The sequence below is a fragment of the Actinomadura sp. WMMA1423 genome (assembly GCF_006547145.1).
In the GTDB taxonomy this organism is placed as follows: Bacteria; Actinomycetota; Actinomycetes; order Streptosporangiales; family Streptosporangiaceae; genus Spirillospora.
This window is the reverse complement of record NZ_CP041244.1, coordinates 8,179,616-8,410,301: the sequence shown is the minus strand read 5'-3', so window position 1 is coordinate 8,410,301 and position 230,686 is coordinate 8,179,616. Positions and strand designations below refer to the sequence as shown.

Below are 230,686 nucleotides of genomic sequence, written 5' to 3'. Positions count from 1 at the left end.
GAGAGCGCGGCCAATCCCACGGCCCGGTACGCCGTGCGGCTCACCCAGGAGCCGCACCAGGCCGCGGAGACCCTCGGCACGCTTCAGAAGGAGCGGCGCGAGAGCGCCGAAGAACTCCTCGAGCACGTGACCAGGCTCGCCGAGGCGCTGCAGTCGGCCGACATCCTCGGGCTCGTGGTCAACAGCGAGACCGTCCTGCGCAAGACCCTCGCGCTGATGGGCGTGCGGATGGCGCCGATCGACGACGACTCGCCGCTCGTACCGGCCGACGAGACCGTCTAGCGCGAAACCACATCTTGCCATTGACAAGTTCGCAGTCCCGACGCCGCAGGCTCGGCCGAGTTGTTCAAGCGGACCTTTTGGACACTTTCGGCCTGGAGTGACCACAGGTCCCTGTACGCCTACTCCGCGGCCGAGCCCCACGTTTCCACGATGCGCCGCAAGCGTGCCGTGATGCGCGACTCGACGTTCGTCTTCTGGGAGACAAAGGCCGCCGACGTGCCCATCGGCTGGCCCGAGGCCCAGCGGCGGATAGCCGAGGACGACGAGGCGAAGGCGGGGTCCGGTCAGGAGTGACGCCTCGCCAGTCCCATCATCGAGCGGTCCCTCGGCGGACGTGATCGCCAGGAGACCACTCGGCGCCCACCGAGCATCCTCTTCCGAGCCTCCGCAAAAATGTGATATCACTTTGCTATGTCGGTGATAACCAAGGAGAGGGAGGACGGGATGGTGGACGCGGGGGCGGTGGTGGACATGCCACGGCCGAAGATCAGTGAGCGGGCGGCGGCGGACCGCAGTGGGTGGGGGATGCTCGGGGCGGCGCTCGTCCTGGTCCTCGCGGGGGCGGCCGCGGTCGTCGGCGGGGTGGCGGCGGGCGGGACCGGCGCCATCGCGGTGGGCGTCGTCGCCGGGTCGCTGCTGGGGGTGGCCGGGCTGATCGTCTCGGTGGGGCTGACGGCGGTGGCGCCCGGGGAGGCGCGGGTGCTGCAGCTGCTCGGGCGGTACAAGGGGACCGTCCGCAACGACGGGCTGCGCTGGGTGAACCCGCTGACGGAGCGGCGGAAGGTGTCGACGCGGATCCGCAACCACGAGACCGGGCTCGCCAAGGTCAACGACCTGGACGGGAACCCGATCGAGATCTCGGCCGTGGTGGTGTGGCAGGTGGCCGACACCGCGCGGGCCGTGTTCGAGGTGGACGACTTCGTGGAGTTCGTGGCGTTCCAGACCGAGGCGGCCGTCCGGCACATCGCGGGCAGCTTCCCCTATGACGCCCACGACCGGACGTCGCTGCGCGACAATGCCGACGAGATCACCGGGCAGCTGTCGGACGAGCTGGCGCAGCGGGTCGCGTCCGCCGGCGTGAAGATCATCGAGTCGCGGATCACCGGGCTGGCCTACGCGCCGGAGATCGCGCAGGCGATGCTGCGCCGGCAGCAGGCGGGCGCGGTGGTGGCGGCGCGGCAGCGGATCGTGGAGGGCGCGGTCGGCATGGTGCAGCTCGCGCTCGACCGGCTGGACGAGGAGAACGTGGTCGACCTGGACGAGGAGCGCAAGGCGGCGATGGTCAGCAACCTGCTCGTGGTGCTGTGCGCCGACCGGGACGCCCAGCCGGTGGTCAACGCCGGCTCCCTCTACCAGTGACCGCCGCGACCGGTGGCGGAGCGCAAGAAGATCCTGCTGCGGCTCGACCCTGCCGTGCACGACGCACTGGCCCGGTGGGCGGCCGACGAGCTGCGCAGCACCAACGCGCAGATCGAGTTCCTGCTGCGCAAGGCGCTCGCGGACGCGGGGCGGATGCCGGGATCGGCGGGACGGATGCGAGGGCCCGGGCGGCCGCGCAAGGCCCGGGACGAGGACCAGGACGGCCCGCCGGAGGGCGGGAACGAGGGGAACCCGCCGGAGGGCGGGGGCGAGGATTAGCCATGGTCGATGTTCCGGACTCGCTGCCGGCGCGGATGTACCTGCTGGCCTACGACCTGCGCAAGCAGCGGATGACCAGGGGCGGGACGCGGCTCGGCTACGTGCTGCGGGCCGCCGCCCTCACCGAGCTGTACCTGGACGGGCGGCTCGGCGAGGAGCGGCGCAGGCCCGTCCCGGGGACGCCGGGCGACGACCCGTACGGGGTGCTCGCGCAGATCGCGGCGTCGCGGCCCCGGTCGTGGCAGCACTGGGTGCGCAAGGACGCACGGTCCATCGTGCCTACGGTCCGCGAGGAGCTGGCGCGGGGCGGCTGGATCAGGGTCCGCTCGCGGCGGGTGCTCGGGCTGTTCCCGCACCAGGACGTCACCGTGAAGGACCCGCGGGTGGTGAAAGCGCTGTGGGGCGGCGCGTCGTCGGCGCTGCGGGGGCGGCCGGTGGCGCACGTGAACAGCTACGACGCCGCGGCGGTGGCGCTGGCGGCGGCGGGCGAGCTGAAGACCGTCCTGCCGGGGGCCGACCGGCGGCGGCACCGGCGGCGGATCGAGGAGCTGACGGCCCGGACGGGGCCGGCGGCGGTCGCGGTCCGCAAGGTGATCCGGCAGATGAACGCGGCCGCGGCCGGGGGTTGAGCCGCGGCCGCACCGGCCGGCGCGAGGCGGGCAAGTGCGGGTTCCTACAAGGTCCCGGACGCCGAACTTGTATCGGGCCCCAGCGGCGGCCGGGCGGCGCGCACCATAGCCTGCTCGGACATGGATCCCGAACGCCTGATTTATCCCCTCATGAAGCACGTGGTCATGGGCCCCGCGATGCGTCTGGCCTTCCTGCCGAGCGTGAGCGGCCTGCGGCACGTCCCGCGGCTCGGACCGGTGATCCTCGCGGCGAACCACCTGGCGTTCCTCGACTCGTTCGTGCTGCCGCTGATGGTGCCGCGGCGGGTCCACTTCCTCGGCAAGCACGAGTACTTCACCGGGGCGGGCGTGCGGGGCCGCGCCACGGCGACGTTCTTCCGCAGCGTCGGGGCGATCGCGGTCGACCGGTCGGGCGGCCGGGCCGCGCTCGACGCTCTCGACACCTCGGCGGCGGTGCTGGAGGGCGGCGGCGCGTTCGCGATCCACCCCGAGGGCACGCGGTCGCCGGACGGGCGGCTCTACCGCGGCCGGACGGGCGTGGCGCGCCTGGCGATGCGGACCGGGGCGCCCGTCGTCCCGGTGGCGATCGAGGGGACCGACAAGGTGCAGCCCCGGGGGCAGGCCGTCCCCCGTCCGGGCCGGATCGGGCTGCGCATCGGCGCGCCGATGGACTTCCGCGGCCGGGACGCGGGCGTGCCGCGCGGCCGGGCCGCGCGGGAGGTCACCGACGAGATCATGGAGGCGATCCAGCGGCTGTCGGGCCAGGAGTACGTGGACGACTACGCGCCGAGGCCCGCCGAGCAGCGCTGACCGCCCGTCCCCATGTTTCAGTTTTGCCCGTGGGGCACAGTCATGGGGACGGATGGAGATGATGTGGAAATCACCATGGACCTCGTGCTTCCGCGGGACGTCGCCAGCGTTCCGGCGACGCGAAAGCTCCTGGACGCGGCCCTCGCCGCGCTCGGTGTCGAGGGCCACATCCGCGACGACATCGAGATGATGCTGACCGAGGCGTGCACCAACGTGATCAAGCACGCCGAGCACGGCGCGGACTACACCGTGCGGGCGATGATCCAGGACCGGCGCTGCGTGATCAAGGTGATCGACTCGGGCACGGGGTTCGACGCCGCCCACATCCCGCAGCCCGACCCGTCCGCGGAGAACGGGCGCGGTCTGATGATCATGGAGGCGCTGGCCGACGACGTCCGGTTCTCCTCGTTCCCCGAGGACGGAGCGCTGGTCGCGCTGGAGAAGCGCCTCGCCTACGGCGAGGACAGCCTGGGCGGGCTCCTCACCGCCGACAGCGAGGTCCAGAGCGGGAACGGCTCGCGGCCCGGCACGGACGAGCGGCTCGCGGCCCGGCTGTTCGAGATGGCGCGGGCGGGCGACACGCGCGGGATCCTGTCGCACGTGGACGCCGGGGTGCCGGTGAACCTGTCCGACCACCGCGGCGAGACCCTGCTGATGCACGCGGCCTGCCACGGGCATCCGGAGACGGTCCGGGCGCTTGCGCTGCACGGAGCCGACCCGGACCGGGCCAACGACCTCGGCCACCGCCCGCTGGCGGGGGCCGTCTTCAAGCGGGAGACCGAGGTCGTGCGGGCCCTGCTGGAGGCGGGGGCCGACCCGCGGGCGGGATCGCCGTCGGCCCACGACACCGCGCGCCTGGTGGGCGACACCGAACTGCTCGCGTGGTTCGAGGAGGCCGCTCCCCCGCCCGCGTGAGCCCCGCCCGCGCGGGCGCTCAGCGCCGGACGCGCAGCACCAGCAGCGCCACCAGCAGCGCGGCCGCGGCGAAGCAGGCGCCGGTCGCGAACGCCGCGTCCATCCCGTCGGCGACGTCAGCGAGGCCGCGGCCGGACGCGGCGGATCCGTAGACCGTCACCATGACCGCCGAGCCCAGCGATCCGCCCGACCACAGCATGGTCTGCGCCACCCCGGCCGCCGCGCCGGACTGCTCCGGCTCGACGCTGCCCAGGATCGTCGCGTTCAGCGGCAGGATCGACAGGCCGCCGCCCGCGCCCATCAGGACGAACGGCGCCAGCAGCGCGCCGGCGTAGCCGTCCCCCGGGGACAGGCGCGACAGCCACAGCAGCCCGGCGCCGACGAGGAGCGCCCCGGCGACGACGAGCGGGCGGGCGCCGAGGCGGGCCAGCAGCCGCGGCGCGGTCCGCACGACGACGAACTGCGTCCCCACCATCGGCACGAACGCCGCCCCCGCGCGCAGCGGCCCGTACCCGAGCACCTGCTGGAGGTACTGGGTGAGGAAGAAGAACGAGCCGAACATGGCGGCCGCCAGGCACAGCTGGGTCAGGTAGGAGGCGGCCCGGTCGCGGCCCGTCAGCAGCCACAGCGGCATGAGCGGGCGGCGGGCGCGGGCCTCCACGGCGACGAAGGCGGCGAGCAGGGCGGCCGCCGTCCCGAACGCCGCGACCGCCCGGCCGTCGTCCCAGCCGCTCGCCCCCACCCGGATCAGCGCGTAGACGAGGGCGGTCATGCCGGCGGTCGAGACGACGGCGCCGAGGACGTCGAAGCGGCCGGGGCGGCGCGGCGTCTCGGCGAGGACGCGCGGCGCGGCCAGCGCCAGCACCACGCCGACCGGGACGTTGACGAAGAACACCCAGCGCCAGGACCCGGCCTCCGTCAGCACCCCGCCGACGATCATGCCGACGGCGGCGCCCGCGCCGGTCACGGCCGAGAAGACGCTGAGCGCGCGGACGCGGGCGGCGCCCTCGAAGTTCGTGGCGATCAGCGCCATCGCGCTCGGCGCCGCGACGGCGGCGGCGACGCCCTGCGCGGCGCGGGCGGCCAGCAGCCACCAGCCCGCCTCCGCGAACCCGCCGGCCAGGGAGGCGGCGGTGAACAGCGCGATCCCGGCGGTGAAGGTGCGGCGGCGCCCGAACACGTCCCCCGCACGCCCGCCGAGCAGGAGCAGGCCGCCGAATGCGAGCATGTAGGAGTTCTGTATCCAGGCGAGGCCCCCGGTGCCGAGGCCGAGGCCCGCCCGGACGTCGGGGAGCGCAATGGTGACGACGGAGGTGTCCAGCCCGATCATGAGCTGGCAGCCGACGATGACGGCGAGGACGGTTCCTGCACGATGATGGAGGGGCGGCGCGGCCTTGCCGGGAGGTGTCGACTCCCGGGGCACGGCCGTCCGCCCGCTGGCTGCGGTCAAGGCGAACCTTTCCGGAGATAAGGAACGGCGAAGTACACTATGTGGGGAACGTACCACCGATGCGCACGAAAGAGAACGATAGCGTTCACTATTTTCGGGATCGTGCCGTGAGTCCTGCGAACCCCGGGCCCGCCGCGGCCGGAGAGGCCCCCGCGACCCGCCGCCGCGGCGGCGACCTGGAGGCGGCGATCTACGACGCCGTGTTCGCCCAGTTGGAGGCCGTCGGCTACCGCAGGCTGACCATGGAGGGCGTCGCCACCGGCGCCCGCACCGGCAAGGCCGCCCTCTACCGGCGCTGGCGGTCCAAGGACGAACTGATCACCGACGCGCTCAAGCACGTCCTGCCCGAGCCGCCGACCGCCCCGGAGACCGGCTCGCTGCGCGAGGACATGATCCAGATCCTGGGCTGCCTGCGCGACACGCTGCTCGCCTGCCGCGGCGCCGCGTTCCGGGTGCTCAAGACCGAGGCCGAGGAGGGCATGGGCCTCGTCCACGACGTGGTGCGCGACCGGCTGTCCCGGCCCGTCCGCGACCTGCTCTTCCAGGCGCTCCGCGAGGCCGCCGAGCGCGGGGAGATCCGGCCGGAGGCGGCGACCCGGCGGGTCGCGAACGTGGGCCCGGCCGTGATGGTCTACCAGAACCTCACCGAGGGCGGCCCGATCACCGACGAGTACCTGGCCTCGCTCGTCGACGAGGTGCTGCTCCCCATCACCCGCCCCTGACGAAGGACAGGGTGCGCGGCGGCCGTTCGTCCATGATCGGAAGGGGGCCGCGACCGCGAGGCTGAGGGGATGCGATCACCTGTGTCCCGCCGCGTGCTCCCGGCCGCGGCCGTCGCCCTCGCGCTGTCCGCGTGCGGCACCTCCGTCCACGCCGCGAAGACGTCCGCCGACGCGCCCGCGACCTTCGATCTGCCGCGCCCGACCGGTCCGCACCAGGCCATCGGGACGACGGAGCTGCACCTCGTGGACGCCGGGCGTCCCGACCCGTGGGTGCCCGGCCGGACCCGCGAGCTGATGGTCGGCGTCTGGTACCCGGCCGCGACGGGCTCGGGAACGACGGCACCGTACCTGCGGCCCGGGGTCGCGCGGGTACTGTCCGAGGTCGACGCGCTGGGGGTGTTCAAGGCGGGGACGGTCGACTGGGCGGGCGCCCGCACCCACGCGGCCGAGGGCGTCCCCGCCGACGCCCGCCGCATGCTGCCCGTCGTGCTGTACTCCCCCGGCTTCGGCGTCCCGCGCGCGCTCGGCACCACGCTCGCCGAAGAGCTGGCCGGCCGCGGTTACGTGGTGGTCACCGTGGACCACACCTACGAGACGGCCCCGGTCGAGTTCCCCGGCGGGCGCGTCGAGCCGCAGCGCCTGCCGCCGCAGGGCCCCGAACGGCTGAAGACCGCGCTGGACGCGCGCGTGAAGGACACGCGGCTCGTCCTGGACCGGCTCGCCGCCCTGCGGGACGGCCGCAACCCCGACGCCGAGGGACGGCCCCTCCCCCGCGGTCTGGGACGGACGCTCGACCTGTCCCGCGTCGGCATGGTCGGGCACTCCGCGGGCGGCATCGAGGCGGCCGAGGCCATGCGCACCGACCGGCGGGTGGACGCGGGCATCGACATGGACGGCACCATGCAGTACGCGGACGACGACTTCGTGGAGGTGGCCAGGACCGGGCTCGACCGGCCGTTCATGCTGATGGGGGCCGCCACGGGCGGCTCCCCGCAGACGCACCGGACCAGCCCGTCCTGGGGGTCGTTCTGGAGCCGCTCGACCGGCTGGAAGCGCGATCTGAACGTGCCCGCCGCGAGCCACTACTCCTACACCGACGTCCAGGCCTTCCTGCCCGAGCTGGACGAGGCGCTCGACATCCCGGCCGAGGACCGGGCCGCCCTCGTCGGGACGGTCGACCCGGGACGCATGACGGCGGCGGTGCGGGCCTACGTCACGGCGTTCTTCGACCGGGCGCTGCGCGGGCGGCACCGTCCGATCCTGGACCGCCCGTCGGCCCGCCACCCCGACGTCCGGTTCGTCAGCTGACCAGGCCGTGCGCGCCCTCGCCGTCGGGGAGGATGAGCTGGCGGCGGGGGTAGGGCATCTCGATGCCCTCCTTGGCGAAGCGGCGGTGCAGCCGCTTGACGAACTCGTGCTTCAGGCGGAACTGGTCGCCGAACTCGTCGGTCCGCAGGATCACGGTGAAGCCGATCGACGAGTCGCCGAAGGTGTGGAAGCGCACCAGCGTCTCGGCGTCCTTCACGCCGCCCTGGACCTCGTTCATGACCTCCTGGCCGACCTCCACGACCACGCTCTCGACGCGCTCCAGGTCGCTCTCGTAGGCCACGCGGGCCTGGATCAGCAGCGACATGTCCTCGGCGGGGCGGTGGTAGTTGGTGAGGATCGTGTCGGAGAACCGCTGGTTCGGGATGACCTCGATGTTGTCCGACAGGGTCCGGATGGAGGTGTTGCGCCAGTTGATGTCGACGACGTACCCCTCCTGGCCGCTGCTCAGCTTGATGTAGTCGCCGGGCTCGATCGTCTTGGACGCAAGGACGTGCACGCCCGCGAAGAGGTTGGCCAGGGTGTCCTGGAGGGCGAGCGCGACCGCGAGGCCGCCCACGCCCAGGGCGCCGAGCAGCGGCGAGATCGAGATCCCGAGGCTCTGGAGCATCACCAGGATGCCGACGCACAGCACCACGACCCGGGTGATGTTGGCGAAGATCGTCACATTGGCCGCGACGCCCTGGCGGGCCAGCGCGATCGAGGTGACCGAGCCCGCGATCAGGCGCGCCATCGCCAGCGAGACGATGAAGATGGCGGCGGCCGTGAGCACCTTCGCGATCACGTCCAGCGTGCCCCGAGGCAGTTCCAGGACTCTGGCCGCGCCCCACAGGCCGAGCAGCACCGAGACGGGCACCGCCAGGTCCTTGACCAGGCGGGCGGCCAGGTCGTCCCACGCCCAGCGGGTGTCGCCCGCGCGCCGGAACAGCCGGCCGGTCAGCAGCCGCAGGATCACCGCGATCCCGACCGCCGCCACCAGCACGGCGGCGGCGCCCACGCCCCGCTGCCAGCTCAGATCGCCCAGGTGAAGAGCCATGACGCGGAAGATTCCTCCTCTGTCCGGCGGCGGAGCCGCATGCAAAAGATCCCGATTTGCGGAGTTAGCGTCCACGATCGTAGTGAAGACCGGGCGCCCTGCGAGGCACATCACGGGACATGTGGCCGCCGAGCCCGCCGACCTGCCGGTTACGATCGATCAAGTGGTGACTGTGGGAGTGATGCGCCGGCTCGGGGTCACGGCGCTGGGACTGCGGAACGGCCCCCACCGGGTGACGGTCGAGCGCGACCTGGAGGTGCCCGCCGCCGACGGCGTGACGCTGCTGGCCGACCGGTACTCGCCCGCCGGCGTCGAGAGGGCGCCGACGGTGCTGGTCCGCTCGCCCTACGGTCGGCGCGGGCCGTTCGGCCTCATGTGCGGGCAGGGGTTCGCCTCGCACGGGTTCCAGGCCGTGGTGCAGAGCGTGCGCGGCGGCTTCGGGTCCGGCGGCGTCTTCGAGGCCCTGGACGAGCGCGAGGACGGCCTCGCCACCATCGACTGGCTGACGTCGCAGCCGTGGTTCGGCGGGACGTTCGCGATGCACGGGCCGAGCTACCTCGGCTACGTCCAGTGGGCCGTCGCCGCCGAGGCCGGACCCGAACTGAAGGCCCTGTCGATGCAGGTCACGGCGTCCACCTTCCGGGACGCCGTGAACGTGGGCGGCACCTTCGCGCTGGAGTCGGCGCTCATCTGGGTCGACCTGACCGCCCGGATGAAGCACTCCCTGTCGGGCATCACGACCGGCATCATGTCGCCGCGCCGGGCCCGCCGCGCCACCCTGTCGGGGCGCCCGCTGGCCGAGCTGGACCGGCTCGCGACCGGCGGGCAGCAGCGCTTCTTCCAGGACCTGCTGGTCAACGGCCCCGACACCCCGTTCTGGGACAAGCGCGACTTCAGCACCACCGTCTCGCAGGTGACCGCACCGGTGAACATGACGGGCGGCTGGTACGACATCTTCCTGCCCTGGCAGATGAAGGACTACGCGGCCCTGCGCGCCGCGGGCCGGCGCCCCTACCTGACGATCGGCCCCTGGTTCCACGCCGACCAGCGCATGATGCGCGGCTCGATCAGCGACGCCATCGCCTGGTTCCGCGCCCACCTGCTGGACGACCCGTCCGGCCTGCGCGACCAGCCCGTCCGAATCTTCGTCACCGGCGCCGACGAGTGGCGCGAGTTCCCCGACTGGCCCGTCCCCGGCATGCGGGAGGAGCGCTGGCACCTCCAGCCGGCGGGAGCCCTGTCGCCCGGCTCGCCGCGGGAGTCCGAGGCCGACCGCTACCGCTACGACCCGAACCACCCGACACCGTTCCTCGGCGGCCCCACCCTGCTGGGCGAGACGCACCCGTCCACCGACCAGCGGCGCCTGGAACGCCGCCGCGACGTGCTGACCTACACCTCGGCCGTCCTGGACGACGACCTGGAGGTCATCGGCCCGGTCACCGCCGACCTGCACATCCGCTCGAACCGGGAGCACACCGACTTCGTCGTGCGGCTCTGCGACGTCACGCCCGAGGGCGAGTCGCTCAACCTCTGCGAGGGCATGCGCCGGCTCGTCCCCGGCTCCCCGGAGCCCTCCGAGGACGGGGTCCGCCACGTCGCCATGGAGCTCTGGCCGGTCGGCCACCGCTTCAAGCGGGGCCACCGCGTCCGCGTGCAGGTGGCCAGCGGGGCCTACCCCCGGGTGGCCCGCAACCCCGGCACCGGCGCGCCCATCGGCACGGCCACCGAGATGCTCACCGCCGACCAGGAGATCTTCCACGACCCCGGGCGGCCGTCCTCGATCACACTGCCGATCGTGTCCGGCGAGGTCAGCCCCGGCGGGACCTGAGCGCCTCCAGGGCCTTGTCGGCGTGGGCGTTCATGCGGATCTCGCTCCTGACGACCGCGAGGACGCGGCGGTCGGTGTCGATCACGAACGTCTGGCGCTTGGTCGGCATGAGCGCCAGGGAGCGCTTGACGCCGAACCGCGCGCGGACCTCGCCCGACGGGTCCGACAGCAGCGGGTAGCCGAGGGAGTGCCGGTCGGCGAACTCCTTCTGCTTGGCGACCGGATCGGCGCTGATGCCCACCGGGTGGGCGCCCGCCTCCGCAAGCTCGGCGACCACGTCGCGAAAGCGGCACGCTTCGGCGGTGCAGCCGGGGGTCATGGCCGCCGGGTAGAAGAACAGGACGACCGGGCCCTCCGCCAGCAGGCCGGACAGGGTGCGCACCTCGCCCGTCTCGTCGGGGAGCTCGAAGTCGTCGACGACGTCACCGGGGTTCATGGCTCGAACCTAGCCGAGGAGGGCGGTGATCTCCCCGGCGGCCCAGTGCCCGCGGGCGCCGGGACGTTCCGCGAGGTAGGCGCCCGCGCGGGCGGCGGACCAGCCGTGCGCCTCGCGCAGGCCGCGGCCGAGCATCGCCAGGTAGGGCGCGGTGGGCGCGTTCGGGGGATGCGGCTCGGACGAGGTGAAGGTGAGCATGGGGCGGCCCGCGTGCTCCCCCACCTTCAGGACGGTCTCGTAGCGGCCGGGGCCGAGGCGCTGGCGGCCGCGCTCGACGGCCTCGCCGAGATCATGGTCGGCGCCGACCTCCCGGCGCATCTCCTGGGAGAGGACGTCGCAGAACTGGCGGCGGGTGAGCAGGTAGGCGCGGGCGGCGGCGCGCCCGGGGAGCTCCGGGTCGTAGAAGGCCATGCCGCCGCCCCAGGTCAGGGACGTCAGCGCGAAGTAGATGCCGCCGGGGACCGTGACCGGGCGCTCGGCCCGGGCGGGACGGGGGTCGCGGCAGCCCGTGTAGTGGCGGGCCCCGCCGCTCGGCCGCCCCCCGGCCAGGTAGCAGCGGAACCTGTCCCGGAACAGGTTCGAGCCGTAGGCCACGTACCAGATCGGTTCGTCGTCCATCTTCCCGAGTATCGCCGCAGTGAGCGCGGTGCCGGCGAACTCGGAGGTAGGTATTCCGTTTCGTCGGGTTTGACGAACGGGGGGGAGGGATAGGAAACTGTCCGAGCAGGTGTCTACGACGCAGATACCTCCGAGCTTCCCATGTGTAGTCCCGGAGGATCCGTCATGCAGCACCCGCTTCACATCGCCCTGGTGTCCGCCTCCGACCTTGACGGCGAGCACCTGCAGTCAGTCCACGTCCGGGATCTCGCCCGAACGCTGACCCGGCCGCTCGTCACCGACGGCGAGCCGAACCAGGTCACGGTCTACACGCGCCGTCAGGACGGCTCCGCCCGCGGCCGCGTGAAGCTCGCGCCGGGCGCCGCCCTCGTGCACCTCGACGCCGGGCCGGCCCGCCCGCTGTCCGACGACGAGCTCCTCCAGCACCTCCGCGACTTCGCCGACGGGCTGCGCCGCCGCTGGTCCGGCTCCGCGCGCCCCGACATCGTGCACGCGCACGGCTGGATCGGCGGCCTGGCCGCCTGCGCCGTCGCCCGCGAGCTCGGCATCCCGTTCGTCCAGAGCTACCACGGCGTCGCCACCGCCGAGCGGCAGGCCGGACGCCAGGTCCACCCCCACCGCGACCGCCTGGAGAAGGCCATCGGCCGCGACGCCGACCTGGTGCTGGCCGGGCACGCCGAAGAGGCCACCGCCGTCGTGCGGATGGGCGTCGCGCGGCCGTCGGTCGCGGTCGTCCCCTACGGCGTGGACTCCGAGCTGTTCTCCCCGACCGGCCCCGCGATGCCGCGCGGCGACCGGGCCCGCCTCGTGATGGTCTGCGACGACCTCGGCGCCGACGTCGAGACCGCGATGCGCGCCCTGGTGCACGTCCCCGACGCCGAGCTGGCCGTCGCGGGCGGCCCGGAGCGCGAGGACCTGGAGCACGACGCGGGCGTCCACCGGCTGCGGATGCTCGCCAAGGAGCTGCACGTCGCCGACCGGGTCATCCTTCTCGGGCGGCTGCCCCGCAAGTCGCTGCCGAAGCTGCTGCGGACCGCCTCCCTCGCGCTGTCGCTGGCCCAGTACCAGCCGTCCCCGACCGCGCCGCTGGAGGCCATGGCCTGCGGCGTCCCCGTCGCGGCGACCCCGGCCGGCGGCAACGCCGACGAGGTCCTCGACCACATCACCGGCATCCACGTCCCGCCGGCGCGGCCGGTCGTGATCGGCCGGGCGATCCGGCAGCTGCTGTCGGAGGAGACCACCCTGCACGGCTACTCCATCGCCGCCGGCGACCGCGCCCGCTCCCGCTACTCGCTGGAGCGGATCGCCGCCGAGACGCTCCGGGCGTACCTGAAGGTGCTTCCCGTCCCGGAGCCCGTCGTGGAGGAGGACGAGGCGGAGCTCGAGACCGACAAGTCCCCCGCGCTTGCCGGCTGACGCGCACCGTCCCCGACGGGCCCCGGATCCCCCCGGATCCGGGGCCCGTCCACGTATCCCACGGTGGGATACTCGACCGGGATGACCAGAAGGGGCAGTACGTGCTGATCGGCAGGGCGGCGGAGCTCGCGGAGCTGACCGCGGCGCTGGACCGCGCCGCGGCGGGCAGCGCCGGGGTCGTGCTCGTCAGCGGCGACGCGGGGGTCGGCAAGACGCACCTGGTGTCCGCGCTCACCGCCACCGCCCTCGACCGCGGCTGCACGGTCCTCGTCGGGCAGTGCGCCGAGCTGGGCGAGAGCATGCCCTACCTGCCGCTCATCGACGCCCTGTGGGCCGCCGCGCACGCCGGGGCGGCCGAGTCGGACGGGCTCCGCGCCGCGCTCGACGCCCGGCCCGCGCTCGCGCGCCTGCTGCCGGACGGCGAGGGCGGCCCCGGCGAGGGCTCCGAGCTGGGCCAGCAGCAGCTGTTCGGCGCGGTGCTCGGCCTGCTCGGGGAACTGGGCGACGACCGGCCCGTCCTGCTCGTCCTGGAGGACCTGCACTGGGCCGACCGGTCGACCCGGCACCTGCTGACGTTCCTCAGCCGCGTCCTGCAGCGCGAGCGGGTCTGCCTCGTCGGCACCTACCGGTCCGACGACCTGCACCGGCGGCATCCGCTGCGGCCCGTGGTCGCCGAGCTGCTGCGGCTGCCGAACGTGACCGGGGTCGAGGTCCGCCCGTTCGGGCCGGGCGAGACCGCCGAGTACCTCGCCGAGCTGGCGCGCGGGTCCGCCCCCGTCGCGGCGCGGACCGTCGAGCGGGTGCACCGCCGGTCGGAGGGCAACCCCTTCTACGCGGCCGAGCTGTACTCCTCCGGCCTGGACGTCGAGGACGACGGGGCCGCCGGGCTGCCGTCCGCGCTCGCCGACCTGCTGCTGTCGCGGATCGAGCGGCTCTCGGAGGGCGGCCAGCGGGTGGTGCGGGTCGCGGCCGTGGCGGGCCGCCGCGTCGACGACGAGCTGGTGCGCCGCGTGTCGGGGCTGGAGGAGGCCACCGTCGGCGAGGCGCTGCGCGAGGTGGTGTCGCACCAGCTGCTCGTCCCGTCCGGCGCCGGGTACACGTTCCGGCACGCGCTGCTGCGGGAGGCCGTCTACGGCGACCTGCTGCCCGGCGAGCGGACCCGGCTGCACGCCGACTTCGCCCGGCTCCTCGCGGGCCTGCCCGACGGCACGCGCGGGTCGGCGGCCGAGCTGGCGCACCACAGCCTCGCGGCGCACGACCTGCCCGCCGCGTTCGCCGCCTCCGTCCGGGCGGGCCGCGAGGCCGACCGCCTCGCCGCGCCCGCCGAGGCCTACGAGCACTACGACCGGGCGCTGGAGCTGTGGGACGCCGTCCCGGACCCGGAGGCCGCCGCGGGCACCGACCGGTTGCGCCTGTCGATGTCGGCCGTCCAGGCGTCCGCGCGGGCGGGCGACCTGCGGCGGGCGGTGCACCGGCTGCGCCGGATGCTGGCGGCGGCCGACCCCGCCGACGCGCGGCTCGGCTGCCTGATGCGCGAGCACCTGGCCGCCTACCTCGGCGACCTCGACGAGGACTCCGAGGCGCAGGCGGTGGCGCGCGAGGCGGTCGCGATGCTGCCGGCCGACCCGCCGACCGTCGAGCGCGCCGGCGCGCTCGCCACCTACGCCCGGACGCTGATGTACCGGGACCCGGACGGGGAGATGCCCGGGTTCGCCGAGCGCGCCATCGAGACCGCGCGCCGGGCGGGCGCCCCCGGCGCCGAGGCCAGCCTGCTGGTCACGCTCGGCGTGTACCGCGAGTCGCGGGAGGCCGACACCGGCGTCTCGGAGCTGTTCGCCCGCGCCCACGAGCTCGCCGCGGCGGCCGGCGACAGCTCCATGATCGCGATGCGGGCGCTCTTCCACCGCGCCCGGTCCAAGTTCGACCGCGGCGACCTCGCGGGCGCGGTCCGCGCCGCTGACGAGGGCGTGAAGTACGCGGTGGACAACGGGATCCTGTGGAGCACGTTCGGCATCGTGCTGCGGTCCCTGCGCTACCTCGTCCACTACACCTCGGGGAACTGGGCGGAGGCGGGGCGGCTCACCGACGAGTTCGCGGTCCAGGTCGTGCGGACGCCCGAGGCGCAGGTGTCGGCGTACGCCCTGTTCCTGGAGGTCGCGCAGGGCGCGCCGACGGTCGAGGAGCGGCTGCGCTGGATCGCTCCACTCTGGGGCCAGGACGGGTTCGTCAACTACCTCGCCCGGGGGCTGGCCGCCGAGCACGCGCTGTGGCGCGGCGACCCTGACACGGCGGCCGAGCACGTCCGAGACGTCTTCGACACCATCTACGTCGACACGGTCGGGGCCATCCGCGTGGCGGCGACCGGGCTGTGGGCGGAGGCCGATCGGGCGGCCCGCGCCCGCGCCGCCGGCGACGAGGAGTCGCTGCGGGCCGCGAGGGAGGCCGGCGACGATTTCCTGCGGGTCGCGCGCAGCGTCGTGGCGGTCAACGTCGACGGGCGGCCCCGCACCTGGCTCGGCTGGGAGGGGCAGGGCTGGCTGGCCCGCGCCGAGGCCGAGCGACGCCGCCTCGACGGCGTCCACGACGTCGGCCTGTGGCGCAGGACGGCCGAGCTGTTCACCTACGGCGACGCGGACGGCGGGTTCGTCTACGAGGTGGCCCGGTCGCGGTGGCGGCTCGCGGAGGCCCTCGCCGAGAACGGCGACCGGGAGGAGGCCGCCGAGCAGTGGCGGGCGGCCGTGCAGGCCGCCGAGCGGCTCGGCGCGAAGCCGCTGCTGGCCGCGCTGCGCGACCTCGGCGCCCGCGCCCGGCTCGGCATCGGCCGCGCGGGCGCGGCGTCCCGGCCCGGCCCGTCCGGACCGCTCGCCTCCCTCACCGGCCGGGAGCGGGAGGTGCTCAAGCTCGTCGCCGAGGGCCGCAACAACCGGGAGATCGCGGCGGCGCTGTTCATCTCCCCGAAGACGGCGAGCGTCCACGTGTCGAACATCCTCGGCAAGCTGAACGTCTCCAGCCGCACCCAGGCCGCCGCGGTCGCCCATCGCGAAGGCATCTGATCTTGCATTTCCGGACGGGGCGCCGGTAATCTGCTTTTTGTGACTGCCGGGTCGGCCATGGGCCACGAGCGAGTGAGGTTCCCGGCCTCCGAGTGAGGCCGGCGCGGGCCCGAGGCCCGCCTTTCCACTCCCCCTCCTTCTTTCTTTCCGCGCGAGCGGCGCTCCGCGCTCTCCGCGCGTGTCAGCGCTTCGCCTCCTGTGTGCGCAGCGCCACGTCAACAAGCATGCCCGCACCTTCGGCATGCCCTTATCCCACCTTTCCCAAGCCACGGAAGCATGCCCTTTCCGTGGCTTACTCACCATGCCCGGAAACGGCTGCGAAACAGCCGTGCCCGGAAACAGGCATGCCCGAAAACAGGCGTGCCGTGAACAGCCATGCCCGCAGAAACGGTTCAGGAGACAGATGGATTTCAACAGGCAGATCATCGAGGAGTTCCGCGCGAACGGCGGGCGGGTCGGCGGCCCGTTCGAGGGCGGGCGGCTGCTCCTGCTGACCACGACCGGGGCGCGCACCGGCGCCCCGCACACGACGCCGCTCGGCTACCTGCCCGACGGCGTCGGGCGCGTCCTCGTCATCGCCTCGGCCGGGGGCGCTCCGCGGAACCCGGCCTGGTTCCACAACCTGGTCGCGAACCCGCGCGTCAGGGTCGAGAGCGGCGTGTTCACCTACGAGGCCGACGCCGTCGTCCTGGAGGGCGGCGAGCGCGACCGCGCCTTCGCGCGGGCGGTCGAGGCCGATCCCGGGTGGGCCGAGTACGAGGCCAAGTCCGGGCGGACGCTGCCCGTCGTCGCCCTCGTCCAGGCCGCCCCGGGGCCGCCCGGGGGGCCGGAGTCGCCCACTGCCATGCTCCTCGCGGTGCACGGCGCGTTCCGCTCGGAGCTGGAGCTGATCCGCAAGGAGGTCGCCGCGTCGGGGGCCGCCGTGGGCGCCCAGCTGCGGGTCAACTGCCTCACGCTGTGCCAGGGTCTCGGCCACCACCACATGGGCGAGGACCAGCAGATGTTCCCGCTGCTGGAGCGGCGGCATCCCGAACTCGCGAAGGCGCTGGCGGAGCTGCGCGACGAGCACGAGGTGATCAGCGGGCTCCTGGACGAGTTGCGCCGCGTCCTCGACGGCGGCGACCCCGCGTCCCTGCTCACCGAGGTGGAACGGCTCACCACGGCGCTGGAGGCGCACCTCGACCACGAGGAGGAGCGGCTCCTCCCGCTCCTCGACGCCCTGGAGTTCCAGGGGCGAGGGGCTAGAGGAGGCCGCGGCCCGGGATCAGCGGCAGGTCCAGGGCGGTGAGCAGGCCGGGCGGCGCCTCGACGACGGCGGGGACGGCGTTGACGAGGCGCATCGCGGTGGCCTTCAGGCCCGCGGTGTTGTGGTCGCCGTCGGTGCCGAGGAGCCGCAGGTCCACCGTGTAGTTCGGCTCGCCGCGGACCTCGACGCGGTAGCAGCCCGCGCCGGCGGGCTGCGGCCAGTCGGGAGCGAGGTCGTCGCGGAGCCGGGTGACGTGCTCCAGGACGACGACGGCCTCGCCGCCGCGCATGCCCCGCACCTCGAACCGCAGGGCGGCGGCGGTCCCCTTCTCGATGCTCCCGGCGGAGACGGCGAAGGTCTCGGGCGCGGGGAGGCGGGTGTGCCACTCGGTGATCTCGTCCAGCTCCGCGCCGAGCCCGGCGGCGATCTGCCGGACGACGCTCCCCCACGCCATGGTGAGGACGCCGGGCTGAAGGAGCATCGGCGTATCGTCCAGCGGGCGGCCGAAGCCCATGATGTCGAACAGGACCGTGGCCTGGTCGTAGGTGTTGTAGTTGAGGATCTCCATGCAGCGCACCTGCTCGATGCGCTCGCTGATGCCGGTGACGGCGAGCGGGAGCACGTCGTTGGCGAAGCCGGGGTCGATGCCGTTGACGAAGATCGACGCGCCGCCCGCCGCGGCCGCCTCCCGCACCGGGTCGGACATCTCGGGCGGGACGACGCCGTCCGGGAACTGCAGGAACACCGGGCTGCTGGAGACGACGTTCACCCCGGCGCGCAGGATGCGGCACAGGTCGTCGATCGCCTCCATCAGCCTGACGTCCGCCATCGAGGTGTAGACGACGCAGTCGGGCCGCAGGGCGAGCAGCGCGTCGGCGTCGCCCGTGGCGATGACGCCGAGGTCGCGGCCGAGACCCGCAAGGTCGCCGGCGTCGCGGCCCGCCTTCGCCGGGTTGGAGACCCACACTCCGGCGAGTTCGAGGTCGGGGCGCGCGTCGATGCCCGCGATCGCGTGCCGCCCGACGTTGCCGGTGCTCCACTGGACGACGCGGTAGGTCACAGGTCCTCCAGACCGAGGTCGAGGTTCGGGGCGTCGATGCCGCCGTCCACCCGCAGCAGGCTTCCGGTGACGTAGGCGGCGGCGGGCGAGGCGAGGTAGAGGACGGCCGCGGCGACGTCCTCGGGCTCGCCGACGCGGCGCAGCGGCGTCCTGCGCTCCATCTCGGTGCGCAGGCCCTCGTCGGTCATCACGATGTCGAGCGCGGACGTCGCGACGGAGCCGACGGCGATGGCGTTGACCCGCACGCGCGGCGCCAGGTCGGACGCGGCGAGCCGGGTGTAGTGGGCGAGGGCCGCCTTGGCGCTGCCGTAGGCGAGGTAGCCGCGGCCCGCGAGCCGGCCCATGGCCGAGGAGATGTTGACGACGCTGCCGCCGTCCGCCTTCAGCAGGTGCGGGACGGCCGCCCGGGTCAGCGCGTGCGCGGTGGCGACGTTGAACCGGAACGCCTTCTCCATGTGCCGGGGCGAGGTGTCCAGGAAGGCGGCGGGCATGGCGCCGCCCATGTTGTTCACCACGATGTCGAGGCGGCCGAACTCCCCGGCGGCCAGGCCCGCCAGCTCGGCGGCGGCGTCGGGGTCGGAGAGGTCGGATGGGACGACCAGCGCCCGCCGCCCGGCCGCCTCCACCCGCGCGGCGACCTCGTCGAGCTGCTCGCGCGTCCGGGAGGCGATGAGCACGTCCGCGCCCGCCTCGGCGAGGGCGACCGCCGTGGCCGCGCCGATGCCCCGGCCCGCTCCCGTCACCACCGCCGCCCTGCCGTCGATTCGGAACCGGTCCGAGATCACCGGCGTCACCTCCGGTCCGTCGCGTCGCCTTCGCCACAGCCTACGCAGAAACTAGAACCTGTTTCAATATTCAGGCGAGGAAGTCGAACTCCACACCGGCTCCCGCGGCGCGGGCGTCGGTGTAGGCCGTCCAGCTCAGCGCGAGGTCCTGCCACGGCAGCCCGACGGGCGCGTAGACCGTGATCTCGTCGTCCCTCAGCCGTCCGGAGGCCTGCCCGCGCAGCAGGTCGCCCAGCGTCCCGGCCTCCCGGCCGGCCCCGGCGTCCGCGAGCACGCCCATCTCGGCCGCGAGCGGAACGTCGTCGACGACGACGCGGGCGCCCTCCAGAAGGCCGGCGCCCAGCTCCGCCTTGCCGGGCTCGTCCGCGCCGAGCGAGGTGAGGTGCGTTCCGGGGGCCACGTCGGCCTCGTCCAGGAGGGGGCTGCGCGCCCAGGTCGCCATCACGACGATCTCGGCGTCCCGGGCGGCGGCCCGCGGGTCCGGCGCGACGGCGGCGGGCACGTCCAGCCGGGCGCCGTGCCGCGCGGCGAAGTCCGCGGCGCGGGCGGCGTCGAGGTCGCACACGGTGAGGCCGCGCACCTCCCGCAGCTCGCTCAGCCCCCGCAGGACCAGTTCGGCCTGCGCGCCCGCGCCGATCACCGCCACGGCGCTCGCGCCCGGACGCGCCAGGGCGTGGGTGCCGAGGGCGGCGGCCAGGCCGGTGCGCCAGGCGGTCACGGTCGCCGAGTCCAGCTGCGCGAGCAGCTCGCCGGTCCCGAGGCCGTGCAGGCAGACCACGCCGCGCAGTGCCGGGCGGCTGCCGGGGAACTTGGCGTTCACCTTCACCGTGTAGGCGGGGACGCCCTCGACCACGCCCGGCAGCAGCGCCGTCGCCGTGCCCTCCCCCGGAGGCTTCGTGACCACCCGGCGGGCCGCGGTGCCGCCGGGCCCCGCCGTGAAGCCGCGGCGCAGGGCGTCCAGGCACCGGGCGGGGTCGAGCAGCGATTCGAGGACGGAGCGGGCCAGCAGGAGTGTCACCGGATCATCCTCCCGCGCCCCGGGGGCCCAATGGACCTGCCTACCGACCAGTCCCAAAACGGTTAAACGGGCCATCCTCCCCGGGCTTCGACCACGGAACCCGCACCCATTGTGACAATCCGTAGATGCCCGGTTGGTCACTTTCTCGCCTTACGTGGGCGTTCAGGAATCTTCCAGCATGGCCCGTGACCTCCGGCGCACCACTCGGGTGCGCCCAATCCCCCCTGGAGGCAGAGTGAAGTTCCGTTCCAACCGCGTCCGCGGCACCGCCGCCGCCGTCACCGTGGCGGCGTCCGGGCTCGCGGCGACCACCCTCGTCGCCGCTCCCGCCGCGAACGCCTCCCTCGACGCGTCGAGCGGGCGCGTCGCCGCCACCCGGTCCGACACGGGCGGCGCGGCGGCGAAGCTGGCGAAGCGGCTCGGTGACCGCAGCGCCGGCGCCTACCTGGACCAGGCGTCGAAGAAGCTGGTCGTCACGGTCACCGACGCCAAGGCCGCGCAGGCGGTCCGGGCCGCCGGGGCCGTGCCGAAGAGCGTCACGCGCAGCGGCTCGGACCTGAAGAAGGTCATGGCCGCGCTCAAGCGCGACGCGACCGTCCCCGGCACCGCCTGGGCCGTCGACCCGGCCGCCAACCAGGTCGTCCTCACCATGGACAGCACGGTCAAGGGCGCCCGGCTCAAGAAGGTGCGGACCGCGGCGGGCAAGCAGGGCGCCGCCGTCCGCACCGAGACGGTCGCCGGGAAGTTCCGCATGTTCACGGCGGGCGGCGACCCGATCTACACGGGCAGCGCTCGCTGCTCGCTCGGATTCAACGTCAAGAAGGGAAGCGAGTACTACTTCCTGACCGCGGGGCACTGCACCGAGGCGGGCTCCACGTGGACCGACGGGTCGGGCGGCACGCTCGGCAGCAACGCCGGGAGCAGCTTCCCCGGCAACGACTACGGCCTCGTCAAGTACGCCTCCACCCCGGAGGACACGCAGGGCGGCGTCACGGTCAACGGCCAGTTCCAGGACATCACCGGCGCCGCCGACGCCACGGTCGGCCAGACCGTGACCCGCAGCGGCAGCACCACCGGCGTCCACGACGGGCAGGTCACCGCGCTCAACCAGACGGTGAACTACCAGGAGGGAAGCGTCAGCGGCCTCATCGAGACGACGGTGTGCGCCGAGCCGGGCGACAGCGGCGGACCGCTGTTCGCCGGGTCCAGTGCGGTCGGGCTGACCTCCGGAGGCAGCGGTGACTGCTCCTCCGGCGGCACCACGTTCTTCCAGCCCGTGGCCGAGCCGCTGTCGGCGTTCGGCGTCGAGATCTACTAGCGCTCCCGGCGGCCCGCCGGAGCTCCCAGGCGGCGGGAGGCCATGCGAGTTTCGGCCCTGGTCCTTCGGCCTTTCCGGCGGAGGGACCGGGGCCGAACACCGTTCGCGCTCCCGGCCCCCGGCGATCGGTATTGCCGGACTGACCACGGACGCCGCGCCGAGAGTGCCAACGCGAACGTGTCGAATTGGTCACCTTCTGCGTCTTACGTCCGCCTTGACGGTTCTTACACCATGTCGGTGACCTCCGGCGCACCACTCGGGTGCGCCCTATCCCCCGTGGAGGCATAAGTGAAGATCCGTCACAGGCGCGTCAGCGCCGCCGCCGTCACCACGGCGGCGGCCGGACTGGTGGCAGCCACCCTCGCCGCCGCTCCAGCCGCGTCCGCGTCCCCCGCCGCCCCCGCCGCCCCCGCCGCTCCCGGCGACGTCGCGACCGCCCTGGCGCACCAGCTGGGCACCCGCAGCGCGGGCTCCTACCTCAAGGGCGGCAAGCTCGTCGTCACCGTCACCGACGCGCAGGCCGCCAGCACGGTCCGCGCGGCGGGCGCGGTCCCGCAGACCGTCGCGCGCAGCGGCGCCGACCTGAAGAAGGTCGAGGCCGCGCTCAAGCGCGACGCGACCGTCCCCGGCACCGCCTGGGCCGTCGACGCGGCCAGCAACCAGGTCGTCCTGAGCGTCGACAGCACGGTCAAGGGCGCCAAGCTCAAGAAGGTCCGCGCCGCCGCGAGCAAGCAGGGCGCCGCGGTCCGCACCGAGACCGTCGCCGGGAAGTTCCAGACCCTCACCCGCGGCGGCGAGGCGATCTACACCGGCGGCGCCCGCTGCTCGCTCGGATTCAACGTCAGGAGCGGCAGCACGTACTACTTCCTCACGGCCGGGCACTGCACCAACATCGGTTCGAGCTGGAACGACGGCTCCCGGACGCTGGGCACCAGGGCCGGGACCAGCTTCCCCGGCAACGACTACGGCATCGTCCGGTACAGCTCGACGCCCACCGACACGCAGGGCTCGGTCAACCTCTACAGCGGCACGCGCGACATCACCAGCGCCGGCAACGCCACGGTGAACCAGACCGTGTACCGCAGCGGCAGCACCACCGGCCTGCACAGCGGCCGGGTCACCGCGCTCAACCAGACGGTGAACTACGCGGAGGGCAGCGTCAGCGGCCTCATCCGCACCACCGTGTGCGCCGAGCCCGGCGACAGCGGCGGCTCCCTGTTCGCCGGGAACACCGCGCTCGGGCTGACCTCGGGCGGCAGCGGCAACTGCTCCTCGGGCGGGACGACGTTCTTCCAGCCCGTCACCGAGCCGCTGTCGCGGTACGGGGTGTCGGTCTACTAGATCCTGAAGGAGGCTCCCCCTCAGCGACGGGCCGCCCCCGCCACGGACTCCCGTGGGGGCGGCCCGTCCGCCGCTCATCTCGCGGCGGGGACCTCCAGCGTGCGCAGGACCTCGGCGAGGACGGCGGGCTGCTGGTCGGCCAGGTAGAAGTGCCCGCCGGGCAGCACGCGCAGCGCGAACCGGCCCCGGGTGGCGCGCTCCCACCCGCGGGCCTGATCCCGCGTCACGTGCGGGTCGGCGTCCCCGATGATCGCGGTGAGCGGGACGGCCGGCGGCGGCCCCGGCCGCGGGGCGTACTCCTCGATCAGCGTGAAGTCGTTGCGGACGTAGGGCAGGACGAGCTCGCGCATCTCGGGGTCGGACAGCAGCTCGGCGTCGGTCCCGCCGAGCTTGGCCAGCTCGGCGACCAGGCCGTCGTCGTCCCTGTCCCGGACGCGCTCGTCGCCGCGGTCGTCCGGCGGGCGGGCGCCGGAGGCGAACACGTGCACCGGGGGCGTGCCCCGCTCCTCCAGCAGCCGCGCCACCTCGTAGGCGAGGACGGCGCCCATGCTGTGCCCGAACAGCGCGGCGGGGCGGTCCATCAGCGGCGCCATCGCCCCCGCGACGAGGCGGGCGAGCTGGTGGGCGTCGGTGACGAACGCGTCCGCCATCCGGTCGGCGCGGCCCGGGTACTGGACGGCCTGCACCTCGACGGCCGGGCCCGCGGCCTTGGCCCAGGGCCGGTAGAACACCGCCGACCCGCCCGCGTGCGGCAGGCAGAACAGCCGCATCGACGCCCAGGGGCGCGTCTCGGGGCAGCGGAACCAGGTCACGTGATCAACTCCTCCTCCTCGTCCCGGCGGGACGCCACGCGGGGGTCGCTCGGCAGCGGCCACGGCGCGACCCGCGGGTCCGGGACGAGCTTGGTCGCGGTGCTCTCCGCGGCCACCTTGAAGCCGCGCCGCCGGTAGTTGGCGATCGCGTTCGGGTGGTCGAGGCTACTGGTGCGCAGCCACACCCGCGCGGCGGGGCCGCAGTCCAGGGCCCACAGCTCGCCGCGCTGCCAGGCGCGGCGGGTGCACTGCTCGACGAGGTAGCCGCCGTAGCCGCGCCCGACGAACGCGGGAGTGAGGCCGACCAGGTGGATCTCGGTGTCCCCGCCGGGCTGCGCCTCGATCTCGAAGAACCCGGCGATGGTGCCCTCGGCCATGGCGATCCACGTCGACAGCTCCGGGCGCTCCACCCAGGCCTGCCACTGCTCGTAGGTCCACGGGAAGCGGTCCGTCCAGCACACGCGGGAGCCGACGGTCGCGTACAGCGCGCGGTTGACGTCCGGGGACGGCAGCCCGGCGAGGGTGAACGTCATCTCGACGCCCGGCAGCGGAGCGGGACGCAGGTCGGCGGCGTCCAGCATCTCCATCTCCCACTCGGTGACCGAGGGGATCCGCAGATGCCCGCCCTCCGGGGACGGGGCCCGGCCGGCCTCACTCACCCATGGCCTCGACGAGGCTCTTCGGCCGCATGTCCGTCCAGTTCTCGTTGACGTAGTCGAGGCACGCCTGCCGGGTGTCCTCGTCCTTGGCGACCGTCCAGCCGGCGGGGACCTCGGCGAACGACGGCCACAGCGAGTGCTGGCCCTCGTCGTTGACGAGGACGAGGTAGGTGCCGTCGGGGTCCTCGAAGGGGTTGGTCATGATGTCTCCCTTTCAGTGGCTCGGTCGTTCAGTGGCTGCTGCGTAGCTTGTCGAGCTTGGCGGCCAGCACGGCGCCCATCTCGGCGGCCGGGCCCGGCTCCATGAGCAGGTGGTGGTCGACGTCGAGCGGGTAGTCCTCGATCTCGCCGTCCACGAGCGGGCCCCAGTTGGAGCGGCCGGTGGGCGAGTCCTCGGTGCGGCCGCGCAGCGCGGTGAAGAAGACGACGTCCCCCCGGTACCGTCCGGGCTCGTACTCCTCGGCCTGGCGGAGCCCGTTCTCGTAGTTGCGGTAGACGTTGACGAGGTCCTCCTCGCCGAGGGTGGCGAGCGCGTCGTCGCGCTCGGCGAGCACCGCCATGATCTGCGCCATGTCGGGGTTGCCGTCCTCGGCGACCATGCGGGCGTCGACGCCGATCGCCTCCAGCAGCTCGGGGAGGATCTCGCGGCGCTCCGACTCCAGGTCCTGCCCGTGGTAGGCGTCGATGAGGGCGAGCAGGGCGACCCGCTGCCCCTCCGCCTGGAGCCGCAGCGCCATCTCGTAGGCGACGAGCCCGCCGAGCGACCAGCCCGCGAGGTGGTAGGGACCGGACGGCTGGACGGCCCGGATCTGGGCCAGGTAGTCGGCCGCCATCTCCGCGATCGACTCCGGCAGCTCGGGCCGGGTGAACGCGCGGGCCTGGAGGCCGTAGATCGGCTGGTCCGGGCCGAGGTGCCGCTGGAACTGGAGGTAGCCCCAGGCCAGCCCGCCGGCGGGGTGGACGAAGAACACCGGCGGCCGGGTCCCCGACGTCCGGATGGGCAGCAGCACCTCGAAGCCGAGCCGGTCCGCGGGGTCGCCGACCCTGGTCATCGCCTCGACGGTCTGGTGGGTGAACACGTCGCGGGGGGTGAGCTCCACGCCCGCCTGCCGGGCCCGGGTGGCGAGCTTCAGCGCGGCGATGCTGTCGCCGCCGAGGTCGAAGAAGCTGACGTCGGCGCCGACGCGGTCGAGGCCGAGGACGTCCGCGACGATCCCGCAGAGGCGCTCCTCCTCGGGGGTGCGGGGGTCGCGCCCGGCGGCGGCCTCGCCGTAGTCGGGGGCGGGGAGCGCGCGCCGGTCGAGCTTGCCGTTCGGCCCGACGGGGAACGTGTCGAGCAGGACGAACGCGGCGGGCACCATGTACTCGGGCAGCCGCTCCCTGACGAACTCGCGCAGCCCCCGCCCCGCGCCGGACAGGCCCGCGCCGGTCAGGTCGGGGGCGGTCAGGTCGGGGGCGGTCAGGTCGGGGGCGATGACGTAGGCGACGAGCGTCCTGGTGCCGGGGGTGTCCTCGCGGGCGACGACGGCGACGTTCGCGACGGCCGGGTGCGCGGCGACGGCGGCCTCGATCTCGCCGAGCTCGATCCGGAACCCGCGGACCTTGACCTGGAAGTCGGTGCGGTCGAGGTACTCCAGGGTGCCGTCCGGCCGCCACCGGACGAGGTCGCCCGTCCGGTACATGCGGTCGCCGGGCGCGCCGAACGGGTCGGCGACGTACCGCTCGGCGGTGAGCGCGGGCCGCCGCAGGTAGCCGCGGCCGAGCCCGGCGCCGGCGATGTAGGCCTCGCCCGCGACGCCGGGCGGGACGGGCCGCAGCCCCTGGTCCAGCACGTACACGCGCATGTCGTCGATGGGGCGGCCCAGCACGGCGGAGGTCTCGCCGGGGTGGGCGAGCGGCGCCCGCTGCCCCGCGATGGTGGTGTAGGTGGTGGCCTCGGTGGGCCCGTACACGTTGCCGACCTCGGTGTCCGGGCACGCGGCGAGCACCTTGCGGATCGCGGCGGGGGCGCCCGCCTCCCCGCCGGTGAGGACCTCGCGGAGCCGCGCGAACGCCCGCGGCCGCTCGTCGGCGACGAGGTTGAACAGGGTCGTGGTGAGGAACAGGCCGGTCAGGTCCTCGGCGGCGATGATCTCTTCGAGGGCCTCGCCGTTCAGGTGGCCGGGCGGCGCGACGACGGCCGTCCCGCCGTGCAGCAGCGGCGTCCACAGCTCGTAGATCGACGCGTCGAACGCGTGCGGCGAGTGGACGAGGACCCGGTCGTGCGCCCCGCCCCTGAGCCGTCCGTCGGTGGCGAGGTCCGCGGCGTCGCGGTGCCGCAGCATGACGCCCTTCGGCAGGCCGGTGGAGCCGGATGTGAACAGCACGCAGGCGAGCTGCTCGGGATGGCAGGGGACGGCCGGGTCGGTCGCGGGCAGCTCGCCGAGGCCGGGGTCGTCGTCCACGACGAGGATCCGCGCCGAGGTGTCGAGGCCGGCGACGCGGTCGCGCATCGGCGCGTTGACGACGAGCACGGGCGCGGCGACCTCCGCGACCGCCCACGCCATCCGCTCCGGCGGGTAGCTGTGGTGGATCGGCGCGTACGCCCCGCCCGCCTTGAGCACCGCCAGCGACACCACGGGGATGTCGGCGGACCTCTCCAGGAGCACCGCGACGGGGGTGTCGCGGCGGACCCCGAGGCCGAGGAGCCGGTGCGCCAGCCGGTTCGCGCGGGCGTCGAGCTCGGCGTAGGTGAGCGACTCGCCCGCGGCCCGGACGGCGACGGCGTGCGGGGTCCTGTCCCGCTGCTCGGCGAACCGGGCGGTGAGGGTCTGCGGGCGCCGGGCGGTCACCGGGCCCTGCCAGGTCTCCAGGACCTGGGCGCGCTCCTCCTCGTCCAGGACGGCGATGCGGGCGAGCGGCAGGTCGGGCCGGTAGGCGACGGCCTCCAGGATGCGGACGAGGCGGCGCATCAGGCGGGCCGCGTCCTGCCCGGTGAACAGGTCGGTGCGGTGGTCGATCCGCAGGGACAGCCCGCGGCCCGGGACGGCGGCGAAGGTGAGCGGGTAGTGGGAGGCGTCGTAGCCGTCGACGTCGTGGAGGGTGAGTCCGCCGAGGTCGGTGCCGGCGGCGTCCGGGTCGAACGGGTAGTTCTCCAGGACGGTCATGGTGTCGAACAGCGTCCCGCCGCCGGTGAGGCGCTGGATGTCGGAAAGGCCGAGGTGGTGGTGCGGCATCAGCGCGGCCTGCTCGTCCTGGAGCCGCGTCAGGGCCTCGGCGACCGTGTCGGCGGGCCGGACGCGGACGCGGATCGGCAGCGTGTTGATGAACAGGCCGATCATCTGCTCGACGCCGGGCAGCTCCGGGGGGCGGCCGGAGACGGCGGCGCCGAACACCACGTCGGCCGAGCCGGTGAGGCCGCCGAGCAGCGCGCCCCACGCCAGTTGCAGGACGGTGTTGAGGGTGACGCCCTGGGCGCGGGCGCGCGCGCCGAGCGCGGAGGTGAGCTCCTCGGTGAGGCGGGTCCGGACGCGTCCGGGGGTCTCGGCGCCCGGTTCGGGCGCGCCCGGGGCCACGAGGGTGGGTTCGTGGACGCCGTCGAGGGAGCGGCGCCAGGCGTCCTCGGCGGCGGGGCGGTCCTGCGCCGCGAGCCAGGCCAGGTAGTTCTTGTACGGGGCGACGCGCGGCATGCCGGTGTCGTCGCCCTTGGCGAGGTAGAGCGCGAACAGCTCGGTCTGCAGGACGGGCGTCGACCAGCCGTCGAGCAGGATGTGGTGGTTGGTGAACACCATGCGGTGCAGGCCGTCCGCCAGCCTGATGAGCAGGAAGCGCAGCAGCGGCGGCCTCGCCATGTCGAACGGCCGGGCGCGTTCGGCGTCGGCCAGCTCGCGCGCCCTCGCCTCGCGTGCGGCCTCGGGCAGGGCGGACAGGTCCTCGTCCCGCCACGGGAGCCGGACCTCGCGGTGGACGACCTGGACGGGCGAGCCCTCCTTGCGCTGCCGGAACCCGGCGCGCAGGTTGGCGTGGCGGCGCAGCAGGGTCGCCGCGGCGGCGCGGAGCGCCCCGGCGTCGAGCGGGCCGCGCAGGTCGAACACGATCTGGGCGGTGTAGACGTCGCGGCCCGAGTCGTAGAGGGCGTGGAAGAACAGGCCCTGCTGTAGCGGGGACAGCGGGAGGATGTCCTCAAGCTGCGACTTGCTCAATCCAGCTCCCATTCGCCGTCGAGCTCGGCGGCGAGCTCGTCGATCTCCTCCTGGCTGACGTCCACCAGGGACAGGTCGGACGGGGTGAACCCGCCGACCGGCCCGTCCGCGGCGCCGTCCACGACGTGCGCGACGAGGCCGCGCAGGGCGGCGAACCAGCGCTCGGCGAGGTCCTCGATCGCGGCGGCGCCGAACAGGCCGCCCGCCCACGTCCAGGTCGCCGACAGCTCGGGGCCGCCCGGCAGGTCGCGGGTGTGCGCGTTGACCTCGATGGCGTGGACGAGGCCGAGCGCGCCGTCCTGCCCGGCGCCGAGCGCGTCGCTCTCGGCCTGGTCGGCGGGCCCCCAGTCGGTGGCCTCGGGCGCGGCGGAGCGGCCGAGGTAGTTGAACGCGATCTGGGGGTGGCTCGCGCCGCGGACGACGGGGTTGAGGTAGCGGAGCAGGCCGTATCCGATGCCGTTGTCAGGGATCTCGCGCAGCTGCTCCTTGACCCGCTTGAGGGCGGTGCCGACGGCCTGGCCGCCCTCGCGGACGTCGGCGGGCGACAGCCGCCCCGGGTCGAGCCGCACCGGGTGGATCGAGGTGAACCATCCGGCGGTGCGGGACAGGTCGACGCCGGGGACGACCTCCTCGCGCCCGTGCCCTTCGAGGTCGACCAGGACGGCCGTCTCGTCGCAGGCGCCGCGCTCGGCCCGCCATTCGGCGACGGCGAGGGCGAGGCCGGTGAGCAGCACGTCGTTGACCCGTCCGTGGAACGCGGCCGGGACCTCGGTGAGCAGCGGCTCGGTCACGTCGGCGGGCAGGTCGAGCGTGAGGTGCCCGGCCGTCGCGAACGTGTCGGTCTCCGGGTCCAGGGGGCGGGAGCCGAGCGCCGGGTCGGGGGTGGCGAGGACGTCGTCCCAGAGCGGCAGCTCGGCGGTCCGGGCGGGGTCGGACGCCTCGGCGGCGAGGCGCTGCGCCCAGCGGCGGAACGAGGTCGGGACGGGTTCGAGGTCTCCCCCGGCCCAGGCCGTGACCAGGTCCGGCAGGAGGATCCGCCAGGAGACGCCGTCCACGACCAGGTGGTGGAGGGTGAGCAGGAGGCGCCCGGACGCGGCGGGGCCCGCGTCGAACCAGACGAGCCGCGCCATCGTCCCGGCGGCGGGGTCGAGGCCGCGGCGGGCGGCCTCGGCCTCGGCGGCGAGGACGGCGCGCAGCTCGCCGGCGCCGAGGCCCGCGACGTCCACGCGGCGGACGAGGGGCGCGGCGTCGACGGTGCCGGGCTCGGTCACCTCGAACTCCGCGCCGCTCACGCGCAGGCGGAGCATGTCGTGGTGGTCCAGGACGGTCTGGAGCGCGGCGGTCAGCCGCTCCGCGCCGAGATCCGGCGGCACCTGGAGCAGCATCCGCTGGCTGTAGCCGTCGACGGGGCCGTGCAGCTCCTGGAACCAGCGCATGATGGGGGTGGGCGGGACGCGGCCGATGCCCGCGCCCGGCGCCTCGGTCTCGACCTGCTCGCCTTCGCCGACCGGCTTGGCGGTGGCGGCGAGCTCCTCGACGGTCTGGTGCTGGAACACCTCGCGGGGTGTGATGACCAGGCCGGACTGGCGGGCGCGGGAGACGAGCTGGATGGCGATGATGGAGTCGCCGCCCAGGTCGAAGAACCCGTCGTCGATCCCGACCCGCTCCAGCCCGAGGACTTCGGCGAACAGCCGGGCGAGGGTCTCCTCCTGCGGCGTGCGCGGCGCCCGCGAGGACACCTTCGCCGAGAAGTCCGGCGCGGGCAGCGCCCTGCGATCCAGCTTCCCGTTGGACGTCAGGGGCAGGGCGTCCAGCTCCACGACGGCCGCCGGGACCATGTGGTCGGGCAGTGCCTTCGCGGCGAAGCGCCGGAGCTCGGCGGAGTCGGCGCCGGACGCGACGACGTAGGCGATGAGCCGGTCGTCCCGGACGACCACGGCGGCGTCGCGGACGTCCTCGTGCCTGGTCAGGACGGCCTGGATCTCGCCGGGCTCGATCCGGAAGCCGCGCAGCTGGACCTGCTGGTCGCCGCGGCCGAGGTATTCGAGGGTCCCGTCGGGGCGCCAGCGGCCGAGGTCGCCCGTGCGGTACATGCGGGTGCCGGGCTCGCCGTGCGGGTCGGCGACGAAGCGCTCCGCCGACAGGCCGGGCCGGTTCAGGTAGCCGCGCGCCAGCCCCGGGCCCGCGACGTACAGCTCGCCCGGCACGCCGGGCGGGACGGGCTGGAGGCGGCCGTCCAGGACGTAGACACGCAGGTCGGGGATACCGGCGCCGATGGTGCTGCCCGCCGCCGTGGCCGCCAGGACCCGGTCGAGGGCGAGGTACGAGACGTGGACGGTGGTCTCGGTGATCCCGTACATGTTGACGAGCACCGGGGCGTTCTCGTCATGGCGGGAGTACCAGTCCTCCAGACGGCCCAGGTCAAGCGCCTCACCACCGAAGACGACATACCGCAAGGCCAGGTCGGTGCCCGGGTTCTGCCGGTCGGCCGCCATCAACTGGTAGAAGGCCGACGGCGTCTGGTTGAGGACCGTCACCCGCTCCCTCTCCAGGAGCGCGAGGAAGTCCTCGGGCGAGCGGGACGTCAGGTAGGGGACGACGACGAGCCTGCCCCCGTACAGCAGCGACCCCCACAGCTCCCACACCGAGAAGTCGAAGGCGTAGGAGTGGAACAGCGTCCACACGTCCTCCGGACCGAAGTCGAACCACCCCTCGGTCGAACGCAGCAACCGCACAACGTTCTGATGCGGAATCACCACACCCTTCGGGCGACCCGTCGAACCCGAGGTGTAGATGACGTAGGCGGGGTGGTCCGGCGAGATCGCAACGCCGAGGTCGGCGCCGGGCAGGTCGGGATCGTCCAGTCCTTGGAGATCTTCCGGGCGCAGGGTCAGGACGGGGCGGGCATCCTCGACCATGTACGCGATCCGGTCCTCCGGATAATCCGGATCGATCGGAACGTAGGCCGCGCCCGCCTTCAAAACCCCGAGGACCGCCACGACAAGATCCGCCGAACGCGGCAACGCCAAAGCCACGAACTGCTCAGGACCCACACCCCGCTCGACCAGACGACGCGCCAGACGATTCGCCCGCGCGTTCACCTCCCCATACGTCCACGACACACCCTCGAACGACACCGCCACCGCACCCGGACGAGCCGCCGCCCGCGCCTCGAACAGCGCCGGGATCGTCGTGCGCGGGACGTCGCCGCCCTTGCCGCCCGCCCAGCGGCGCAGGAGCGTGCGCCGCTCGCCGCGGTCGAGGATCTCGGCGGTGGTGATGGGCGCGTCGGGATCGGCGACGAGCTCGCGGACGAGGCGCTCGAACCGTCCGGCGATCGCCTGGGCGGTGGCCGGGTCGAAGAGGTCGAGGGCGTATTCGAGCCCGGCCTCGATACCGCCGGGCGCGCCGTCGTCGCCGTGCCGCTCCTCCAGGTAGAGGGACAGGTCGTACTTGGCGGCGCCCGCCGCGAGGGGTTCGGCGCCGCCGGTCAGGCCGTCCAGTTCGAGCCGCGCCTCGGGGTTGTTCTGGAACGACAGGACGACCTGGAACAGCGGGTGCCGCGCCATCGACCGCGCCGGGTTGAGGACCTCGACGAGCCGCTCGAACGGCAGGTCCTGGTGGGCGTAGGCGGCGAGGTCGGTCTCCTTGACCCGGTCGACCAGCTCGCGGAACGACGGGTCGCCCGAGGTGTCGGTGCGCAGGACGAGCATGTTGACGAACATGCCGACCAGATCGTCCAGCGCCTCGTCGGTCCGGCCCGCGATCGGCGAACCGATCGGCACGTCGGTCCCCGCGCCCAGCCGCGTCAGCAGCGCCGCGAACGCCGCCTGCATGACCATGAAGAGGCTCGCGCCGCTCTGCCGGGCGAGGGCCAGCAGTTCGGCGTGGAGTCCGGCGTCCAGTTCGAACGCCCGCGTCCCGCCCCGGTAGGACGCCTGGGCCGGGCGCGGCCGGTCCGCCGGAAGCGGCAGCTCCTCCGGCAGCCCCGCCAGAGCCTCGCGCCAGTACGCGATCTGCCGCGAGATCAGGCTCTCCGGATCGTCCTCGGAACCGAAGAGCTCGCGCTGCCACAGCGTGTAGTCGGCGTACTGGACCGGCAGCGGCGCCCACTGCGGCTCGCCGCCCTCCGCGCGCGCCGCGTAGGCGAGGATCACGTCGCGGGCCAGCGGCGCCATCGACCAGCCGTCCGCCGCGATGTGGTGCAGGACGAGCATGAGGACGTGCGCGCCGTCTCCGAGCGCGAACAGGCGGGCCCGCAGCGGCGGCTCCACCGACAGGTCGAAGCCCTGCCCGACCGTCGCCGCCAGCGCCATCGGGAGCGCGCTCTCGTCCACCTCCGCGACGTCGAGGCGGGGGCGCGCGTCGGCGGGGTCGAGGACGAGCTGCCGGGCGGTCCCGGACCGGTCCGGGAAGATCGTGCGGAGCGGTTCGTGGCGCGCCGCGACATCGGCCAGCGCGGCGCGCAGCGCGGCCAGGTCGAGGGCGCCCTCCAGCCGCAGCGCGATCGGCATGTTGAACGTCGCGGGCGCGCCCTCGAACCGGTTGAGGAACCAGAGCCGCTGCTGCGCGTACGAGAGGGGCACGACGTCCGGGCGCTCGGCCCGCACCAGCGGCGGGCGGACGTCCCCGCCGGCCTCGGCCAGCCGTTCGGCGAGGCCCGCGACGGTCGGCGCCTCGAACAGCGCCCGGACGGGCAGCTCGGCGCCGAGCGCGGACCGGATCCTGCTGACCAGGCGGGTCGCGGTCAGCGAGTCGCCGCCGAGGTCGAAGAACCCGTCGTCCACGCCGACCCTCGGCACGCCGAGGATCTCGGCGAACAGCCCGCAGAGGATCTCCTCCTGCGGCGAGCGCGGGGCCCGCCCGGCGGCCGCGCCGGTGTCGGGCGCGGGCAGCGCGGCCCGGTCGAGCTTGCCGTTCACGGTGAGCGGCAGGGCGTCGAGGACGGTGAAGGAGGGGACCATGTAGTCGGGCAGCCGCTCGGCGGCGTACCGGCGGACGGCGGCGGCGTCGACGTCCGGCCCGACGAGGTAGGCGGCGAGGCGGCGGTCGCCGGGCCGGTCCTCGCGGACGACGACGGCGGCCCGCGCGACGCCCGGGCATCCGCCGAGGACGTTCTCGATCTCGCCGGGCTCCACCCGGAAGCCGCGGATCTTGACCTGGTCGTCGGCGCGGCCGAGGTACTCGACCGTCCCGTCCGGCCGCCACCGGGCGAGGTCGCCGGTGCGGTACATGCGCTCGCCGGGTGCGCCGAAGGGGTCGGCGACGAACCGCTCGGCGGTCAGGCCGGGACGGTCGTGGTACCCGCGCGCCAGCTGCACGCCCGCGAGGTACAGCTCACCGGGGACGCCGGCCGGGACGGGCTGGAGCGCCCGGTCCAGGACGTAGGCGCGTGTGCCCCGGTAGGGGGAGCCGACGTTCGGGTGCTCGCTGAGCGCGAGCACCGCGTTCATGGTGTCGATGGTGGACTCGGTGGGCCCGTAGAAGTTCCGCGTCGTGAGGCCGGGGACCGCGCGCAGCTCCGCCCACAGGCTCTCGCTGACCGCCTCGCCGCCGAGGAGGAGCTGCGAGGGCACGTGCCCGCCGCCGTCCAGCAGGCCCGCCTCGCGGAGCGAGGCGAAGTGCGACGGGGTCGTGTTCACCAGGTCGATCTGCGCGCGCGCCACGTAGGCGGTGTAGGCCTCGACGTCGCGTCGCGTCGCGTCGTCGATGAGGTGCAGCTCGTGGCCGTACATCATCCACAGCAGGCCCATCCACGACGTGTCGAACGAGAACGACGCCAGGTGGGCGAACCGCATCCGGCGGCCGCCGGCGGCCTCGACCGCCGGGTCGAAGAACGCCTCCCGGTGCGCCTCGAAGTAGTTGAGCACGCCCGCGTGCGGGACGGTCACGCCCTTGGGTCGGCCGGTCGATCCCGAGGTGTAGATGACGTAGGCGGCGTTGCCCGCCCGCAGGCTCCGCACCCGTTCCGCGTCGGTGGGGTCGTGGGAGGGCCGTCCGGCGGCGTCCGGGAAGTCGGCGGCGGTGACGGTGAGCGCCGGGCGGCAGTCCTCCAGCGTGGAGGCGATGCGGTCGGCCGGGTACTCGGGGTCGATCGGGACGTAGGCGGCGCCTGCCTTCAGCACGCCGAGGACCGCCACGACGATCTCGGGGGTGCGCGGCAGGACGAGCGCGACGCGGTCCTCGGGCCCTATGCCCCGCGCGATCAGCTCGTGGGCGAGGCGGTTGGCGCGGGCGTTCAGCTCGGCGTAGGTCAGCCGGGTGTCGCCGCAGACGAGGGCGGTGTCGTCCGGGGTGCGGGCGGCCTGGGCCTCGAACAGCGCCGGGAGGGTCCCGGACGGGGCGTCCGCGGCCGCGCCGTTCCAACTGCTCAGGGCCGCTCGCTCGGCGTCGCCCGCCAGGTCGACCGCGCCGATCGCCCGGTCCGCGTCCTCGGCGAACGCCTCCAGGAAGCGGCGGACGCGGGCGAGCAGCGCCTCCACGGCGGGCGCCTCGAACACGTCGGGCCGGTAGTGGAGGCGGAGCGAGAGGGTGTCGCCGGGGACGGCGACGAACGACAGGGGGAAGTGGGTGGCGTCGTAGGAGTCGACCCCGGCGATGCGGACGCCGTTGAGGGAACCGTCCATGGAGGACGGGTCGAACGGGTAGTTCTCCAGCACCGTCATCGTGTCGAACAGCGCGCCGCCGTGGCCCGCCGCCCGCTGGATGTCGGTGAGGCCGAGGTGGTGGTGGGCGAGGAGCTCGGTCTGCTCGTCCTGGAGCCGCTCCATCAGCGCGCCGAGCGGCTCGTCCAGCCGGTACCGGACGCGGACCGGCAGCGTGTTGATGAACAGCCCGATCATCTGCTCGATGCCCGGCAGCTCGGGGGGACGGCCCGACACGGTCGCGCCGAACACCACGTCGTCCCTGCCGAGGAACCGTCCGAGGACGAGCCCCCACGCGCCCTGGAGGACGGTGCTCAGGGTGGCGCCGTGCCGGCGGGCGGCGCGGGTGAGGCGGCGGGTGGTGCGCTCGTCCAGCTCGGTGATCGTGCGCTCGGGGGGTTCGGGGGCGCGGGCCGCGGCGGCGGGGGCGACGAGGCTCGGCTCGCCGGCGCCGTCCAGGGCGCGGCGCCAGGCGTCCTCGGCGGCGGCGCGGTCCTGCTGGGAGAGCCAGGCCAGGTAGTTCTTGTACGGGGTGACGCGGGGCATCTCGGCGTCGTGGCCGCCCTGCACGTACAGCAGGAACAGCTCGGTCGCCAGGATCGGCGTGGACCAGCCGTCCAGCAGGATGTGGTGGTTGGTGAAGACGAGGCGGTGCCGCTCCGGGCCCGTCCTGGCGAGGACGAACCGCAGCAGCGGCGGCGCGGTCATGTCGAAGCCGCGCGCCCGCTCGCGCAGCACGACGGCGTCGGCCTCCGCGGCGGTGGCGGCGGTAACCTCCTCCCACGGCAGCTCGACGGTGCGCGGCACGACCTGCACGGGGCGCGACAGGTCCTCGTGCCAGAACGCGGCGCGCAGGTTGGGATGGCGGCGCAGCAGCGTCCCGGCGGCGGTCCGCAGCGCCGCGACGTCGAGGGGCCCCTCCAGGTCCAGCACGAACTGGGCCGTGTAGACGTCGCCGTCGCCGGCGTCGAAGAGGGCGTGGAAGAAGAAGCCCTGCTGCAGCGGCGACAGCGGCAGGATGTCCTCGAGGTCGCCCCGGTTCACTTCTTCTGCCTCCACGCGGTCTGCAACTTGTCGATCTCGCCCTGGTCCAGCTCCACCAGCAGGTCGGACGGGGTGAACCCGCCGGCCGCGCCGCCGGCGACGTCCGCGACCAGGTCGCGCAGCGCCGCGAACCAGCCCTCGGCCAGCTCCCGGACGTCGGCGGGGTCGAGCAGCCCGCCCGGCCACGTCCAGGTCGCCGACAGCACCGGGCCCGCGGGCAGGTCCAGGGTGAGGGCGTTGACCTCCAGGGCGTGCGCCATCGGCATGCGGGGGTCCTCCCCCGCGGGCAGTTCCTCCGGCGCGAGCGTCCAGTCGCCGCCCTCGTCGCCGCCCGCGACCCGGCCGAGGTAGTTGAACGCGATCTGGGCGGGCGGGACCTCGGCCAGCTCCTCGTCGCCGTCCACGTGGCGCAGCAGCCCGTAGCCGAGGACGTCCGGGACGGCGCGCAGCTGCTCCTTCACCTTCTTGACGGCCGCGCCGCCGGACGCGCCGCCCGCGTCCAGCCGGACGGGGTGGATCGAGGTGAACCAGCCGGCGGTGCGCGAGACGTCCACGCCGGGGACCGAGTCCTCGCGGCCGTGGCCCTCCAGGTCGACCAGCACGCCGGTGCCGCGCCCGCCGCGGCGCCTGCGCCACTGGGCCACGGCCACGGCGAGGCCCGCGAGCAGCACGTCGTTGGCGCGCCCGTGGAACGCGGCGGGCACGTCGGTGAGCAGCGGCCCGGTGACGTCGGCGGGCAGGTCGAGGGTGAGCGAGCGGGCGCGGGCCGCGATGTCGGCGCGCGGGTCGAGCGGGCGGTCCGCGAGCTTCTGCGGCGGGCCGTCCACGATGTCCAGCCAGTCCTCCAGGTCCTGGCCGCCGCGCTCGGCGGACGTGAGCTTCTGCGCCCAGCGGCGGAAGGACGTCCCGACCGGCTGGAGCTCTCCCCCGGCCCAGGCGGTGACGAGGTCGGGGAGCAGGATCCGCCAGGTCACGCCGTCCACGACCAGGTGGTGGAGGACGACGAGGAGGCGCCCCTGCTCGCGGCCCGCGTCGAACCAGACGAGCTGCGCGACCGTCCCGGCGGCCGGGTCGAGGCGGTCGCGGGCGGCGGCGGCCTGCTCGGCGATGACGGCCTGGACTTTGTCGCCGTCCAGACCCGCGACGTCGATGCGGGTGACGAGGTCGGCGGTGTCGACCGCCCCCCGCGGGCGGACGACCGGCTGCCAGCGACCGCCGTCCGCGTCCAGGCGCAGGCGCAGCACGTCGTGGTGGTCGACCAGGGTCCGGAGCGCGGCGGCGAGCCGCTCCGTGCCGAGCTCGGGCGGGGTGCGCAGCAGCATCGCCTGGTGGAAGCCGCTGATCAGGGACGCGTCGCCGTCCACCCGGTCCCGCAGCCACGCGATGATCGGGGTGATGGGGACGGGCCCGACCCCGGCGCCCGGCGCCTCGGTCTCGACCTGCTCGCCTTCGCCGACCGGTTTGGCGGTGGCGGCGAGCTCCTCGACGGTCTGGTGCTGGAACACCTCGCGGGGCGTGATGACCAGGCCGGACTGGCGGGCGCGGGAGACGAGCTGGATGGCGATGATGGAGTCGCCGCCCAGGTCGAAGAACCCGTCGTCGATCCCGACCCGCTCCAGCCCGAGGACTTCGGCGAACAGCCGGGCGAGGGTCTCCTCCTGCGGCGTGCGCGGCGCCCGCGAGGACACCTTCGCCGAGAAGTCCGGCGCGGGCAGCGCCCTGCGATCCAGCTTCCCGTTGGACGTCAGCGGGAGAGCGTCCAGCTCCACGACCACGGCCGGGACCATGTAGTCCGGCAGCTCCCGGCCGACGAACCGGCGCAGGTCGGCGGAGTCGGCGCCGGACGCGACGACGTAGGCGACGAGGCGGTCGTCCCGGACGACCACGGCGGCGCCGGAGACCGCCTCATGCCGGACCAGGGCCGACTCGATCTCTCCGAGCTCGATCCGGAAGCCGCGCAGCTGGACCTGCTGGTCGCTGCGGCCGAGGTACTCCAACTGGCCCCCGGCCAGCCACCGGCCCACGTCGCCCGTGCGGTACATGCGGGTGCCGGGCTCGCCGTGCGGGTCGGCGACGAACCGCTCCGCCGACAGGCCGGGCCGGTTCAGGTAGCCGCGCGCCAGCCCCGGGCCCGCGACGTACAGCTCGCCGACGACGCCCGGCGCAGCCGGTTGAAGGCGGCCGTCCAGGACGTAGACGCGCAGGTCGGGGATACCGGCGCCGATGACGCTGCCAGGCGCGGTCGCGGCGTAGGCCCGGTCCAAAGCCACGTACGAGACGTGGACGGTGGTCTCGGTGATCCCGTACATGTTGACGAGCACCGGGGCGTTCTCGTCATGGCGGGAGTACCAGTCCTCCAGACGGCCCAGGTCAAGCGCCTCACCACCGAAGACGACATACCGCAAGGCCAGGTCGGTGCCCGGGTTCTGCCGGTCGGCCGCCATCAACTGGTAGAAGGCCGACGGCGTCTGGTTGAGGACCGTCACCCGCTCCCTCTCCAGGAGCGCGAGGAAGTCCTCGGGCGAGCGGGACGTCAGGTAGGGGACGACGACGAGCCTGCCCCCGTACAGCAGCGACCCCCACAGCTCCCACACCGAGAAGTCGAAGGCGTAGGAGTGGAACAACGTCCACACGTCCTCCGGACCGAAGTCGAACCACCCCTCGGTCGAACGCAGCAACCGCACAACGTTCTGATGCGGAATCACCACACCCTTCGGGCGACCCGTCGAACCCGAGGTGTAGATGACGTACGCCGGGTGGTCGGGATCGATGACGATGCCGAGGTCGGTGTCGTCGTATCCGGCCGCGTCCAGATCGGCCAGGTCTTCCGGGCGCAAGGTCAGGACGGGGCGGGCGTCCTCGACCATGTACGCGATCCGGTCCTCCGGATAATCCGGATCGATCGGAACGTAGGCCGCGCCCGCCTTCAAAACCCCGAGGACCGCCACGACAAGATCCGCCGAACGCGGCAACGCCAAAGCCACGAACTGCTCAGGACCCACACCCCGCTCGACCAGACGACGCGCCAGACGATTCGCCCTCGCGTTCACCTCCCCATACGTCCACGACACCCCCTCGAACGACACCGCCACCGCACCCGGACGAGCCGCCGCCCGCGCCTCGAACAGCGCCGGGATCGTGGTCCGCTCAGCGGAGGGCGCGGATCCGCCCGCCCAGTCGCCGAGCAGGAGCGAGCGCTCCTGCTCGGAGAGGACGCCGGCGGTCCCGATGGCGGCGTCGGGGTCGGCGAGCAGCGCTTCGAGGTACCGCTCGAAGCGCTCGACCAGGCCGCGCGCGGTGGCCGGGTCGTAGAGGTCGAGCGCGTACTCCAGCTCGCCGTCGAGACCGTCCTCCCGCTCGGTGAGGATCATCAGCAGGTCGAACCGGGCGACCGCGGCGGTGAGCGGTTCCAGCTCGGCGCTGAACCCGGGCATCTCGAGCCGGGCCTCCGGGTTGTTCTGGAACGTCAGACCGACCTGGAACAGCGGGTGGCGGGCCAGGTGGCGGGGCGGGTTCAGCACCTCGACCAGCCGCTCGAACGGGACGTCCTGGTGGGCGTAGGCGGCCAGGTCGGTGTCCTTCACCCGCCCGACCAGCTCGCGGAACGACGGGTCGCCCGAGGTGTCGGTGCGGAAGACGAGCATGTTCACGAACATGCCGACCAGATCGTCCAGCGCCTCGTCGGTCCGGCCCGCGATCGGCGAACCGATCGGCACGTCCGTCCCCGCGCCCAGCCGCGTCAGCAGCGCCGCGAACGCCGCCTGGGCGACCATGAACGGGCTGGCGCCCGTCTCCTGGGCGATCTTCTGGAGGCCTGCGCGGACCTCGGCGCCGAGCCGGAACCGGGTGGTCCCGCCCCGGTAGGACGCCTGGGCCGGGCGCGGCCGGTCCGCCGGAAGCGGCAGCTCCTCCGGCAGCCCCGCCAGAGCCTCGCGCCAGTACGCGATCTGCCGCGAGATCAGGCTCTCCGGATCGTCCTCGGAACCGAAGAGCTCCTGCTGCCACAGCGTGTAGTCGGCGTACTGGACCGGCAGCGGCGCCCACCGCGGCTCGCCGCCCCCCGCGCGCGCCGCGTAGGCGGTGATGAAGTCGCGGGCCAGCGGCGCCATCGACCAGCCGTCGCCGCCGATGTGGTGCATGAGCAGCAGCGCGACGTGCTCCTGCGGCCCGACCCGGAACAGGTGGGTGCGCAGCGGCGGCTCGGCGGAGATGTCGAAGGCGTACCCGGCGGCCATGGCGAGCCGCGTCGGCAGCTCCGCCTCGGTCGTTTCGGTGACCTCCAGCTCGGGCCGCGCCGCGGCGGCGGGGAGGACGAGCTGGCGCGGCACTCCCCCGCTGTCCGGCAGGATCGTGCGGAGCGACTCGTGCCGCTCGACGAGGTCGCCGACGGCGGCGCGGAGCGCGTCCACGTCCAGCGGGCCGCGGATGCGCAGCGCGGTCGGCATGTTGTAGGTGGCGGACGGGCCCTCGAACCGGCTGAGGAACCAGAGCCGCTGCTGCGCGTAGGACGGCGGGAGCACCGCCGGGCGCTCGCGCGGTTCCAGCGCGGGCCGGACGGGCGCCGCGCCGATCGCGAGCAGCGCGGCGAGGCGCGCGACGGTCGGCGCCTCGAACAGCGCCCGGACGGGCAGCTCGAGGTCGAGGGCGCGGCGGACCCGGCTCACGACCCGCATCGCGACGAGCGAGTTGCCGCCGAGCGCGAAGAAGTCGTCGTCGGCGCCGACCCGGTCCACCCCGAGCAGGTCGGCGAAGACGGCGGCGACGGCCTCCTCGGCCTCCCCGGACGGGGCCCGGTACGCGGTCGCCGGAACGATCGCCAGCTGCGGCTTCGGCAGCGCCTTCGTGTCGACCTTGCCGTTCGGGGTGAGCGGCATCTCCTCCAGGACGACGACGGCGGCGGGCACCATCGACTCCGGCAGGCTCTCGCGGATGTGGGCGCGCAGCTCCTCGGGGTCGAGGGTCTCGCCGGGCGCGGCGACGACGTAGGCGACGAGGCGCTTCTCCGTCGGCCCTTCCGCGGCTTGCGGCTCCCGAGGGAGTTCGCTGGGGGCTCCCGGGAGGTCGAGGGCTCCGACGGTGACGGCGCCGCCGGAGGCGACGGCCGCCTCCAGGACCCGCCGGTACCAGCCGGCGAGCCTCTCGGCGGTCTCCCGGTCGAACAGGTCGAGGGCGTACTCCAGGGTCCCGGCGTACCCGCCCGCGCCGTCGCGGGCGTCCTCCAGCAGGAACTCCAGGTCGAACTTGGCGACCCCGGCGTCCACCGGCTCGACGGCGACGGTCAGGCCGGGCAGCTCGACCGACGCCTCCGGGTTGTTCTGCAGGGTCAGCATGACCTGGAAGAGCGGGTGCCGCGCCAGCGACCGCGCCGGGTTGAGGACCTCGACGAGCCGCTCGAACGGGACGTCCTGGTGCGCGAACGCGGCGAGGTCGGTCTCCCGGACGCGGGCGAGCAGCTCCGCGAGCGACGGGTCGCCGGAGGTGTCGGTCCGCAGGACGAGGGTGTTGACGAAGACGCCGACGAGGTCGTCCAGGGCCTGGTCGGTGCGGCCCGCGACGGGCGAGCCGATCGGCACGTCCGTCCCGCCGCCGAGCCGCGTGAGCAGCGCGGCGAGCGCCGCCTGCAGCACCATGAACACGCTGACCTGGTGGTCGCGGGCGAGGGCGCGCAGCCCGCCGGCCAGCTCCGCCGGGACCTCGAAGGCGACCTGCCCGCCCCGGTAGGACGCGCGGTCCGGGCGGGGGCGGTCGTGCGGCAGCCGGATCTGGTCGGGCAGCCCGGCCAGGGCGTCCTCCCAGTAGGCGATCTGGCGGGCGGCGAGGCTCGCCGGGTCGCGCTCGTCGCCCAGCAGCCGGCGCTGCCAGAGCGCGTAGTCGGCGTACTGGACGGGCAGCGGCTCCCATTCGGGGGCCTCGCCGTCGCGCCGGGCCAGGTAGGCGGTGATCACGTCGCGGGCGAGCGGCGCCATCGACCAGCCGTCCCCGGCGACGTGGTGCAGGACGATGAGGAGCAGGTGCTCGTCCTCGCCGAGCCGGTAGAGGTGGGCGCGGACCGGCGGCTCCTCCGCCAGGTCGAAGCCGCGGGTGGCGTCGGCGAAGAGGGCGGCGCGCAGGTCGGCGGGCTCGCTCACGGTCAGCTGCGGGTCGGCCTCCTCCGGTGCGAGGACGACCTGGTGCGGTTCGCCGTCCGTTTCGGCGAACAGCGTGCGCAGCGGCTCGTGGCGGGCGACGACGTCGCGCAGCGCCTCCCGCATCGCCTCCGGGTCGACCGCGCCGGTGAGGCGCAGCGGGATCGGCATGTTGTAGGTGGCGGTGAGCCCCTCGAGCCGGTTCAGGAACCAGAGCCGCTCCTGCGCGTGGGACACCGGCAGCGGCACGGGGCGCTCCAGCGCGCGCAGAACAGGGCGCCCGGCGTCCCCGGCGGAGGCGATGTAGTCGGCGAGGCCCGCGACGGTCGGGGCCTCGAACAGCGCCCGGACCGGCAGCTCCACGTCCAGCGCCGCCCGGGCGCGGGCGACGACGCGGGTCGCCTTGAGCGAGTCGCCGCCGTGCTCGAAGAACCCGTCGTCGACGCCGACCCGCTCCAGGCCGAGGACGTCGGCGAAGATCCCGCAGAGGATCTCCTCGCGGGCGTCGCGGGGGCCGCGGTCGGTGAGGGAGGCGGCGAAGTCCGGCTCGGGGAGCGCGGCGCGGTCGAGCTTGCCGTTCGGGGTGAGCGGCATCTCCTCCAGCACGACGATCGCGGACGGCACCATGTAGTCCGGCAGCGTCCCGGCGACGAAGGCGCGCAGCTCGGCCGCGTCCGCGGAGCCGACGACGTACCCGGCGAGGACGGTGTCGCCGACCGCGTCGCGGCGCGCGACCACGACGCTCTGCGTCACGGCCGGGTGCGCGGACAGCGCCGTCTCGATCTCGCCCGGCTCGATCCGGAACCCGCGCACCTTCACCTGGTGGTCGAGGCGGCCGAGGTACTCGATGTGGCCGGCGCGGTTCCAGCGGACGAGGTCGCCCGTCCGGTACATCCGCTCGCCCGGCCCGCCGAACGGGCACGCGACGAACCGGTCCGCGGTCAGGCCGGGGCGGCGCAGGTAGCCGCGGGCGAGGCCGTCGCCCGCGAGGTACAGCTCGCCGGGCACGCCGACGGGGACGGGGCCGAGCCGGTCGTCCAGCACGTAGGCGCGGGTGTTGGCCATCGGGCGGCCGATCGGCGCCAGGCCCTCGGTGTTGCCGTCGTCGTACCACCCGGTGACGAAGATCGTCGCCTCGGTGGGGCCGTAGATGTTGGAGACGCGGGCGTCCGGCAGCAGCGCCCGGACGTCCCGGACGAGCTGCGGCGGCAGCGCCTCGCCGCCGAGCGCCACGTCCCCGGCCTCCAGGCGCAGCCCGCCGCGCGCCAGCAGCGCCGACACCGCGGACGGTACGCCGCTGATGAGCGTCCCGGACCAGCCGCCGCGCTCGGCGACCTCCAGCAGGTCCCGCACGACCTCGATCTGGCCGCCGACGGTGAGCGGCACCAGCCACTCGAACACCGACACGTCGAAGTTCAGCGACGTGGAGAACAGCACGCGCGCCATCCGGGCGGGCCCGTAGCTCGCCATCGACTCCGCGCAGAAGTCCACGACGTTGGCGTGGGAGATGACGACGCCCTTGGGGCGCCCGGTCGACCCGGACGTGTAGATGACGTACGCGGGGTTCGCGGGGAGCAGCGGCCGGACCCGATCGGCGTCGGTGACGTCGTCGCCGCTCATGCCGTCCAGCGCGAGCGCGTCGAGTTCGACACGGGGGGCGCTTTCGGGCAGGTCCGCGTCCCGCGTGGTGATGACGCAGGCGGGGGCGGCGTCCTCCAGCATGTAGGCGATGCGGTCGGCCGGGTAGGCCAGGTCGATCGGCTGGTAGGCCGCACCCGCCTTCAGCACGGCCAGCGTCGCGACGACCAGGTTCTCGTCGCGCGGCAGCGCGAGGGCGACGAAGTCCTCGGTTCCGACGCCGCGCCCGATGAGGTGGCGGGCGAGGCGGTTCGCGCGGGCGTTCAGCTCGGCGTAGGTGAGGCTCGTCCGGCCGGCGACCACGGCGGTGGCGTCCGGCGTCCGCGCGGCCTGCGCCTCGACGAGGTCGGGGACGACGGCGGGGGCGACCGGCAGGGCGGTGTCGTTCCAGCGGCGCAGGACGGTGTCGCGTTCGTCGTCGTCCAGCAGGTCGACGGCGCTGAGCGGCAGCGACGGGTCGGCGGCGACCTGCGCCAGCAACCGCTCCAGCCTGGCCGCCATCGCCGCGGCGGTGGCGGGGTCGAACAGGTCGAGCGCGTACTCCAGGCGGCAGTCGATCCCGGCCGGGGCGCCGGACGCGTCCCGCGTCTCGTCCACCAGGAGCGCGAGGTCGAAGCGGGACACGCCCGGGTCGACCGGCTCCAGCGCGACCGTCAGGCCGGGCAGCTCGACCCGCGCGGCCGGGTTGTTCTGGATGGAGATCATCGCCTGGAACAGCGGGTGCCGCGCCATCGACCGCTGCGGGTTCAGCACCTCGACGAGCCGCTCGAACGGGACGTCCTGGTGCGCGAACGCGGCGAGGTCGGCCTCGCGGACGCGGGCGAGCAGCTCGGCGAACGTCGGGTCCCCCGAGGTGTCGGTCCGCAGGACGAGCGTGTTGACGAACACGCCGACCAGGTCGTTCAGGGCCTCGTCGGAGCGGCCCGCGACCGGCGATCCGATCGGCACGTCCGTCCCGGCGCCGAGCCGGGTGAAAAGCCCGGCGAGCGCGGCCTGCAACACCATGAACAGGCTGGCGCGGTGGTCGCGGCCGAGCGCGGCGAGGGCCTCGTGCAGGGCAGCCGGGAGGGTGAACGGGTGCTGGGCGCCGCGGTAGGTGGCGCGCGGCGGGCGCGGCCGGTCGGCGGGCAGCGCCAGCTCCTCGGGCAGGCCCGCGAGGGCCCGGCGCCAGTAGGCCAGCTGCGTGCTGATCACGCTGCCCGGGTCGTCCTCGCCGCCGAGGACGTCCCGCTGCCAGAGGGCGTAGTCGGCGTACTGGACCGGCAGCGGCTCCCAGTGCGGCTCGGTTCCGGCGGCGCGGGCGGCGTAGGCGGTGATGAGGTCGGCGGCGAGCGGCTCCATCGACCAGCCGTCCCCGGCGATGTGGTGCATCACGAGCAGCAGCAGGTGGTCGTCCTCGGCGACGCGGAACACGTGCGCGCGGACGGGCGGCTCGGCCGTCAGGTCGAACCCGCGCGTCGCGGCCTCGAACACCGCGGCGTGGAGACCGTCGAGGGAGCCGTTTCCCTGTGGGGGGGCGACCCCCCACTCCCCCCGGAGGGGGGAGAGATCGGCGAACTCCGGCTCGACCTCGATGTCCTCGGGGGCGAGGATCCGCTGGTACGGCTCGCCCTCAACCTGCACGAACACCGTGCGCAGCGCCTCGTGGCGCGCCATCATGTCGCGCATCGCGGCGCGGACGGCGGCGAGGTCCAGCTCGCCGGTCAGCCGCAGCGGGATCGGGATGTGGTAGGTCGCGTTCGGGCCTTCGAGGTCGTGGATGAACCACAGGCGCCGCTGCGCGTACGACACGGGCACGAGGCCGGGGCGCTCGGACGGCACGAGCTTCGGCCTGGCGTCGCCCTCGGCCTCCTCCAGCAGGGCCGCGAGCGCGGCGACGGTCGGCGCCTCGAACAGCGCGCGGACGCCGAGGTCGGCGCCCAGCGCCGCGCGGGCCCGCGCCACCACGCGGGTCGCCTTGAGGGAGTCGCCGCCGAGGTCGAAGAAGTTGTCGTCGATCCCCACCCGCTCCGCGCCGAGGACGTCGGCGAAGACGGCGCACAGCGCCTCCTCGCGGGCGTCGCGCGGCTCGCGCCCGCCGCCCGGCGCGGACAGGTCGGGCGCGGGGAGGGCGGCCCGGTCGAGCTTGCCGTTCGGGTTCAGCGGCATCTCGTCCAGGACGACGATCGCCGAAGGGACCATGTAGTCGGGCAGCACGGAGGCTGCGGAGCGCCTGAGGTCGGCGGGGTCCGCCCCGTCCGACACGACGTAGGCGACGAGGACGGTGTCGCCCGCGTTGTCCCGGCGCGCGACGACCACGCTCTGCGTCACGGCCGGGTGCGCGGACAGCGCCGTCTCGATCTCGCCCGGTTCGATCCGGAACCCGCGGACCTTCACCTGGTGGTCGAGGCGGCCGAGGTACTCGATGCGGCCCTGGTCGTCCCAGCGCACTAGGTCGCCCGTCCGGTACATGCGCCCGCCCGGCTCCCCGTAGGGGCAGGCCACGAACCGGTCGGCGCTCAGGCCGGGGCGGCGCAGGTACCCGCGCGCGAGGCCCTCGCCCGCGAGGTACAGCTCGCCGGGCACGCCCGCCGGGACGGGCCGCAGCGACGCGTCCAGCACGTAGGCGCGGGTGTTGGCGATCGGGCCGCCGATCGGGGCGCGGCCCGCGGCGTTGCCGTCGTCGAACCAGGCCGCGGCGTAGACGGTCGCCTCGGTCGGGCCGTAGATGTTGGAGATGCGCGCGTCCGGCAGGAGGGCGCGCAGGTCCTGGACGAGCCGCGCAGGGAGCGCCTCCCCCGCCAGCACCACCTCGCCCGCGCGCAGGTCGAGGGAACCGGTCGCCAGCAGGGCGGACATCGCCGACGGGACGCCGCTGACCAGCGTGCCGGACCAGCCGCCGCGCTCGGCGACCTCCAGCAGGTCGCGGACGACCTCGATGTGGCCGCCGGCGGTGAGCGGGGTCAGCCACTCGAAGACCGACACGTCGAAGTTGAGGGAGGTGGAGAACAGCACGCGGGCGAGCCGCTCGGGCCCGAAGTCCTGCCTCGCCCACGCGCACAGGTCGACGGCGTTGGCGTGGGACACGACGACGCCCTTCGGACGTCCCGTCGAACCCGAGGTGTAGATGACGTAGGCCGCGTTGCCCGGGCGCAGCGGCCGGACGCGGTCGGCGTCGGTCGGGCTCGCCGCCGGGTGGGCCGCGAGGTCGAGGGCGTCCAGCAGGACGCGCGGCGTCGGGCCCGGCAGGTCGGCGCCGGACGTCGTGATGACGCAGGCCGGGGCGGCGTCCTCCAGCATGTAGGCGACGCGGTCGGCCGGGTAGGCCAGGTCGATCGGCTGGTAGGCGGCGCCCGCCTTCAGCACGGCCAGCGCCGCGACGACCAGGTTCTCGTCGCGAGGCAGCGCGAGCGCGACGAAGTCCTCGGCACCGACGCCGCGCCCGATCAGGTGGTGGGCGAGCCGGTTCGCGCGCTCGTCCAGCTCCCGGTAGGTGAGGGTCGTGCGGCCGCCGGTGAGCGCGGGGGCGTCCGGGGTGCGGGCGGCCTGCGCCTCGAACAGGTCGGGGACGACGGCGGGCTCGACGGGCGCCGCCGTGTCGTTCCACTCCTCCAGCACGCGGGCCCGCTCCGCGTCGTCGAGGAGCTCGACATCGCGGAGCGGCGTGGCCGGGTCGACGTCGACGAGCGCGCCGAGGAACCGGATGTAGCGGTCCAGGTGCGCGGCCACCTGGCTCTCGGCGTACAGGTCCGGGTGCGCCTCGAAGTCGACGCGCATGCCGGCGCCGTCGAAGTTGTCGTAGATGTTGATCGACAGGTCGTCGATCGGGCCGGTGGTGAGCGCGTGCATCCGCGCCGGCAGGCCCGCGAAGTCCAGCCGGTAGTCGAACGCCATGATGTTGATGACCGGCCCGTAGAGGCGGCGGCGCTCGCCGAGCAGCTTCAGGTCGCGCAGCAGGTCCTCGCGCCGGTAGCGCTGGTGGCGCAGCGCCCGCGCGCTCGCCCGCGTCGCGGCGCGGACCAGTTCGTCCACCGTCATGCCGGGGCGGACCTGGACCCGCAGCGGCAGGATCGTCGCGAGCATCGCCGGTGTCTCCAGCGCGATCTGCGACGTGCGGCCGGAGACGGCGAGGCCGAGGACGACGTCCTCGGTGCCGGTCATCCGCGCCACGTACGCGGCCGTCGCCGCGATCGCGAGGCCCTGCGTGGCGGTGCGGAGCCGGCGCGCCCCGGCGGCCAGCTCGGCGGTCCGCTCCGGCGGGACGACCGAGACGAGGCTCAGGTAGTCGGCGGTCGGCTCGGCCATCTCGTCCGACAGCGACACCGCGACCGGCCGGTCCGCGAACCGCTCGGTCCAGTAGGCGCGGTCCCGCTCGAACTTCTCCGACGCCCGGTAGGCCTCCTCCTCGGCGAGGACCCTGTGGTAGTCGCCCTGCTCCGCGGGGACGTACTCGCCGCCGTTCGCCAGCGCCGTGTAGATCTCGGCGGCGCGGCGGCTGATGATCGATCCGCTGTAGGCGTCCTGGATCACGTGGTGCGCGCGGATGAACCAGCGGTGCAGGTCCGGGGCCAGCCGCAGCAGGGCCGTGGAGTACAGGCGCTCGGCGTCCAGCGGCAGCGGCTCGGCCATCGCCTCCCGGATCCACGCCCGCGCGGCGGCGTCCGGGTCGGGCTCCCCGGACAGGTCCACGAGCGGGATCGCGGCGGTCGCGTCCGGGTCGAGCACCTGGTGCGGCAGGCCGTCCCGCTCGGCGAGCCGGGCGTTCATCCCGAGCGCCTCGTGGGCGGCGATGCGCGCCACCCGGTCGAACAGCTCGGGGTCGACCGGGCCCTCGATCTCGATGTACTGCGCGATGTGGATCGGCGTCGCGGGCGCCAACTGCTGCGCGTACCAGACGCTCTGCTGAGCGGCCGAAAGGGGAACGTACTCGGTGGACATCAAGCGGTGCTTTCCCGGTCGCAGGGGGTTTTCTTAACGCCCGGTTTCGGGTCCGGCAACGCGCCGGCGGGCAGAAATTCAAAGAGAATGACCACAGAACTGATCGGGTTTCCCCGTCCCCTTTCACCCCGAGTTCCCTCCGGGGGACGCGATCGCCCGCGCGATCCCGGAGTCAACGCCCTGTGTTCCGGCCAATACGGAGCGCCGCCGCTTTGCGCCCTTGCCCGTCTTCCGCCCGCGTCCCGCGTTCTACTCAGGAGTAGCGGGGTCACAGTCAACCAGCCGGTCACATGCCTCGCAATCCCCTCAAAAGCAGAACTTGGGGCACCCCATTGCTAACAGGAGTGACAAAACCATCGGCTGTCAGGGCGGCCTCGGCGGCGGGACGCTCGGCCTACGACAAAGGTTGGCAACCGAATCCGGTCAATGCGATCACGCTCGGTGAAGGGCGGGCCCGCTACCTGGACGGGTACTCGTGCACGACCACCGCCGCGGCCCGCACACCCGGATGGCGGGCCAGCACCGCCTCGATCTCGCCGAGCTCCATCCGCACCCCGGCGATCTTGACCTGCCGGTCGACGCGGCCCAGGTACTGCAGGGTGGGGCGGTCCTCGCCGCCGGCGCCGGGCGGCAGCAGCCGCACCGCGTCGCCCGTCCGGTACAGGCGCCCGGTCGGGGACGCGCCGAACGGGTCCCGGTAGAACGCCTCGCGGGTCCGCTCGGGGTCGCCGAGGTAGCCCCGGCCGACCACCACGCCGCCGACGAACAGCTCGCCGGTCTCGCCCACGTCGCACGCCGACCAGGTGCCGTCGTCCCGCGACCGCAGCACGTACAGGCGCGCGTTGACGACCGGGGTGCCGATCGGCAGGCGGAGAAGGCCCAGGTCACCGGCCGTCACGGTGTGGTGGGTGACGTCGTCGGAGCACTCGGTCGGGCCGTAGGCGTTCAGGAGCCGGGCGTGCGGCACCGCCTCCAGCCAGCGGCGGGCCAGCTCGCCCGGCAGCTCCTCGCCGGTGGCGATCATCCAGCGCAGGCCGGGCAGCGGGCGGCCCGCGCCGGACGCCGGCGCGCCGGGGGCCAGGTCGTCCAGCAGGTGCCTGACCATGGTCGGGACGAGCTCGACGACCGTGATGCCCTGCGCGTCGACCGCGCGGGCGAACGCGACCGGGTCGTGGCCGGTCTCGTCGCCGACGACGTCCACCCGGCCGCCGATCAGCAGCGGGCAGAGCATCTGCCAGATCGAGATGTCGAAGCCCAGCGGGGCGGTGAAGGCGACCACGTCCCCGCCGGTCAGCTCCAGGTCGATGATCTTGGCCCAGAGGTGGTTGAGCATGCCCTGGTGCTCGACGACCGCGCCCTTGGGGCGGCCCGTCGAACCCGAGGTGAACAGCACGTACCGCGGCTGGTCCGGCGAGCTCAGGCGCGCCTCGCCCGACCAGGGCGCGAGGCCGTCCGCCCGGGAGGCCGCGACGACCCGGCACCCCGCCTCGGCCGCCCCCTCAAGCAGCGCCGGCGCTGTGCGGTGCGCGTCACCGTGGGGGGACGACCCCCCACACCCCCCGGCCGCTCCGCGGTTTCGGGGGTCCACCGTGATCAACAAGGAGGCGCCGGCCTGGTCGAGGACGTCGCGGACGCGCCCGGCGGGCCAGGTCTCGTCGGCCGGGACGTACAGGGCCCCGACCAGCTCGATCGCGAGGAACGCGGCGATGACGCCCGCGCAGCGCCCGCCGCCCACGCCGACCACCGTGCCGGGGCGGACGCCCTCGTCATCCAGGAGCGCGGCCAGCCGGCGGGCCTCGGCGGCCAGCTCCCCGTAGGAGAGCGACCGGTGCTCGTCGGCGACGGCCGGGCGGTCGCGCTCGGCGGCGATCCGCTCCACCCGCGCGATGACCGGGTCGGCGAGGTCGACGTCCCGCTCGCGCACCATCCCGAGCCGCGCGGCGAGCTCGCGGGCGCGCTCCGCCTGCGCCGCGGGCACGTCCAGGGCGGGCAGCCCGGCCTGGGACGGCAGCCGGTCCACGGCGGGTCCGCGAGCACTCATCTTTACTCTCCGTGTTGTAGGACTTCTCCGCTGTAACAGGAAAACAAGCGGCCGCCATAGCCTAAGTCCGGCCCGGCAGAAGCACCACGCATTCTGCCCTACCGGCGGGTAATCAGGGGGTTGCGGCAGCAAGATGGGCGAAGGTACCGTGATGCTCCGCCATGGCTCTGGCGTGAAGCCCGCGGCGAACTTCGGGGGAAGACGAGGGAATTGCTTCTTCATTTCAGGGTGGCAGCGTGCCGATAATAACCTCGCCGCAGGAATTCAATGTCGACGACCTTTACGTCGACCTTCGGCATGTAATCGAGCGCCCGCTCTACCTTAAATGCGAGGGTTTCAACTTCGCCGGTTCGGTGAAGCTCAAGGCGGCCGCGGCGATGGTGGAGGCCGCCGAGCGGGAAGGCGCGCTGACCCCGGACTCGATCATCGTGGAGTCCTCGTCGGGCAACCTCGGGATCGCGCTCAGCCTGATCGCCGCGAGCCGCGGCCTGCGTTTCGTGTGCGTCACCGACCCGCGCTGCAACCCGGCGTCGATGCGGGTCATGCGGGCCCTCGGCGCGGAGGTCCGCGTGGTGTCCGACCGGGACGCCAACGGCGGCTACCTCGGCGGGCGCATCGCCTACGTCCGGAACCTGTGCGAGTCCGGCGACGGGTACGTGTGGCTGAACCAGTACGCGAACCGGAACAACTGGCTGGCGCACTACCGCGGCACCGCCCCGGCGATCGACCGCGAGTTCCCTGACCTGGAGGTACTGTTCGTCGGCGCCGGGACGACCGGCACGCTGATGGGCTGCGCCCGCTACTTCCGCGAGCACCGCCGCCCCGTCACGATCGTGGCGGTGGACGCGGTCGGCTCGGTCACCTTCGGCGGCATCCCCGAGCGCCGGATGGTGCCGGGCCTCGGCACCAGCAGCAAGCCGGCGCTGGTGGACGAGTCCTACATCGACGACGTCGTGCACGTCCCCGAGACCGACACGATCAGGACCGTGCACGCGCTGGCGTCGCGCGGGTTCCTGTTCGGCGGCTCCACCGGCACCGTCGTGTCGGGCGCCTCCCGCTGGCTGGAGGCCAAGTACCCCGGCGAGGACCCCGTGGCCGTCGCCATCGCCCCCGACCTCGGCGAGCGCTACCTCGATTCCATCTACGAGGAGAACTGGCTGCGGGAGCACTTCGGCGACCCCGCGGCTATCCTCGGCGACTGATCATCTACAGAAAGACGGAGTTCCGCTCATGACGCAGGCCCCCACGTTCGCCGTCGTCTCCGGCGCCCAGGTCCACGAGGCGGTCGCCGGGCGGGAGGCCGAGGTCACCCGGATGGTGGAGGCCGCCTACCGGCTGCACGGCGAGGGCCTGACCGTCAACCCCGACTCCTACTTCCTGCGCTTCCCGGACCGCCCGTCCGACCGGATCATCGCCCTGCCCGCGTCGGTCAAGGGCGACGTCGGGGTGCACGGCATCAAGTGGATCTCCAGCTTCCCCGGCAACGTCGCGAGCGGCATCCCGCGCGCGTCGGCCGTGCTGATCCTCAACGACGCCGAGACGGGCTACCCGTTCGCGTGCCTGGAGAGCTCCATCATCTCCGCGGCCCGCACCGCCGCGTCCGCCGCGCTGGCCGCCGCCGCCCTCGCCGACCGCCGCGGCTCCCGCCCTCGCCGGGTCGGCTTCATCGGGGTCGGGCTGATCGCCCGCTACATCCACACCTACCTGGCCGGCAACGGCTTCGCCTTCGACGAGCTCGGCGTCCACGACCTCTCGCGCGAGCACGCCGAGGGCTTCCAGGGGTACCTGGAGCGCACCGAGAAGGGCGAGATCACCATCCACGACTCGGCCGAGTCGCTGATCCGCTCGTCCGACCTGGTCGTGTTCGCGACCGTCGCCGGGGAGCCGCACGTCACCGACCCGGCCTGGTTCGCGCACAACCCCCTCGTCCTGCACGTGTCGCTGCGCGACCTCTCCCCCGAGATCATCCTGGCGTCCTACAACGTCGTGGACGACGTCGAGCACTGCATGAAGGCCAACACGTCCCCGCACCTGGCCGAGCAGGAGGTGGGCGACCGCGACTTCGTCGCGGGCACCCTCTACGACGTCCTGACGGGCAAGACGACCCCGCCCGCCGACAGGCCGGTCGTCTTCTCACCGTTCGGCCTGGGCGTCCTGGACCTGGCCGTGGCCAAGTACGTCTACGACCAGGTCGCGTCGTCGGGTGCGCTGAACACCGTCCCGGACTTCTTCCACGAGATGAAGCGCTACGGCTGACCCCGACCCCGACACCCAAACGCGAGCACCTCCGCGCCCACGACTCCGGCTCGGCGCGGTAGACGAGGAGCGCCCACCCAAGGCTCGACCCGACGCTGAACGTCTGCATGGTCACCGCCTCGGCTTGCCGTTGCTCGAACCGCTCGAGCTCCAGCGCCCTGCTACCGGGGGGCGGTGACATGACGATCTCCCCGTCGATCAGTTCGGCTCGGAGAGACCCTCGGGGGTGTCGAGGGCGAGAAATCTGTCGAGGAGGCCGCTGTCGCCCTGAGTCGGTGATTCATCAACCATGACAGTCATGCTCTGCTCCCTACCTCGCGCACAAGCCTGCAAGCAGAGCGTCACCCTTCGCATGCGGATCGTAGTGTCCGAGGCTGGCACACCCAGCGTATTGGCACGGTGACGAGTCAATCAAAGGCCCACCCACCTCGCCGGTCCGCGTCGTCGCGAGGGCGCGGTGGTCCGACCGCCTGGACGTGCTCGCCACCCGCTGCGGCGGCGCACACCTGGTCAAGCCGGACATGGCCGGCAACGGCCCTCATCGTCGTGGACGGAGGCCAACCGCGCAGTAGCAGCGGGAGGGCCCGCGCCGTGGAGTGGCGCGGGCCCATTGGTCGGATCAGATCTCCAGGACGACCTTGCCTGGGAGGCCGTTCCGCTTGGCCTGGAACGCCTCGCGCGTCCGGGCCAGGGGGTAGACGGCCCCGACGTGGTTCCGGAGTCCTCCGGATTCGGCGCGCTTCGCCAGTTCGGCGAGCTGGTCGCGGTTCGGCTCGACGATGAAGAAGACGGCGCGCCCGCCCTCGGGCTCGACCGGAGGTGGCGCGGTGATCGAGACCAGTGCGCCTCCCGGCTTCACCCTGCCCGCCGACCGGGCGAGCAGGTCCCCGCCGATCGTGTCGAAGACCAGATCGACCGGTTCGACGGCGTCCTCGAAGCGCTGCCGTTCCAGGTCGACGAAGGTGTGCGCGCCCATCTCGATCGCGAGGCCGGCCGCCCGGCCGCGTCCCGTGGCGATGACCTGCGCTCCGGCCTGCCGGGCCAGCTGGACGGCGAGGGCCCCGGTGCCGCCACCGCCGCCGTGGACGACCACGGTCTGACCCGACTCCAGGCCGCCGTGGACGAAGAGCCCCTGCCAGCAGGTCAGACCGGAGAGCGGCAGCGCCGCCGCCTCGGTGTACGTCAGGGACTCGGGCATCAGCGCGAGGTTTCGCGCCTCGACCGCGATGTACTCGGCCGCCGCGCCGTCGCGGTGCCAGTCGCCCAGACCGAAGACGCGGTCGCCGACGGCCAGCCCGGCGGTGCCGTAACGGACATCGGTGACCACTCCGGCGACGTCGTGCGCGGGGATGGACGGCGTCCGGTCGCGCCCGGCCCGGTCGACCCACGTGCCGGGCCAGTCCAGCTCGTCCGGGACGAACCCGGCGGCGTGCACCCGGACCACGACCTCGCCCGTGGCCGGACTCGGCACAGGCGCGTCCTCGAACACCAGCCCGTCACTACCGCCGGGCTGATGGATGCGTACGGCCTTCATGAGCGTCTCCTTCTGGTTCACGTTCCTCCAGGGGGACGACGCACCACCGGACCTTGTGACAGCCGGACGCGCCGCCGCGGAACCGCGCCGCGACCTCAGCCGAACGCGGAGGTGTCCAGCTCGATCTCGAACGGTTCCGGCAGCGGCAGTGGCTTACCGAACGGCACCTGGTCGATGTGCCCGTAGTCCTTGCCGTCGGGTCCGCTGAAGAGGACCGCTCGCTCTTCACCCCGGTCGATCAGCAGGTAGAGCGGGATACCGGCTCGGGCGTACCCGTAGCGTTTGCCATTCCGGTCGTTCTGGGGCCTGGAGGAGGTCACCTCCACCACCATGGCGATGCCGTCGGGCTCGACCGGCATCCACTCGGGGGAACCACGAAAGAGTCGCAACTCGGCGGGAGCGACGACCATGTCCGGTATCACGCGGCTCTCCCGGTGCCCGTCGCCTCCCGGGAGGATCAGGCCCTTCTGGCCCGCCCAGTGGAACCGGCGCGGCGTGTCACGGACGATCTGCAATGAGAGCTCGGCGATCCAGTCCTCGTGGTCGCCAAGGGGGGGTGGGGTCACGACGATCTCTCCGTCGATCAGCTCGGCTCGGAAGCCCTCCGGGGTGTCGAGGGCGAGGAAACCTTCCAGGACGACATCAGCGTCTTCGTACGACAGAGGCTCATGAACCATCACAGTCATGCCCTGCTCCTTTCCTCGCGAACGAGCCTATAAGCAGAGCGCCACCTTTCGCATACAGATCGTAGTTGCGGCTCTCCATCTCAGCCTACGGTGGTGCGCATCGCGGTGACAGGGAGACCGGGCAGGAGTGTCGCGGCGGGTATCTGCGACCTCACCCCCGGTGGCCGACTCTTGCCTGAGGCCAGGAAGGTGAACAGCAGCAGGACCAGCGCCAGGCCGCCCAGGGCGGTGTAGAGCATCGGCATGAGCCTGCGGTCCGCGTAACGGCCGCCGAGGTTCCCGGCCACCATGCCCAGTCCGAGGACCACCAGCAGCCAGGTGACGGAGGACTCGGCGAAGCCGCTGACCCCGGTCATCATCGGTGCGATGTAGGTGATCGCGGCGAACACCCCTCCGAAGGCGAGGACGCCGAGGGCCGCGACGATCAGGAAGGTCACGGCTCTGCGGGAAGCCCTCGACCAGGCCGCCGCCGCCCACGCTCGCGCCCCTGGTCCAGGCCGTCCTCCGACTGCAGTACGAGATCCAGCCGGCATGCCCCGCCGCCGAAGGTGACGGCACCGCCGGCGGTCCGGTGGGGTCGCGGTCGCGGGGAGATCGATAGAACCCGGCCGGAGTGGGCACGGGACCTCTATGGATGAGCGAGATGTTCCGCGTGGGGACGTGCAGGAGCTGTCGGACTTCGAGCTGGCCGTGTACGAGACCGTGGCGGAGATCGACAAGGAGCGCGGCGCGGCCGACTTCGAGACGATCGGCGCGCTCGTCGACGCGCCCGAGGAGGACCTGTGGGCCGCCCTCGGGCACCTGGTGTCGATCAACCATCTGCACTCCACCAGCAAGGGGTACGTGCTCGGGCCGCACGACTGGGCGCCCTGACGGTCCCGGTGGATGGGAAAGGCGGGGAGGCCGGCGCCCGGATTGCGGCACGATGACCTGGTAACCCTGGGACACGTGCGGGAGGACGCCGGATGAGGCTCACCGAGGAGCAGCAGGAGCTTCGGGACGCGCTGCGGCGCTTCTTCGCCGACCGGTCCCCCGGCTCCGAGGTGCGGCGGCTGATGGAGACCGCCGAGGGCCACGACCCCGAGGTGTGGCGGCAGATGGCCGAGCAGCTCGGGCTGCAGGGCCTCGCGATCTCCGAGGAGCACGGCGGCGCGGGGTTCGGGGTGCGCGAGCTGGCCGTCGTGTTCGAGGAGATGGGGCGGGCCGTGGTGTGCGCCCCCTTCCTCGCGGCGATCACGGCGGCGGCGGCGCTGGAGGCCGGGGAGGGCGGGCACGACCTGCTGCCCGGCATCGCGGACGGGTCGGTGATCGCGACGCTCGCGGTGGCCGAGGACGCCGGGTCCTGGGAGCCCGGTGCCGTGCGGGCCTCGTTCGAGGGCGGGGTGCTCCGGGGGACGAAGAACTACGTGCTGGACGGGCACATCGCCGACCTCGTCCTCGTGGCGGCGCGCGGTGAGGACGGGGTCGGGGTCTACGCCGTCGAGGACGCGGCGCGGCTCGTCCGGGAGGCCCTCCCGACGCTCGACCAGACGCGCAGGCTGGCGCGGATCGAGCTGGACGGGGTCCCGGCGCGCAGGGTCGGCGGGCCGGGGGCGCTGGCGCGGGCCCTCGACGTCGCGGCCGTGGCGCTGGCCGCCGAGCAGCTCGGCGGGGCGCAGCGGACCCTGGACATGACCGTCGAGTACGCGAAGGTGCGGCACCAGTTCGGGCGTCCGATCGGCTCGTTCCAGGCGGTCAAGCACCGGTGCGCGGACATGTTCGTCCTGGTGGAGTCGGCGCGGTCGGCGGTGCTGAACGCGGCGGCCGCCGCCGACGAGGACCCGCGGGAGCTGCCCGCCGCCGCCGCGCTGGCCCAGGCGTACTGCTCGGAGGCCTTCTGCCACACGGCGGGCGAGGCGATCCAGCTGCACGGCGGCATCGGGTTCACCTGGGAGCACGACGCGCACCTGTACTTCAAGCGGGCCCGGTCGTCCCGGGAGCTGTTCGGGTCGCCGGACCGGCACCGCGGGCGCCTGGCGGAGCTGGCCGGGCTCACGGGTGCAGCCGCAGCCCCTTGAGGACCTTGTCCACGCCGTTGCGCGGGCCGTGGACGGCGAACCCGACGAGGGGCATCTCCTCGGCGGTCACGGCCCGGACGGTCGCGCGGTTCCCCTCGTCGTGGTCGGTCTTGAACATGTCCTCGATGTAGACGGCGGCGTCCATCTCGCGGGCCAGGGCGCGGGCGTGCGCCTTCGCGATCGCCTCGGCGCCGCCCTCGTAGACCAGGACGGGCTGCCGGAACATCGCCAGGTAGGTGTTGCCCGACGCGTCCTCGTACGGCTCGCCGATGATCCCGGGGACGCCGCCCGCCACGGCGCCGGCGAGGAACGCGGTCACGTTGAGCCGCTGCCAGGCGGCGAGGTCGTCCCGGACCACAATCCCGATCTTGGTGTCGAAGCGCATGCGGGCCACCCTGCCGCCGGCCCGGCCGCGCCGTCTTGAACGCTCGTGCGCCAGACTGGGAGGCGTGGAGTGGAGCAAGTACTGGCGCTCGCCCGACCGCCCCCTGGAGGCGATGCACGCCCACTTCGAGCGGCACGTCTACCACCGGCACAGCCACGAGACGTACTCGTTCGGCGTCACCGAGGACGGCTGCCAGGCGTTCCGGTGCCGGGGCGGGGCGCACACCAGCGCGGCCGGGATGGTCCTCGCGTTCAACCCCGACGACCCGCACGACGGCCACGCCGCGGACGAGCTCGGCTTCACGTACCGGATCGTCCACATCGGGGCCGAGCTGATCTCCGGCGTGCTCGCCGACATCGCCGAGCGCCCGGTCGGGCTGCCGCTGTTCGACTCCCCCGTGGTGCCCGATCCCGCCCTGGCGAGGACGCTGCGCTCCCTGCACGCGGCCCTGCTCGGCGGCGTGCCCGCCCTGCGGCGCGACGAGCTGCTGACCGCGGCCGTCGGGACGATGGTCGCCCGGGCCGCCACGCGGCGGCCGCGCGCGGCGCGCGCCGGCGGCTTCGTCGAGCGGGCCCGGCAGCGCCTTGAGGACTCCTGGAGCGACGACATCGGCGCCGACGCGCTGGCGGAGGCGGCGGGGTGCAGCCGGTTCGCGCTGTACCGGGGGTTCCGGCGGCAGTACGGGATGGCGCCGAGCGACTACCAGCGCCAGCTGCGGCTGCGCGCCGCCCGCCGGCTGCTCGCGCGGGGCGAGCCCATCGCGGACGTGGCGGCCCGCACCGGCTTCGCCGACCAGAGCCACCTGACGCGCTGGTTCGTCCGCTGCTACGGCATGACGCCCGGCGGCTACCGCGACGCCCGTACCGATTAGGGAAGAATGCCGCCCATGAGAAGGGCGAGCGGGGCGATGTTCGGGCTGGCGTACGGGGACGCGATGGGCGCGCCGACCGAGTTCCTGAACATGAAGCAGATCCACCGCCGGTTCGGCGAGCACGGGCCGGCGGGGCTCGACGGCGATCCGGCCCTGGTCACCGACGACACCCAGATGGCGATCGCGGTCGGCCTCGGCCTGCTGGACGCCCTGGCCAACCCCCCGTTCACTCCCGACCTGGTCACGCCGATGTGGCGGCGGCGCTTCGTCGACTGGCTGAACAGCCCCGACAACGACCGCGCTCCCGGGAACACCTGCCTCAACGCGTGCCGGGGCCTTGCGGCGGGAAGGCCCTGGGCGGAGGCCACCGTGAGCGGCTCCAAGGGGTGCGGCGCCAACATGCGCGTCGCGCCGGTCGGCCTGGCCCCGGGCATGTCGGACGAGACGCGGGCCGGGGCGTCCCAGCTCCAGGCCGCGCTCACCCACGGCCACCCCACAGGGCTCGCGGCGAGCGAGCTGACGGCGTTCGCCGTCCGGTGGCTGGCCGACGGGACGGCCCCCTCCGACCTCCCCGCTGCGCTGCGCGCCCGCTGCCACGACCAGCGCGCCGTCTACCACGAGCGCTGGCTCGGCACCCTGTGGCAGCGGCCCGGCATGGACACGCCCGAGACGTTCATCGCCCGGGGCTGGGACGAGTGCCTGGACGTCCTCGACCGCCTGGACGAGGCCGTCGCGCGCGCGGACCGGGCGTCCGACCCCTGCGCGGCCACGGGCGCGGGCTGGGTCGCCGAGGAGGCGCTCGCCACCGGCCTGCTGTGCTTCCTGCTGTTCCCGGACGACCCGGTCGGGGCGATCCGGCGCGGCGCGGCCAGCTCGGGCGACTCCGACTCGATCGCTTGCCTGGCCGGGGCGTTCGCGGGCGCGCACCTCGGCATGGACGCCTGGCCGGACGAGTGGTCCCGCCGCATCGAGTACGCCGCCGACCTCGCGCGGCTCGGCCAGGCCTGGGACTGACCTCGGCGAGAGCACCGCTCTTGACTCTCGCTCACCCCGAGGCTAATCTCATTAGCCATGGAGCTACAGAGCTTTAAGGAGCGCGCGATGAGCGAGACACGGTTCCTCGACCTTCCCGGCGGGCGGCTGGCCTACGACGACGACGGCGACGGCCCGCTGGTCGTCTGCCTCCCCTCGATGCTCGAACTGCGGTCGCAGTACCGGTTCCTGAAGCCGCGGCTGCTGGAGGCCGGGTACCGGGTCGTGACCGTCGACCAGCGCGGGATGGGCGAGACCAGCGCGCGGTGGCCCGAGTACGGGAGCACGCCGCTGGCCCACGACCTGCTGGCCCTGCTGCGCCACCTGGACGCGGGCCCCGCGCTCGTCTACGGATGCTCCAACGGCGCCGCCGCCGCGGTCTGGGTCGCCGCCGAGGCGCCCGAACTGGTGAAGGGGCTCGTGCTCGCGGCGCCGTTCGTCCGCGACGGCAAGGGCGGGGTCGCGCAGAAGCTGACCACCGCCCTCATGCGGGTCCCCGGCCTGGCCCTGCCGCTCTACATGTCCTACTACCCGAAGTGGGAGCCGAAGCCGCCCGCCGACTTCGCCGAGCACAAGGCGAAGCTGAAGGCCAACCTCAAGGAGCCCGGCCGCGAGAAGGTCATCGCGGAGTACCTGAGCATGTCGCACGCCGAGTCCGAGGCGCGGCTCGACCGGGTGCAGGCGCCCGTGCTCGTCATCATGGGCACGGGCGACATCGACTGGCCCGACCCGGCGGCCGAGGCCGAGTGGGTCGCCCAGAAGCTGAACGGCAAGGTCGTCCTACTGGACGGCGCCGGCCACCACCCGCACGTCGAGTTCCCCGAGAAGGTCGCCGACGCCGTCACCACCTTCCAGCGCTCCCTTTAGGACGCGGTCCAGCCCGTCCAGGCTTCGATGGTGATGGCTATGAGCGGGCCCTCGGGCAGGTGTTCGCGGTACTGGGGGTAGCGGTCCGCCAGGAGGCGGACGGGGTCGGCCATGCGGGCGGGGTCGGCCACGATGGTCGCGTGGCCGTCGACGCGGACCCACCAGAGGCGGTCCCAGTCGTCCTCGTAGTGGTCGGCCAGGAGCGCGACGCGCGGGTTGGCCCGGATGTTGGCGAGCCGCCGCAGTTCACGGGTGCTCTTGGGCTTGTGGTCGACGGCCGTATAGACGGCGCCCCGGTGGACGGCGAACGTCACGGGCACGAGATGAGGCCGCCCGTCCTCCCCCACGGTCGCGAGGCGCGCGACCGGGACGGTCGTCAGCAGGCGGCGCGCCTCGTCCGGCGCAAGCTTCGGCACCCCCTCACCCTGCCACGCCGCTCCCCCGCGCGGGGTAGGGCGTTCGCCCCCCGGCGGGAGGCGCCGCGACCGGGAGCGCGGAGAGGCTCCTCCCATGGAATCGGTCGGGAGGCGGTGGCCGCGCTGGTCGGGGTACGCGGCCGGGGCGTGGTCGGTGGTCGCGGTGGGGGTGGCCGTCTACTGGGCGGGCGGCGGAGAGACCGGGTCGCCGCCGGCGGGCGCGCGGGCGGCCGGATGGGTGATCGCCGCGCTCCTCGGCGTCGGCGGGATCATGGCGGTGTCGAGCGTCCGGGGCATCGGGCGGCAGATGCCGCGCTGGTGGCCGATCACCGGGCTCTGGACGGCGTGCGCGGTGGCGGCGGCCGGGACGTTCGGCTTCGTGATGAACGCCCTGCAACTCGTCTTCGACGGGACGGTCGACGACTGGCCGAGGTTCGGCGTCGAGGCCCTGTGCGCGGTCGGCGCGGCCCTGCTCGCGGGGACGGCCCTGGCCTATCAGCGCCGCACGGCCGGGACGTGCGAGCGGTGCGGCCGGGCTCACACCGAGACGGGGACGGTCAGGGCCCCGGCGCCCGTGTCCTCCGCGCCGCGCGGGGTGCGGTGGGCCGCCTATGGCGGGGTGCTCGGGTTCGCGCCCTACGTCGCCATGAAGACGACGTGGGCGTTCGGGGGCTCGTTCGCGGGGATCGAGGGCGAGCGGGTCGTCGCCGAGTTCGAGCGCAACGGCGCGTCCGGGCTGGTCCTCACGCTGGAGCGGTACGGGCTGGACTTCACCGCCCTGGCCGCGCTCGCCGGCGTCTTCCTGCTGATGGGGCTCACGCACTCCTGGGGGCAGGTCTTCCCGCGGTGGGCGCCGCCGCTGGCCGGGCGCAGGGTGCCGCGGTGGCTGCCGCTCGCACCCGCCTGGCTCGGCGCCATGACGCTCGGCCCCTACGGTGTCGTCGGCTCCGTCGCGTACCTGCTGCCGCCCGTCCTCGGGCTGGGCGGCCTCCCGCACGACGGCATCATCAGCGGCTGGTCCGGCTGGACGGTCGCGGCGTGCGGGATCGGCGCGTTCGCCGTCTACGGCCCGGCGCTGGGGGCGGCGGCGTGGTCGTACCAGTGGCGGACGCGGCCGGTGTGCGTCAGTCCTGGAAGTCCGGGGGGCGGTGCTCGCGGCGGGCCTTGATCGCCTCTTCGAAGTTGTGGGTGGTGAGGCGGACGTACAGCTGGGCGAGGCCCTCCTGGCCCATGTGGGCGTCCAGGCTCGCGGCGTCCAGGCTCGACCACAGCATGCGCTTGGTCAGCTCGGTGCCGGGGCGGCTGAACCCGGCGATGCGCTCGGCCAGCTCGTAGCAGGCGTCGAGGAGCTTGTCGCCGGGGACGACGCGGGAGAGCAGGCCGATCCGCTCGGCCTCGGCCGCCTCCACGTCGCGTCCGGACAGCATCAGCTCGAACGCGCGGGACGCGCCGATCGCGCGCGGGAGCAGGTAGCTGAGGCCGAGTTCGCTCGCGGTGAGACCGTTGTTGATGCCGGCCGCGCGGAACAGGGCCGTGTCCGCGCCGATCCTGATGTCGGCGGCGAGCGACAGGCACAGGCCGCCGCCGATCGCCGGGCCGTTGACCGCCGCGATGACCGGCTGGTGGACGCGCCGCATCGCCCGCACCACGTCGTCCAGCAGCTCCATCGAGCGCAGCGCGATCGTCGGGAGCGTCAGGCCGTCGATGCCCGGGATGTTCCCCGGGTTCTCCAGGTCGGCGCCGGAGCAGAACCCCCGCCCGGCGCCCGTGATGACGACGACGCGGGTGCCGTTGTCGCGGCTGACCTCCTCCAGGGCCTCCCGGAAGGGCACCATCACGTCGAAGGCCATCGCGTTCATGCGCTCGGGCCGGTTGAGCGTGATGAGGGTGACGCTCGGGCGCGGCTTGTCGACCAGGACGAAGGGCAAGGCGGACCTCCCAGAGTGGCCTAACAAGCGTTAGGTTACACGCGGGGGAACTCGGGCGGCGCCAGGCCCCGCTCGACCACCTTCGCCAGCTCCTCCTCCGTCAGGACGCGCGGCTCGCCGATCGCCTTGGCGCGGACGTAGACGCCGCAGAGCCACTCCAGCAGGCGCGCGTTCTCGTACGCCTCCTCCAGGTCGCGGCCGATCGCGACGCCCCCGTGGTTGGCCATCAGCGCGGCGCGCTTGCCGCCCGCCATGGCCGCGCGGACGTTCTCGGCCAGCTCGGGCGTCCCGTAGGTGGCGTACTCGGCGACCTTCACCACGCCGCCCAGCAGCAGCGTGTTGTAGTGGATCGGCGGCAGCTCCGGCATGGTGGTCGCCACCACGGCGCCGTAGGTGGAGTGCGTGTGCACGATGGCGGCGGCCGGGGTCGCCTCGTAGAGGGCGAGGTGCATGGGGGTCTCCGACGACGGCGCCCTGTCCCCGTCGACCCATTGGCCCGCGATGTTCACGACCGGGCAGTCCGCGGGCTCCATCCGGTCGAGCATCATCCCGCCCGGGGTGACCGCGACCAGGTCGCCCGACCGGACGCTGACGTTGCCCGACGCGCCCGTCACCAGCCCGGTGGCGGCGAGCCGCCGGCCGATCGCGCACAGCGCGTCCCGCTCGTCCCTCAGCAACATGCGAATACCTCTCACATTTTGTGGCCTGCACCGCGTACGCTACGGCCCTGACGATCACTAAGGGGCCGGTCATGACCGTTGTCACTCTCGGCGCGCACATCCTGGACGTGCTCGCCCGCCCGGTGGAGGGCATCCCGGACGGGCAGGACACCGTCGTCGTCGAGCGGATCCGCGTGACCGCGGCGGGCGCCGCCGCGGGGACCGCCGTCGCCCTCGCCCGGCTCGGCAACGAGGTCGTCTCGGTCGGCGCGATCGGCGACGACGACCTCGGCGACCTGCTGGTGCGGATCATGGCGCGCGAGGGCGTGGACGTGCGCGGGCTCGTCCGGCGGACGGCCGACCAGACCAGCGCCTCGATCCTGCCGATCCGGCCGGACGGCGGGCGGCCGAGCTTCCACGTCCCGGGCGCGAACCTGACCCTCACGGCGGGCGCGGTGGGGCCGGGCCTGCTGGGCGCGGCGAGCACGGTGCACCTCGGCGGCCCCGACGTCACGTTCGGCCTCAACGACCCCGCGTTCTTCGCCATGCTCGACACGGCCCGCGCGGCCGGCACCGTCGTCACGATGGACCTGCTGTCCAACATGTCCGACCTGCTGGCCGGCGCCGCCGCGTTCCTCCCGCACGTCGACCACTTCCTGCCCAACGGCGAGCAGGCCGCCCTGATGACCGGCGAGGACGACCCGGAGAAGGCCGCCGCCGCACTGCTCGCGCGGGGGCCGAGCACGGTCGTCGTGACGCTCGGAGGGGACGGCAGCCTCGTCGCCACCGCCGAGGGCGCGCACCGGCTCCCGGCCCTGCCCGTCGAGGTCGTCGACACGACCGGCTGCGGCGACGCCTACTGCGCCGGGTTCATCACCGGCCTGGCCCACGGTAAGGACGTCCTGGAGGCCGCGCGCTGGGGCACCGCCGCGGCGGCCACCGTCGCGCAGGGGCTCGGCTCCGACGCCTGCCTCACCGACCTGGACGCGGTCCTCGCCCTGCTGGGGTGACACCGGCGCGGAGCCGGGGCGGCGCGGGGCCGGAGGGGCGCGGGCTCAGAGCGGGGCCGCGCGCCGGTCGCGGTACAGGACGGCGTTCGCCGCCCCGGCGAGCTGCTCCAGCCTGAACACCTCCGTCCGGTGGAACGGCGGCGCGCCCGTGCGGGCGACCACCAGCGCGACCTCGCCCGTGGCCAGCGGGCAGACCGCGAACTCCGTGCCGTCCGGCGCGGTGAACGCGCGCGGACGCAGCGGGCGCAGGTCCGGCAGGGGGGCGTCCGGCCCGCCGCCGGCGCTCACGTGCACGAGGACCGCCTCGCCCTCCCCCTCCAGCTCGGCGAGGCCGGCCCAGTCGGCGCTGAGGACGGCCGGGACGGCGTCGGCGAGGATCTCCAGCCCGCGCTCGGGAACGGCCGCGACCTGCCCGATCACGGCGGCGTCCGGGTGGGCGCCCTGCGGCTCGGCGGTCGGCCAGATCCCGGCGACCTCCACCCCCGGCACCGAGCCGAGGCCCGCGGCCAGCCGCTCGGAGCCCGCCCCCGCGGGCCACGCGACGGTGAAGTCGTCCATCGCCCGGCCGTTGCCGCGTTCCAGGACCGCCATCTGGACGACGTCCGCGCCCGCCGCGCCGAGGGTGCGCGCGACCTGCCCCAGCGATCCGGGACGGTCCGGCAGGCGCACCCGTATCCGCAGCAACATCGCCACCTCCAGTCTCCGTGCGAGGTCTCCAGCTTGGGCGACCCCCGTTTCCTCCGTGTTACCCATACGTGTCGTCCCAAGAAAGCGGCACGGAAAGTCGGTGCTGGAAGGGCGGGTACGGGTCAAACTAGAGTCCGGTGAAGGTCATCGATTGGCCTGACGTCTCCTGCCGCCCATCATTAAGGTGACTCTACGTGTCGAGGGACGGGGAACCCCCAGTCAGCGAGGACTCCGGAGCCGAGCCGGAGCCCGAGCCCGCCGGGGACGCGGTGCAGGACGCCGGCGACGCCGGGAGCGCGGCGGCGCCGGCCGGTGCCGCGCTGCGCGCCGAGGTGCGGGACGCGCTCGCCGGGCTCGCCGCCCGCCTCGACCGCGAGCACGAGCGCGCCGCGCACCGCGAGGCCGTCATCGACCGGCTGCACGAGGAGAACCAGCGCCTGCGGCGCGGTGAGCTGCAGGCGATGCTGGAACCGGTCCGCGCGGCGCTCTACCGGCTGCACGACCAGGCGCGCCGCGAGGCCGACCGGCTCCGCGCGCCGGGCCTCTCCGAGGCGCCCGACCCGCGGCGGACGGCGGTGCTGCTGGCGGCGGTGGCCGACGACGTCGCCGACGCGCTCGCGCGGCTCGGCGTCGAGCGCTTCACCGTGGAGCCGGGCGCCCCCTACGACGCGTCCCGGCACCGGCCGGTCGCGGTCACGCCGGTCGACGACCCCGTGGCGGACGGCACCGTCACGGCCGTGCAGTCCGACGGGTTCGAGCAGAGCGGGAAGGTGCTGCGCAAGGCGGCGGTCAGCGTCGGCAGGCTCGCCGAGCCGGCGTCCGCCGCCGGGCCCGCCGAGCCGGCGTCCGCCGGCGAGGCGTCGCACAACGGACAGACGACGAACAGCGGGTGAGAGGGACATGGCCGTCTACGGGATCGACCTGGGAACCACGTACTCCTGCATTGCCTCCATCGACGATGTGGGCCGTCCGGCGGTCCTGCGGAACCTGGAGGGCACCGACACCACCCCGTCCGTCGTGTTCTTCGAGAGCGGCGAGAACGTCGTCGTCGGCCAGACCGCGAAGGACACCGCGGTCCTGGAGCCCGACAACGTCGTCAGCCTGATCAAGCGGGACATGGGCCGCGACGTGACGCGCCCCATCCACGGGATCGACTTCACCCCCGAGGAGGTGTCGGCCTTCATCCTGCTGAAGCTGGCGACCGACGCGCGCACCACGACGGGCGAGGACGCCCGCGACGTGGTCGTGACCGTCCCGGCCTACTTCGGCGCGGCCGAGCGGGACGCGACCCGCAAGGCGGGCCGCATCGCGGGGCTGAACGTCATCGACATCGTCTCCGAGCCGATCGCCGCCGCGATCACCTACGGCGTCCTCAACCCCGAGTCCGACCGGACGATCCTGGTCTACGACCTCGGCGGCGGGACGTTCGACACGACGGTCATCGCGCTGCGCGGCGGCCACATCGAGGTGGTGTGCACCGACGGCGACCACGAGCTCGGCGGCGCCGACTGGGACGAGCGGCTCGTCGAGCACCTGGCCGAGCGGTTCCGCGCCGAGCACCCCGAGGCGGGCGACCCGCTGGACGACCGGCAGACCGAGCAGCAGCTGCGCCGCGACGCCGAGGACGCCAAGAAGGCCCTCACCACCCGCACGTCCCACACCGTCCGGGTGATGCACGGCGGGCGGGTCGCCGCGGTCGAGGTGACGCGCGAGAAGCTGGAGGAGCTCACCAAGGACCTCCTCGACCGCACCGTGGAGATCACGGGCCGGACGCTGGCGACCGCGGCCGAGAAGGGCGTGGAGGACTACGACGACCTCGTCCTCGTCGGCGGCTCGACGAAGATGCCGGTGGTCGCCTCGCGGCTGGCGACCGAGCTCGCCATCACCCCCCGCATCCAGGACCCCGACCTCGCGGTCGCCAAGGGCGCCGCCCTGTACGCGTTCGAGGAGACCTACCGGCGGCTCGTGCGCGAGGGCGCCGCCGAGCGCGCCGAGGAGATGGCGAACCGGGCGGGCCTGTCGGCGGAGCAGCAGCGGCAGATCGCCGGGCGGCAGATCAGGACGGTCGCCTCGCACGCGTTCGGGATCGTGGTGGTCGACCGGGAGAGCGGCGCCGAGACCGTCGCGCACCTCGTGCACGCCAACGACGAGCTCCCCGCCGCCAGGACCGAGGACTTCTTCACCGTCTACGACGACCAGGCCTCGGCCGACATCCGGGTGATGGAGCAGGCCGGCGTGGTGGAGTCCGCGGACCTGATCGACAACACCGAGATCGCGACCGGGGAGATCCGCGTCCCGCCGGGCAAGAAGGCGGGCTGGCCGATCGGGGTGACGTTCGCGCTCGACTCCTCGGGCCTGCTGAACGTCACGGCCGTGGAGAAGGAGACCGGCGAGCGGCTGGAGCTGAAGGTGGACGTCGGCGGCATGTCCGAGGAGGAGGTCGAGCGCTCCCGCAAGGCCCTCTCCCGGGTGCAGGTCAGCTGAGCGGGCGGCGGACCCCCTGGAGGCGCCCGTGGCGTTCGACGACGACTACCGGCGGGACGTGCTGGAGCCGGCGCGGGCCGCGGGCGGCCGGCCGCCCGAGGACCTGCGCGCCCGGTACGCGCTGGACGGCCCCCTGGAGGCCGCCGCCGTCGCGGCGCGCGTCAAGCAGGTCCGCCAGTGCTGGCGGCGGGCGCGCGGGCAGCTGAAGTACCGCACGCTCATCGACCGGCTGGAGGCCGAGCACCGCGAGCTGGTGCCGCTGTTCACCGCCGCCGAGCGCGGCGACCTGCGTCCGCTGGAGGCGCGGCTGCGCGGCGGCCGGGAGCGCGCCGAGCGGCGCCTCGGCGGTGCCCGCGCCCGCGTCGCCGACGCCGCCGGCATCCTGCGGATGGCGGCCCCCGCCGAGGTCGAGGGCATCGCCCGCACCGCCGGGGTGCGCGCCGCCGAGCTGGCGGAGCTGGCCGCGTCCGACGGCGTCGAGATCCGCGAGCCCGACCGGCTGCCGACCGCCGCGCCCTACCCCGCCTACCGGAAGGTGCGCGAGTCGCTGGACGTCCTCGGAAAGCGGCACCTCGCCGACTTCCTGTTCGGCGCGCGCCTGACCGGCCCCTTCCGCGTCCTGGACGGCTTCGCGGTCCAGCACGGCGGCCTGCACCCGGACGGGGACGCGGTCGCCGCCGCGGGCGCCGAGTGGGCGCGCCGCAGCCGCGACACCAGCACCACGCACGCCGACACGGTGCTGGCCGCGCTGCGCTCGGACGCCGACCTGCCCGAGCTGCTGCTGTTCGACGTGGCCGACCGGCTCCGCGAGCGGCTGCGGCAGCGGGCGTCCGAGCGCGCCCTGCTCCGGTTCGCCGTCGAGGAGCTGGGCGTCGAGCAGGGCGACGCCCGCCGCCTGGTGTTCGCCGTCGCGCGCGAGAGCGACCCGGGCGGCGGCCTCGCGGGACGGCTCCGGGCGCTGCTGGACGCCGGCGACGTGCACGCGGCGGCCGAGCTGGCCGACGCGGCGCAGGTCCCGCCCCCGTCCCCGGGGGCCGAGCCGCCGGAGGAGGAGGTGCTCGCCGCCGAGGCCCGGCAACGCCTCGCCACCGCGCTGCGCCTGCGCGAGGCCGCGTCCGCCGAGCCCGACCCCGACCGCGCCTACGGCATGCTCACCGACGCGCTGCGCCTCGTCCGCGACCTGCCGGGGGCGACGGCCCGCCTGCGGCGCCTGCCCCCGCGTCCCGTTCCGGCGGTGCGCCTCGACGTGGACGGCCCGTCGGTGCGGGTGTCCTGGGACGACTCGCCGTCCACCGGCGGCGAGATGGTCCACCATGTCGTCCGGCAGGTGGGGAGGGCCCCGCGCGACCCGCGGGACGGCGCGGCCCTCGGCGGGGCACTGGACACCCGTCCCCCCGTCAACGTGCCGCTGTACTACGGGGTGTTCGCGGTGCGGGGCGACGCCGCCGCCGAACCGGGGGTCGCCGGGCCGGCGGTCGTGCGCCCGGAGCCGGGCGAGGTCGAGCTGACCGCCGGGGACGGGCAGGTCACCGGGCGGTGGCGGTGCCCGACGGAGGCGGCGCGGGTCGTCGTGGTCCGTGACGGGCAGCCCGTCGCGGCAGGCCGGGACGGGTTCCGCGAGCGCGTCCCGAACGGCCGGACGCACCACTACCGGATCTCCGCCGTCTACCTCGACGAGGCCGGGCGAGAGGTCGTGACGGACGGGGTCCGCGCGTCGGCCACGCCGACCGCGCCGCCCGAACCGGTGTACGAGCTGACCGCCGAGACCGACGCGGCCGACCCCGGGCTGGTCCGGGCCCGGTTCGATCCGCCCGCGCACGGGACGGTCGAGCTGGTGCTGAGCGAGGGGCCGCCGCCGTGGCCGCGCAGCGCCCTCGTCCCGCTGGAGGAGGTGCGGCGCGAGACGCGGCGGCTGGCGTGCACGGCGGTGCCGGGCGGGCTCGCCGCGCGGCCCGGGGCCGGGGGCTGGCTCCTCGCGGTGACGGTCGCGGAGGGCACGGCCGCGATCGGCGCCTACCACCGGCACGTGAACCTGCCGCCGCCGCGGCGGCTGGTCGCCGAGCGGCGCGGCGCGTACGTGCACGTCGGGTTCGACTGGCCGCCGGACGTCGCCGAGGTCGACCTCGCCTACCGGATCGGTCGCGACCCCGTGCAGGCCGCCGACCCGGCGCACGCCCCGGTCCGGGCCGCCCAGAGCGTCACGCGGGCCGCCTACGACACCCAGGGCGGCATCCGGCTGCCCGTCCCCGAGGACGAGCCCGTCGAGCTGTCCGTCGCCGCCGCCGGGACGGTGGGCGGCGCGCGGGTGACCGGCCCGCCGGTGACCGCCGAGGTCGCGGCGACCACGGTCGTCCGGTACGAGGTGCTGCGTTCGGGCCCGCCGTGGCGGCGGTCGCTGACGATCCGGCTCACCTCGTCCCGCCCGCTGCGGGTGGCGCGGCTGTCGCTGGTGCTGCGCGCCGGGCGGGTCATGCCGCAGCGCGCCGCCGACGGCGAGACGCTCGGCGCGTGGGACCAGGTGCCCGTGCCGGGCGAGCTGTCCCTCGGGGCGCCCCGCGCGCCCGGTCCGTACTGGCTGCGCTGCTTCGCCGACGACGAGACCGTCGAGCTGAGCGATCCCCCCGTCCGCCGACTGCAGGTCCCCTGATGACGAGGCCCCTGGCCCGGGTGGCGATCCCCGGCGTGCCGTCCCGGCAGGGAGTCACCTGCCCCTACTGCTTCGCCTCGGTCGCGCCGCAGCGGATCCTGTTCCGGTGCCGGGGGCAGGCGGGGCGGCGGCAGGGCTGCATCCCCGTCCTGGACGAGAGGCTCGCCGCCTACACCGGGTCGACGGCGGGGGCGTCGCTGCCGCCGGTGTTCGCCGCGTCCGGGCGCAAGGGGCGGGCCGACTGCCCCGCGTGCGGCGTGCCGACCGGGAACCGCGCCTGCCCCGAGTGCCACAACCCGCTGCCGTCGGCGTACTGCGACTCCCCCGGCCGGATCGTCGCGCTCGTCGGGGCGAAGAACGCCGGGAAGAGCACCTACATCGCCGTCCTGCTGCACGAGCTGATGAACCGGGTCGGGACGGAGCTGGACGCGTCGCTGGTCGCGTGCGACGACCGGACGATCGAGCGGTACAAGCGCGACTTCGCCAGGCCGCTGCTGGAGGAGCGGCGGCTGCTGCCGACGACGCCGAGCGCCGCCACCGGCCCGCGCGAGCCGCTGGTGTACCTGCTCACCCGCACGCGCAGGGGCCGCTTCTCCCGGCCCCGCAACGACTCGCTGGCGCTGGTGCTGTTCGACACCGCGGGCGAGGACCTGCGCAGCCGCGAGGCCACCGACCTGCACCTGCGGTATCTGGAGGCCGCCGACGCGATCATCTTCCTGGTCGACCCCCTGGAGCTGCCGGGCGCGCGTGCGGGCGTCCGGGACGCCGTGCCGGGCCCCCGCGCCCCCGGGGACGGCGGGGAGCCGCTGGACGTCATCGCCCGCGTCACCGAGGCGCTGCGGCTGCGGCACGGCACCCGTCCGGGCGAGCCGCTGCCCGTCCCGGCCGCGGTCGCGCTCACCAAGATCGACGTGCTGCGGCCGGGGCTGCTGCGCCAGTCGGCGCTTCACCGGTCGCGGTCCGGGCAGGGCGTCCTCGACCTCGACGACAGGGACGCGGTGCACGAGCAGGTCCGCGCGCTGCTGCACGACTGGCAGGCGGGGCAGCTCGACACCTACCTCGGGCAGCAGTACGCCGACCACGCGCTGTTCGGCCTGTCGTCGCTCGGCGGCGTCCCGGAGGAGGGGCGCGTCGGCGCGGGCGGCGTCCGGCCCTACCGGGCGGAGGATCCGCTGCTGTGGCTGCTGTACCGGTTCGGGATGCTCGACGGCCTCCGCCCGGGAGGGGCGTAGCGGTGGCCTGGCAGCTGCACTACACCTCCGCGCGGCGGGGGCCCACCGGCCGGGCCGGGTTCCAGTTCGTCGCCGAGACGCCCGGCCTGCCCGACGGGACGCGCGCCGCGGTGACGCCGTACCTGTCGTACCGCCCGCCGCCGGACGCGCCGCTGTCCCCGGGCGACGCGGAGCTGGAGCTGTTCCCGGTGTCGCTGCTGTACGACGAGGTCGACGGGCGCCCCCTGCTGCTGCGCTGCCGCTACCTCGGCCGCGACTACTCGGGCCGCTACGGCAACTTCTTCGCGCACGCGGTGGTCGCCGAGCCGGAGGAGCTGGAGGGGCTGCGTCCCGCCGAGCTGTGGCAGGCCGCGCACTGGACGCCGCTGCCCGCCCCGGGAGGCGTGCTCGAACCGGTGGAGGAGCTGACCCCGGGCGCCGCGCTCGACCCGGAGGCCCTCGCGGGCTGGCTCGCCTCAGCCGGGCCCGGCGACCCGTACGCGCTGCTCGCCCATCTCGTGGACGCCGTCGCGGGCGTGCTGGGCAGGGGGCACGGCCGCGTCGTCCTCATCGCCGACGACGTCGAGCTGATCGCCCGCTGGATCGCGGTCGTGTCGTACTCGCTGCCGGTCGCGGCGGCGGCGCGGCTGTCGTTCACCACCTACACCGCCGACCCCGACGGCGCGGCGCAGCGCCTGGTCGGCACGACGCCCGCCGTGTGGGCCACCGCCCAGAACCGCGCCTCGCACGCGTCGGTGTTCGACCTGCGGCGCGGCGCTCCCGAGGGCCGGGCCAGCCGCTTCGCCAGGACCGTCGCCGGCTGCTGGCGCGACCGCGACCTCGGCGGCCTGGACGCCCTCGCGGAGCTGGCGCCGCCGGACGACCCCGCGCGGGAGGGGGCCGCCGCGCTGCTGGCGCTGTCCCGGGGCGACGCGACCGTCACCGCCGGCGAGGAGGGCGCGGCGGCGGAGCTGCTGGCGCGGCGCGGAACCGGCCTCCCGGCGTGGGTGTGGCGCGATCTCGTCGCGGGCGTCCCGTCCATGGGCCTGGACCTCACGCTCGCCGTGCACGCGCGGGCGCGGGAGTCGGGGGCGGCGGACCTCGCCGCCCGGTGCGCGCTGCGCGTCGGCGGGCTGGTCTCCGAGGCGCTCGCCGGGGCGTCCCGCCTGGCGGAGGTCGCGGGGGCGGCGAGTGTGGCGGAACGGGCCGGGGCCGGTGTCGATCCCGGCGAGGTCGCGGCGTCGGCGGCGCGCTGCGTCCGGGGCGGCCCGGCCGAGCTGGCGGAGGCGCTCACCGGCTGCCCCGCCGGGCTGCGGGACGCGCTGCTGGACGGGATCGTCGCCGGGCTCGCCGGTTCCGGTGAGCGCGCGGCCGCCCTCACGCCCGACAACTGCGACCTGCTCTACGCGCACGCCGAACGGCTGCGCGCGGCGCCCGGGGTCGCGGTCCCCGTACTGGCGTCGGTCGGGCGGAGGCGCGCCGGCCGCCGGATCGCGGTGACGGCCGAGCTGCTGCGGCTGGACGGCTGCGAGCCCGGCGCCGTCGACGCGGCGGTGCGGGAGGTCTGGGCGGCGCCCCCGTCCGCGGCCGAGTGCCTCGAACTGCTGGACGCCTGGGGGGCCGAACCGCCGCCCGCCGCGCTGGCCGAGCTGCCGTCCCGGACCTTCGCGCGGCTCGCGGGCCCCGGAGGCGACGGCCTGGCCGAGCCGGCGGCGCTGCGGCTCGCCGAGCGGGTCCGCGCGCTGGCGCCGGACGGGCGCGCCGGGCGCGACGCCGCCCTCGTCCAGGCCTACGGGATGGCCATCACCGCGGACCCGCCGCGGGCCGCGCGGGCGCTGGAGAGCCTCGCCGACGCGCAGGGCGCCACCGAGCGGCTCGCCCGGGAGGCGTTCGCCGACGCGGCGCTGAGGCTGTCGCCGCGCCCGCCCGGGTTCCGGGCGGAGCTGCTGGCGGCCGTGCCGGCGCCCGTCCGGGCGCGGCTCGCCGCGCGGTGGACGGGCGAGCTTCCGGGCCGCGTCCGCGCCGGCCACGCCCCGCTGCGCGGCCAGGAGGTCGAGCGGCGCAACGAGCTGGTCGAGGTGGTGCTGCGGCTGCGCCGGCTCGGCGCGGGCGAGCCGGCGCTGGAGTCGTGGGCGCGGGCGGCGGCCCGGCGGTGGCTCGCCGCCAAGCAGCTCGACGCGCATCTGGCGAGCCGCCCTGAGCTGCGCGCCGAGCTGCGGGACCTCCTCGCGGAGGACGCGACGTGAACCCCGTCCTCGTGCTGCTGCTGATCGCCGTGTGGCTCGGCGCCATGTGGCTCGGGTTCATGTACGTGTTCCCCGTGCTGTTCGCCGCGACGCTGGTCGTCGCGGGCGCCGCCGCGCTCGGCGTGTACTGCCTGCACGCGTGCCGGACGCTCGCGCCGTCCACGCTGGAGGGGCCCTCGCCGGTCGCGGCGCCCGAGACCGCCTACCGGCACTACCTGCTCGGCCAGGTGTGGCGCGACTGGTGGACGATCAGCCGCACGGTCGTCCCGCAGGTGTACCGGACGGCCCGCGGCGTCGTGCTGGTCCTGACGCGGACGCTCCTCGGCGGCCCGTGGGGGTTCTTCGCCTTCCCCGTCTGGCTGGCGCTGTGCGCGGGCATCGTCGCCGCCGCCGTCCCCGCGTCGGTGTTCGTCCTGGCGCTGACCGTCCTGTACGGGCTGGTCGCGGCGGTCGGGCTGGCGGTGTGGCTGGCGTGCGTGCTGGTCCTGGCGGCGGTCGAGCGCGTCTTCATGGGGTACGCCCGCATCCTGCAGACCTGCCCGCACCCCTTCTGCTACGAGCGCATCGGGCTGCCGGAGTACGCGTGCCCGAACTGCGGCGCGCGGCACCGGCGCCTCTCGCCGGGGGCGGGCGGCGCGTTCCGGCACGTGTGCCGCTGCGGGGCGCGGCTGCCCACGACCGTCCCGCTCGGGCGCTTCCGCCTGGCCGCGTACTGCCCGCACTGCGGCGGGCGGCTGCCCGAGCGCATCGGGCGCGTCCGCGTGGAGCCCCTGCCGTTCGTGGGCGGGCCCGCCGCCGGCAAGACCACGTTCATGGTCCTCGGCATCCGGGCCCTGCACGCGCGGACCCGCGCCGTCCACGGGCGGCTGTCGTTCGTCGAGCCGCGGCACGCGCAGGCGTACGCGGGCGCGCTGCGGGAGTTCCAGCGCGGCGGGCGCCTCGCCAAGACCGGCCCGGAGCTGCCCCTGGCCACCATGGTCGACGTGGAGCTGCCGGGGCGCGCGCGGCGCATCCTCTACCTGTTCGACCCCGCGGGCGAGCACTACACGGGCGCGACGGAGGTCGAGTCGCTGCGCTACCTCGACCACAGCGAGGCGCTGCTGTTCGTCGTGGACCCGTTCGCGCTCCCCCAGCTGCGCCGCTCGCTGACCGGGGAGGAGCAGGAGTTCGTGGACGAGGCCGCCGCGTCGTCGGAGGAGGACCCGGCCGACACCCTGCAGCGGGTCCTGAACGAGCTGCGCTCGCGTCCCGACCAGGGGCGGCAGAAGCGCGTCGCCGTCGTCCTCACCAAGACCGACCTGCTGGTGCGGACGGAGATCGGCCGCGGCCTGGACCCCGGCGCCGACCCGCGCGAGTGGCTCGACCGCGTCGGGCTCGGCAACACCGTCCGCACGCTCGACCAGGTCGCCGCCCAGGTGCGCTACTTCGCCTCCGGCCTCGGCACCGAGCCCGCCGACGTCGCCGACCTGCTCGGCTGGGTGACCGGGCTGCCCGCCGGCGCGGCGGACGGCGGCCGCCCGCCCTCCGACGTCCCGCCGGAGCCCCCGGGCACGGCGCCGCTGCGGACCCCGTGGCCGGTGCGGGGCCGCGGCCCCGGCCGGGTCCCAGCCGGGTACCAGGTCGGCCGCTGGGCCGTCCTGGCGGGCCTGTCGGTCCTGACGGTCGCCACCATCGCGGGCGCGGCCCTCGCCGCCGCCGAGCGCCTCCCGTTCTGACGTCCGTGCCGGTGGTGTCAGGGTGCGGGGCGGTCCAGGGCGCCGAGGATGAACCCGGCGACCTCGTCGGCGAGGCGGGAGGCGGGCTTGGGGCCGTTCGCGCGGTACCAGGCCGGCATCTGGTTGACCATGCCCAGCGCGACGATCGTGATGGTCTCGGCGGGCGTGCCGGTGCCGAACACGCCGTCCCGCTGGCCCTGCTCGATGAGGCCCCGGAACGTCACGTGGTAGCGGCGGCGGTCGGCGCGCACCGAGCGCATCCGGGCGTGGTCCAGCCGGTGCATCTCGCGGGCGAACACCTTCGCCTCGTCGATGTGCTCGGCGGTGCTGCGGATCAGCCCGGTCAGCACCGCGTGGACGGCCTCGCGCGGCGGCAGGCCCCGCGCCAGCACCGCGCCGAGGTCGGCGAGCTGGCGGGCGATCAGCGAGTGGTAGATCTCGTAGAGCAGGTCGTCCTTGGAGTCGAAGTAGTGGTAGAGCGCGCCCTTGGTGACCTCGGCGGCGGCCACGATGTTCTGCACCGACGTCCCGTCGAAGCCGCGCTCGGCGAACAGCCGGAGCGCCGCGTCCAGGATCCGCCGCTCGACCGCGCTCTGCCGGACGGGCGCCGTGGACTCCGGCACCGATTCGGGCTGCGCCACCTGGGGCACCTCCTTCGCGGGCGGGCATTGACTCCGGTGTGTCCCGCGCCATAGCTTGCCAGAAACCGACCGGTCGGTATGCACGCCGTGCCAGTATGCACCCGCGGCCGCACCGCGCACCGCGGCATCACGAGCACCGCAGTACCACGAGCACCGCAGCCTCAGACGCACCGCCCACGCACCGCCAGAGGGAGATTCGATGCCCGCAGTTGAAACCGTCCGCGGTCCCGTCGACACCACCGCTCTCGGGCGCACGCTGATGCACGAGCACGTCTTCGTGCTGGGCGCCGAGAACGTCCAGAACTACGGCGCGGGCGACTGGTGGGACGAGGAGGAGAAGGTCGCCGACGCGGTCGGCAAGCTGCGCGAGCTGGCCGGGCTCGGCGTCACCACGATCGCCGACCCCACGGTGTGGGGCCTCGGCCGCTACATCCCGCGGATCCAGCGGATCAACGAGGCGGTGCCGGAGCTCAACATCATCGTGGCGACGGGCCTCTACACCTACAACGACGTGCCGTTCCAGTTCCACCACCGCGGCCCCGGCACGCTGGTGGACGAGGGGCCGGACCCCATGATCGCCGACTTCACCCGCGACCTGACCGAGGGCATCGCCGGGACGGGGGTCAGGGCCGCGTTCCTCAAGTGCGCCGTGGACGCCCCCGGGCTCACGCCCGGCGTCGAGCGGGTGCTGCGGGCCGTCGCGGCGACGCACCGCGAGACGGGCGCGCCGGTCACCGTGCACACCGAGAGCTCGATCCACGCGGGCCGGACGGTCGTGGACCTGCTCGGCAAGGAGGGGGTCGACCTCGCCAAGCTCGTCGTGGGGCACGCGGGCGACAGCAACGATCTCGACTACCTCATGGAACTGGCCGACACCGGCGCGATCCTCGGCATGGACCGCTTCGGCCTCGACATCATCAACCCGACCTCCGACCGGGTCGCCACCGTCGCGGCCCTGTGCGAGCGCGGCTACGCCGACCGGATGGTCCTCAGCCACGACGCGTCCTGCTTCATCGACTGGTTCGGCCCCGATCCGGCGACGGTGCCCGCGATGCAGCCGAACTGGCACTACCGCCACATCGACGAGGACGTCCTGCCCGCGCTGCGCGACGCCGGGGTCACCGACGGGCAGATCGACCAGATGCTCGTGGAGAATCCCCGCCGCTACTTCACCCGCTGAGCCCGTCCGGGCGCGTCCGGCCCGTCCGGGGCCCAGATGCCTCCTCCTGCTTCGGACTATTCCCCCGTAATCGGGAATCATGGGAGGAACCTGCGGGAGGAGGCTTCGAGGTGAGCGAGGATTCCGGGCGCGGGCGCGCCCGCGCCGCTGTCCCGTTGCTGCTGGCCCTGCTGCCCGCCCTGCTCGCCCCGGGCTGCCGGGTCGTGGAGAGCGGGGCCCCGCAGGACGTCCCGCCGGCCCCCACGGCGGCCAAGAGCAAGCACGCCAAGCCCAGCGGGCGCCGCCCCGGCGTCGTCAACATCGAGACCGAGCAGACGCTGAACGGCACCCGCGCCGCCGGGACCGGCATCGTGCTCACCCCCTCAGGCTTCGTGCTGACCAACAACCACGTCATCCAGGGCGCCACCACGATCAAGGGCACCGACGTCGACGACCGCCGCACCTACACCGCGCAGGTCGTCGGCTACGACCGGACGGGCGACATCGCGGTGATCCGGCTCTCCGGCGCGACCGGGCTGAAGGCCGCCGCTTTCACTTCCGCGAACGGCGTCGCGGTCGGCGACACGGTCACCGCCGTCGGCAACGCGGGCGGCAAGGGCGGCACGCCCGCGGTCGTCACCGGCCGGGTCACCGCGCTGGATCAGTCCGTCACCGCGCGCGACGACAGCAACGGCACCTCCGAGCGGCTCACCGGCCTGATCGAGACGGACACGCCGATCAGGCCGGGCGACTCCGGCGGACCGCTGCTCGACACCTCCGGCAAGGTCATCGGCATCAACACCGCGGCGTCGGCCGGGATCGCGGTGAAGGGCACCGACCAGCGCAAGGAGCACCGCGGTTACGCCATCCCCTCCGACCGCGCCCTGGAGATCGCCCGGCAGATCCAGCGCGGCGAGGCGTCCTCGACCGTGCACATCGGCAAGACCGCGATGCTCGGCGTCAAGGTCCGCCCGAACGGCCGCTCCCCCGGCGCGCTGGTCGCCGAACTCGTGCCGGGCTCCCCTGCCGAGGCCGCCGGCGTCCCGGTCGGCGGCGTCATCGTCGCCTTCGGTGACGCCGCGGTCGACACCCCGTCCACCCTCACGACCCTGATGCTGGCCCGCCATCCGGGCGACGCCGTCCGGATCGAGTGGACGACGAGCCAGGGCGAGCGCATGGCGGGGACCGTCCACCTGACGGAAGGCCCGCCCCAGTGACATGGCCGGTCCCGCGCCGGCGTGCGACAGTGGTGTTTCGGCCGACCACGAGGATGTGTGCCCATATGACGCGCAAGGCGCCCGCTGGTGACTTCGACGACGACGGCCTCGAGGTCTCCGCGCCGAAGGACTGGGCCGCGGGCGTTCCCGGCGTGACGGCCGCGCTGCGCCACGCCCGCGAGCAGATGGGCGTGCGGCGGACGGCGCTGACGCTGCTGCGCGTCAACCAGAAGCAGGGGTTCGACTGCCCCGGCTGCGCCTGGCCGGAGGGCGGCCACCGGCACGCCGCCGAGTTCTGCGAGAACGGCGCCAAGGCCGTCGCCGAGGAGGCGACGGTCCGGCGCGTGACCCGGGAGTTCTTCGCCGAGCACAGCGTCGACGAACTGGCCGGACGGTCCGACCACTGGCTCGGGCAGCAGGGGCGCCTCACCGAGCCGATGGTGAAGCGCGCCGGGTCGCGGCACTACGAGCCGGTGGCGTGGGACGAGGCGTTCGGCCTGCTGGCGTCGGAGCTGAACGCCCTGGACTCGCCGGACGAGGCCGTCTTCTACACCTCCGGCCGGACGAGCAACGAGGCCGCGTTCGCCTACCAGCTGTTCGCGCGGGAGTTCGGCACGAACAACCTGCCCGACTGCAGCAACATGTGCCACGAGTCGTCGGGGTCCGCGCTCAGCGAGACGATCGGCATCGGCAAGGGCTCGGTGCTGCTGGAGGACCTCTACCGGGCCGACCTGATCTTCGTCGTCGGCCAGAACCCGGGGACCAACCACCCGCGGATGCTGTCGGCGCTGGAACGCGCCAAGAAGCAGGGCGCCCGAGTCGTCGCCGTCAACCCGCTGCCCGAGGCGGGGCTGATGCGGTTCAAGAACCCGCAGCGCCCGGCGGGGCTGGCCGGGCGGGGCACGGTGCTCGCCGACCGTTTCCTGCAGATCCGGCTGAACGGCGACCTCGCGCTGTTCCAGGCGCTCAACCGGATGCTGCTGGAGTCGGGCGCGCCCGGCGCCCTCGACCGGGAGTTCCTCGACGCCCACGCGCACGGCTTCGAGGCGTTCCGCGAGCACGTCCTCGGGCTGGACTGGGACGACGTGCTGGAGGCGACCGGCCTCGCCCGCGCGGAGATCGAGGCGGTGCTGGGCGACGTCCTCGGCGCCGAGCGGATCATCGTCTGTTGGGCGATGGGCCTCACCCAGCACCGCAACTCCGTGCCGACGATCCGCGAGATCGTCAACTTCCTGCTGCTGCGCGGCAACATCGGCCGGCCCGGCGCGGGGGTCTGCCCGGTGCGCGGCCACTCCAACGTCCAGGGCGACCGGACGATGGGCATCTGGGAGCGCCCGAAGCCCGCCTTCCTGGACGCCCTCGCCGCCGAGTTCGGCTTCGAGCCGCCCCGCGAGCACGGCCTGGACACCGTGGAGGCGATCCGCGCCATGCGCGACGGCAGGGCGAAGGTGCTCCTCGGCATGGGCGGCAACTTCGTCCGCGCCACCCCCGACTCCGCCGTGACGGAGGCGGCCCTGCGCCGCTGCCGGCTGACCGCGCACGTGTCCACCAAGCTCAACCGGTCGCACGCGGTGACCGGCGAGGTGGCGCTGATCCTCCCGACGCTCGGCCGCACCGAGCGCGACGTCCGGGAGACCGGGCCGCAACTCGTCTCCGTCGAGGACTCGATGGGAATGGTGCACGCCTCCCGCGGCCGGCTCGGACCGGCGTCCGAGCACCTGCTGTCGGAGGTCTCGATCGTCTGCCGGCTCGCCGGGGCCGCGCTTCCCGGCTCGGGCACCGACTGGGCGGCGATGGAGCGCGACTACGACGTGATCCGCGACCACGTCTCCCGGGTCGTCCCCGGCTTCGAGGACTTCAACGCGCGGCTGCGCGAGCCCGGCGGCTTCACGCTCCCGCACGCGCCCCGCGACGAGCGCCGGTTCCCGACCGCGACCGGCAAGGCCAACCTGACGGTGAACGAGCTGGAGGTCCTGCGGGTCCCGGAGGGGCGGCTGCTGCTCCAGACCCTCCGGAGCCACGACCAGTACAACACCACGATCTACGGCCTGGACGACCGCTACCGCGGCATCAAGGCGGGCCGCCGCGTCGTGCTCGTCAACCCCGCCGACCTGGCCCGCCTCGGCGTCGCCGACGGCGCGCTCGTCGACCTCGTCTCCGAGTGGCCGGACGGCGCCGAGCGCCGCGCCCCCGCCTTCCGCGCCGTCTCCTACCCGACCGCGCCGGGCTGCGCGGCGGCCTACTTCCCGGAGGCGAACGTCCTGGTCCCGCTGGACAGCACGGCCGAGATCAGCAACACCCCCACGTCCAAGTCCGTGGTGATCCGCCTGGAGCCCGCCGGGCCCTGACGCGGGGCGGGCCGGAGCACCGGCGCGGGGCACCGTCCTGGTCTAGGCTGCGGGCATGACGAACCTCCCCGAGCGTCCCGGAACGCCCGGTGCGCCGGAGATGCGGGCCGGTGACGCCGACCGCGAGCGGATCGCGAACCTGCTGCGGGACGCGGCCGGCGAGGGACGGCTGACGCTGGCCGAGCTGGACGAGCGGCTCGACGCGGTGTACGCGGCCAAGACCTACGCGGAGCTGGAGCCGATCACCCGCGACCTGCCGTCGCCGGAGCGGGCTGCGCCCCCGGCGACCGGGGCCGGCTGGCGGCCGGTGCCGGGCGCGCCCTCCTGGCGCAGCGGCATCGGGATCATGATCGGGTTCCGCCGCGCGGGCGTGTGGAACGTCCCACCCAGGTTCAGCGCGTTCGCGTTCTGGGGCGGCGGGAAGATCGACCTGCGGAACGCCTTGTTTACTCAGTCCCGGCCCACTTCGCTCGCCTGGCGGCTCGCTACGTGACCGTGCCTGGGCGAACGCGGCATCGCTTCGCGATCTGCCCGGCTCCGCTCGCCTCCGGCCTCGCTCCACCGGCCAGGTCACGCGTTCGCGCGCGTGGTTGCGGCCACTTCGAGACAGGCCTGTGAGTCTTGTGCCGGCTGGTCTGGGATCGGCCGGCAAGGACGGTGTCGGCTGCTTCGACCTGGGTCGTGACTCGAGACGGGCCCCTAGTCAGCGAGGCGGTCGAGCCACTCGCCGAGCAGGGCCGTCTCCGAGGCGGTGAGCCCGGTCGGCGGGGCCGCCTGGAGGGCCGCCTTCAGCGCCACCGCGCGCGACGCGAGCGGCGCGTCCGCGTGGTCGCCGCCGTCCGCGGTCACGGCGGCGAGGACGGCCTCGCGCGTGCGGACCGAGGCGTCCCGGTCGTCGGCGGACGGGCTCGCGATCAGCGTGAGGGCGACCCCGACCCCGGCGGCGTGGATCATGCGGGCGGCGGTGGCGACCGGGACGCGGAGGCGCCCCGCGCGCGCGACCGCCTCGACCAGGCCCAGCAGGATGCCGTACGCCTCCCCGGCGGCGGCCGGGGTGCGGGGCGTCCCGTACATCAGCGTGTAGAACGCCGGATGGGTGACGGCGTACTCGATGTGCAGGTCCCAGCCGCGGCGCAGGTCCTCGACCGGATCGCCGGTGCTGCCCTGCGCGCGCTTGCCCGCCAGGTACTCCTCGAACCCGTGGGCGGCGACGGCGTCGAACAGGCCGCGCTTGTCGCCGAAGTGGTGGTAGAGCGTGGGCGCCCCGACCCCGGCGGCGGTGCACACGGCCCGCGTCGACACCGGTTCGCCGCCGGCCTCCATGAGCAGCCGCGCGGCCGCGCGCAGGATGCGGTCCCGCGTGTCGGGGTCCTTCTGAGCAGTCACAACAACGATGTTACAGAACTTTTCGAGCAGCGCTATGCTCGACGGTATAGCGTGACTATAGTGTGCGTTATACCGATGCTACGACGGGCCGTCGGGCCCGCCACCACATGAGAGGGGGCGCCGCCGTGCGCAGCGCCGTTCTGACCGCCACGGGCAAGCCGCTGGAGATCATCGAGCGCGAGGCGCCCGAACCCGGGCCGGGCGAGATCCTGGTGAAGGTCACCGCCTGCGGGATGTGCTTCTCCGAGGTCAACCACCTGCGGGGCCACTACCCGTTCGGGACGTTCCCCGTCGTCCCCGGCCACGAGGTCAGCGGCGTCGTCGCCGCGCTCGGCGAGGGCGTCGACTGGCCCGCGGTCGGCACCGCCGTGGGCGCCGCCTGGCTGTACGGGTCGTGCGGCCACTGCGACGAGTGCGTCCGCGGCGACCAGATCCTGTGCACGGGCGCGCCGAAGCAGATCACCGGCGTCAACCGGGACGGCGGGTACGCCGAGTACTTCCTCGGCCGGGCCGGGTTCGTCACCCCGCTCCCGGACGGCCTGGACCCGGTCGCGGGCGCGCCGCTGATGTGCGCCGGCATCACCGCGTTCAACGGGCTCCGGCTGGCCGGGGCTGCCGCCGGATCGAAGGTGGCCGTCCTCGGCACCGGCGGCGTCGGCACGATGGCCCAGCGCTTCGCCACCGCGATGGGCGCCCGCGTCGCCGTCGTGTCGCGGTCGCGCCGCGCCGAGGGGGAGGCGCGCGGCCTCGGCGCCGAGCTGTTCGTCGCGACCGCCGAGCAGGACCCCGCCGAGGCCCTGCGGGCGTGGGGCGGCGCCGACCTCGTGGTCAACACCGCCCCCGACACCGCGACCGGGCTCGCCGCGTTCGGCGGCCTGCGCCCGGGCGGGACCCTGCTCTACCTCGGCATGGGCGCCGAGAACGTGAGCGTGCCGCCCGCGGCCCTCGTCACCGGGCGGCTGCGGGTGATGGGCGTGCCGTCGGGTTCCCCGCACGACCTGCGCGACACCCTCGCGTTCGCGGTCGCGCACGGGATCGTGCCCGAGGTCAACCCCGTCACGCTGGACGAGGCCCCGGGCGTCCTCGCCGCGATGGACGAGGGGACCAACCGGGGCCGGGCGGTCATCACCTTCGAGTGAAGCGCGTCCACGGGCGGGCGCGCTCGTAGGCGGCGCACGCGGCCATCACCAGGGCGTCGGCGTGCCGGGCGCCGACGACCTGGAGGCCGACCGGCAGGCCGCCGGAGGTGAAGCCGCAGGGCAGGCTCGCGGCGGGCTGCTGGGTCATGTTGAACGGGTAGGTGAACGGGGTCCACCCCGTCCAGCGCGGGGACGGCGAGCCCGGCGGGACCTCGAGGCCCGCCTCGAACGCCGCGATCGGCGTCGTCGGGGTGAGCAGCAGGTCGTAGCGCTCGTGGAACAGGCCCATGCGGCGGCCCAGCTCCATGCGGCGGGCGGTGGCCGTCAGGTAGTCCTGCGCCGAGTACCGCGCGCCCTGGTCGCAGATCTCCCGCAGGCCCGGGTCGAGGAGCCCGCGCTCCTCGGGCGACAGGTGCTCGACCACCTTGGCGGCGCCCGCGAACCACAGGACCTCGAACTCCCCGACCGGGTCGCCGAAGCCCGGGTCGGCCTGCTCGACCTTGGCGCCCAGCTCCGCGAAGACCTCGGCGGCGGCCGCGACGGACGCCGCGACCTCCGGATCGACCTTCGCGAACCCGAGGTCGGGACTGAACGCGACGCGCAGGCCCGTCAGGTCGCCGTGGCCGCCGGCGCCGGTCTCGGCGAACACCACGTCCGGCGGCGGCAGCGCCGACCAGTCGCGGGCGTCGGCGCCGCAGACGGCGTCGAGCAGCAGGGCCGCGTCGGCGACGGTGTTGGTCATCGGGCCGATGTGCGCGAGCGTGCCGAACGGGCTCGCCGGGTAGTGCGGGATGCGGCCGTAGGTCGGCTTGATCGTGAAGGTGCCGGTGAACGCGGCGGGGATCCGCACCGAGCCGCCGCCGTCGGTGCCGAGGGCGAGCGGGGCCATGCCCGCCGCGACGGCCGCCGCCGCGCCGCCGCTGGAGCCGCCCGGCGTGCGGGAGGGGTCCCACGGGTTGCGGGTGACGCCGGTCAGCGGGTTGTCGGTGACGCCCTTCCAGGCGAACTCCGGCGTCGTGGTCTTGCCGACGAAGACCGCGCCCTGCTCGCGGAGGCGGGCCACGGACGGGGAGTCCTCGTCCCACGGGCGGGCGGGGTCGATCGTCCTGGAGCCGCGCAGCGTCGGCCAGCCGCGGGTGAGCAGGACGTCCTTGATCGAGACGGGCACGCCGTCCAGCGGCCCGAGCGTCGCGCCGCGCCCCCATCGCTGCGCCGCCGCGCGCGCCATGCCGAGGGTGGTCTCCTCGTCGACGAGGCAGAACGCGTTGAGCTCCGGGTCGTCCCGCTCGATCCGGGCGAGGACGGCGCCGACGGCCTCGACCGGGGACAGCGCCCCGGCCCGGTACTCCGCGAGCAGTTCGGTCGCGGTCAGATCGGCCGCATCGGCCATGGCTACCCCCTCTGGTGTGATGCCGTCCGCTCCCGCGGACCGGCCGGCTCCGAGCCGACATAGCCGAGGCCCTTGTCGACGACGTTGAGCAGCGGGCGGCCGGACACGCGGCGCCCGAGGTTGTCGACGAACAGCCGGACCAGCTCGTCGCGCCAGCCGACCACGTCGCCGGACATGTGCGGGGAGACGACGACGCCCGGCATGTCCCACAGCGGGGAGGACGGCGGGAGCGGCTCGTCCTCGAAGACGTCGAGCGCCGCGCCCGCGATCCGGCCCGCGCGCAGCGCCTCGACGAGGTCGGGCTCGGCCACGAGGCCGCCGCGGCCGATGTTGATCAACCGCGCCGACGGGCGCATCCGCTCCAGCGCGGCGGCGTCGATCATGCCGCGGGTCTGCGGGGTGAGGGGCGCGGCGAGCACGACGTAGTCGGCGCCGGCGAGCGCCTCGCCCAGCCGGTCCATCGGGTGGACGGTGCCGAGGTCGGGGTCGCCTTCGCGGGCGGTGCGCCCGACCCCGGAGACGGCGAGGCCCGCCGCCGTCAGCCGGCGGCCGATCGCGCGGCCGATCGGCCCGGTGCCGACGACCAGCGCGCGGGCGCCGGTGATCCGCTCGGTCTCGCGGTGCCGCCAGCGCCGCTCGCCCTGGAGCCGGAAGGTGGTGTGCAGGTCCTTGGCGAACGCCAGCACGAGCCCGAGCACGTATTCTGCGATCGGCTCGTCGAAGACACCGCGCGAGTTGGTGACAATGGTGTCACTGCGGGTGAGGCCGGGGAACATCAGCCGGTCGACCCCGGCGCTGGCGATATGGACCCACCCGGGGCCTCCGGAAGCCGGCCAGGCGCCCGCCAGGGCGTCCGAGAGAAAGTCCCACATGAACAGGATGTCGGCCCCGGGAAGCGCCTCCGCCAACTCTGTTTCGCGCACGTAACGGACGCGCGCGAGGCGCTCCGCCTCCTCCATGCCGCGCGGATGGACGTCGCCCACCAGTACCACCACGTCAGGCGGGCTACCGGATGCGGGCTGAGCAGCGTCCATGGGAGTCACTTCCGGGGTGTGCGGAGTTTACGAGAAGGCAACGGCGGGAGGCATTGACACGCTAGGAAGCGTTCGTAGGATTGTCAACAATCAACGCGGTGCACTGCGGCCTCGGTCACCGCGATGGGATATGTGCTGCAAGACCGTCGCAACCGCTGCCCAGCAGGGCCAGGACGGATCCCAGAGCGCTCTAACAGCCCCCGTCCGGGGGTGTGGGAGGACGCACTCCCACGAACATGGAGAGTCCTTCGGGTGGCGACGCTCTCGCCCACCCCTGTTCACGGGGAGGTCAGCATGTCCAAGCTCATGACCATCACGCTGGAGCGCCGCGGCGTCTCGTGCGTCGCGGAGCTTCTCGAGAAGGACGCCCCGCGGACCTGCGAGGCGGTCTGGAACGCTCTACCCCTCGGAGGCGAGGCGTACCACGCCAAGTACGCCCGGAACGAGGTCTACACGATGGTGGAACGGTTCTCCGAGGAGGAGATCGGCCTGGAGAACCCGACCGTCACCCCGATCCCGGGCGACGTCGTCTACTTCTCGTTCCCCGGCGGGATGCTCGACCGGAAGTTCAAGGAGGAGAAGAACATCCACGCGCTGCCCGGCGTGATCGATCTCGCGATCTTCTACGGCCGCAACAACCTGCTGCTGAACGGCGACGTCGGCTGGGTGCCCGGGAACGTCTACGCGACGATCGTCGACGGCCTCGACCGGATGGCCGAGGCGTGCAACGACGTGTGGCGGTCCGGCGGAGTCGGCGAGCGCCTCCTCTACGCGCGCGCAGAGTCCTAGAGTGACGGCCGCGCAGATGACATTCGACCCCTCGCTGGTCGTCGGCCCAGAGCTGCTCGCCCAGCACGGCATCGGGGTGGTCGCGCCGTTCGACTTCGCGCTCGACAGGGAGCTGTGGCGCTGGACGCCCGACGACGTCTCACTGTTCATGACCCGGCTGCCGTACGTGCCGGTCCCGGTCACGGTGGAGATGGCCTCCGCCCTGTCGGACCAGTCGATCGTCCGGCAGGCGACGCGCGACGTCCTGGCTCCCGAGCCGCTCGCCGTGGCCTACGCCTGCGCGTCGGGCAGCTTCATCCGCGGCAAGGCGGGCGAGATCCAGCTGCACCAGTCGATGCTCCAGGCCGGCGCGCCGGTGTCGACGACGACCTCCGGCGCGCTGGTGGAGTCGCTGAGGCTGCTCGGCGCCCGGCGCATCGCGGTCGTCACGCCCTACATCGACGCCGTCACCGAGCGGCTCGTGTCGTTCCTCGGCGAGCACGGCATCGAGGTGGTGGCCTCGGTCGGGCTGGGGCTGCTCAGCCACATCTGGAAGGTCGGCTACGGCGAGATCGTCTCGGCGGTGTCGGCGGTCGACCACCCCGAGGCCGAGGCGGTCTTCATCAGCTGCACCAACGTCCCGACCTACGACATCATCGCGCCGCTCGAGCAGATGATCGGCAAGCCGGTGCTCACCGCCAACCAGGTGACGATGTGCTCGGCGCTGCGCGCGATGGGCCGCACGGCGTCCGGTCCCGGTCAGTCCCTGGTCAGGCTCGCTCCCTTCACCGCGGCCTAGCCGCCCTGATCTCCGAGAGTAGGATTGTCGACAACATGCACCAGAACGGGTTGCGCGCGGGGTTCCTCTACCCCGGCTACAGCGCCGAGGACGACTACCCCGCCATCGAGCGCGCCCTAGGGGAGGTCCACCTCCCGGTCGTGCACACGCTGATGCGCGAGGACGCGCACCGCGTCGACGCGCTGCTGGACATCGGCGGCGCCGACGTGCTCGGAGACGGCGCCCGCACGCTGCGCGAGCACGGCGTGAAGGCCGCCGTGTGGGCGTGCACCAGCGGCAGCTTCGTCTTCGGCTGGGACGGTGCCGCGCAGCAGGTGGCGGGCGTCCGCGAGGCGGCGGGCGTGCCCGCCTCCAGCACGTCGTTCGCGTTCGTGCACGCGGCGCGGGCCCTCGGCGTCACCCGGGTCGCGGTCGCCGCGACCTATCCGGCCGACGTCGCCGAGCGGTTCGTCGCGTTCCTCGCCCACGCGGGCATCGAGGTGGTGGCGCTGTCCTGCCGGGGCATCGTCACCGCCGCCGAGGTCGGCACCCTCGGCCGCGACGAGGTGCTGGCGTTCGTCGCGGCCAACGACCACCCCGACGCCGAGGCCGTGCTGGTGCCCGACACCGCGCTGCACACCGTGGCCTGGCTCGACAAGCTGGAGGCGCGGGTCGGCAAGCCGGTGCTGACCGCCAACCAGGTGAGCGTGTGGGAGGGGCTGCGGCTCGCGTCCGGCCCTGACGGGCTCCCGCCGCGCACCGGGCTGGGCCGGCTGTTCGCCGTCCCCGCCGCATTCCCCTCGCATGAACGACATGCCTGGCAGATGTGAGAAGACGAAAGGGAACCGCGCATGGGCCGACTGGGTGAGTTGGAGCCTGTTCCCCGCAAGTCGACGGTGGAGATCGTCTCGGACGAGCTCCGCTCGGCGATCATGTACGGGTCGCTGGAGCCCGGCGCGCAGCTCGGCGAGGCCGAGCTCGCCGCGCGCCTCGGCATCAGCCGCGGACCGCTGCGCGAGGCCATGCAGCGGCTCGTCCAGGAGGGGCTGCTCGTCAGCGAGCCGCACCGCGGACTGTTCGTGATCACGCTGGACGAGGGGGACGTCGAGGACGTCTACCTCGCCCGGCTCGCGATCGAGCGCGAGGCCTGCCGGCTGATCATGGAGCGGAACCGGGGCGAGGCGGTGGCGCGGCTCACCGAGGCCCTTGAGGCGCTCGTGGCCGCCGCGCGCGAGCGCGACCGGGTGGCGATGAGCGACGCCGACCAGGCCTTCCACGAGGTGCTGGTCAGCTCATCGGGCAGCCCGCGGCTGGAGCGGATGGCGCACACGCTGCTGGTGGAGACGCGCATGTGCCTGAACGCGCTCCAGGACACCTACCCCGAACCCGCCGACCTCGTCGAGGAGCACCGGCGGCTCGTCGACGCGATCGGCGACGGCGAGGAGGAGCACCTGCTCACCCTCATCGAGGAGCACATGACCGACTCCATCAACCGGCTGCGCGAGTCCTAGCTTCCGGCGCCGCCACACAGGAACGGCCCCGCTGGACAACCGGCCCGGGGCCACCTAGATTGCAGATTGTCGACAATCTACCGGAGGGACGATATGGCGACGCTGTCTCCCCTGCTCAAGCAGGCCACCCCCGTCCTTGCCGAGCGCGGCGAGGGCGTCTACCTCTACGACGCCGAGGGGCGCCGGCACCTGGACTTCACGGCGGGCATCGGCGTCGTGAACACCGGCCACTGCCACCCGCGCGTGGTCGAGGCCGCGCAGCAGCAGGTGGGCACGCTCATCCACGGCCAGTACACGACCGTCATGCACCGGCCGCTGCTGCGGCTGACCGAGGCGCTCGGCGAGGTACTGCCGGAGGGGCTCGACTCCCTGTTCTTCCTCAACAGCGGCAGCGAGGCGGTCGAGGCGGCCATCAGGCTCGCCCGGCACGCCACCGGCCGGCAGGGCATCGTCGTCTTCCACGGCTCCTTCCACGGCCGGACGATGGGCGCCGCCGCGCTCACCACGGCCGGCACGAAGTTCCGCGCCGGGATCGGCCCGCTGATGCCGGGCGCCGCCATCGCGCCGTTCCCGCAGGCGTTCCGGTACGGCTGGTCGGAGGAGGAGGCGACGCGGTTCGCGCTGCGCGAACTCGACTACCTGCTCGCCACCGCGAGCCCGGCGGCCGACACCGCCGCGTTCATGGTCGAGCCGGTGCTCGGCGAGGGCGGCTACATCCCCGCCCCGCCCGCGTTCCTCGAGGGGCTGCGCGAGCGCGCCGACCGGCACGGCATCCTGCTGATCGTCGACGAGGTGCAGACCGGGTTCGGGCGGACGGGCCGGTTCTGGGGCCACGAGCACGCGGCCGTGCGCCCCGACGTCCTGATCACGGCCAAGGGCCTGGCGAGCGGGTTCCCGCTGTCGGCGATCGCCGCGCCGGAGGCGCTGATGGCCAAGGCCCGGCCGGGGTCGCAGGGCGGCACGTACGGGGGCAACGCGGTGTCGTGCGCCGCCGCGCTCGCCACCCTCCAGGTCGTCGTCGACGAGGACCTCGTCGGCAACTCCGCGGTGCAGGGCGCGCGGCTGAACGACGGGCTCCGCAAGGTCGCCGCCGACCACCCGGCGATCGGCGACGTGCGCGGGCTCGGGCTGATGCAGGCCAGCGAGTTCACCACGCCGGACGGCGAGCCCGACCCCGCCGCCGCGGCGCGGGCGCACGCGGCCGCCGCCGAGCGCGGGCTCCTGCTGCTGACCTGCGGCGCGTTCGGCAACGTCGTCCGCATGATCCCGCCGCTGATCGTCACCGGGGAGCAGATCGACGACGGGCTCGCCCTGTGGGCGCAGGCCGTCGCCGACGCCGTCGGCTGAGCCGGCGGCGGCGTCCACGGGCCGGTCGGCCGCTCACCGCGCGGCCGGCCGGCGACGGCGCACCGAGGCGCCGCCTGCTACATTCCGAACCTCGTTCTGTGCGAGGAGGCGCGGTGGATCCCTGGCAGACCCCGGAGCGGGCGGCGCTGCGCGCCCTCGTCCGCGACTTCACCGCGCGGGAGATCGCGCCGTTCCTCGCGGACTGGGAGGACGCCGGTGAGCTGCCGCGGTCCCTGCACGTCCGGGCGGCCGAGGCGGGGCTGATCGGGGCCGGGTTCCCGGAGGAGGCCGGCGGGTCGGGCGGGGGGCTGCTGGACGCGCTGATCGTCGCCGAGGAGATCATCCAGGCGGGCGGGTCGGGCGGCGTGGTCGCCTCCCTGTTCACGCACGGGATCGCGCTGCCCCACATCATCGCCTCCGGCGACGCGTCGCTGATCGACCGGTTCGCGCGGCCGGTGCTCGCCGGAGAGATGATCGGCGCGCTCGGGATCACCGAGCCCGGCACCGGGTCGGACGTCGCGGGCGTCCGCACCACCGCCGTCCGCGACGGCGGGCACTACGTCGTCGACGGCGCCAAGATGTTCATCACCTCGGGCGTCCGGGCGGACTTCGTCACCGCCGCGGTGCGAACGGGCGGGCCCGGCGCCGGCGGCATCTCCCTGCTGGTCGTGGAGAAGGGCTCCCCGGGCTTCACCGTCTCCGCGCCGCTGCGCAAGATGGGCTGGCTCTGCTCCGACACCGCCGAGCTGTCGTTCGACGGCGTCCGCGTGCCCGCGGCGAACCTCGTCGGCGCGGAGAACGGCGGATTCCTGCAGATCGTCCAGAACTTCGTGGCCGAGCGGCTGTCGCTGGCCGTCCAGGCGTACGCGACGGCGCAGCGCTGCCTGGAGCTCACCCTGTCCTGGGTCCGGGACCGGGAGACCTTCGGGCGCCCGCTGGCCTCCCGGCAGCTCGTCCGGCACAAGATCGTCGAGATGGCGCGGCTGACGGACGTCGCCCGCGCCTACACCCGCGCCGTCGCCGAACGGCACGCCGCCGGCGAGGACGTCCTCACCGAGACCGCCTACGCCAAGAACACCGCCGTCCAGGCCTGCGAGCACGTCGTGCACGAGGCCGTCCAGCTGCACGGCGGGATGGGCTACATGCGCGAGTCGGAGGTCGAGCGCCACTACCGCGACGCCCGCATCCTCGGCATCGGCGGCGGCACCAACGAGATCATGAACGAGATCGCCGCCAAGCGCCTCGGTCTCTGACGCGGGCCCGCGGCGGCGCCCGGTGGCGGGCGGGGATGCCGCCGGGCGCCGCCGGTTCCGCGTCAGCCGAGGGGCTTGGCGCAGTCGATGGGCCAGTACGGTCCCCAGATGTCGAGCGAGTTCAGCACGAACTTGATCATCACCGGGTCGAAGGCGATGCCGACGTGGGCGTTGGTGTCGTTCGGGCACTTGTCCTGCAGCAGGACGTTCTGCGCGTTGGAGCCGTTGAGGAACTCCGAGGTGTAGGGCGTGACGACCTCGTCGTACTTGGTGGACAGCACGATGTAGGTCGGGCCGGGCACGGTGTCGCCGCCCTCGTTGAGCGTCTTCAGGAAGTCCGAGCCGACGATCTGCTGCCCCGCCGCCGGCGCGGCCTTCACGACCGCCTGCGTGATGCCGAGCAGGCTGCCCAGCTCGACCAGCCCGGACATGTTGGTGCCGTGGTTGGACGGCACGATGCCCACCAGCTTGTTGACCTTCGCGGCGCCGCCGAGGAACTTCATGTAGTACCGCGGCATCATGCCGCCCTGGGAGTGCCCGACGATGTCGACCTTGGACGCCCCGGTGGAGGTCCTGACCCTGTCGACGAACGCCGACAGCTCACCGGCCGACGTGGGAATGTCGTTGATCCCCTGGACGGGGCCGTCCTTCGGGCCTCCGTAATTGAGGGCGTAGACGCAGTACCCGGCCTTCTTCAGCGCCGGTGAGAGCTTCTGCCAGTTGAACGCCATGTTCTCGAACGTGCCGTGCACGAGCACAACGGGACGGGGGTGCGGGAACGACGGCTTGCAGTTCCAGTCGTTCGCCCCTTCCGGGCTCGTCTCGGCGTGCGCGGCAGGGGCGACCGCCCCGACCAGGCCGAGAGCGGCGGGAATCGCCGCCGTGATGACCGCCAGCGAGCGGAGCCGTGTGAAACGCATGGGCATCTCCCTAATGCGGGCACGACGAATTCGGCCGGCGTCCGGCCTTTTCAGATCGTCGTGTTGATCGGGGTGGAGTGCCCACAACGTACGACCGCGTTCCAGCGCAGTCTTGTCGGTCGACCGCCGGTTACTCCGGCCGAATTGTCAGCCGATTCACAAGGAATCCGCGCGCGGCGGCGTGGCCTGCGGCCTCAGCCGCGGGTGAGGCCGTCGACGAGCGCGCGCAGCCCGTCGAGGTAGGTGTCCCGCGCGGTCAGCTCCGCCCAGCGGCCGGACAGGGAGGCGAGCCGCGGCAGCTCCTCCGGGTCGAGCTCGGCGAAGACCCGGTCGCGGTAGGTGGGCCGGTCGTCGCCGGCGCGCCTGCGGGCGGACGCGGCCCGCACGAGCATCTCCCCCGCCGTGTAGTACCAGACCGCCCGGTAGCCGTGGACGGCCTGCTCGATGGTGAGGCCGCACTCCATCAGGGCGTCCACGATCCGCTCGTTGAACCAGAGCGCCTCCCGCGCCATCAGGTCGTCGGCCGTGAGCACCTCCACGATCCACGGGCAGCCGGCCAGCGTCTCGCGGATGGCCGCGGCCAGCACGACGACGCGCTCGCGGGGGTCGCCGGGCAGTTCGGGCCTGCGCAGCGTCCGGGCGGCGTAGTCCTCCAGCAGCAGGAGCAGGAGCTCCTCCTTGTCGCGCACGTGGTGGTACAGCGCCATCGGGGTGCTGCCGACCTCCCTGGCCAGCCGGCGCATCGTCAGCCCGCCGGCCCCCTCCTCGTCCACGATCCGGCGGGCGGTCTCGATGATCTCCGTGCGGGAGATGCGGGGCGGCCTGCCGCCGCCCCGCCGCTCTGAGGACGCCATCCCCCCATCATCGCCCAGCACCCGCCCCGGACTGGACAGCCGAGCGATCTCCGCCTAGTTTTTTATACATGTATAAAAACTCGAGACCCGGGGTGGTGCTGGCGGCCGCGTCCGTCGCCCAGTTCGTCGTCGCCCTCGACATGGCGGTGGTCAACGTCGCGCTGCCCTCGATCCGGACGTCCCTCGGCTTCGCCCCGGTCGACCTGGCCTGGGTCGTACACGTCTACGCGCTCACCTTCGGCGGGTTCCTGCTGCTCGGGGGCCGGGCCGGCGACCTGTACGGGCGGCGCCGCCTGTTCGTCCTCGGCCTCGCGGTCTTCGGCCTGTGCTCGCTCGCCGGCGGCATGGCCCAGGCGCCCTGGCAACTCGTCGCCGCCCGCGCGGGGCAGGGGGTGGGCGCCGCGGCGATCGCCCCCGCCGCCCTGGCGCTGCTGACGACCACGTTCGAGGGCCGCGCCCGCGTCCGGGCGCTCGGCGTGTGGAGCGCGGTGAACGCGGCGGGCGGCGCGCTGGGCGTCCTCGCGGGCGGCGTCCTCACCGAGTACGCGGGCTGGCGCTGGGTGATGCTGGTCAACCTGCCGATCGTGGTGATCGCCCTGGCTCTGGTCCCGGCGGGCGTCCCGGCGGCGCGTGCCGCCGCGCGGGAGCGGGCGGACGTGCTCGGCGCGGTGCTCGCCACCGGCGGAATCGGGCTCCTCGTGTTCGGCGTCGTCCGCACCGGCACCCGCGGCTGGACTTCCGCCGCCACCCTCGCCACCCTGGCCGCGGCGGCGGCCGTCCTCGCGGCGTTCGTGTTCGCCGAGACGAGGTCCCCGGCTCCGCTCGTCCGGCTCGGCCTGCTGCGCGGCCGCTCCGTGGCCGCCGCGAACCTGATCGTCTTCTTCGCCGCCGCGGGCCAGTTCTCCGCTTTCTACTTCGTCTCCCTCTACATGCAGCAGGTCCTGCACATGGGGGCCGCCGAGACGGGTGCCGCGTTCCTGCCGTTCTCCGCCGGGCTGGTGGCCGGGACCGTGGCCGCCACCCGCATCACCTCGGCGCGCTCGCCGCGCGCGTCGCTGGTCCCGGGCGCCCTGCTCGCCGCCGCGGGCCTCGGCTGGTTCGCATTCATCAGCCCCGGCGGCGGCTTCCTCACCGACGTGCTCGGGCCGTCCCTGCTGTGCAGCGTCGGCACCGGCCTCGTCCTCGCCCCGGTCGCCGTCGCCGCCACCACCGGAGTCGCGCCCGGTGAGGCGGGCACGGCCTCGGGCCTGCTCAACAGCTCCCGCCAGCTCGGCGGCTGCGTCGGCCTGGCGGCCCTCGCGACCGTCGCCGCACAGCGAACCGGGGGCATCGCGACCGAGACCGCGCTGAACGACGGCTACGCCCTGAGCCTCGCGGTCGCCGCCGCCCTCTTCCTCGTCGCGGCCGCCGTCGCCGCGGCCCTCCCGCGCCGGGGGGCCACCGCATCGCCCTCCCCCGCACCCGAGGAACACCTACTGGAAGGAACACGCTCATGAACCCGATCGACATGTTCGCCTCCGCCATCACGTTCCACCCGGACGGCGCGGTCCGCGCGGCCGAGCGCCGGATGACGGGCGACGGCGGCGGCTGGCAGATCGCGGCGTTCCGCGTCGAGACCGACGAGGACGTCCACGCCGACCACTGGGAGGTGCACCCGGCCGCGGAGGAGGCGGTGTGCTGCCTGTCCGGGGGCCTGCGGGTCTACTTCCGTCCAGAGGAGCCCGGCGGCGAGGAGGAGATGGTGCGGCTGACCGCCGGCGCGGCCGTCGTCGTCCCCCGCGGCCGCTGGCACCGCCTGGAGCTGGACGGCCCGAGCGACGTCATGTCCGTCACCCTCCGCCACGGCACCCGTCTGGAGAAGCGCACGGCCTGACGGGCTCCGGTGGCCGTGCCCGCGAAGGCGCGGCCACCGGTCCGGTCAGGCCTGGGCGACGGCGCCTTCCTTGAGGAGGGTCTCGGCGTCGTCGAAGCCCAGTTCGTCGAGGACGGCCCTGGTCTGGCCGCCGGGCAGGACGGGGACGCCGTCGGTCCCGGCGGGGGTCCGGGAGAAGCGCGGGGCCGGGGCGGGCTGGCGGTGGCCGCCGAGTTCGGGGAAGACCTCGCGGGAGGTGTTGTAGGGGTGCTCGGCGGCCTCGGTCATCGACAGGACGGGGGCCACGCAGGCGTCGCTCGGGACGAACACCTCCGTCCACTCGTCGCGGGTCCTCGTGCGGAACGCGGCGGCGAAGCGCTCGCGCATGTCGGGCCAGCGCTCGCGGTCGTACTGGGCGGGGAGGTCCTCGTCCCCGTCGAGGCCGAGGCGGCGGAGGAACTCGGCGTAGAACTGGGACTCGATGGCGCCGACCGCCATGTGGCGGCCGTCGGAGGTCTCGTAGACGTCGTACCAGGGGGCGCCGGTGTCGAGCAGGTTGACGCCGCGGCGGTCCTCCCAGATGCCGCCCGCGAGGAAGCCGTGGATGAAGGTGGACAGGTGGGCGGTGCCGTCCACGATGGCGGCGTCGACGACCTGGCCGCGCCCGTTCGCGCGCGTCTCCAGCAGGGCCGCGAGGACGCCGGTGACGAGGTACATGCTGCCGCCCGCGAAGTCGCCGAGCAGGTTCATCGGGACCTGGGGCGGGCCGCCGGCGCGGCCGATGGCGTGCAGGGCACCGGTGATCGCGATGTAGCCGACGTCGTGGCCCGCGGTGTGCGCCAGCGGCCCCTCCTGCCCCCAGCCGGTCATCCGCCCGTAGACCAGGCGGGGGTTGCGGGCCAGGCACTCGTCCGGGCCGATGCCGAGGCGCTCGGTGACACCGGGGCGGAACCCCTCGATCAGGACGTCGGACTTCTCCGCCAGGCGCAGGACGACCTCCTTGCCGCGCTCGCTCTTGAGGTCGACGGCGATCGACCGCTTGCCGCGGTTGGTGAAGTCGGTGCCGCCGGCGGTCTCGCCGTCCCGGACGGCGGACGCCCGGTCGACGCGGATCACGTCGGCGCCGAGGTCGGCCAGCAGCATCGCCGCGAACGGCCCCGGCCCGATCCCGGCCAGCTCGATCACCCGCACTCCGGAGAGCGGCCCCTTGCCCATCTGCGACTCCCTGAATCTGGTTCGGTTCCCCCCAGTGTGCCCGATCAGGGTAAGCGGATGCTGACCGGCCCGCCCTAACGGGCGGTCAGCGCGACGGGCGTGCCGGGGACGCCCCCGGCCCTGAGGAGGCGGTCGCGCGTCACCGGCCGCCGGACCCCCTCGGCGTGCGGGACGAGGCCGCGCCCCGCCGCCGCCAGGTAGTACCAGCGGCCCGACGGGGCGCGCCACCACGTCCCGCTCACCGGCCGCCCGGCGTCGCAGGCGCCGGTGCCCTGGGGCTCCGCCGCGAGCAGGGTCGCGAAGGCGGCGGCGCCGCCGTCGGCGTAGGTGAACCGCGTGCAGGCCCAGTCGGCGTGCCGCCCGCCGTGCGGGAGCGTCCCCGACCAGAAGTCGAACGCCATCGCCGCGGAGACGGGCCGGGAGGGTGCGGGCACCGCGCAGGCCAGCCGCTCCCAGAACGACCGGGCGGTGCGGCCGAGCCGGGCCTGGCCGTCCCGGCCTCCCGGGCGCCGGTCCGGCGCGCGGTGGCCGAGGACGGCGGCGCGGGCGCCGCCGAGGTCGCCGACCGTCCGCGAGCCGAGGTGGAACAGCGGGCCCCGGCCGCACTCGGTGCCGGGGCGGACCGGGGCCGTCACGCCGCCGGACGTGGCGAGCCGCCGTCCGGCGAGGGTCTCGGGCCGGGCGTCCCAGGGCGCGAGGAGGTAGCGTCCGCCGCCGAGGGCGATCGGGGCGGACGGGTCGGCGCCGATCGCGGCCACGTCGAGGCGGCCGGGGGCGTAGCGGGCCAGGCGGCCGCCGCTGCGCATCACCGCGAGGGGCGCGCCGTCCAGGCGGCCCGCGTACAGGAGCTGCGCGGCGCCGCTGTCCGGGCGGCGGCCCTCCGGCGCGGCCGCCCACGCGCCGGCGGCGCGCCGGGTGAAGGCCCGGTCCCCGGCGAGGTCGCCGCGGGCGGGCCAGACGTCAAGGGAGCGGGCGCCGCGCGTCCAGGCGCCGGGCGCCGCCGCGACGAGGCTCAGGCCGCGGGCGGCCGCCTCGCGCGGGCCCTCCCGCTCGGTGGTGAGGAGCGCGCCGACCAGCGCGGCGGTGAGCAGGACCGCGGCCGCGAACGGGAGCACCGAGCGGGTGCGGACGGGACGCAGCAGCGCCGGCTCGAACCGGTCGGCGCGGCGGGGCACCGGCACCTCGACGACCTCGGCGGCGCGGATCACCCGCCACGGGTCGCGCACCCGCAGTTCGATCAGCTGGTCGCGGACGGCGTAGCGGGGCATCCCCTCCACGATCCGCAGGACGTAGGCGACGCGGACGTAAGGATCGAGCCGGGACAGCGCCGCGGTCAGCGCGGGGTCGGGCAGCCGGGCGGGCAGCGCGCGCAGCCACGGGCCGAGCCCGATCTGGAGGCGGCGGGGCGGGCGCAGCGCCCGGCGCAGCACGCGGGTGCGGCGGCGGGCGTGCCCGGCGGCGGAGCGGTCGCGAGCGCCCCGCGCGCTGGAGTCCACGATCCGGCGGGCGATCGCCAGCCGGTAGACGCGCTTTCCCCGTCCCGGCAGAACGAAATACGCCATCCGGACAAGGTCCCCATAAGCCGTTTCGGACGGCGGTGTTTCCTTGTACGGATTCGTCATGACTTCGTCCGTCACGGCGGGCCACTCCCTCTGGGGCAGTTCCTTCGTCGCGAACCCCGAGGTTAGGGCGGATGGAGCGGGTCCTGGACCGCAATTGGCACAACGATTAACCGGGTCAATGGAAATGTCATCTCATTTCCACCCGTGGCACCGGTCCGTGACCGGGTGGAGCCTTCCCGGTGAGAGCACCCGCGCCCGTTTCCTCCCCGTACTAGGCTGTTGCCCCAGGGGAACCGCCCGGGGGTCGCACGGCATCGCACGCTCGCGCCCCAGCCGAGCCCCCGGACGAGGCGAGCAAGCGAGAGGGAACCCCTGACCCATGACCGAGGACGTTCCGGGCTACCGGGTGCTGGAGCAGGTCGGCGAGGGCGGCTTCAGCGTCGTCTACCGCGCCCACCAGGAGCGCCTCGACCGGATGGTCGCGCTGAAGGTCCTGTCCATCAGCGCGGTGGACGACGCGGCGATGCGGCGGTTCCAGCGCGAATGCAAGATCACCGGACGGCTCTCCGGCCATCCGAACATCGTGACCGTGCTGGACACCGGTACGACGCGGTCCGGGCGCCCCTACATCGCGATGGAGTACTTCGAGCACGGCGCGCTCACCGACCGGCTGGCGAGGGAGGGGCCGCTGCCGGTCGCCGAGGTGCTGCGGATCGGCGTGAAGATGGCCGGGGCGCTGGCCGCCACCCACGAGACCGACGTCCTGCACCGCGACGTCAAGCCGCAGAACGTGCTGCTGTCGCGGTACGGGGAGCCGGCCCTCGCCGACTTCGGCATCGCCCGCCTCGTCGACAGCTTCGACGGCACCCACACGCAGGCGTTCACGCCGCACCACGCCGCCCCCGAGGTGCTGGAGGGCAGGCAGCCGGGCGTCGGGTCCGACCTCTACTCGCTCGGCTCGACGCTCTACCAGCTGCTGGCCGGGCGGCCCGCGTTCAAGGGGCCGCGCGGCGAGGGCATCGCGCAGCTGATGCTCCGGATCCTCAACGACCCGCCGCCGCCGTTCGCCCGCCCCGACGTCCCGCGGCAGGTCATGGACGTCATCGCGCACTCGATGGCCAAGACGCCCGAGCAGCGGTTCGCGAACGGAGTGGAGTTCGCGCAGGCGCTCCAGCGCGTGCAGGCCGAGCTGGGGCTGCCGGTGACGGACGTGGCGCACAGCGGCGGCGGCGCGGCGAAAGCGGACTCCGGCCCTCGCCTGACGTTCCCGGCCCCCTCCGGCCCTCCGCCCGCGCCCGAGTGGTCGCCGACCTCGCTGGCACCGCCCATCCTGCCGCCGCCTGCACAGTCTCCGCCCGCACAGTCACCGCCTGCACAGTCACCGCCTGCACAGTCACCGCCTGCACAGTCACCATCTGCACTGTCACCGCAGGCGCAGTCGCCGTCCCTGCCGGCCGTCGCCCAGATGGCCCAAGCGCCCGTCGCCGCGCAGGCCCCACCGCCTTCGCCGTGGGCACCGAATGCCCTGCCGCCGCCGACACCGGACACCCCGCACACCAAGGACGTCCCGCGGACGGCGCTGGAGCCCGCGTGGCCCCGGGCAGGCGACCAGCACACGACCGGCTCCCCCACGACGCCGCACACCACCCCGCACGCGGGCCCGCACCAGACCACCCTGGACCGTCCGCAGGGCGGATCCCGCCGCGGCCTCGTCGTCGCGGCCGGGATCACGATCGTCGGCGGCCTGGGCCTGGGCATCGGGGCGCTCGCGCTCTCCGGCGGCGGTGACGGCGGGGGCGGAACCGCCGCGAAGTCGACGCCCCCGTCCCAGACCGCCCCCCAGGGCCAGGTCACCCAGTCCCCGCAGCAACCGATCACGCCCGCGCAGCTCGCGGCGGCGCGCCCGCGGAAGGTGGTCGCGCGCCAGGGCGGCGGGACGGCGGCGCTGAAATGGGCGCTGCCACCCGCCGCGCACGGGCTGCCGTTGCTCGTCCAGCAGCAGCCCGCCGGGACCAGGCCGATCGTGACGGTCCCCGCGGGCTCGCGCTCGGCGACCATGCCGGGCCTGCGGCCGAACACGGCGTACTGCTTCAAGGTCGGCGCGGTGGTGAACCTCAACGCGGGAGGGGCGCCGGACGTGGCCTGGTCCGCCCCCGCCTGCGTCGGCAGGGCGGGGAAGAAGAAGCGCGGCTAGCCGACCCGCCGGACGGCGGGCCGGCTAGCCGATCAGGGCTCGCACTTCCAGACCGCGGGACCCGCGAAGCTCTTCCAGTCACCCGGCGTGTTGACCAGGTAGCCGATCACGTAGCCGGTCTTGCCGCTCCACGTGATGTTGGCGTACATGTCTCCGGTGAGGCTGGAGTCTCTGGGGTGGGTGTAGGAAACGCCCTTCTTCTGGCAATTCACGACAACGAGCTCGCCGTTGTTGTCGGTCATGGTGGCGATGGTCGCGCCGCTGTTGTTGGCATCGGCGACGCTCCGGATGTAGGCGTCGGATTTCCCGTTGCGCTCCACCGGGTACTTGGCCGCGGGGCCGGTGAGCCTGGTGCCGAGCCTCGCGGCCGTGCCCGTGCCCGCCCCGTTCACGGCGGCGACGGAGAAGGTGTAGGACCCGTTCGTCCAGACGTTGCCGAGCGTCGTGGACACGGCCGAGCCCGCCGCGGCGTTCACCGTCGTGGCGCCCGTGACCGGGCCGTCCCAGGTGAGCCGGTAGCTGGACGCGCCGGACGGGGCCGTCCAGGAGACCTTCGTCCCGGAGGCGGTGGCCTGCGCGGTGAGGCCGGTCGGCGCGCCGGGCGTCACGCACGGCCGGGCGGGGTCGCTGGGCGCCGACAACTGCTCGCGGGTCCGGCCGGTGCCGTCGCGGTAGCGGACGGCCACGCGGAACTGGTACTCGCTGCCGCAGTCCCCGCCGCTCACCGTGAAGGTGAACGGCCCGGCGCCGGGGGTGATCGCGGACGGGCTCGCCGTGAGACCGGGCGGGACGCCCTTCAGCACGTACCCGAGGACGCCCTCGCCCTGGGAGGGCTGGAAGTCGATCCGCATCGTGCCCGCACCCGGCGTGACCGACACGTTCGCCGGCGCGGACGGAGGCTCGCCGGGACGCGGCCGGCGCGGCTCCTGCGGGTTGGCACTGGGCAGCGGGACATCGGGCGGCGAGGTGCTGGGCGGCGGGGCGTCACCGCCGCCCGGCTGCGGGAGGGTGCGGCGCCCGGCGCCGCCCGGGACCTTGTCGCGGTACTTGTCGATGCCCTTGCGGTCGCCCTTTCCGTCGATCACCACGGCGCGCGAGCCCGACGGGTCGTTCGCCCACAGCAGGCCGTCACGAACGAAGACGTCCAGCCTGGCGGGCCGCCCGGCGACCGGGACCGGCGGCTCGAACCGGTTGCCCGCCGAGTCGTACACGAGCAGGGCCCCGGCCGTCTCGTCGGGGATGTAGACCTTCGCACCGAGCATCTGCGGCGGCCGGTACCGGTGCTTCGGCATGGCGAGACGCGTGCTGGAGTACCGCCCGGTGTCGGTGTCGACAGTCACCAGCGACCCGGCGCCGGGCACCAGCAGCGGGACGGTCCTGCCCTCGGTGGCGGGCGGGGCGAGCACGCCGCCGCGGCCCGCCCGCTTCACGGTCGCCGGCAGGGCCACCGTCAGCGGCGTCCCGGACGGCTTGACGACCGTGGCGGTGGCGGCCGTGGAGTTCACCACGACCGGATCGCCCGCGGCGATGGTGAGCGCGAGGTCGTCACCCGGCCGGCCGGTCTTCACCGGCGGTTGCGACTTGCCGTCCTTGAATGCCGTGACCTGCCCGTTCCCCGCCACCGGCACCCACAGGGCGCCCCGCGCGTCGATACCCGCCTGCCCGAGGACGGGCGTCAGCGTCGCGGACGCGCCGACCGGGGTCAGGCTGATCGGGTCGATCTGCTGGAGGACGCCCTTGACGGAGTCGACCGTGTACGCCTTCCCGGCGTCCGCGATGACCTGGAGACCCTGACCGAGCGGCCGGCTCGCGCCCACGTTCAGCTGGGCGGGGTCGAGCCGGCTCACGACGCCGGTGGTCTGGTCGACGAGCAGCACGGTGGTGCCGTCCTGGACGATCTTGATGTTGTGGCCGCGCATCTGCGCGGGCAGGGCGGCCTTGCCGTCGACCTTGGCCGCGGGCCCGTTGGCGTGGACGAGGGCGCCCTTGCGGTCGGCGGCGAGCCAGGCGCCGACCTCGGCGAGCCGGTACTTGGCGCTCGCCACGCCCACCCCGTACGCGACGGCCGCGATGATGACCACGCCGGTCAGCCCGATGGCGACCTGCCCGGTCAGCCGATCTCGCCGAAACAGAACCTTCAGGGCCGACATGTCCCCCATCACCTACCCTTTCCGCATAGGACACCGTAGCCGCTCATGTCCCACCGTCATCGGAATTCTCGGGAACGCCCCGGTTCAGCGTCCGCCCATGGCGGCGAGGTAGGCCGGAACGGTGATGTTGCGCCCGGAGACGACCACCACGAGGCTCCCGCTCGCCTCCGCCTTCCCGGCGAGGACGGCTGCGACCGCCGCGGCGCCCGCGCCCTCGGCGACGAGCCCGTGCTCGTGGAACAGCCAGCGCAGCGCGGTCCGGATCTCCTCGTCGGTGACGGAGGTCAGCTCGGCCGTCCGCCCGATCACCTCCGGGGTGACGCAGCCGGGTTCGAGATTGCCGGGCAGACCGTCGGCGAACGTCTCGCCGACCTCGACCTCGACCACCCGGCCCGCCGCCACGGACGCCGAGACGCCGCGCGACACCGCCGACTCCACGCCCACCACCCGCACGTCGCCGCGCTCGCGCGCCCACAGGCACAGGCCGGCGACCAGCCCGCCGCCGCCGACCGGCGCGACGACCGTGAGCGGACCGTCCGCCTGCCGGTCGAGCTCGCGGCCGATGGTGCCCTGCCCCGCGATGACCGCCGGGTCGTTGTAGGGCGAGACGTACCGGCCGGGCAGTGTCAGGGCGTGCGCCTCGGCCTCGTCATAGCTCGTCCCGTGCCGGACGAGCCGCACCGGGAGCGCGCCGATCCTGTCGACCTTGACCTGCGAGGCCCGGGTGGAGACCACGACGGTGACCTGCGCGCCCGCCTTCGCGGCGGCGTAGGCCATGCCGAGGCCGTGGTTGCCCGCGCTCGCCGTGACGGCGGGCTCCCCCTCCGGGAGCGCGGCGACGGCCGCGAGCGCGCCCCGCACCTTGAACGCGCCGGTCGGCTGGAACGTCTCCAGCTTCAGCAGGGCGCCGGGCGCCAGGCCCGAGGGGACCAGCGGCGTCGGCGCCAGCTCGGCGGACACGGCCCGCCAGGCGCGCTCCAGGTCGTCCGGGCCGGGCGGGCGGACGGCGCGCACCGTCATGGCCGCGCCTCCGGCCGCCCGTCGAGCCGCTCGTGAAGCCGCTCGCGGATCTCGTCGGGGGTGTAGGCGCGGCGGCGGCGCTCGGCCCGCACGATGACGGCCCCGGTCGCGGCGACGCCGACGAACCCGGCGACGCCCAGCGCCTTCCAGAGGCTGAACGCCTTCCAGGCGGCTGCGGCTTTCCCGAGGGCGGACCCTTTCGACGTGCGCATACGGCTACCGTAGCGATCATGCCGGCTACGAGCATCTCTCTCAGCGAGGCCGTCGAGCTGACCCGCACCGGGGACGTGTGGCTGTTCCGGGGCCGCACGGCCACCGACCGCGCCATCCAGATGACGACCAACAGCCCCGTCAACCACGTCGGCATGGCGCTGGTGATCGACGACCTGCCGCCGCTGATGTGGCACGCCGAGCTCGGCCGGTCGCTGCGGGACATGTGGACCGGCGGGCACCACCGCGGCGCGCAGCTGCACGACCTGCGGGACGCGGTGCTGGCCTGGGGCAACCGCTACGGGCAGCGGGCGTGGCTGCGGCAGCTCGAGCCGCCGCCGTCCCGGGAGGCGGAGGACGCCGCGCTGCGCGCCGTGGCGCGGCTGGACGGCACGCCGTTCCCCTCGACGTCGAAGCTCGCGACGCGGTGGGCGCGCGGGCGGGTGCCGATCCGGCGGCCCGCCGAGCGGGACGCGAACCTGGAGACGGCGTTCTGCGCGGAGGTCGTCGCGGTGACGTACCAGTCGATGGGGCTGCTGCCGAAGGGGCGCCGCCCGAACTGGTTCGACCCGGGCCGGTTCTGGAGCGGCGACGACCTGGAGCTCGCGGGGGGCGCGGTGCTCGGCGGCGAGATCGCGGTCAGCGTGCCCCCGTCCTGACGGGGCGGTCGTCGCGCGGCGACCGGTCCCGCAGGGACCGGGGGTGCAGGCGGCGCCGGAGCCGGCGCAGCCGCCCGGCCCTCGCGGTGACGAGGCGGCCGAGCTCGTCGGTGTGCCGCCAGGCCCGGTCGGCGGCGGCCTCGTCCGGCCGGGACGCGGCGAAGCGGCTGCGGTTGACGAGGTCGGCGAGCGGCCCGAGGTGGCCGCGGGCGTCGTCGCCGACGGCGGACGCGCCGAAGCCGGCGACCTCGTGCGCGGTCAGCGTCCGGGCCGTGGACAGGCCGACGTCGGCGAGGTGGTCGAGCGCCTGGTGCCAGGCGCCGGTGATGCGGGCCGCGGGCGGCCCGGCCCGGCGGCGCCGCCTCCGCAGGGCGGGGGCGAGCAGGACGGCGCACAGGTAGCCGAGGGCGAGCGCGCCCGCCGCGATCGAGGCGAACACCCACCACGGCGTGGGCCGGTCGGCGGCGGCGGGCGCCTGCCGCGGGCCCTCCCGCGTCGTGCCGCGCGCTCCCTGGCCTCGCTGCTGCGAGGCCGCGCTCTTCTGCGCCTGCTCCAGCTTCTGCTCCGTCTCCCCCGCCGCGACGGAGTCGTTCCTCCTGGACCGGCGCGCGCCGTCGGGGAGCGGGTTGAACCGGACCCAGCCGAGCCGCTCGAACTTGATCTCCGGCCACACCATCACGTCCCCGGACCGGACCTCGGCGGTGTCGCCCGTGCGTTCGCCTCCGTCGAAGCCCACGACGACGCGGGACGGCAGGCCGAGCGCCCGGGCCAGCAGGGCGTAGGCGGTCGCGAAGTGCTCGGGCGTGCCGCGCCGGCCCTCGCCCAGGAAGTAGTCCAGCTGCCGGTAGGTGTGGCCGGGCGGGGCGGTGACGTCGTACCGGGCATAGCGCTTGAGGTACTCGGCGAGCATCGCGGCCTTCTGGATGGGCGACACGGCGCCCCGCGTCGCGGCCTGGGCGAACCTGCGGAACTCGGCGAGCTGGACGGGGGGCTGCTCGGCGCCCGGACCCCAGGGCAGCTCCCGCGCCGCCCGCGCCTCCGCGTCGACCGCCACCGCCGCTCCGGCGAGGTCGTCGACGGTCCATTCGGGGACGACGGACTCGACGCGGTAGGTCTGCCCGGGACGCAGCGGCTGCGCGGCGGCCAGCGCCCCGCTGGCCGGGTCGACGACGACGGGGAGCCCGCCGACCTCCCGCGGCCGGTCGGGGGCGGGCACCCACACGCCCGGCAGGTCGCGGATCGTGATGTCCTGCACGACCTCGTGCTCGCGGTCCGGGTCCGGTCCCTGCGGCACGCGGCTCCCGGTCGGGACGAACCGCGCCGAGGACGACCACGTCACGCCGTCGAACCTGTCCAGCACCGCGAGCCGCTCGATCTCGCCGCGCCGGGACCGGACCGTGAACATCACCTGGTCGGGGACGAGCAGCCAGCCGCCGACGCGGTCCAGCGGGCTCACGCCGTCGCGCTGCCGCGGTGGAGGCGCCTGCACCTGCTCGCGCGGGTCGTACGGGTCCGCGCTGACGGGGACGACGGTTCCGGCGGCGAAGGCCAGCGCCCCAAGGACGGCCGCGGTGGGCACGCCGATCGCGAGGGGCCGCCAGGCGACGCCCGAGCCGGGACCGTCCGCGCGGACGAGGACGAGCACGGCGACGAGCACGACGGTCGCGGCGGCGAGCGGAAGGTTGGAGCCCGGGCCGTCCACTCCGAGCAGCAGCGCGACCGCCCACACGCCGAGTGCGGGCACGCAGGGCAGGGCGCGCAGCGACGTGCGCAGCGCCAGCTCCGCCGCCGCGAACGCCGCGAGCCACACCACCACGTGGACCAGGACGAGGTACTCCGGCTTCGCGGGGGCGGGCAGCAGCGTGGTCAGGATCGACTTCCACGAGCCGAGCACGCCCTCGCGCAGCGCGTTCGGCAGCGTCCCGCCGCCGAGGGCGGGGCGCAGGACGGTGACCGAGACCGTCCCCGCCCAGGCGACGACCGTCAGCACCAGCGAGATCCACAGCGGCCACGGGTCCCCGCCCTTGCGCGGTCCCGACAGCAACCCGGACAGCACGGTGGGCACGACCGCCGCGACGGCGACGACGGGCACGACCGGACCGAGCCCGAAGACCCGCTGGAACGCCAGCCCGGCGACGGCGACGACGCAGGCCGTCACGGCGATCGAGACGTACCGCGTCACCGGGTGCTCCCCAGCCGCCGCCACGCCTCGGCCAGCGCGTCCAGGTCGGCGAAGTCGACGAGCTGGACGCCGGGCGGCGCCGCGGCGGGCGCGGCCGGCCTGACCCGCAGCACCACGATCCGGTCGAAGCGGGCGCGGACGGACGCGACGCGCGCGAGCTCGGCGCCGTCGGGGGTGACGACGACGAGGGAGCCGCCCGCACGCAGGCTCCGCACCGCGTCCACGGCCGAGCGCGGCGTCTCCCGCGTCCGGACGGCGGTGAGCCGGTCGAGGAGGACCTCCACGTCGTCCGGGCCGCCCCGCGTGTCGGCGATCTGGCCCTCGCCGGTGAGGATCCGGACGGGGAAGCCCGCCGACGCCGCCCCGGCCGCGACCGACGCCGCAGCGTCCACGGCCAGCTCGAAGTCGTCGGGCTCCGGCCACGAGCCGGGACGCGCCTCCAGCACGACCGCCGTCGTCGGCAGGCTGGCGTCCACGAGCTGGCGGACCATCAGCGTCCCGGTGCGGGCCGAGGACTTCCAGTGGACGTGGCGCAGCTCGTCGCCGATCACGTACTCGCGCAGCGCGTGGAACGTCGCGGTCCCCGCCGGGGACCTGTCGCTGGTCGGGCCGTCCAGGTGGTGGGCGCGGCCGGACGGCAGCGGCGCCAGCGGCACCGTCCGCGGCCGGACGAGCAGGGTCCGCGGCGACCCGTACTCGCGCACCCGGCGGGCCAGCCGGAGGGGATCGGCGCGCACCAGCCGCAGCGGCCCCACCTGGATCTCGCCGCGCCGGGCCGTCGGCAGCCGGTAGGTCACGGTGCGCGTGCCGCCGGGCCGCAGCCGCGGGACCTCGACCACCACCGCGGTCCCTCCGGCCGCATCCTCGGCACTGAGCCCGCGCGCTCCGCGCCCCTTGTTCGTCACGTGCAGGACGCCCACCGCGGGCCGGCCGCGCTCGACCCGCGTCGGCGCGATCTCCCGGCCGACCTCCAGCTTCGGGCGCGGCAGCGTCCACAGCAGCGCGGCCGCCACGGCGGCCAGGCCCGCGACGGCGAGCACGGCGGGCTCCGGATAACCGAGCCACCAGCCCGCCGCGTACAGCGGGACCGAGCCGGCCGCCGTCCCCCACCCGAGCGGCGTCAGCACCTCAGACCCCGGCGGCCTGGGGCGTCGGCACGCTGCCCAGCGCGTCGGCGACCACGTCGGCGCCCGAGCGCCCGCGCAGCTCGGCCTCCGGCGTGACGATCAGCCGGTGCGCGATGACCGGGACCGCCAGCGCCTTCACGTCCTCCGGGACGATGTAGGAGCGCCCGGCCGCCGCGGCACGCACCCGCGCCGCGCGCAGCAGCGCGATGCTGGCCCGCGGGCTCGCCCCGAGCCGCAGATCGGGATGTCCGCGGGTGGCCGAGACGACCCGAACGAGGTAGTCGTGCAGCGGCGGCGCGACGTGCAGCCGCTGCGCGAAGTCGATCATCCGGGCGAGGTCCTCGCGGCCCATCACCGGGGGCATGGTGTCGAGCACGGCGCCGGTCGGGGCGCCGGCGAGCAGCGCGACCTCGGCCTGGTGGTCGGGGTACCCCATCGAGATCCGCATCAGGAACCGGTCGAGCTGCGCCTCCGGCAGCGGGTAGGTGCCGTCCATGTCGACGGGGTTCTGCGTGGCGATCACCATGAACGGGCGCGGCACCGGGTGCGGGACGCCCTCGACCGTGACCCGGCGCTCCTCCATGACCTCCAGCAGCGCCGACTGCGTCTTGGGCGAGCCGCGGTTGATCTCGTCGGCGACGGCCAGGTTCGCGAAGATCGGGCCGGGGTGGAACTCGAACGCGCCGTCCGCCTGGTTGAAGATCGACACTCCGGTGATGTCGCTCGGCAGCAGGTCGGGCGTGAACTGGATGCGCGCCCACTTGGCCTCCACGGAGGCCGACATCGCCCGCGCCAGGGTCGTCTTGCCGACGCCGGGGACGTCCTCCACGAGGAGGTGGCCCTCGGAGAGCAGGCAGATCAGCGCCAGCTCGACCTTCTCCCGCTTGCCGCGCACGACCCGCTCGACGCTGCCCGCGAGCGCCGCGAACATCTGCGCGAACCGCCCGGCCAGCGCCTCCGGGTCCATTCCGGGGTTCTCAGTCATCGTCGGCATCCCTGCGCGCTCGACATGGTTCGCTCACCTTCGATCGGCCTCGGCCCGCCCCCAGGCGCGGCGCCCGTCCCGCGGGTGAGCGCCCCCGCACCGGGCACGCCGGTCCGGCCGGCCGCGCTCCGGCAGCCCGGCCCGTAGCGCTGGAGGCACTGGAAAAGACCGCGCGGATTCCTGGCCCGCGCGAAGGATCGGTCCCCGTTCAATCCCCGCTCACCCTCTCGGCGCGCCGGCGCGGGAGCCGCTGACCCGGGGCGCGAAGTGCACCTTAACGGCAAAACGGCCCACGTCGGAGCGAGATCGCGAAGATGCCCGCCGAACCGGTACCGGTACGCCGCGTTACGGGGGGTCCGCCATGACATCGATCACATCCGCACGGCGGGGGCGCCATGCCCAGTCCGTCTGTTGGAGAACCGAACGCGAACGTTATCCCTGACGTCCTAATGTTGGGCATCGCGACGAACGACTCCGAGGTGGACGTGGAAAACGTGAGCATCGCCGACCTGTGGCACCGGGTGACGGGAACGCAGCCGGATCCGCCGTGGTGGCTGGTGGCACTCGTCGGCCTCATGGCGCTCGCCGCGGTGGTCCACGGCCCGACCTGGCGGGTCGCGCGCAACACCGTCACGATCGCGCACGAGGGCGGGCACGCGCTCCTCGCGCTGGTCACCGGCCGCAAGCTGGACGGCATCAAGCTGCACTCCGACACCTCGGGCGTGACGGTCTCGCGCGGCAAGCCGCACGGCCCCGGCATGATCTTCACGGCGATGGCCGGGTACCTGACGCCGCCGCTGCTCGGGCTGCTGTTCGCGCTGCTGCTCGCGGACGGCCGCATCACGCTGATGCTGTGGTTCTCGCTGGCGCTGCTCGCCGGGATGCTCATCATGATCCGCAACGCCTACGGCGCGCTGTCGGTGATCGTCACGGGCGCGGTCGTCTTCGCGGTGTCGTGGCTCGGCAGCGCCGCGGTGCAGGCCGGGTTCGCCTACCTGGCCGCCTGGTTCCTGCTGCTGGCCGCCACCCGCCCGGTGATCGAGCTCCAGCGGATGCGGGCCCGGCACATGGCGCCGAGCTCCGACGCCGACCAGCTCGCCCACCTCACCGGCGTCCCCGGGCTGGCCTGGGTGGGCCTGTTCGCGGCCGTCGCGCTGGTCGCCCTGCTGGCGGGGGGCGCCCTCCTCGTCCCGAACGTCTCCCTGCCCGACCTTCCGACCCCGCCCGGGTTCGGCGGGGTCGGCTGACGCCGGGCGGGGACCGCCCGTCCCCGACTGTCCGAGGGCGCGGATAGTTTCGGCTGTGTGAGGGATCGGTGGTCTCGTGAGCAGGTGCTCGGGCTCGCGCCCGACGCGGCGTCCGCCAAGGCGGCGGGCGGCCTCGCCAAGCCCGCCAGGTGGGGGCGGGCGGGGAGCGACGACGAGGCCGTCTGGGGCGAGTGCCAGGGCAGCGGCAAGTCCGTCTACCGGACGTGCGCCGACCCGACCGGCCCCGCGTTCCGGTGCACGTGCCCGAGCCGCAAGTTCCCGTGCAAGCACGCCCTGGGGCTGCTGCTCCTGTGGGCGGACGGCCTCATACAACAAGGCGAAGCCGCTCCGGGGGGTGCGGGGGGCCGGCCCCCCGCAAGCAACAAAGAAGGCGAAGCCGCTTCGGGGGGTGCGGGGGGTCGGCCCTCCGCGAGCGGCGGTGTCGGGGCCGGGGTGCGGCCCGGGTGGGTCGCCGAGTGGGTGGAGGACCGGCGCGGCCGGGCCGAGCGGACGGCCGAGCGGCGGGCGGCGCCCGCGGCCAGGGTTCGCGATCCGAAGACGGTGGAGCGGCGGGCCAGGCGGGTCGACGACGGCCTCGCCGAGCTGGACCAGTGGCTCCGCGACCAGGTCGCGCACGGACTCGCCCAGGCGGAGAAGGCCCCCTACCGGGTGTGGGACGACGTGGCCCGGCGCCTCGTCGACGCGCAGGCGGGGGCGCTGGCGGGTCACATCAGGGGCCTCGCGGCGATCCCGCGCCGGCCCGGCTGGCCCGGCCTCCTGCTGGAGGAGTACGCGCTGCTGCGGCTGCTCGTGCGGGCCTACCAGCGGCAGGATGAGCTGCCCGAGGGGTTGCGCGAGACCGTCCGGTCGCGGGTGGGGTTCACCGTCCCCCAGGAGGAGGTGCTGTCCGGCGGGGAGCGCGTCCGGGACGTGTGGTCGGTGACAGGGTCGCGCGACACCGCGCAGGAGCTGCTCACGACGCGGCGGGTGTGGCTGCGCGGGAGCCGCACGGGGCGCCCCGCGCTCGTGCTCTCCTTCGCCGCACCGGGCACCTCCCTCGACACCTCGCTCGTGGTGGGTACGCAGGTCGATGCGGAGCTGGCCTTCTACCCGGGCGCGCAGCCGCTGCGGGCGCTGGTCGCCGAGCGGCACGGTGCTGCCGTGCCGGGCACGCCCGCGGGGACGTCCGTCCAGGGGTTCCTGGACGAGCACGCCGCGGCGGTCGCGCTCGACCCGTGGCTGGACCGCTGGCCCGCGACCCTGGAGAGGGTCCGCCTGGCGCGCACCGAAGGAGGGGAACTGCACGTCGTCGACGACGCCGGGGACGCGCTGCCGCTCCGGATCGGCGATCCGTGGCGGCTGCTCGCGCTGTCGGGCGGCGGGCCGGTCACGCTGGCCGGGGAATGGCGCCCGCGCGGGCTGCGCCCGCTGGCCGCCTGGCACGAGGACGAGGGGACGGTGATCCTGTGACGGCGTGGGACGAGCACGTCACCGCCGCGCTGCTCGGCACCGAGCGCCGCGACCCGCCCGCCCTGCCGGAGAGTCCCGGCGGCGGGAAGGGCGACGGGGCGGGAAGGCTGCTCGACCAGGCGGCGCTGCTGGCCGTCCGGAGGCGGGCGGGGCTGGTCCCGTCGGGCGCGGCCCCCGAGCCCGTGGCCACGGCCCCGGTGGAGGACGCCCCGGCGGTCCCGAGGGCGGCCGCGGCCCGGCTGCGGCGGATCCTGTCGGGCGAGCAGATCCGGGTGCTGCCGGAGTGGCTGGACGCGGCGGCGGCACGGGGCCTGCGCGTGCCCGCCCAGGCGCTTCCCGACCTGCTGGAGCGAGGGCGCAGCGACCGGATGCTGCGCCCCTCGATCGCGCGGGCGTGCGGGAGGCGGGGGGTGTGGCTGGCCCTCCAGAACACCGACTGGGCGTACCTGGTGGGCGCGGGCGACGATCCGGGCGGCGGCCCCGAAGTATGGGAGACCGGTACCCGCAACCGGCGCGTCGCCTACCTGACCATGCTCCGCGAGACCGAGCCGGAGCGCGCGCGGGAGCTCCTCCTCGGAACGTGGGCCAAGGAGCCCGCGCCCGATCGCGCGGCGTTCATCGCCACGTTCTCGCATGGCCTGTCCCTGGACGACGAAGACTTCCTGGAGGCGGCCCTTGACGACCGCGGGAAGGACGTCCGGCAGATCGCGTCCGACCTGCTGGCCCGCATGCCGGGTTCGGCCTACGGGGAGCGCATGGCGGAGCGCGCACGGGCCTGCCTGACGGCCGGGGAACGCGTGGTCGGGGGCCGCAGGCAGACGTGGATCCGGGTGGAGCCGCCGCACGACCACGACGAGGGCATGGCGCGCGACGGCGTCCCGTTCCATCCGAGCGGGTCGTTCGCGCCGCGGGGCGGGGGCGCGCCGGTGGGGACGCGGGCCGCGTGGCTGCGCGAGATCCTGGCCCGCACCCCGCTGTCCACCTGGACGGAGCTGTTCGGGCTACCGCCCGTGGAGGTCGTTTGCCTGCCCGTCTCCGACTCCGACGGGCGCGACGTCCGCATCGGCTGGGCCCGCGCCGCCCTCGGCCAGCGCGACGCCGGCTGGGCGCGGGCCCTGCTCAGGGGCGGCGTCATGGCCGACGAGCCGGAGGAGCTCGCCGACCTGCTGTCCGTCCTGCCCGGCTCCGAGCGCGACCCCGCGGCGGTCGACCTGCTCCGCTGGGTGGAGGGGCGGTCGGGTCCGCTGCGGGTCCTCGAACGGGTGCCCGGGCCGTGGGCGGGTCCGCTCGCCGCGGCGGTGGTCGAGACGCTGGCCGCGTCCGCCGAGCGGCTCACCCGCCGCGACGAGCTACTGATCACGCAGCTGTGCCGGCTCGCCGACCAGCGGCTCGACCCGGCCGCGGCGGCCCGCCTGGCGGGCCTCGGACCGGCCGCCCCGCAGGCCGTCACCGACCTGATCGCGACCCTGCGCTTCCGCGACGAGATGCTGAAGGAGCTTGACCAGTGACCGATGAGGCAGGCCCGGGGGGCCTCGGCGACTCCCCCGCACCGGGTGCGGAGGCCGTGCTGCGCCCGCACGCCGAGCAGGAGCACGCCGGCGAGCTGGCGCGGCTCGCCGAGCACGACGACCGGCCGCGGCCGCCCGGCTGGCGGCTGTCGCCCTGGGCCGTCACCACCTACCTGCTCGGCGGCGAGCTGCCGGACGGCACGGCGATCAGCCCGAAGTACGTGGGGCCGCGCCGGCTGATGGAGGTCGCGGTGGCGACGCTCGCGACCGACCGCGCGCTGCTGCTGCTCGGCGTCCCCGGCACCGCGAAGACCTGGGTGTCGGAGCATCTCGCCGCCGCGGTCAGCGGCGACTCCACCCTGCTCGTGCAGGGCACGGCGGGCACGGCGGAGGAGGCGATCCGCTACGGCTGGAACTACGCGCGGCTGCTCGCCGAGGGCCCCTCGGAGCGGGCGCTGGTCGAGAGCCCGCTGATGCGCGCGATGCGGCGCGGCGCGGTCGCCCGCATCGAGGAGCTGACCCGGATGCCCTCCGACGTCCAGGACACCCTGATCACCGTCCTGTCGGAGAAGACGCTGCCGGTGCCCGAGCTGAACACCGAGGTGCAGGCGCGCAGGGGCTTCACGGTCATCGCGACCGCCAACGACCGCGACCGGGGCGTGAACGAGCTGTCCAGCGCGCTGCGCCGCCGGTTCAACACGGTCGTGCTGCCGCTGCCCGAGTCCGTCGAGGACGAGGTCGACATCGTCGCCCGGCGCGTCGACCAGATCGGCGCGGGGCTGGAGCTGCCCGAGAGCCCGGCGGGCCTGGAGGAGATCCGGCGCGTCGTCACGGTGTTCCGGGAGCTGCGGTCCGGTGCCACGGCCGACGGGCGCACCAAGCTGAAGTCGCCCAGCGGGACGCTCAGCACCGCCGAGGCCATCTCGGTGATCACCAGCGGGCTGGCCCTGGCGGCGCACTTCGGCGACGGCGTGCTGCGCGCCGCGGACGTGGCGGGCGGCATCGTCGGCGCCATCGTCCAGGATCCGGTGTCCGACCGCGTCGTGTGGCAGGAGTACCTGGAGGCGGTCGTCCGCGACCGCCCCGAGTGGCGCGACTTCTACCGCGCCTGCCGGGAGGTCTCTTGAGCCAGGTCGAAGTCTTCGGCATCCGGCACCACGGGCCGGGGTCGGCCCGCGCGCTGCGGGATGCGCTGGAGGACTTCGAGCCGGACGCCGTGCTGATCGAGGGGCCGCCCGAGGCCGACGCGATCGTGGAGCTGGCGGGCGAGGCCGGGATGGTGCCGCCGGTCGCGCTGCTCGCCTACTCCCCCGCCCCGGCGGACGGCGGCCGCAGGGCCGCGTTCTGGCCGTTCGCCGAGTTCAGCCCCGAATGGCAGGCGGTCAGGTACGGGCTGTCGGCGGGCGTCCCGGTCCGGTTCTGCGACCTGCCCGCCGCGAACCAGCTCGTCCCGGCCGAGGACGAGCCCCCCGAGGAGGGGATCAGCCTCGATCCGCTCGGCTGGCTGGCGAAGGCCGCCGGGTACGACGACGCCGAGCGCTGGTGGGACGACGTGGTCGAGCACCGCCACGGCGGCCCGTCCCCCTTCCCCGCGATCGCCGAGGCCATGGCGGAGCTGCGCGGCGACCTCGAACCGCCCCCTCGGGAGCGGCAGCGCGAGGCGCACATGCGCCGCACGGTGCGCCGCGCCCTCAAGGACGGCCACGACAGGGTCGCGGTCGTCTGCGGGGCCTGGCACGTCCCCGCCCTGCGCGCCAAGGTCCCCGCGACCCGCGACGACACCACGCTGCGCGGCCTGCCGAAGACCAAGGTCGCCATCACGTGGGTGCCGTGGACGCACGGGCGGCTCGCGGGGCGCTCCGGCTACGGCGCCGGCGTGCGCTCCCCCGGCTGGTACCACCACCTGTTCACGGCCCGCGACCGCCCGATCGAGCGCTGGCTGACCGCCGCCGCCCGCGTCCTGCGCGAGGAGGACCTGCACGTCTCCTCCGCGCACGTGATCGAGGCCGTCCGGCTCGCCGAGGCCCTCGCCGCGCTGCGCGGCCGCCCCCTCGCCGGGCTCGACGAGGTCACCGAGGCGACCCGGGCCGTCCTGTGCGAGGGCGCCGAGCTGCCCGTCCGCCTCATCCAGGACCGGATGGTCGTCGGCGAGCGGCTCGGCGCCGTCCCGGAGCGCACCCCGATGGTGCCGCTCCAGCGCGACCTCCAGGCCGAGCAGCGGCGGCTCAGGCTCAGGCCGTCCGCGCTCGACAAGGAGCAGGACCTCGACCTCCGCAAGCCCACCGACCTGGAGCGCAGCCGCCTGCTGCACCGGCTCCGCCTGCTGGAGGTGAACTGGGGCGTGCCGTCCGAGAGCCGCTCCAGGGGCACCTTCCGCGAGACGTGGACGCTGGCCTGGCGGCCCGAGTTCGACGTGGAGCTGATCGAGGCCGGCGTGTGGGGCACGACCGTGCGGGCCGCGAGCACCGCCCGCGCCAAGGCGGCGGCCGAGGACGCCACCGCCCTCGCCGACCTCACCGCCGTCGCCGAGCGCTGCCTGCTCGCCGACCTCGGCGAGGCGCTCCCCGCGGTGATGGGCGCGCTCTCCGACCGCGCCGCGGTCGACACCGACGTCGCGCACCTGATGGCGGCGATGCCCGCGCTCGTCCGCGCGCTGCGCTACGGCGACGTCCGCGGCACCTCCACCGGCCCGCTCGCCGCGGTGGTCGACGGCCTCGTCGTCCGCGTCTGCGTCGGCCTCCCGCCCGCGATCACCGGTCTCGACGACGACGCCGCCCGCGAGTTCCTCGGGCACGTCGACGCCGTCCACGGCGCCCTGTCCCTGCTCGCCGACGAGGGCCACACCGAGCGCTGGCGCCGCACCCTGGAGGGCCTGCTCGGCCGCCCGGACACGCTGCACGGCCTCATCGAGGGCCGCCTCACCCGCCTCCTGCTCGACGCCGGGCGGCTGCACGACGTCCCCGACCGGATGGCGCGGGCCGTGTCGGTCGGCGCCGCGCCCGACCGGGCCGCCGCGTGGGTGGAGGGCTTCCTCGCGGGCGGCGGGCTCCTGCTCATGCACGACGAGGCGCTCCTGCGGCTCGTCGACGAGTGGATCTCGGGGCTGCCCGCCGACTCGTTCACCGACGTGCTCCCGCTGCTGCGCCGCACCTTCGGCGCCTACCCCGCGGCCGAGCGCCGGGCCATCGGCGAGCGGCTCCGCCGCCGGGGCGCCGCTCCCGCCGGGCGGGCGGAGCCGCCGGACGACGAAGTGGACGCGGCACGGGCGGCCCCGGCGGCCGCCACGGCCCTGCGGATCCTCGGATGGGAGGGGCCCTCGTGAGCGAGGAGAGCGGGAGCGCCGAAAGCGCGGACGACCGGCTGCGGCGCTGGCGGCTGGTCCTCGGCGGCGACCAGGCCGACGGGACCGGGGCGGCGCTGGCGGGCGACGACGTCCGCATCGACGGGGCGCTGGAGAGGCTCTACGGGGCGGGCGGCGGCGAGGGGCGCCCCAGGCCGGGGCGGCGCGGCGCCGGGCTCGGCGACTCGGCGCCCTCGGTCGCCCGGTGGCTCGGCGACATCCGCGCCTACTTCCCGTCCAGCGTCGTCCGGGTGATGCAGAAGGACGCGATCGAGCGCCTCGACCTCACCCGGCTGCTGCTGGAGCCGGAGATGCTGGACGCCGTCGAACCGGACGTCCACCTCGTCGGGACCCTGCTGTCGCTGAACCGGGTGCTGCCCGACAGGGCCAGGGAGTCGGCGCGGGCCGTGGTCCGCAAGGTCGTCGGCGACCTGGAGCGGCGTCTCGCGAGCAGGACGCGCTCGGCCGTCGGCGGGGCCCTGGACCGGTCCGCGCGGGTGCTGCGCCCAAGGCGGCTCGCCGACGTCGACTGGGACCGCACGATCCGCGCGAACCTGCGCCACTACCTGCCCGACCAGGGGACCCTCGTCCCGGAGCGGCTGATCGGGTACGGCAGGCGGCGGCAGGCCGTCAAGCGGGACGTGGTGCTCGCCATCGACCAGAGCGGGTCGATGGCGGCGTCGGTGGTGTACGCGAGCGTGTTCGGGGCGGTGCTGGCGTCGATGCGCTCGCTGCGCACGTCGCTGGTGGTGTTCGACACCAGCGTGGTGGACCTCACCGACCAGCTCCACGACCCGGTCGAGGTGCTGTTCGGCACGCAGCTCGGCGGCGGCACCGACATCAACCGGGCGATCGCGTACTGCCAGGGCCTCGTGACCCGGCCGGCCGAGACGATCCTCGTGCTGATCAGCGACCTGTACGAGGGCGGGATCCGCGACGAGATGCTCCAGCGGGTCGCGGCGCTGACGGCGGCGGGCGTGCAGGTCGTCGTGCTGCTGGCCCTGTCGGACGAGGGAGCGCCCGCCTACGACCACGACAACGCGGCGGCGCTGGCCGCGATGGGCGTCCCGGCGTTCGCGTGCACCCCCGACGCCTTCCCGGGCCTGATGGCCGCCGCGATCGAGCGCCGCGACCTCAAGGAGTGGTCCGAGCGGGCCGCGGGTGACGGGTGAGGCCGTCAGGGGGCGGAGCGGGTCAGGCCCCGGGCCAGTAGGACGACCACGACCGCGGTCAGGACGGCGTGGCCCGCGAGCGCGGACGGTTCGATCTGGACGAGCGCGCCCCACGCCGCCCACATCGCGACGCGGGCGACGCGGGCGGCCATCACCGTCGACGCGGCGGCGCGGCTGCCGCGCCACGCCAGCACCACCCCGACCAGCGTGATGACCGCGACGACGGCGAACGACGAGGCGACCACCGGCAGCAGGCCGCCCCGATGGCCCTCGCTGAGGGACGGCCGGGCGATCAGGATGGCGAGCGCGGCGACGTCGAGGGCGGCGAGCAGGCCCGCGAGGAGCAGGCCGGTCACGACCGCCGGGCCGCGCCGCAGCGTCCGGGGCCTCCGCGGCATCCGCCTTGGCTGAGGCGGCGGGCCGGGCGGCGGCGCGGGCGGGGACGGAGCGGGTGCCGGCGGGGGCGCGGCGGACGTGTGCGTGAGCGGGGTGGTCGTGGGCGGGGTGGACGCGGGCGGGCCGGACGGAGGGGCCGCGGTCCACGGCGGCGGCACCGGCCCCGTGGCCGGGACGAACGTGTCGGCGGTCGGGTCGGGCGCCGGCGCGCTCTCGGGCGCGGCCCGGGGAACCGGCGCCGTCGGGGGGCCGATCTCCTCGGTCGGGATCTCCAGCCGGGCGTGCCTCTCGGTCTCGCCCAGCAGCCAGAGCAGGACGTCCTCGGAGGTGGGGCGGGCCTGCGGGTCCTTGGCGAGGCACGCGGCGGCGACCTCGGCGAGGGGGCCGGGCAGGACGCCGAGGTCGGGCGTCTCGTGGAGGATCCGGTACATCACCGCGGGCAGCCCGCCGCCCGCGAACGGATCGCGGCCGGTCGCGGCGAACAGCAGGGTGCTCGCCCACGAGAACAGGTCGGCCGACGGCCCCGCGTGCCCGGTGAACTGCTCGGGGGCCATGTAGGCGGGCGTGCCGACGACCTGGCTCGTCATGGTCGCGCCCGCGTCGAACGCGCGGGCGATCCCGAAGTCGATCACTCGCGGCCCGTCCGGGCCCATCAGGACGTTCTGCGGCTTGAGGTCGCGGTGCACGACGTTCGCGCGGTGGATGGCCGACAGCGCCGTCACCGAGCTGATCGCGAGCCGGTCGAGGGCGGCGCCGGCGCGCGGCCCCTCGTCGTGGACGAGGGCGCGCAGCGAGGGCCCCGGCACGTACTCGCTGACGATGTAGGGCCGGTCGCCCGCCACGTCGGCGGCGAGCATCTGCGCGGTGCAGAACCCGGCGACCCGCTCCAGCACCGCCAGCTCGCGCACGAACCGCTCCCTGGCGTTCGCGTCCCCGACGAGCTGGGCGTGCAGGAGCTTGACCGCGACGCGGGACGGCCCGGGGCCCGGCTGCGCGGGTCTGCCGAGGTACACCACGCCCTGGCCGCCAGAGCCGACCCGGCCGAGCAGCTCCCACCCGCCGAGCCGGGTGGGATCGGCCGTGGTGAGCGGAACCGGACCCGCCATTCGCACCCCCGGGAAAAAATCGAGCATTGCCGCGAGCACAAAACCGCTCCGCCCGGCATCGAAGAGTATAGGTTCGGCGGACCCGAGGCGGGGGAAGAGGATGCAGCAGATTCGTTCGACAATTGCGCGGCCCGGGGCCTGCGCCCGGCCGCTGGCGGGGGCCGTCGCGGCCCTCGTGGCGGCGGCGGGGACCCTGGCCGGCTGCGGGGGCGCCGGCGCGACCATCACGCGGCTGACGGTGGGATCGCCCGGTCCCGAGCCGTACACGCTGGTCGCCGGCACCGACCGGACCGACGTGAAGGCGCGGCCGCAGGCGGGCGGCACGAAGGAGGGGGACGCACCGGGACTCTACGGCGGCACGCGCCGGGCCTCGACCTGCGACCGGGACAAGCTGATCGCGTTCCTGCAGGCCAACCCGGACAAGGCGCGGGCGTGGGCGGGGGTGCAGGGCATCCCGGTGAGCGGCGTCCCGCGGTACGTGTCGCGGCTGACGCCGGTGCTGCTGCGCACCGACACGCTCGTCACCAACCACGGGTACCGGGACGGGCGCGCGACGAGCGGCCCGGCCGTCCTGCAGGCCGGAATGGGCGTTCTGGTCAATGGCTACGGAGTGCCCACAGTGAAGTGCAATTGCGGCAATCCGCTCACTCCGCCCGCCAAAAAGATCTCCACCCGGAACGCGTCGTACGGTGGCCGGTCCTGGCCGGGATTCGAGAAGGGGAATGTCACGCGGATCACGCCGCGGGATTCCCGGGAGGGGACGATCACGAGTTTCGTCCTCGTCGACCCGGATGCCACGATGGGCTTCGAGCGGCCCCGCGCCACCGAGGGCACGGCGGACGGGCCCCCGACCGCGCTGCCCCCGACGGAGACCGAGGCGGGGCCGAGCGACTCGCCCGCGCCGTCCGACTCCGGCCTGGAGTCGCCCGGGACCGAGTCGCCGGGCACCGAGCCGCCCGGCGAGGGCACGCCCGGCCCGGAGACGCCCGGCGAGCAGACGCCGGGATCGGAGCCTCCCGGGCCGCAGACCCCCGAGCCGGGGTCCTCGGCCCCGGGCACGGGCGTGACCACGCAGGACCCGGGTACGGGCGCCGGCGGGATGGAGACGCCGGGCGACGGAGGGCACGAGCCGGTCTCCCTGCCGCCCTCGGAGGAGCCCGCCCCCGTGACCTCCTGACACCGGATGCGCTACCTTTGTTCATATGAGCAGTGCTTCAGATGTCATCGCCCCGGAGGCGTGCGCGGTCCGGGTGGTCGACGCCGCGAAGGTCGCCGCCGTCTCGGCGTCCCTGCCGGACGGGGAGACGATCACCGAGCTGGCGCAGGTGTTCGGGCTGCTGTCCGACCCCGGCCGGCTGCGGGTGATCACGGCGCTGCTCGCGGGGGGTGAGATGTGCGTGTGCGACATCGCCGCGTCCTGCGGGCACTCGGAGTCCTCGGTGTCGCACGCGCTGCGCCTGCTGCGCGCCAACCGGGTGGTCCGGGTCCGCCGCGCCGGCCGCATGGCCTACTACCGGCTCGACGACACCCACGTCCGGCTGCTGCTCGACCTCGCCCTCACCCACGTCGGCCACGGGGAGGAAGGAACATGATCGGGGACCGTGAGGACGCGTCCGGCGGGCACGGGCACGGGGGGCACGGCCACGGGCACGGCCACGCCGTCTCGGCGGGGGCCGACCGGCGGCTGCTGACCGGCGCCCTGGTGCTGATCGTCGCCTACATGTCGGGCGAGGTGGTCATCGGCCTGCTCGCCGGATCGCTGGCACTGATCACCGACGCCGCGCACATGATGACCGACGCCTTCGCGATCGCGCTGGCGCTGGTCGCGATGCGCATCGCCGCCCGCCCGCCGAAGGGCGGGTACACCTTCGGCCTGCGCCGCGCCGAGATCCTGTCCGCGCAGCTCAACGGGCTGACACTGATCCTGCTCACCGTCTACTTCGTCTACGAGGGCGTCCGGCGGCTGATCGAACCGCCCGCCGTGGAGGGCCAGTTCGTCTTCTGGACGGCCCTGGCGGGCATCGCCGTCAACGTCGCGGCGACCATGCTGATCAGCCGGGCGGACCGGCGCAGCCTGAACGTCGAGGGCGCGTTCCAGCACATCCTGAACGACCTGTTCGCCTTCATCGCGACCGCGGTCGCGGGCCTGGTCGTGTGGACGACCGGCTTCGCCCGCGCGGACGCGATCGCCTCGCTGGTCGTCGCCGCGCTGATACTGAAGGCCGGGTACCGGCTGCTGCGGGACGCGGGCCGGGTGCTCATGGAGGCCGCGCCCGCCGGCCTCGACCCGGCCGAGCTCGGCGCCCGGCTCGCCGGGCGGCCGTGCGTGGAGGAGGTCCACGACCTGCACGTGTGGGAGGTCAGCTCGGGCTATCCCGCGCTGTCGGCGCACGTGCTCGTCGACGTCCAGGGCGACTGCCACGCCGTCCGCCGCGACCTCCAGGAGCTGCTGCGCGACGCCTACGGGATCACGCACACGACCTTGGAGGTCGACCACGTCGACGAACCGGACGGCGAAGTGCAGGACCACTGCGACGACGCGCACGGCCCCCGCCACGTGGCGGAGGCCGACGAGCCCCACGAGCACGCGGGCAGCGCCCCGTGCGAGCACTGAGACCGCGCGACCGCTGAGACGCCGCGACCACTGAGACGCCGCGACCACTGGCGCCCCGCGGCCGCCGGCCCACCGCCCGACGTCTCGCCGGCTTGCGGCGTGTCGCCCTTCTCGAAGCCATGAGGGCGACACGCCGCAGGTCAAGGCGATGGCGGACCTCGATGGCCGCCGGGCCGCGCGACCGCGAGGGCCGGTCGGGCGCGCGGCCCGGTGGTCAGCGGCGGGTGCAGGGGGCGCCGTTGAGCTCGAAGGCGCTCGGGGGCGGGTTCGTCCCGCCGCTCGATCCGTTGAAGCCGGCCGTCACCGAGCCGCCCGGCGGGATCGTCCGGTTCCAGTCGAGGCTGCGGGCCGTCACGGCGGAGCCCTGCTGCGACCAGGCGGCGTTCCAGCCCTGGGTGACGCGCTGGCCCGCCGCGAACGAGAACCCCAGCTTCCAGCCCGAGACGGGCGAGGTGCCGGTGTTGGCGACGGTGACCTGCGCGGTGAAGCCGCTCCCCCACTGGCTCTGCACGGCGTAGCCGACCTCGCACGCCGCGGCCGGCCCGCCGTCCGCCGGGATCTCGACCAGCGTGATCGAGGACGCGGGGAACGTCGAGGTGAACCCGTCCGCGCCGACCGTCACGTCCGGGGACCGGACGATCGCGGACGGATCGGCGCCGCTGTAGCGGTACACGCGCCCGGCGGCCGTACCCGATCGGCCCGCGATCGAGACCGTGCTGGTGAGGTCGTCGGTGAGCGACTTGTTCACGACCATCAGGGTGAGCGCCTTGTCGGACGAGCGCTCCGCCGCGTACACCGCGAGCCTGCCCTGGTCGGCGCTCGACGCGCGGACCGACGTCTCGCCGAACGAGGCGCCCGCGCCGTCGTAGTTCCGGTACATGCGGAAGGCGTACGCGCCCGGGTCGGCGGCGCCCGGCGGGGCCCAGAGCGCCGCCAGGTCGAGGCCCTCCCGCCCGAAGATCCCGAGGACGTCCGCCTGGGCCAGCGCCCCGTTCATGTGCCCGAGCGCGCCCCAGTTGTACTCGGTGATCGCCAGCTTGGTGCCCGGATAGTTCTGGTCCACCAGCTCGCGCATCCGCGGGATGTACCTGATCGGCTGGTTGATCCAGCTCTCGTCGGTGTAGGTGGGGTCCCAGAGCTGCCGGGTCGAGCGGAGCCGCAGCTCCTGGGTCGCCGCGTCGCCGGGGTCGGTGGAGGACACGCCCGCCTGCTGCGGGTAGATGTGCTCGTCGAAGTAGTCGAGGACGCGGGTCCCGTGCTCCTGCTCGTAGGCCCTCATCTGCCGGAGGTACCAGTCCGCGAACGGGACGCCGCCGTGGGCCGCCCGGTCCGGCGGGTTCGACCAGCAGTCGCCGCCCTCGCGGTCGCAGGTCTGCTTGTCCAGGCCCGACATCGTCAGCGACTGGAAGCCCCAGCCGACGGGGCCGAGCGTCTTCGCGCCCGGGTCGGCGGCTTTCACGGCGGACGCGATCGCCTCCGTCTGGCGGCGCATCTCGTCGTAGCCGGCGCCCTCCGGGTGGACGTCGCGGTGCGTCGCGTGCCAGAGGTCGGGCTCGTTGTCGAGGTCGTAGAAGCGCACGCCGCCGCCGTCCGCCCGGCCGTACTTGCCGGTGAGGTGGGCCAGCCAGTCGGTGACGTACCCGGGTCCCGCCGGGACGCTGGTGTCGGCGGGGTCGTTGCCGGTGACGTTCGTCCCGTCCGGCTTCACGCCGTTGCCGCAGTCGGGCCGCCACTGCGTGTCGGAGCCCTGCTGCGGCCCGTACTCGGCGATGCCGAACCCGCAGGAGTAGTCGCGGCCCTTCGGCGTCCAGCCGATGAGCGGGACGGTGAGGAGCGTGCCGGTGCCGGTCCGGCGGTCCTGCTCGGTGAACTGGTCGGTCTCGGACCCGTCGGGGAGCTCGCCGGGGTCCGGCGCCGGTCCGGGCACGTTCTCGAAGTACCAGTCCGAGCCCCGGTTGGTCTCGTCGTACAGGTAGTTGTAGCGGGTCGTCGCGTTGCCGCCCCACCGCCGGACGGGGAGCCGCAGCTCCTTGGCGAGGGCCTCGCCGGCGAAGTTCATGCCGTAGACGTAGGGGCTGATCGCGTGCCGCGACGCGGACGGGTCGACGGTCAGCGCGGGTCCGTCCGCGGCCTGCGCCGGGGGCGCGGCCCACGGCAGGAGCGCGGCGGCCGCGAGGGCTGCGAGCCAGGCTCTCCGGTTCATGTCACACCTCGCAGGCCTTGTCGTCGACCTTGAACGCGGCAGGCGCGCCGCTCGCCGAGCCGGTCGCCTGGAACCCGGCCGAGAGCGAGGCGCCGGGCGCGATGGAGGCGTTCCAGTCCAAGTTCCTGGCGGTGACGGCGGAGCCGCTCTGCGACCAGGCCGCGCTCCACCCCTGCGTGACCTTCTGGTCGCCCGGGAACGCGAACCCCAGCGTCCAGCCGTTCAGTGCCGAGGACCCGGTGTTGGTGATGGTGACCTGGGCGGTGAAGCCGCCCGACCAGCTGTTCTGCACCGTGTAGGCGACCTTGCAGGACGTCCCCGGCGTGCCCGGATCGCCGGGGTCGCCGCTCGGGTCGCCGGCGCCGAGCAGGTAGGGGTCCAGGTAGGACTGCTTGGCCGTGTTCACGGTCGTCCAGTCGTCGTTGAGGATGCCGCCGGTGTCGCCCGAGTTGGGGTTCCACGACCAGTAGGTGAAGGAGATCCCGCCGGTGCCCTTGCCCAGGTAGGCCATCAGGGTGCGCAGCCAGGTCTGGTCGCGCGGGTCGGAGAGGGTCGTCCCGAACTCGCCGAGCAGGACGGGCGCCACGTTGTCCTTGTAGAGGCGGCCCCAGTTCCTGTCCCAGATCCCGGCCAGGTTGGACGGGAAGGACGGGTCGTCGAACCACGGCTGCGGGTACACCGACGTGGCGTAGTCGTGGGCGGAGTAGACGAGCCGGTTCGGGACGTTCAGCCGCACCGGGTACTGCGCCGCGCCCTGCAGGTTGCCGCCCCACCAGTAGTTGTCGCCGCCGTGGTCGTTGACGCCCTCCACGATGACCAGCCAGTTCGGGTTGGCCGCGAGGACCGCGTTCCCGGCCCGTTCGGCGGCCAGGCGCCAGTCCGTCGCCTGGTCGCCGCAGCCCCAGCAGGCCGGCGAGTGCGGCTCGTTGTGCAGGTCTGCGCCGATGACCGTGGTGTCGCCCGCGTAGTGCCGGGCGAGCATCGTCCAGTCGGAGATCCAGCGCGACTCGGGGTAGGCGGCGGTGTACCAGAGCGCGGACTGGCCGCCGGAGTCCGGGCGGTGCCGGTCGAGGACGGCCTTCAGCCCGATCCGGCCGGCGTAGGCGATGATCCGGTCGAGGATCTGGAGCCCGTTCAGGCCCTGGAGGTCGGGGTTCTTCGCGTAGTCGATGCTGTTCGGCGTGCTGCCGGAGTCGAGCATCTGGCTGCTGTAGGGCAGCCGCAGCGTGTTGTACCCCAGGCTCTTGATCTGGTCGAGCATGTCCTTGTAGCCGCGCGACCAGAGGCCGTGCGGGGCGTAGTTGGACGTCTCGGCGCCGAACCAGTTGATGCCCGTCATCCGGACCGGCCGCCCGTCCGCGTCGAGCAGCTGCCGGCCGCTGGTGTGCCAGTATCCGGCGCCGGCCGCGCGGGCCGGGCGCGGGAGGGCCTGGACGAGCGCCAGCGCCAGCAGCGCCGCCACGAGGATGGGGAGAGGGCGGATCCGCCGGAGTCGCGCGGTGATGGTCGTTCTCATGCGGGGTCCTCGGTCGAGCGAGTGGGAGCGCTCCCAAGGTCGCCGCACCCGTCCGGCCCGTCAAGGCGGAGGCCGGGCGTCCCGCGGTGACCAGGCGTCCCGCGTGAAAACCCGTGAAACGGCGGCCCGCCCGCCTACGAGAGCCCGAAGAACCCGGCCGGGCCGTGCCAGCAGACCGACCGCAGCCAGTCGTCGCCGAGGTCGAGCGCGGCCAGCGACTCCAGCTGGTGCGCGTACTCGTAGGGGATGTTCGGGAAGTCGGTGCCGAGCAGGACGCGCCCCTCCAGGCCGAGGTCGCGCAGCCGGGGCAGCAGGGCGTCCGGGAAGGGCGCCAGGGCGGCGAAGCGAGTGAAGATCATCGTCGTGTCGAGGTGGACGCCCTCGTGGGCGTCGGCCAGGGCGAAGAAGCCCTCGAACTCCGGCGCGCCCAGGTGGGCGACGATCGCGGTCAGGCCCGGATGGCGGGCGAGGACCTCGCCGAACGGGCCGGGGCCGGTGTAGCCGTTGGCGACCGGCCCGGAGCCGGCGTGGACGAGGGCGGGGACCCCCGCCTCGGCGAGCATCCCCCACACCGCGTCCAGCTCCTTGAGGCGCGGGTCGAAGCCGCCGACCTGGAGGTGGACCTTGAAGAGGCGGGCCCCCGCGTCCAGCGCGCGGCGCACGTAGTCCGCGACACCGGGCTCGGGGTAGAACGTGGCGGTCTGGAGGCAGTCGGGGACGCGGGCCGCGAACTGGGCGGTCCACTCGTTCAGCGAGTCGGCCATGCCGGGCTTGTGCGGGTAGGCGAGCGAGGTGAACGCGCGGACGCCGAGCCCGCGCAGGAAGTCCAGCCGCTCCTGCTCGGAGTCGCGGTAGCGGATCGGCCACTCGGTGCCGATCAGCGGCCCGGCCTCGTCGAAGTACCCCCACACCGCGCTCATCAGGCGCGGGGGCATGAAGTGGACGTGGACGTCGATGATGCCGGGCAGCCCGAGCGACCGCCAGAACGAGGGGACATCTGAATCAGAACGGGGTTCGGCCACGCCCCGACCCTAGCCGGGACTCAGGTGATCTCCGCGAGCAGGGCGGGCAGCGTGGCCCTCAGTTCGCGGCGCCAGTAGGGCCAAGTGTGGGTACCACGGTAGAAGTGCGTGGACACCGGGACGCCGAGCTTGCGCAGCTTGCCCGCGAACTCCCGGGAGACGGTGTGGGCGAGGGCCTCCAGCACGTCGCGGGCCGCGGCCTCCCGGGGACCCGGACCGCGGTCGAAGGGGCCGGGGGTGCCGTCCCCGGCGCTCACGTGGACGCGGACGCCCGCCAGCCGGCCCGCGAGGTCGTAGGGGTTGTGCTGCCGCCACACGACGCGCTGCAGGTCGGGGTCGCCCCACACGTCGGTCCAGTCGAGGGACGGGGCGCCGATCGCGACGCTCAGCTCGACGAGGTCGGCGACGTCGAGCCCGGCGGGGTCGCGGTGCAGCGTGTGGACCGGCCCGCTGAAGGACGCCGCCGCCCGGAAGAGCCCCCGGTGCCTGGCCGCATACGCCAGCGCGCCGAGCCCGCCCATCGCGTTCCCCGCGACGGCGCGGTCCGGCCCGGCCCGGTATCCGCGCTCCAGGATCTGCCGGAGTTCGGCGAGGTGGAAGGTCTCCCACTTCGGCGCGCCGCCGCCGCCGCGGTTCCACCAGTCGGTGTAGTTGCCGCACGGGCCGCCGTCCGGCATCACGACGATCACGTCCGCGTCCTCGGTCAGCTCCTCGATGTCGCTGTGCTCGCTCCACGCGGTGTGGCCGTCGCGGCCGGCGCCCGCGCCGTGCAGCAGCCAGAGCACCGGCCAGGTGCGGGAGGCGTCCCGCGACCAGCCCGGGGGCAGCAGGAGGCGGGCATGGGCGACGCTCTCCAGCACGGGTGAACGGACCGCGAGGTCGAGGACGCGGCGGCGCGGGCGGCGCTCGCCGACCACGGCCGCGCCGTCGTCGGCGGGGGCGCCGGGAGGGGCCGCCCCGCCCGCCGCGATGGAGGCGGTCAGTCCCGCGACCGCCACGATGAGACCCGCACCCGCCAAGCCGCGCATCCGCATGTCCACGCCCCGGTCTTCCAGAACCCGCCTGCCATAAGGGTTCCCGCCGGCGGGAATGTTTCAACGCTCTGTAATCGGTTTATAAAATGTCGGGCCGGGAGTTCCGGTCCACGTTCCTTGTAAGGTGACGCGGACGAAGGGGGCGACCGGAGGATGCGGAGCGTCCAGATGCGGAGCAAGGCGGAGCTGGAGTCGGCGATCGCGGACGGCGGCCGCGCGGTGCTCGTGATCAACTCCCGCTCCCGGCGGGGCCGCAAGCTCTACGGCACGGCCCGGCGCCTGCTGCGCGAGGCGGGCCTGGAGTTCACGCACGTCTTCCCGGTGACCGACCCCGCCCGGCTGCGCGAGCTGTTCGCCGACGTCCTCGCGCTGGAGCCCGACCTCGTCGTGGTCGGCGGCGGGGACGGCACGGTCGCCGAGGCGGTCGGCCATCTGGCCCACCGCGACATGGCGCTCGGCGTGCTGCCGCTCGGCACCACCAACAACTTCGCCCGCAGCCTGGAGTTGCCGCTCGACCTGCGGGGCGCGGTCGCGACCCTCGGACTCGGGCGGCCGGACGGCGGGAAGGTCGCCGACGTCGACGTCGGCTGGTTCGAGTCGACGGGCGACCCGCAGGGCGAGGGGCCGGGCGGCGAGCGCGAGCACATCTTCGCCAACATGGTCAGCCTCGGCCTCTCGGTCCAGGTCGCCGAACACGTTCCGCACACGCTCAAGCGGTTCATCGGGCGGCCCGCCTACGCGCTGACGGCGGCGGGGCTGCTGCCCCGGCACGAGGCGTTCACCGCCCGCGTCACGATCGACGGCGAGACCCACGAGTTCCAGACGCACCAGCTGAACGTCGCCAACGGCGCGCACCACAGCGGGCAGCGCATCGCCCGCGACGCCAGCCCCGACGACCGGCTGCTGGCGGTGTACCGGCTCGGCGACGAGCGGCGGCTGCGGCTGGCGTCGGCCACGGCCCGGCACGTCCTCACCGGCCCGTGGCGGTCGCTGGAGGACGACGCCTTCCTCACCACCACGAACGTGGAGATCGAGACCGACCCGCCGATGCAGGTGGACGTGGACGGCGAGGTCCGCGGCCGCACCCCGGTCTCGATCAAGCTGCGCGGCAACGCGCTGCGGGTGATCGTCCCGCAGTCGTTCGTCGACACCTGATCCCGGCCGCGGGTCCTGCCGGGGCTACTTCGCCGCCGCTCTCGGGGCGCCGCCGGGGCGGTCCGGCTCGCGCTCGTCGGCCATGACGTAGGCGCCCGCCTCCAGACGCTCGATCAGGCCGAGCGTCCAGGCCGTGGCGGAGTCGGCGGAGTGGACCCACCAGCCGAGCAGCTCGCGCAGATGGTCGGAGGCGTCCAGCTCGTCCAGGTGCGGGGCGACGGAGGCGCGCCAGCCGGCCAGGCCCTCGAGGCGCTCGCGCAGCAGGGCGAGCGCCTCGGCGCGCGGCAGCTCGGTGAGGAACCCGAGGCCCGCCGTGAGCATCTCCGGGTGCCGGACGTCGACGGCGGCGAGGGCGCAGCGCAGCAGCCGGTGGAACTCCGCCCGGCCGGCGTCGGTGATCTCGTAGTCGGTGTGCGGCGGCCCGGCCTCGCTCTCCTCCACCTCGTGGGCGTGCAGCAGGCCCTCCTTGGCCAGCTGCCTGAGGGCGTGGTAGATCGAGCCCGGGTTGACGTGGGCCCACTCGTCCGAGCCCCAGGAGAGCAGCTCGCGGCGGACCTCGTAGCCGTGCGCCCGCCCGAACCGCCGCACCCCGCCGAGCACCAGCAGCCGCGTCGTCGACATCCTCTCCCCCTGATCGCAAACCTGTTCAGGGTAGAGGGTCGCGCCCGCGCCGCGCGCGGGGGTCACCGCTTCAGGGCGGCGAGATCCTCAGGGTCGAGTTCCAGATCCGCCGCGGCGAGGTTCTCCTCCAGATGGGCCGGGGAGCCGGTGCCGGGGATCGCGAGCATCACGGGCGACAGCGCGAGCAGCCCCGCGAGGAGAACCTGCGGGACGGTCGCGCCGTGGCGGGCGGCGACCGCGTTCACGCGCTCGTCGTCGGGGATGCCGAACCCGCCGAGCGGGAAGTAGGGCGCGTAGGCGATGCCGTCGCGCTCGCAGGCGGCCAGCAGCTCGGCGTCCTGCGGCTGCGTCACGTCGAACCGGTTCTGGACGGCCGCGACGGGGGCGATCCGGCGCGCCTCCTCGAGCTGGGCGAGGCTCACGTGGCTCAGCCCGAGATGCCTGATCAGCCCCTCCTCGCGGAGCTCGGCGAGGACGGCGAAGCGCTCCCCGACCGGCTCGTCCGCCGGGGCCTCCAGACCGCCGGGTCGCAGGTAGACGAGGTCGAGCCGGTCGAGCCCGAGCTCGGTGAGGTTGCGCTCCACCTCGGCGCGCAGCCCCGATGCCGGGAGCTGGCCGGACGGGAAGGGCTCGCCCGGCCCCCGGTACGGCCCCACCTTCGTGGCGATGACCACGCGGGGCGGGTAGGGGGCGAGCGCCGCGCGGATCATCTCGTTGGCCGCCGGGCCGTCCTCCCGGTAGTAGAACGCGGCCGTGTCGAGGTGGTCCACGCCCAGCTCGACGGCCCGCTGGAGGATCTTGATGCCGGTGCCCCGGTCGTTCGGGGGCCCGCCGCGGGTGCTCGCGGGCAGCCGCATCGCGCCGAAGCCCATCCGGGAGATGCGCAGGTCGCCGCCGAGATCGAAGTGTCGTGTCATGCGGTCCACTCTGCTGCGCGCGCCCGCCGGGGGCGAACGGCTGGCAGCTTGCTGCCACGGCGGCGGGGGACGGGCCGCGTGGCAGACTGGATCCGTGAGCGTCGACCTTGACCGGAACGTCGTACTGCGCGGCGAGGCGGAGCTGGTCGAGCGCGCCGGAGGGCTGTTCCTCGCCTGCGAGGAGTTCGCCTGCGCGGCCACGGACCAGAACACGTGGGCGCTGCCGGGCCTGCGGGAGCGGATCGTCGCCGAGCGGCGCCGGATCCGGCCCGCGCCGGCCGTCCGCAAGCTGTACACCCCGGCGGCCCTCGCCGACGAGGAGTCCGAGCGGCGGCTCGTGGAGATCGCCGCCGCGGGGGCGCGGGTGCGGATCTGCCCGACGCCGCTCCCGCACGAGACGATCATCGTGGACCGCAGGGTCGCGATCCTCGCGGGTCCGGCCGAGGGCGGCGTCCGCGAGTACACCGTCGTCCGGTCGCCGGGCGTGGTGCGGGGCGTCGTCTCGCTGTACCAGGCGACGTGGGAGACGGCGGCGGACCTCGCCGACCACCGGCGCGCCCGCCCGCCCGCGCTGAGCGAGGAGAGCCTGCGCATCCTGCGGCTGCTCGGCGGCGGGCTGAAGGACGAGGCGGCCGCGCGGCGGCTCGGCATGTCGCTGCGCACCTACCGGCGCCGCGTGGCGGAGATCCTCACCCTGCTGGACGCCGACTCCCGCTTCCAGGCGGGCCTGCGCGCCCAGGGTTTCGGCCTCATACAACGGTCCGGTTAGGGGCGTGGGGGCACCCCCCACAATGGCTCGGCTGGCCCTCAGCCGCCGACGAGCGGGATCAGCTTGATGAAGACCAGGTCGGGGTCGCCGGTGAGGTCGATCTCCTCGTCGAGGTCCTCCACCTGCCGGTCGGCGGCGAGCACGAAGAAGCCGTTGCCGAGGAACGCGCGCTCGGCGATCTCGGCCTGCCGCTCCCAGTCCAGGCGGCGGGGCTCGCGCAGCCGGTAGCCGTTCAGCTCCGCCTCGGCCCCGTCCGGGCGGACCAGTCCGCGGAAGCGGTCGGAGGGGCGGGCGTTGTGCCGGGCGACCTCCTCGCGGACCCGGAGCCTGATCAGCTCCCGGACGGTCATCCGGTCGGGCAGCCCGGCCACCTGGAACCCGTCGACGGGTGCGCCGGCGGCCGTCTCGTCGCGGAAGTTCACGGCGGGCATCAGGCACCTCGCTTGATCTGGGTCAGGATGGACTCGTCGTCGATCGCGTCGTCGGCGGTGAGCAGGAACGCCTTGCTGAGGATGAGGGCGAGCCGCTCGTCCTCGAAGGGGAGGAAGACCTTCGCGCCGGTCCGGCGGCGCTCCGGGACGACGCAGAGGAACGTGTCGTCGGGTTCCATCACGATGTTGGCCGAGCCGATGTGGATCTTGTAGGTGCGCAGTTCCCCGCGCACCACCAGGTAGCGGCCGTCGATCGCGCACCGGTCGGCGATCCTCGTGCGCGGCAGGACGCGCTCCAGGGCGTCCCGCCGGGTGCGGGTCGACTCGCCGAGGTCGGCGTACCACTCGCGCAGCCAGTACTCGCGGGCCTCGCCGTCCTCCCACATGGGGTCGGCGGCGATGGAGGCGACGCCTACGAACAGGTCCACGTCGCGCATCGCCTCGCTGAACACCAGGGGCGGGACGTCGGCGAGGGCCGCCTCCCGCCAGCCGCCGCCGGCGCGGCGGTCGAACATGACGCGGTTCGTGCCGGCGATCTCCTGCTCGCCCTGCCAGTCGGCCAGGACGTGGGAGAACCTGACCCGCCACTCCCCCGCCGCGAGCGTCCGGGCCGCCTCGTCGGAACCTCCGCCGTCCCAGGGCCCGAGCAGCGCGCTCGTCCAGCCGCGGGCACGGAACAGGGCGAACATCCGCCGGTAGTGGACGAGGTGCGCGGCGAACCGGTTGGAGTAGGTCGCGGTCTCCTCCTCCGCGGGGGTGAGCAGGTAGATCTCGCGGAACGCCTGCTTGAACGGCTGCCGGATCCGCCGGTCGACGAGCAGGTCGCGCCACGCGCGCACCTCGTCCGGCCGCGACCCGATCGGGTGCCACAGCCGGACGGGCGCTTCGTCGGCGCAGTCGGGCAGGTCGCCCGTCTCGGGCAGGACGGTGCGCCGGTCGCCGGGGGCGGCCTCGATCTCCCAGAGGAGCGCGCGCACCGTCGGCCCCGCGACCGGGTGCCGCAGGAGCGTGTCGCGCCAGCGGCCGAACGGGTGGACGGCCTCGACGGTGAAGCCGGCCTCCAGCGCCCGCGCGAGCGTGACGAGCTGGGCGTTGACGCGCGCGACGAGGTCGCGGAGCTCCTTGACCTCGCCCTTGTGGTCGCGGCGGACGGCGGCGGGGACGCCCTTCAGCGCCCTGCCGTCCTTCTCGAAGACCAGCTCGGCCTTGCCCGCGACGGTGACGACGGCCGTGTGGCCGCCGAGCTCCCGGCGCAACACGCCCCCGGGCCCGAAACCGTGGTCGGGGAGGCGCAGCGCGACCTCGGTCCGCTCGGCGAGGGCCGCCTCGACCTTCTTCAGCATCTTGTCGAGCTGCTTGGGCACCCCGGCGTGCCGGACGTTCCGGCGGACGGTCCGGATCGCGGTGACCAGCTCTGGGGTCGGGAACTCCTGCGCGGCCCGGACGACCTCGTACAGCAGCGCCTGCGACGGCAGCGTCCTCGCCTGCGTCGGGGCCACCGAGATGTCGGGCAGGAGGCGGTCGCACAGGGCGGGCAGCCACGGCTCGTCGCGCAGCAGCGCGATGCGCGCGGCGATCCCGACCGCGGCGACCTCGTCCCCGGTGAACGCGCGGTCGGCGCGGAACGGGATCTCCCCCTCCTGGACGGCGCGGGCGCGGGCGGCGGCGGACTCCAGGGCCCGGCGCGCGAACCCGGCGCAGGCGGGGACGGCGGCGACCCGCTCCCACACCTCCGGCGGGACCGGCGGGGCGTTGACCGACCGGCCCTCGGCCACCTGGGCCAGCAGCACCCGTTCCACCGGAGCGAGGCGCACGACGGCGTCCAGTTCGTCCCGCATGATCGGCCCTTCCCAGATCTGGTGGAGGCGGCCGGCGACCGCGCGCAGGACGTCGTCACCCGCGAGGCCGCCGACCGCCAGCAGCGCGAAGGGCCGGTCGTGGCGCTTGCGGCTCAGGAGGCCCTCGGCCAGCCTGCGGGCAGGGCCCGAGACGTCGGGCCAGGGCCCCGTGCAGCGGACCAGCGCGCCCACGCCGAGCAGGAGGTCGGCCCAGTTGCGTGGGGCCAGCCCGTCGACGAGCGCCTGGAACATGCGCTCGCACGCCTCCGGCGTGTAGCGCGGCTCCCGGCTCTTGGCCTCGTCCTCGATCCTGAACCGGACGGACATCGACACGAACGGGGCCTCCCGGCCGACCGCGTAGGCGGCGGGCATGAGGGTGCCGAGGTCCTGCTCGGACAGGACCGACAGGTCGGGGTACCAGGTGCGGAACTCCTCGTCCTCCGGCGCGGGAGCGGTCATGGCGCGCAGCAGCCGCGCGGCGAGGTCCATCAGGCGCCCCTCTTGATCTGCCGGAGGACGGACTCGTCGGTGATCCTCTGGTCGGCGGCGAGCAGGAACGCCGTGCCGAGGATGCGCGTGAGCCGCTCGTCCTCGACCGGCAGGAACAGGCCCTTGTGCCGCGCCCGCCGGGCGGGCTCGACCAGCAGCCGGTCGTTGCCGGGCTCCATCAGCACGCCGCCGGAACCGAGGTGGACGCGGTAGGTGCGCAGCCCGCCGCGGACGACGAGGAACGGGCCCTCGACCGTGCAGCGGTCGGCGATCTTCGTGCCGGGCAGGACGCGGCGCAGCACGTCCCCGCGGATCTCGGCGCTCGCGGACGGCTCGCCGAACGGGTCCTCCTCGGCGGCCGGGGCGGCGCGCAGGAACAGGTCGGCCTCCCGCACGCCCTCGCTGAACACCGGCGGCGGGACGTCATGCGGCGGGACCTCCCGCCAGCGCCCGGCGGCCGGCCGCTCGAACGCCACCTCCGCCGGCCCTCCCCCGCGGCCGACCCGCCATTCGCCCCCGGCCAGGACGCGCCGCAGCCGCCCGTCGAGGCGTCCGCGGCGCAGGACGGCCCCGGCACCGGACGGGCCGGGGCGGTAGGTCTCGCGGAACGCCTGCCGGAACGACTGCGTCATCCGGTTGCCGGTCACGAAGCCCCGCCAGGCCCGGACGGCGCCCGGGAACGCCCGCGCCGGATGCCACAGCCGCACCCGCGCGCCGGGCGGCAGGACGGGCAGGGCCCGCCCGTCCACGGTGACCAGCACGTCCTCGCCCGGGGTGGCGGCGTGCCAGTGCCCGTCCGGCGTCTGGAACTCCCAGATCAGGCCGGCCGCCACCGCACCGGTGACCGGGTGGTCGCGGTAGTGCCGGCACCACCGGCCGTACGGCCAGGTCCGCTCCACCGCCAGCAGCGCCTCGACGCGCTCCCGCTCGGCGGCGAGCGTCGCCCGGACCTCCTTCAGCAGGGCCTTCATCTCCTTGACCTGCGCGGCGAACGGCACCCTGAGCGCGCCCGGGACGGTCGGCAGCGGGCGCCCGTCCGCGCCGATGAAGGCGAGCCGAACGGTCAGCGGGTCGGCGATGGCGAGGACCGCCTGGTAGCCGCCGATGTCGCGGGCGAGGGAGCCGTCCCGGCCGAGGCCGTGCGCGGGGACGGAGGGCTCGGCCGGGCCGTCCAGGAGGTCGAGCGCGTCCAGCGGCGCCTGAAGGTCGTCGGACATGAGGTGATCTTTCCAGACGGCAACGCGGGTTCCGGGGCGTTTCAGGTGATCACACGCCGGATCTGGCGCATGATCGAGGCGTCGGTGATCTTGTGGTCGGCGGCCAGCAGGAACGCCTTGCTGAGGATGAGCGAGAGCCGCTCGTCCTCGAACGGCAGGAACAGCGTGCCGGGAGGCCGGGGGCCCTGCACGACGCACAGGTAGGCGCCGTCCGGTTCCATCAGGACGTTGCCCGACCCCAGATGGATCTTGTAGGTGCGCAGCTCGCCGCGCACCACCAGGTGGCGGCCGTCGAGGGCGCAGCGGCCCGCGATCCGCGTGCGCGGGAGGATGCGCTCCAGCGCGGCGCGGCGCACCTCGGCGCTCGCGGTCAGCTCGCCGTAGCCCGCCTCGCGCCGGTAGCCGGCGTAGCGGTCCTCGCCCCGGTCGGCCCAGTCCGGGTCGGCGGCGATGGAGGTGACGCCGACGAACAGGTCCACGTCCCGCATCGCCTCGCTGAACACCGCCGGCGGGACGTCGGCGAGCGGGGCCTCCCGCCGGCGCCGGCCGGTCCCGCGCTCGAAGCGGACCTGGTCGGTCGCGGCGTGCTCGAACGTCCAGTCGCCCTCTCCCACCGGCTCGTGGTGGAAGCACGCGCGCCATTCGCCGCCGCCGAACTCGCCGCGCGCCTCGCCGTCGTAGCCGCCCTCGTGCCGGCCGAGGAAGTTGGCCTGCCAGCCCCTCTCCCTGAAAAGCGCGTACAGCCGCCGGTAGTGGACGATGTGCGCCGCGTACCGGTTGGAGTAGGTGGCGGTCTCCTCTTCCGCGGGGGTGAGGAGGTAGATCTCACGGAAGGCCTGCTTGAACGGCTGCCGGATCTCCTCCTCGACGACGCGCTCCCGCCAGGCCCGCACCTCGTCCACGGCCGCCCGGACGGGATGCCAGAGCCGCACCTGCGCGGCACCACCGCCGGTGGCGCCGAGGGACGCGCGCCAGCCGCCGTCCTCGCCCTGGAACTCCCAGATGAGGCCGCGCACGACGGCGCCGGTGATCGGGTGGTCGCGGTAGTGCTCGCACCATTCGGCATAGGGCCAGACGCGCTCTTCGGACATGAGGCCCTCGACGCGGGCCCGCTCGCTCGACAGCGTCGCCCGCACCTCCTTGGCGAGCGCCTTCAGCCGCCTCAGCTCCTCGGGGAAGCCGTCCTTGACCCCGGCCGGGGCCGTCCGGGAGGTGCGGCGGTCCGCGCCGGTGAAGGTCATCCGGACGGCCGCCGCGCCTTCGACCGCGACGCGCACTCGGTGGCCGCCGAGCACCCGCTCCACCGCGCCGGCCGGGCCCAGGCCGTGGGCGGGGACGGTGCGCTCGACGAGCTGCGCCCGCGTGATGCCCTGCCGCTCGGCCGCCGCCTGGAGCGCCGTGTCGAGCTGCTTGCGCAGCGCCCGGTGCCTGATCGACGAGCGGAGCCCCCAAAGGGCCTCCAGCGCGCGCGGATCGTCGACCGCGCCCAGCGCGTTGATCGCCGCGCCCGCGACCTTGAGGTCCCCGGCGAAGACGCACCCGTCCGCGCGCACGGCCAGCGTCCCCAGGAGGGGTACCGCCTCCGCACCGCCGGTGAGGGCGGCCGCCCAGACGACGCCGCGTGCGAAGTCCCCGTCGTCCTGGTGGACCAGGTAGTAGCCGAGGTAGTGATCGCGCTCCCGGGGAGGAAGCCGGTCGACCCCGTCGCGGGACCGTTCGTGCTCGGCGAGCGCGCGGAGGCACTCGGCGACGGCCTCGCGCGCGGCCGCCTCGGCGGCGAGATCGACGCAGGCACGGCGCCACCTGCGCGTCGGGCGGGGCGCCGACAGGGTGTCGAGGTGCCGGACGAACCGGATCAGCTCGGCCGAGGGCGCCGGCCTCGCACACTCCCCGAGCGGCGCGGCCCATGCTCCGAACACGAAGACGCCGGGGACGCTGAGGCCGCCCTTCGGCCGTCGCGCCTCGTACGCTCTCTCCAGCACGTCCCCCAGGCGGCGGTCGACCACGCCGCGGGCCCCGGCCGGGATGTCGGCCCGCACGAAGCGGCCATGGACGTCCTCCAGCAGCGGCGCCAGTTCGGACACCGCCCCGTCGTCGAGGGGCTCGGCGGCGGACAGGGCCTCCAGCAGGAGCGCCGCGAACAGGCGGCCGTCCCCCCGCGACTCGCAAGCTCGCCTCAGCATCGTCTGGACGGCGCTGAGGCCGTCGTCGCTGCGCGCTCCGGTCGTTCCGGCGTCGTCGGGCATGCGGGGATGCTGGCAGAACCGACCGACAAAACGCGCCTCGGCGACACCTTCTCAGTGACCTCATGGTCACCTACGCTCGTGGGGTACCGGCACAGAATGAGGTTCGGGACGGCCATGACGCACAGCGTGGTGATCATCGGGAGCGGGTTCGGCGGGATCGGGATGGCGATCCGGCTGCGGCAGGCCGGCGTCCACGACGTGGTGGTCCTGGAGAAGGCCGGCGAGCTCGGCGGGACCTGGCGCGACAACACCTACCCGGGCGCGGCCTGCGACGTCCCCTCCCACCTGTACTCGTTCTCGTTCGAGCGCAAGACGGACTGGTCGCGCCGCTTCCCGCCGCAGGCGGAGATCCTGGAGTACCTGCGGCACTGCGCCCGCGGGCACGGCGTACTGGAGAAGATCCGGTTCGGCGCCGAGGTGACCGAGGCGCGGTTCGACGAGGACGCGGCGCTCTGGCGGATCTCCACGACGACCGGGGACCTGGAGGCGCGGGTCCTGGTCTCGGCGTGCGGGCAGCTCAACCGGCCCGAGCTCCCGGCGATCGAGGGGCGCGAGTCGTTCGCCGGCCGCTCCTTCCACTCCTCCCGCTGGGACCACGGCACCGACCTGCGGGGCAGGCGCGTGGCGGTGGTCGGGACGGGGGCGAGCGCGATCCAGATCGTCCCGGAGGTCGCCCGGGAGGCGGCGGAGCTGCTGCTGTTCCAGCGGTCCGCGCCCTACGTCATCGACAAGCCCGACCGGCCGTACCGGGCGTGGGAGCGGGCCGCGCTGCGGGCCGTGCCGGGCCTGCACGCGCTGAGCCGCGCCCGGATCTACGCGCTGTTCGAGGCCCGGGCGCTCGGCTTCATCCGGTACCCGAGGCTGATGGGGATCATGGAGCGCGGCTTCCGCCGCCACCTGGACGAGCAGGTCGCCGACCCCGCGCTGCGCGCCGAACTCGTCCCCGGATACCGGATGGGGTGCAAGCGCATCCTGCTGTCCGGCGACTACTATCCGACGCTGACCAGGCCGAACGTCCATCTCATCACCGACCCGATCGAGCGCGTCACCCCCGCGGGGATCCGGGCGGGGGGCCGCGAGCACCGGGCCGACGTGATCGTGTACGCGACCGGGTTCCGCTCCACCGAGTTCCTGTCCCCCATGAAGATCGTCGGACGGGACGGCCGGGAGCTGAACGAGGCGTGGCGCGACGGCGCGCAGGCCCACCTCGGCATCACGGTCAGCGGGTTCCCGAACCTGTTCCTGCTGTACGGGCCCTACACCAACCTCGGGCACAACTCGATCATCTACATGCTGGAGTCGCAGTTCCGGTACGTGCTCGGCTGCGTCGAGGCACTGCGCCGCGCGGGCCTCGACTGGATCGACGTCCGGCCGGACGTGCAGGACGCCTTCACCCGGGAGATGCGGGAGCGGATGCGCTCGACCGTCTGGGAGGCGGGCTGCCGGAGCTGGTACATGACGGCGGGCGGGAAGGTCGTCAACAACTGGCCGGGCTACACCTTCGCCTACCGCCGCGCGACCCGCCGCCCCGACCCGCGGGACTTCCGCGCGCGGCGCGCTACCGCCCGGTAGCGGCCGCGGCCTAGGCTCGGTGCCATGCCGACCGCCTTCATCACCGGCGCGACCGCGGGGATCGGTGCCGCCTTCGCCCGCCGCCTCGCCTCCGACGGGTTCGACCTGGTCCTGCTGGCCCGCGACGCCGGGCGGCTGGAGCGCGCCGCCGCCGATCTGGACGCGACCTACGGCGTGCGCGCCGAGACGCTGCCCGCCGACCTCGCCACCGAGGAGGGGCTCGCCGCGGCCGAGGAGCGCGTCCGCGAGGACGTCGACCTCCTGGTCAACAACGCCGGGTTCGGCAACAAGGGCGTGTTCCTGGACGTCCCGGTCTCGGACGAGCTGACCATGCTCCGGGTGCACTGCGAGGCCGTCCTGCGCCTCACGCACGCCGTCCTGCCGGGGATGCTGGCGCGCGGCCGGGGCGGCGTCGTCAACGTCTCGTCGGTCGCGGCGTTCGCGACGCGCGGCACGTACGGCGCGTCCAAGGCGTGGGTCGTGAACTTCAGCCAGGGCGTCGCCGCCGACATCCGGAACCGGTCGCGGGGCGGGGTCCGGGTGATGGCGCTCTGCCCCGGGTTCGTGCACACCGAGTTCCACGACCGCGCCCAGATGGACATGTCGGGCGTGCCGGACTTCATGTGGCTGGACAAGGACGACGTCGTCGCCACCGCGCTGCGCGACCTGCGCCGCGGCGTCCAGGTCAGCGTCCCGGGGGCGCAGTACAAGGCCGTCGTCGGGGCCGCGCGGCTGCTTCCGCGCGGGCTCCTCGCCCGCCTGTCGTCCAGCACCGGCCGCAAATACGATTGATCATCTGGTCGGGGGGACGGCCTTGTCACGGGCGGGACGAGAGGGCATCGTGGCAGGAAGTCGATTCGATGGCGCGCCGGACGACTCTTCCGCCCCCGTCCGTCGAAGGGTCTTTCCCGATGGGTCACGACCTGGGCCACGCCGCCCTCGCCCTGCTCGCCACCACCGTCTACTACATCGCCTTCCTCGTCTTCCGCGTCTCCGCGCGCCGGATGGAGCCGCTGCGCGGCAGCCGCCCGTTCCGCGTCGCCCGGCTCATGCTGACCGACCCCGTCTGGCTGGGCGGCGGCCTGCTGCTGTTCCTCGGCCTCGGCTACGAGGTCGTCGCCTTCTCCGCGATACCGCTCGCCGTCGCGCAGCCGGTCTTCGCCCTCGGCCTGGTGTTCCTCGTCGCCTTCGCGGTGGGCGTCCTCGGTGAGCGGCTGAGCCTGCGCGAATGGGCGAGCGTCGCGCTGTTCGTCCTCGCCACCGGGCTGATCGGGCTGTCGGCCACGGCCGAGGGCGAGCCGCACGCGGACGCCACCCTCACCGGCACGCTGACCCGCCCGTGGCCGATGCTCGCCGTGTGCGCGCCCGCCGTGGTCGTCGCGGCCCTGGTGTGGCTGGTCGGCGACCGCCGCGCGGGCGGGCGGCACGCCCGCAAGCTCGCCGGGGTCGCCTACGGGATCGGCGCCGGGGCCTGCGCCGGGCTGGCCGAGGCCGGCATCCGCGGCATCTCGATCCTCTACGAGGACACCGGCAGCGTGCGGGCCGTACTGGAGTCCCCCTACCCGTACCTGACGATCGGCCTCGCCGCCATCGCGCTCGGCCAGTTGCAGGTCGCGCTGCAGCGCTGCCGGATCGCGATCGTCGCCGTCGTGCTGACCGTCATCGGCCGGACGTACCTCGTCGTCAGCAGCGCCGTCCTGTTCGGCGAGCAGTGGCCGCGCGACTCCGAGCCGTTCGCGCTGCGGGCGGGCGGTTTCGCGCTGGCGCTGGCCGCGCTGGCGCTGTTCCCCCGGTACGAGTCGGCGGCCGCGCCGGTGCGCGGGCCGGCCGCCGGGAAGGGCGTGCGCGCGGCCCCCTGATCGCTTACAGTGCCGAAATGGTCAAGCTCTCCCGCCGCCTGCTCTGCACCGTGCTGCTCGGAGCCTCCCTGGGGCTCGCGCCGCTCGCCACACCCGCGAACGCCGTGACGGGCGGCTCGCCGGTGCCCGCGGCGCGGTACCGGTGGCTGGGCGCGGTCGGATCGCCGATCTTCTTCGTCCGGCCGGCCGGGCAGTTCTGCGGCGGTGTCCTGACCGCGCCCGACCGGCTCCTCACCGCGGGCCACTGCGTGTCGATGTTCCGCACGGTGCCCGGCGTCCTGAGGGTCACCTTCGGCCGCGACGACCTCACCGACCGGGGCGGGGAGACGGTCACGGTGAAGTCGGTGCGCATGCACCCGAAGTACCGGGAGACCTCCTTCAAGGACGAGACCGTCAGCCATCACGACCTCGCCGTCCTGACGCTCGCCCGCCGCGTGAACCGCCCGGCCGCGCCCCTCGGCGCCGCCGGCGCCGCCCGCACCGGGGAGATCGCCGGGTGGGGCTTCACCTCCGAGAACGACCTGTTCAACACCCGCCTGCGGGCGGCCCGCGTCCCGCTCCCCGGCGACGCGGCGTGCCGGCGCGCGTACGGCGACTCCTTCGACCCGTCCGACATGCTGTGCGCCGGATCGCCGAAGGCCGACTCGTGCCAGTTCGACAGCGGCGGCCCGCTGATCGCGAACGGCCGCGTGGCCGCGCTCGTCTCCTGGGGCTACGGCTGCGGCAAGCCCGGCTACCCCGGCGTCTACGCCAAGCTCGACTCCCTGCCCTGACCCCGGCCGCGCCCCGCCCGGACACCCGAACCGGGCAGCGGGAACGCTCCTACCCGCGCGTACGGATAAACTCGCCCGCGTGTCCGAGCCGAAGTTCGAAGTCCAGATGCTGCACGACCGCGTCATGATCAAGACCGAGAAGGACAGCGGTGAGCGCCGCAGCACCGGCGGCATCGTCATCCCCGCGACGGTCGAGCAGCAGAACCGGCTCGTCTGGGGAGAGGTCTGCGGGGTCGGCCACCACGTCCGGATCGTCAAACCGGGCGACCGCGTCCTCTACCAGCCCGGCGACCAGTACGAGGTGGAGATCCAGGGCGAGAACTACCTGGTCATGCGCGAACGCGACCTCCACGCCATAGCCAGCGAACGCCCCGAACACGGCACAGGGCTGTATCTCTAGGCTTTTCTCTCCTCCTTCGGGCCTGGCGGCCCTCCATCGTCGAGAAACGCGGGCGATCGCTGGCATCGCTCCGGCTCGCCTTGCGGCTCGCTGCGCGATCAGATTCTTGCTTCGCTCGAATCTGCCTTCGGACGCGATCGCGACCATTGAGGTTGTCGCGTGGTTGCGGCGGTGGCTGAGGTCGTCGCTTCCCGGGTGATCTGCTCGTAGCCGTGTTTGATCGCTCTGCGGAATTCCTGTGCGTACAGCAGTTCCAGGTGGGGTGGGGCGGCTGGGTGGGGGGACAGGAACGAGGGGACTGCGTGCTCGCGATGGGCTTGCCAGGTCGGTGCGGGTGTGTGGGGGCGGGTGGAGGCTGGGAGGGTTCGGCCGGGGGTGGCGGTCGGGTCGGTGGTCCAGCGTTCGGACTCGTCCATCATCTCCAGGGCCTTCGTGAGGCCGTGGGGTGCTGCTGCCAGCCAGGTCAGGGCTCGGGTTTCGAACTCTGTGTCGGCCTCTGGCGCGGTGACGATCGGTAGGACGGCTCTTGGTGTGAGGGTCTCGCAGGCGAGCATTCGTAGGACCGGGCCGGGTCGTGTGTCTTCTCGGAAAGGGGGGCTCCAGGGTCTGGGGTGGGGGCGCGTGCCGCAGGTCGGGCATTCGATCAGGCGCACGCGGACTGACGGGCCCTCCCTGCCGAACTCCACCCGGGGTGCGGCGCGCAGCGCGGCGGCGGCCTCGCGTCGCGCCATGTTCTCGACCAGGGCCGCGATGTCAGGACGCATGGGCGCGGCTCCGTTCCCGCATGCCGTGCCGCACCGCCGTCAAGGCCAGGCCGAGGGCGGCGTCCCGCAGTTCGCCGTGATCCCGGGGGGAGAGCCCCTGGTCGATCCACGAACTGATCGCCGCCGGCGTCAACGGTCCGCAGCCCTCTGCGGCGGGGGCGGACCTTCTGACGTCCAGGCCCAGGAGATAGCACGCCGCCCAGACCTCCGTCATCGCCGGGAGCTGCCGGGCGGGCAGCGCGGACAGGTGGGGCTCGGCCGCGTCGAGGACCTCCTCGGGGTCCACTCCGGCCAGCGGGCAGGCGTCGTACCAGTACCAGGCGAACTGGTGTTCCACGGGGTCGCCGTGCATCAGCCGGATCGAGCAGGCCGAGCCTTCCAGAGCGACCGTGTAGCCGCCGGGCGGCAGGTCGGCGCCGTCCGTCCGGTGGCCGGCCGGCCACCTGCGGTCCGGCGTGAACACGGTGGCGCGGAGCCCGTCGTGGTGCCCTTCCACCAGCGACTCGGCGTGCCCGTGGTCCATGAGGTGGGGCACCGTGGCCACGACCGGGATGCCGCGCTCGCGGCAGAAGACCACGACCATCTCGTCGTCGTCCTGGACCTCGTCGGGGATGCCCGCGAGGTAGCCGGCGAGGGCGCGCGCGTGCTCCGCGGGGAGGACGAACCCCTGCGTCGGCGTCCACTCGTACCGGGAGAGGGGCGCGTAGGCGGCTCCGGCGACGGCCGCGCGCCGCACCAGGTACGAGTTGTGCGGGGTGTGCCACAGGCAGAACAGCGATACGCCGTGGGTGGGGCGCCCGCTGACCGCGTCGTGCACCTGGGCGGCGAACCCCGGGGCGGGCCGCACGTCGTCCTGGAGCACCAGGTGGTGCGTCGCGTCGCGGCCGATCGCGGCCCAGGCCCGCTTGGCCGTGCGCAGCGGGCTCGGCCTGCCGTCCGGCTCCGGGTCGGGGACGACCTCGGGGGCGAGCGGGGCGCAGGCCCGCACCAGCGCGGGGACGCGGTCGGCGCGGCGCGGGTGGTGCATGACGGCCGCGCTGATCCTGATCATCGGGGGTCCGCCCGGCGGTCCTTCGCCGCCGCCCAGACGCGGTTCAGCGTCTCCACGTCGTGGGCGGCGTCCTCCGCCGGACTGAGGCAGGGCCGCCCGTCGAGCACGACGTCGAAGAAGTGGTCGAGCTCCGCCCTGAACGGGCTGGTGTAGGAGCCGAGCGCCGACTCGGTCACCAGTGCGCCGCCGCGCAGGCCCGTCGTGGTGAGGCGCGCCGGGACGTGCTTCAGGTAGATCGACGGATACTCCAGGACGTGCGTCCGGGACCCCGTCACCGCCCGGAACTCCTCGACGTAGCCGCCCGCGATGGTGTCGAGCGTCAGGACGCTCATGCTGACGTGGAGGTCGTCGCCGCTCCGCCAGGAGACCTCGACCCCGCGGCGGTCCAGGACGTCCGACGCGGTCAGGATCTCCGGCCGGTCCACGCCCGTGAGCACCCGCAGGCAGTAGACCTCGTGGATCGCCAGGTTGAACAGCACCTCCTCGCGGAGGTAGTCCCAGGACCCGCCCCACTCCGGGGCCGCCTCCGGCGGGGTCCAGCCGAGCGGCCGGACGACGTCGAGGTGCGCCCGGTAGTAGTAGTCCATGGGAAGCGCGGCCTCGGCCCGCAGGCACACCGGCCCCGGCTCCGCCTCCACCGCCTCCCGCAGCGCGTCGAACGCCGTGTCGAACAGGCGGCTGTAGCCGACCATGACGGTCCTGCCGAGCTCCTTCGCCCTCCGAGCGATCTCACGGGCGTCCCGTGTCGAGTAGCACAGCGGCTTCTCGACGAAGACGTCCATGCCGGCGTCCAGCGCGTCGTGGATGATGGGCGCGTGGTCGCCGGAGGTGAGGACCACCAGCACGTCCGCGGGCGCGCTCTCCAGCATCTCGCGGTGGTCGGTGAAGGCGGCGGCGACGCCGAAGCGCTCCGCCACGCCCTTCAGCACGTGCGGGTCCCGCTCGCAGACCGCGCGGACGGTGCACACGTCGGAGCGTTCGAGCAGGAACGGCAGATGCATGATCTGCGCGATCTCGCCGCACCCGACGACGTCGACCGTGAGACGGCTTCGCATGTCAGCGTCCTTCCGTTCGTCAGAGCCCGTGGGCGGAGGAGATCTTCATCAGCGCGTCGCGGATGTCGGCGAAGTCCTCGTAGTCGCCGAGCAGCAGGAAGTGCGGGATCGTGACGACCTGCCGCCGGGCCGCGAGGGACTCGGGCAGCTCGAAGTTCCTCGGGTCGATCCGGGCCAGCATCCGCGGGTCGTACTTCTGCGGCGATCCGAGCGGGTTGTAGAGCGTGCAGTCGTTCAGCGGGTCGTGCAGCGGCTCGCACGTGACGCCGAGCTCGTGGCTCAGCTCGTCCTGCATCGCGGCGACCTCGGCCGCGTCGACGGCCGCGTCGACGCGGAAGCAGTAGCGGTAGTAGGTCCGCCTGGTGCAGCCGTCGGGCGGCGCGATGGGAGAGAACGCGTCGTTCCCGGTCAGGGCGTCGTCGAGCAGCGCGGCGGTCGTGCGGCGCCGCTCGTTCTCCGCGTCCAGCTGCCGGAGGCGGCCGAGCAGCAGCGCGCCCTGGACCTCCGACATGCACAGGTTGCGCCCCTGGACGTCGCCCCGGTCCTGGAGGTTGGGCTCCCCCACGGCCGGGTTCTCGGAGTAGACCCTGCCGTCCGCGCGGTACTGCTCCATGAGGCCGGCGAGGGCCGCGTCGGCGGTGATGGACGCCCCGCCCTCGCCGCAGGTCAGCACCTTCGACTCCTGCATGCTGAAGGTCCCGATCGCGCCGAGGGTGCCGACCGGCCTGCCCCGGTACTCGGCGCCGTGCGCCTGCGCGCAGTCCTCGACGAGGGCGAGGCCGTGCCGCCGCGACAGGTCCAGGAAGGCGTCCATGTCGGCGGTGTTGCACGCGTAGTGGACGACGAGGACCGCCTCGGTCCGCGGTGTGATCGCGGCGGCCGCGGCGGCCGGGGACATGCACAGCGTCTCCGGGTCGATGTCCACCAGGACCGGCACGAGTCCGGCGCCCGCCACCGCCGAGGCGCACGCGACCCAGGTCAGCCCGGGGACGAGGACCTCCGCCCCGCGGCTCAGGCCGAGCGCCTCGAAGGCGATCGTCAGCGCGCTGGTGCCGCTGGTCGTCGGGACGCAGTGCGCCACCCCGTGGTACGCCGCGAACGCGCGGGCGAAGCGGCGCTCGTACAGCTCCTGGCCGTTGTGCATCTCGCTGATGGCCCACCGGCCGCTGCGCAGCGCGTCGAGGGCGATGCGCTCGGTCTCGGCGTCCAGCCTGGGCCACGCCGGCCACGGGGCCGAGCGGACCGGGGGCCCGCCGCGGGCCGCGAGCTCCGGCCGCTCCGTCCGGCCGCGCAGGGCTTCGCTCATGCCTGATCGCCTTTCTCTCTGGTGTCCGGGGTCGGGCGAGGGGGCGCCGGCCAGGTGGCCGACGTCCCTGCCACTGTGCGGTGAGGCGCGGTGGCGCCGATATCCGCTGTCGGACGGTCTGGTGGGCGGACGAATGGGCGGCCGGATCGGACCGGTCAGGCTCCCGGCTCGTCGCGCAGCTTGATCCGGTCGAGCGGCGTGCCGTCGTCGGCGACGAGCGCGGCCAGCAGCTCCTCGACGGCGAACAGGAAGGCCCGCAGGTGCGGCGACGGCACGTACGCCGTGTCCGTCAGCAGGTTCAGGGTGACCGCGGAGGGGTCCTCGACCACCTCGACCGACTCGAAGAAGAACCTGACGCTGGCCCGGTCGAGCCGCTCCCCCCACTCGAACCGGGTTTCGGGGGCCTCGTCCATGACCCCCTCGTAGCGCCCCCCCGGCGCGCCCTTGCCGTTCCTCGTGGCCGTCCACATGTCGTTGAAGTAGACGTCGAGTTCGGCCCCGGCCTCCGCCACGATCCCCGCGGCCAGGTCGGGGTCGTACTGCCCGTGGCGCATCGCGTTCAGCGCCGACGTCCGGGCGGCGCGGACCATCTCGCCGAACCGTCCGGCGCGCAGGTCGACGACCGCCGCGACCTCCTGGCTGACCGTGCCCACCGCGTTGCGCAGCTCGGGCCGGCCCCGGTTGCCCACGACCACGCGCACCAGGCAGCGCCGCTCCCCGGTGTACCGGCCGACGAGCGTCGCCACCGCGGCCAGCAGCACGTGGGACGTGCTGACCCCGTAGCGGGCCGCGAGCAGGTCGAGCGCCCGCGGCACCGCCCGCGAGGTGAGGCCGCCGGTCCGGTAGCGCGGGGACTCCGGCGCGTGGCGCGCGGCGGCGAACCCGGCCCCGGGCGCGGCGGCGACGGCGCGGCGCCAGTACTCCAGTGACCTGCGCAGGGTCTTCCGCCCGGCGTCCGAGCGCTCCCAAGCGGCCCGTTCGGCGGGTTGCAGCCCCGGCGGGGCGGCCGGGGCCCGGCCCTCCAGCCCCCGGACGAGCTCGTCGAAGAGCACCCGGCTGCCGGCGAGGTCGGCGGTCACGTGCGGCATGCCGAGGACGACCAGCCGGGGTTCGGCGCCGCTCGTCCCGACGCACACGCGGAACGGGACGCCGCCCGCGAGGTCGTACGGCCGCGCCTGGGAGTCGGCCACCCACCGCCTGGCGGCCGACACCGGGTCGCCGTCCAGTTCCCGTACCTCGACGTCCAGCTCCCCGGCGGCCGCGACCCGCTGGACGAGCCGGCCGTCGTCGGACGGGCGGAACACCGTGCGGAGCGACTCGTACCGCTCGACCAGGTCACGGACGACCCGCAGCAGGCCGTCCGTCGTGTGCCCGGGCGGCAGGAAGCCGCCGCCCACGACGTTGCCGTGGGCCGGGTCGCCCGCCCACTCCATCTCGCGCCACATGTCGAGCTGTCCCCAGGTGCACGGATGCTCCCCGGCTCCCGGGCCGGCGAAGGGGACGGCGTGGTGGCCGGGCCGCGTCATCTGCCTCGTCTCCCAGGTCGGCTCAGGCTCCGGTCTCGCGCGCGGGAGAGGCGCCCATCACCTCTCCGCCGGCGTCGAGCGCCTCCACCCCGACCAGCCGCGCCGGCGCTCCCTCGGGCAGCGCGATGGCCGTGTCCAGGCCGTCCCACTCGACGGTGGCGACGGGGCGCAGGGCGTCCTCCGAGGGGCCGGCGAGGAGCCGCCAGTGCGCCACCCCCGTGGCGCCGTTCCAGACGGCGTGCACGCGTTCGCCGTCGAACAGCACCTCCGGCGGCGTGTCCGGGCGGCCCTCCCACTCCTGGCGGAAGACCCGGTAGGTGGTCCAGCCCGGCCCGGAGGGGGTCTCGGCGTCGAAGAGCAGCTCGCCGTCCGGGGAGAACTCCGAGATCCGGCCCGCCCGCCCCCAGCCGACCAGGACGTTGCCGCCCGGGAGCTCCTGGGCGTTGCCCTCGGCGATCGACGACAGGTGCTCGGGATGGGTGATCTGCCGGACGTGGGTCGCGACGCCCGTCCCGGTGTCGGCGCGCACCCAGACCACGCGCGACTCGAACCCCTCGAAGAAGTCGTTCGCGCCGTTGTCGAAGATGCGGTAGACGTCGCCGCCGACCGGCTGCCCGTCGTGCTGCCAGTTGCACCGGACGCCCACGTCCAGCACGAACGTGCTGTGCCCGCTGCCGAGCTTCCAGATGACCTCGCCCGTCCGCCGGTCGATCTTGTAGAGGGCGGAGGAGCTCCTGGCCGTGAGCACCAGGTGGCCGTCGGCGTCGATCCCGACGGCGTTCACGTGCAGGTGGTCGTAGGGCAGATCGGGGCGCAGCTGCGCCGGCATGTTGCTCTCGTTGAGCGGGATGTGCTCCAGGCCGCTCCAGTGGAACAGCACCTCGCCGGTCTCGACGTCCACCTCCTCGATGACGCTGTCCAGCGTCATGGCGTCCGCGGCCCCGCCGATGGAGGTCAGGTCGTGGGGGACGACCTGGTAGCTGACGACGATCGCGGTGCCCTCCTCGGTCAGGATCGCCTCGTGCAGGTCCACGCCGTGCTCGCCGCCCGCCTCGATGGTGGCGATGACCCGGTAGGCGCGGTCGGCGATGTACACGGCGCCCTTGCCGACCCCCGTGTTCGTCGCGCTGCCCTGCCACCAGGTGATCACCGGTTCGCCCCGGTACTCCTGCACCCGGACGTTGGTGGCGTACTGCCCCTCGGGGATCGGGCGGAACCACACCAGGCGGCCCTGGTCGTCGGCGAACTGCGGCCCGTGCGGCGCCTCCGGTTCCAGCATGGACTGCGGCGACAGGAACAGGTATCCCGGCGCCACGCCCTCGCGCGCCAGCGTCACCTTGATCCGCGGAATCTCCGCGTAGGCGGGCATCGGCGTCGTGTCGGGCCCGGACGCCGTGCCCACGGGAGCCGTGCCTACGGGATCGGAGGTGGTCACGTCACTCAAAGGTCTCTCCTCGGATCTCGGGTCGGAAGCGGCGTGCGGGGCGCCGGCCCGGCCAGGCCGCCTCGGTTCGCGGCCGGCGGTCGCGCTGCTCCCCGGTTCACCAGGCTCGCCGCCCCCGGGCCGCCGGATAATCCCTGAGCGGCCGCGCGTGTGCACTGCCCGGTCGGGCATGCCCGGGGCGGCCGCCGCTCAGCGCTTGCGGACGATCAGGGCCCCGTCCCCGGCGGGCAGGATGACGGCGTCGACGCGGTCGTCGTGGACGACGGCGTCGTTCAGCTCGCGCACGGCCTCGACGTCCGCCGCGTGGCAGGCGCGGTCGACCACGTGCCCGCCGCGCAGCGCGTCACCGAGGAGGAGCAGGCCCCCAGGACGCAGCCGGGCGAGGAGCTCCTCGTAGTAGAGGCGGTGGCCGGCCTTGTCGGCGCCGATGTAGCCGAAGTCGAGGACGGGATCGGGCGGCAGCGCCCTCAGCGTCTCGATCGCCGGGGCTATGCGCAGGTCGATCCGGTCGGCGACCCCCGCCCTGCGCCAGTACTTCTCCGCGATGTCGGTCCACCTGCGGTCGATCTCGCAGGCGAGCAGGCGGCCGTCCGGCGGCATGCTCCGCACGATGCACAGCGAGGAGTAGCCGGTGAACACGCCCACGCTGACGACCCGCCGCGCCCCCGCCATGCGGACGAGCATGCCGAGCAGCTCGCCCTCGTAGTGGGTGACGTGCATGTCGGGGGCCCTCGCCTCCGTCTCCGCGGCCAGCTCCTTCAGCACGTCGTCGGGGGGCGGGCAGTGGGCGAGCAGGTACTCCCTGACCGCCGGGTCGATGATGTCCATGGCGTCCTTTCGGCTCGGCGGGACCAGGTGCCGTCACGGCAGGCGGTCCCGGATGATCCTGGTGATCCGGTCCTCGTTGGCGTCCAGAAAGAAGTGGCCGCCGGTGAAGACGTGGGAGCCTCCGCCCGCAGCCCCGTGCGCGCGCCAGGCGAGCGCGTCGTCGAGCGGGGTCATCGGGTCGTCGGAGCTCGCCAGCACGACGACCGGGCAGGGCAGCGGCGGGCCCGGCAGGTACCGGTAGGTGTCGATCGCCTGGTAGTCGCCGCGCAGCACCGGCAGCATCATCCGGGCGAACGCCCGGCTGCCCAGCAGCCGGGCGTTCGTGCCGCCGAGCCGCTCGACGTCGGCGAGGATCGCCTTGTCCTCCATGGGATGCGCGCACTGCGGCCTGCTGCGCGAGGGGGCCGAGCGCCCGGAGGCGAACAGCACCGGGGGCGGCGCGTCCAGCCCGCGCGCCACCTCGAAGGCGACCATGGCGCCCATGCTGTGCCCGAAGAAGGCGGGGGTCGCGCCGAGGGCGGGGACCTCCCGGCGGATCAGGCCGGCCAGCTCCGCCAGGTCGGTGAGCACCGGCTCGCGGCGGCGGTCCTGCCGGCCGGGGTACTGGACGGCGATGACCTGGACCCGCGGGCTCAACCCCTGCGACAGCCTGTGGTAGCTGTTCGCCGAGCCGCCCGCGTGCGGGAAGCAGAGCAGCGGCGGCGCGTCCGGCGCGGCCGGGTGGAACCGCCGGAACCAGCCGGCCCCGCCCGTCTCGGATTCGGTCATCGGGTCCTGCCTCTTGCTCGGGGCCGGGCGGCTCAGGACGGCGCTGCGCCGGTGACGTGCTCGCGCAGCAGCGCGCCGAACTCGTCCTGGTCGTTGGAGCGCGGGAAGGGCACGTCCGGCACCGGGACGCCGAGGAACCCGCACAGCGGCTCCCAGCCCTGGGCGACCTCGAACACCAGCAGCCGGTCCGGGTCGATCTCCCGGCGCACCGCCTCGTTGTGCTCGGCGAAGACGCGCATGGCGTGCTCGGCGTCGGTGAAGCGCCCCCCGAACTGCCCGTCCCACACGACCTCGCGCGACATCGCGCGCATCTCGGCGAGCACCGGGGTGGGGGCGGGCGAGGGGTCCATGGCGGCGCGGTGGATGGTGGCGGCGGCGCTGTCGTACCAGCGGCGCGGGTCGCGCACGGTGAGGATCACCTTGGCCCGCGGCGACCACGCGGCCAGCTCGCGCCAGAACCGGGCGCCCGGCCAGTCGACGCTCGACCGGTAGCCGCGGTAGACCTCGTCCCAGTCCGCGGGACCCGGCCGGGCGGCCCGCCGCCATCGCGGGATCTCCTCGGGGCGCTCCAGCAGCCCCAGCATGTGGTGGCACGGGCCGAAGCCGAGCGTCTCCAGCGCGGCCTTGAGCGAGAACGTGCCGGTGCGGCCGAACCCCGCACCGATGACTTCCAGCATGGCGACTTCCTCCGGTGGGTGTGTGCGTTCACGTGAGGGTGCGCTTCGGGCTCAGAGGCGCGGCCCGGTCAGGCGCCGCGGAGCAGGACGCTCCAGACCGTGGCGCCGGGACCGAAGGCCATCGCGACGCCGTACTCCCCCGGCCCGAGGGGCCGGGAGTCCTGGAGGCGGCCGAGGACGGCCAGGACGGCGGGCGCCGCGGTGTTCCCGTACTCGCGCATGACCGCGCGCGACTCGTCGACCGACTCCCGTGGAAGGTCCAGCTCCTCGGAGACCCGGTCGAGGATGCGGCGCCCGCCCGGATGCACCGCCCACCAGCCGACGTCCTCCCGCGCGAGCCCGTTGCGGGCGAGGAGCCCGTCGACGGGGCCGGCCACGGCGGAGGCCGTGACATCGGGCATGGTCGGGGCCAGCCGGATGCGCATCCCCCGGTCGCCGACGTGGACCTGGAGGTCGGCCGCGTACCGGGGGACGGACACCAGCCGGGAATCGAGGACGTCCAGGCCCGCGGTCCCCTCCTCGCCGGGCCGCATCACGACGGCGGCGGCGCCGTCGCCGAACAGGGTCAGCACGACCGCCTGCTCCTTGTCGTACGGCGGCGGTTGCAGGTGCGGCGAGAACAGGTCGACGCACAGCGCCACCGCGGGCCTGCCGTGCACCTCGACCCAGTTCCGGCAGGCGGCCAGCGTGGGGATCGCGGCGTAGCAGCCCATCGGGCCGAGCGAGAGGAACTCGGTGTCCGGCCGCATGCCCGTCTCGTGCACGAGAGCGTCCAGGCCGGGCGCGGAGTGCACCGTGGTGGACGTCGTGATCAGCAGGCCGACCTCGTCCGGGCGCAGACCGGCGAGCTCCAGCGCCCGCCCGATCGCGCCCCGTCCGAGCGCGCGCGCCTCCGCCAGGGCGCGCTCCATCCGGCGTGCCGTCGTCCAGCCCCGGGGATCCTCGTCGATCGGGTTCACCGCCATGCCCTTGGTCTCGATCGCGGAACCGCGCACGATCTCGGCGACCGCGGCGCCGCCCGGGTCGTCCCGCAGGAACGAGGCCAGCTCCTCCAGCTTGAGCTGGGGAGGCGAGGCGAAGGTGATGTCGGTGATCCTGGCTGGCGGCATCGCGAACGGCCTTCCTGGTCCGGCGGCGCGGGGCTTGCGTGGGGCCGGGCGGTCTCCCGGGCCGGCTCAGCACATGCTCGGCCCGGGAGAGCGGGAGGCGTAAGGCACCGATGGACGCGCGACCAGCCGGATGGATGTGCATGTCCGGATGGCCGGGCCGCTATGCCGCCGAGATCATCCCCTGCCTGATGGCGATCACCACGGCGGCGGTCCGGTTCGGGGCGCCGAGCTTGAGCATGACGCTCGTGACGAGCCGCTTGGCCCCGTGGTCGGAGATCGACAGCCGGCGGGCGATCTGCTTGTTGCTCAGCCCCTCGGCCAGCAGCGCGAGGGTCTCGTTCTCGCGCGGCGTCAGCACCGCGGGCCGCACCGACCCGGGCGGCACCGGCGAGCCGGCGCGCGCCAGCAGCTCCCGGCCCACCCGGGCGGGCATCGGCATCTCGCCGAGCATCATCCGGTTCAGCGCCTCACCGAGGTCCGGCGGGGTCAGGTCCTGCTGGATGAGGAACCCGTCGGCGAGGGCCGCGCCGCCGAACGAGGACCCGGACGCCTCCACCTCGTCCAGCAGCATCAGCACCTTCGTGCGCGGCAGCGCGGCGGTGAGCTCCGCGGCCGCCGGCCCCTCCGCGCTCGTCACCACGAGCACGTCGACGCCTCCCCCGGCGACGGCGGCCTCCGCCGCGCGCCGGTTCGCGCAGTGCCTGACGGTGCCCACGCTCGGCAGCAGGTCCAGCACGGCCTCCAGCCCGCGCCCGACCACAACGTTGTCCACATAGATCACGACGTTCAGGCAGGCGGTCGCGACGTTCTCGGTCATGCTCACGCTCACTCCCTCATGGCGGATCGTGCGCCCGTTCGTGCGGGCCATCAGCCATGTAAAGCGACAGCCAGGGCCCAGACCAGAGCGTTGTCGTCTTCCAGCCATGGGGCGGCTTTTTCGTGGTGGTGGAGTCGCGTTTTCCAGGTATGCCCATCCAGGCAGTGCACAAGCGCGGCTGGTCAGGGGTGACGTCGTCCTGGAAATGGTGGCGACAATCGCCGGGAATCGGCTCTCAGCCGAGACCAGACGAGCGAGGCAAGGAGGCCCCATGACGGGCTCGACCCTTACGACATCCGCCGCCGAGCTGCGGGCGTGGCTCATCCAGCGGATCGCCGAGTACCTGGAGAAGGACGCGTCCGAGATCGACGCCGAGGCGACGTTCGAGGCGCAGGGGCTGGACTCGATGGCCGCGCTGACGCTCTGCGACGACATCGAGGACCAGATGGGCCTCGTCGTGGAGCCCACCCTGGCCTGGGACCACCCGACCATCGACCGGCTGGCGGACTTCCTCATCAGGACCGCCGCCGAGAACGAGGCGTCCCGGTGAGCGCGGGCCCCTGCGGCGGGGGCGCCCGCTGATGGAGCTGCGGCAGCGGCGCTGGCCTCCGGAGCCCGCCGAGGAGGAGCTGAAGCTCCTCTGCGAGGTGGCGCGCTCGCGGACCTGGACGGACGGGCCCTGGACCGCCGAGGTCGAGCGCCGCATGGAGCGGCTGACCGGCGCCCCCCACGCGGTGGCGTTCAACAGCTGCACCTCGGCGCTGCACGCCGCGCTCCACGCGATGGGGTGCGTCCGCGGCACCCGCCTGGCGGTCCCGGCGCTGACGTTCGCCGGGACCGTCACCGGGGCCGCGCACATCGGCGCGCGCATGGCGTTCGCCGACGTCCATCCGCGGACCCTCAACCTGGCGGACGGCCTGCCCGAGGCCGACATGGTCCTCGCCGTCGACCTGCACGGAGTCCCCCACGGGCTGGACCGCGTCCGCGTGGACGGCCGTCCCGTGCTGACCGACGCGTGCCAGTCCATCGGGAGCCTCCTGTCCGGCCGGCACGTGGGTGCGGCCGGGACGCACGCCTGGTCGTTCTCCTCCGCCAAGCTGATCGCCGCGCCCGACGGCGGCGCCGTCACCACGGGCGACGCCGGGCTCGCGGAGCGGCTCAGGGAGCTGCGGGACTACGGCGTCCCCGCCGGGAGGTCGCGCTCGAACGCGGCCGTGGTGCGGGCCGGCGGGCACAACTGGCGCCCGTCCGAGCTGAGCATGGCCATGGTCGCGCACCGGCTGGACGGCCTGGACCGGTGGGCGGCGCGGGCCCGCGCCGTCACCGCCCGCGTCCACGAGGCGCTGGACCGGACCGGGCTGTGGCGGCAGCGGGCCGGGGACGCGGCGGAGCCCGCCTGGCACAAGATCCGCTTCGGGGCGCCCGGGTGGGCGCCGCAGGAGGCGGCCCGGATGGAGGGCGCCCTCGCGCGGGCGGGGGTGCCGACGCACCGCTGGGGCCTGGTCCCGCTGCACCACCATCCGGTCTTCGGGGGCTCGGCGGGCGCGCCGGTGGCCGAGGCCGCGGCGGCGGGCACGCTGTGCCTCGGCACCGAGGCCGCGCCGCCGCTGACGTGGAACGACGATGAGGTAGAGCAGGTCTGCCGCATCCTAGAAACGATCATAGGAAGCTGACATGGATACTCCCCTCGTTCGGGTCGGCGTCATCGGCGTCGGGAACTGCGCCCGCGCCCTGCTGGAGGGCACGGCCCACTACCGCTCCGCCTCCGGCTCGCCGGCCGGGCTGATGTTCCCCGAGGTCGGCCCCTACGGCGCCGGCGCCCTGGAACCCGTCGCCGCCTGGGACGTCGACGTCGAGAAGGTCGGCAAGGACCTGTGGACGGCCCGCGCCGCCGGCCAGAACCTCCCCGTCGGCATCGGCGGCGACCTGCTGCCCGTCGGCGCCGACGTGCGCGTGCTCCGCGCCCCGACGCTGGACGGCGCCGGCGCCCGGTACCGGGAGCGGGTCACCGTGGCGGGCGACTCCGCGGGCGACCGCGCCGGGACCGTCGCGCAGGTCCGGGCCGCGAAGGTCGACGTCCTGCTCAACTACCTGCCCGTGGGCTCGCAGGAGGCGACCGAGTGGTGGGCCGGTGTCGCGCTGGAGGCGGGCGTCGGGTTCGTCAACAACGTGCCGGTGTTCATCGCCCGCCGGGACGAGTGGCGCGACCGGTTCCGCGCCGCGGGCCTGCCGCTCATCGGCGACGACATCAAGTCGCAGCTCGGCGCCACCTACCTGCACCGGGTGCTGGTGCGGGCGTTCTCGGACCGGGGCATCACCCTGGACCGGACGTACCAGCTGAACGTCGGCGGCAACATGGACTTCTACAACATGCTGGAGCGCGACCGCCTCGCCTCCAAGCGCGAGTCCAAGACCTCGGCGGTCACCGACGCCTACGACGGCGAGCTCGGCGGCGACGACGTCCACATCGGGCCGTCGGACTACGTGCGGTTCCTCGGCGACACCAAGAAGGCGTTCATCCGCTGCGAGGGCCGCGGCTTCGGCGGCGCGCCGATCGAGATGGAGATCCAGCTCACCGTCCCGGACTCGCCGAACTCGGCGGGGGTCGTCATCGACGCGGCACGGATCGCCAAGCTGGCCATGGACCGCGGCGACACCGCCGTCGACGAGTGGGTGTCGGCGTGGCTGTTCAAGGCGCCGCCGCGCGCGGTCGCCCAGGAGTCCGACCAGATCGCCCGCGAGCGCCTCGTCCGCTGGATCGGCGGCGGGGCCGGCCGGTGACGGCGCGACCCGGACATCTGTGACCAGGGCCGGGCCGCGCGAGCGGCCCGGCCCTTCCCGTCCCCGGCCGGGGGCGGGCCGAGAAAGGTGACGCTGATGGACGGTCCCGCGATCACCGCCGAGCCCGGCGGATCGCCGCGGCTGGTGTTCGTCTTCCCCGGCCAGGGCGCCCAGTGGGTGGGCATGGGCCGCGGGCTGCTGGAGTCCAGCCCGGTCTTCGCCGGCGCGCTGGAGGAGTGCGCCGCCGCCGTGGAGGACGAGCTCGGCTGGTCGCCGCGCCGGCGGCTGGACAGCGACGCGCCGCTGTCGGACGTGTCGGAGATCCAGCCGGTGCTCTGGGCGTTCCAGGTGGCGCTGGCGGCGGTCTGGCTGGACTGGGGCGTCGGGCCGGACCTCATCATCGGGCACAGCATGGGCGAGATCGCCGCCGCCACGGCCGCCGGGGCCCTGTCCGTCCGGGACGCGGCCGCGGTGGTGTCCCGCCGCGGCGTCCTGCTGCGGGAGCTGGGCGCGGCGGGCGCGATGTGGGCGGTGGGCCTCGGGGAGAAGGAGGCCGAGGAGGCGATCGGGAGGCACGCGGACCTCGTGTGCGCCGGGGTGCTCAACAGCGACCGGTTCACCGTCCTGTCGGGCGACCCGGAGGCGATCGAGCGGATCGTCGCGCCGCTCCGCGAGCGCGGGGTGTTCTGCCGCCGCGTGGCGGTCGGGTACGCCTCGCACGGGCCGCAGGTCGAGCCGATCCGCGACGGCCTGCGCGCGGCCCTCGCCGGGGTGCGGGCGAAGGCGCCCGCGATCCCGCTGCACTCGACGGTCTGGGACCGCCCGGTCACGGGTCCGGAGCTGGACGGCGCGTACTGGATGGAGAACGTGCGGCGCCCGGTGCGGTTCGCGCCCGCGGTCCGGTCCGCGCTGTCCGGCGACGAGCCGGTGCTGTTCGTGGAGATCAGCCCGCACCCGCTGCTGGTCTCGGCCGTGGGCGACGCGATCGAGGCCGCGGGCGCGGCGGCGGCTTGCGTCCCGTCCCTGGTGCGGCGGCAGCCGGAGATGGAGACCCTGCTGGCGGCGCTCGGCGCCGCCTACGCCGCGGGGCGCGCGCCGGACTGGTCGCGGGTGCGGGCGGCGGGACGGCGGGTTCCGCTGCCCGCCCAGCCCTGGCAGCGCCGCCGGTTCTGGGTGGACCCCGGCTGAGCGGCCCGGCGGGTGCCCTCGCAGGCGGGCACCCGCCGGGCGCCGGTTCAGCCGAGGGCGGGCACGCCGCTCCCGCTCTCGGCGACGGCCCTGCGCAGCTCACCGGAGCGGATGGCGTCCCGGACGCGCCGGATGTCCTCCTGGAGGGGCCGGTCACCGTCCAGGAACGGCGTCATCTTGCGGACCAGGGTGTGGACGGCGGCGGTCGCGGAGCTCAGGTGCTCCAGCCCCCGCAGGTCGGCGGCCTGGCACAGGGCGATCAGGTGGATCGCGGCGACCTCCTGCGCCAGCTCCACGACCGAGCGCGCGTCCCGCGCGGCGATCGTGCCCATGCTCACCTTGTCCTGGTTGTGGGCCTCGGTGGAGCGGGAGAAGGACGTCGCGGGCATCGTCCACCGCTGCGCCTCGGCCACCAGCGACGACGCGCTGATCTGCATCCCCTTGAAGCCGTGGTGCAGGCCGGCGTCCCAGCTCCCGGCCTCGTAGCGGGGGATGAGGTTGGGCGTCAGGCCGTTGTTGAACTTCTCGTCGACGACCAGCTCCAGCTGGCGGTCGAGCAGGTCGGCGACGCTCGCCACCGCGGTCTTCAGCGAGTCCATCGTCTGGCCGACGTGCCCGCCGTAGAAGTTGCCGCCGTTCAGGACCGTTCCGTCGGGGCGGAACAGCGGGTTGTCGTTGGAGGAGTTGACCTCGATCTCCAGCATCTGCCCGGCCCAGACGAGGGTGTCGCGCAGCGCGCCCACCACGTGCGGCGCGCAGCGCACCGAGTAGCGGTCCTGGATGGGCCGCTCCAGCTGGCGGTAGCCGTCGCCCGTCCACGCCTCGTCCGCGCCCGGGCCGCCGCCGCGCCCCCCGCCGGCCAGCAGCCCGCGGATCGTGCGGGCGCTCGCGAGGACGCCCTCGTGCGGCTTCTGCCGGAACAGGAAGTCGTCGAAGTGCGCCGGGTTGCCGAGCAGCACCTGGCTCGCCATCGCCGTGCACAGCTCGGCCGCGTACGCCAGCTCGCCCGCGTCGTGGGCGGCCAGCACGGCGAACGCCGACATGAACGAGGTGCCGTTGACCAGCGCCAGCCCCTCCTTGGCCTCCAGTGACACCGGGCTCAGCCCGGCGCGCGCGAGGGCGGCGGCGGCCGGGCGCCGCTCGCCGCCGGCCAGGACGTCGCCCTCGCCGGTCAGCATCCGGCCCACATAGCTGAGCGGGACGAGGTCGCCGCTGGCGCCGACCGACCCGCGCTCCGGGATGAGCGGCAGGATGTCGTGGTTGAGGCATTCCAGCAGCAGCTCGACGACGCGCGGCCGTATCGCCGAGTAGCCCCGGGCGAGGCAGTTGGCACGGACCAGCAGCGTCGCGCGCAGGACGTCCGGCTCGGCCGCGGCGCCGGTCCCGCAGTTCAGGAAGCGCAGCAGGTTCTCCTGGAGCGCCGCGGCCTTGCCCCCGTGGATCTGCCGGGTGTTGCTGTCGCCGAAGCCCGCGGTCACCCCGTAGATCGGCAGCCCCGCCGCGATGAGGTCGTCCTTGGCCCTCACCGTGGCCTCCATCCGCGACACCGCGTCGGGGGCCAGCCCGACGCGCGGGCGGCGCGGCGCCCTGGCGACCGCGACGGTCTCCGCCAGGGTCAGCCGGTGGCCGTCGAGCGGCAACGTCGGCGATCGAGGCAGTTCAGGCGTCCCAGACGGCCCGGAAGGTCCGGGTGATTCAGGTGATTCAAGTGATTCGGACGATGAGGAAAACGCCGCGGAGAGCTTGTCGGCCATGTGCGAACTCCATTCTCGTTCAGGCGTCCGGTACCGAAAGTCTGGGCAAGGGCCCCGTTACCGGAAAATCCCTATGCCGCCGCGCTCACGTGCTGCCTTTATGGGCATGCCTGGCTCAGTCGGCGTGGTCGGCGGGCAGGATCACCTCGGGCGGCGGCGGGTCGCGGTAGAGCAGATCCACCTGTGCGGAGCGGTTGCGGAGCACTTCCAGCTGGCTCACCGAGCCCTTGTCGGTCAGCTCCCCCGCGTCGCGGTCCGGGGGCTCGGCCAGCAGCAGGAGCCGCTCGATCCGCCGCGAGGACCGCTGCCCCGCGTTGAACCTGGCCAGGGCCTCGGCCAGGCACCGGCGCGTGACCGCCGGGTCGCCGACGCACCGGGTCCAGGCGAGCGCCCCCGCATGGGGGCGGCCCGCCCCGGTGATCACGACCTCGCCGAGCAGGTCGGCGGCCGCCAGCAGCGCCGCCCGCAGCGCGCCGACCCGCACCCACGTGCCGGTCGTCAGCTTGAAGTCCTCGCTGATGCGCCCCTGGAACACGAGGCCGCGGCCGGGGTCGCCCTCGTCGGCGAGCGCGCCGGCGTCACCCGTCCGGTAGTAGCCCTCCTCGTCGAACGCGGCGGCCGTGCGGTCCGGGTCGTGCAGGTACCCGGCCATGACCGTGGGGCCCGCGGCCCGCATCTCCAGCCGCCCGTCGACCGGGGCCAGCTTGAGCCGGACCCCCGGCAGGGGCACGCCGATCGCGCCCGGCACGTCGGTGTCCAGGTGCGCGGAGGTCACGGCCGACGCCGTCTCGGTGAGGCCCCACGAGGAGGTGAAGCGGACCGTCCCGGGTGAGAACCGCTCCGCCAGCCGCAGCATCCGCTCGCGCAGCTCGGCGGGCAGCGGGGCGCCGGCGCTGAACAGCAGGCCCAGCCGGGCGAAGAACGTCTTGGCGAGCACCGAGTCGCACTCCAGCGCCTCCGCGAGCAGCGCGAAGCCGGCGGGCACGTTGAAGTAGACGTTCGGCGAGAACTCGGTGAGGTTGCGCAGGCTGCGCGCCAGGAGCTCGGGGGTCGGCCCGCCGTCGTCGATGGCGAGGGTGCCGCCGTTCGTCAGGACCATGTGGAGGTTGTGGTTGCCGCCGAATGTGTGGCTCCAGGGCAGCCAGTCGACGAGGGTCAGCCGCGTCTCGGCGAGGAACGGCCAGACCTGCCGCATCATCTGCTGGACGGCGCACAGCATGCGGTGCGTGTTCGGGACGGCCTTCGGGCGCCCGGTCGAGCCGCTCGTGAAGAAGATCTTGGCGACGGAGTCGGGGGTGACGGCGGCCCGGGCCGCGGCGAGCCGCTCCCCCGGCTCGGTGCGCAGCAGTTCCTCGAAGGGCTCCCCGCCGCCCTCCCGGCCGAGGATCGCGCGCGGGGCCAGCCCGGCGAGCGCGGCCAGCGCCGCGCCGTACTCCCGGCCGTCCTCGGCGTAGACGGCGCCGGGCCGGGCGATGCCGGCGACCGCGCGCAGCCGCTCGTGGCCGCCGCTCAGCGAGTACGCGGTGCTGAGCGAGACCACCGGGATCCCGGCGAGGTACCCGGCGAGGGTGAGCCGCAGGTGCCGCAGCGAGTTGCCCGACAGCACCATGAGCGGGCGCTCCGGGCCGAGGCCGCGCTCCAGCAGGGCCTGCCCCAGCGCCTCCGCGTCCGCGAGGGCGTCGCCGTAGGTCAGCTCCTCCCACCCGCGGCTGCGCCGCTCGGCGGCGAGGACGGCGCCCGGCCGCTCCGCCGCCCACCGGCGCAGGGGGCGCGCGAGGTCGGCGTCGTAGTGCTCCAGCGGCGCCCCCGAGGACAGCAGCACCGTCCCGTCGGGTCGCCGCACCGCGCTGATCCTCGGCTCCGCGAACAGCCGCGCGAACGAATTCACCATGCGACTCGAATCCCATTCATGAAAGGCACTCCCGGCCGGGTCGACTTCGCCCCTGGACACTAGACGCGGGGGCCGGCCTGCGGACTGCCGATTCGGCCGCTCTTTCGCCGGTGCACGGGCAGCCCCGGGCCGGGGCCCGGACGTACCGAAGCGGGCATGGCCATGAGCGCAGCGCGATAGGGCGCGCCGACGGCCATTGAGCCGGGCGCCGCGGCGGGAAATCCTCGCTTCGAGGTGAGCCGAATTGGAGATGTCCACCGTTTCCCAAGACCGTCCCCGCGCCCGGGGCCCGGCAGAAAGCCGCCGGCCCCGGGTCGTCGTCACCGGGCTGGGCGTCATCTCGAGCATCGGCATCGGCCGCGCGGACTTCCTGGCGGCGCTGCGGGACGGCGCCTGCGGCGCGTCGCCGATCAGCGGGTTCGACACGACCGGCTTCAGGTACGCCCGCGCCTACGAGGTGCCCGGGTTCGATCCCGAGACCCGCCTGCGCCGGATCGAGCCGGGCCGCTTCGGCAAGGTCGGCGCCCAGGCGGCCGCCGCCGCGCGGATGGCGATGCGGGACGCGGGGCTCGACCCCGCGTCGGTCCGGGACGAGCGCGGCGTCGTCGCCGTCGGCACCACCTGCGGCGAGTCGCTCGACGTGGACGCGCTGGCCGCCGCCGAGGTCGCCGGCGGCCTGGCGCGGCTGCCCGCGTCGCGCGCGCGGCGGGTGCATCCGGGGCGGCTGCCCGTCGCGGTGGCCGTGGAGCTCGGGCTGACCGACGTGGAGGCCGTCGCGATCCCGACGGTGTGCGCCGCGGGCAACTACGCGGTCGGCCACGCCCTGGACGCCCTGCGCGGCGGCGAGGCCGAGTTCGCGGTCTGCGGCGGGGCCGACTCGGTGAGCCGCATGGCGTTCGCCGGGTTCTACCGGCTGCGGGCGTGGGCCCCGGAGAGGTGCAGCCCCTTCGACCTGCACCGGAGCGGGTTCATGTTCGGCGAGGGGGCCGGGATGCTCGTCCTTGAGACCCTCGGCCACGCGCGCCGGCGCGGCGCGACCGTCCTCGCCGAGGTCGCCGGGTTCGGGCTCAACTGCGACGCCGAGCACCCCACGAGACCGCTGCGCGAGCGCGTCGCCGACTGCCTGGCGGGCGCGCTGCGCGACGCCGGCGCGGCCCCGTCCGAGGTGGACGTGGTCTTCGCGCACGGCACCGGCACGAAGATCAACGATGCGATGGAGTCGGCCGCCTTCGCGGACGTGTTCGGCGCCGCGGGGCCGCCCGTCACCGCCCTCAAGTCGATGATCGGCCACACGCAGGGCGCGGCCGGCGCGCACGCGTGCATCGCGGCGGTGCTCGGCATGGCGCACGGGTTCATCCCGCCCACCGTCAACTTCTCCACGCCCGACCCCGAGTGCCCCGTCGACTGCGTGACGGGCGCGCCGCGCCCCGCCCGGGTTCGCACGGCCGTGGTCAACTCGCTCGGCGTCGGGGGCAACAACGCCGCGGTCGTGCTGCGCCACGCCGGCGCGCTGCCGGACGTGCCGCCCGCGGAAGCCGGCGCCGGCGCGCGGGAGGGGGCCGCGTGAGCACCGCCATCTCGGCGATGGCGCTGATGTCGCCCGCGGGCGTCGGCGCCGGCCCGTTCGGCGAGGCCGTCCGCGCGGGGACGCCGCTTCCCGGCGGCGCCGTCGAGGACTTCCGCACCGAGGCCCCCGACCCGTCCGCGCGCCCCGTCCGGCTGGTCGACCGCCCCTCCGCGATGGCGCTCGCCGCGATCGCGGACCTCCTCGGCGGAGACGTCCTGGAGGGATGGCCGCCCCACCGCCGGGCCCTCGTGCTCGGCAGCGGCGCGGCCGGGATCGACCAGTCGATGACGCTCACCCGGGACTCGCTGACCCGGCCGCGGCCCGACAACGTCAACCCGGCGCTCGTCCCCGCGTGCGTGATGAACTACGCGAGCGCCCAGGCCGCGATGGCGTTCGACCTCCAGGGGCCCAACGCGACCGTGACGGCGGGCGGCGCCACCGGACTCGCCGCGCTGCGGTACGCGCGGCGGCTGCTCGCCGCCGGCCGGGCCGACGCCGTCGTCTGCGGCGCCTACGAGGACCTGAACGACCGGCGCGCGGCGATCGCCGAGGCCGCCGGGCGCGCGGGGCGGCCCGCCGAGGGGTGCGCCGTGTTCCTCGTCGAGTCCGCCGGCCGGGCGCGCTCCCGGGGCCGGCCCGTGCTCGCCGAGGTCCTCGCACTGGAGAGCGGCGTCTTCGACGAGCCCGGCCAGGCGCACGACGTTCTGGGCGCCGCCGTGCACAGGGCGCTGCGCACGGCGGGCGCGGACCTGGAGGACGTCGGCGTCCTCGTGCCCTCGGGACCGGAGGACGCCCGCATGCGCGTTCCGGCCCGCACCCGCGTCGTGCGGTTTTCGGAGATCGTCGGTGACGCCTTCGGGGCCGCCGGCGCGCTCCAGGTCGCCGCCGCGATCGCGGTCTCCGGCGCCGGACGGGAGCGGGCGGCCCCCGACCCCGCCGGTGGTCTCGCGCTCATCACCACCATCGACAGCGACGGGCACGCCGGGTGCTGCTTGCTGCGGACCGGCGGCCGAGGAGGACCAGGAGCATGACGGACATCGCCATCGTCGGCATCGACTGCCGCTTCCCCAAGGCACCCGACCCCGCCGCGCTGTGGGACCTGCTGATGCGCGGCGACGAGGGGGTGACCGAGGTGCCGGAGTCCCGCTGGGACGCCGACGTCTACTACGACCCGGACGGCGGCCTCGGCAAGACCAACACCCGGTACGCGGGCTTCATCGACGACGCCGACGCCTTCGACCACGAGTTCTTCGGATTCTCCAAGGAGGAGGCCGAGGTCGCCGACCCCCAGATCCGGCTGCTGCTCCAGACCGCGTGGCGCGCCCTCGAGGACGCGACGATCGACCCGCGCTCGCTCGCGGGCGGCAGGACCGGCGTCTACGTCGGGATCATGGGCTCGGAGTGGATGAGCCTGCTGATGACCAACTTCACGAGCATCACCGGCCACGTCGGCTCCGGGAACGGCTATGCGATGGCCGCCAACCGCATCTCCTACCAGCTCGATCTGCGGGGCCCGAGCATGGCGATCGACACGGCGTGCTCGTCCTCGCTGGTGGCGACCGAGGAGGCCTGCCACGCCCTCCGGGCCGGCGTCTGCGACCAGGCGCTGGTGGGGTCGGTGAACCTGTTCATCACCCCCTCGTCCAGCATCTACTTCGCCCAGGCGAAGGTGGCCTCCCCGGACGGCCGCTGCAAGCCGTTCAGCTCCAAGGCCGACGGCTTCGGGCGCGCCGAGGGCGTCGCGGCGCTCGTCCTGCGCCGGCTGGAGGACGCCCTCGCCGACGGCCTGCCCGTGTACGCGGTCATCAAGGGCGGCGCGGTCAACCACGGCGGCCGCAGTACGACGGTCACCGCGCCGAACCCGCACGCCCAGCAGGCCGTGATGGCCGAGGCCTACGAGCGCGCGGGGGTCCGCCCGGAGGACGTCGCCTATGTGGAGACGCACGGGACGGGGACGCTGCTGGGCGACCGGCTGGAGGCCCGCGCCCTCGGGAAGGTGCACGGCGTCCCCCGGGAGCGGCCGTGCGCGATCGGGTCCGTCAAGGGCAACATCGGCCACGCCGAGGGGGCGGCGGGCATCGCCGGCCTGATCAAGACCACGCTGGCCCTGCACCACCGCGTGGTGCCGCTCAGCCGGTTCTCCGACAGCGAGAACCCGAGGCTGAAGCTGGCGGCGAACGGGCTCCGGCTCGTCAAGGAGGCGATGCCGCTGCCGGACGGGGAGGTCCTCGCCGGGGTCAGCGGCTTCGGCCTGGGCGGCACCAACGCGCACATCGTCCTCGGCACCGCCCCGGAGGCGGCCGCGCGGCCGGGTGCCGGGCCATCCGGACGCGCCTGCGGCGCGGTCCTGACCGTCTCGGCGACCGGCGGCGAGGGCCTCGCCGAAGCCGTCCGCCGGCTGGCCGGGGACGTCGCCGCCGCGCCCGCCGGGACGCTCGGGCGGCTGAGCTGGACGTCCAACAAGGTCAAGGCGTCGGGGCCGGTCCGGTTCGCCCTTCCGGCCTCCGACCGGGCGGCCGCCGCGGCGGCGCTGCTGGAGGCCGCCGAGGACGACGCCCGGCTCGCCGCGCTGTCCGGACGGGCGGGGGCGCGGCCGAAGACCGGATGGGTGATCTCCGGCGGCTCGGCCTGGCGGCCCGGGATGTCGGCCCGGCTGCACGAGCGGGTCCCCGCCTACCGGCGCGCCCTCGCGGCCGTGGACGCGGCGCTGCTGCCCCGTCTCGGCTGGTCGGTCCGGGACGTCGTGCTCACCGGCGTGCGGGCTCCCGCCGCCGGGCCGGCCGCCTTCGCCGTCGCCTACGCCGCCGGGCGGACGCTGTCCGACCTCGGGATCAGGCCCGCCTGGACGGTCGGCGAGGGGGTCGGCGAGTACGCCGCGGCGGCGCTGGCCGGAGCCCTCGACCTGGACGACGCGTGCCGCCTGGTCGCCGCCCTGACGTCCCCGGAGCCGCCGGCCCGGAGCGCCATCGGCCTCGTCTGCCGGGCGCCCGCCGTCCCGCTCCACTCCGCCCGCCGCGGCGGCGTGCTCGGGGACGAGGCACTGGAAGCCGCGTTCTGGGCGGAGCGCCCGGACGGCGGACCGCTGTTCGACGAGGCGCTCCGGGCGGCGCAGGAGTCCGAACCCGCCCGTCTGGTCGAGGTCGTGGGCGAGCGCACCGACGGCCTGCGCCTGTTCCCGGGCGACTCCGGCGGCGACGCGCTGCCCGAGATCGTCGCCGCGCTCTACCGGGACGGCCTGGACCCCGACTGGGACGAGCTCTACGAGCCGGACGAGCGCGTCCGGCACCGCCTCACCCCCTACGGATTCGCCGCCACCGGGCGCTTCTGGTGGAACCACCCGATCGGCGGGGGCGGAGACCTCGCCGCGGCGGTCGCCGCCGCGGACCCGGTGCCCCGGCCGGCCGGGCCGACCCTTCCTGGAGGGGACTCATGACCCGTTCCGTACTCGTCACCGGCGGGAACCGCGGCCTCGGGCTAGCGATCGCCCGCGCGTTCGCCGGCGCCGGCGACGCGGTCGCGGTGACCCACCGCGGATCCGGCGCCCCGGCCGGGCTCCTCGCCGTCAAGTGCGACGTCACCGACTCGGGGCAGGTCGCCCGGGCCTTCGAGGAGGTGCGGGAGGCCCACGGGCCGGTCGAGGTCCTGGTCTCCAACGCAGGGATCACCGACGACGCGCTGCTGCTGCGCATGACGGAGGAGTCGTTCACCCGCGTGGTCGACACCAACCTGACCGGGGCCTACCGGGTCGCGCGGGCCGCGGTCCCGGACATGATCCGCGGGCGGCGCGGACGGATGATCTTCGTGTCCTCGGTGGCCGGGCTGAAGGGCGTCCCCGGCCAGGCCAACTACGCCGCCAGCAAGGCCGGCCTGATCGGGCTCGCCCGGGCGCTGGCCCGCGAGCTGGCCACCCGCGGCATCACCTCGAACGTGATCGCCCCAGGCCTGCTGGACACCGACATGACCAGCGGGCTCAGCGACCGCTACAAGCGGCAGATCCTCGACGAGGTCCCGCTTGGCCGCACCGCCACCCTCCAGGAGATCGCGGCCGCGGCGGTCTGGCTCGCCTCCGAGGGCGCGGCGGCGGTGACCGGCCAGGTGGTCACCATCGACGGCGGGGGCAGCCTGGGCCACTGACCGCGCGCGGCGGCGCACGGGCGAGACGGGCCCGGCCGCGGCGCCCGGGGGCCCATAACGGTCCGCCGGGTCACGTTGGCCTGGTCCAACCTGACAGTTGGTTGACAGTCCAACGATCCAATGGTCATGATGTTCACCGGACTCTTTTATTATGCCCCGCATGTGATCAACAAGAGTTCCGGCATAAGGTTCAACATCGGTTGAATCGATGCATTTCAGCTCCCGTTAACAAAAGAACATGCGAGGGCCTTCAGCTCAAATGGAGATCTCCTATAGAGAAGGATCCGCCCCTGCCCGGCACGCACCGGCCGCCCCCGTCCCCCGCCACTGGATCACCGCCTACTTCCTGGCGGCGCTCGCGATGTGGGCCGGCCTGCTCGCGGCGGCGCAGATCCTGCTTCCCGCCCGGCTCGCGGCGCTCGACCCGGCCCGCCAGGTCTGGCACCTCGGCCTGATCACCGCGCTCGGCGCCGCGGCCGCCATCGTCTCCTCCCCCGTCGCGGGCTCCCTGTCGGACCGCACGGCCTCGCGCTTCGGGCGGCGGCGGCCCTGGGTGCTCGCCTCCGCGCTGGCCTGCTCCCTGGGCCTGCTCGCGCTGCCGCTCCAGACGTCGGTCGCCGGGGTCGGCGCGTGCTGGATCCTCGTGCACGGGGGCTCGAACGCGATGGCCGCGGCCCTGTGCGCCGCGATCCCCGACCGCGTCCCGGCGGCCCGGCGCGGCCTGGTCTCCGGCATCGCGGGGCTCGCGATGCCGGTCGGGCTGGTCGTCGGGACGACGCTGGTCTCGGCGGTCCCCACCTGGGCCGGATTCGTGCTCATGGGCGGGCTGACGCTCGCGCTGCCCCTCCCGTACGTCATGCTCGAAGAGCACGCGCCCCTCCGGGCGCCCGGCCCCGACGGCCCGCCCGACGGGCGCCCCGTCCCGGAACCCGGAGCACGCCGCCGGTCGCCCGCGGCCTTCGCGGCCGGCCTGTACGTCAGCCCCCGGCGCCACCCCGACTTCGCCTGGGCGCTGTCCGGGCGGTTCTTCTCCCAGCTCTCGGTCTCCATCGCCACCCTGTACCTGCTGTACTTCCTGCGTGACGCGGTGCGTGTCGGCGATCCCGCCAGGGGCGTGGCGGTGCTGAGCCTGCTCTACACCGCCGGGGTCGTCGCGGCGAGCCTCGCCGCGGGCCGCGCGTCCGACCGCACGGGGCGGCGCAAACCCTTCGTCATCGTCGCCTCGCTCCTCATGGGCGCGGCGCTGACCTGCATGGCGCTGGTCCCCGTCTGGTCCGCGGCGATGGCCTCGGCGCTGGTGCTCGGCACCGGGTACGGCGTCTACCTGGCCATCGACCAGGCGCTGGTCACCGAGGTGCTGCCCCTGGAGCGGGACCGCGCCAAGGACCTCGGCCTGGTCAACGCGGCGGGCAGCGGCGCCGTCGCCCTCGCCCCGCTCGTGGCCGCCGGGACGCTGCTCGCGGGCGGCTTCTCCGCGCTGTTCACCGGCGGCGCCGTCCTCGCCGTCGCCGGCGGCCTCGCCGTCCAGCCGATCAGGTCGGTCCGGTGACCGCCTCCCGCTGAGACCGCCCACCTGCCGAGGGAAGGTGCCACACATCTCCGTTCCGAGAGAGGACGCGAAAAGGCCGGCGCCCGCGGGGAGCCCGTCGTTCCGGGTGCTGGGCCGGCTCTCGGTCACCGTCGGGGGGACCGAGGTGCCGCCGCCCCGCTCCAACGTCCTGCAGGGGCTGCTCGGCGCGCTGCTGCTGGCCCAGGGCGAGCCCCTGCGCACCGAGAGGCTCACGCGGCTGGTGTGGGCCGACCGCGCCGAGACGACGAGCAGGGAGTCGGTCCACGTCGGGATCTCCCGGCTGCGCAAGTGGCTCAGGCAGCTCGGCGGCGGGCCGTCGATCGACTACGAGGACGGCTACCGCCTGGCGGTCCCCGGCGACGACCTCGACCTCCACCGGTTCCGGGCGCGGATCGAGCGGGCCCGCGCGGTGGAGGAGCCGGAGCCGCGCACCGCCGTGCTCGTCTCGGCCCTGGAGCTGCGGCGCGGGCCCGTCCTGACCGGCATGGAGTACCTGGACCGCACCGACGTCCTGCTGCGCTCGGTCGAGCAGCACGTGCGCGAGGCCGTGATGGACCTCGCGGACACGGCCCGCCGCGTCGGCGGACCCGAGCGGGCGATCGCCGCCGTCCGCTCCTTGGCCGGCGACCTGCCCTTCGACGAGCCGCTGCACGCGGCCCTCATCGAGCTGCTCGCCGCCGGCGGGCAGCCCGCCGAGGCGCTGAACGTGTACCGGCGGCTCAGCGAGCGGCTGGCCGACGAACTCGGCGTCGAGCCGAGCGGCCAGGTCCAGGACGCCTACCTGCGCGTGCTCGACCGCGACCGGCCGTTCCCCGCCGCGGCGGCGCCGGGCGCCGACCCCCGCGGGGCCGTGGCGGTCCCCGCGCAGCTGCCGCCCGGGATCCCCGACTTCACCGGCCGCTCCGAGGAGGCGGCGCTGATCGCCGAGAGCCTGACGGGCCCGCCGCCGGCGGGGCGGGCGCGGGCGGTGGCCGTCACCACGATCGCCGGCATGGGCGGGATCGGCAAGACGGCGCTCGCCGTGCACGTCGCGCACCTGCTGGCCGACGCGTTCCCCGACGGCCAGCTCTACGCGAACCTGACCGGCGACGCCGACGCCCGGCCCGAGCCCGCGGAGGTCCTCGACCGGTTCCTGCGCGCCCTCGGGGTGAGCGGTTCGGGCGTCCCGCCGACGCCGGCCGAGCGCGCGGCCCTGTTCCGCAGCCGGCTCGCCGGCCGCAGGGTGCTCGTCGTCCTCGACGGCGCCGTGAGCGAGGAGCAGGTGCGGCCCCTGGTGCCGGGCTCCCCGGGCACGGCCGTGCTCATCACCAGCCGCAACCGCCTCACCGGCCTGGAGGGCGCGACCCTGCTGGACCTGGAGGTCCTGTCGCCGCCGCAGGCCGTCGACCTGCTCACCCGCGTCATCGGGCCCCGCCGCGTCGCGGCCGAGCCCGAGGAGGCGATGGAGATCGCGGGCCTGTGCGGGCACATCCCGCTGGCCGTCCGGATCGCCGCGGGACGGCTGGTCGGCCGCCCGAACTGGTCCCTCGCCCACCTGGCCGAGATGCTGCGCGACGAGCGCGGCCGGCTGGACGAGCTGTCGGTCGGCGACCTGGCGGTCCGGGCGAGCTTCACGACGAGCTACCGGCCGCTGCCGCCCGCGACCCGGCGGGCGTTCCGGGTGATCGGGCTGCTGGACGTCCCGGACTTCACCCTGTGGACGGTCGCCGCGCTCCTCGGCGTCCCGCTGAACGAGGCCCGCCCCCACCTGGAGCGGCTCATCGACGCCCAGCTCGTGAACGTGGTCGGCACCGACGCCACCGGCGGGCTGCGGCACCGCATGCACGAGCTGATCCGGCTGTACGCGCGGGAGTGCGCCGAGGCGGAGGACGCCCCCCGGCAGCGCACCGCCGCCCTCGCCCGCGCGCTCGGGGCCTGGCTGTGGCTCGCCGAGAACGCCGCCGACCGCATCCCCGGCCCCGCCTACGCCTCCATGCACGGCACCGCGCCGCGCTGGCCCCTCTCCCCCGCCACCGCCGCGCGCCTGCTCGCCGACCCGCTGCTGTGGTTCTCCGCCGAGCTGCCCGCGCTGACGGCCGCGGCCCGGCAGGCGTGCGACCTGAAGCTCGACGAGCTGGCCTGGGACCTCGCCGCCTGCCTGGAGAAGTTCTGCGACCTCCGGGGCGCCTACGACGACTGGCGGCACACGCACGAGCGGGCGCTGCGGCTCTGCCGGGCCGCACGGAACAAGCGGGGCGAGGCCGTCCTGCAGCGGGGGCTCCTGGAGGTCGTCACCTGGACCTCGGAGGGCCGCAACAAGCCCGCGATGGTCGTGATGCGGGAGACCGCGGAGCGGCTGCTGCGGCTGTTCACCGAGCTGGCCGACGAGCGCGGGATGGCCGACGCCCTCGTCCAGATCAGCTGGGGGCTGGTGGCTCAGGGCGCCAAGGAGGAGGCCCTCGCCACGGCGGAGCGCGCCCTGCGGCTCGCCGAGCCCTGCGGCTACCTGGGCGGGCAGGCGCGGGCGCTGCAGGTCCAGGCGGTGGCGCACGGCGAGGAGGACCCGCACCGCGCCCTGCCCTGCCTGGAGCGCGCCCTGGAGATCGCCGAGCGGCTCGGCAACCCCCGGCTCAAGGCGACGGTCGTCCAGTTCCTCGGGGTGGCCCACGCCTTCGCCGGCGACCTCGGCACCGGCCAGGACATGCTCAACCGGTCGATCATGATGGCCCGCGAGATGGACGACCGCTACCTCGAGACGTTCTCGCTCGTCTACCTCGCCAAGCTGTTCACCGCGATCGGCGACCTGCGGGCCAGGGCCACCGCCGACCTCGCGCTCACCTACAGCCGGGCGGGCAACTTCGGGCACCACCGGGCCGAGGCCCTCGCCGTCCTCGGCGAGCTGAACCTGGCCGCGGGCGACACCTCGGGCGCCGTCGCCTGCCTGGAGGAGTCCGTGGAGGTGTGGCGCACCCGCGGCTGGCTCCCGTTCCTCGCGCGGACGCTGCGCCGGCTGGGCGACGCCTATGCCGCGGCGGGCCACCACTTCGCCGCCGAGGCCGCGCGGCAGGAGGCGGACGGCCTGGCGGGACGAGTTCCCCAGTAAGCCGGTAGGCAATCCCGGCATCAGGCGCCGGATGCCGGTTAGCGTCCGGTAAGGGCGCGGACTATACCGTCGAATCGCATTGCACCCCCGCCAAGAGGCAATGCCGAAGTGGTGATACGCACACCGATCGAACGAGGGTACGCATGCACCTTTCGGTACATGATCAAAAGCAGGTCACCGGTCTGCTCGCGACCGCCCGGCACGAGATCCTCTCGCTCGTCCCGGCCTGGCCGGCCTCCCTGCGCAACGCCTACCTGCGCCGCCCCGCTCCCCGCCCCCGCTCCCGCATCGTCGTCTCGCGCACCTGCCGCCTCCAGGCGGCCGCCTCCAGGCGGGGACCGTGCGAGATCCGGCTCGGCGGCGCCCTGTCCACCTTCCTCCTGGTGATCGACCGCAGGACCGCCGTGGTCGGGCGGGACGGCCCCTACCTCGCTCCCGCGACCGGCCGGCCCGCCGAGATCGACCGGCTGGTCGCCCTCTTCGAGAGCCACTGGGAGCAGGCGTTCCCCATCGCGCCCGTCCCCGCGCGGCCGGTGAGCGAACTCCAGCTCAGCATCCTGCGCAAGCTCGCCGCGGGCATGACCGACCAGGCGGCCGCCAACGCTCTGAAGATCTCGCCGCGCACCGTCCAGCGCCAGGTGCACGACGTGATGGAGCAGCTCGGCGCGCGCAGCCGCCTGGAACTGGGCATCTGCCTGGCCGTCACCGAGCTCGTCTGACCCGGCGCCGCCCCGGCGCGTCCCGGGCGCCGGCGGCGCCGGTTCAGTGCGCGGCCTCGAACTTCTGGATCACGTCGGCCGGGATGCGTCCGCGGTCGTTCACCGGGATGCCCGCCGACCTCGCCCAGCGGCGGATCTCCGCACTGCGCTCCCGGCTGCCCGCCGTCCGCGCGGCGGTCCGGCCCGCGGCGCGGCGCGCCTTGCGGGCGTGCTCCCGGTAAGGCTCGATGACCTTGCGCAGTTTGGCGGCGTTCTTCTTGTTCAGGTCGATCTCATAGGCCTTGCCGTCAAGCGAGAACGAGACGGTTTCCACGGCCTCCCCGCCGCTGATGTCGTCGACCAGGCGAACCTTGACCTGCTGCGCCATGAATTGCCTTCCCCTTCGGTCAGTGACGAATGACGGTCCCGTCCTCATACTAGGCCGCCGGGGAACAGGCCAGGTCATCCACACCGCGCCGAGCGCGGTCACGGCCGGTCAAGGCACCGCTCCCACGTCCCGGTATAAAGGCACCGGGCCACCGAACGCGCGATGCTTCTACAATTCGCACCCTCTCTTGGGGAATTTATTGCTGTGTTTATGGCAGTGCTCTCCTCCTTCGGGCCTGGCGGCCCTCCATCGTCGAGCACCGCGGCGATCGCTGGCATCGCTCCGGCTCGCCTTGCGGCTCGCTGCGCGATCAGATTCTTGCTTCGCTCGAATCTGCCTTCGGACGCGATCGCGGCCCTGAGGTTGTCGCGTGGTTGCGGCGGTGGCCGGGGTCTCCGGTTCTTACGCGGTGGTGGAGAAATTGCCGCGGACGACGTTGTGGGGGTCGTGTCGGGTCTTGATCCCGCGTAGGCGGGTCAGGGTTTCCTGGGTGAATGCGTTCCCCAGGGTCTCTTCTGGGTTGAGGAATGTGACGGGCTTTCGTCCCGTGGTGGGGAGGACATCGGCCAGTGCTTGTTGCTTCGCGGCTATGGCTTCGGCGGTCGCCGGGGTGGTCGGGATTCCGAACATGTAGAGCGCATAGGGCGCGGTTAGTGGGCCGTGCGGGGTGTCCGAGTCGCGGGTGAACTTGCCCTCCAGGTGGCGAATCTGCACGCTCAGCAGGGGGGTAATGGGGTCGGCCAGCAGTGTTTTGGCCGCTGTGTCGTCCAGGGTGGTGAGGAGTTCGGCGCGGGAGCTTCCCGGGCCGGGGTCTGTGGGTTCGGCCGTGATGGTGCCCAGTTCGGAGACCGGCATGGGCGCCCTGCTGTCGGACAGGGGGTGGGCCAAACGGTCCAGGGGGCGCAGCAGGTCGCGTGCGTCGTCCGCCTGGCCCAGGTACGTGGTGTCGACCGCGACCATCGGGGCTGAGCCGGGGAAGTGCAGCAGGTCGAGCCATGTAGTCAGCTGGTCCGGGGCTTCGGCGGTGATCTGCCGGTAGGCGTCCATCACCTCGGGGGCGTGCTCGGCCGGCCACAGCATCCGGCCGCCGTACAGGTGCGGCGCCGGGTGAAGGGCCAGTTTTAGCGACGTCACCACGGCGATGTCGCCGCCCCCGCCTCTCAGCGCCCAGAACAGGCCCGGGTCGGTGTCGGCGGTGACGTGACGGCGGTGGCCGTCCGCGTCGACGATCTCGAAGGCGGTGACGGAGTCGGCGACCCAGCCGTGGGCGCGGCCGAACCAGCTCAGCCCGCCGCCGAGGGCGACCCCGGCGACGCTGACCACGGGAGAGCTGCCGGGCAGCCCGGTCAGGCCGTGCGGCGCGGCCGCCGCCTGGAGCCTCCCCGAGGCGACGCCCGCGCCGACCCGGGCGCGGCGGGCCGCGGGGTCGACCTCCAGGCCGTCCAGCCGCCGGGTGCGCAGCAGGATCGCGCCCCCGGTGCGGCCCGTGGCGCCGTGCCCGTTCGGCTGGGCGGCGATCCCCAGCCCGGCCTTCCCGGCATACCGGACGAGCGCGGCGACGTCATCGGCGTCGGCGGCCTCGACCACGGCCTCGACGGGCTGCTCCACGGCCAGGTTCCAGGGGCGGCGCGCGGCTTCGAACCCGGGATCGCCGGGCAGCAGGACCCCGCCCCGGATGGCGGAGCGCAGGGTGTTCAGGGGGTTCATCGCTTTCCTCCGTAGTCCCAGTTCACTGGTGTGAGTCGAGCTCTCCACCTCAACCTAGAAGGGAAAGAGACCGGCGATAGAGTGCAATCTCATGGCGGGAAGCTGGGTCAATCCGGCCGAACGGATCGGGGCCGACCTCCATCTGGAGCTGCCGGGCGGCGGCGGGCGGCGGGCCGCCCTGACCCGTGCGCTGCGCGCGGCGGTCCGCTCCGGGCGGCTGGCCCCCGGCACCCGGCTGCCGCCCTACCGTTCGCTGGCCGCGGACCTCGGCCTGGCCCGCAACACCGTCGCCGACGCCTACGCCGAACTCGTCGCCGAGGGCTGGCTGACCGCCCGCCAGGGCTCCGGGACGCGGGTCGCCCTCGGCGCGCAACCGCCCCCGGTGCGCGCGGCGGCGCGACCCGGCGTCCGGTCGCCCGGGCCAGCACACGACCTGCGGCAGGGGCAGCCGGACGCCGCGTCCTTCCCGCGCGCCGCCTGGCTGGCGTCGGCGCGCCGGGCGGTGACAGCGGCCCCGAACGAGGCCTTCGGCCCCGGCGACCCGCGCGGGCGTCCGGAACTGCGCCGCGCCCTCGCCGAGTACCTGGCCCGCACGCGCGGAGTCCGGACCGACGCCGACCACGTCGTGGTCTGCTCCGGCTTCGCGCACGCTCTGCGCCTACTGTTCGGCGGCGGAGTACTGCCCGGCCCATTGGCGGTCGAGGGGTACGGCCTGCCCTTCCACAGGGAGCTGCTGGAGCACGCTGGTGCGCGGACCCGCCCCCTCACCGTGGACGACGACGGCGCCCGCGTCGACGAACTCTCGGATTCCGACCGCGCCGTCCTCCTGACACCCGCGCACCAGTTCCCCACCGGCGGCCCGCTGCATTCGCGCAGGCGTACGGCGGTGGTCGAGTGGGCCGCCTCGTCGGACGGGCTCGTTCTCGAAGACGACTACGACGGCGAGTTCCGCTACGACCGCCAACCGGTGGGCGCGGTGCAGGGCCTGGCCCCCGACCGCGTCCTCTACATCGGGTCCGCCAGCAAGAGCCTGTCCCCCGCCGTCCGGCTCGGCTGGATGGTCCTGCCCGACCACCTGGTGGACGGCGTGCTCAGGGCCAAGGGGCAGCGCGAGGCGTGGGCGGGCGTGGTCGACCAGCTGACTCTGGCCGACCTCCTCGACTCCGGCTCCTACGACCGCCACGTCCGCCGCATGCGCCAGCGCTACCGCGCGCGGCGCGACCGCTTCGTCGCCGCCTTGGCCGCGCAGGCCCCCCACGTCCACGTGACGGGGATGGCGGCCGGCCTGCACGCCGTCCTGCGCCTACCGCCCGGCACCGAAACCGCGACCCTGGAGGCCGCGACCCGTGCGGGCGTCGCCGTCGACGCCCTGTCGTGGTTCCGCCACCCCGCCTCCCGCTTCCCAGCGGAGGACGGCCTGGTGGTCGGCTACGCGACGCCCCCGGACCACGCCTTCGATAACGCGCTGCAAGCCCTCGTGCGGGCCCTCGCGCGCCCCGAGGTCAGCCGCCGCCGACCGCCGTGAGGCCGGCGTCGAAGTGCGCGACGAGTGCGGTCTTGCAGACGCTGGTGGCGTATGCCTGCCCGATGCGGAGGTGCACGGCGAGCGCGGCCGACGGAATCAGCCAGCGGTTTTGACGCGCTCTCCGGCCTGATGGCCGGAGATTCAGCCTGTGCCGCGTGTGCGGCACTTCTGTGGCTTCCTGTTTCGCTGGGTCCTGCCTCCCTGGACGGGTGGTCTTACGGTCCCTCCCCAGGCGTTTAGCCTGTCCGCCCGTCCGGCGGCCAGAATGTTTTTCGCTGCGTTGACGTCTCGGTCGTGGACCGTGCCGCACGCGCACGTCCATTCGCGGGTGTTCAGCGGCATGGAATCGGCGACCGCTCCGCACGCCCCGCAGAGCTTGGAGGACGGGAACCAGCGATCCACCCTCGCGAAGGAGCGGCCATACCGTTGCGCCTTGTACTCAAGCATCACGAGAAACCGGCCCCAGCCTGCGTCGTGCACGGACTTGGCGAGGCGGGTGCGGACAAGACCGTTCACCGCGAGGTTCTCCACGTAGACCGCTTGGTTCTCGCGGATCAACTGTGTGGAGAGCTTGTGGTGGTGGTCCCGCCGCGCATCGGCCACGCGCGCATGCATGCGTGCGACCCTCGCGGCGGCCTTGCGCCGGTTCTTGGAGCCCTTCTGCTTGCGGGACAGTGCCTGCTGTGCTTTGCGGAGCCGCCGTTCGGCGCGGCGCAGGAACTTCGGGCTGGTGATCTTCCGGCCGTCCGACAGCACCGCGAAGTGTGTGAGCCCCAGATCGATGCCGACCTCGACCGCCACCTGCGGCAGCGGATCGCCCGGCACTTCCACCACGAACGAGGCGAAGTACCGTCCGGCCGCGTCCTTGATCACTGCCACGCTCGACGGCTCGGACGGCAGGTCCCGTGACCACCGGACCCGCACGTCCCCGATCTTGGGCAGGCGCAGCTTCCCGCCCGGCGTGACCTTGAAGCGGGCGTTGCGGGTGAACCGGATCGCCTGTCGCCGGTCCTTGCGTGACCGGAACTTGGGCAGCGCGGCCCCGCGGCCCTTGCGCGTGCCCGACAGGGAGGCGAAGAAGTTGCGGTAGGCGGTGTTCAGGTCGGCGAGGGCCTGTTGAAGGACGACGGCCGACACCTCGCCCAGCCACGCCCGCTCGCTGGTCTTCTTGGCCCGGGTGATGACCTGCTTGGACAGTTCTCCGTCCGAGGGGTACTGCAGCCCCGCCGCATGCGCTTCCTGGCGTGCACGCAGGGCGTCGTTGAACACCACCCGCGCGCAGCCGAACGCCCGCGCCAGCGATTGCTGCTGGCCGGGGGTCGGATAGAGCCGGAAGTTGTACCTGAGCTGCACCCTCGAACTGTACATGCATGTACTTAAAAAGTCGTGCCCGTACACTGACGTTCATGAAGTCGGAAGAGATGAGCGTCGCCGACGCACGCCGCCAGTTCGCCGACGTCCTCAACGACGCCGCCGTCCGGGGACGCATCACCTACATCACCAACCGGGGCCGCCGCATCGCCGCGATCGTCCCCGTCCCCATCGCCGAAGCCACCGACCCGGACCACAACGCCCCCTGAAGCCGGCCAGGTCAGGGCACGCTCGGACCTGAGGACCAGAAACACAGACCTGCTACATGAGAACCCCCTGACGCCACCAAAATGTCGAGCGTGCCCTTGTGGAATCATGAAGCCATGTCCGAGCCGGTCAGCGCGCGTCCCCGCGGTCCTGGGAGGCCCGGGTATGACCAGGAGACCGTTTTGCGGCGGGCCATCGAGCTCTTCAATCGGAAGGGCTACGAGGGGACGAGCATGGGCGACCTCGCGGAGGAGCTCGGGGTCGGCAAGTCGGCGATCTACCACCACGTGCCGGGCAAGTCGCATCTGCTCGCGCTGGCGCTCGACGAGGCCCTCGACGAGCTGACCGCCGTGATCCGGGAGGCGCAGGACGAGTCGGGCGGCACCGCCTACGAGCGGCTGCGGTCGGTGGTGCGGCAGAGCGTGGAGGTGCTGGTCGCCCACCAGCCGGCCGTGACGCTGCTGCTGCGGGTGCGCGGCAACAGCGAGGTCGAGCTCGCGGCGCTCCAGCGCCGCCGCTGGATCGACGCGCGGCTGGCGGAGCTGGTGCGCGCGGCGGCGGCGGAGGGGGCGCTGCGCTCCGACGTGCCGCCGGAGCTGGTGAGCCGGCTCCTGTTCGGAATGGTCAACTCGCTCGTCGAGTGGTACCGCCCGGGGGGCGAGGTGAGCGCGGCCGCCCTGTCGGACGCCATCACCACGATCGCGTTCGACGGCCTGGCCGCGCCGCCCGCCTGAGCGGGGCCCGCTCAGGCGTCGAAGTCGACGGTGACGGCGGGGGTGACCGGGTGCGACTGGCAGGTGAGCACGAACCCGTCCTCGACCTCGGCGGGTTCCAGGGCGTAGTTGCGGACCATGTCGACCTCGCCCTCGGTGACCCGGGCGCGGCAGGTCCCGCAGACTCCGCCCTTGCAGGCGAAGGGCAGGTCGGCGCGGGTGGCCTGGGCGGCGTCCAGGATGCGCTGGTCGCGCGGCATGGGGGCGGTGCTCGACCGGCCGTCCAGCACGACGGTCACCTTGCTGGTCTCGCCGGTGACGGCCGGGCCCTCGCGCCGCACCTCGGGAGGCGGCTCGTCGACGTAGAACAGCTCGACGTGCACCTTCTCGCGCGGGACGCCGAGCTCGGACAGGACGTCGCGGGCGCCGGTGACCATCTCCAGCGGGCCGCACAGCCACACGTGGTCGACGTCGTCGACGGGCGTGACGGCGGTGAGCAGGCGGCGCAGGCGGTCGGCGTCGAGCCGCCCGGAGAACAGGTCGACCTCGCGGGGCTCGCGGCTCAGCACGTGCACGAGCTGGAAGCGGGGGCCGTAGCGGTTCTTGAGGTCGCCGAGCTCCTCGGCGAACATCACCGTCCCGCTCGTGCGGTTGCCGTACAGCAGGCTCACGCGGGTGTCCGGGTGGGTGAGGACGGTGGCCGCGATCGAGATCATCGGGGTGATGCCGGAGCCCGCCGCGATCAGCAGGTGCCGTCCGGGCTCGGAGGGGTCGGCCCGCAGGCTGCCGGACGGGATCTGGACGTCGATCTCGGTTCCGGGGCGGACCTCCCGCACGAGCCAGGAGGAGAACATGCCGTCGGGGATCTCCCGGACGCCGATCCGCGGCCGGGTCCCCGCCGGCGCGCAGATCGAGTACGACCGGCGGTGCTCCCGCCCGTCGACCACCCGGCGCAGCGTGAGGCTCTGGCCCGCGGCGAACGCGTACTCGCCCGCGAGTTCGGGCGGGACGTCGAAGGTCACCGCCGCCGAGTCGTCGGTCAGCCGGTCGACCGCGGCGACCTTGAGTGGGTGGAACGTCGCAGCCGCCACCGCTAGATCTCCTTCACGTGCTCGAACGGCTCAAGGCAGTCGGTGCAGCGGTACAGCGCCTTGCAGGCGGTGGAGCCGAACTCCGAGGTCAGCTCCACCGACGCCGACCCGCAGCGCGGGCAGCGCAGCCTCCGGCGGGTCGGGGCCAGCGACAGCGCCACGGGCCCGGAGCGCTCCGGCGCCGGGCCGGGCGGGGAGACGCCGGCGGCCGCGAGGGCCGCCCGGCCCCGCTCGCTGATCCAGTCGCTGGACCAGGCGGGGGTCAGCTCGATCTCGACCCGGACGTCGGCGTACCCGGCGTCGCCGAGCCGGTGGACCAGGTCGTCGCGCATCGTGGCGAGGGCGGGGCACCCCGAGTACGTCGGGGTGATCGCCACGGTGACCGAGGAGCCGTGCTCCTCGACGCGGCGCAGGACGCCGAGGTCCTCCAGGGTCAGCATCGGCATCTCCGGGTCCCGGACGGACGCGGCGACGGCGTAGGCGGTACCGGGCACGGCGCTCACCACCGTCCCAGCGGGTGCGCGCGGGCGACGACCTGCATCTCGGCCAGCATCCGGCTCAGCGCCTCGGTGTGGGCGCCGTCGCGTCCGGCGCGCCCGCCGAGCATCCCGGTCTGCGGCACCTCCGGCCGCTCGACCCCGCTCGCTGCGAAGACCTGCGCGAGCACCGCGTCGGCGTCGTCCGCGGTGGCGGCCGGGTCCACGGCCACGCCCGCCTCGGCGAGCTCGCGCTCTACCGGGTGAGTGCGGAACAGCTCGTCATGGTGGCGCCACACCTCGTCGAGCCCGGCGAGGACGCGGCTGCGCGACTCCTCGGTGCCCTGGGCCAGGGTGAGGAACCAGCGGCCCGCGAAGTCGCGGTGGTAGGCCAGCTCCTTGACCCCCTTGGCCGCGACGGCGGCGAGGACGGCGTCGCGGCTGCCGGTGAGCCGCTCGAACAGCGCCAGCCGGGCGGTCGCGAACACGAGGACGCGGGCCATGGTGTGCCCGAAGTCGCCGTTCGGCAGTTCGGCGAGGCGGACGTTGCGGAAGCCGTCGGCGTCCCGGAAGAACGCGAGCGCGTCCTCGGCCGGGACCGGCGAGCCCTCCGGCAGCGCCGGGACGACCGACGGGTCGGCGGTGGCCGCCCGGGCGAGCAGCAGCCGCGCCTGGCCGAGCAGGTCCAGCGCGATGTTGGCGAGCGCGATGTCCTCTTCGAGGTCGGGCGCGTTGCTGCACCACTCGGAGAGCCGGTGCGACATGACGAGGGCGTCGTCGGCGAGCATCAGGCAGTACGTCGCGAGCGCGCGCGGGTCGACGCCGTCCGGGACGGTCGTGTCGACGCCGGCCAGCGGGTCCTCGAAGTCGGTCCCGAACGCCCACTGGGAGCTGTCGCCGTCGAGAAGCCCGTCGTACACGGATCCGTGCTGATTCTCCATGGCGGCCTTCACATGTGCGGGACGTTCTCGGGGATCTCGTAGAACGTCGGATGCCGGTACACCTTGTCGCCGCTGGGGGCGAACAGCGGGTCCTTCTCGTCCGGGCTGGACGCGGTGATGGCGTCGGAGCGCACCACCCAGATGCTCACGCCCTCGTTGCGGCGCGTGTAGACGTCGCGGGCGTGCCGGACGGCCATCTCGTCGTCGGGGGCGTGCAGCGACCCGACGTGGACGTGGTTGAGGCCGCGCTTGCCGCGCACGAACACCTCGTAGAGCGGCCACTCGCTCATGCCCCGGCTCCTTCCCCGCGCGCCGCTTCCCTGTGCCCTGCTTCCTCGCCCCGGGCCGCCTGCCTGCGCGCGAAGGCGGTCGCGGCCTCGCGGACCCACGCGCCGTCCTCGTGGGCGCGGCGGCGGTGCGCCAGCCGCTGGGCGTTGCAGGGGCCCTCGCCCTTGATGACGGCCGAGAGCTCCGACCAGTCGGGCTCGCCGAAGTCGTGGGCCTGGCGCTCCTCGTTCCACCGCAGGTCGGGGTCCGGGAGCGTGACGCCGAGGGCCTCGGCCTGCGGGACGGTCATGTCGACGAAGCGCTGGCGCAGCTCGTCGTTGCCGTTGCGCTTGATGCCCCACGCCATGGACCGCTCGGAGTTCGGCGAGTTCGCGTCCGGCGGGCCGAACATCATCAGCGAGGGCCACCAGAACCGGTCCACCGACTCCTGCACCATGCGGCGCTGCTCGTCGGTGCCGCGCATCATCGTCATCAGCAGCTCGTAGCCCTGCCGCTGGTGGAACGACTCCTCCTTGCAGATGCGGATCATCGCCCGGCCGTAGGGGCCGTAGGACGTCCGGCACAGCGGGACCTGGTTGCAGATCGCCGCGCCGTCCACCAGCCAGCCGATCGTGCCGACGTCGGCGTAGGAGAGCGTGGGGTAGTTGAAGATCGAGGAGTACTTCTGCCGGCCGCTGAGGAGCATCTCGGTCAGCTCGGCGCGCGACACCCCGAGGGTCCCGCACGCCGAGTACAGGTACAGGCCGTGCCCGGCCTCGTCCTGGACCTTGGCCAGCAGGATCGACCTGCGGCGCAGCGACGGGGCCCGGGTGATCCAGTTGCCCTCCGGCTGCATCCCGATGATCTCCGAGTGCGCGTGCTGGGCGATCTGCCGGACCAGCGTCCTGCGGTAGGCGTCGGGCATCCAGTCGCGCGGCTCGATCCGGTCGTTGCGCGCGATCGTCGCCTCGAACTGCTCGGCGGGCGCCGGCTGCGGCGCGGCCTGCGGCGTCGTCGTCATGGGCTCCTCCCGCTGGGGACCCGGCTGAGCTCGGCCTAATTACTGACCGAGCGGTCTGTATTCAGCGTGACACAGGCCGCGCGAGCGTGCAAGAAGGGCGGAACGCCCGGCCCGCGGCGCGACCCGGGACTCAGTCGTCCCACGCCTCCCACTGAGCTCCCCTGCCCCGCGCCTCCTCGAAGACGAGCCATGTGCGGGTCGCCCGGACGCCGGGGATGTCCTGGATGCGTTCCAGCACCACGTGCCTGAGCGCCTCGTTGTCCGGGGCCCTGACCAGGGCCAGGACGTCGTAGTCGCCGCCGAGCATCGCGAGGTGCTCGACGTAGGGGATGTCCTTGAGCCGGGCCCAGACCGAGCGCCAGGAGTTCTGCTCCATGGTGACCGAGACGTACGCGCTGGTGCCGAGGCCGGCCTTGTGCGGCGCGAGTTCCGCCGTGAAGCCCGTGATCACGCCCTCGTCCGTCAGGCGGGTCAACCGCGCGTAGGCGTTGGCTCGCGAGACGTGCACGCGCTCGGCCAGCGCCCGGACCGAGATCCGGCCGTCCCGCAGCAGCTCAGCGACGATCGCGCGGTCCACGGCGTCCAGCCGTGCGGCAGAACGTCCGGGCCGGATGCCCTCAGCCCCCTCCTCCGATGACATTTAGTGCCCCCAAAGCCGCTGAACGAGCCATTTGTCGCCCATTGTGCCCGATGTCTTGAGCAGATCGTCGTCCGAGCGGACGATCGAACCGACAACCGTCCACAGGAAGGGAGCGGCGCCATGTCCGTGCGGACACCTCACCAGGAGGCCGAGGGCCTTCTCCCCTCCCCCGTCCCGGTGCGCTTCGTCGCCGAGGACGGGACGGACGCCGGGGCGCCCGCCGGGTACAAGGCGCCGGAGGACGGTGCGCTGGTCGAGGCCTACCGCCGGATGGTGCTGGGCCGCCGCTTCGACCGGCAGGCCACCGCGCTGACCAAGCAGGGCCGGCTGGCGGTCTACCCGTCCAGCCGCGGGCAGGAGGCCTGCCAGATCGCCGGCGTGCTCGCGCTGCGCGAGGACGACTGGCTCTTCCCGACCTACCGCGACTCGGTGGCGCTGGTCGCCCGCGGAATGGACCCGGTCGAGGTCCTCACGCTGCTGCGCGGCGGCTGGCACTGCGGCTACGACCCGGTGGCCACGCGCGTCGCGCCCCAGTGCACCCCGCTGGCCACCCAGACGATCCACGCCGTGGGCATGGCCGACGCCATGCGCCGCAAGGGCGAGGACGGCGTGGTGATGGCGTTCGTCGGCGACGGCGGGACCAGCGAGGGCGACTTCCACGAGGCGCTGAACTACGCCGGGGTGCTGCGCGCGCCCGTGGTGTTCTTCGTCCAGAACAACAAGTACGCGATCTCGGTGCCGCTGGCCAAGCAGACCGCCGCCCCCGCGCTGGCCTACAAGGGGGTCGGCTACGGCATCCGGTCCGAGCAGGTGGACGGCAACGACCTCGTCGCGGTGCTGTCGGTCCTGGCGGCCGCCGTCGAGCACGCCCGCTCCGGGAGCGGCCCGTTCCTGGTCGAGGCGCACACCTACCGCATGGACTCCCACACCAACGCCGACGACGCCTCCCGGTACCGCAAGGACGAGGAGGTCGCGCGCTGGGAGTCCGCCGACCCCCTCGCGCGGCTGGAGGCGCACCTGCGCGGGCGCGGCCTGCTCTCCGCCGAGGACGTCTCGGCGGCGCACGAGGCCGCCGAGGAGTACGCCGCGACCCTGCGCGAGCGGATGGCCGCCGACCCGGAGGCCGACCCCTTCGAGCTGTTCGACCACGTCTTCGCCGAACCCACGCCGCAGCTGCGCGAGCAGCGCGCCCTGCTGGCGTCCGAGATGATGCCCGGAGAGGACTGAGATGCCCGCGATGACGATGGCGCAGGCCCTGAACACCGCGCTGCGGGACGCGCTCGCCGAGGACGAGCGGGTCCTGGTCTTCGGCGAGGACGTCGGGCCGCTCGGCGGGGTCTTCCGCATCACCGACGGGCTGACCCGCGACTTCGGCGAGGACCGCTGCTTCGACACCCCGCTGGCCGAGTCGGGGATCGTCGGCCTGGCCGTGGGCATGGCGATGGGCGGCTTCCGGCCCGTGGTGGAGATGCAGTTCGACGCCTTCGCCTACCCGGCCTTCGAGCAGATCGCCTCGCACGTGGCCAAGTTCCGCAACCGCACCCGCGGCCGCCTCTCGCTGCCGATGGTGATCCGCATCCCCTACGCGGGGGGGATCGGCGGCGTCGAGCACCACTGCGACTCCAGCGAGGCCTACTACGCCCACACGCCCGGCCTGAAGGTCGTCACGCCCGCCACCGCCGACGACGCGTACTGGCTGCTGCGCGACGCCATCGCCGACCCCGACCCGGTCGTGTTCATGGAGCCGAAGCGGCTGTACTGGGCCAAGGGCGAGGCCGACCGCGAGAACCGGCGCGCCGCCGGGTTCGGGCGGGCGGTGGTGCGCCGCGAGGGCCGGGACGCGACGCTGGTCGCCTACGGGCCGAGCGTCCCGGTGGCGCTGGAGGCCGCCGAGGCCGCCGCGCGCGAGGGCCGCGACCTGGAGGTCGTGGACCTGCGCACCATCGTCCCGTTCGACGACGGGACGGTGGCCGCCTCGGTGCGCAGGACGGGCCGCTGCGTGGTCGTACAGGAGGCCCAGGGCTTCGCGGGCGTGGGCGCCGAGATCGCCGCCCGCGTGCAGGAGCGCTGCTTCCACTCGCTGGCCGCGCCCGTGCTGCGCGTCTCGGGCTTCGACATCCCCTACCCGCCGCCGAAGCTGGAGCACTCGCACCTTCCGGACGCCGACCGCATCCTCGACACCGTCGACCGCCTCCAGTTCGACGACGCGCCCGACGTGCTGCACCTGGACAGGGAGGCCTCGTGACCGCCGCCACCGGGCAGGTGTTCCGCCTGCCCGACCTCGGCGAGGGACTGACCGAGGCCGAGGTCATCGAATGGAAGGTCGCCGCGGGCGACACCGTCGAGGTCGACCAGGTCGTGGTGGAGGTCGAGACCGCCAAGGCCGCGGTGGAGGTGCCCGTCCCCTACGCGGGGACCGTCCTGAAGCTGCACGCGGAGGCGGGCGCGATCCTCGCGGTCGGGGAACCGCTCATCGAGGTCGGCCCCGCCGACGGCGCGTCCGCGCCCGTCGCGGCCGTGCGCGCCGCCCCGGACCTCCACCCCGACGCGGCCCGGTACCGCGAGGAGGAGCAGGCCGGGTCCGGCAACGTCCTCATCGGCTACGGCACCGGGCACGGCCCGGGCAGGCGCGGACGGCGCCGCGCGGGCGGCCCGAAGGCCCCGGCGGCGGCCCGCCCGGCGGCTCCCGCGCCGGTCGCTCCGGCCCCGGTGGCTCCGGCTCCGGTCGCTCCGGCCGCCGCCACCGGGCACGCGGAGGCGCCGCGCGTGATCTCGCCGCTCGTCCGCAGGATGGCGCGCGAGCACGGCCTCGACCTCGCCGCCGTCACCCCCACCGGGCCCCGCGGCGTGATCCTGCGCCGCGACGTCGAGCAGGCCCTGGCCGCGGACACCGCCGCGAGCACCGGCGCGGCGCAGGATCACGCCGAGACGCCGGCGCCCGCCGCCCGTCCGATGCCCGAGCGGATCCCGCTGCGCGGGCTGCGCCGCGCGGTGGCCGACAAGCTCGCCCGCAGCCGCCGCGAGATCCCGGACGCGACGACCTGGGTGGACGCCGACGCCACCGCCCTGGTCGAGGCCAAGGACGCGCTGCGCCGGACCCGCCCGGACAGCGGCATCGGCCTGCTCGCCATGCTCGCCCGCATCTGCCTGGCGGGCCTGGCGGAGTTCCCCGAGCTGAACGCCTCGGTCGACACCGACCGGCAGGAGATCGTCCGGTACGGGCACGTCAACCTCGGCTTCGCCGCGCAGACCGACCGCGGGCTCGTCGTGCCGGTCGTGCGGGACGCGCACCTGATGACCACCGCGCGGCTCGCCGCCGAGCTGGCCCGGCTGACCGGCCTCGCGCGCTCGGGCGGGCTCCCGCCCGAGGCGCTGACCGGCGGCACCTTCACCCTCAACAACTACGGCGTGTTCGGCGTCGACGGCTCCACCCCGATCATCAACCATCCGGAGGCGGCGCTGCTCGGCGTCGGCCGGATCATCGACCGGCCCTGGGTGGTCGGCGGCGCGGTCGTGCCGCGCAAGATGACCCAGCTCTCGCTGACGTTCGACCACCGGGTCTGCGACGGCGGCGCGGCGGGCGGGTTCCTGCGGTTCGTGGCCGACTGCGTGGAGAACCCCGCGGTCATGCTCGCGAACCTGTGACGGCGGGGGGTCAGAGGCCCCGGACGGCGGCGACGGTGAACGGGATCTCCGGGGTGCCGTCGCCGAGCGGGCCGCCCTTGTCGAACTGGGACCGGACCACGTAGAGCGTCCCGTGGCGGCGGACGAGCGTCGTCGGCAGCTGGAGGGCCGGGTCGGCCAGCGTGCGCTCCAGGCGGGCCCGCGTCCCGTCGGGCGCGACGCGCCAGCGGGTCAGGGTGTTGTCGACGTTGGCGGCCGTCCAGAGGCGCCCGTGCTGGAGTTCGAGGCCGTCCGCGTTGCGCATGTCGCCGCCGCTCAGCGCGACCTCGCGGACGGCGCCGGTCGCCAGGTCCAGCCGGTAGAGGTCGCCGCCGAGCATGTCGTCGGTCAGCAGGAACCGGCCCGCGGGGTCGGCGACGATCCCGTTCAGCGTGTAGTCGGACGGCTCGTGCGGCTCCAGGACGCCGCTCAGGTCGAAGGCCGTCGACAGCGTGCCGGTTCCTCCCCGGGCGGCCTCCAGGTCGTGCGGGGTGACCCGGTAGACGACGGCACGGGTGCTGTCCGTCAGGTAGACGGCGCCGCCGGGCGCGACGGCGAGGTCGTTGACGAACCGGGCGCCGTCGCCGGGCACGACGAAACGCGCCAGCAGAGCGCGGCTCCGGGTGTCGTAGACCGCGACGCCGGACGTGGAGTCGGTGACCCACAGCCGTCCCGCGGAGTCGACCTTCAGCCCGTTGGCGGTGCGGCGGCCGTCCGTCCCGGCGGGCAGGAACACCTCGGCCGTCCGGTGCCCCGGACGCATCCGGTAGACGGTGCCGTCGGCGAAGGATCCGGCGAACATCGCCTCGCCGCGCGGGTCGGCGGCGATGCCCTCGGGGTAGACGCGGTCGCCCGGCAGGACGTAGGCCGTGGAGATCCGCGAGGCGGCCGCCGGGGCGGCGGCGCCGGCGTGCGGGGCGACGGCCACGGACGCGGGCAGGACCGCGACGGCGAGCGCCGCGGCCGCCGCCGCGGTGGAGCGCTGGATGCGCGACATGGCATCTCCGTTCGAGGTAGATCGTTAGTACGCGTACGTACAATAGTTAGAACTCTAATGCTCGTCAACGGTCTTCTCTTCGAGGGCTCGATACCATGCGGAAATGACCTCGTTGCCCGTCCCGGAGCGGCTCGGCTCCCACCTCAAGCGCGCCGAGCAGGCGCTCAACGCGGCCAAGCAGGCGGCGCTGAAGCCGAGCGGGCTCACGGTCCCCCAGTACGCGGCCCTGCTCCACCTCGCCGACAACCCGGGCATGTCGGCCGCCGCGCTGGCCCGCGCGTGCGCGGTCACGCCGCCGACGATGAACACCGTCCTGAAGAACCTCCAGGAGCGAGGGCTGATCGAGCGCACCCCGCACGAGTGGCACCGCAACATCCTGGAGACGCGGCTCACCGCCGAGGGGGCGGCCGTCCTGGAGAGCGCCGACGTGCGCGCGGTCGAGGTCGAGCGCGGGCTGGCCGCCGAGTTCACCGAGGCCGAGCGGCGGACGCTGGTCGAGCTGCTCGGCCGCTGCACCGGCTTCCTGGAAGCCGCCCGGTCCGCCCCCCGCGGCTGAGACACTCGCTACGGAATCAGGCGATCGCCGCGAGCACCGGAGGAGCCATGGGCGACGGAGTCCAGCACGACAGGTCGGGGCAGCTCAAGCAGATCGAGAGCGGGCTGCTGCCCGGCGAGCAGATCATCGCCGTCTACGACGCCGTCGGCACCGGCACGGGGTTCATCGGCCTCACCGACCGGCGAGTGATCGTCCAGGACCGCAGCTTCGCCGGCAAGAAGTACGCGATCACCAGCGTCCCCTACTCCAGGATCACCTCGGTCAGCGTGGTCAGCAACAAGTCGTGGGCCGGGTCCTACTTCTCCACCGGCTCGATCGCGATCAACGTCGGCACCCACACCTACGAGGTCGAGTTCCGCGGCTCCGACAAGAGCCACCACGTGCACAACGTGATCCTCCAGTACATCTCCAGCTGACCCGCGGCCCCGGCCGCGAAGGCGGCGACGTCAGACGACGACCGTGGCGGTGGAGCCCGCGCGGTCCTTGGTGACGCGGAGCTGGGCGGGGATGCGGGCGCGCAGCTCCGCGACGTGGCTGACGATCCCGACCGCCCGGCCCCCGTCGCGCAGCCCGTCGAGGACGTCCATCACCTCGTCGAGGGTCTCCTCGTCGAGGGTGCCGAACCCCTCGTCGACGAAGAGGGTGCCGATCTCGGTGCCGCCCGCCTCGGCGGTGACGACGCCGGCGAGGCCGAGGGCCAGCGCCAGCGAGCTGATGAACGACTCGCCGCCCGACAGGGTCACCGGGTCGCGCTCCAGGCCCGTCCAGGAGTCGGCGACGCGCAGGCCGAGGCCCCCGGCGCCCTTGGTGCGGTCGCCCGCCGCCCTGTCGGTGGTGTGGACGAGGGCGTAGCGGCCCCCGGACATGCGGTGCAGCCGCTCGTTCGCGGCGGCGACGACCTGTTCGAGGCGGGCGGCCAGCACGTACGCCGACAGCGACATCGCGTGCCGGTTCGCCGCGTGCTTGCCCGACGCGAGGCCCGCGAGGCGTTCGGCGACCTCGTGCCGCGCGGCGGCCGGCCGCCATTCGCCGACGGCGGCGGCGAGGTCCACGCGCAGCTCGGCGAGGCGCTCGCAGCGGTGCCGCGCGCGGTCGGCGGCGTTCGCGGCCCCGGTGTGCGCCGCGTCGGCCGCCGCCGCCGCGGCCTCGAGGACGCCCAGGTCGGGGGCGGGCGCGGCGGCGGCCGCGACCAGCTCCGGGTCGCCGAGCAGGGCGCGGACCTCGGCCTCCTCGTCGTCGAACCTGCGGACCCGGTCGCGCAGGACGCCCTGCTCCTCGTCGGGCAGCTCCGCCTCGCCGACCTCCTCGGGCGTGCGGAAACCCTGCTCCTCGGCCTCCTGGACGAGCTTGGCGCGGGCGGCGGCCAGCTCCTCGGCGGCGCTCCCGTGCGCGCGGGCCGCCTCGACGGCCGCGGCGAGCGCGTCGGCCTCCTCGCCGAGCCTGGCGATGCGGGCCTCCAGCGTCGCGTCGCCGCCGCGCGCCTCGTCGAGCTCGGCCGCCAGCCGGGCCTGCTCGGCGGCCAGTTCCCTGTCGTGGGTGCGGTTCTCGGTGAGGGCCCGGCCGTTCTCCTCCTGCGCGGAGCGGACCCTTTCGAGCTCCTGCTCGTGCCGGTGGAGCTCGGCCTCCAGACGTTCGGCCTCGGCGGCGCGGGCCTCCGCCGCCGCCAGCTCGGACTGCGCCTCGGCGAGCTCGGCGGCGAGGGCGTCCGCATCGGCCTCGCCCGCGATCTCCAGCAGCTTGTCGCGCTCGGTGCGCAGCTCCCCGACCGCGGTGCCGGCCTGCTCCCGGACGTCCTGGGCGGTGTCGGCCTCGGCCTGCGCCTCCTCCACCTGCTCCTCGGTCGGGATCAGCGCGAGCGAGGTCACGGGGGCCGGATGCTCGGTGGAGCCGCAGACCCGGCAGGGCTCGCCGTCGGCCAGCTCCTCGGCGAGGACGGCGGCCATGCCGTCCAGCCGCGCCTGCCGGAGGTCGAGGACGGCCTGGCGGGCGTTCTGGGCCGCGTCGACCGCCGCGCGGTAGCCGGCCTCCGCCTCGGCGAGCCGGTGCTCCACCTGGTCGCGGCGCTGAGCGGCGTCGAGGCGGCGCCCGGCCTCCTGGACGGCGGCCGCGGCGCCGGAGCGCCCGGCGGCGGCGAGCCTGGCCTCGTCCAGCTCGGCGCGGTGCCCCGCCACGACGGCGGGCAGTTCGGCGAGGGCGGCGCGGATCCGCGCGTCCTCCGGCTCCAGCCGCCGCAGCTCCTCTGCGAGCTCCTCGCGGTCGCGGCCGATCCGGCGGAGCCGCGCGGCGGCGGCGCGCCTGCCCTCCAGCGCCGCGACCTCGTCGCGGCGGTGGCGCTCGGCCTTGGCGAGAACGTCGTGCGGGGCCTTCGGCGGCAGCAGCGCGGCGACCCGGGAGCGGGTCTCCTCGGCCCAGCGCCGGGCTCGGGCCGCCTCCCCGTGGCGCGACCGCACGTCCCTGACCAGCGGGACGACCCGGTCGGCGCGGGCGGCGGCGTCGAGCCGCGAGGCCAGCCGCGACTTCTCCTCCGCGCGCTGGGCCAGCGCTTCGCGCCTGGCGAGGGCGTCGGCGTGGCGGCGCCGCCGGTCGGCGAGGGCCCTCGACTCCTCCAGCGCCTCGCGCGCCGTGCGCAGCGCAGCGGCGGCACCCGCGCGCAACTCCTCGACGACCGCGCGGACGTCCTCCTGGCCGCCCGCCAGCTCGGCGGCCCACGCGGGCAGCGCCTCGACCTCGGCGAACGGCTCGACCGCGGGCTCCCCGCGGCGCGGCGCCGGGACGGCCGGGCGGGACCCGCGCGGCGAGGCGGCGCCGGTCGTCTCGCAGATCCGGTCGGCGATCGACACGGCCCGCGCCCCGAGCTCGGCGGCCTCCCGCCCGGTGGCGGCGCGCCGCTCGGCGAGCCACTTCTCGACCTGCGCGAACACCTCGGCGGCGAACAGGCGCTCCAGCACCTTGCGGCGCTCCTCGGCGCCGGCGCGCAGGAACCCGGCGAACTCCCCCTGCGGCAGCATCGCCACCTGGCAGAACTGGACCGCGGTCATCCCGAGCATTTGCGAGACGAGGTCGCCCGCCTCGTCGAGCCGAGTCGTGAGCCCCACCCACGCGCCGTGCTCGAACTCCTCCAGGATCACCTTGGCGTGCTCGTTCGTCGTCCCCGACCCGCGCAGCTTCGGCCGCTCCCAGGCGGGCGAGCGCGTGATGCGCAGCCGGCGGCCCCGGATGGTCGTCTCCAGGACCACGCGCGGCCCGGCGCCGGGGGGCGCGTGGTCGCTGCGCAGCCCCTTCACCGCGTTGCGGACGCCGGGCACCTGCCCGTAGAGCGCGAAGCAGACCGCGTCGAGGATGCTCGTCTTGCCCGCGCCCGTCCGGCCCTGGATGAGGAACAGCCCGGCGTCGGACAGCGCGTCGAAGTCGATGGACTCCGTCCCCGAGAAGGGCCCGAACGCCGCGATCTCCAGCCGGTGCAGCCTCACGCCATGGCCTCCTTGCGGCGGCACGCCTCGAACGCCTCGTGGAGAAGGGCGCGTTCGGCGGCGGTCGCGGGCCCGTCGGTGACCTCGGCGACGAAGTCGCCCGCGACGTCGAGGGCGGAGCGCTCGCGGAGGCGGCCCGTCCAGGTGCGGGCGCCGTCCGTCCCGCCGCCCTCGGGCTCGAAGCCAAGGACGAGCGTGTGCGGGAACCGGCGGCGCAGCCGCTCCATCGCGGCGGACGGGCGGCGCGCGTCGGTCAGCGTGACCTGGAGCCAGCGGTCTTCGACGCGGTCGTAGGACGGGTCGGTGAGCAGGTCGTCGAGGCGGCCCCGGACCCGGGCGAGGCGCCGCGGGACGGGCGCCTCCACGAACTCCGCGGCGGCGCCGTCCGCGCGCAGGTCGATCAGCCACGAGCCCTTGACGTGCCTGTCCTCCGAGAACGAGTAGGCCAGGGGCGAGCCCGAGTAGCGGATGCGGTCGGTGATGCTCCAGCGGCCGTGCAGGTGGCCGAGCGCCGCGTAGTCGACGCCGTCGAACACCGAGGCCGCCACCTGAGAGGACCCGCCCACCGAGATGTCGCGCTCGCTCTCGCTGGACTCGCCGCCGGTGACGAACGCGTGCGCGAGCACGACCGACAGCTCGTCGCGGCGCGCGGCGTCGGCGCGGACGCGGCGCATCGCCTCGGTGAGCGCGGCGGCGTGGCTGCGCTCGTCCAGCTCCCACGGATGGCGGACGAGCTCGGGCTCCAGGTAGGGGATGCCGTAGATCGCGGCGTCGCCCACGACGACGGGCTCGCCCACCGTCGCGAAGTCGGTGCGGACGTGCACGCCGGCCGCGTCCATCAGCCCCGAGCCGAAGCCGAGGCGGCGCGCGGAGTCGTGGTTGCCCGCGATGACCACGACGCGGGTGCGGTCGGCGAGCCGCTTCAGGGCCTCGTCGCACAGCCGGACGGCGTCGACGGCGGGCAGGGCCCGGTCGTAGACGTCCCCGGAGACCAGCACGCACTCGACCCGCTCCGCCTCGACGGTCTCGACCAGGTGGTCGACGAACGCCGCCTGTGCGGCCAGCAGGTCCTCGCGGTGGAACGATCTGCCGAGATGCCAGTCGGAGGTGTGCAGGATTCGCATGTCGCAGCAACCATAGGCACCCCCTCCGACACATCCGGCGCAGAAACGCCGAGTCACCTCAAACGATCTCCGCGGGCGGTGCCGCCGGCGCCGCCGCGCTCCCGTAGGGTGGCGGCGTGAGCGAGCGCCCCTACGTGCTGCTGAGCTGCGCGATGTCCGCCGACGGCTACATCGACGACGCGACTCCCGAGCGGCTGCGGCTGTCCAGCACGGCCGACTGGGACCGGGTCGACGCGGTGCGCGCCGGCTGCGACGCGATCCTCGTCGGCGCGGGGACCGTCCGGGCCGACGACCCGAGGCTGCTCGTGCGCTCCGCGGCCCGGCGGGAGCAGCGCGTCGCGCGCGGGCTGCCGCCCGACCTCACCAAGGTGACGCTGACCTGGAGCGGCGACCTCGACCCCGGCGCGCGGTTCTTCACCACCGGCGAGTCGCCGAAGCTCGTCTACGCCCCGACGGGCACCGCGTCCGGGCTGGCCGGCCGGCTCGGCGGCCTGGCCGACGTCGTCGACGCCGGCGACCCGCTCGCGCTCGGCGCGGTGCTCGGCGACCTCGCCTCCCGGGGCGTCCGGCGGCTGATGGTCGAGGGCGGCGGCGGGATCCACACGCTGTTCCTCACCGCCGACGCGGTGGACGAGATCCAGCTCGTGGTGGCGCCGTTCTTCGTCGGCGACCCGTCCGCGCCGCGCTTCGTGCGGTCCGGGGTGTTCCCGCAGTCGCCGGCGCGCCCGATGCGGCTCGCCGAGGCCACCCGCATCGGCGACCTCGCCCTGCTGCGCTACCTGGTCGGGGGCGGGCGTGGATGACCTCGGCTGGCTGGCGCTGGCCTGCGACCTCGCGGCGCTGTGCCCGCCGTCGCGCACCGCGTTCTCGGTGGGCGCGGTCATCGTCGGCGCGGACGGGCGGGAGGTCGCCCGCGGCTTCTCCCGCGAGGACGACCCGCACGACCACGCCGAGGAGGCCGCGCTCGCCAGGACCGGCGGCGACCTCGCCGGCGCGACCGTCTACAGCTCCCTCGAACCGTGCGGGCACCGCGCGTCGCGGCCCCGCACGTGCGCGGAGCTGATCGTCGCCTCGGGCGCCCGGCGCGTCGTGTTCGCCTGGCGGGAGCCGTCGCTGTTCGCCGAGGGGACGGGCGCCGAGATCCTCGAGGCCGCGGGCGTCGAGGCGGTCGAGCTGCCGGGGCTCGCCGAACGCGCCCGCCGCCCGAACGCCCACCTGCTCTAGGACGGGTCGGGGTCGGCGTGCGGGACCCCCTTGAGCTCGTGGAAGCCGGGCACCCCCGCGACGAGGAGCGTCCCGTCCCAGAGCCTCCCGGCCTCCTCGCCCCGCGGGATCCGCGACAGGACCGGCCCGAAGAACGCGACCTCGCCGACCGCGACCACGGGCGTGCCGACGTGCGGGCCGACCCTCGCGAGCCCCGCGGCCGTCGAGGCGCGGACCGCGCCGTCGTAGTGGTCCGACAGGGCCGTTTCGGCGAGGTCCCCGGACAGGCCGGCCTCGGCGAGCGCGTCGGGGATCGTCTGCGGCCCCATCTCCTTCCGCTCGTGGACGCGGGCGCCGAACGCGGTGTAGAAGCGGCCCAGCGCCTCCTGCCCGGCCCTGTCCGCGACGGCCGCGCAGACCCGGGCGGGCAGCCACAGGTAGCCCTCGGGGTCGTTCTCGGGATCGTCGTCGCGGCCCTCGTTCAGCGCCGCCAGGCTCAGCAGGTGCCAGCACGGCTCGATGGGCCGGACCTTCGCGGCCTCCAGCAGCCACCGCGACGTGATCCAGGTGTAGGGGCAGGCTGGGTCGAACCAGACGTCCGCGATCTCGGCCATGGGCCCGTTCTATCAAATGAGACTCCAGTCTCATTTGCTCTTGCCAACGCCCGGGGACGTCATGCGATGCTGTGGCCAAGCAAGCATTCGGTTATCCGCGTCGGCCCTTCGGGCAGGGGAGGCACAGCAGCATGCGCGAGCACGATCGGCTGTTCATCGGAGGCGAGTGGGCCGCACCGGCCGGCACCGGCGTGATCGACGTCGTGTCCCCGCACACCGAGGAGGTCATCGGGCGGGTGCCCGAGGGCACCGAGGGCGACATCGACGCGGCCGTCGCGGCGGCGCGGCGCGCCTTCGACGAGGGCCCCTGGCCGCGGATGACCCCGGCCGAGCGCGCCGAGATCGTCGGCCGGCTCTCGGCGATCTACGCCGAGCGGCAGCAGGAGATGGCCGACCTCGTGACCGCCGAGATGGGCTCGCCCATCATGTTCTCGGTGTTCGGCCAGGCCGCCATCCCGCAGATGGTGCTCCAGTACTACGTGGACCTCGCCGCCTCCTACACCTGGGAGGAGGAGCGGCAGGGGATGCTGGGCCCGGTCACGGTCACCCAGGAGCCGGTCGGCGTCGTCGCGGCGATCGTCCCGTGGAACGTCCCGCAGTTCACGCTGATGCTCAAGCTCGCGCCCGCGCTCATCGCCGGCTGCACGGTGGTGGCCAAGCCCTCCCCCGAGACCCCCCTCGACTCCTACCTGCTCGCCGAGTGGATCCGCGAGGCGGGCATCCCCGAGGGCGTGGTCAACTTCGTCCCGGCCGGCCGCGAGGTCGGCGCCTACCTCGTCGCGCACCCCGACGTCGACAAGGTGTCCTTCACCGGCTCCACCGCCGCCGGCCGCAAGATCGGCGCGGTCTGCGGCGAGCAGCTCAAGCGGGTCACCCTCGAGCTCGGCGGCAAGTCCGCCGCGATCATCCTGGACGACGCGGACCTGGCCGCCACCGTCGAGGGCTTCAAGCTGGCCTCGCTGATGAACAACGGCGAGGCGTGCGCGGCGCAGACCCGCATCCTCGCCTCCCGCCGCCGCTACGACGAGGTCGCCGACGCGCTCGCGAGCATGGTGAGCGGCCTCAGCGTGGGCGACCCCTCCGACTACGGCTGCGAGATCGGCCCGCTGGTCGCCAGGCGGCAGCAGGAGCGCGTGGAGAACTACATCCGGATCGGCCAGGACGAGGGCGCCAAGATCATCACCGGCGGCCTGAACCGCCCGCACGACCGCGGCTGGTACGTCGCCCCGACCGTCTTCGGCGACGTCGGCAACGACATGCGCATCGCCCGCGAGGAGATCTTCGGCCCGGTCCTGGTCCTCATCCCCTACGAGGACGAGGCCGACGCCATCAAGATCGCCAACGACAGCGACTACGGCCTCGGCGGGTCGGTCTGGACCTCCGACGTCGGCCACGGCGTCGAGGTCGCCCGCCGCATCCGCACCGGGAGCTGCGGCGTCAACATGTACACCCTCGACCCGAACACCCCGTTCGGCGGCTACAAGAACAGCGGCCTCGGCCGCGAGCTCGGCCCCGAGGGCCTGCACGCCTACCTGGAGCACAAGTCCATCCCCCACCCCGCCCCCGCGGGCTGACCCCTCGGTGACGGCCGGGCGGCGCGGGTGACGCCGCCCGGCGGTTCCACGCCCTGATCCCGGGCGCTCCCCCGCGCCGATTCCACCCTGGCGGCGCGGGGGCCGTACCGTAGTGCGCCGTGTCCCCTGCCTCCGACAACGCGGCCGCGAGCCTCGACGACGTCCTCGTCGGCGAGGCCGTGCTGGGCGTCTACCGCCAGATGTTCGCGGCGCTGGCCCGCGACAGCGGCGCGGTCGTCGACGACCCGGAGCTCGTGGACGTCGCCGAGACGCTGCTCGCCGCGTTCGCCGACGCGGGCGAGGACGGCCTGAGCCGCGAGCAGATGCGGTATGTGTGCCGCCGCTACCCCGCCGAGGTCTTCGAGAACCGGCTGCGGGTGCTGAAGGGGCTCGGCGCCGTCCGCGAGGTGTTCCCCAAGCCGAACCAGCTGCGCTACCGGGCGTCGTTCACCAGCGTCGTCGGGCTGATGTTCGTCCGGCGGATGATGCTGGACGGCGGCCAGAGCGAGATGCACCGGCTCCTCGCGCTGGAGCAGCTCAACGTCGCCGACCCGCGCATGACGCCCGAGCAGGCGCGCGGCGGCGCGGACGGCCTCGCCCGCGCGTTCCGGCTGTGGAGCGTCGAGCTCGTCACCCTCACCAACGGCACCATCGAGGAGCTCCGCGAGCAGGCCCCCAAGCTCTGGGGCACCGAGGAGATCCTGCTGCGCGCCGAGCGGCTGCACGGCGCGATCCTGCGCCGCTGGCCGCAGCTCGACCGCACCTGCACCGACCTGCGCGCCGCCATCTACGCCTACGGCGACGCCTCCCGCCGCGCCGCCGCCCGGCTGTCGGACTCGGCGGGCACGACCCGCAACCTCACCCTCCTGCCGCCCGAGACGTGGCGCACCTTCACCCGCACGGCGTCCCGGGAGGACCTCGCGGCCGTGCTGGACGGGTTCGTCTTCGACGCGCCGGCGCCGTGGCACGAGCCGTCCGCGGTGGTGACCGCCGTGGAGGACGGCCCGCGCGCCACCCCCCCGCGTCCCGCGCCGCCCCGGCCCTCGGTCCCCGACCCGGGCCTCTCGGGCGACACCGGCTCGGACACGGCCGCGACGGAGCGGCTGCGCGACCTGGCCGAGCAGATCCTGCGCGGCCGTGACGCGGTCGCGGTCGAGGACGTCCTCGCCCACGACTGGCCCACGGCGCGCCGCATGCTCGCCGACCTCTCGTCGCTCCACCTGCACCCCGGGCTCCCCTACCGCCTCGTCTGGTCGGACGGCCTGGCGCTGCGCCCCGAAGGCTCCCCGACGTGGATCTCCCCGGGGCGGCTCGAAAGGACGGACCGGTGACCGTCGACCCGCATGTGCTGGCCCGCGCACGCGCCCGCGTGCTGGGCGGGCCGTCCGGCCCGGCGTCCGATCCCGTGCCGCCGGGGACGGTCGCGGCGGCCGACGGCGACCGCGTCTGGCTCCTGCCCGAGTGGCCGGACGGCGCGACGCCCGCGCTGCTGGAGGAGTACGACACCGCCCCCATGCCCCTGGACCGCGCGGGCCAGGCCCGCCGCGTCCTCGCCGCCGCCCTGCGCTGCTGCTGGACGCGCCTGGACGACGCTCCCTGGCCGGGCTCCCCGTCCGCGGTCGCGAACGTCCTGGAGGTGTACGCGGGCATGACGCGCGGCGACACCGACCTGGCCCGCCGCTGGGCCACCGGCGAGCTCCGCCGCCTGTCGGAGACCGGCTGGCTCCTGCTCGACGAGGCCTCCGGCTCTGTCCGCCCCGGCCCGCGGGTCGCCCTCTGGCCGGAAGGCTCCCTGGCGTCCCTGCGCGACCTCCTGCGCCGCCTCCCCGAGCCCGGCACCGGGTCCGACGCCGGGGAGGCACCGGATGGGTGACATGTTCGAACCGGTGCTGCGCCCCTACGACGAGCGGCGCCGGGCGGAGCTCGTCGCGGCCTACATGGCGGTCGAGCACGCCGCCGAGCCGGTCTCGGAGGTGCGGTTCGCGGCGCTGCGGGAGCCGCCGCTGCGCAGGGCGCTGGAGGAGATGCTCGCGCTGGGCGGGCGGACCCTGATCCGGTCGGAGCAGACGCGCTGGACCTCCGGCTACCGCGACGACGTCGCGGCGGAGCTGGCCGCCGACCCCGAGTGCGTCCCGCCGGTGCGGGAGCGGGCCGTGCTCGCGCTGGTGCTGATCCACTCGGTGGCGATCCCGAGGGCGGCGGGGCTGCTGGAGGACGACTCGTGGCTGTCGCCCCACCCGACGCCGCTGGACGAGCTGCGCCGCCGCACGCAGCTGCCGGTCGGGGAGCTGGAGGCGTCGCTGCGGCGGCTGCGGCTGGCCGGGCTGGTGTCGCAGGTGAAGGCGGGGGCGGACGACGCCGGAGGGTTCGTGCCGGGGCCGCAGTTCCACCGGCTGACCGGCGCCGCGCGCAGGCGCCTGCAAGAGGAGCTGATCCTGGCCGCCGGGCCGGACTCGCCGCTCGCGGCGGCGATCCGGGCGCGGCGCAGGGGGCGGGAACGCGAGCAGGGGGAGCACACATGACGGCCGTCCTCGAACCGATGGTGACCGCGCGCGACGCCGAGAACGTCGTCGGCGACCGGACCCTCGTGGCGGTGCAGGCGGTGAACATCTCGCGGCTGTCGACGCATCCGGTGCCGACCGTCCCGGGGACGCTCATCGTGGTCGCCGGGCAGGGGCCGAAGGACTCCAACGGCGCCGGCAAGTCCTCGTTCATCGCGGCCATCACCGCGCTGCTGGGGGACGAGCAGTGGCGGTTCGCCTCGGGCGCGCGTGCGGTGGCGGAGCTGCTGTTCAACGCGGAGCTGGCCGCGCAGGGCGACAGCCAGTGGGCCAGCGCCGACCACGGCTACATCGTCGGCGTCTTCGACCACGCCGGCCCGCCCGAATCCGACGCCCTCACGGAGGACGACACACCCGCCGGAAAGGCCAGTGCCTCCAGAAGGAACGGCACCGCCGGGAAGAACGGCACCACCGGAGAGAACGGCGCCACCGCCGACGAGGCGTCCGGAGAGAACGCCGCCGCCGGAGAGAACAGCACCGCCGGAGAGAACGCCGCCGTCGGAGAGAACAGCACCGTCGGAGAGAAGAGCACCGCCGGAGAGAACGGCACCGCCGGAGAGAACGGCACCGTCGGGGAGAACGGCACCGTCGGGGAGAACAGCACCGCCGGGAACGACGACGTCGCTGAGGAGGGCTCCGAAAGCGCCGTGACCGTGTGGTTGCGGGTGAACGTCGACGCGCCGCATCTGGAGATCCGGTGGCGGCGGGGGGTGTACCTGGCGTCCGCGCCGTCCGAGGCCGACCGGGTGTCGCTGGCCGACCGGCTGTGGGCGAGCCTGCCGCGCAGCGCCGGGCGGCGCGACCTCGTCGCGAAGGACCTGTCCCGCGTCCTGTACGGGGGGCAGGTCCGGTGCGTGTCGTTCCTGTCGACGTCCGTGCGGTCCAAGGTCGCCACGAACCTGCTGTCGCAGCCGCTGAACGAGATCAGCCCGGAGCGCATCTTCAGCGCGATCGCGGCGCTGACCGGGCTGGACCGGGAGCTGGAGGCCGAGCGCAAGTCCCGCGCGGAGGAGCACCGGGAGCGCGCCAAGGCCGCGGAGGCGGCGGAGCGGCTCACCGAGTGGGAGCGGGAGGCGGCGAGCCTGCTGAAGACGTTCGACCGCCGCGACCGGGCACGCGACGAGGTGGCCGCGGCCGTGCGGCACTGGCGGACGCGGCAGGCCCGGCTGCTGGCGGACGCGGCCGAGGCCGACGCCGCCCACGCCGCCGACCAGGAGCGGCTGCACCGGGAGGGCGAGGAGCTCGCCGCCGCGGCGAGGGCCGCCGAGAAGGAGATCGAGCAGCTCACCGGCGGCGCGCTGGAGGAGCGGCTCCACGAGGCGGGCGCGGCGCTCGCCGAGCTGAAGGGCCAGGCCGACAAGCTCGGCGCGGACAAGGCCGTCGCCCGCAACCGGCTGGACGAGCTGCGCCGGCGCGTGTCGGCGCTGGAGGAGCGCCGCCGGGAGGCCGACGGGCGCGACCGCGACGCGGCCCGCGCCGAGCTGGCGGACGCCGAGTCCCGCCGTGACGAGGCCCAGCAGGAGTACGGGATGGCCAAGGGCGCCGTCGCGCGCGCGGAACGGTCCCTGGCCGAGGCAGAGGCGGGCGAGGGCAGCGCGCCCGCGCAGATCCGGGCGCTCGCCGCCGAGGGCATCGCGGCGGTCGGCCTGCTGGACGCCGTGGAGCTGGCCGAAGGCGTCCGGGAGCGCTGGGAGGCGGCCCTGTGGCCCTACCGGGAGGCCGTCGTCGTGGGGGCGGACGACCTCGACGCGGCGGTCGCCGCCCTGGAGGGCATGCCCGGCTCCATGATCGTCCCCGCGGACGGCGCCGGGCCGCTCCCGGACGGCGTGAGCTGCGCCCCCTCCCCGAGCGGCTTCTTCGCCGCGCTCGAGGCGGAGGGCACCGGTGTCGTGGTCGTCGGCGGGTTCACCGAGCCCGTCACGGGGCGCGTGGCGCGCGTCCAGGCGGCCAGGACTTCGGTGGAGTCCGCGAAGGAGGCGCTGGAGCGCGCGCGGCAGGCCACGGCCGACGCCGCCGCCGACGTGGCGCTGGCGGGGCGGCGGCTCGCGGGGGCGCGGGCGGCGGCCGAGCTGGAGGAGGTCCGCACGGCGATGGCGGGGCTGCGCGAGGGCCTGGAGGAGCTGGGCGGCAGCGAGTCCCGGCTCGGCCCGCGCCTCGGGGCGGCCGAGCAGGCGCTGCGGCGGCTCCAGGCCAAGGCCGACACGCGCGCACTGGAGGTCGACCGGCTGCGCGGCCGCAAGGAGACGCACGAGCGCGACCGCGACAAGGTCCGCCGCGCGGCGTCCGAGCTGGCCGACCGGCGCGCCGCGCTCGGGCTGGACGACCTGGAGAAGGCGTGGGGCGGCTCCCGCGAGAGCGCCGCCGAGTGGCTGTCCGGCCTGGACGACGACGAGGCCACCTGGACGCCCGCCGAGTGGTGGCACACCGCCGAGAAGCACCTGTCGGAGGCGCTGCGGCGGGTCTTCCCGGACGGCCCGTCCGACGAGGACATGCCCGAGGAGATCCGGTTCCTGCTCCGCGAGCGCGCCGAGGGCGAGGGCCGCCGCACCGACCGCGAGCAGGCCACGTTCCCCCGCCTGGTGAAGGCGGTGGAGAGCTACCTGCGCCAGCAGGAGGACTACGAGAAGCACCAGCGGCGGCAGATCGAGGTGCAGCTGTCGGGGCGGCGCGCCGACCTGGACAAGGCGCAGAAGGGCGCGACCGAGGCGGCGGGCGCGGCCGAGGCGCACCGCACGGCGCTGACGGCCGCGATCCGCGCGCGCCTCCAGCGGGTGTCGGAGGAGTTCGAGAAGCTGGACGTGGCGTACGGGGGCTACGGCGCGACGCTGGAGTTCCCCACGCCGGAGCAGCCCGGCGACCCCGAGCAGGAGTGGCGCTGGCGCGTCACGCCGAAATGGCGCCGCTCGGACGGGCAGCGGTACGTCCCCTACAACCGCCGCGCCAACACCGCGCTCATGGACGAGAAGGCCGTCAAGCTGGTGTGCGCGGCGGCGCTCGCCAGCTCCGGCGGTGGCCGCCTGTGCCTGGTGCTGGACGAGCTCGGCCGCAACCTCGGCAAGGAGCACCGCAAGGAGGCCGTCGCGCTCTTCCGCAAGATCGGTGAGACGCACGGCATCACCGTGATCGGCGCCCTGCAGGACGACATGGAGCCCTACGCGATCGACGCGTGCGGCCAGTACGTGAAGCTGCGCCGCTCATCCGACACGATGCCCTACAACGAGTCCCCGGTCGTCGTCGGCTACGACGAGCACGAACCCCGCGTCCGCAAACTGGCCGCCCACATCACCACCGCCCGCCCCGACCCGGCCCCGACGCCCCCCGAACCCCGGCGGCCCCCCGAGCCGCGGTGACGAGCCGGGCAGCCGTGGCCGCCCCCGCGGTGGGCACCGTCCCAGGCCGTGCCGCCTCCAGAGCCACAGTGACCAGCCCGAAACGCGACGACCGCCCCGAGCCGCACGGAACGGCCCGGGGCGCGGCGTCCGGGCCGGGCGTCGTCAGCGGCGTCCGGGCCGGGCGTCGTCAGCCGTCGGTGAGGCCCAGGCTTTGGGCCTCCTTCGTCACTCGTGCGGCGGCGGCGGACGAGCCGGCCGCGTCCAGTTCGTGGGCGAGTTCCTCCAGTTCGCCGCCGCCCGCCATGAGGGCGGTGAGCTCCTCGCGGGTGATCTCCTCCTTGGTGTGGTAGCCGATGCTGCGCCCCCGGTTGAGGATCAGGAAGCGGTCGCCGACCGGGTAGGCGTGGTGCGGGTTGTGGGTGATGAAGACGACCGCGAGGCCCCGCTCCCGCGCCTGGACGATGTAGCGCAGCACCACCCCGGCCTGCTTGACGCCGAGGGCGGCGGTGGGCTCGTCCAGCACGAGGGCCTTCGCGCCGAAGTGGACGGCGCGGGCGATGGCCACGCACTGCCGCTCGCCGCCCGACAGGGTCCCGATGGGCTGGTCGACGTCGCGCAGGTCGATGCCCATCGCGGCCATCTCGCGATGGGTGGTCTCGCGCATGGACCGGACGTCGATGCGACCGAAACGGCCCCGCAGCTCCGAGCCGAGGAAGAAGTTGCGCCAGACCGGCATGAGCGGGACGACCGCGAGGTCCTGGTAGACGGTCGCGATGCCCCGGTCGAGCGCGTCGCGGGGCGAGCCGAAGCCCACCTCCTCCCCCCGCACCTCGTAGGTGCCGGTGTCGTGGCGGTGCAGCCCGGCGACGACCTTGATGAGCGTGGACTTGCCCGCCCCGTTGTCGCCGAGGACGCACGTGACCTCGCCCGCGGACGCCTCCAGGTCGACGTCGCGCAGCGCGATGACGTTGCCGTAGTTCTTGCCGACGCCGCTCAGCCGGATGAGCGGCGCGCCCTTGCCGTCCGTCATGGCGACCGCTCCACTCTGCGCCGCACCACCAGGTTGACCACGGTGGCGATCAGCAGCATCGCGCCGAGGAAGAACCGGAACCAGTCGGGGTTCCACTCGGCGTACACGATGCCCTTGTTCGCCATGCCGAAGATGAACGCGCCGATCGCCGCGCCGATCGCCGACCCGTAGCCGCCGGTGAGCAGGCACCCGCCGATGACCGCGCAGATGATGTAGAGGAACTCGTTGCCGATGCCCTCGCCCGACTGGACGGTGGCGAACGCGAACACCAGGTGCATCCCGGAGAACCACGCGCAGAACGCGACGCCCATGAACAGGCCGATCTTCACGCGGTCGACGGGCACGCCCACCGCGCGGGCGGCGGCGGACGCCCCGCCCACCGCGAAGATCCAGTTGCCGACGCGGGTGCGCAGCAGGAGCCAGGTCGCGATCGCCGTGAACGCCAGCCACCAGAACACCGTGACCTTGACGTTGACGCCGAGGACGTCGACGTCGGAGGCGAACACCGCGCGGGCGGAGGCGAAGCCGTCCATGTCGCGGACGGAGTCGCTCGCGACGTTGCCGGTGAGCGCCTTCGTCACGCCGAGGTTCAGGCCCGCGAGCATGAAGAACGTGGCGAGCGTGATGATGAAGCTCGGCAGCCGCGTCCGGACGTAGAGGACGCCGTTCACCATGCCGAGCACCAGCGTCAGCACCAGCGAGATCGCCACGCCCGCCCACACGTTCAGCGTGAACTGGTAGGCGGTCAGCGCGGCGACCAGCGCCGAGGAGGTCACCATCACCCCGGCGGACAGGTCGAACTCGCCGCCGATCATCAGCAGCGACACCCCGACCGCCATGATGCCGAACGTCGACGCCGCGTACAGCACGGTGGAGAACGACCCGGCGCGCAGGAACGCGTCCGCCACCACCGAGAAGAACACGAACAGCGCCACCGCGCCGAGCAGCGCGCCGAGCTCCGGGCGGCCCAGCAGCCGCCGCAGCGGCGACCGCCGGGCCAGGCGCTCGTCGGGGCGGGCCACCGGCGGCTCGGCCACCGCCTGGGTCACCGCGTCCCCCGGTTCGCGAACGCCTCGAGCTGCCCGGCGTTCTGCTTGGTGACGATCGCGGGCCCGGTCAGCACGGGGCGCCCGCCGCCGAGCACGTTGCCGTTGTTCTTCAGCAGCCACAGCTCGTCGACGGCCTCGTAGCCCTGCAGGTAGGGCTGCTGGTCGACGGCGAACTCGATCGCCCCGGAGTTGATCGAGGCGATGAGGTCCTTGTTCAGGTCGAACGTGCCCACCTTCGCCTTGCTCCCGGTCTCCTTGACCGAGTCGACGGCGGTGGCGGCGAACGGGGCGCCGAGCGTCAGGATGCCGTCGATGCTCTTGTCGGCCTGGAGCTTGGCGGTGATGGACGACTTCACCTCCGGCATGTTGGTGCCCTGCACGAACAGGTTCTGCAGGTCGCCGCCGAACGTCTTCTTGGCTCCGGCGCAGCGGTCCTCCAGGCCGACGTTGCCCTGCTCGTGGACGACGCACAGCGCCTTCTTGGCGCCGATCTTCGCCAGCTCCGTGCCCGCGGCCTCACCGGCGATCGACTCGTCCTGCCCGAAGTGCGCGACCGCGCCGAGCTTCGCCGAGTCCTCGGCGCCGGAGTTGATCGAAACGACCGGGACCTTCGCCGCCGCGGCGCGGGCCAGCACGTCCTTCATCGCGTCCGGCTTGGCGAGGGTGACGATGATGCCGTCGACCTTCTTGTCGAGCGCGGCCTGGACGAGCTGGGCCTGCTTGCCGCCGTCGGGGTCGGCCGAGTAGAGGAACTCGACGTTGTCCTTGGCGGCGGCGGCCTTCGCCCCCTTCTGGACGATGTCCCAGAAGGTGTCGCCCGCGCCGGAGTGCGTGATCATCGCGATCTTCAGCCGGGGGCCGGCGCCCTCCGGCGTCTCCTCGGACTTCTTGCCGCCCGAGCTGCTGCAGGCGCTCAGCGCCAGCAGCCCCGCGGCGGCCAGTACCGCGAGACCCCTGGACGTCCCGCGCGCGAAAACGCCTCTCATCGGCTGTTCTCCGTTTCTCCCCGAATGGTCGGTCTGAGGAGTTGATCACAGATGATGACGGCGCGTGCGCCTATCCCTCTCATATCGGGCGCGGGCCTCCCGGGTGGAGTCCAGCGCCGACACCTCTGCGACCGGGACGTCCCACCATGCCGCACTGTCGGGGGTGCCTGCCAAGGGGTTCGTCTCAATGTGGATAACCGTGGTCCGGGGCGACTTGCGTGCCTGATGGAGGGCGTCGTGCAGGTCGCCGGGGGTGGTGGCGCGGATGACGTCGGCGCCGAGGCTGGCGGCGTTGGCGGCCAGGTCGAGAGGGATGGGGTCGCCGTCCAGGCCGGTGGGGGTGCGGAGGCGGTGGCGGGTGCCGAACCGTTGGGCGCCGACCGATTCGGACAGGTTGCCGATGGAGGCGTAGCCGTGGTTCTGGACCAGGACGACGACGAGCTTGATGCCTTCGGCGGCGGCGGTGGTGAGTTCCTGGGCCATCATCAGGTACGAGCCGTCGCCGACCATGACGAACACCTCGCGGTCGGGCGCGGCCATCTTCACCCCCAGGCCCCCGGCGATCTCATAGCCCATGCAGGAGTAGCCGTACTCGACGTGGTAGCCCTTGGGGTCGCGGGCCCGCCACAGCTTGTGCAGGTCACCGGGCATCGACCCCGCCGCGCACACCACCACGTCCCGCGGCCCGCTGACCTGGTTGACCGCCCCGATCACCTCGGCCTGGGTCATCGACCCCCCGCCGTCGCGGTCCTGGTCCTGGGGGCGGCAGGCCTGGTCGGCCTTGGCGTTCCACTCGGCCATCAACGCCCGCGCGCGGTCGGTGTGCGCCTGCGGGACGGTGTAGCCCTCCAGCGCGGTGTCCAGTGCGCGGATGGCTTCGCGGGCGTCGGCCACCACCGACACTCCCCCGAGCTTGACCGCATCAGATCTGGCGACGTTGATGTTGACGAACCTGACGTCGGGGTCGGCGAACAGGCTGTGGGAAGCGGTGGTGAAATCGCTGTAACGCGTCCCGATCCCCACCACCACATCGGCCTCGCGCGCCAACGCGTTGGCCGCCGTGGTCCCCGTCGCCCCGATCGCGCCCACCGAGCACGGGTGATCCCACGCCAGCGCGCCCTTGCCCGCCTGGGTCTCGGCCACCGGCACCCCGGTCCGCTCGGCCAGCACCCCCAGCGCCTCGCTCGCACCGGAGTAGATCACCCCACCCCCCGCCACGATCAACGGACGCTCCGCCGCCCCCACGATCGCCGCCGCCTCCTCCAGCGCGGCGGGCTCGGGCACCGCACGCGCGACCCGCCACACCCGCTCGGCGAACAACTCCTGCGGCCACTCGAACGCCTCGGCCTGCACGTCCTGCGGCAGCGCCAACGTCACCGCACCGGTCTCGGCCGGATCGGTCAGCACCCGCATCGCCGCCAGCAACGCCCCCGGCAACTGCTCAGGACGATTGATCCGATCCCAGTACCTCGACACCGGCCGCAAACAATCATTCACCGACACATCGAACGACCGCGCATCCTCCAACTCCTGCAGCACCGGATTGGCCGGACGCGTGGCGAACACATCCCCGGGCAGCAGCAGCACCGGCAACCGGTTGATGGTGGCCAGCGCCGCACCCGTCACCAAGTTCGTCGCGCCCGGCCCGATCGAGGTCGTGCACGCCAACGTCGACAACCGATCACTCATCCGCGCATAACCGGCCGCCGAATGCACCATCGCCTGCTCGTTGCGCGCCATGTAGTACGGCAACTCATCACCGTGCTCCAGCAGCGCCTGACCGACCCCCGCCACATTGCCGTGCCCGAAAATCCCGAAACACCCGGCGAAGAACCGCCGCCGCTCCCCATCCCGCACGCTGTACTGCGCAGCCAGGAAACGCACCAGAGCCTGCGCCACCGTCAACCTCATGACCGTCCCTCCGCCGAGGTGAGCGGCAGCCGCGGGTCGACCGCCTGCCCCTTCCAGGTGTCGCGGATCCACGCGTGCGCCGGGTCGTCGCAGATGCGCCACGCCCGCTCCGGCGACGGTCCCGCCATCACGTTCAGGTAGTACAGGTCATGCCCCGGCGGGGCCATCGACGGCCCGTGCCAGCCGTGCGGAATCAGCACGGCGTCGCCGCTGCGGACTTCCGCCAGGACGTCGATCGGGCGCCCCGGCGACCCGTAGACGCGCTGGTAGGCCATGCCGTCCCGGGCGACCTCGAAGTAGTAGATCTCCTCCAGGACGGCCTCGTCCGCGGTCTGCTCGTCGTGCTTGTGCGGCGGGAACGACGACCAGCAGCCCGCCGGGGTCAGCACCTCGCACGCGATCAGCTTCTCGGCGAACGGGAACCCCTCCGGCGTCCCGAAGTTGTTGACCTGCCGGCTCGCCGACCCCGCGCCCCGCAGCTCCACCGGAACCGCCTCCGCGGGCCCGTAGCGCGGCACGAGCCGCCGCTCGCAGCGGGCGCCCGCGAGCGCGAACCGTCCCCGGCCCCGCACCGTCACGCGCGCGTCGCGCGGAACGTAGGCGAAGTCGCTGACCCGGGCGAAGACGTCGTCGCGCCCCTGAAGCCCGAACCGCTCGCCGTCGCACTCCACCTCGCACGATCCCGCCAGCGGCAGCACGATCGTCTCGAACTCACCGGTCCCGAACGTGTGCGAGCCGCCTTCCGGCAGCTCCAGCACCCGCAGCGACGAGTACGCCCACCCCGCCGACTCGGGGGTCACGACGAGCCCGTAGGGGGCCTCCGCAGCGGTTCCAGCGGGCAGGTGGTGCTTCATCGCGGCTCCTTCAGCAGTTCGTCGACCTCGTCCTGGGTGGGCATCGCGTCGGAGCAGGCGATGCGGGACGCGACGATCGCCCCTGCGGCGCCCGCGAACTCGATGAGCCTCCGCAGGTCCCACCCTGCGAGGAGCCCGTGGCAGACGGCGCCGCCGAACGCGTCCCCCGCGCCGAGCCCGTTGACGACGTCCACCTTGACCGGCGGTACCTCCACCATCTCGTCGGCCGTCGCCGCCAGGACGCCCTCCGGGCCCATCTTCACGATGGCCAGTTCGGGGCCACGGGCCAGGATCGCGCGGGCGGCGGCGCGCGGCTCCCGCTCCCCCACGGCGACCTCGCACTCCTCCAGGTTCCCGACGGCGACCGTTGCCCGCTCCAGGGCGAGCCCCGCCCAGTGCGGCGCCGCTGTGGGGTCGTCCCACAGCATCGGCCGGTAGTCCAGGTCGATGACGGTCCGGCCTGGGTGCTCCCCCAGCGCGGTCAGGGTCGCCTCTCTGCTGGGCTCCTGCGAAAGGCCCGTGACCGTGGCCCAGACGATGCGGGCCGAGCGGATCGCGTCGAGGTCCAGTTCCTCCCGGTGGATCATCAGGTCGGGGGCCTTGGGATAGCGGTAGAAGTACAGCGGGAAGTCGTCCGGCGGGAAGATCTCGCAGAAGGCGAGAGGTGTCGGCAGGCCGGGGACGGCGGTGACGTAGCGGTCGTCCACGCCGTAGCCCTGGAGCGCCTTGTGGACGAACCGGCCGAACGGGTCTTCTCCCGTGCGCGTGATGACGGCGGCGCTGCGGCCGTACCTGGCCGCAGCGACGGCGACGTTGGTGGGGCTGCCACCGAGGTACTTGCCGAACGACTCGACGTCCTCCAGAGGCGTGCCCACCTGGTTCGGGTAGACGTCGACGCTGACCCGGCCCATCGTGATGAGGTCGAACGTCATCGGGCCACCCCGGCGAGGTAGTCGAGGCTGCGCCGGACGTCGCCGTACGGTCCGGTGCCCTGCGCGGGCTCGTCGGTCAGGACGGTGTCCTGCTCCATCACCCACCAGCCTTCATAACCTGCGGCCTCAAGAGTGCGGATGATGTCGGGGATGTCGATGTCGCCTTCTCCGAGGGGCCTGTACAAGCCGTCCCGCACCGCGTTCGTGTACGTGGTGTCGCCCTTGAGGACCCGTTGAGCGAGTTCCGCGTCCACGTCTTTCAGATGGACGTGCGCTATGCGCGGCGCCGCGAAACGGGCCAGCCACACCGGATCGGTCCCGCCGACCAGCAGGTGCCCTGTGTCGAGGCAGAGCGGGATGCTGCATCCGCCCAGCACGCGTTCGACCTCGTCGCGCCGCTCCACGACCGTCCCGACGTGGGGGTGCAGGGTGACGAGCCTGTCCCGGGCGGCGGCGTGCACGGCGATCGCGTCGAGGTTCGCGAGGAGCGCCGACCACGCCCTGGTGTCGAGGACGGGACGTTCGTCGTACCCGTCGAAGCCGGTCGCGGCCGCCAGGACGAGAACGCCGTCGATACCGTCCAGGGCCTGCTCGACCACAGGCAGTGGGTCGAACTCAGGGTCGTGCAGTACGACGGGTACGAAGGCCCCTACAAGGCCCAACCCGAAAGAGGACAGCAGCTCGTTCCGCTCTTGCGCGGCTCTAGGGAGGAAGCCGTCCGGCCCCAGTTCCGTTGCGGCGAGACCGAGGTCGTGCATCTCGGCGAGCACCCGGCCGGGCTCCATCTGATGGCCCCAGCCGGGCACCTCGCACACGCCCCACGAGATCGGCGCGCCGGCGACCCTCACCGCCGCACCTCCTCGACGCCGACGATCCGCCCCTGCCGCATCGACAGCTCGCACGCCTCGGCGAGGTAGAACGCCTCCAGCGCCTCTTCCGGCGGGCAGGGGTTGGCGCGGCGCCCCGCCACGAGGTCGGCGAAGGCCCGCAGCTCGGCGTCGTAGGCGTCGGAGAAGCGCTCCATGAAACCGCCGTAGGGGGCCTTGGGCTGGTCCCCGTCCGGAAGTGCGGTCGCGGGGGTCCGGTCGTCCAGGCCTGTGATGACGCTGTCCTTGGACCCGAAGAGCTCCAGGCGCGCGTCGTACCCGGCGGCGTTGTAGCGGGTGGCCGACACCTGGCCCAGCGTCCCGTCGTCCATGACGAGCAGCGCGGACCCGGTGTCGACGTCGCCGGCCTCGCGGAAGAAGTCGTCGCCCCGGTTGGCGCCCGCGGCCATCACGCGGACGACCTCGCGTCCCGTGACGAACCGGATGAGGTCCAGGTCGTGGATGAGGCAGTCGCGGAACAGCCCGCCGGACGAGGGGACGTACTCGGCGGGCGGGGGCGCCGGGTCGAAGCTGCACGACCGGACGGTGTGCAGCCAGCCGAGCCGCCCCGAGGCCAGGGCCTCGCGCGCCGCCGCGTTCCCCGCGTCGAACCGGCGCTGGAACCCGACCTGCACCGGCACGTCGGCGCCCGCGGCGGCACGGACGATTTGGAACGTTCCATTTAGATCCGAGGCGAGCGGTTTCTCGCAGAAGACGGGAGTTCGCGCGGCCACGGCCCGCTCCACCAGGCCCGCGTGCGCGTCGGTGGCCGCCGCGACGACCAGGCCGTCCAGTCCGGCCGAGAAGAGCCCCTCGACGGCGTCCAGGGCGGTGACCCGGGCCCGCCCCCCGCCGAGCCGCGCGGCGAGGTCCCGGGCGCGGCCGGGGTCGGCGTCCGCGACGACCACCGCCTCCATCTCGGGCAATTCCCGCAGCGCGGCGGCGTGGCGCGCACCGATGCGCCCCGCACCGGCCAGTCCGATCCTCATAGAACCCCTCCCGGTCGGCGGTCAGGTGGAGACACCGAGTCTGATGGAGCGTTCCAGAGGCGTCAACGCCCCCGCTGTCCGCCTCCGCGGTATCGAGGTGTCCGAAAACGGCACCGGTACTCGGGACTCCGCCTGTCCCGGTCGGCTCACCAAGCGCTAGTTTTGCCTTATGCGGATCTTCGTCACCGGCGCCTCCGGCTTCGTCGGGTCCCATGCCGTGCGCGCCCTGCTCGACGCCGGGCACCGGCCGCGCGCGCTGGTCCGCGACCCCGGCAGGGCGGCCACGGTGCTGCGCGCGGTCGGCGTCGACCCCGCGGACGTGGAACTCGTCACCGGCGACATGCTCGACGCCGGATCGGTGGCCGCGGCGCTGCGCGGCTGCGACGCCGCCGTCCACGCGGCCGCGGCGATCGGGGTGACCGGCGGCTCCGGCGACCTGGTGAAGGTGAACGTCGAGGGCACGCGCAACGTCGTCGGCCAAGCCGTGGCCCAGGGGCTCGCCCCGGTGGTCCACGTGTCGACCATCGGGGTCTTCGTGCCGCCGTCCGGCCCGGTCATCACCGCTGGGGACGCCCTGGCGAGCCCCCGGACGGATTACGGCAAGTCCAAGCTCGCGGCCGAACGCTACGTGCGCGGCCTCCAGGAGGACGGCGCCCCGGTCACCATCGTCTACCCCGGCGGTGTGTGCGGCCCGAACCAGCCGACCCTGGACGCGCTGATGGAGGGCCTCGCCGCAGCGCTCGGCAAGGTGTGGCCGCTCCCGGGCGGAGGCGTCTCGGTCATCGACGTCCGCGACCTGGGCGAGGCGTTGGCACGTTCCGTGGAGGCCCGGCAGGGGCCGAGCCGCTGGGTGCTCGGCGGGCACTACCTGACCTGGCCGCAGTACGCCGACCTGTGCGACCGCCTCACCGGCGTGAGGTGCCGCCGTGTACGCGTCCCCAGCCGCGTCATGCTCGCGCTCGGCTCCGTCCTGGACGCGGCCAAGCGCGTGCACCACTTCGACTACCCGCTCACCCGGGACGCCGCCGAGTTCATGGTCACGCTGGTGCCGACCGACGACCGTCCCGTCCTGGACGCGCTCGGCCTCACGCTGCGTCCCGTCGAGGAAACCGTCGCCGACGGCCTGCGCTGGCTGGCCGAGAGCGGCCATCTGAACCCGCGCCGGGCCGGACGGCTCGCCGCCAAGGAGGCCCCCATGCCGACACTCGTCCAGCGCACCTTCGGCCCGGTCTTCCACCGGGTCTCGGGCGCCGAATGGTTCTCCAGGGTGGGACCGAAGATCGTGCCGCCCGTGGACCGGACGCTGCACAGGCTCACCGGGGGGCGGCTGCTGCTCGGCCAGCTCCTCGTGCCGAGCCTCGTCCTGACGACGACCGGCGCCGTCAGCGGCCTCCCCCGGGAGACGCCGCTCGCCTGCCTGCCCGACCAGGAGGGCGGCTGGTACGTCGTCGGCTCCAACTTCGGCCGCGAGAAGCACCCCGCCTGGTCGGGCAACCTCCTGAAGAACCCCGAGGCGCAGGTCAGCTTCCAGGGACGCTCCGTCCCCGTCACCGCCCACCTCCTGGACGACGTCGAGCGCAAGGAGGTCTGGCCGCGCCTCATCGCCGCCTGGCCCGTCTACGACCGTTACGTGGAGCGCACGGAACGGCAGCTCAGGATCTTCCGCCTGACTCCCCGTTAACGGCCCCGGAGGGTCCTGGAGAGCCGGCGGCCGAGGAGCAGGTAGGCGAGGACGACACCGGCGACGTTGAGGATGACGTCGTCGACGTCGAAGGCCCGTCCCATCACGAGCGTGCCCTGGACCGTCTCGATGGCCAGCGAGAGCATCGCGCTCACCAGGGCCAGCCGCAGGGGGCCGCGGAGGGACGTCCAGACCAGGGGCAGCAGCACTCCGAGCGGCGCCAGGAGGATCACGTTGCCGCCCACCTGGAGGAGCGCGTCCTTGATGGGCTGGTCCATGTAGAACCGGAGCGACCGGCCGGGATCGGTGTTCCCGCCCGCCTGCCCGTTGTCATCCACGGGGGTCAAAGTGAGTTTGAAAGCGAAGTAGAAGAACACTCCCAGAAAGCCCAGCGAGATGATCACGACCATCACGCGCAGGGCGACGACGTACCAGGGGACCCTCTCGCCCGTTGCCGCGGGCTGCCACATTTCGACCAACACTCGGCGCGGTCTGCCCCGTTCGCGACGGTCCATGCATACGCCGGAGTTTCGGCATAACCGAATAGTCCATTAATGGCGAAACGCCCGCGCCGGGACGAACCCGGCGCGGGCGTGCCCGGCGCGATCAGGCGGCGACCGGGGTGGTGGCGGGCTCCAGGGCCAGGTCCAGCACCTCGCGGACGTCGCTGACGGCGAACACCGTCATCTTCTCGAGCACCTCGGCCGGGACGTCCTCGAGGTCCGGCTCGTTGCGCTTGGGAACGATCGCGGTGGTGATGCCGAGCCGGGACGCGGCCAGCAGCTTCTGCTTCAGGCCGCCGATCGGCAGCACCCGTCCGGTCAGCGACACCTCGCCGGTCATCGCCACGTCCGAGCGCACGGGCCGGCCGGACAGCAGCGACGCGAGCGCCGTCGTCATCGTGATGCCCGCGCTCGGGCCGTCCTTCGGGATCGCGCCGGCGGGCACGTGGACGTGCACGCCGCGGTCCTTCAGGTCGCCGACCGGCAGCTCCAGCTCCGCGCCGCGCGAGCGCAGGTAGCTGAGCGCGATCCGGGCCGACTCCTTCATGACGTCGCCGAGCTGGCCGGTGAGCGTCACGCCGGTGTCGCCGGTCTCCTTGTCGGCCAGCGACGCCTCGATGTAGAGGACGTCGCCGCCCGCGCCGGTGACCGCGAGGCCCGTCGCCACGCCCGGGACGCCGGTGCGGCGCTCGTTCCTGCCCAGCTCGACCTCCGGGGTGAAGCGCGGCCGGCCGAGGTAGTCCTTCAGGTCGTCCGCGCCGATCCGGACGGGCAGCGTCGCCTTCTCCAGCGCGACGTTGGCCGCGACCTTGCGCAGCACCCGCGCGATCGAGCGGTCCAGGGACCGGACCCCGGCCTCCCGGGTGTACTCGGCCGCGAGCAGCCGCAGCGCGTCGTCGCCGAAGGAGACCTCCGACGCCTCGAGGCCCGCCTTGTCGAGCTGGCGCGGCAGCAGGTGGTCGCGGGCGATCGTGACCTTCTCGTGCTCGGTGTAGCCGTCGAGCTCCACCAGCTCCATCCGGTCGAGCAGCGGCCCGGGGATCGCCTCCACCACGTTCGCGGTGGCGAGGAACAGCACGTCGCTGAGGTCGAGCTCCACCTCCAGGTAGTGGTCCCGGAAGGTGTGGTTCTGCTCGGGGTCGAGGACCTCCAGCAGCGCCGCGGTCGGGTCGCCCCGGTAGTCGGCGCCGACCTTGTCGACCTCGTCCAGCAGGACGACGGGGTTCATGGTCCCCGCCTCGCGGATGGCGCGGACGATGCGTCCCGGGAGGGCGCCCACGTACGTGCGGCGGTGTCCCCGGATCTCGGCCTCGTCACGGACGCCGCCCAAGGCGACCCGCACGAACTCGCGTCCCATGGCCCGCGCGACCGACTCGCCCAGCGACGTCTTGCCGACGCCGGGAGGACCGGTCAGCGCCAGCACCGCGCCGCTCCTGCGCCCGCCCACGACGCCCAGGCCGCGCTCCTCGCGCCGCTTGCGCACCGCCAGGTACTCGACGATGCGCTCCTTGACGTCGTCGAGACCGGCGTGGTCGGCGTCCAGGATCTCCCGCGCGCCCGCGATGTCGTAGGCGTCCTCGGTCCGCTCGTTCCACGGGATGTCGAGGACGGTGTCCAGCCAGGTGCGGATCCAGCCGCCCTCGGGCGAGGCGTCGGAGGACCGCTCGAGCTTGTCGACCTCCTTGAGCGCCGCCTCGCGCACCTTCTCGGGAAGGTTCGCGGCCTCGATCCGGGCGCGGTAGTCGTCCTCCTCGTCGGCCGGGTCGCCGTTCAGCTCGGCCAGCTCCTTGCGGATGGCCTCCTGCTGCTGGCGCAGCAGGAACTCGCGCTGCGTCTTCTCCATGCCCTCCTGGACGTCCTTGCGGATCGTCTCCGCCACGTCCAGCTCGGCGAGGTGGTCGCGCGTCCACCCGATCACCAGGTTGAGCCGCTCCACCACATCGACGGTCTCCAGGACCTCGATCTTCTGCTCGTCGGTGAGGTACGGCGCGTACCCGGCGTTGTCGGCCAGCGTGGACGGGTCGTCGATCTGCTGCACGACGTCCACGACCTGCCAGGCGCCCCGGTTCTGCAGGATCGCGCTGACCAGCCCCTTGTACTCCTTCGCCAGCTCCTGCGCGCGCCCGGTCGCCGGGGGCGTCTCGACCAGCGTCCCCTCGACCCACAGCGCCGCGCCCGGCCCGGTCGTCCCGATGCCGATCCGCACCCGCTGCACGCCGCGGACGACCGCGCCCGGCTCGCCCCCGGGCAGCCGCCCCTCCTGCTCGATCACACCGAGCGTGCCGATGCCGGCGTACTGCCCGTTCAACCTGGGGACCAGCAGCACCCGCGGCTTGGCCGCCGACCGGATCCCCGGCCCCTTGGCCTGCGCCACCGCCCGCGCGGCCTCGACGGCGGCCCGGACCTCACCGCTCTCCGACAGGTCCAGGGGCACCACCATGCCGGGCAGAACGACCCCGTCCTCGAGGGGCAGCACCGGCAGCGTCAGGGTCTCGCTCATGCTCAGCTCCAAGTGTGTAGACCGACCCGACCACAAGGTTGAGTCACACTCACTCAATAAACCGGAGCACCATTTTGTTTCCACAGCAACGTTCGCTCTCAGCGATCACCCGCCGGGCGGCTCCCCCGGGGCGCCCGGAGGGGGCGGCCGCATCGTCCGGGACGGGCCGTTCGGCGCGTCGAGAGTTGTTCGGTCGCGGGGGCAACCTTTCGCTGGGTCTCGCAGGTAGTCATGTGCAGGAACAGGATGGAAGGAACGCACGCCCATGCGAGACCGGCCTGACTACAGCGCGTACGTGGCGGAACGGTCGCCGCGCCTGCTGCGCACCGCCTACCTGTTGTGCCGCGACCAGGCCCTCGCGGAAGACCTCCTGCAGACCGCACTCGTCAAGGCCTGGCGTTGCTGGCGCCGCATCGAGGGCGACCCTGATCCGTACGTCTACCGGATCCTGGTCAACACCAACGCCACCTGGAGACGGCGCCGCTGGCGAGGCGAGGACGTGCGGGACGTCCCCGAGATAGCCGCACCCGGCGACGCCACGAGCGCAGCGGACAACCGGGCGATGCTGTGGGCCGCCTTGGGCAGGCTGCCGCCCCGCCAGCGCGCCGTCCTCGTGCTGAGGTACTTCGAGGACCTCACCGAAAGCCGGGTCGCCGAGATCATGGGGTGCTCCACCGGCACCGTGAAGAGCCAGACGAGCAAGGCCCTGGCGAAGCTGCGCATCGATCCGGTGATCGCCGCGTCCGTCACCGCGGAAAGGAACTGACATGAGCCCGACGCTGGACGACCTGCGCGGAACGCTGGAGAGCGCGAGCGCGCACCTGCCGGAGAACACCCGCCGTGCCTCCGACGTCCGCCGGCGGATAAGGCGCGGAAACCGGGTCCGCCTCGCCGCGGCGTCCGCCGCCGCGATGTCCGCGGTCGCGGCAGGGGCGGTCATCGCCATGCCTCCTTCCGACGACACGAGCGGCCAGAGCGGCCCCACGTACACCCTGAGCGCCACCGACCCGGTGCCGGAGCTGCCGAACACCCGATGGGGCATGCCGCGCATCGGGGCCAAGCGCTTCTCGACGACCGCGAAGGCCCGGATCCGGTTCACGCCGGCGGGCGACGACACGCTGATCATCATTCGCTGCGCCGCCGGCTTCACCAGCGCCCAGTGGTCCAACGGACTCCTCGTCGCCTTCGGCGGCGGATGTGCGCCCGAGGGCGCCCTCCTCGGCATGCAGTCCCTCTCCACCCGCACTTCGGGTCCTTTGAAGGCGGGGAAGCCCGTCATCCTCGAGGTGGCCCTCATGAAGAAGGGCTCGCTCCCCGACGGGGCCGACCCGGTCGAGGTCGAGAGAATGGTGGCCGCACAGCCGCCCGTGAAGACCACCTGGTCCGTCGCCGTCTACAGCGGCCGCTGCACCGGACCGGAGTGCGCGGAGTGACCCCCGTCGCCTGCTGTCCCGTCGGCCGATCCGCCCCCGCCGCCCCCGCGACGCGAACACCCGACACCCATGGCCGCCACGAGACACACGACGAAGAGGGCGCCGAGAAGCTCACCGGGGTGGTCCAGACACGGAGACGCAGCGCCCGCACCACGGTCATCCGTTCTGATCACGACGGCGAGGCAGAAGCTCGCGCCCAAGGACCACATGACCACGCCCAGCAGGGCGCCCGCCACACGAGTGATCATCCACTCCGGCGCGCGGACGGAGGGGCCGCCGACCGTCACGGACCGGCCGCGCCGATCTCCCCAGGCGACGCGGCCGCGTCCCGCGCCCTCGCCCCGGTCAGGGTGAGTCCCACCAGCGCGGAGCCGTGTCGTCGGGTTCGCCGGGACTCGCGAAATGGAACGGCACGTCCAATCGTCCCGCCAGGGCCGCGCCGATCCTGCTCGCCTCCTCTGCCTCCGGCCAAGGAGGCACCTCACCGTTGAAGGCACGAATATCGCCCCCGTGCCGGACGGTCGCGAGATGGTGTTCAGTCTTCGGGTCGAGCGTCACGCCGACCAGCACCACGAACCAGCCCTCGGTATCGCCATCCCAGAGGGCCTCGACCGCGGCCGGAGGCCGCGGCAGCGCCCGGACCTCCGCGACGAGATCCTCAAGATCCAGAGGAGCGGACGGAGCGGGCCGGAAACGCCGCCCGAGAGCCGCGCACCGTTCGGCGACCAGCCGAGAACACTCATGCAGGCTGGTCCGAGGCTCCCTGGACGCATCGAGGACCGCCTTGACGGCAGCGAGCTTCTGGTCGTCGAGGACAAGCGCGTCGACCTGAGCCCGCACCTCTGCCGGCAGCCTGTTCCACAGCGGATTCTCCATGACCGCATTCAAGCGCGAAAGGCTCCCGTCGGATGGGCGCGGTAACCGGGTTCGTCTCGCCACCGGTCCGGCCGGTCTCACTTCCTCCGGCGCCGGTGCGGGAAAGCGGCTGGGCGGCGGCGAACCCGGCGTAAGGGGGCGAGCGTCATAAGTCGCATGATCAAAACCACGATCACGCGGCCGTGGCGGTGGGGGCGAAAGTGGCGGTGGGGGGTCTCGCTGGCCCTGGCTCCCGTGCTGGCTGCGGCGGCGGCGGTGGGGGGCGCGTACTGGACGGCCGACGGGTGGTACGGCGTCAATGTGTTGCTGCGCCGGGGCGCCAGTATCTGGGTGGACGTCTCTCCGGACGATTCCCGGCTGTCCCCGGGGATCCGGTTGTCGCTGGCCGGGCGGCGCACGCCTGACGCGGCCGAGCCGGTGCGCTGGCGGCAGGTCGCCGGAGGGTTCGACGTCGCCGAGCTGCCCGTCCGGGTGGGCGGGCGGCCCGTGGACGCCCTGCTGCTCAGCAGGATCGATCCGGCCCGCTACCGGTTCCGGGTGCTGAGCCGTCCCGCCGGAGACCGGGAGGTCGGCGACTGGATGTCGGCCACCGGGGCGGCGATGGTCGTCAACGGCAGCTACTTCGCCCGTGACGGGAGCCCGGACACTCCCGTCGTCAGCGATGGCCGCCGGCTCGGCCCCACGTCGTACCGGGCGACGCACGGGGCGTTCGTGGTCGGCGGCACCGGCGGCGCCCGGCTGGCGGACCTCGCCGGGACGGACTGGCGGCGGGCCACCGAGGGCGCGAGCCAGGCCATGGTCTCCTACCCGATGCTGCTGGGAGCGGACGGACGCTCCCGGACCGGCGGCCAGGACGAGCGATGGCTGGCCAACCGCAGCTTCCTCGGGCAGGACGCCGCCGGGCGGATCATCGTCGGCACCACCCGGGACGCCTACTTCTCCCTGCACTCGCTCGCTGCCTTCCTCCCCCGGTCGGGGCTCGACCTGCGCCTCGCCCTGAACCTGGACGGCGGGCCGGTCGCCTGCCAGAAGGTGTCGGCCGGCGCGTACCGGCGGGACTTCTGCGGGCGGTACGAGACGGCCGTCCACGACGGCCGTCTCCAGTTGCTGCGGCCCCTGGTCGACTTCCGGCGAAACGGCCTGCCGATCGCCCTGGTCGCCGTCCCCCGCTGACCGGCCCCGCGGTCGGAGGGGCCTGGCACACTTCTGCCGTGATCGAACTGACCGACGAGTTCCTCAAGCTCAAGCCCGGGACCATCACCTACTGGCCGGCCGAGCTCGACCATCCGGTCGCCGGGACCTGGAGCATCGAGATCCCGCTCGAGCCCTTCTCCGCGGACGACGAGTACGAGCCCGCGACCTTCCGGCCCGGCACCGGCGGACCCGACCTCGTCACCACGGCGATCTCCCTCGACCACATCGTGCTTCCGGCCTCTGGCCTGGCGGCGCTGGAGCGGCGCGCCTTCGCCTTCCCGGCGAACCCGGAGGAGGGCTACATCGACGGCTCCGTCTACCTCGTCGCCGCCCACTGCCCGGTCGACGTCACCCGCATCGAGTTCGGTCCGGCCACCGCGGACCACATCACCGCCACCCTCCGCGCCCGCTTCGACTTCGCCGCCGCGGGCGGGATCGACATCCTCGACCGCACCGCCGACCTGGAGACCACGCTCCGTTTCGAGGTGGGGCGTCCCGTCTCCATGGGCGCCCCCTGAGCCGCCTCCGACCCAGCGCGCGCCCCGCGATCGCGCGAGTCCGGAAAACGGATTGCGGACGGGGCGGGGGCGTGCGAGGGTCGGCGCGAAGATCTCGGATGCGCTTCGGGAGGTCGCGCGTGCTCACCGCTCTCCGCAAGGCCACTACCGGCGTCTCGGCGGCGGAGGCCGTGCCGGCCTGAGGCCGGCGCCGCTCCACGACGTCGAGACGGTTCCCGCGCGGGGGTCGGCCCCGCGGTTCCCGCCTGCCCGGATCACGCGCAGGCGTCGACTCGACGTGGAGCATCCGTGTCTTCTTCCTTGCCCTCGGCGGACGCCGCCCTCGGCCGCCGGACCATCCTTCTTCTCGCTCTGACCTGCGGCGTCGCCGTGGGGAACATCTACTTTCCGCAGGCGGTCAGCCCTCTCGCGGCGTCCGGCCTGGGCGTGGCGCCGGGCTCGGCCGCGCTGGTGGTGACCGCGACGCAGTTCGGGTACGCGGCCGGGAACTTCCTGCTGGTGCCGCTCGGTGACCGGTTCCCGCACCGCCGGCTGATCGTGGCGATGCTCGCCGCCACGGGCATGGCGCTGCTCGCGGCGGCGGCCGCGCCCGGGCTCGCGGTGCTGGTCGCCGCGAGCGCCGTGGCCGGGGTCACGACCGTGGTCGCCCAGGTCATCGCGCCGATGGCGGCCGGGCTCGTGCCCGAGGACCGGCGCGGCGCGGTCATGGGAACGCTGCTGGCCGGGTCGATCGGCGGCATCCTGCTGGCCCGGACGTTCGGCGGGTTCGCCGCCGAGTGGCTCGGCTGGCGGGCCCCGTACCTGATCGCCGCGGCCGCGACGCTGGCGATCGCGGCGGCGCTGACGACCGCGCTGCCCGCGACCGTCCCGCCGTCGCGGCAGTCGTATCCGGCGCTGCTGGCCGCGCCGCTGCGCCTGCTGCGCGAGGAACCCGACCTGCGGAGGACGTGCTTCTACCAGGCGACGGTCTTCGGCGCCTTCCAGGCCGTGTGGACGGGCGTCGCGCTGTACCTGACGGGGCCGGCGTACGGGTTCGGCGTCCAGGCGGTCGGCGTCCTCGCGCTGGTCAGCGCGGCCACCATGACCGCCACGACCTCCGCGGGACGGCGGGTCGACCGGCGCGGCCCGGACCCGGTCACCCTCGTCGCGATCCTCGGGACGATCGCCTCGGCCGGGGTGCTGGCGCTCGGCGGCGTCGGGGGCGTGGCGGGGCTCGTGGCGCTCGGCGCCGGGACGCTGCTGCTGGACGTCGCGATGCAGTCCGGCATGATCGCGAACCAGGCGCGGATCTTCGCGCTGCGCCCGGACGCCCGCAGCCGCATCAACACGGCCTACATGACCTGCGCGTTCCTCGGCGGCAGCACCGGATCGTGGCTCGGCGCCCAGACCTGCACCCGGTTCGGCTGGACGGGCGTCTGCGCGCTCGTCGCCCTTCTGGCCTGCCTGGCGCTCGCCCGGCACCTGGCGCACCGCCCGGTCCGCGCGGGCCTGCGGGGCAACGCGGAGGCAAAGGCCATTTCGGGATCTTGATTCTTTGCCCCGGGGCCGGTTTACGTGCGCATGACGTGGGGGTACCTAACGCAACGAGATCGTGACGCAGGGTGAACGACAGGTCATCGGGGCGGCAAAGCCCCAGGTCGAAAGGCGGGAGGCGGCGGATGCACACCAGCGAGTGCGCGCACCGGACCGCCCCCGCGCCCCCTTCCCCGCGCGGCCCGGTCCGTACGGCCGAGAACGTTCGCGACGAACCGCCCCGCGGCCGGCACCGCCCCCCAGCGGCGGCCGCGGAGGCGGGGCGCGGCGATACACCTCGGGTCCTCGGCCGTACCGGACCGGCCCAGCGCCGACGTCCTCCCCTGGGCACGGTGCCGCCCGCCCCCGCGGCACCGGGGCCCCCACAGGCCGGGCCGGCCGCCGCGGCGCGCCGCGCCGCCGGTCCGGCCGCAGGCTTCCGGGCGCCTCGCAGGCGCCCTCCCCCGAGCGCCGGGCGAGCGCCCGCGTCCGGCGTGGCGTCGAAGGGAGGTGGGAACCAGGCAAGATCCGAACCGGCGTTCCGCCGGTGAGCTCAGGCGGCCGGAACTCCGTCCGACCCCCGTCCCGGCCGCCACACGCAGTAAGGGATCGCTGCGGAGCAGGGCCCGTGGAGGAGCGACACCCTCCACGGGCCCGGTTCACAGCTTCTTCCGCCAGACCTGGCCCCGGACGACGTCCCCGAAGCGCTCCACCGGCGGCTCCCGTTCCTCCAGGACGAACCCCGCCCGCTCGTAGAGGCGGTGCGCGGGGCGCTGGAGCGCGGTCGTCCACAGCATGATCTCGGCGTAGCCCGCCGCGGCGGCGAAGTCGACGCACTCGGCGACCAGCGCCGCCCCGACGCCCGTTCCGCGGGCCTCGGGCTCGACGTGCAGCAGCCGCAGCTGCGCGACGTCGTCCTCGCGCCGGACGCAGAACACCGCGCCCAGCCGCTCCCCTCCCGACTCGGCGATCCAGGCGTTCTCCCGCTCCGGCTCGTGCCCGCTCACGTAGTCGGCGACGACGGAGGCGACGAGGGCCTCGTAGGTGCGGTCCCAGCCGCACTCGACGTCGTAGAGGGCGCCGTTGCGCTCCACCACCCAGCCGAGGTCGCCGGGCCGCAGCGACCGCAGGACGAAGCCGTCCCGGTGCGGGCGCTCCCCGAGGACCTCCTGGACGGTGCGCATCGCCGCGAGCAGGCGGCCGCGGTCGGCCGGGGCCAGCCCGTCCAGCAGTTCGCGGATCTCGGCGACGGACCGCTCGTCCAGCATGGCGAACACCTCGCGGCCGCGCGGGGTGAGCCGGACGATCTGCCGCCGGGCGTCCCCGGGGGCGCGCTCGCGCGCCACGATCCCGTCGGCCTCGAAGCGGGCCAGCATCCGGCTGAGGTAGCCGGCGTCGAGGTCGAGGGCGCGGCGCAGGGCCAGCACCTCGCTGTCCTCGTGCTGCGCCAGCTCGAAGATCACCCGGGCCTCGGTGAGCGAGTACGGCGAGCGGACGATCCCCTCGCCGAGCACCCCGATGACGCCGGTGTAGAAGCGGTTGAACGCGCGGACCGCGCCGACGTCCTCCCGGGTCGTCCGCATGCGCGCCCTCCTAACGTTTGACTGAGTCAAACGTTAGGGCATGGAGCGTCGGCGCACCAGACCCACGGGGGCGTCAGGCGTTCGCCTCCGCCTTCGCGGGCCGCAGCGCCCGCGCGTCGCGGACCACCCGGCGCTCGACGAAGAAGGTCATCAGCGGCACGATCCCGCCGAGGACGATCACCGCCATGCGGCTCAGCGGCCAGCCGGTGCGCCGCCACAGGTCGAAGGCGGCCACCAGGTAGACCATGTAGAGGAAGCCGTGGACGGGCGCCACGACGCCCGCGAGCGCCGGCATGTCGGTGGGCCCGTACTTGAGGATCATTCCGACGGCCAGCAGCACCAGCAGGGTGCCGACCACCAGCGCCAGGATCCGGTACCTGGTCACCGCGCCTTCCACAGCAAACGCACCTTTCGTTGGGTGGCCCCTCTGGGCGGGGCGGGCCCCTCTGGGCGGGACGTGCGGGACGCGGGGTCAGCCGCCCCCGCGGCTCTGCGAGTTCAGCCGCGCGAGGTAGCGGTTGTAGGCCGCGAGGTCGGGGTCCTCTTCCTCCTGCTGCCGGATGATCTCCCGCTTCACCTCGGCCTCCGCGGGCTCCTCGATGCTCGCCGGGGCGGGCCGGACGCCGGCCCGCTCGTCCCGGATCATCTTGACCCACATCACGATCACGAAGATCGCGAAGACCGGCCACTCGAACGTGTAGGCCCAGCTGCGGTCGTTGCCGCCCTGGGCGCGGTCGAACTGCCACCAGCCGAAGCCGAGGAACGCGCCGCACAGCACGAGGGCGAGCGCGTGCAGCCCGAGCCAGCCTGGGGTGAGGAACCGTCGCACGTCACCGAGCCTACCGCTGCCCCCGCGGAGCGCGTCCGCGACCCCGTCCCGGCGGGCCGGAGGTCAGGAGGGCTCCGGTCCCACGTAGACCGCGCGGGGGCGCAGCGGGCCGCTCCGGCCGTACTCCTCCAGCGCGTGCGCGAGCCACCCGGCGGTGCGGGCGACGGCGAAGACGGCCTCCCCCGCCCCCGGGACGAGCCCGGCGACCGCGCCGAGCGTCGCGAGGGAGAAGTCGACGTTGGGCGCCGGGAGGCGGCGCCGCGCGGCCTCGTCCAGGACGGCCTCCGCGGCGGCGAGCCGTTCGTGGCCGGGCGCCGCGGCGCGGACGAGGTCCATCAGCAGCACGGCCCGGCCGTCGCCGGACCTGTAGACCGAGTGGCCGAACCCGGGCACGCGCTCGCCGCCGCGCAGCCGCTCCCCGATCACCCGGGACGCCGCCGCCGGATCGGCGACCTCGGCGATCAGGCGTTCCGCGCCGTAGGAGGCGCCGCCGTGCAGCGGCCCGCTGAGGACCCCGAGGCCGGACGCGACGACCGCGTAGGGGTCGGCGCGCACGGAGGCGGCGACGCGCGCCGCGACGGTGGAGGCGGCCAGCTCGTGGTCGGCCAGCAGGATCATGGCGGCCTCGAACGCGCGCAGCAGCCCGGCGTCGTCGGGCGGGCGCGGGCAGAGCCGGTTCCACAGCCGCTCGGCGACGCCTCCGGCGCCGTCGGCCCGGTTCCCGGCGGCGTTCGCGGGCGGCAGGGCGCCGACCAGCCCGGCGACCAGGGCCCGGCCGGTCGCGGTGACGCCCTCGGGGTCGAGGTGGTGGCGCAGCGGGTCGGTCGCGGCCAGGGCGGCGACGATCAGGTGGAGCCGGTCGAGCGGGAGGAGGCCCGGCGGCAGGCCGGACTGGGCCGCGACGGCCGCGGCGACGCCGTCCTCCCGGGCCCGCCAGGGCTCCTCGCGCCCGTCGCGGCCGGTCCACAGCCAGCCGGCGACGTCCTCGAAGGCCCGGTCCCCCGCCATCTCCAGGGCGTCGCGGCCCCGGTAGTAGTGGCGGTCGGCGCCGAGGGCGGTGATCGCGGACTCGATCGCCAGCTCGCCCGGGCCGGGCGGGCGGCGGGGCCTGCCCCGCCGGGCCAGCTCCTCCACCTGCGCGGCGTCGAACAGGCTCCGGCGGCCGTCCGGCGCGTGCCTGCGCCGCAGGACGCCCCGGCTCACGTACGCGTACAGCGTGGCGGGCTTCACACCGAGCCGTTCCGCCGCGGCCCTGGCGTCGATCCACCCGCCGAACTGCTCCTCGTCCGCCATCCCCGATCTCCTGATATTGATTTTCGTCAATATTGATACATGTTGTTGCCGGTGTCAATCTGAGGGCATGCCACAGATTCACTTCCTGGACGTCACCAACCGCGACGGCGTCCAGACGGCCCGGACGGGCCTGTCCAAGTTCGGCAAGACGATGGTCAACTTCTACCTGGGACGGCTGGGCGTGGCGCAGTCGGAGATCGGCTTCCCGTTCCTGTTCCACGAGGCCCCCTACGTCCGGGCGCAGATCGCGCTGGGAGAGGCGGGCGCGTTCGGGGACCTGCGCCTGTCGGGGTGGTGCCGGGGCGTCGCGGCGGACGTGGAGAAGGCCGCGGGCGTGCGCGCCGGGGAGGCCGGTCTCGCGCACTACAACCTGTCCATCTCGACGTCCGACTACATGATCGCCAACAAGTTCCGGGGCCGGCTCGACCGGGACGCGATCATCCGGGAGACGGCCGGGGCGGTCCGCGCGGCCAGGGCGGCCGGCGCCCGGACGGTCGGGGTCAACGCCGAGGACGGCTCGCGCACCGACGACGGCTTCCTCACCGAGTTCGCGCTCGCCGCCAAGGAGGCCGGCGCCGACCGCGTCCGGTACTGCGACACGATCGGCGGCGACACGCCGGAGCGGATCAGGGAGCGCTTCGCCGGGCTCGCCTCCGCCGTGGCGATGCCGGTCGAGACCCACTGCCACAACGACCTCGGCATGGCCGTGGCCAACTCCGTCAGCGGCGCGCTCGGCGACCTGGAGGCCGGCCAGGACGCCTGGATCAACACGTGCGTCAACGGCATCGGCGAGCGTTCGGGCAACGCGGACCTGCTGTCGACGATCCTCGCGTTCCGGCACGGCTTCGGCCTTGAGGGGCGTGCCGAGTTCGGCGATCCGATCGACCTGGCGTGGGCGCGGCGGTTCGCGCTCTGGGCGAGCTACGCGTTCGGCCAGCCGCTCCCCTACAACCAGGTCGGCATCGGACGGAACGCGTTCGCGCACGAGTCCGGCATCCACGCGGACGGCGCGCTGAAGGACCACGGCAACTACGAGCTGTACGACGAGGCGACCCTCGGCCCCTTCCCGGAGGACTGGCACGCCCGGCCCGGACGCGTCGTGCTGACCGGCGAGTACGGCGGCAAGGCGGGCTTCAGGCACGTGATGGACGGCCTCGGAATCGACCCCGCCGATGAGGACCTCGCCTTCCAGCTCGTCCAGCTCTGCAACGCCCAGACGGGCCGTCCCCTGACCGACGACGAACTCCGTCTCATCGCCACGTACCCGAACGAACTCGCACTGCTCTTCCCCGGGCAGCTCCCCTGATCGCGGAGCCGTCCGGGTTTGTCGGTGCCGGGCCCTACGTTTCCCGGCATGGCGAGCAGCACGGTGGCGGCAGGGGCCGCGCAGTCGTACCGGTACACGAGGCCGTCCGGCCTGGACGCGGGGCTCCTGGGCCTCTCCACGTCCGGCGGGACGACGAGCAGCGGGCCGCAGGCGAACCCGCACTTCTTCAGCGGCGTGCTGACGCAGGCGGCGCCCGCGGCCGCGGGCCTGCTCGCGCTGGCCGACGTCGCGCAGACCCGGTACCACCAGCCGCGTCCCACCTCCTTCCGGGATCCGGTCGTCACGTGCGCCGGCGACCGGATCCGGATGGAGTCGTTCTCCGCCTGCGGCGGCGTCTACGCGCGGCTCGACGTCCTGGAGCCGGCGCTCGACGGCGAGGTCCACGAGCGCGGCACGACGAACGTCGACGTGAACGGGCCGCTGCGGGAGGCGCTCGCGCGGGTGGGCGGGTCCGATCCGCTGCACCTGGCGGTCGGCGCCGAGGAACTGGCCGTGACCACCATGGACGGCGCGGTCGTGGAGAAGAAGGTCCCGCTGCCCGACCGGTGGCTGCGCGGCTTCGCCGAGGTCCAGGTCATCACGGCCGGGTTCGACCTGCGCGGGGAGCTGGACGGGCCCGGCGCGGTGCGGTTCCTGCGCTCGCTCCCGCGCGGGGGGCGCGAGGCCATGTGGGCGGTCCCCGCGGGCCGGACGCTGCGCCTCGCGTCGCGCCCGTCGCCCGGCGCGGTGTGCCTGGCCGGGCCCGACAGGCTGCGCACGATGCTGCCGCTGCTGCGGTTCGCGACGGCGCTGCGCGTCTACGGGCCGTCCCTCGGCGGCGGCAGCGGGCCGGTGTCGAGCGTCTGGGAACTGGAGCTGCCCGGCATGCGGTACGTGCTGACGTTCTCTCCGCAGAACTCGCGCGGCTTCTCCGGTGAGGGCGCGGTCCTGGACGCCCTCTCGACCGACGAGGCCGCCGGGGACGCCGACCTGCTCGGCGCGCTGCTGTCGTTCGAGCCGCGGGTGGAGCCGGGCCTGCTCGCCGAGCGGTCCGGGCTCTCGGCGGCGCGGACGAAGGCGGCGCTGGTCCAGCTCGGGACGTCCGGCCGCGTCGGCTTCGACACCGCCGAGGCCGCGTTCTTCCACCGCGAGCTCCCCTACGACCCGGCGCGGGTGGCCGACCTCAACCCGAGGCTGCGCGCGGCGCGCGCGCTGGTCGCGGAGGGCGCCGTGCGGTTCACCGCCGACGACGCGGCGACCGTCCTCGGCAACGGAGGCGAGCGGGAGGTCCGCTTCGACGGCGACCGGGTCACCTGCACCTGCCCATGGTGGTACGACCACCGGGGCGAGCGGGGCCCGTGCAAGCACGTCCTCGCCGCCCGGATCGTCCGCCGCGAGGCGAGCGCGGAGGCCGTCCGATGAGGGCCCCGGACGACCTCCAGAAGGCGATCGACGCCGGCGACCTCGAGCAGGCCGTGCGCCTGGTCGGCGAGCTCGGCGAGGCGGAGCGCCGCGCCGTCGCGAAGGACCTGCCCGACCGGTTCAAGGCGATGCGCGCCGCAGCGGAGTACGGCTGGGTCGACCGCGCGGCGTTCGGGCCCCTGCTGGTCGTCGGGGCGGGCACGTTCGGCGGCGCCACGGCCGCGGCGGCCTGGTTGTGCCGCCGGGAGCTGCGGCAGTGGTGGACCCGTGACGACTTCGCCGCCTTCCGCGCGGCCCTGTGCGAGGTCACGGCCGCGCGCCCGGACGAATGGCGCGCCGACGTCGCGCACCGCGTCGCCGCCCGGATCCGCCTTTCCGGCGGCGAACGGGCCCAGTGGCACATCGCGGCGGCCCTGGCTGAGTCGGCCGGGACCGTACCGGAGTCGGACGGGTTCGTGGTCTGGTGGACGAGCGAGCGGCACCTCCCCCGCGCCGACGACCCGTTCCTCGACGCGCTCGTCCCGAGGCTGTTCGAGGTCGAGGGCGTGGGCGGCTCCCTCGCCGAGGACGAGGCGAGGCAGCGGTGGGACCGGACGCGCGAGGGCACCTGGGCCGGCGCCCTCGCCGCCATGGCCGCGGCCGGGCGGCTCGACCGCACCCTCCTGCTGGACGGCTGCGTCCGCCGCTTCCTGCGCGGCGGCACCCTCCGCGACCTTCGGTGGTTCGTCCAGCTGTACAGCGCGCTGGAGCCCACCGAGGACGAGGCCGCCGCCCGCGTGCGCGACCACGTCCGCATGCTGCCGTCCGCGCCCTCGACCGTCGCCGACCTCGCCCTGCGCCAGGTCCGCCGGGTCGACGAGCGAGGGCTCCTCGACGCCGCGCTGTTCGAGGACGCCGCGGGGGCGCTGCTGTTCCGCCCCGAGAAGAAGCTCGTCCAGGCCGCGCTGACCTGGCTCGACCGCACGGCCCGCAAGCGCGACCGGGTCGACGCCACGCTGTGCGCCGTCACGGCCGTCTTCACCTCCGACGCGCTCGACCTGCGCGAACGCGCCGTGGCGATCGCGGCCAAGCACGCGGACCACGCGAGCGGGGCCGTCCGCGAGGAGCTCCGCGCCGCCGCCGGCGGCCTGCCGGCCGCCCTGCGCGAGCCGATCGCCGCCGCGTTCGGCGCGGTGGAGACGGCGGACGGTCCCGAGCCCTCGCCGGGCCCGCCTCCGTTCACCCCGCGCGAGGCGCCCGCACCGATCGGCTCCCTCGCCGAACTGGCCGAGGAGTTCACGGTCCTGCTGCGCGCCCGCAAGGACTGGCGCACGACCGAACGCTTCCTCGCCGCGCTCGTCGAGTTCGCCTACCGCGACCCTGAGGGGACCAGCGCCGCGCTGCGGAGACCCGTCGACGCCCACGCCTCCTGGATCATGGAGGTGGACGGCCAGCAGTACTGGCGCTCCCTTGTCCGGGCCAGCTGGATCATGTTCCCCGTGCAGAGCCTCCTGCGTCCGGCGAGGTCGCATGGCCTCGTCGAGGCGCTGGCCTCCCTTCTGAAGGGGTGGTCCCGCAGGGAGGGGACGGTGTTCGAACCGCAGATCGAGCGCTTCCTGACCCTGCGCAGGCACGAGATCGCGTCCACGGTCGGGGAGGTGCCCGTCCTTCTCGCGACCCCGACGGAGGGCAGCGGCCACGTCGACCCTGGCGTCCTGGTCGCGCGGCTCGAGCGGATCGAGGAGGCGGGCACCGAGCCCGGGCGGGCCGATCTCATGCAGGCGATGCTGCGCGTGCCGCGCGACATCGACCCGGCCGCCGCCGCACGCGCGAGACGGCTGGAGTCCAAGGCCGGGAGGACGCTCGCGCAGTGGCTGGCGGGCGGCGGTCTCACCGACCCCGCCGTCGAGTGCACGATCCTCGACGAGCCGCTCGCGAGCGTCCGCGGCCGGACGGCGCGGCTGCCGAGCCGGGTCCTGGCCACGGTGGACGTCCCCGGCGACTCCGACATCGCCCACCTGTGCGCCTTCCCCGAGGAGGGCTGGACCGATTTCGGGACGCCCGGCAACATCAGGAACAGGGCCCTCTGGCCGTCCGTCCTGCCGTCCCACCGCGAGGTCGCCGCCGCGCATCTCGTCCCCCACCTGGCGGGCACCGGCGAGTTCGACCTGCACCAGGGCGCCATCATGCTCGGCTTGGCGGAGGCCGACGGGCCCACCGGTTCCGCCACCGGGACGCTGCTCGCCTACGCGCTCGCGCACCGGAGCCAGAACGAGCGCTCCGACGCGGTCGAGGCGCTCCTCGTCCTCAGCGCCCGGGGCGGCCTGCCCGCGGCCGAGACGGGAACGGCCCTCGGACGCCTCGCCGCGCTGAAGCGCCTCGTCCTCCCTCGCGCCGTGAAGGCCCTCACGGCGGCCGCCGACGGCGGAGCGCACGCCGACGTCTGGACGACCCTCGCCTCGGCGCTCCCGCACGCGCTCCCCGCTCCCGGCGAGCGGGCCGCGACCGGGGTACCCGACCTCCTCGCCCTGGCGACCCGCCTGGCGGAGACGACCGGCGCCAGGGGCGCGATCCCGGCCGTCCAGGAGACGGCGGCGCGGGGTGGTTCCAGCCGCCTGGTGAAGGAGTCCGCCCGCCTGCACCGGACGCTCGCAACGTGACGGCCCCCCACGGTGTTAAGGGAAGTACAGGCGTCGACGGGAGCACCCGCATTGGCACGAGCACTGGTGCCAACGGAGCACCGGTGTTGACGAAGCGCCCGCATTGGGAGGAGCTCCGGTGTTGACGAAGCGCCCGCATCGGGAGGAGCACCGGTGTTGACGGAGGATCCGTGGACGGGAGCACCGGTGTCAACGGAAGCGGGGTCTCGTCGGGGCGGTGTGGGACCCTGAGTCTGGTGGGAAGGAGCGCTCAACGATGACCGAGACCCTGGCGTTCGGCGCGGTCGACACCGTGCTCGGCCGCCTGCTCGTCGCCGAGACCGAGACCGGGGTGGTCTCGCTGCACTTCCGCGACACCCCGGCGGCGCGCGCCCGCACGGCGAAGGCGACCGGGCTTCCCGTCGTGGACGCCCCCGACCGCCTCGCCCCCGCCCTGTCGGCCCTGCGCGACTACTTCGCCGGCGACCTGAAGCACTTCGAGCTGCCCATCGACTGGCGCCTCACGTCGGACGTCCAGCGGCAGGTGCTGTCGACGCTGTACGAGACGGTCCCCTACGGGCGGGTCCTGACCTACGGCGAGCTCGGAGACCGCAGCGGGACCGGCGTCCACGCGCAGGTCATCGGGCAGGTGATGGGCGGCAACCCCATCCCGCTGATCGTCCCCTGCCACCGCGTCGTCGCCTCGAACGGCCTCGGTGGCTACAGCGGCGGCTCCGGCGTGGAGGTCAAGCGCTGGCTCCTCACTCTCGAGGGTTCCATCCCCGCCACCCTCGACTGGGACATCACCCGCGGCCCGTGAGGCCGGCCGCGAACACCGGCCGCGAACACCGGCCGCGCTACGTGGCGGCCCCGGCGTAGGTGACGCCGGTGAGGGTCTCGGAGACCTCCCAGAGACGCTTGCCCAGGGCGGGATCGTCCGCCTGCCGGGGCGTGGCGACCTTGGTCGGGGAGCCGCGGTACTGGAGCAGGCGGGGGCCGTAGCAGGCACCGCCGCTCACGTCCGGTGCCGTCGCGGCGTAGAGGGACGGGAGGGCGCCCGCGGCGGCGGACTGCGCCATCACCGCGTTGCCCAGCCCCGTGGCCTTCTCCATGAGCGTGCTGCCCTGCATGCGCGGACCCGTCTGCTGGAGGTTCGTCGCGGCGTAGCCGGGGTGGGCGGCGACGCTGGTCACCTCCGGGACGCGCCGGTCCAGTTCCTTGGCGAAGACCAGGTTGGCGAGCTTGGCCTGGCTGTAGGCGTTCCACTTGCGGTAACGGCGCTCGCCCTGCAGGTCGTCGAAGGCGATGCTCCCCGTCCAGGCGAACGCCGAGGTGACGGTGACGACGCGGGGGGACGCGGCGGCGCGCAGCGCGGGCAGCAGGAGCCCGGTCAGCGCGAAGTGGCCGAGGTGGTTGGTGCCGAACTGCATCTCGAAGCCGTCGGCGGTGGAGCGGCGCGGGATCGCCATGACCCCGGCGTTGTTGACCAGGATGTCGAGCGGGGACTCGCCGTGCCGGGACGCGAAGTCCCGGACGGACGCCAGGTCGGCGAGGTCCAGCGCGGCGAGGACGATCTCCGCCTGCGGCGCGGCGGTCCTCATCCGCTCCAGGGCGGCCTGACCGCGCTCGGCGCTGCGGCAGGCGAGCACCACGGAAGCGCCGTGCCGCGCGAGCTGGAGCGCGGTGTGGTAGCCGATGCCGCTGTTGGCCCCGGTCACGACCACCCGCCGCCCGCGCAGATCGGGGATGTCGCCGGCCGTCCATCCGCCCATGGGGCACCTCCACGTAATATCGCGAACCCACAAGTTAGACGTGCCCTCAATAGGAGGCAACGCCTCCGCGCTGTGGCGCGATT

At 74.3% G+C, this 230,686-nt stretch carries 185 protein-coding genes and 1 pseudogene (1 of these 186 only partly in view); 97 read left to right on the top strand and 89 right to left on the bottom strand.

What is annotated here, in order from left to right; translation table 11 throughout:
• The 7 genes from FKD65_RS38845 to FKD65_RS46745 form a co-directional block, all read left to right on the top strand.
• Positions 1–282, top strand: partial view of a hypothetical protein gene (locus FKD65_RS38845; protein WP_141584307.1) — the 3' portion only. It extends 498 nt beyond the left edge of the window; only the last 282 of its 780 coding nucleotides appear in the window; its start codon lies beyond the left edge, outside the window; the stop codon is at positions 280–282.
• A 150-nt stretch (positions 283–432) separates the two neighbouring features.
• Positions 433–576, top strand: a complete 144-nt coding sequence (locus FKD65_RS45945; RefSeq protein WP_240809822.1) for a hypothetical protein — start codon at positions 433–435, stop codon at positions 574–576.
• A gap of 117 nt (positions 577–693) precedes the next feature.
• Positions 694–1,641: an SPFH domain-containing protein gene (locus FKD65_RS38835; RefSeq protein ID WP_240809821.1), complete on the top strand. Its 948-nt coding sequence runs from the start codon at positions 694–696 to the stop codon at positions 1,639–1,641.
• A 12-nt stretch (positions 1,642–1,653) separates the two neighbouring features.
• Positions 1,654–1,920: a hypothetical protein gene (locus tag FKD65_RS38830; protein WP_141584302.1), complete on the top strand. Its 267-nt coding sequence runs from the start codon at positions 1,654–1,656 to the stop codon at positions 1,918–1,920.
• Positions 1,921–1,922: 2 nt separating this feature from the next.
• Positions 1,923–2,549 (top strand): GPP34 family phosphoprotein, encoded by a 627-nt coding sequence (locus tag FKD65_RS38825; RefSeq protein WP_141584300.1) that lies wholly within the window; start codon positions 1,923–1,925, stop codon positions 2,547–2,549.
• A 120-nt stretch (positions 2,550–2,669) separates the two neighbouring features.
• A complete protein-coding gene (locus FKD65_RS38820; RefSeq protein WP_205718414.1) occupies positions 2,670–3,359 on the top strand; it encodes a 1-acyl-sn-glycerol-3-phosphate acyltransferase in 690 nt (229 codons plus the stop codon).
• A gap of 63 nt (positions 3,360–3,422) precedes the next feature.
• The gene (locus FKD65_RS46745) at positions 3,423–4,274 is read left to right on the top strand and encodes an ATP-binding protein (RefSeq protein ID WP_368367173.1); all 852 of its coding nucleotides are present in this window, start codon (positions 3,423–3,425) and stop codon (positions 4,272–4,274) included.
• 19 nt (positions 4,275–4,293) lie between these two features.
• On the opposite strand, the gene FKD65_RS38810 is transcribed toward FKD65_RS46745, so the two are convergent.
• Positions 4,294–5,724, bottom strand: coding sequence for an MFS transporter (locus FKD65_RS38810; protein WP_240809820.1), 1,431 nt, complete (start codon positions 5,722–5,724; stop codon positions 4,294–4,296).
• A 107-nt stretch (positions 5,725–5,831) separates the two neighbouring features.
• Between FKD65_RS38810 and FKD65_RS38805 the strand changes: the two genes are divergently transcribed.
• Positions 5,832–6,446, top strand: coding sequence for a TetR/AcrR family transcriptional regulator (locus tag FKD65_RS38805; protein WP_205718413.1), 615 nt, complete (start codon positions 5,832–5,834; stop codon positions 6,444–6,446).
• Between the two features lie 69 nt (positions 6,447–6,515).
• Complete coding sequence (locus FKD65_RS38800; RefSeq protein ID WP_205718412.1) at positions 6,516–7,754, top strand: lipase; 1,239 nt, start codon at positions 6,516–6,518, stop codon at positions 7,752–7,754.
• Here the strand turns inward: FKD65_RS38800 and FKD65_RS38795 are convergent.
• On the bottom strand, positions 7,747–8,808 hold the full coding sequence (locus FKD65_RS38795) for a mechanosensitive ion channel family protein (RefSeq protein WP_141584296.1): 1,062 nt from the start codon (positions 8,806–8,808) through the stop codon (positions 7,747–7,749). The two genes, FKD65_RS38800 and FKD65_RS38795, sit on opposite strands and share 8 nt — an antisense overlap.
• A 163-nt stretch (positions 8,809–8,971) precedes the next feature.
• Between FKD65_RS38795 and FKD65_RS38790 the strand changes: the two genes are divergently transcribed.
• Positions 8,972–10,636, top strand: coding sequence for a CocE/NonD family hydrolase (locus FKD65_RS38790; RefSeq protein WP_368367172.1), 1,665 nt, complete (start codon positions 8,972–8,974; stop codon positions 10,634–10,636).
• On the opposite strand, the gene FKD65_RS38785 is transcribed toward FKD65_RS38790, so the two are convergent.
• A complete protein-coding gene (locus FKD65_RS38785; protein WP_141584294.1) occupies positions 10,617–11,072 on the bottom strand; it encodes a peroxiredoxin in 456 nt (151 codons plus the stop codon). The genes FKD65_RS38790 and FKD65_RS38785 overlap by 20 nt on opposite strands.
• A 9-nt stretch (positions 11,073–11,081) precedes the next feature.
• A complete protein-coding gene (locus tag FKD65_RS38780; RefSeq protein ID WP_141584292.1) occupies positions 11,082–11,690 on the bottom strand; it encodes a histone deacetylase in 609 nt (202 codons plus the stop codon).
• A 165-nt stretch (positions 11,691–11,855) separates the two neighbouring features.
• On the opposite strand from FKD65_RS38780, the gene FKD65_RS38775 reads away from it, so the two are divergent.
• The 3 genes from FKD65_RS38775 (at position 11,856) to FKD65_RS38765 (ending at position 17,447) form a co-directional block, all read left to right on the top strand.
• Positions 11,856–13,106, top strand: coding sequence for a glycosyltransferase (locus FKD65_RS38775; RefSeq protein ID WP_141584290.1), 1,251 nt, complete (start codon positions 11,856–11,858; stop codon positions 13,104–13,106).
• Between the two features lie 101 nt (positions 13,107–13,207).
• Positions 13,208–16,159 (top strand): LuxR family transcriptional regulator, encoded by a 2,952-nt coding sequence (locus FKD65_RS46425; protein ID WP_141584288.1) that lies wholly within the window; start codon positions 13,208–13,210, stop codon positions 16,157–16,159.
• Positions 16,160–16,562: 403 nt separating this feature from the next.
• Entirely contained in the window at positions 16,563–17,447 is an 885-nt protein-coding gene (locus FKD65_RS38765) for a nitroreductase/quinone reductase family protein (protein WP_141584286.1), read from the top strand.
• Here FKD65_RS38765 and FKD65_RS38760 read toward each other — a convergent pair.
• The 3 genes from FKD65_RS38760 to FKD65_RS38750 form a co-directional block, all read right to left on the bottom strand.
• Positions 17,401–18,465, bottom strand: coding sequence for a diacylglycerol kinase (locus FKD65_RS38760; protein WP_141584283.1), 1,065 nt, complete (start codon positions 18,463–18,465; stop codon positions 17,401–17,403). The two genes, FKD65_RS38765 and FKD65_RS38760, sit on opposite strands and share 47 nt — an antisense overlap.
• Positions 18,462–19,250: an SDR family oxidoreductase gene (locus tag FKD65_RS38755; RefSeq protein ID WP_141584281.1), complete on the bottom strand. Its 789-nt coding sequence runs from the start codon at positions 19,248–19,250 to the stop codon at positions 18,462–18,464. Before FKD65_RS38755 ends, FKD65_RS38760 begins: the two co-directional genes overlap by 4 nt.
• Positions 19,251–19,320: 70 nt before the next feature.
• Positions 19,321–20,268, bottom strand: coding sequence for an ornithine cyclodeaminase family protein (locus FKD65_RS38750; protein WP_141584279.1), 948 nt, complete (start codon positions 20,266–20,268; stop codon positions 19,321–19,323).
• A gap of 235 nt (positions 20,269–20,503) precedes the next feature.
• Between FKD65_RS38750 and FKD65_RS38745 the strand changes: the two genes are divergently transcribed.
• Positions 20,504–21,586 carry a S1 family peptidase gene (locus FKD65_RS38745; protein ID WP_205718411.1) on the top strand — a complete coding sequence of 361 codons (1,083 nt, stop codon included), beginning with the start codon at positions 20,504–20,506 and terminating at the stop codon, positions 21,584–21,586.
• A gap of 288 nt (positions 21,587–21,874) precedes the next feature.
• A complete protein-coding gene (locus FKD65_RS38740; RefSeq protein ID WP_240809819.1) occupies positions 21,875–22,927 on the top strand; it encodes a S1 family peptidase in 1,053 nt (350 codons plus the stop codon).
• Positions 22,928–23,001: 74 nt separating this feature from the next.
• Here the strand turns inward: FKD65_RS38740 and FKD65_RS38735 are convergent, their stop codons facing one another.
• The 7 genes from FKD65_RS38735 to FKD65_RS38705 form a co-directional block, all read right to left on the bottom strand.
• The gene (locus FKD65_RS38735) at positions 23,002–23,739 is read right to left on the bottom strand and encodes a thioesterase II family protein (RefSeq protein ID WP_205718410.1); all 738 of its coding nucleotides are present in this window, start codon (positions 23,737–23,739) and stop codon (positions 23,002–23,004) included.
• Positions 23,736–24,398: a GNAT family N-acetyltransferase gene (locus FKD65_RS38730; RefSeq protein WP_240809818.1), complete on the bottom strand. Its 663-nt coding sequence runs from the start codon at positions 24,396–24,398 to the stop codon at positions 23,736–23,738. Before FKD65_RS38730 ends, FKD65_RS38735 begins: the two co-directional genes overlap by 4 nt.
• Complete coding sequence (locus tag FKD65_RS38725) at positions 24,391–24,600, bottom strand: MbtH family protein (RefSeq protein WP_141584275.1); 210 nt, start codon at positions 24,598–24,600, stop codon at positions 24,391–24,393. The genes FKD65_RS38730 and FKD65_RS38725 overlap by 8 nt, the downstream gene beginning before the upstream one ends.
• Before the next feature lie 28 nt (positions 24,601–24,628).
• Positions 24,629–28,579, bottom strand: a complete 3,951-nt coding sequence (locus tag FKD65_RS38720; RefSeq protein ID WP_168221317.1) for a non-ribosomal peptide synthetase — start codon at positions 28,577–28,579, stop codon at positions 24,629–24,631.
• On the bottom strand, positions 28,576–36,282 hold the full coding sequence (locus FKD65_RS38715) for a non-ribosomal peptide synthetase (protein ID WP_240809817.1): 7,707 nt from the start codon (positions 36,280–36,282) through the stop codon (positions 28,576–28,578). Before FKD65_RS38715 ends, FKD65_RS38720 begins: the two co-directional genes overlap by 4 nt.
• On the bottom strand, positions 36,264–48,947 hold the full coding sequence (locus FKD65_RS38710; RefSeq protein ID WP_141584270.1) for a non-ribosomal peptide synthetase: 12,684 nt from the start codon (positions 48,945–48,947) through the stop codon (positions 36,264–36,266). Before FKD65_RS38710 ends, FKD65_RS38715 begins: the two co-directional genes overlap by 19 nt.
• Positions 48,948–49,404: 457 nt before the next feature.
• Entirely contained in the window at positions 49,405–50,988 is a 1,584-nt protein-coding gene (locus tag FKD65_RS38705) for an amino acid adenylation domain-containing protein (RefSeq protein WP_141584268.1), read from the bottom strand.
• Positions 50,989–51,224: 236 nt separating this feature from the next.
• Here FKD65_RS38705 and sbnA point away from each other — a divergent pair, with 236 nt between their 5' ends.
• Together sbnA and sbnB are read left to right on the top strand one after the other, a co-directional pair.
• Positions 51,225–52,190 carry a 2,3-diaminopropionate biosynthesis protein SbnA gene (sbnA, locus tag FKD65_RS38700; protein WP_141584266.1) on the top strand — a complete coding sequence of 322 codons (966 nt, stop codon included), beginning with the start codon at positions 51,225–51,227 and terminating at the stop codon, positions 52,188–52,190.
• A 28-nt stretch (positions 52,191–52,218) separates the two neighbouring features.
• A complete protein-coding gene (sbnB, locus tag FKD65_RS38695) occupies positions 52,219–53,244 on the top strand; it encodes a 2,3-diaminopropionate biosynthesis protein SbnB (RefSeq protein ID WP_141584264.1) in 1,026 nt (341 codons plus the stop codon).
• A gap of 619 nt (positions 53,245–53,863) precedes the next feature.
• Here the strand turns inward: sbnB and FKD65_RS38690 are convergent.
• The 3 genes from FKD65_RS38690 to FKD65_RS38680 form a co-directional block, all read right to left on the bottom strand.
• Complete coding sequence (locus FKD65_RS38690) at positions 53,864–54,778, bottom strand: NADP-dependent oxidoreductase (RefSeq protein ID WP_141584262.1); 915 nt, start codon at positions 54,776–54,778, stop codon at positions 53,864–53,866.
• Positions 54,779–54,873: 95 nt separating this feature from the next.
• On the bottom strand, positions 54,874–55,464 hold the full coding sequence (locus FKD65_RS38685) for a Uma2 family endonuclease (RefSeq protein WP_205718409.1): 591 nt from the start codon (positions 55,462–55,464) through the stop codon (positions 54,874–54,876).
• Between the two features lie 80 nt (positions 55,465–55,544).
• Positions 55,545–55,901 carry a hypothetical protein gene (locus tag FKD65_RS38680; RefSeq protein ID WP_205718408.1) on the bottom strand — a complete coding sequence of 119 codons (357 nt, stop codon included), beginning with the start codon at positions 55,899–55,901 and terminating at the stop codon, positions 55,545–55,547.
• A 223-nt stretch (positions 55,902–56,124) separates the two neighbouring features.
• Here FKD65_RS38680 and FKD65_RS38675 point away from each other — a divergent pair, with 223 nt between their 5' ends.
• Complete coding sequence (locus tag FKD65_RS38675) at positions 56,125–56,337, top strand: hypothetical protein (RefSeq protein ID WP_240809816.1); 213 nt, start codon at positions 56,125–56,127, stop codon at positions 56,335–56,337.
• Between the two features lie 92 nt (positions 56,338–56,429).
• Entirely contained in the window at positions 56,430–57,521 is a 1,092-nt protein-coding gene (locus FKD65_RS38670) for an acyl-CoA dehydrogenase family protein (RefSeq protein WP_141584258.1), read from the top strand.
• Here the strand turns inward: FKD65_RS38670 and FKD65_RS38665 are convergent.
• The gene (locus FKD65_RS38665) at positions 57,496–57,906 is read right to left on the bottom strand and encodes a DUF2000 domain-containing protein (RefSeq protein ID WP_141584255.1); all 411 of its coding nucleotides are present in this window, start codon (positions 57,904–57,906) and stop codon (positions 57,496–57,498) included. The two genes, FKD65_RS38670 and FKD65_RS38665, sit on opposite strands and share 26 nt — an antisense overlap.
• Positions 57,907–57,970: 64 nt before the next feature.
• On the opposite strand from FKD65_RS38665, the gene FKD65_RS38660 reads away from it, so the two are divergent.
• The 3 genes from FKD65_RS38660 to FKD65_RS38650 all read left to right on the top strand — a co-directional run bounded on the left by FKD65_RS38660 (position 57,971) and on the right by FKD65_RS38650 (position 60,676).
• Positions 57,971–58,777, top strand: coding sequence for an AraC family transcriptional regulator (locus tag FKD65_RS38660; RefSeq protein ID WP_240809815.1), 807 nt, complete (start codon positions 57,971–57,973; stop codon positions 58,775–58,777).
• Positions 58,778–58,792: 15 nt separating this feature from the next.
• Positions 58,793–59,791 carry an ADP-ribosylglycohydrolase family protein gene (locus FKD65_RS38655; protein WP_240809814.1) on the top strand — a complete coding sequence of 333 codons (999 nt, stop codon included), beginning with the start codon at positions 58,793–58,795 and terminating at the stop codon, positions 59,789–59,791.
• An 87-nt stretch (positions 59,792–59,878) separates the two neighbouring features.
• Positions 59,879–60,676, top strand: a complete 798-nt coding sequence (locus FKD65_RS38650) for an alpha/beta fold hydrolase (RefSeq protein WP_168221316.1) — start codon at positions 59,879–59,881, stop codon at positions 60,674–60,676.
• On the opposite strand, the gene FKD65_RS38645 is transcribed toward FKD65_RS38650, so the two are convergent.
• Positions 60,673–61,092, bottom strand: coding sequence for a TIGR03668 family PPOX class F420-dependent oxidoreductase (locus tag FKD65_RS38645; RefSeq protein WP_240809813.1), 420 nt, complete (start codon positions 61,090–61,092; stop codon positions 60,673–60,675). The genes FKD65_RS38650 and FKD65_RS38645 overlap by 4 nt on opposite strands.
• A 94-nt stretch (positions 61,093–61,186) precedes the next feature.
• Between FKD65_RS38645 and FKD65_RS45180 the strand changes: the two genes are divergently transcribed.
• The gene (locus FKD65_RS45180) at positions 61,187–62,260 is read left to right on the top strand and encodes a hypothetical protein (RefSeq protein WP_205718406.1); all 1,074 of its coding nucleotides are present in this window, start codon (positions 61,187–61,189) and stop codon (positions 62,258–62,260) included.
• Here FKD65_RS45180 and FKD65_RS38635 read toward each other — a convergent pair.
• Both FKD65_RS38635 and FKD65_RS38630 read right to left on the bottom strand, forming a co-directional pair.
• Positions 62,217–63,020 carry an enoyl-CoA hydratase gene (locus tag FKD65_RS38635; RefSeq protein ID WP_141584249.1) on the bottom strand — a complete coding sequence of 268 codons (804 nt, stop codon included), beginning with the start codon at positions 63,018–63,020 and terminating at the stop codon, positions 62,217–62,219. The two genes, FKD65_RS45180 and FKD65_RS38635, sit on opposite strands and share 44 nt — an antisense overlap.
• Positions 63,021–63,055: 35 nt before the next feature.
• Positions 63,056–63,700, bottom strand: a complete 645-nt coding sequence (locus FKD65_RS38630) for a class II aldolase/adducin family protein (protein WP_141584247.1) — start codon at positions 63,698–63,700, stop codon at positions 63,056–63,058.
• 71 nt (positions 63,701–63,771) lie between these two features.
• Between FKD65_RS38630 and FKD65_RS38625 the strand changes: the two genes are divergently transcribed.
• Entirely contained in the window at positions 63,772–64,689 is a 918-nt protein-coding gene (locus FKD65_RS38625; RefSeq protein WP_141584244.1) for a carbohydrate kinase family protein, read from the top strand.
• Between the two features lie 45 nt (positions 64,690–64,734).
• Here the strand turns inward: FKD65_RS38625 and FKD65_RS38620 are convergent, their stop codons facing one another.
• Positions 64,735–65,376, bottom strand: a complete 642-nt coding sequence (locus FKD65_RS38620) for an ACT domain-containing protein (protein ID WP_141584242.1) — start codon at positions 65,374–65,376, stop codon at positions 64,735–64,737.
• Positions 65,377–65,570: 194 nt separating this feature from the next.
• On the opposite strand from FKD65_RS38620, the gene grpE reads away from it, so the two are divergent.
• From grpE to FKD65_RS38590, 6 genes are read left to right on the top strand one after another with little or no spacing between them, the layout of a single operon-like run.
• Complete coding sequence (gene grpE / locus FKD65_RS38615; protein ID WP_141584240.1) at positions 65,571–66,269, top strand: nucleotide exchange factor GrpE; 699 nt, start codon at positions 65,571–65,573, stop codon at positions 66,267–66,269.
• 7 nt (positions 66,270–66,276) lie between these two features.
• Positions 66,277–67,860, top strand: coding sequence for an Hsp70 family protein (locus FKD65_RS38610; protein WP_141584238.1), 1,584 nt, complete (start codon positions 66,277–66,279; stop codon positions 67,858–67,860).
• Between the two features lie 28 nt (positions 67,861–67,888).
• Positions 67,889–70,507: a hypothetical protein gene (locus tag FKD65_RS38605; RefSeq protein ID WP_141584236.1), complete on the top strand. Its 2,619-nt coding sequence runs from the start codon at positions 67,889–67,891 to the stop codon at positions 70,505–70,507.
• Positions 70,507–71,739 carry a GTPase gene (locus FKD65_RS38600; RefSeq protein ID WP_141584234.1) on the top strand — a complete coding sequence of 411 codons (1,233 nt, stop codon included), beginning with the start codon at positions 70,507–70,509 and terminating at the stop codon, positions 71,737–71,739. The genes FKD65_RS38605 and FKD65_RS38600 overlap by 1 nt, the downstream gene beginning before the upstream one ends.
• A gap of 2 nt (positions 71,740–71,741) precedes the next feature.
• Positions 71,742–73,964 (top strand): hypothetical protein, encoded by a 2,223-nt coding sequence (locus tag FKD65_RS38595; protein WP_141584232.1) that lies wholly within the window; start codon positions 71,742–71,744, stop codon positions 73,962–73,964.
• Complete coding sequence (locus tag FKD65_RS38590) at positions 73,961–75,679, top strand: hypothetical protein (RefSeq protein WP_141584230.1); 1,719 nt, start codon at positions 73,961–73,963, stop codon at positions 75,677–75,679. Before FKD65_RS38595 ends, FKD65_RS38590 begins: the two co-directional genes overlap by 4 nt.
• A 17-nt stretch (positions 75,680–75,696) precedes the next feature.
• Here FKD65_RS38590 and FKD65_RS38585 read toward each other — a convergent pair whose 3' ends face one another.
• Positions 75,697–76,320: a TetR/AcrR family transcriptional regulator gene (locus FKD65_RS38585; RefSeq protein WP_240809812.1), complete on the bottom strand. Its 624-nt coding sequence runs from the start codon at positions 76,318–76,320 to the stop codon at positions 75,697–75,699.
• A gap of 199 nt (positions 76,321–76,519) precedes the next feature.
• Between FKD65_RS38585 and FKD65_RS38580 the strand changes: the two genes are divergently transcribed.
• From FKD65_RS38580 to FKD65_RS38565, 4 genes are all read left to right on the top strand, one after another.
• Positions 76,520–77,500 carry a phosphotriesterase gene (locus tag FKD65_RS38580; protein ID WP_141584228.1) on the top strand — a complete coding sequence of 327 codons (981 nt, stop codon included), beginning with the start codon at positions 76,520–76,522 and terminating at the stop codon, positions 77,498–77,500.
• 110 nt (positions 77,501–77,610) lie between these two features.
• On the top strand, positions 77,611–78,696 hold the full coding sequence (locus FKD65_RS38575; RefSeq protein WP_141584226.1) for a S1C family serine protease: 1,086 nt from the start codon (positions 77,611–77,613) through the stop codon (positions 78,694–78,696).
• Between the two features lie 65 nt (positions 78,697–78,761).
• The gene (locus tag FKD65_RS38570; RefSeq protein WP_141584224.1) at positions 78,762–81,044 is read left to right on the top strand and encodes an FdhF/YdeP family oxidoreductase; all 2,283 of its coding nucleotides are present in this window, start codon (positions 78,762–78,764) and stop codon (positions 81,042–81,044) included.
• 55 nt (positions 81,045–81,099) lie between these two features.
• Entirely contained in the window at positions 81,100–81,537 is a 438-nt protein-coding gene (locus FKD65_RS38565; protein WP_240809811.1) for a DUF1707 domain-containing protein, read from the top strand.
• A gap of 206 nt (positions 81,538–81,743) precedes the next feature.
• Here the strand turns inward: FKD65_RS38565 and FKD65_RS38560 are convergent, their stop codons facing one another.
• On the bottom strand, positions 81,744–82,430 hold the full coding sequence (locus FKD65_RS38560) for a TetR/AcrR family transcriptional regulator (protein WP_141584221.1): 687 nt from the start codon (positions 82,428–82,430) through the stop codon (positions 81,744–81,746).
• A gap of 125 nt (positions 82,431–82,555) precedes the next feature.
• Between FKD65_RS38560 and FKD65_RS38555 the strand changes: the two genes are divergently transcribed.
• Positions 82,556–83,569 carry an alcohol dehydrogenase catalytic domain-containing protein gene (locus tag FKD65_RS38555; protein WP_141584219.1) on the top strand — a complete coding sequence of 338 codons (1,014 nt, stop codon included), beginning with the start codon at positions 82,556–82,558 and terminating at the stop codon, positions 83,567–83,569.
• On the opposite strand, the gene FKD65_RS38550 is transcribed toward FKD65_RS38555, so the two are convergent.
• Together FKD65_RS38550 and FKD65_RS38545 are read right to left on the bottom strand one after the other, a co-directional pair.
• Complete coding sequence (locus FKD65_RS38550) at positions 83,556–84,959, bottom strand: amidase (protein WP_141584216.1); 1,404 nt, start codon at positions 84,957–84,959, stop codon at positions 83,556–83,558. The genes FKD65_RS38555 and FKD65_RS38550 overlap by 14 nt on opposite strands.
• A 2-nt stretch (positions 84,960–84,961) precedes the next feature.
• Positions 84,962–85,993 (bottom strand): D-2-hydroxyacid dehydrogenase, encoded by a 1,032-nt coding sequence (locus tag FKD65_RS38545; RefSeq protein ID WP_141584214.1) that lies wholly within the window; start codon positions 85,991–85,993, stop codon positions 84,962–84,964.
• Between the two features lie 306 nt (positions 85,994–86,299).
• Here FKD65_RS38545 and FKD65_RS38540 point away from each other — a divergent pair, with 306 nt between their 5' ends.
• The 6 genes from FKD65_RS38540 to FKD65_RS38515 all read left to right on the top strand — a co-directional run bounded on the left by FKD65_RS38540 (position 86,300) and on the right by FKD65_RS38515 (position 91,650).
• Positions 86,300–86,782, top strand: a complete 483-nt coding sequence (locus FKD65_RS38540) for a DUF3830 family protein (protein ID WP_141587347.1) — start codon at positions 86,300–86,302, stop codon at positions 86,780–86,782.
• A gap of 16 nt (positions 86,783–86,798) precedes the next feature.
• Entirely contained in the window at positions 86,799–87,560 is a 762-nt protein-coding gene (locus FKD65_RS38535) for an Asp/Glu racemase (RefSeq protein WP_141587346.1), read from the top strand.
• Positions 87,561–87,595: 35 nt separating this feature from the next.
• Positions 87,596–88,369, top strand: a complete 774-nt coding sequence (locus FKD65_RS38530) for an aspartate/glutamate racemase family protein (protein WP_141584212.1) — start codon at positions 87,596–87,598, stop codon at positions 88,367–88,369.
• A 21-nt stretch (positions 88,370–88,390) separates the two neighbouring features.
• Positions 88,391–89,050: a GntR family transcriptional regulator gene (locus FKD65_RS38525; protein ID WP_141584210.1), complete on the top strand. Its 660-nt coding sequence runs from the start codon at positions 88,391–88,393 to the stop codon at positions 89,048–89,050.
• 93 nt (positions 89,051–89,143) lie between these two features.
• Positions 89,144–90,397, top strand: coding sequence for an aspartate aminotransferase family protein (locus FKD65_RS38520; protein ID WP_141584208.1), 1,254 nt, complete (start codon positions 89,144–89,146; stop codon positions 90,395–90,397).
• 113 nt (positions 90,398–90,510) lie between these two features.
• Positions 90,511–91,650, top strand: a complete 1,140-nt coding sequence (locus FKD65_RS38515; protein WP_141584205.1) for an acyl-CoA dehydrogenase family protein — start codon at positions 90,511–90,513, stop codon at positions 91,648–91,650.
• A 62-nt stretch (positions 91,651–91,712) separates the two neighbouring features.
• Here the strand turns inward: FKD65_RS38515 and FKD65_RS38510 are convergent, their stop codons facing one another.
• Positions 91,713–92,570, bottom strand: a complete 858-nt coding sequence (locus tag FKD65_RS38510) for a triacylglycerol lipase (protein ID WP_141584203.1) — start codon at positions 92,568–92,570, stop codon at positions 91,713–91,715.
• 194 nt (positions 92,571–92,764) lie between these two features.
• Positions 92,765–93,424 (bottom strand): TetR/AcrR family transcriptional regulator, encoded by a 660-nt coding sequence (locus tag FKD65_RS38505; RefSeq protein ID WP_141584201.1) that lies wholly within the window; start codon positions 93,422–93,424, stop codon positions 92,765–92,767.
• Positions 93,425–93,492: 68 nt separating this feature from the next.
• Between FKD65_RS38505 and FKD65_RS38500 the strand changes: the two genes are divergently transcribed.
• Both FKD65_RS38500 and FKD65_RS38495 read left to right on the top strand, forming a co-directional pair.
• Complete coding sequence (locus tag FKD65_RS38500) at positions 93,493–94,920, top strand: MFS transporter (RefSeq protein ID WP_168221315.1); 1,428 nt, start codon at positions 93,493–93,495, stop codon at positions 94,918–94,920.
• Positions 94,917–95,297, top strand: coding sequence for a cupin domain-containing protein (locus FKD65_RS38495; RefSeq protein ID WP_141584199.1), 381 nt, complete (start codon positions 94,917–94,919; stop codon positions 95,295–95,297). Before FKD65_RS38500 ends, FKD65_RS38495 begins: the two co-directional genes overlap by 4 nt.
• Positions 95,298–95,342: 45 nt before the next feature.
• Here FKD65_RS38495 and FKD65_RS38490 read toward each other — a convergent pair whose 3' ends face one another.
• Together FKD65_RS38490 and FKD65_RS38485 are read right to left on the bottom strand one after the other, a co-directional pair.
• Entirely contained in the window at positions 95,343–96,491 is a 1,149-nt protein-coding gene (locus FKD65_RS38490) for a CaiB/BaiF CoA-transferase family protein (protein ID WP_141584197.1), read from the bottom strand.
• A 74-nt stretch (positions 96,492–96,565) separates the two neighbouring features.
• Complete coding sequence (locus FKD65_RS38485) at positions 96,566–98,053, bottom strand: hypothetical protein (RefSeq protein ID WP_141584195.1); 1,488 nt, start codon at positions 98,051–98,053, stop codon at positions 96,566–96,568.
• Between the two features lie 379 nt (positions 98,054–98,432).
• On the opposite strand from FKD65_RS38485, the gene FKD65_RS46420 reads away from it, so the two are divergent.
• Entirely contained in the window at positions 98,433–100,247 is a 1,815-nt protein-coding gene (locus FKD65_RS46420; protein ID WP_141584193.1) for a serine/threonine-protein kinase, read from the top strand.
• 32 nt (positions 100,248–100,279) lie between these two features.
• Here the strand turns inward: FKD65_RS46420 and FKD65_RS38475 are convergent, their stop codons facing one another.
• The 3 genes from FKD65_RS38475 to FKD65_RS38465 all read right to left on the bottom strand — a co-directional run bounded on the left by FKD65_RS38475 (position 100,280) and on the right by FKD65_RS38465 (position 103,629).
• Entirely contained in the window at positions 100,280–102,406 is a 2,127-nt protein-coding gene (locus tag FKD65_RS38475; protein ID WP_141584190.1) for a fibronectin type III domain-containing protein, read from the bottom strand.
• A 75-nt stretch (positions 102,407–102,481) separates the two neighbouring features.
• Positions 102,482–103,417 (bottom strand): threonine/serine dehydratase, encoded by a 936-nt coding sequence (locus FKD65_RS38470; protein WP_141584188.1) that lies wholly within the window; start codon positions 103,415–103,417, stop codon positions 102,482–102,484.
• Positions 103,414–103,629 carry a hypothetical protein gene (locus FKD65_RS38465; RefSeq protein ID WP_141584185.1) on the bottom strand — a complete coding sequence of 72 codons (216 nt, stop codon included), beginning with the start codon at positions 103,627–103,629 and terminating at the stop codon, positions 103,414–103,416. Before FKD65_RS38465 ends, FKD65_RS38470 begins: the two co-directional genes overlap by 4 nt.
• An 18-nt stretch (positions 103,630–103,647) precedes the next feature.
• Here FKD65_RS38465 and FKD65_RS38460 point away from each other — a divergent pair, with 18 nt between their 5' ends.
• Positions 103,648–104,286: a hypothetical protein gene (locus FKD65_RS38460; protein WP_141584183.1), complete on the top strand. Its 639-nt coding sequence runs from the start codon at positions 103,648–103,650 to the stop codon at positions 104,284–104,286.
• Here the strand turns inward: FKD65_RS38460 and FKD65_RS38455 are convergent.
• From FKD65_RS38455 to FKD65_RS38445, 3 genes are read right to left on the bottom strand one after another with little or no spacing between them, the layout of a single operon-like run.
• On the bottom strand, positions 104,267–106,468 hold the full coding sequence (locus FKD65_RS38455; RefSeq protein ID WP_141584180.1) for a DUF3488 and transglutaminase-like domain-containing protein: 2,202 nt from the start codon (positions 106,466–106,468) through the stop codon (positions 104,267–104,269). The two genes, FKD65_RS38460 and FKD65_RS38455, sit on opposite strands and share 20 nt — an antisense overlap.
• Positions 106,465–107,595, bottom strand: coding sequence for a DUF58 domain-containing protein (locus FKD65_RS38450; protein WP_141584178.1), 1,131 nt, complete (start codon positions 107,593–107,595; stop codon positions 106,465–106,467). Before FKD65_RS38450 ends, FKD65_RS38455 begins: the two co-directional genes overlap by 4 nt.
• 1 nt (position 107,596) lies before the next feature.
• Entirely contained in the window at positions 107,597–108,580 is a 984-nt protein-coding gene (locus FKD65_RS38445) for a MoxR family ATPase (RefSeq protein WP_141584176.1), read from the bottom strand.
• Positions 108,581–109,059: 479 nt separating this feature from the next.
• Here FKD65_RS38445 and FKD65_RS38440 point away from each other — a divergent pair, with 479 nt between their 5' ends.
• The 6 genes from FKD65_RS38440 to FKD65_RS38415 are packed head-to-tail and all read left to right on the top strand — an operon-like array spanning position 109,060 to position 117,317.
• Positions 109,060–109,827, top strand: coding sequence for a M50 family metallopeptidase (locus tag FKD65_RS38440; protein ID WP_240809810.1), 768 nt, complete (start codon positions 109,060–109,062; stop codon positions 109,825–109,827).
• A gap of 57 nt (positions 109,828–109,884) precedes the next feature.
• On the top strand, positions 109,885–111,297 hold the full coding sequence (locus tag FKD65_RS38435) for an SWIM zinc finger family protein (protein WP_141584174.1): 1,413 nt from the start codon (positions 109,885–109,887) through the stop codon (positions 111,295–111,297).
• On the top strand, positions 111,294–112,805 hold the full coding sequence (locus FKD65_RS38430; RefSeq protein ID WP_141584173.1) for a DUF5691 domain-containing protein: 1,512 nt from the start codon (positions 111,294–111,296) through the stop codon (positions 112,803–112,805). The genes FKD65_RS38435 and FKD65_RS38430 overlap by 4 nt, the downstream gene beginning before the upstream one ends.
• Before the next feature lie 56 nt (positions 112,806–112,861).
• Complete coding sequence (locus tag FKD65_RS38425) at positions 112,862–113,932, top strand: AAA family ATPase (protein WP_205718976.1); 1,071 nt, start codon at positions 112,862–112,864, stop codon at positions 113,930–113,932.
• Positions 113,929–116,127, top strand: a complete 2,199-nt coding sequence (locus FKD65_RS38420; protein ID WP_240809809.1) for a DUF5682 family protein — start codon at positions 113,929–113,931, stop codon at positions 116,125–116,127. Before FKD65_RS38425 ends, FKD65_RS38420 begins: the two co-directional genes overlap by 4 nt.
• On the top strand, positions 116,124–117,317 hold the full coding sequence (locus FKD65_RS38415) for a VWA domain-containing protein (RefSeq protein WP_240809808.1): 1,194 nt from the start codon (positions 116,124–116,126) through the stop codon (positions 117,315–117,317). Before FKD65_RS38420 ends, FKD65_RS38415 begins: the two co-directional genes overlap by 4 nt.
• A 5-nt stretch (positions 117,318–117,322) precedes the next feature.
• On the opposite strand, the gene FKD65_RS45175 is transcribed toward FKD65_RS38415, so the two are convergent.
• Positions 117,323–118,819, bottom strand: coding sequence for a serine/threonine-protein kinase (locus FKD65_RS45175; RefSeq protein ID WP_205718404.1), 1,497 nt, complete (start codon positions 118,817–118,819; stop codon positions 117,323–117,325).
• 100 nt (positions 118,820–118,919) lie between these two features.
• On the opposite strand from FKD65_RS45175, the gene FKD65_RS38405 reads away from it, so the two are divergent.
• The 3 genes from FKD65_RS38405 to FKD65_RS38395 are packed head-to-tail and all read left to right on the top strand — an operon-like array spanning position 118,920 to position 121,433.
• On the top strand, positions 118,920–119,996 hold the full coding sequence (locus FKD65_RS38405) for a DUF6777 domain-containing protein (RefSeq protein ID WP_141584170.1): 1,077 nt from the start codon (positions 118,920–118,922) through the stop codon (positions 119,994–119,996).
• Positions 119,997–120,021: 25 nt separating this feature from the next.
• Positions 120,022–120,411, top strand: coding sequence for a helix-turn-helix transcriptional regulator (locus tag FKD65_RS38400; protein WP_141584169.1), 390 nt, complete (start codon positions 120,022–120,024; stop codon positions 120,409–120,411).
• On the top strand, positions 120,408–121,433 hold the full coding sequence (locus FKD65_RS38395) for a cation diffusion facilitator family transporter (RefSeq protein ID WP_141584168.1): 1,026 nt from the start codon (positions 120,408–120,410) through the stop codon (positions 121,431–121,433). The genes FKD65_RS38400 and FKD65_RS38395 overlap by 4 nt, the downstream gene beginning before the upstream one ends.
• 214 nt (positions 121,434–121,647) lie before the next feature.
• Here FKD65_RS38395 and FKD65_RS38390 read toward each other — a convergent pair whose 3' ends face one another.
• The 4 genes from FKD65_RS38390 to FKD65_RS38375 form a co-directional block, all read right to left on the bottom strand.
• Positions 121,648–123,636: a glycoside hydrolase family 44 protein gene (locus FKD65_RS38390; protein ID WP_141584167.1), complete on the bottom strand. Its 1,989-nt coding sequence runs from the start codon at positions 123,634–123,636 to the stop codon at positions 121,648–121,650.
• A 1-nt stretch (position 123,637) separates the two neighbouring features.
• Positions 123,638–125,152 (bottom strand): cellulase family glycosylhydrolase, encoded by a 1,515-nt coding sequence (locus FKD65_RS45925; RefSeq protein ID WP_141584166.1) that lies wholly within the window; start codon positions 125,150–125,152, stop codon positions 123,638–123,640.
• Between the two features lie 134 nt (positions 125,153–125,286).
• Positions 125,287–126,174, bottom strand: a complete 888-nt coding sequence (locus FKD65_RS38380; RefSeq protein WP_141584165.1) for an amidohydrolase family protein — start codon at positions 126,172–126,174, stop codon at positions 125,287–125,289.
• 20 nt (positions 126,175–126,194) lie between these two features.
• Positions 126,195–127,202 carry an alpha/beta hydrolase family protein gene (locus FKD65_RS38375; protein WP_205718403.1) on the bottom strand — a complete coding sequence of 336 codons (1,008 nt, stop codon included), beginning with the start codon at positions 127,200–127,202 and terminating at the stop codon, positions 126,195–126,197.
• A 174-nt stretch (positions 127,203–127,376) separates the two neighbouring features.
• Between FKD65_RS38375 and FKD65_RS38370 the strand changes: the two genes are divergently transcribed.
• On the top strand, positions 127,377–128,363 hold the full coding sequence (locus tag FKD65_RS38370) for a diacylglycerol kinase family protein (protein ID WP_141584163.1): 987 nt from the start codon (positions 127,377–127,379) through the stop codon (positions 128,361–128,363).
• Positions 128,364–128,387: 24 nt separating this feature from the next.
• Here the strand turns inward: FKD65_RS38370 and FKD65_RS38365 are convergent, their stop codons facing one another.
• Together FKD65_RS38365 and FKD65_RS38360 are read right to left on the bottom strand one after the other, a co-directional pair.
• Entirely contained in the window at positions 128,388–128,984 is a 597-nt protein-coding gene (locus FKD65_RS38365) for a PadR family transcriptional regulator (RefSeq protein WP_141584161.1), read from the bottom strand.
• 62 nt (positions 128,985–129,046) lie between these two features.
• Positions 129,047–129,901, bottom strand: coding sequence for an aldo/keto reductase (locus FKD65_RS38360; RefSeq protein ID WP_141584159.1), 855 nt, complete (start codon positions 129,899–129,901; stop codon positions 129,047–129,049).
• Positions 129,902–129,995: 94 nt separating this feature from the next.
• Here FKD65_RS38360 and FKD65_RS38355 point away from each other — a divergent pair, with 94 nt between their 5' ends.
• Positions 129,996–130,670, top strand: coding sequence for a DNA-binding response regulator (locus FKD65_RS38355; protein ID WP_141584157.1), 675 nt, complete (start codon positions 129,996–129,998; stop codon positions 130,668–130,670).
• Positions 130,671–130,708: 38 nt separating this feature from the next.
• On the opposite strand, the gene FKD65_RS38350 is transcribed toward FKD65_RS38355, so the two are convergent.
• Genes FKD65_RS38350 through FKD65_RS38335 form a run of 4 tightly spaced genes read right to left on the bottom strand, consistent with a single transcriptional unit; the run spans position 130,709 to position 136,891 of the window.
• Positions 130,709–131,101 (bottom strand): hypothetical protein, encoded by a 393-nt coding sequence (locus FKD65_RS38350; protein ID WP_141584155.1) that lies wholly within the window; start codon positions 131,099–131,101, stop codon positions 130,709–130,711.
• Positions 131,101–133,428: a DUF4132 domain-containing protein gene (locus FKD65_RS38345; protein ID WP_141584153.1), complete on the bottom strand. Its 2,328-nt coding sequence runs from the start codon at positions 133,426–133,428 to the stop codon at positions 131,101–131,103. The genes FKD65_RS38350 and FKD65_RS38345 overlap by 1 nt, the downstream gene beginning before the upstream one ends.
• On the bottom strand, positions 133,428–134,645 hold the full coding sequence (locus FKD65_RS38340) for a DUF4132 domain-containing protein (RefSeq protein ID WP_168221314.1): 1,218 nt from the start codon (positions 134,643–134,645) through the stop codon (positions 133,428–133,430). Before FKD65_RS38340 ends, FKD65_RS38345 begins: the two co-directional genes overlap by 1 nt.
• A gap of 41 nt (positions 134,646–134,686) precedes the next feature.
• Positions 134,687–136,891: a DUF4132 domain-containing protein gene (locus FKD65_RS38335; protein ID WP_141584148.1), complete on the bottom strand. Its 2,205-nt coding sequence runs from the start codon at positions 136,889–136,891 to the stop codon at positions 134,687–134,689.
• Positions 136,892–136,987: 96 nt separating this feature from the next.
• On the opposite strand from FKD65_RS38335, the gene FKD65_RS38330 reads away from it, so the two are divergent.
• From FKD65_RS38330 to FKD65_RS38310, 5 genes are all read left to right on the top strand, one after another.
• A complete protein-coding gene (locus FKD65_RS38330) occupies positions 136,988–138,463 on the top strand; it encodes an NAD(P)/FAD-dependent oxidoreductase (RefSeq protein ID WP_240809807.1) in 1,476 nt (491 codons plus the stop codon).
• Between the two features lie 24 nt (positions 138,464–138,487).
• Positions 138,488–139,255, top strand: coding sequence for an SDR family oxidoreductase (locus tag FKD65_RS38325; RefSeq protein ID WP_141584146.1), 768 nt, complete (start codon positions 138,488–138,490; stop codon positions 139,253–139,255).
• 119 nt (positions 139,256–139,374) lie between these two features.
• A complete protein-coding gene (locus tag FKD65_RS38320; protein WP_168221313.1) occupies positions 139,375–140,322 on the top strand; it encodes a DMT family transporter in 948 nt (315 codons plus the stop codon).
• A 17-nt stretch (positions 140,323–140,339) separates the two neighbouring features.
• On the top strand, positions 140,340–141,095 hold the full coding sequence (locus tag FKD65_RS38315; RefSeq protein WP_141584141.1) for a trypsin-like serine protease: 756 nt from the start codon (positions 140,340–140,342) through the stop codon (positions 141,093–141,095).
• 79 nt (positions 141,096–141,174) lie between these two features.
• The gene (locus tag FKD65_RS38310) at positions 141,175–141,495 is read left to right on the top strand and encodes a co-chaperone GroES (RefSeq protein WP_141584139.1); all 321 of its coding nucleotides are present in this window, start codon (positions 141,175–141,177) and stop codon (positions 141,493–141,495) included.
• A 753-nt stretch (positions 141,496–142,248) separates the two neighbouring features.
• Here the strand turns inward: FKD65_RS38310 and FKD65_RS38305 are convergent.
• The 10 genes from FKD65_RS38305 to FKD65_RS38260 form a co-directional block, all read right to left on the bottom strand.
• The gene (locus FKD65_RS38305; RefSeq protein WP_141584137.1) at positions 142,249–143,310 is read right to left on the bottom strand and encodes a hypothetical protein; all 1,062 of its coding nucleotides are present in this window, start codon (positions 143,308–143,310) and stop codon (positions 142,249–142,251) included.
• Entirely contained in the window at positions 143,307–144,365 is a 1,059-nt protein-coding gene (locus FKD65_RS38300) for a Gfo/Idh/MocA family protein (RefSeq protein ID WP_141584135.1), read from the bottom strand. The genes FKD65_RS38305 and FKD65_RS38300 overlap by 4 nt, the downstream gene beginning before the upstream one ends.
• A 19-nt stretch (positions 144,366–144,384) precedes the next feature.
• Positions 144,385–145,671, bottom strand: coding sequence for a DegT/DnrJ/EryC1/StrS aminotransferase family protein (locus FKD65_RS38295; protein WP_141584133.1), 1,287 nt, complete (start codon positions 145,669–145,671; stop codon positions 144,385–144,387).
• A 155-nt stretch (positions 145,672–145,826) separates the two neighbouring features.
• Entirely contained in the window at positions 145,827–147,197 is a 1,371-nt protein-coding gene (locus tag FKD65_RS38290; protein ID WP_141584130.1) for a condensation domain-containing protein, read from the bottom strand.
• 22 nt (positions 147,198–147,219) lie between these two features.
• Positions 147,220–148,632, bottom strand: coding sequence for an arylsulfotransferase family protein (locus tag FKD65_RS38285; protein WP_240810403.1), 1,413 nt, complete (start codon positions 148,630–148,632; stop codon positions 147,220–147,222).
• A 198-nt stretch (positions 148,633–148,830) separates the two neighbouring features.
• Positions 148,831–149,469, bottom strand: a complete 639-nt coding sequence (locus FKD65_RS38280) for an O-methyltransferase (protein WP_141584126.1) — start codon at positions 149,467–149,469, stop codon at positions 148,831–148,833.
• Between the two features lie 33 nt (positions 149,470–149,502).
• Positions 149,503–150,237: a thioesterase II family protein gene (locus tag FKD65_RS38275; protein ID WP_141584123.1), complete on the bottom strand. Its 735-nt coding sequence runs from the start codon at positions 150,235–150,237 to the stop codon at positions 149,503–149,505.
• Between the two features lie 32 nt (positions 150,238–150,269).
• Entirely contained in the window at positions 150,270–150,914 is a 645-nt protein-coding gene (locus FKD65_RS38270) for a sulfotransferase family protein (RefSeq protein ID WP_141584120.1), read from the bottom strand.
• Between the two features lie 68 nt (positions 150,915–150,982).
• Entirely contained in the window at positions 150,983–152,023 is a 1,041-nt protein-coding gene (locus tag FKD65_RS38265; RefSeq protein ID WP_141584118.1) for a type III polyketide synthase, read from the bottom strand.
• A 160-nt stretch (positions 152,024–152,183) separates the two neighbouring features.
• A complete protein-coding gene (locus FKD65_RS38260; RefSeq protein WP_240810402.1) occupies positions 152,184–152,840 on the bottom strand; it encodes a response regulator transcription factor in 657 nt (218 codons plus the stop codon).
• Between the two features lie 271 nt (positions 152,841–153,111).
• Here FKD65_RS38260 and FKD65_RS38255 point away from each other — a divergent pair, with 271 nt between their 5' ends.
• From FKD65_RS38255 to FKD65_RS38240, 4 genes are all read left to right on the top strand, one after another.
• Complete coding sequence (locus FKD65_RS38255) at positions 153,112–153,390, top strand: acyl carrier protein (RefSeq protein WP_141584114.1); 279 nt, start codon at positions 153,112–153,114, stop codon at positions 153,388–153,390.
• A 31-nt stretch (positions 153,391–153,421) separates the two neighbouring features.
• On the top strand, positions 153,422–154,513 hold the full coding sequence (locus FKD65_RS38250; RefSeq protein WP_141584112.1) for a DegT/DnrJ/EryC1/StrS family aminotransferase: 1,092 nt from the start codon (positions 153,422–153,424) through the stop codon (positions 154,511–154,513).
• 1 nt (position 154,514) lies between these two features.
• Positions 154,515–155,621 (top strand): inositol-3-phosphate synthase, encoded by a 1,107-nt coding sequence (locus FKD65_RS38245; protein WP_141584110.1) that lies wholly within the window; start codon positions 154,515–154,517, stop codon positions 155,619–155,621.
• 96 nt (positions 155,622–155,717) lie between these two features.
• A complete protein-coding gene (locus tag FKD65_RS38240; RefSeq protein WP_141584108.1) occupies positions 155,718–156,809 on the top strand; it encodes an acyltransferase domain-containing protein in 1,092 nt (363 codons plus the stop codon).
• A gap of 47 nt (positions 156,810–156,856) precedes the next feature.
• On the opposite strand, the gene hutH is transcribed toward FKD65_RS38240, so the two are convergent.
• Positions 156,857–158,449: a histidine ammonia-lyase gene (gene hutH, locus FKD65_RS38235; RefSeq protein ID WP_205718402.1), complete on the bottom strand. Its 1,593-nt coding sequence runs from the start codon at positions 158,447–158,449 to the stop codon at positions 156,857–156,859.
• A gap of 229 nt (positions 158,450–158,678) precedes the next feature.
• Positions 158,679–160,454, bottom strand: coding sequence for an AMP-binding protein (locus FKD65_RS38230; protein WP_168221311.1), 1,776 nt, complete (start codon positions 160,452–160,454; stop codon positions 158,679–158,681).
• 250 nt (positions 160,455–160,704) lie between these two features.
• Here FKD65_RS38230 and FKD65_RS38225 point away from each other — a divergent pair, with 250 nt between their 5' ends.
• The 7 genes from FKD65_RS38225 (at position 160,705) to FKD65_RS38195 (ending at position 171,526) form a co-directional block, all read left to right on the top strand.
• On the top strand, positions 160,705–162,021 hold the full coding sequence (locus FKD65_RS38225) for a beta-ketoacyl synthase (protein WP_141584101.1): 1,317 nt from the start codon (positions 160,705–160,707) through the stop codon (positions 162,019–162,021).
• Positions 162,018–163,052 (top strand): beta-ketoacyl synthase N-terminal-like domain-containing protein, encoded by a 1,035-nt coding sequence (locus FKD65_RS38220; RefSeq protein ID WP_141584099.1) that lies wholly within the window; start codon positions 162,018–162,020, stop codon positions 163,050–163,052. The genes FKD65_RS38225 and FKD65_RS38220 overlap by 4 nt, the downstream gene beginning before the upstream one ends.
• On the top strand, positions 163,049–165,454 hold the full coding sequence (locus tag FKD65_RS38215) for a type I polyketide synthase (protein ID WP_141584097.1): 2,406 nt from the start codon (positions 163,049–163,051) through the stop codon (positions 165,452–165,454). The genes FKD65_RS38220 and FKD65_RS38215 overlap by 4 nt, the downstream gene beginning before the upstream one ends.
• Positions 165,451–166,155, top strand: a complete 705-nt coding sequence (gene fabG, locus FKD65_RS38210) for a 3-oxoacyl-ACP reductase FabG (protein ID WP_141584095.1) — start codon at positions 165,451–165,453, stop codon at positions 166,153–166,155. The genes FKD65_RS38215 and fabG overlap by 4 nt, the downstream gene beginning before the upstream one ends.
• 238 nt (positions 166,156–166,393) lie before the next feature.
• Entirely contained in the window at positions 166,394–167,704 is a 1,311-nt protein-coding gene (locus tag FKD65_RS38205; protein WP_141584093.1) for an MFS transporter, read from the top strand.
• Positions 167,705–167,810: 106 nt separating this feature from the next.
• Entirely contained in the window at positions 167,811–170,807 is a 2,997-nt protein-coding gene (locus tag FKD65_RS38200; protein ID WP_141584091.1) for a BTAD domain-containing putative transcriptional regulator, read from the top strand.
• Between the two features lie 143 nt (positions 170,808–170,950).
• Positions 170,951–171,526 carry a helix-turn-helix transcriptional regulator gene (locus FKD65_RS38195; RefSeq protein WP_141584089.1) on the top strand — a complete coding sequence of 192 codons (576 nt, stop codon included), beginning with the start codon at positions 170,951–170,953 and terminating at the stop codon, positions 171,524–171,526.
• A gap of 43 nt (positions 171,527–171,569) precedes the next feature.
• On the opposite strand, the gene FKD65_RS38190 is transcribed toward FKD65_RS38195, so the two are convergent.
• Positions 171,570–171,893, bottom strand: coding sequence for an Lsr2 family protein (locus tag FKD65_RS38190; protein ID WP_141584086.1), 324 nt, complete (start codon positions 171,891–171,893; stop codon positions 171,570–171,572).
• Positions 171,894–172,295: 402 nt separating this feature from the next.
• Positions 172,296–173,600, bottom strand: a complete 1,305-nt coding sequence (locus tag FKD65_RS38185) for an FAD-binding oxidoreductase (protein WP_141584083.1) — start codon at positions 173,598–173,600, stop codon at positions 172,296–172,298.
• 91 nt (positions 173,601–173,691) lie between these two features.
• Here FKD65_RS38185 and FKD65_RS38180 point away from each other — a divergent pair, with 91 nt between their 5' ends.
• Positions 173,692–175,125: a PLP-dependent aminotransferase family protein gene (locus tag FKD65_RS38180; protein ID WP_141584081.1), complete on the top strand. Its 1,434-nt coding sequence runs from the start codon at positions 173,692–173,694 to the stop codon at positions 175,123–175,125.
• Here FKD65_RS38180 and FKD65_RS45920 read toward each other — a convergent pair.
• Positions 175,112–175,291, bottom strand: a pseudogene (locus FKD65_RS45920) (hypothetical protein); the annotation flags it as partial. The gene FKD65_RS38180 and the pseudogene FKD65_RS45920 overlap by 14 nt on opposite strands.
• Entirely contained in the window at positions 175,267–176,478 is a 1,212-nt protein-coding gene (locus FKD65_RS38170; RefSeq protein ID WP_240809806.1) for a transposase, read from the bottom strand. The pseudogene FKD65_RS45920 and the gene FKD65_RS38170, both read right to left, overlap by 25 nt.
• A 53-nt stretch (positions 176,479–176,531) precedes the next feature.
• Here FKD65_RS38170 and FKD65_RS38165 point away from each other — a divergent pair, with 53 nt between their 5' ends.
• On the top strand, positions 176,532–176,705 hold the full coding sequence (locus FKD65_RS38165; protein ID WP_141584079.1) for a type II toxin-antitoxin system prevent-host-death family antitoxin: 174 nt from the start codon (positions 176,532–176,534) through the stop codon (positions 176,703–176,705).
• A gap of 114 nt (positions 176,706–176,819) precedes the next feature.
• A complete protein-coding gene (locus FKD65_RS38160) occupies positions 176,820–177,437 on the top strand; it encodes a TetR/AcrR family transcriptional regulator (RefSeq protein WP_141584077.1) in 618 nt (205 codons plus the stop codon).
• Between the two features lie 11 nt (positions 177,438–177,448).
• Here FKD65_RS38160 and paaE read toward each other — a convergent pair whose 3' ends face one another.
• The 6 genes from paaE to FKD65_RS38130 form a co-directional block, all read right to left on the bottom strand.
• Positions 177,449–178,507, bottom strand: coding sequence for a 1,2-phenylacetyl-CoA epoxidase subunit PaaE (gene paaE, locus FKD65_RS38155; RefSeq protein WP_141584075.1), 1,059 nt, complete (start codon positions 178,505–178,507; stop codon positions 177,449–177,451).
• Between the two features lie 2 nt (positions 178,508–178,509).
• On the bottom strand, positions 178,510–179,001 hold the full coding sequence (gene paaD, locus FKD65_RS38150) for a 1,2-phenylacetyl-CoA epoxidase subunit PaaD (RefSeq protein WP_302931571.1): 492 nt from the start codon (positions 178,999–179,001) through the stop codon (positions 178,510–178,512).
• 5 nt (positions 179,002–179,006) lie between these two features.
• On the bottom strand, positions 179,007–179,924 hold the full coding sequence (gene paaC, locus FKD65_RS38145; RefSeq protein ID WP_141584073.1) for a 1,2-phenylacetyl-CoA epoxidase subunit PaaC: 918 nt from the start codon (positions 179,922–179,924) through the stop codon (positions 179,007–179,009).
• A gap of 8 nt (positions 179,925–179,932) precedes the next feature.
• Positions 179,933–180,214, bottom strand: a complete 282-nt coding sequence (gene paaB / locus FKD65_RS38140) for a 1,2-phenylacetyl-CoA epoxidase subunit PaaB (RefSeq protein WP_089315753.1) — start codon at positions 180,212–180,214, stop codon at positions 179,933–179,935.
• The gene (paaA, locus tag FKD65_RS38135) at positions 180,211–181,212 is read right to left on the bottom strand and encodes a 1,2-phenylacetyl-CoA epoxidase subunit PaaA (RefSeq protein ID WP_141584070.1); all 1,002 of its coding nucleotides are present in this window, start codon (positions 181,210–181,212) and stop codon (positions 180,211–180,213) included. The genes paaB and paaA overlap by 4 nt, the downstream gene beginning before the upstream one ends.
• A 130-nt stretch (positions 181,213–181,342) precedes the next feature.
• Positions 181,343–181,852, bottom strand: coding sequence for an Lrp/AsnC family transcriptional regulator (locus FKD65_RS38130; RefSeq protein WP_141584068.1), 510 nt, complete (start codon positions 181,850–181,852; stop codon positions 181,343–181,345).
• A 120-nt stretch (positions 181,853–181,972) separates the two neighbouring features.
• On the opposite strand from FKD65_RS38130, the gene pdhA reads away from it, so the two are divergent.
• Genes pdhA through FKD65_RS38115 form a run of 3 tightly spaced genes read left to right on the top strand, consistent with a single transcriptional unit; the run spans position 181,973 to position 185,497 of the window.
• Positions 181,973–183,079, top strand: coding sequence for a pyruvate dehydrogenase (acetyl-transferring) E1 component subunit alpha (gene pdhA, locus FKD65_RS38125; protein WP_141584066.1), 1,107 nt, complete (start codon positions 181,973–181,975; stop codon positions 183,077–183,079).
• Position 183,080: 1 nt separating this feature from the next.
• On the top strand, positions 183,081–184,097 hold the full coding sequence (locus FKD65_RS38120) for an alpha-ketoacid dehydrogenase subunit beta (protein WP_141584064.1): 1,017 nt from the start codon (positions 183,081–183,083) through the stop codon (positions 184,095–184,097).
• Entirely contained in the window at positions 184,094–185,497 is a 1,404-nt protein-coding gene (locus FKD65_RS38115; protein WP_141584062.1) for a dihydrolipoamide acetyltransferase family protein, read from the top strand. The genes FKD65_RS38120 and FKD65_RS38115 overlap by 4 nt, the downstream gene beginning before the upstream one ends.
• Before the next feature lie 10 nt (positions 185,498–185,507).
• Here FKD65_RS38115 and FKD65_RS38110 read toward each other — a convergent pair whose 3' ends face one another.
• Positions 185,508–186,512 (bottom strand): SMP-30/gluconolactonase/LRE family protein, encoded by a 1,005-nt coding sequence (locus FKD65_RS38110; RefSeq protein ID WP_141584060.1) that lies wholly within the window; start codon positions 186,510–186,512, stop codon positions 185,508–185,510.
• 103 nt (positions 186,513–186,615) lie between these two features.
• Here FKD65_RS38110 and FKD65_RS38105 point away from each other — a divergent pair, with 103 nt between their 5' ends.
• Positions 186,616–187,068 (top strand): MarR family winged helix-turn-helix transcriptional regulator, encoded by a 453-nt coding sequence (locus FKD65_RS38105; RefSeq protein WP_205718401.1) that lies wholly within the window; start codon positions 186,616–186,618, stop codon positions 187,066–187,068.
• Between the two features lie 47 nt (positions 187,069–187,115).
• The gene (locus tag FKD65_RS38100) at positions 187,116–187,484 is read left to right on the top strand and encodes a PH domain-containing protein (RefSeq protein WP_141584058.1); all 369 of its coding nucleotides are present in this window, start codon (positions 187,116–187,118) and stop codon (positions 187,482–187,484) included.
• Between the two features lie 30 nt (positions 187,485–187,514).
• Here FKD65_RS38100 and FKD65_RS38095 read toward each other — a convergent pair whose 3' ends face one another.
• The gene (locus tag FKD65_RS38095; RefSeq protein ID WP_141584056.1) at positions 187,515–190,538 is read right to left on the bottom strand and encodes an AAA family ATPase; all 3,024 of its coding nucleotides are present in this window, start codon (positions 190,536–190,538) and stop codon (positions 187,515–187,517) included.
• Positions 190,535–191,662 carry an exonuclease SbcCD subunit D gene (locus FKD65_RS38090; protein ID WP_141584054.1) on the bottom strand — a complete coding sequence of 376 codons (1,128 nt, stop codon included), beginning with the start codon at positions 191,660–191,662 and terminating at the stop codon, positions 190,535–190,537. Before FKD65_RS38090 ends, FKD65_RS38095 begins: the two co-directional genes overlap by 4 nt.
• Before the next feature lie 116 nt (positions 191,663–191,778).
• On the opposite strand from FKD65_RS38090, the gene FKD65_RS38085 reads away from it, so the two are divergent.
• On the top strand, positions 191,779–192,465 hold the full coding sequence (locus tag FKD65_RS38085; RefSeq protein ID WP_168221309.1) for a dihydrofolate reductase family protein: 687 nt from the start codon (positions 191,779–191,781) through the stop codon (positions 192,463–192,465).
• Positions 192,458–192,886, top strand: a complete 429-nt coding sequence (locus FKD65_RS38080; RefSeq protein WP_141584052.1) for a dCMP deaminase — start codon at positions 192,458–192,460, stop codon at positions 192,884–192,886. Before FKD65_RS38085 ends, FKD65_RS38080 begins: the two co-directional genes overlap by 8 nt.
• On the opposite strand, the gene FKD65_RS38075 is transcribed toward FKD65_RS38080, so the two are convergent.
• Entirely contained in the window at positions 192,883–193,479 is a 597-nt protein-coding gene (locus FKD65_RS38075; RefSeq protein ID WP_141584050.1) for a DsbA family protein, read from the bottom strand. The genes FKD65_RS38080 and FKD65_RS38075 overlap by 4 nt on opposite strands.
• 131 nt (positions 193,480–193,610) lie before the next feature.
• Between FKD65_RS38075 and FKD65_RS38070 the strand changes: the two genes are divergently transcribed.
• The 5 genes from FKD65_RS38070 to FKD65_RS45915 all read left to right on the top strand — a co-directional run bounded on the left by FKD65_RS38070 (position 193,611) and on the right by FKD65_RS45915 (position 200,964).
• Positions 193,611–195,053 (top strand): aldehyde dehydrogenase, encoded by a 1,443-nt coding sequence (locus FKD65_RS38070; protein ID WP_141584047.1) that lies wholly within the window; start codon positions 193,611–193,613, stop codon positions 195,051–195,053.
• 119 nt (positions 195,054–195,172) lie between these two features.
• Complete coding sequence (locus FKD65_RS38065) at positions 195,173–196,384, top strand: hypothetical protein (RefSeq protein WP_141584045.1); 1,212 nt, start codon at positions 195,173–195,175, stop codon at positions 196,382–196,384.
• Positions 196,381–196,926 carry a hypothetical protein gene (locus FKD65_RS38060; protein ID WP_141584042.1) on the top strand — a complete coding sequence of 182 codons (546 nt, stop codon included), beginning with the start codon at positions 196,381–196,383 and terminating at the stop codon, positions 196,924–196,926. The genes FKD65_RS38065 and FKD65_RS38060 overlap by 4 nt, the downstream gene beginning before the upstream one ends.
• Positions 196,919–197,575: a hypothetical protein gene (locus FKD65_RS38055; RefSeq protein ID WP_141584040.1), complete on the top strand. Its 657-nt coding sequence runs from the start codon at positions 196,919–196,921 to the stop codon at positions 197,573–197,575. The genes FKD65_RS38060 and FKD65_RS38055 overlap by 8 nt, the downstream gene beginning before the upstream one ends.
• Positions 197,572–200,964 carry a chromosome partitioning protein ParA gene (locus FKD65_RS45915; RefSeq protein WP_240809805.1) on the top strand — a complete coding sequence of 1,131 codons (3,393 nt, stop codon included), beginning with the start codon at positions 197,572–197,574 and terminating at the stop codon, positions 200,962–200,964. The genes FKD65_RS38055 and FKD65_RS45915 overlap by 4 nt, the downstream gene beginning before the upstream one ends.
• Positions 200,965–201,133: 169 nt before the next feature.
• Here FKD65_RS45915 and FKD65_RS38040 read toward each other — a convergent pair whose 3' ends face one another.
• The 8 genes from FKD65_RS38040 to FKD65_RS38005 are packed head-to-tail and all read right to left on the bottom strand — an operon-like array spanning position 201,134 to position 209,563.
• On the bottom strand, positions 201,134–201,976 hold the full coding sequence (locus tag FKD65_RS38040) for an ATP-binding cassette domain-containing protein (protein WP_141584038.1): 843 nt from the start codon (positions 201,974–201,976) through the stop codon (positions 201,134–201,136).
• Positions 201,973–203,025 (bottom strand): ABC transporter permease, encoded by a 1,053-nt coding sequence (locus tag FKD65_RS38035; RefSeq protein ID WP_141584036.1) that lies wholly within the window; start codon positions 203,023–203,025, stop codon positions 201,973–201,975. Before FKD65_RS38035 ends, FKD65_RS38040 begins: the two co-directional genes overlap by 4 nt.
• Positions 203,022–204,011, bottom strand: coding sequence for a sugar ABC transporter substrate-binding protein (locus FKD65_RS38030; RefSeq protein ID WP_141584034.1), 990 nt, complete (start codon positions 204,009–204,011; stop codon positions 203,022–203,024). The genes FKD65_RS38035 and FKD65_RS38030 overlap by 4 nt, the downstream gene beginning before the upstream one ends.
• Positions 204,012–204,056: 45 nt before the next feature.
• Positions 204,057–205,922, bottom strand: a complete 1,866-nt coding sequence (gene iolD / locus FKD65_RS38025; RefSeq protein ID WP_141584031.1) for a 3D-(3,5/4)-trihydroxycyclohexane-1,2-dione acylhydrolase (decyclizing) — start codon at positions 205,920–205,922, stop codon at positions 204,057–204,059.
• The gene (gene iolB / locus FKD65_RS38020) at positions 205,919–206,776 is read right to left on the bottom strand and encodes a 5-deoxy-glucuronate isomerase (protein WP_141584029.1); all 858 of its coding nucleotides are present in this window, start codon (positions 206,774–206,776) and stop codon (positions 205,919–205,921) included. Before iolB ends, iolD begins: the two co-directional genes overlap by 4 nt.
• A complete protein-coding gene (gene iolC, locus FKD65_RS38015; RefSeq protein WP_141584027.1) occupies positions 206,773–207,708 on the bottom strand; it encodes a 5-dehydro-2-deoxygluconokinase in 936 nt (311 codons plus the stop codon). Before iolC ends, iolB begins: the two co-directional genes overlap by 4 nt.
• Positions 207,705–208,556 carry a TIM barrel protein gene (locus tag FKD65_RS38010; RefSeq protein WP_205718400.1) on the bottom strand — a complete coding sequence of 284 codons (852 nt, stop codon included), beginning with the start codon at positions 208,554–208,556 and terminating at the stop codon, positions 207,705–207,707. The genes iolC and FKD65_RS38010 overlap by 4 nt, the downstream gene beginning before the upstream one ends.
• The gene (locus FKD65_RS38005; RefSeq protein ID WP_141584025.1) at positions 208,553–209,563 is read right to left on the bottom strand and encodes a Gfo/Idh/MocA family oxidoreductase; all 1,011 of its coding nucleotides are present in this window, start codon (positions 209,561–209,563) and stop codon (positions 208,553–208,555) included. The genes FKD65_RS38010 and FKD65_RS38005 overlap by 4 nt, the downstream gene beginning before the upstream one ends.
• Before the next feature lie 169 nt (positions 209,564–209,732).
• On the opposite strand from FKD65_RS38005, the gene FKD65_RS38000 reads away from it, so the two are divergent.
• Positions 209,733–211,244, top strand: coding sequence for a nitroreductase family deazaflavin-dependent oxidoreductase (locus tag FKD65_RS38000; protein WP_141584023.1), 1,512 nt, complete (start codon positions 209,733–209,735; stop codon positions 211,242–211,244).
• Here the strand turns inward: FKD65_RS38000 and FKD65_RS37995 are convergent.
• A complete protein-coding gene (locus FKD65_RS37995; protein ID WP_240809804.1) occupies positions 211,241–211,726 on the bottom strand; it encodes a VanZ family protein in 486 nt (161 codons plus the stop codon). The genes FKD65_RS38000 and FKD65_RS37995 overlap by 4 nt on opposite strands.
• Before the next feature lie 124 nt (positions 211,727–211,850).
• A complete protein-coding gene (gene lon, locus FKD65_RS37990) occupies positions 211,851–214,247 on the bottom strand; it encodes an endopeptidase La (RefSeq protein ID WP_141584021.1) in 2,397 nt (798 codons plus the stop codon).
• 265 nt (positions 214,248–214,512) lie between these two features.
• Here lon and FKD65_RS37985 point away from each other — a divergent pair, with 265 nt between their 5' ends.
• The gene (locus FKD65_RS37985; protein WP_141584019.1) at positions 214,513–215,013 is read left to right on the top strand and encodes a SigE family RNA polymerase sigma factor; all 501 of its coding nucleotides are present in this window, start codon (positions 214,513–214,515) and stop codon (positions 215,011–215,013) included.
• A gap of 1 nt (position 215,014) precedes the next feature.
• Positions 215,015–215,680, top strand: a complete 666-nt coding sequence (locus FKD65_RS37980) for a hypothetical protein (RefSeq protein ID WP_141584017.1) — start codon at positions 215,015–215,017, stop codon at positions 215,678–215,680.
• A gap of 345 nt (positions 215,681–216,025) precedes the next feature.
• Here FKD65_RS37980 and FKD65_RS37975 read toward each other — a convergent pair whose 3' ends face one another.
• Entirely contained in the window at positions 216,026–216,556 is a 531-nt protein-coding gene (locus tag FKD65_RS37975) for a hypothetical protein (RefSeq protein WP_141584015.1), read from the bottom strand.
• A 156-nt stretch (positions 216,557–216,712) separates the two neighbouring features.
• Here FKD65_RS37975 and FKD65_RS37970 point away from each other — a divergent pair, with 156 nt between their 5' ends.
• From FKD65_RS37970 to FKD65_RS37960, 3 genes are all read left to right on the top strand, one after another.
• Positions 216,713–217,729 carry a phosphodiester glycosidase family protein gene (locus FKD65_RS37970; RefSeq protein WP_141584013.1) on the top strand — a complete coding sequence of 339 codons (1,017 nt, stop codon included), beginning with the start codon at positions 216,713–216,715 and terminating at the stop codon, positions 217,727–217,729.
• 38 nt (positions 217,730–217,767) lie between these two features.
• Positions 217,768–218,268, top strand: coding sequence for a hypothetical protein (locus FKD65_RS37965; RefSeq protein WP_141584010.1), 501 nt, complete (start codon positions 217,768–217,770; stop codon positions 218,266–218,268).
• A 288-nt stretch (positions 218,269–218,556) separates the two neighbouring features.
• Entirely contained in the window at positions 218,557–219,798 is a 1,242-nt protein-coding gene (locus FKD65_RS37960; RefSeq protein WP_205718399.1) for an MFS transporter, read from the top strand.
• 641 nt (positions 219,799–220,439) lie between these two features.
• On the opposite strand, the gene FKD65_RS37955 is transcribed toward FKD65_RS37960, so the two are convergent.
• From FKD65_RS37955 to FKD65_RS37940, 4 genes are all read right to left on the bottom strand, one after another.
• A complete protein-coding gene (locus FKD65_RS37955; protein ID WP_141584008.1) occupies positions 220,440–221,363 on the bottom strand; it encodes a helix-turn-helix domain-containing GNAT family N-acetyltransferase in 924 nt (307 codons plus the stop codon).
• Between the two features lie 73 nt (positions 221,364–221,436).
• On the bottom strand, positions 221,437–221,748 hold the full coding sequence (locus tag FKD65_RS37950) for a DUF3817 domain-containing protein (RefSeq protein ID WP_240809803.1): 312 nt from the start codon (positions 221,746–221,748) through the stop codon (positions 221,437–221,439).
• 87 nt (positions 221,749–221,835) lie between these two features.
• A complete protein-coding gene (locus FKD65_RS37945; protein ID WP_141584004.1) occupies positions 221,836–222,192 on the bottom strand; it encodes a hypothetical protein in 357 nt (118 codons plus the stop codon).
• Positions 222,193–222,255: 63 nt separating this feature from the next.
• Positions 222,256–223,485: a citrate/2-methylcitrate synthase gene (locus FKD65_RS37940; protein ID WP_141584001.1), complete on the bottom strand. Its 1,230-nt coding sequence runs from the start codon at positions 223,483–223,485 to the stop codon at positions 222,256–222,258.
• A gap of 67 nt (positions 223,486–223,552) precedes the next feature.
• Between FKD65_RS37940 and FKD65_RS37935 the strand changes: the two genes are divergently transcribed.
• From FKD65_RS37935 to FKD65_RS37920, 4 genes are all read left to right on the top strand, one after another.
• Entirely contained in the window at positions 223,553–224,791 is a 1,239-nt protein-coding gene (locus tag FKD65_RS37935) for a LeuA family protein (RefSeq protein ID WP_141583999.1), read from the top strand.
• Positions 224,792–224,839: 48 nt separating this feature from the next.
• Positions 224,840–226,213 (top strand): SWIM zinc finger family protein, encoded by a 1,374-nt coding sequence (locus FKD65_RS37930; protein ID WP_141583997.1) that lies wholly within the window; start codon positions 224,840–224,842, stop codon positions 226,211–226,213.
• Positions 226,210–228,852 (top strand): DUF6493 family protein, encoded by a 2,643-nt coding sequence (locus FKD65_RS37925; RefSeq protein ID WP_141583995.1) that lies wholly within the window; start codon positions 226,210–226,212, stop codon positions 228,850–228,852. Before FKD65_RS37930 ends, FKD65_RS37925 begins: the two co-directional genes overlap by 4 nt.
• A 256-nt stretch (positions 228,853–229,108) precedes the next feature.
• Positions 229,109–229,651 carry a methylated-DNA--[protein]-cysteine S-methyltransferase gene (locus tag FKD65_RS37920; RefSeq protein ID WP_141583992.1) on the top strand — a complete coding sequence of 181 codons (543 nt, stop codon included), beginning with the start codon at positions 229,109–229,111 and terminating at the stop codon, positions 229,649–229,651.
• 37 nt (positions 229,652–229,688) lie between these two features.
• Here the strand turns inward: FKD65_RS37920 and FKD65_RS37915 are convergent, their stop codons facing one another.
• Entirely contained in the window at positions 229,689–230,603 is a 915-nt protein-coding gene (locus tag FKD65_RS37915; RefSeq protein ID WP_141583989.1) for an oxidoreductase, read from the bottom strand.
• Positions 230,604–230,686: the final 83 nt, after the last annotated feature.

What these genes read in the sequence shown, in the direction of transcription:
- FKD65_RS45945 (WP_240809822.1), top strand. Translation starts at nt 433, where the DNA reads ATGCGCCGCAAGCGTGCCGTGATGCGCGACTCGACGTTCGTCTTCTGG.
- FKD65_RS38835 (WP_240809821.1), top strand. Translation starts at nt 694, where the DNA reads ATGTCGGTGATAACCAAGGAGAGGGAGGACGGGATGGTGGACGCGGGG.
- FKD65_RS38825 (WP_141584300.1), top strand. Translation starts at nt 1,923, where the DNA reads ATGGTCGATGTTCCGGACTCGCTGCCGGCGCGGATGTACCTGCTGGCC.
- FKD65_RS38820 (WP_205718414.1), top strand. Translation starts at nt 2,670, where the DNA reads ATGGATCCCGAACGCCTGATTTATCCCCTCATGAAGCACGTGGTCATG.
- FKD65_RS38800 (WP_205718412.1), top strand. Translation starts at nt 6,516, where the DNA reads ATGCGATCACCTGTGTCCCGCCGCGTGCTCCCGGCCGCGGCCGTCGCC.
- FKD65_RS38795 (WP_141584296.1), bottom strand. Translation starts at nt 8,808, where the DNA reads ATGGCTCTTCACCTGGGCGATCTGAGCTGGCAGCGGGGCGTGGGCGCC.
- FKD65_RS38785 (WP_141584294.1), bottom strand. Translation starts at nt 11,072, where the DNA reads ATGAACCCCGGTGACGTCGTCGACGACTTCGAGCTCCCCGACGAGACG.
- FKD65_RS38780 (WP_141584292.1), bottom strand. Translation starts at nt 11,690, where the DNA reads ATGGACGACGAACCGATCTGGTACGTGGCCTACGGCTCGAACCTGTTC.
- FKD65_RS38775 (WP_141584290.1), top strand. Translation starts at nt 11,856, where the DNA reads ATGCAGCACCCGCTTCACATCGCCCTGGTGTCCGCCTCCGACCTTGAC.
- FKD65_RS38765 (WP_141584286.1), top strand. Translation starts at nt 16,563, where the DNA reads ATGGATTTCAACAGGCAGATCATCGAGGAGTTCCGCGCGAACGGCGGG.
- FKD65_RS38725 (WP_141584275.1), bottom strand. Translation starts at nt 24,600, where the DNA reads ATGACCAACCCCTTCGAGGACCCCGACGGCACCTACCTCGTCCTCGTC.
- FKD65_RS38710 (WP_141584270.1), bottom strand. Translation starts at nt 48,947, where the DNA reads ATGTCCACCGAGTACGTTCCCCTTTCGGCCGCTCAGCAGAGCGTCTGG.
- FKD65_RS38705 (WP_141584268.1), bottom strand. Translation starts at nt 50,988, where the DNA reads ATGAGTGCTCGCGGACCCGCCGTGGACCGGCTGCCGTCCCAGGCCGGG.
- sbnB (WP_141584264.1), top strand. Translation starts at nt 52,219, where the DNA reads ATGACGCAGGCCCCCACGTTCGCCGTCGTCTCCGGCGCCCAGGTCCAC.
- FKD65_RS38690 (WP_141584262.1), bottom strand. Translation starts at nt 54,778, where the DNA reads ATGAAGGCCGTACGCATCCATCAGCCCGGCGGTAGTGACGGGCTGGTG.
- FKD65_RS38685 (WP_205718409.1), bottom strand. Translation starts at nt 55,464, where the DNA reads ATGACTGTGATGGTTCATGAGCCTCTGTCGTACGAAGACGCTGATGTC.
- FKD65_RS38670 (WP_141584258.1), top strand. Translation starts at nt 56,430, where the DNA reads ATGAGGCTCACCGAGGAGCAGCAGGAGCTTCGGGACGCGCTGCGGCGC.
- FKD65_RS38665 (WP_141584255.1), bottom strand. Translation starts at nt 57,906, where the DNA reads ATGCGCTTCGACACCAAGATCGGGATTGTGGTCCGGGACGACCTCGCC.
- FKD65_RS38655 (WP_240809814.1), top strand. Translation starts at nt 58,793, where the DNA reads ATGAGAAGGGCGAGCGGGGCGATGTTCGGGCTGGCGTACGGGGACGCG.
- FKD65_RS38650 (WP_168221316.1), top strand. Translation starts at nt 59,879, where the DNA reads ATGAGCGAGACACGGTTCCTCGACCTTCCCGGCGGGCGGCTGGCCTAC.
- FKD65_RS45180 (WP_205718406.1), top strand. Translation starts at nt 61,187, where the DNA reads ATGGAATCGGTCGGGAGGCGGTGGCCGCGCTGGTCGGGGTACGCGGCC.
- FKD65_RS38630 (WP_141584247.1), bottom strand. Translation starts at nt 63,700, where the DNA reads ATGTTGCTGAGGGACGAGCGGGACGCGCTGTGCGCGATCGGCCGGCGG.
- FKD65_RS38625 (WP_141584244.1), top strand. Translation starts at nt 63,772, where the DNA reads ATGACCGTTGTCACTCTCGGCGCGCACATCCTGGACGTGCTCGCCCGC.
- FKD65_RS38620 (WP_141584242.1), bottom strand. Translation starts at nt 65,376, where the DNA reads ATGTTGCTGCGGATACGGGTGCGCCTGCCGGACCGTCCCGGATCGCTG.
- FKD65_RS38610 (WP_141584238.1), top strand. Translation starts at nt 66,277, where the DNA reads ATGGCCGTCTACGGGATCGACCTGGGAACCACGTACTCCTGCATTGCC.
- FKD65_RS38600 (WP_141584234.1), top strand. Translation starts at nt 70,507, where the DNA reads ATGACGAGGCCCCTGGCCCGGGTGGCGATCCCCGGCGTGCCGTCCCGG.
- FKD65_RS38580 (WP_141584228.1), top strand. Translation starts at nt 76,520, where the DNA reads ATGCCCGCAGTTGAAACCGTCCGCGGTCCCGTCGACACCACCGCTCTC.
- FKD65_RS38570 (WP_141584224.1), top strand. Translation starts at nt 78,762, where the DNA reads ATGACGCGCAAGGCGCCCGCTGGTGACTTCGACGACGACGGCCTCGAG.
- FKD65_RS38565 (WP_240809811.1), top strand. Translation starts at nt 81,100, where the DNA reads ATGACGAACCTCCCCGAGCGTCCCGGAACGCCCGGTGCGCCGGAGATG.
- FKD65_RS38550 (WP_141584216.1), bottom strand. Translation starts at nt 84,959, where the DNA reads ATGGCCGATGCGGCCGATCTGACCGCGACCGAACTGCTCGCGGAGTAC.
- FKD65_RS38545 (WP_141584214.1), bottom strand. Translation starts at nt 85,993, where the DNA reads ATGGACGCTGCTCAGCCCGCATCCGGTAGCCCGCCTGACGTGGTGGTA.
- FKD65_RS38540 (WP_141587347.1), top strand. Translation starts at nt 86,300, where the DNA reads ATGACCATCACGCTGGAGCGCCGCGGCGTCTCGTGCGTCGCGGAGCTT.
- FKD65_RS38535 (WP_141587346.1), top strand. Translation starts at nt 86,799, where the DNA reads ATGACATTCGACCCCTCGCTGGTCGTCGGCCCAGAGCTGCTCGCCCAG.
- FKD65_RS38530 (WP_141584212.1), top strand. Translation starts at nt 87,596, where the DNA reads ATGCACCAGAACGGGTTGCGCGCGGGGTTCCTCTACCCCGGCTACAGC.
- FKD65_RS38525 (WP_141584210.1), top strand. Translation starts at nt 88,391, where the DNA reads ATGGGCCGACTGGGTGAGTTGGAGCCTGTTCCCCGCAAGTCGACGGTG.
- FKD65_RS38520 (WP_141584208.1), top strand. Translation starts at nt 89,144, where the DNA reads ATGGCGACGCTGTCTCCCCTGCTCAAGCAGGCCACCCCCGTCCTTGCC.
- FKD65_RS38510 (WP_141584203.1), bottom strand. Translation starts at nt 92,570, where the DNA reads ATGCGTTTCACACGGCTCCGCTCGCTGGCGGTCATCACGGCGGCGATT.
- FKD65_RS38505 (WP_141584201.1), bottom strand. Translation starts at nt 93,424, where the DNA reads ATGGCGTCCTCAGAGCGGCGGGGCGGCGGCAGGCCGCCCCGCATCTCC.
- FKD65_RS38500 (WP_168221315.1), top strand. Translation starts at nt 93,493, where the DNA reads ATGTATAAAAACTCGAGACCCGGGGTGGTGCTGGCGGCCGCGTCCGTC.
- FKD65_RS38495 (WP_141584199.1), top strand. Translation starts at nt 94,917, where the DNA reads ATGAACCCGATCGACATGTTCGCCTCCGCCATCACGTTCCACCCGGAC.
- FKD65_RS38490 (WP_141584197.1), bottom strand. Translation starts at nt 96,491, where the DNA reads ATGGGCAAGGGGCCGCTCTCCGGAGTGCGGGTGATCGAGCTGGCCGGG.
- FKD65_RS38485 (WP_141584195.1), bottom strand. Translation starts at nt 98,053, where the DNA reads ATGGCGTATTTCGTTCTGCCGGGACGGGGAAAGCGCGTCTACCGGCTG.
- FKD65_RS46420 (WP_141584193.1), top strand. Translation starts at nt 98,433, where the DNA reads ATGACCGAGGACGTTCCGGGCTACCGGGTGCTGGAGCAGGTCGGCGAG.
- FKD65_RS38475 (WP_141584190.1), bottom strand. Translation starts at nt 102,406, where the DNA reads ATGGGGGACATGTCGGCCCTGAAGGTTCTGTTTCGGCGAGATCGGCTG.
- FKD65_RS38470 (WP_141584188.1), bottom strand. Translation starts at nt 103,417, where the DNA reads ATGACGGTGCGCGCCGTCCGCCCGCCCGGCCCGGACGACCTGGAGCGC.
- FKD65_RS38465 (WP_141584185.1), bottom strand. Translation starts at nt 103,629, where the DNA reads ATGCGCACGTCGAAAGGGTCCGCCCTCGGGAAAGCCGCAGCCGCCTGG.
- FKD65_RS38460 (WP_141584183.1), top strand. Translation starts at nt 103,648, where the DNA reads ATGCCGGCTACGAGCATCTCTCTCAGCGAGGCCGTCGAGCTGACCCGC.
- FKD65_RS38445 (WP_141584176.1), bottom strand. Translation starts at nt 108,580, where the DNA reads ATGACTGAGAACCCCGGAATGGACCCGGAGGCGCTGGCCGGGCGGTTC.
- FKD65_RS45175 (WP_205718404.1), bottom strand. Translation starts at nt 118,819, where the DNA reads ATGGCGGGTCCGGTTCCGCTCACCACGGCCGATCCCACCCGGCTCGGC.
- FKD65_RS38405 (WP_141584170.1), top strand. Translation starts at nt 118,920, where the DNA reads ATGCAGCAGATTCGTTCGACAATTGCGCGGCCCGGGGCCTGCGCCCGG.
- FKD65_RS38400 (WP_141584169.1), top strand. Translation starts at nt 120,022, where the DNA reads ATGAGCAGTGCTTCAGATGTCATCGCCCCGGAGGCGTGCGCGGTCCGG.
- FKD65_RS38395 (WP_141584168.1), top strand. Translation starts at nt 120,408, where the DNA reads ATGATCGGGGACCGTGAGGACGCGTCCGGCGGGCACGGGCACGGGGGG.
- FKD65_RS38390 (WP_141584167.1), bottom strand. Translation starts at nt 123,636, where the DNA reads ATGAACCGGAGAGCCTGGCTCGCAGCCCTCGCGGCCGCCGCGCTCCTG.
- FKD65_RS45925 (WP_141584166.1), bottom strand. Translation starts at nt 125,152, where the DNA reads ATGAGAACGACCATCACCGCGCGACTCCGGCGGATCCGCCCTCTCCCC.
- FKD65_RS38375 (WP_205718403.1), bottom strand. Translation starts at nt 127,202, where the DNA reads ATGCGCGGCTTGGCGGGTGCGGGTCTCATCGTGGCGGTCGCGGGACTG.
- FKD65_RS38370 (WP_141584163.1), top strand. Translation starts at nt 127,377, where the DNA reads ATGCGGAGCAAGGCGGAGCTGGAGTCGGCGATCGCGGACGGCGGCCGC.
- FKD65_RS38365 (WP_141584161.1), bottom strand. Translation starts at nt 128,984, where the DNA reads ATGTCGACGACGCGGCTGCTGGTGCTCGGCGGGGTGCGGCGGTTCGGG.
- FKD65_RS38360 (WP_141584159.1), bottom strand. Translation starts at nt 129,901, where the DNA reads ATGACACGACACTTCGATCTCGGCGGCGACCTGCGCATCTCCCGGATG.
- FKD65_RS38350 (WP_141584155.1), bottom strand. Translation starts at nt 131,101, where the DNA reads ATGCCCGCCGTGAACTTCCGCGACGAGACGGCCGCCGGCGCACCCGTC.
- FKD65_RS38345 (WP_141584153.1), bottom strand. Translation starts at nt 133,428, where the DNA reads ATGGACCTCGCCGCGCGGCTGCTGCGCGCCATGACCGCTCCCGCGCCG.
- FKD65_RS38340 (WP_168221314.1), bottom strand. Translation starts at nt 134,645, where the DNA reads ATGTCCGACGACCTTCAGGCGCCGCTGGACGCGCTCGACCTCCTGGAC.
- FKD65_RS38335 (WP_141584148.1), bottom strand. Translation starts at nt 136,891, where the DNA reads ATGCCCGACGACGCCGGAACGACCGGAGCGCGCAGCGACGACGGCCTC.
- FKD65_RS38330 (WP_240809807.1), top strand. Translation starts at nt 136,988, where the DNA reads ATGAGGTTCGGGACGGCCATGACGCACAGCGTGGTGATCATCGGGAGC.
- FKD65_RS38325 (WP_141584146.1), top strand. Translation starts at nt 138,488, where the DNA reads ATGCCGACCGCCTTCATCACCGGCGCGACCGCGGGGATCGGTGCCGCC.
- FKD65_RS38320 (WP_168221313.1), top strand. Translation starts at nt 139,375, where the DNA reads ATGGGTCACGACCTGGGCCACGCCGCCCTCGCCCTGCTCGCCACCACC.
- FKD65_RS38315 (WP_141584141.1), top strand. Translation starts at nt 140,340, where the DNA reads ATGGTCAAGCTCTCCCGCCGCCTGCTCTGCACCGTGCTGCTCGGAGCC.
- FKD65_RS38305 (WP_141584137.1), bottom strand. Translation starts at nt 143,310, where the DNA reads ATGATCAGGATCAGCGCGGCCGTCATGCACCACCCGCGCCGCGCCGAC.
- FKD65_RS38300 (WP_141584135.1), bottom strand. Translation starts at nt 144,365, where the DNA reads ATGCGAAGCCGTCTCACGGTCGACGTCGTCGGGTGCGGCGAGATCGCG.
- FKD65_RS38295 (WP_141584133.1), bottom strand. Translation starts at nt 145,671, where the DNA reads ATGAGCGAAGCCCTGCGCGGCCGGACGGAGCGGCCGGAGCTCGCGGCC.
- FKD65_RS38290 (WP_141584130.1), bottom strand. Translation starts at nt 147,197, where the DNA reads ATGACGCGGCCCGGCCACCACGCCGTCCCCTTCGCCGGCCCGGGAGCC.
- FKD65_RS38280 (WP_141584126.1), bottom strand. Translation starts at nt 149,469, where the DNA reads ATGGACATCATCGACCCGGCGGTCAGGGAGTACCTGCTCGCCCACTGC.
- FKD65_RS38275 (WP_141584123.1), bottom strand. Translation starts at nt 150,237, where the DNA reads ATGACCGAATCCGAGACGGGCGGGGCCGGCTGGTTCCGGCGGTTCCAC.
- FKD65_RS38270 (WP_141584120.1), bottom strand. Translation starts at nt 150,914, where the DNA reads ATGCTGGAAGTCATCGGTGCGGGGTTCGGCCGCACCGGCACGTTCTCG.
- FKD65_RS38265 (WP_141584118.1), bottom strand. Translation starts at nt 152,023, where the DNA reads ATGCCGCCAGCCAGGATCACCGACATCACCTTCGCCTCGCCTCCCCAG.
- FKD65_RS38260 (WP_240810402.1), bottom strand. Translation starts at nt 152,840, where the DNA reads ATGACCGAGAACGTCGCGACCGCCTGCCTGAACGTCGTGATCTATGTG.
- FKD65_RS38255 (WP_141584114.1), top strand. Translation starts at nt 153,112, where the DNA reads ATGACGGGCTCGACCCTTACGACATCCGCCGCCGAGCTGCGGGCGTGG.
- FKD65_RS38250 (WP_141584112.1), top strand. Translation starts at nt 153,422, where the DNA reads ATGGAGCTGCGGCAGCGGCGCTGGCCTCCGGAGCCCGCCGAGGAGGAG.
- FKD65_RS38245 (WP_141584110.1), top strand. Translation starts at nt 154,515, where the DNA reads ATGGATACTCCCCTCGTTCGGGTCGGCGTCATCGGCGTCGGGAACTGC.
- FKD65_RS38240 (WP_141584108.1), top strand. Translation starts at nt 155,718, where the DNA reads ATGGACGGTCCCGCGATCACCGCCGAGCCCGGCGGATCGCCGCGGCTG.
- FKD65_RS38230 (WP_168221311.1), bottom strand. Translation starts at nt 160,454, where the DNA reads ATGGTGAATTCGTTCGCGCGGCTGTTCGCGGAGCCGAGGATCAGCGCG.
- FKD65_RS38225 (WP_141584101.1), top strand. Translation starts at nt 160,705, where the DNA reads ATGTCCACCGTTTCCCAAGACCGTCCCCGCGCCCGGGGCCCGGCAGAA.
- FKD65_RS38215 (WP_141584097.1), top strand. Translation starts at nt 163,049, where the DNA reads ATGACGGACATCGCCATCGTCGGCATCGACTGCCGCTTCCCCAAGGCA.
- fabG (WP_141584095.1), top strand. Translation starts at nt 165,451, where the DNA reads ATGACCCGTTCCGTACTCGTCACCGGCGGGAACCGCGGCCTCGGGCTA.
- FKD65_RS38205 (WP_141584093.1), top strand. Translation starts at nt 166,394, where the DNA reads ATGCGAGGGCCTTCAGCTCAAATGGAGATCTCCTATAGAGAAGGATCC.
- FKD65_RS38195 (WP_141584089.1), top strand. Translation starts at nt 170,951, where the DNA reads ATGCACCTTTCGGTACATGATCAAAAGCAGGTCACCGGTCTGCTCGCG.
- FKD65_RS38190 (WP_141584086.1), bottom strand. Translation starts at nt 171,893, where the DNA reads ATGGCGCAGCAGGTCAAGGTTCGCCTGGTCGACGACATCAGCGGCGGG.
- FKD65_RS38185 (WP_141584083.1), bottom strand. Translation starts at nt 173,600, where the DNA reads ATGAACCCCCTGAACACCCTGCGCTCCGCCATCCGGGGCGGGGTCCTG.
- FKD65_RS38180 (WP_141584081.1), top strand. Translation starts at nt 173,692, where the DNA reads ATGGCGGGAAGCTGGGTCAATCCGGCCGAACGGATCGGGGCCGACCTC.
- FKD65_RS38165 (WP_141584079.1), top strand. Translation starts at nt 176,532, where the DNA reads ATGAAGTCGGAAGAGATGAGCGTCGCCGACGCACGCCGCCAGTTCGCC.
- FKD65_RS38160 (WP_141584077.1), top strand. Translation starts at nt 176,820, where the DNA reads ATGTCCGAGCCGGTCAGCGCGCGTCCCCGCGGTCCTGGGAGGCCCGGG.
- paaC (WP_141584073.1), bottom strand. Translation starts at nt 179,924, where the DNA reads ATGGAGAATCAGCACGGATCCGTGTACGACGGGCTTCTCGACGGCGAC.
- paaB (WP_089315753.1), bottom strand. Translation starts at nt 180,214, where the DNA reads ATGAGCGAGTGGCCGCTCTACGAGGTGTTCGTGCGCGGCAAGCGCGGC.
- paaA (WP_141584070.1), bottom strand. Translation starts at nt 181,212, where the DNA reads ATGACGACGACGCCGCAGGCCGCGCCGCAGCCGGCGCCCGCCGAGCAG.
- FKD65_RS38130 (WP_141584068.1), bottom strand. Translation starts at nt 181,852, where the DNA reads ATGTCATCGGAGGAGGGGGCTGAGGGCATCCGGCCCGGACGTTCTGCC.
- pdhA (WP_141584066.1), top strand. Translation starts at nt 181,973, where the DNA reads ATGTCCGTGCGGACACCTCACCAGGAGGCCGAGGGCCTTCTCCCCTCC.
- FKD65_RS38120 (WP_141584064.1), top strand. Translation starts at nt 183,081, where the DNA reads ATGCCCGCGATGACGATGGCGCAGGCCCTGAACACCGCGCTGCGGGAC.
- FKD65_RS38110 (WP_141584060.1), bottom strand. Translation starts at nt 186,512, where the DNA reads ATGTCGCGCATCCAGCGCTCCACCGCGGCGGCGGCCGCGGCGCTCGCC.
- FKD65_RS38105 (WP_205718401.1), top strand. Translation starts at nt 186,616, where the DNA reads ATGACCTCGTTGCCCGTCCCGGAGCGGCTCGGCTCCCACCTCAAGCGC.
- FKD65_RS38100 (WP_141584058.1), top strand. Translation starts at nt 187,116, where the DNA reads ATGGGCGACGGAGTCCAGCACGACAGGTCGGGGCAGCTCAAGCAGATC.
- FKD65_RS38090 (WP_141584054.1), bottom strand. Translation starts at nt 191,662, where the DNA reads ATGCGAATCCTGCACACCTCCGACTGGCATCTCGGCAGATCGTTCCAC.
- FKD65_RS38075 (WP_141584050.1), bottom strand. Translation starts at nt 193,479, where the DNA reads ATGGCCGAGATCGCGGACGTCTGGTTCGACCCAGCCTGCCCCTACACC.
- FKD65_RS38070 (WP_141584047.1), top strand. Translation starts at nt 193,611, where the DNA reads ATGCGCGAGCACGATCGGCTGTTCATCGGAGGCGAGTGGGCCGCACCG.
- FKD65_RS38055 (WP_141584040.1), top strand. Translation starts at nt 196,919, where the DNA reads ATGGGTGACATGTTCGAACCGGTGCTGCGCCCCTACGACGAGCGGCGC.
- FKD65_RS45915 (WP_240809805.1), top strand. Translation starts at nt 197,572, where the DNA reads ATGACGGCCGTCCTCGAACCGATGGTGACCGCGCGCGACGCCGAGAAC.
- FKD65_RS38040 (WP_141584038.1), bottom strand. Translation starts at nt 201,976, where the DNA reads ATGACGGACGGCAAGGGCGCGCCGCTCATCCGGCTGAGCGGCGTCGGC.
- FKD65_RS38030 (WP_141584034.1), bottom strand. Translation starts at nt 204,011, where the DNA reads ATGAGAGGCGTTTTCGCGCGCGGGACGTCCAGGGGTCTCGCGGTACTG.
- iolD (WP_141584031.1), bottom strand. Translation starts at nt 205,922, where the DNA reads ATGAGGTTGACGGTGGCGCAGGCTCTGGTGCGTTTCCTGGCTGCGCAG.
- iolB (WP_141584029.1), bottom strand. Translation starts at nt 206,776, where the DNA reads ATGAAGCACCACCTGCCCGCTGGAACCGCTGCGGAGGCCCCCTACGGG.
- iolC (WP_141584027.1), bottom strand. Translation starts at nt 207,708, where the DNA reads ATGACGTTCGACCTCATCACGATGGGCCGGGTCAGCGTCGACGTCTAC.
- FKD65_RS38005 (WP_141584025.1), bottom strand. Translation starts at nt 209,563, where the DNA reads ATGAGGATCGGACTGGCCGGTGCGGGGCGCATCGGTGCGCGCCACGCC.
- FKD65_RS38000 (WP_141584023.1), top strand. Translation starts at nt 209,733, where the DNA reads ATGCGGATCTTCGTCACCGGCGCCTCCGGCTTCGTCGGGTCCCATGCC.
- lon (WP_141584021.1), bottom strand. Translation starts at nt 214,247, where the DNA reads ATGAGCGAGACCCTGACGCTGCCGGTGCTGCCCCTCGAGGACGGGGTC.
- FKD65_RS37985 (WP_141584019.1), top strand. Translation starts at nt 214,513, where the DNA reads ATGCGAGACCGGCCTGACTACAGCGCGTACGTGGCGGAACGGTCGCCG.
- FKD65_RS37980 (WP_141584017.1), top strand. Translation starts at nt 215,015, where the DNA reads ATGAGCCCGACGCTGGACGACCTGCGCGGAACGCTGGAGAGCGCGAGC.
- FKD65_RS37975 (WP_141584015.1), bottom strand. Translation starts at nt 216,556, where the DNA reads ATGGAGAATCCGCTGTGGAACAGGCTGCCGGCAGAGGTGCGGGCTCAG.
- FKD65_RS37970 (WP_141584013.1), top strand. Translation starts at nt 216,713, where the DNA reads ATGATCAAAACCACGATCACGCGGCCGTGGCGGTGGGGGCGAAAGTGG.
- FKD65_RS37955 (WP_141584008.1), bottom strand. Translation starts at nt 221,363, where the DNA reads ATGCGGACGACCCGGGAGGACGTCGGCGCGGTCCGCGCGTTCAACCGC.
- FKD65_RS37940 (WP_141584001.1), bottom strand. Translation starts at nt 223,485, where the DNA reads ATGGCGGACGAGGAGCAGTTCGGCGGGTGGATCGACGCCAGGGCCGCG.
- FKD65_RS37935 (WP_141583999.1), top strand. Translation starts at nt 223,553, where the DNA reads ATGCCACAGATTCACTTCCTGGACGTCACCAACCGCGACGGCGTCCAG.
- FKD65_RS37930 (WP_141583997.1), top strand. Translation starts at nt 224,840, where the DNA reads ATGGCGAGCAGCACGGTGGCGGCAGGGGCCGCGCAGTCGTACCGGTAC.
- FKD65_RS37925 (WP_141583995.1), top strand. Translation starts at nt 226,210, where the DNA reads ATGAGGGCCCCGGACGACCTCCAGAAGGCGATCGACGCCGGCGACCTC.
- FKD65_RS37920 (WP_141583992.1), top strand. Translation starts at nt 229,109, where the DNA reads ATGACCGAGACCCTGGCGTTCGGCGCGGTCGACACCGTGCTCGGCCGC.
- FKD65_RS37915 (WP_141583989.1), bottom strand. Translation starts at nt 230,603, where the DNA reads ATGGGCGGATGGACGGCCGGCGACATCCCCGATCTGCGCGGGCGGCGG.